The following is a 230,686-nucleotide window of genomic DNA, read 5'->3' as shown; positions in this document are numbered from 1 at the left end:
TTATGACAGCGCACGCGATGGCATTTCGATTGGCGAAGCAGCGGCTTTTGCTTTATTAGAAAGACCAGATGCAAACACACAGGCCGATGCAGTTTTATTACTAGGTATTGGTGAGTCCAGCGATGCTTATCATATGTCATCACCGCATCCCGAAGGATTAGGTGCGCGGTTGGCAATGCAACAGGCGTTAGAAAGCGCAGGTTTATCACCAGCAGACATTGATTACATTAACCTACATGGCACTGCCACACCAAGTAATGACGCCGCAGAAGCGAAAGCTGTCACTGCAGTTTTTGGCGACGCTACGCCGCCGTGCAGCTCTAGCAAAGGCGCGACTGGCCACACGCTTGGCGCGGCAGGTGCTGTTGAAGCCGTGATTTGTGCGTTGGCATTGCAACATGCGTTTATCCCTGGCGGATTGAATACGACTCAAGTTGACCCATTACTTAAGCTGAATTATCAGTTTAAAAATAGCAATCAAGTTTTGACGCGCGTGATGAGCAACTCATTTGGTTTTGGTGGCACTAATTGCAGCCTGATTTTTGGGCTTGCGCCAATTGAACTTAGCATAGTTGAGAGGAGTATCTAATGACGACTCAACTGACAGCTTATATTGAAGGCATTGGTCTGCTTGGTCCAGGTTTCACCAACTGGCAAAGTGGTCGCGATATATTGTCTGGATCACAAGCGTATCAATCCGCTAAAACCATCATCCCTGCGCCTGAATTATTGCCCGCGGCGGAACGTAGGCGCGCCAGCGATATCGTCAAATTAACACTGGCGACTTCACTTGAGGCAATCGCCAGCGCTGGTTTGCAATCAGAAAATCTACCCAGCGTATTTTCGTTTTCTAATGGTGATGGCATAAATTGCCATACTATTTGCGAAATGCTGGCATCAGAAGACCGGCAGATTTCACCCACGCGTTTTCATAACTCTGTACATAACGCTGCCGCGGGTTACTGGAGTATTGCCACTGAAACCATGGCGACTTCATCGGTGCTTTGTGCGTTTGATGCCAGTTTTGGCGCTGGCTTGTTAGACACCTTAACCCAAGTGGTGGTCGATAAAACGCGCTGTATTTTAATGTCAAGTGATACGCCATATCCTGAACCGATGTTTACAAATAGACCGATTCCAGACAATTGCGGCATCGCATTAGTCATTACGCCAGAAAAAAGTACAAAAACAATTGCTCAAATTAAAGTCAGTATCACGCATGACGAGGCTGATCAATTCGATGATATCGCATTGGAAACGTTACGATTAGCGATTCCCGCCGCACGCGGCCTGCCTTTGTTGCAGGCAATTGCTCAACTGAGCAATCCACAATTCAGTCAACAAACAAATCGTCGCGTGGTATTGGATTATCTGGATGATACGCGCTTAGCGGTTGAGGTTAGTGCATGTTAAACCAAGAGTTAGACCATGACTGGATTGCTGACCATATTCCACATCAGGGCAGCATGTGTTTATTAAAAAATGTACAGACGTGGGATACAGACAAAATCGTTTGTCTTGCCGACAGCCACCGCGCGCTAGACAATCCGTTACGCGCTCACGATAAACTCGGTATTGCATGCGGTATTGAATATGCCGCACAAGCGATGGCTGTACATGGTTCATTATTGGCATCCATTAATAAGCTTTCTCCCGCTAATAACGAAAGACCCAAAGTTGGCTATTTGGTCAGCGTGCGTGGCATCACTATGTCCGCCACACGTCTGGACGATATTAAAGAGGATTTAATTCTTACCGCCGTTTGTGTGATGGCGAGTGAAAGCAATATGCTGTATCAATTTACCGTGTCTGCAAATAACAAAGTATTGCTAGAAGGACGTGCCACGGTGGTATTAAATGCGGATAGTCTTGCAGGCATTACGGGTACTTAACACATTAATTCAGGCAGAAAGTTAAAGTATGAAAAGAGCTTTAGTCACAGGTGGTAGCGGCGGAATAGGCGCTGCGATTAGCCGTCGTCTTGCAGCCGATGGTTACTATGTCTATATTCATTCCAATCAGAATATTGCAGCAGCTCAACAATTAGTTGCAGAAATCAGCGTAACAGGCGGTAGCGCAGAAGCATTGCAATTTGATGTGACAGATAGTGCTGCAGTCGCCGCTGTTTTGAATCCATTAGTAGAAAATGAGCCGATTCAAATCTTGGTAAACAATGCTGGCATTCATGATGATGCCGTCTTTCCTGGCATGCGCCCAGACCAATGGCATCGGGTGATTGATGTTTCAGTGAACGGATTTTTTAACGTCACGCAACCGTTAATGATGCCGATGATACGCAGTCGCTGGGGACGTATCGTGAATGTATCCTCGGTTGCCGCCATTACGGGTAATCGTGGCCAAACCAATTACTCTGCCGCTAAAGGCGCGCTGAATGCCGCGACTAAATCTCTATCATTAGAAATTGCCAGCCGAGGCATTACCGTGAACGCCGTTGCACCAGGCATTATTGAAACCAGCATGAGCGAAGGCGCATTTGATGCCAAAGCGATTGCGAATATCGTACCGATGAAACGCGCTGGCACACCAACAGAAGTCGCTGATTTAGTGAGCTTTTTAGTTTCAGATCAAGCAACCTACATTACTGGCCAAATTATTTCTATCAATGGCGGCATGATTTAACTTTAGAAATTTTCCGTCATCGGGTAAAATCACAATAACCCTTGGGGAGTAGCCTACTTCTTATCTGAAGTGCTTGTATCAACATAATCGACTTAGGTCGTGGTGCAAGTAGCCGTTTTCGGTTGGCGAGACTAATGGATGTCAACGCGATAATAAGTCGGGCGTGATGACATTCACTATTCTTGGCCCGACTAGAAAATTTATCCATGAATTTCATTTCTACTGCGCTTCTTGCGCTTGCTATGTCTACTGACGCTTTTGCTGCTGCTATTGGCAAAGGTGCTGCGTTAAAAAAACCTAAACTTTCAGAAGCCTTACGTACAGGTCTTATCTTTGGCATCATTGAAACATTAACACCTTTATTTGGCTGGGCAATTGGTCGTGGCGCAGCGCAATATGTTGCTGCGTGGGATCATTGGGTCGCTTTTACCTTATTGTTAATCCTCGGTTTACATATGATTTATGAGGGATTAAAGGAAGATGAATCTGTTGAGGAAAAGCCTAACCAACATTCATTTATCGTCTTAGCCATCACGGCATTTGCTACCAGCATCGATGCGATGGCTGTTGGTGTGGGATTAGCTTTTATCAATGTGAATATTATTTTTACGGCAGCAGCCATCGGACTTGCAACCTTCACAATGGTCACAATCGGCTTTATGTTAGGTCGAGTGCTGGGGGTGATGGTGGGCAAACGTGCTGAAATATTTGGTGGTGTTGTGTTGATAGGTGTCGGCTGCTACATTCTGTATGAGCATATTTATGTGCTTAGCTAAATATCCCAAAACACGGATTTTTTAGCCTAAATTGAGTGTTAAGTTGGCGAAAAATCAAGCGTAGATTGATATGCCCAGATTGACATACAGAGTGTTACAACCTATAGTTCAACCCAGTTAAATGAGAATGATTACTATGTATTTTAGAGTTGATTTTAAGAGTTTGTTACTGGTTTTATTGTGCTTCATATTGCCGTCGGGATTATCATTTGCAGAACCATCTGCAGCAAATACCCAGTCATTAAATACGGTAGCGTCAGATAACGGCGCAAAACAATTGTGGCAGTTAATTGATTACGTTGCCGTTGATTACGGCGGTGCTGTTAATAAAGGCACGGTCGTCAGTGAGGCCGAATATGCAGAAATGCTCGACTTCACCAATAACGCCTCAGTGCAGTCACAGTCCTTACCTGCTAGAGCCTCAAAAGAAGCGATTACAGCTGCAATTGCCGATTTACGTGCGGCAGTTGTAGCTAAAGCAGATGCTGCGGATGTTAAGCGCTTGGCTTATCTGGCCAACACAAAATTAATCGCTGCTTACCCAATAACTGTGGCGCCAAACCAAGCGCCTAGCCTTGCTAGAGGCAATATATTATATAAAGCACAATGTGCCACCTGTCACGGCGCAACAGGTGATGGCAATGGTCCGTTAGCCGCAAATCTGGAGCCAAAACCGATTGCATTTACCGATGCAGAACGCGCGCATTCAAGAAGTTTAATGGCCCTATTCCAAGTGGTGTCGCAAGGTGTTGAAGGCACTTCAATGCCAAGTTTTGCAACGCTTACAGATGATGATCGCTGGGCATTGGCTTTTTTTATAGGCAACATGTCATATGATGATGCGGCACGCGCTCGCGGCAAAAAACTATGGACTGAATCGACTGATATTAAAAGCCATTTTCCAGACTTAGCAGCCGTCACCACATTGACGCAAGATAGCGTTGCAGAAAAAATGCCAGCAACAGATGCACATGACATTACGGCTTATCTTCGTAGCGAACCAAATGTGGTTGCAACAAATTCAATGTCTGACCTTAAACCATCGGGTGTTGCCTTATCGCGATTGCGTTTAGCTGAAAGTTTAGCTGCGCTACATTCTGGCGACCGAGCGACAGCAATGAAACTCGGCTTATCAGCCTATTTAGATGGTTTTGAACCGCTTGAGCCAGTTATTGGTGCGCGTAATAAATCGCTCTTAATAGCCGTTGAAGGCGCGATGTTGGCTTATCGCTCTGCCATATCCAAGGGGTCAGTTTCAGAAGTAGAAGCAGCTGCGGAGAAACTGAATAGGCTTTTTGCAGATGTCGATGAAGAATTAGGCAAAAAACAAGTCGATCCAATGACAACATTTATTGGTGCGCTGACTATTTTGCTAAGAGAAGGCGTTGAGGCGCTATTAATCGTTATAGGCATTATTGCATTCTTGAAAAAAGCACAGCGACCTGACGTGCTGCGATACGTGCATTCAGGATGGATTAGTGCATTATTTGCTGGCGCTTTAACTTGGGTAGTCGCCACTTACTTAGTTACCATCAGTGGCGCAAGTAGAGAAGTGACCGAAGGCGCTGGCTCGGTATTTGCCGCCATTGTTTTACTCACCGTCGGATTATGGATGCATCAAAAGAGCAGCGCGGGAAGATGGCAAGCTTACCTTAACGAAAAACTATCCGCCGCAATGTTTAAGCGTTCTGCATGGGCGTTATTCGCGCTGTCATTTATCGCAGTCTATCGCGAAGTATTTGAAACAGTACTTTTCTATTCTGCGCTGGCGGCAGATGGCAATGGCGGTGGTTTATTAGCTGGATTTTTAACAGCCATTTTGCTTTTAGCCATTATCGCTTGGGCATTGCTGCGTACCAGCGCGAAAATGCCAATTGGAAAATTCTTCTCCATTACTTCTATTTTAGTGATGATATTAGCAGTGATTCTGATGGGCAAAGGCTGCATCGCACTACAAGAAGCTGGATGGATTGGTGTTACGCCTATTATCGGGCCACGCATTCCACTATTAGGCATTCATCCAACAGCAGAAACCGTGATTGCGCAGATTGCAGTATTGATTATCGTGGTGGTTGGTTTTGGGTTGAATTACTGGACGTCCAAGAAACGTGCATAAGTAACGCGTTTTGAATGTGCATTGTAATAGCAGAGCAAAATCTGTTCTGCTATTACAAGCTTCAACCTTATTGGCTAGTAATTGACTGTGTTATTAACACTAAAATAGTGTTAATAAACGTCTCGTTAAAAGCATCGGCAAACGTAGTACAAAACCAATAAATAACCGCGTATACATCCAAGTCAGTAACAGGTTGTCGCGTAAATATCTAAAATGCGAAACACCGCCTTCATTAATGCTGAAATAGCGCACGGGTGCAGGCAGATTCACCACTTTAACGCCACGCCAGCTTAATCTAATCGCCGCTTCTGGGTCAAAATCGAAATGACGCATCCAAGGTTGAAAACGCATCACTCGTCTTAATGGCTCAATCGGATAAATGCGAAATCCAAACAACGAATCACCAATACCCGCCCACAAAGTCACTACATTCGCCCACCAGTTAGACAGCTTTCGTCCTTGCACTCGGATATTTGGCGCGTTTGCATCAAATATTGGTTTGCCCAAAATCATCGCATTTGGCTGTTTGATGGATTCGGCCATAAAACTAGGAATTAAATCAGCAGGATGTTGCCCGTCTGAATCCATGGTTAACACATATTGATAACCTGATGCGACTGCTAAATCTAAACCGTGTAATACTGCCGCGCCTTTGCCCTTGTTTTCGAGCAGATGAATCACATGTAAACCAGCATCTTTTTCAGCCATATTTTGCAAAATGACCTCTGATCCATCGGTGCTACCGTCAATCACCACCCATACTGGATTCCAATACTGACGAGCTGCATGCACCGTTTCAACAACCTTTTCGCCTGGATTGTAGCTTGGAATAAGGACAATGTGACTAGAGGAAGCAATCATGACGAAGTGGTTCCAGTTGGCTCAACAGTAAGCTTAAGCTCAGTCAAAATATTACTTTGATTATCACTCTGAATATCCGGCTGAATATTGCCATGATGATTAGATAAATTAAAAATTTGACTTGAATTTTGCACTACAGAAGGTGTTAATACTTCGGCAAAATACGCTTCAAGCTCTGCAATGAATTGATGTGTATCTTCTGGCGGATTAAAGCGCTTGCCTAGCTTTATTTTGTAACTCACTGGCATATTAGGCTTACGAAATAAAGGCCAGCCTTTGCTCAAATAAGGCGAGTTTGTTTCAATCAACACCGTTTGCACTGGCACTTTTGCTTGCATGGCAATCAGCGCGATGCTGCCTTTCAGCGCATTAATCGGTTGTTTTACCGTGCGAGTTCCCTCAGGAAATAGCAGTAAATGACTACCTGTTTTAAAATCCTCGCTCGCTTGCATCACCATTTGGCGTATCGGCTCATTGCGAATGTAACGCGCCAAACGCGCGCCTGCGCCTAAAAATATATTATTCATCAAATCCGCTTTCATCACACAAGCCACGTTTGGTAACCGTGAAATAACCATCACTGCGTCTAACAAACAAGGATGATTCGGCGCGATAATCAGCGGCGTTTCATTTTTTAACACATCTAACTCGGTTAAATCAAAACTACAGCGGCGCGAGATACTTAAACTGGCAAGATAAGCGCGAAAAGAAAGCATGATGGCATAACGGCCAAAGTGGATCGCATAACGTTCTGGTAGAAATGGATACAATATTGTCGCCATTAACGTCCAGCATAGACTTAAAAAACCCAGCCAAAACAATCCAAGATACAACACAATATAATCGTATGCGGTGAGCAGTATTTTGTGTACAGGTTTTATCTTCATTCTGCTTGTGAAATTTCTAGCATTTGGCCAGCGGTTGCTTCAATTTCTAACAACAGCTCTTGGCGACAGATATCTGCTTGAATAAAAACCGCTTTTATTGCGCCGCCGATATAGCGCTGCATTTCATTACGCACTGCTGATAAATCGGCAGCATGGCGAATATAAACCCTGAAATAAATATCATGCAGATTGAATATCTGCTCGCCTAGTACATGATTCGCTTCTGTAATAACCGCTTCTAGATTCACTAACGTTTCGTTGGTTTGCGCGATCACATTCGATAGATGCAGCGTTAAATGGCCAACGATGCTGGCGGTGCCAGAGATAAACAACAGCGGATTTTGCTCAGTGCGCAATAGAGTCGCGCGCGAAAAATTGGGCGTGCGCGGGCCATACTCATCGGGATATTCATAAGCGTTGATTTGCCGTGGATTTTGTATGGCGATTGGCGCCTCACGCCCTAATAGAAAAGCGATAGCCAACGGACCATCTGCCAAACCTAGCGCACAAGCGGCCGGAAGCTGATCGCCTATTCCATTCTCATAAGCCAAAAAAGCATCTTTACGGCCCACATTAAACTGACGATAACGTTCTAAATCACCATTTATGCCATGACTTATTCCATTGATATCCGCCATATAATTCCAAAATCGGTAAATATGCGGATAATCCAGCGCTTCCATCAGCGCGAATATTTGGCAGTAGGCAGACTCTGTTGCAGTTTGCAATGAGCCCAACTCTGGCACGCTAATAACGCCAAACAATAATTCGTCATTCAATCGATATTGAATAGCATCGCGTTGACCATTTTTTAATGGCTTACCTTGTAATAAAGCGTGATGACTTAACCATATTTCCACGGCAATATTTGCGCCGTCCAAAACAGGTGCCGGCAATTGAATAGTAGGGATTTCAAGCGTTTCTGTAGCATTATTTGTAGACTCAATCGTACCAAAACCAATCACGCCCAGCGCGCTATCTTTCCAGGATTTTGGCTGTTGATTAATGTCAGCAAAAGGCATGTATGCAGTTTTAATACCCACAATCGGTAAACTCACTACTGAAATGCCATGCTTGAGATGATTTTTGCTGCGGGAAAGTGAATATTCATGAACTAGGCTTCATTTATAGTTAACGCAAGAATTATATCGTATCGTTTCTTATCAACACAGTAGCTTATCTAGCCCTTTCTCTAAGACTTTCTATTAACGCCATTTGGAATAGAAAGCTGACTTAAATTAGCATCGTCATAATACCCAAATTGAAATCATTCACTCTGTACGGTAATGCACAGAAGTTATTTTCTAAAGTATCGATAATTACTTAAATTTACAAATGTAACTTAACAAATTAATCAAGGCAGCCATGTTTGTGCGTAATGACAAGAATTCGGAAATTATAGTAAAGATGGCTGTTAATTTAGTCCTAAATAGTGATTTTCAGCTAGCTAGGCAGGTCATGACAGAAGCTGGCATCTCTTTTAAAACAATCGAAAGAGTATTATATGAGCCGAAAAATATTAGAAAAACTGACTTAATTTAACCAAAGTTAATCCAACTAGATTAACTAAATATAAATAATTTTTATCCTATTTTCTGCGCTAATTTATTTCTGTACCAAAGGCATACTATGCAAAAACGAGAAAATGTATTATTTGATCAAATCGTCAATAAAGGTTTGGTTATAAGCAAGCTCAAAGGCCGTGAACAAGCCATGCATATGATGATTAAAGAAGGCTTGCCAAGAAGCGTGATTAATAGAGTTTTAATACAAAAGATAAAAGTCAGAAGCTCTGATTGGCAATAAGTTAACACCCAAATTGGGTTAACTTTTTAATACAATTAATCATTAACTATGCGTAATAAATAAAAAAGACCTTGGGTTATTTCCCAAGGTCTTTTTTAATTGGTGGCCCCTCTGTGAGTCGAACACAGTACCAACGGATTCTGGTTTGTGACGGTTTCCCGCCTCCCTGGACTATGCCTTCACCATAACAATCAAGATTGCATTAGGTGGGTGCCGTCTAGTCTCTACACGTTCAACAAGCATTTCTACTTGAAGCTTCGCTCGGCATTGCCTTGTGCATTACTGCCGTCAGGTTTCACCGAATTTGACACCATCCCATATACAGTTTCCACGTATATGGCACATTTACATATGAGTCCGCTGCTCTAACCAAGCATGAGCTAAGGGGCCTTAAACTTACAACGTGGGGATTTTATAACACTTACCCACATTTACTCTTTTCTGATACGACTTACTTAATGCTGTTTCGGTATTGCTAATTACCTTTACTACTTAATGCACGTAAGCATATGAAAATTATCTGAAAAACTCTCAAAAATATTTAGAGCATCGGATTATGAGTCCGCTGCTCTAACCAAGCATGAGCTAAGGGGCCGTAAAGCTTTATCAAAGCAAGAATACTAATCTTGACCTGTTTCCAAGAAGCTACGTAGGCGTTCTGAACGTGTTGGATGACGCAGTTTGCGCAAGGCTTTTGCTTCAATTTGACGGATACGCTCACGCGTTACGTCAAACTGTTTGCCCACTTCTTCAAGCGTGTGGTCAGTATTCATTTCAATACCAAAGCGCATACGCAACACTTTTGCTTCGCGCGGGGTAAGCGACTCTAACACTTCACTAGTTGCATCGCGTAGGCTGGCATACACGGCCGCATCCATTGGCGCAAGCGTTGTGTTGTCTTCGATAAAGTCACCTAAGTGCGAGTCTTCATCATCGCCAATCGGTGTTTCCATTGAAATAGGTTCTTTACTGATTTTTAAAATCTTGCGGATTTTATCTTCAGGCATTTCCATTTTTTCAGCCAACAAAGCTGGGTCTGGTTCAACACCAGTTTCTTGCAGAATCTGACGGCTGATACGATTCATTTTGTTAATCGTTTCAATCATATGCACAGGAATACGAATAGTACGCGCTTGGTCAGCGATTGAACGTGTAATCGCTTGACGAATCCACCAAGTCGCGTAGGTTGAGAACTTATAACCACGGCGATATTCAAATTTATCAACCGCTTTCATCAAACCAATATTGCCTTCTTGAATTAAATCCAAGAATTGCAAACCGCGGTTGGTATATTTTTTAGCAATAGAAATCACTAAGCGTAAGTTAGCTTCAATCATTTCACGCTTGGCACGGCGCGCACGCGCTTCGCCAGTCGTCATTTGCTTATTGATTTCTTTTAGCTCTTTAATTGGAATACCGACTTTAATCTGTAATGCAATCAAGCGATCTTGTTGATCAATAATTGAGTGTCTATAACGGGTTAACTTTTCGATATACGGCTTATCTAAAGCTAATTCGACATCTAACCAAGTTAGATTAATCTCATTGCCTGGAAAGCTTTTAATAAAATGTGGGCGTGGCATGGCAGATTTATCCACACAGAAGTCCATGATTTTACGTTCATGGCTACGCACCTCTTCAACAAGCACGCGGACTTGCTCACATAATGCTTCAACTTGTTTGGCAGAGAATCGGAATGCAGTTAGCTCCTCTAAAACCGTTTCATGCAATTTTTTGTAACCCGCATCTTGCGAGCCTTTTTCTGCACGAATCACGTTCATTTCTGAATTCGCTTTGCGAATTACCGCAAAACGTTTTAATACTTCTTCTTTCAGCTTAGCTAAAGCTTCTGCAGAAATGGCAGCCGCTTTTGCGCCATCTTCATCGTCATCTTCTTCATCGTCAACGTCTTCCTCTTCTTCCTCTTCGGCTTCAGCGGCCATCGCATCATCTAAGCCAATATCGGTATCGATTAAACCATCAACCAAATCATCTACGCTGATTTCGTCTTTTTCTACTTTATCGACCATTTCCAACAATTGGGCAATGGTCGTTGGACATGCGGCAATCGCTTGCACCATGTGTTTAAGACCATCTTCGATACGTTTGGCAATCTCAATCTCGCCTTCACGAGTCAGCAAATCCACTGTACCCATTTCGCGCATATACATACGCACTGGGTCGGTTGTACGACCGAATTCAGAATCCACCGTAGCAAGTGCCGCCTCGGCCTCTTCTACCGCATCTTCATCCGTTACAGCGGCTGGCGCGTCAGACATTAACAATACTTCAGCATCAGGTGCTTCTTCGTACACCTGAATACCCATGTCGTTAATCAAGCCAATAATGCCATCGATTTGCTCAGAATCCTGCGTATCATCAGGCAAATGGTCATTGATTTCTGCGTAGGTTAGATAACCACGCTCTTTACCCAAAATAATCAGCGTTTTCAAGCGAGTACGACGCGCTTCGGCGTCTAGCGCCTGCGCTACTGGGTCAAGTGCGGCTTCAGCCGCTAGCTTGTTGCGTTCTTTTTCTAGTGTTTTGTCTGATTTTGGTCTGGCCATGCCTGATCCTATTCTATGAGTCTCGTTCTATTGAGTCTGGCGCTTCATCACAAATGGTATTTTAACGGTGACGAACAACCCTAAATTATACTGCAAAAAGTGTTAAATTTTAAGCAAAATATACGGCGTTTTACCAAGTAGCGTTCTGAAATTTAATAAAAATCCTAATTTGACGATTTTTTTAACTACTTGTTTTGGTTTGTGTTTTCAACGATTGAGCGTTTAATATCGCTGATATATTGCGCAATTTTAAGACTTAACTACTTTTTAACCGTCAAATTCTTCAGCATTTCGCGTTCTTGTTCCGTCAAAGCACTGAATGGTTTTTCTTTCAGTGTATCTAACATATTGCCTTCACGCTTTTGCTGTGTCGCCTCCATTAATTGGGTACAAGCACCTACAAATTCAAGTTCAAAGTTCAAACTTTCATCTAACAATTGCAATTCACGTTGGATTTCACGCAGTAATCGTGGTTCCACTTGCGGCTCTATGCTGTGTAATAATGTTGCCGGTTTAGATTGCGGTTGTTGCAACGCTGCATTAATCGTGGCTTTTAATAACACATCTTGCTCGCTAAATCCTAGGCAAAAATCTAGATATTCCGGTTTAGCCAAACAGGGCTGCATCATCAACATCAACACAAAACGTTTTTCAATCGACAATGGCGCGCGCGATTGTTTTTGTGTGGCTTTAGCAGGCGCTCTATTTGGCGCGGGTAATTTCAATAAGCTTTGCATTTCCGTATCACTCACATCCGCCATTTCAGCCACGCGTTTGCGCAATAATAACGAAAATCGCGGCGCTGCAATCTGGCGCAAAATCGGTTCAGCTTCGTTTAAGAACTTCACTTTATCTTCTTGCGCATTCAGCGGATTTTGCTCACTTAAATGCTGAATAATATATTGCGAAAGTGGCATAGCACTTTGCATCTCGAGCTCAAATTTTTCTTTGCCGAATTCACGCACATAACTATCAGGATCATGCTCTTTTGGCAGAAATAAAAATCGCAATTTGAGACCATCGGTTAATGCAGGCAAGGCATTCATAGCTGCTCGCCAAGCAGCGGTACGGCCAGCATTGTCACCATCAAAACAAAATACAATTTCGTCCGTTTGACGCATTAACTTGGTGATATGAAATGGTGTAGTTGCTGTACCTAAAGCCGCAACCGCATATTCAATTCCATACTGCGCTAATGCCACCACGTCCATGTAACCTTCAACCACCAGCACACGCCCAGCATCACGAATGGCGCGTCTTGCGACAAACAAACCATATAATTCATGACCTTTTTGAAACAATGGCGTTTCAGGCGAATTGTAATATTTGGGCGTGTCTTCGGGATTAATCACCCGACCACCGAAACCAATCACCTGGCCTTTTTGATCATGAATCGGAAACATAATGCGATCGCGAAAACGGTCATAGCGACGACCTTGCTCATTTTCAACAACTAAACCAGCGGTCTGCAACGCTTCATTTTCATAATTTGCAAACACGCTTTGTAGGTTTTGCCAGCCGGCAGGCGCATACCCAATTTGAAATTTGGCGGCGATTACACCGCTTAAACCACGCGCTTTTAAATATTCAATCGCGCGGTCTGATTTTTTTAATTCTGCTTTGTAATAATTAGCCGCTTGCTGCAAGGTTTCTTGTAAACCCAATTTGACACTTTTATTGGCAGCATCTGCTTCGCGCGAAGCTGGCGAAGATTGCTCTTGCGGCACAATCATGCCTACGTTTTTGGCCAAATCGTGAATGGCTTCCACAAAACTTAACCCCGCATATTCCATTAAAAAACCAATCGCCGTGCCATGCGCGCCACAACCAAAACAATGATAAAACTGCTTGGTGGGGCTGACGGTAAAGCTGGGCGATTTTTCATTGTGAAACGGACAGCAGGCAGAGTAATTCGCACCCGCTTTTTTAAGTGGCACACTTTTATCAATCACATCAACAATGTCAACGCGATTCAGTAAATCTTGAATAAAGCTATCAGGAATCAAAATGCATCTACGCCATTTACTGTAATTGCCACACGAATGTGTGAATAATCGAATTAATAATTCTAGCTCAATTGGAAAACAAAAAAGGAGCTTTCGCTCCTTTAATTTTTTTCTACTTTTTGGTCAAACTTAGCATCTTAAACTTAAGCCAATCGCGCTTTGATTAACCCCGATACTTTGCCCATTTCAGCCTTGCCTGCAACCAGCGGCTTAATCGCCGCCATTACCTTGCCCATATCTTTAACACCTTCAGCACCTGTATCAGCCACAACTTTATCCAAAATGACTTTGATTTCATCTTCGGTTAATTGCTGTGGTAAATAACCTTGCAATACAGTGACTTCAAATTTTTCAATATCAGCTAAATCGGTTCTGTTAGCAGATTCAAACGCAGCAATCGAATCGCGGCGCTGTTTGAGCATTTTTTCAATAACAGCAATCACATCACCATCATTTAATTCAATTCGCTCATCCACTTCACGCTGTTTGATAGCGGATTGCAACAAGCGGATTGTACCTAAACGCACGCTATCTTTAGCGCGCATGGCGGTTTTCATATCTTCAGAAATCTGGGTTTTTAAAGTCATTACAGCTTACTTACTGAAGTATTGCGCAAAGTTTTTTTCGTAATCGGTAATATTACTAGTAAGCGCTTGCGCATATTGATTCACAAAATACTCAATAGCTGCAGCTTTTTCTGCCTCAAGCGCTTCAGCAGTTCCACACTGAGAAGCCACTAAAAATGCGGTAAAACGCGCGTTAGCATATAAAAAACCTGCACTCGCAGTTGAGATATCATTTTGTTGTGCTTGCTCGTTAGCCAGCCCAATAAATCGATCCGCAATATGCAAAAATGCAGGTACTTCATTTGCTGCTGTGTCAGCGGCTTTGCTGTCCGCTACATTATTTTCAGCCATACTGTTTAATTAAGCAAAAAGCTTAATAAAGTTTTGCTGGTAATGTTTGATTGCGTAAACGGCGATATTGGCGCTTAACAGCGGCAGCAGCTTTACGTTTACGTTCCCAAGTTGGTTTTTCGTAAAATTCGCGCGCGCGAAGATCGTTTAACAAACCTGTTTTTTCAATTAGGCGTTTAAAACGGCGTAATGCAACGTCAAACGGCTCATTTTCTTTTACACGTACACTAGACATTCATTCTCTCTTATCGGCAATTACTTTAAAATAATACTTAAGCTTCTGTTCAGAAACTCAAGAAAAGTCCGCCATTTTAATCGTATAATTGCTTTTGTTCAATGATTTTGTGCATTTACATTGTAAATGGTGCAAGTTAATTAAAAATACCACACATATTTGCCACCCATTCACGTTAGGAATAATCATTTGTTGGTTTTAGGCTTCGAATCATCTTGCGACGAAACAGGCGTTGCGCTTTACGATACGCAACACGGTTTATTAGCGCACGCGCTACATTCACAAGTTGCCATGCACGCAGAGTTCGGTGGCGTTGTACCAGAACTCGCGTCGCGCGACCATATTCGCCGCGCTTTGCCATTAACAGAAATCGCATTAAAACAAGCCAATAAAACGCTGGCCGATATTGACGGTATCGTTTACACACAAGGCCCGGGTTTGGCAGGCGCGTTACTCGTTGGCACAAGCATTGCGCAATCGCTGGCTTTTGCGCTGAATGTGCCAAGCATTGGCGTTCATCATCTAGAAGGGCATTTACTCGCACCTTTATTAGAAGAAAATCCACCACAGTTTCCATTTGTCGCGCTGCTGGTTTCTGGTGGTCACAGTCAACTGATGCGCGTTGATGGCATCGGGCAATATCAATTATTAGGTGATACGCTAGATGACGCAGCTGGCGAAGCATTTGATAAAACGGCTAAATTGCTAGGCTTGGGTTATCCGGGTGGCCCAGCATTAGCCAAGCTCGCAGACCGGTCTAATTCAAATCATGGCAACGCAAAATTTAAATTACCACGCCCCATGCTAAACAGTGGCGATTTAAATTTTAGTTTCAGCGGATTAAAAACAGCCGTATTAACTTTGGCGAATAATAATCAGCCATTAACAGATACGGTTAAAGCCGATATTGCTTGGGAGTTTCAAGAGTCAGTGACTGAAATTCTCACTACCAAATGCATGAGCGCATTGCGCGAAACTGGTTTAGATAATTTAGTAGTTTCTGGCGGCGTTGGCGCTAACACCAGGCTACGCGAACGATTGAATGCAGCGACTAAACGTAAATTATGTAAAGTAAGCTATCCGCGCTTAGAGTTTTGTACCGATAACGGCGCGATGATTGCGTTTGCGGGCGCGATGCGACTTGAAGCAATGCGACTAGCGGAATTGGAATCGAAACAATTAAAAAAAGCGCAACAAACTTACAGCGTGAATGTAAAACCGAGATGGGATTTGGCCGAACTACAATCGCCTTAATAAACTACAAAACGCCGTAATAACTAAGTTAACCATTTTTTATGGTTAACTTAGTTAACGGTTATTTCTTGCCAAAACCCGATTCTGTACCGGCTAAAAGCTTTTGAATATTGATTCTATGGCGCCAAACCAGCATCACGGCAATCACAAACATCATGATCACATAATCTTTGTAAGGCAATAAAACCCACGCGTACAGCGGAGATAAAACCGCCGCAACAATCGCTGCCAGTGATGAGTAACGCGAGATTGCAAATACAATTACCCACGTGATTAAAGCCGCTAAACCAAGCATCAACGAGATTGCCAGCATAACTCCCAGCGCAGTTGCCACGCCTTTTCCACCCTTAAAGCGGTGAAAAATCGGGAATAAATGCCCAAAAAATACAGCTAATCCAACACAAGCCACCACCCACATTAACATGCCCGATTGCAAAGCCAGCCAAACTGGCAACCAGCCTTTAAATGCATCGCCCAACAACGTTAAAATCGCAGGTAGTTTTTTACCGCTACGTGCAACATTAGTCGCGCCGATATTGCCACTACCTACCGTGCGTGGATCTGGCAAGCCGAATAACTTGCTAATCAAGATACCAAACGCGATGGAACCAATCAGATAAGCTGCCACAATCCAGACGATTGGGATGAGGGTGACAGGAATAAAACCTAACTCATACATATTAAGATGCTCTAAAATCTAACTACACCTATTCTAAACCATCGCAAAAATCATGGACACCATATTTTTAGAGCAAGTAAAAGTACAAACCAAACTCGGCGTACCCGACTGGGAGCGCTTGGTCGCGCAAACGATTATTCTGGATATTGAAATCGGCATCGATTTAAGCAAATCCTGCAAAAGCGATTCCATAGACGACACCATCGATTACGGCACCGTAGTAGCACGTATACGCGAAACATTAAGCCAGAATAGCTTTAAATTGGTAGAAGCATTAGCAGAACATATTTGCCAATTGATTTTGAATGAATTTGGAGGGTTAAGTGTGAAAATAAGAGTGGCTAAACCTGGGATATTGCCGGGATTGAAGGCTTTAGGGGTTGTGATTGAAAGAAAGCTTTAATTAATAATATCTAACTAATTATTAACAATAAGAGAAAATAAAAATCATGATAGTTAAAGAAAATCTCAATCCAGCTCCTCTGGATAAATTTGAAAAAGCAGGTCACGATGCAGAAAGAAAAGTCGCCTATTATCTTAAAATGGCTTTCGGTGACGAACCAAAGCTATTAATACTACATGATTTACGCTTGGAGTTTGAAGATGGAATTACTGCTCAAATGGATCACTTGCTGATTCATCAGTTTGGATTAATCATCATTGAAAGTAAGAGCGTTGCAGGCAAGCTTCAAGTTAAAGAAGATGGACAATGGCTTAGATGGTATAGCAATCAAAGCAAAGGCATGCAAAATCCAATTAAGCAGGCTCAATTGCAAGGGCAAACTTTAAAGCGCGTATTATTAAATTCATCCAAAGAAAATACACGCAAAGTTTTAGAAAAATTCCCAATTGATGTATTAGTTAGTATTTCCGATTCTGGTGAGTTTATAGCGCATAAACGCATTCTTTATCCTGAAGTTTGCAAAGCAGACCAAGTCGACGACAGAATTAAAGAAATTGTGCTCAGTAGAGCTAAAAGTGCATCACCTGATGATTTTGTATTATCAGATATAAATAAAACGAAACTAGCAGAGCACTTAGTTAAAAATCATAAGCCGTTTCAAAAAAAAGCGGAGATTGATTCGAGTATTCCAATTTACGAACCACCAGAAAAAGTAAAAAATGAAATTACTAAGATAAAACTAACGCCTGAAATTAAACAAGAAATATCAACACACAATCCTTTCAATAAAAAGAAAACCGTCACAGGAATACTCGAGAAAATTTCTAGTGCATTTAGTACGCCAGAAATTATGTTTGAGCATAGTTGTTTGCACTGCAAGTCTAATAAAATTGAAATTAAATATGGTGTTAACTATTATTTTAAATGCCTAAATTGTAGCAAGAATTGCCCGATAACAGCTACTTGCCATGTTTGCAAAAGAACGTTGAAGATACGCAAAGATAAAAAACAGTTTTTTGCAGAATGCTCGACATGCAATACTTCTGAGCTGTTTCACCTTAACAGTTAAACCCCCTTGCGCCACGCCGAGCAACGCAATTAGTAAAGGGGATTTCGTCGAGGACTGTTTGAGTGCTGAAAGCGCGAGTTCCGCAGACGCCTTTATTGATGAGTAGCGCAGGGTAGCCGAAGGCCGTGGTGTGGGGCAGCCTTTTCTTTCCCCTATTTCTTTTGGCTGAGCAAAAAAATAGGGTCGCCTAATGGCGAAAAGTTACTTAACTAAATAGAAAGGCCTAAAAATGATAGTTATCTACAACGCCGCAAACAGTATCGAAGCTTATCTAATCAAAAACTTATTAGAACAACAAGAAATTCCCGCCTATGTTTTCGGCGACTACCTCCAAGGCGGAGTTGGTGAAATACCCGCTATTGGCTTAGTCACCGTAAACGTGAGCGATTCAGATTATGCAAAAGCCAAAGAAATTGTGGATGCTTGGGATAGCGGCACCGTAATTGAAAATACAGTGATTGAAAATTTCGACCAAAATAATGTGTTAAGTCCCAACTAACCGCGTGGATGATGCACTGAATGTAATTGTTTTAAACGCTCCCGCGCCACATGCGTATAAATCTGCGTTGTCGAAATATCCGAATGTCCCAGTAGCATCTGCACTACGCGCAAATCTGCGCCGTGATTAAGCAAATGTGTGGCAAATGCATGACGCAATACATGCGGGCTCATGTGTTTAGTGATGCCAGCGATTAACGCATAACGTTTAATCAAATACCAAAACGCTTGGCGCGTCATCATTTCGGCACGATTCGTCACAAATAAGGCATCGCACACCCGTTTCTGCAAAATTTCTGGTCGCGCATATTTGAGGTATTTGTCGATCCAATCCGCCGCTTCTTCGCCCATCGGCACCAAGCGCGTTTTGCTACCTTTACCCGTCACGCGCACCACGCCATCTTGCGTGCTGACTTCATTCACGTTAACCGTCACCAACTCTGAAACGCGCAGGCCGCTAGCATAGAGCAATTCCAACATCGCCCTATCGCGCAAACCAATGTGTTGATTAATATCAGGCGCATTCAGCAAATCGGACACTTCTTGCTCATTTAAACTTTTGGGTAAACTGCGTGGCAATTTGGGCGATTCGATTTGCAGCGTTGGATCTACTTCAATCAGATGCTCACGCAATGCATAACGATAAAACCGCCGCAGGCTGGCAATTAATCGGGTAATACTGCGTGGTTTGCTTTGTGGAAACTTAACCGCTAAATATTGTTGAATATTCGTTTGGCTGATTATGAGAAGGTCAACTTCTTGCTTGTTTAGCCAAATATTAAATTGGTTTAAATCGGCACGGTAGCTTTCTAACGTATTTTTAGATAAGCCATCTTCTAGCCAAAGATGATCAATAAAAGTATCTATTTGGCTTGCGCCGTTAATCTCTGTTTTATTTTTATCGGCATCATTATTGGTAGCAATATCTTTCAAGTCGGCATGTCTTTCAAACTAACGACACCTTTTTGACGGCTTTTGCTTTTACTGGTTTTGCTTTTTGGCTGGATTTAATCTGCACACCTTCATGCTTAAGCAGCCATTTTTTAATTTTAGTGCCATCTTTGCTGCCCTGCATAAATCCACCGAGGCCATTTTTTGCCACCACACGATGACATGGAATCACCAATGGTAAATTATTTGCGCCGCAAGCATTGGCAACGGCGCGCGGGCCAGAACCAATCTGCAAAGCGATTTCGCCGTAAGTGAGCACTCGCCCACAAGGAATCGCGCTAATGGCTTGCCATACACGGCGTTGAAACGGCGTACCTTTGTAAATAAGTGGTAAATTAAAGTCGTTATGTGCATTGGCAAAATAGGCGACAATTTGGTTGGCAACCTGCGATGTTAATTTATGTACCGCTGGCTTGGCATCATGCTGATGAGATAGCAGTTCAATAGCGACTTGTACGCCTTGTATCGCAATACCAACAGCACCAAATGGCGCAGTCACTATCGCATCGTATTGTAATGGGCGTTTATTTTTTGTAGCTTGCGATAGGCTTTTATTTTGCATACGCTAATTTAACTTAAACCTTAAAGCGAAAGCAAATAAAAAAACAAAAGCCAATAAAAAAGCCTTAAACAATTTACATTGTTTAAGGCTTTAAAATAATCAGTCAAAAGTCTAACTGAATACAGCAATTATTCTGCTGTTTTACGCTTTTACTTCCGGTGCTAGAATTTCTTTTTCACGCGCAACTAATTTTTCTTTAATACGTGCAGATTTACCTGAACGTTCACGTAAGTAGTAAAGTTTCGCACGACGAACATCACCACGACGTTTTACTTCGATTGAAGCGATTAACGGTGAGTAAGTTTGGAATGTACGCTCTACACCTTCACCAGATGAGATTTTACGCACGATAAATGATGAGTTAAGACCACGATTACGAATTGCAATCACAACGCCTTCATAAGCCTGCACACGTTTACGTGTACCTTCCACTACGTTCACGCCGACAATAACGGTATCGCCTGGTGCGAAAGTTGGAATCTTTTTGCCTAAACGCGCAATTTCTTCCGTTTCTAACATTTTAATAATATCTGCCACTTTGTGCTCCTTTTAATTATGAAGATGCTTGTTCCTGCTCTCTAATACCTTCTTGTAGCAGCCGTGCTTCCTCTTTCGTCAACGACCTTGCGGCCAATAAATCAGGGCGTTTCGCCCTTGTTAGCAATAACGATTGTTTCAATCGCCACTCTCTAATCTTTGCATGGTTGCCAGATAACAATACTTCTGGCACCTTTTTATTTTCCATGTTTTCTAAATACAAGTCCTCAGGTCGGGTGTAATGCGGATAATCCAGCAAACCATTCACAAAGGAATCTTCTACTGCCGAATCTGCATCACCTAACACGCCTGGTAATTGCCTTACCACTGCATCTATTAGCACCATGGCGGGTAATTCGCCGCCACTTAATACATAATCACCAATCGATATTTCTTCATCCACCAGCGCGCTTAATAAGCGTTCATCCACACCTTCGTAGCGACTTGCCAGCAATATCAAGCCTTGCTGCTGGCTTAATTGCATCACTTTTTGGTGATTTAACGGCACGCCACGTGGTGATAAATGAATCACATGCGACTTAACACCTAAAACCGCTTGATTTTTTTTCGCCAAATCAATCGACTGTGCCAACGGCTCTGCCAACATAACCATGCCAGGGCCGCCGCCGTAAGGTCTGTCATCGACAGTTTTGTGATTATCCTTAGTAAAATCGCGCGGATTAATCACATTTAAAGCATAAATCTTGCGTTCTAATGCGCGTGATGTAATGCCATATTGGCTGATTGCATCAAACATATCGGGAAACAAGCTAATAACATCAAAGCGCATGATGGAATGTTATATGCTAAAAATCCGCATCCCAATCGACCAACATGGTTTTTGCAGCTAAATCCACATCTACAATCACTTGCGGTGTAAATGGAATCAAGCGTTCACGCTCACTATTCAACTCACCGTCATTGACCACAATCACATCGTTGGCGCCTGTGCCAAACACATCTGTAACTTGTCCAAAAACCACTTCTTGCTGATTTTTAACCGTTAACCCGATTAGATCAGACCAATAATATTCATTTTCTGGCGCTTCAGGTAACGCATCTCGCGGTACGGCAACCTGTTTACCTTTGCAAGTAAATGCCGCATCACGGTCATCTACACCTCGCAACTTTACAACTAATACATCGTTATGTACTTTTGCTTCGATAACCTCTAGCTCGCGCCAGCTGTCATCTTTACCAACCCACCAAGTATCGTAATCAAACAAACTATCCAACGTTTCAGTATCGGGCAGCACTTTCAGCCACCCAAAAACGCCGTAGGGCGCAACAACGCGCCCCATGACTACTAGATTATTTGGCAAACTATTTAATGCTGTCTTAGTTGAAACTACACTCATCGCTTAAGACTGCCTTAAGCAGACAGACAATTAAGCGTCAGCTGCAGGTGTTTCTGCTGGAGCTTCAGCAGTAGTTTCTGCTTCGGCTGCTTTAGCAGCTGCATTTTCTTCTGCAAGCTTAGCTGCATCGGCAGCAGCTTTTTCATCTGCTTTTGCTTTAGCAGCATCGGCTGCCGCTTTAGCTTTTTCAGCTTCTAACGCAGCGGCTTTAGCTTTTGCCGCATCGGCTTTTGCAGCATCTTTAGCTTTAGCAGCTATTGCCGCTTCTGGGCCTTTAGCATGCGTTTTAACTAAGCGAGCAACTGTGTCAGACAATTGTGCGCCGTTGCCAGTCCAATGACTAACACGTGCAGCATCAATACGTAGACCTTCTGCACCAGCTTTAGCAGATGGGTTATAAAAACCAACGCGCTCAATAAAACGACCATCGCGACGATTACGTGAATCAGCCACTACTACATTATAAAATGGGCTCTTTTTAGAACCACCACGAGATAAACGAATCACTACCATAGCTATATTTCTCTTTAATAGAAAAGGTTATGCAGAAAGGCGCGGATTATACGTGAAAAACTAGAATCTTGACAAGTAAAATATTTAAACAAGCTAAATTCTACGCATTTAAAAGTGTTAACTTTGTTGTCATTCACTATCTATTTCGGCGATATTCCAGCGCCAAACTCACCAGTTCATGCTGTTTTTGTACGTCCATTTTTTTAAACACATTCTTAATATATTGCCGTACGGTATCAGTACTAATACCCATCACTTCAGATACTTCGGCAGTACTTCTACGTTCAGTTAACAGCACAACACACTCCACTTCGCGGCGCGACAGATTAAATTCAGCACTTAATCTATCTGTCCAATATTCATAATTAAGACTTAAATCTTTGACCAGAATCATCACTGTATGGCCGTCTCTGCGCTCATCTTCTTGCTTTTGCATGCGGCTGATTGAAAGATAATACGGCTTAGGATGCTGACTGCGATGAATGTAGAGGCTAATAGAGTTTTCCTGCGTGTGATTCGCATCGATTGCTGTGCGTATCGCATTTTGTAGCCGCGTATTATCCGGCAGCAAATCTGCGATTAATTGTTGGTTAATTACACTTAACCCATGCTGATTTTTAAGTAGCACTTCTGCCGCGCCAGATGCGAATAAGACTTCTGCCCTGCTGGAAACAATAATCAAAGCCTGCCCCAAATGCGCTAAGCCCTGTTCGAGCATTTTTATGCGCCAGTTATCGTCCTGATTCGATTGAGCATTATCCATGTCTGGATTATCTGATTTTGCAGAAAAATAAACTATAGCCCACTTGAGTTCTTACAAACAAACTACAGTTATCAAACATCAGATTTAATTTGGTATTGGGTTGGATCCTGAATTTTAGCTTGCAAAAAGCCCTCGCGTCGCAATCGACAGGAATCACATTTTCCACACGCTTGACCTAAATCATCCGCTTGATAGCAAGAAACCGTCATCGCATAATCCACACCAAGTTGTGTACCTAAACGGATTATTTGCCCTTTAGTCATATCGATTAACGGTGCGTGAATGGTGATTTTTTGACCTTCTACTGCACTTTTAGTCGCCAAATTGGCCATTTGTTGAAACGCCGTCACGTACTCGCCGCGACAATCAGGATAGCCGGAATAATCCAGCGCATTGACGCCAATAAAAATATCCTGTGCGCCTAATACCTCCGCCCACGCCAAGCTGAGTGACAACATAATCGTATTACGTGCAGGCACATAAGTCACTGGAATGCCGACGGTTTCCGACATCGGTACGTCAATGGCATTATCCGTTAAGGCTGAACCACCGAATAAACTTAAATCCAACTGCGCAGTTTTGTGTGTGATGGCACCTAGTTTCAGCGCAATTTGGTTAGCTGCCTGCAACTCAGCAATATGGCGCTGATGGTAATCCAAACTTAAACAGTAACAATCAAAGCCTTGCGATTTTGCAATCGCCAGACAAGTCGCAGAATCTAGCCCGCCAGAAAGTAAAACTACCGCTTTTTTTGTCATACGCCCTGCTTTTCGCCCCATAAAATCTTGTGCAATTGAATTTGCATGCGCACGTGTAATTTATCTGCCAAAACCCAAGCTGCCAGCTCATTGGCGGCTAACTCATGAAAACTAGGGGAGAATAATATCGGGCATTTTTCAACCAATTTAAGCTCATCCAACTTAATTTTAGCCCAATCATAATCGGCACGATTACACAGCACAAACTTGATCTCATCACTGGGTTTAATATGCGCCAAATTGCTCCAGAGATTCTTTTTTTCTTCGTTTGAAGCAGGTGTTTTAATGTCTAATATAATTGACACGCGCTTATCGACTGGCGCAATATCCATCGCACCACCAGTCTCAAGCGATACGCTATAGCCTGCATCACACAAAGACTTTAATAGATTGTGGCATTGTTTTTGTGCAAGCGGCTCGCCACCCGTCACCGTCACGTAGCGCGCGCCAAACTCCGCCACTTTGAGCAAAATGTCAGCAATTTCCATATTGGACCCACCGCTAAAAGCATATTCCGTATCGCAATAACTGCATCGCAAAGGGCAACCCGTCAGGCGCACAAATACCGTAGGCAAGCCAAATCGACTGGTTTCGCCTTGCAATGAGTGAAATATTTCGTAAATTTTTAAAGCCATTTTTTAACTACTTGATGAATAAAAAGCAAAACGCCAACTGTTAAGTTGGCGTTATTTTACCGCGAAAACACTTAAAATAATCGTGATAATCGACACTTAAAATAATCGTCAAACCGCATGTTAATCAAGTATTTTTTAATGCGTGGTTTTTAAATCACGATTCTGCATCAATATTTTCTGTTTGCTTTCGCAGGTTTTTGACTGCATTTCAAACGCCACCAGCAGTGTACAAAATACGTCATCATGACTTAACGGATAATCTTTATAAGGCTTTGCCTGATCTACTGAAAAGTCAAAATTCTTGCCCATCCACACTATCGCAGGCACATGCGTTTGTTCTTTTGGTGCAATCGAATATGGCGCAGCATGCAAATATAAGCCATGTTCGCCTAGCGATTCACCATGATCAGACACGTACAACATCGCTGTTTCATGCGTACTATCATATTTTTTTAAGAAGTTAATCACTTCAGATAAGAAATAATCCGTGTACAAAATCGCATTATCGTAGCTATTATCAATTTCTTCTTGGCTGCAATCCCTTAATTCGCCAGTCATACACATTGGCTTAAATTTTTCAAATTCTTTCGGATAACGTCGATAATATTCTGGGCCATGATTACCCATTTGATGCAACACTATCAAAATATCCTGATCTTTTCTGGCAGCGACATATTTATCTAAACCACTTAGCATACCAACATCTCTGCACTCTGCATCACAAACTGGATTCAATGTTGGCGTCTTAAAGTTTTCATATTTAAGTCGAGTTGCGACGCCTTTTGAGTCTGAATTATTATCGCGCCACAAAATTTGCACCTTATGTTCAAATAAAACCTCTAAGGCATTCTCAGTATGTAACGCTTTTTCTTTGTCGTAATTTGCGCGACCCAGCACAGAAAACATACACGGCACTGAAACGCCAGTCGATGTACCACACGAGCTCACATTGCTAAAACTAACTACATTTTCTTTGGCCAATAATGGATTAGTTAATCTTTGATAGCCGTTAAGTGAAAATCGATCTGCGCGCGCCGTTTCACCCACCACCATAATGATCAACTCATGGTGAGTGGCTGGTTCTATATTCACTGTGTCTTGTGCTACTTTTGTCATCACTTTTGAAGATATTGGTTGCAATTGCTCTTGCACATATTTAATCAAAGAATAAGTAAAATAAGTTGGATTAGCATAAAATCGCGTCACGCGATGTTCACGAATAAAGGATGTGTAACCTGCGATAAATGGCACAACCACAGCGATTAACAGTACAAGCAAAACAACTATCGCAATCAATCTAGATTTCAGTTCTGGCCATAAATTTCTGGCTTTAGGCGTATATTTAATGGCTAGCCAAGCGGGAATCACACCAAATAATACTGCCCTTAATATAAACATTGTGCTGACTAAGCCAGCAAACTCTTGTGGATTGGTCTGTGCGATATTATCCAGCATGACAACATCAACAATCACGCCAAATTGATCCATGTAATATGCCGCAAGCGACGATGCAAGCAGAAAAAATGCCAGAGCCCAGCGCGTGAATCTGCCATGGCAAATAGCCAATAAAAACAAGGTGCTAAGTATGCTGAAAAATATGCCCAGCGAGACTAAAAATGGGATGTTGTTAAATTTTATCGGATAAACCTCTAAAATCCGACTAAATAGTGCATGGTTGCCCGTCAACATGATAAATACCGCGGCCAGCAATATGGCTCGCGTTTGCGTGTTTATCCTGCTCAGCAGAGAATGAGGTATTAACAGAAGCTTATTCATTATTTACATACCCCTGATTTTGTTGCGTTTTTGGCTTGAATTATTTTATTCAATACAAGTTTTAAAGCTATTGGTTTTAAAACTACTAATTTACTCTGTGATTTGAATTATGTTGCTTGGATTGTTGATTGGAATTGCTTGGTAAAACCTAACATAAGCACAATGACCAAAGCAGCCAACCATACAGACCATAAGGTGTGAAATAAAAAGTGTGCACCGCGCATTTGCTGTACCCAACCAAGCGTGAATCCTACGCTTAAGCCCGACAAAAAAACAATTAAAGCAGTTTTTGGTTTGCTTGGAAGCCAAAACACACAAATTGCGGCCAACCACAAACCAACCGTTGCATGGCCCGCAGGAAAGCAACCACCCGCTTTTACCATGCTAGGCATATGATCTAATAGCCGTACAAAGGGAGCATAGCCGCCATAGCGCGCTACATCCCATGGGCAGTGCAGGCTAGAAAAAGATTTTAGCGTTCCAACAAGAGAAGGTATAAAGACAGAGGCAATGACCACAAAACGTAATCGTACTCGCACCCATTGTTTAATGATGGGCCATGGATAGATAAGATCTAAAAGCACGACTAACCACAACATGCGACCTGCACCCGTGATGACATATTTCACATAACCATGCATCAAATCCTTAGCAAACCAAGTGTTATACCAAAGAAACTGATGCCTGTTTATATCGAAATAATAATCTTCAATGGTTAAATCAATATTGGTGAATTGTCCTACGAAAATGTTAAACGCTGCAAATAGACATAATGCTATAAAGCAACGCTTACAGAGGGTGAAATGTACTTTAGGAAAAGTCATCGAAACGCATAGTACATCGTTGATACGCTACATTGCAATATCCAAATACATTGCAATGCCAAATAAAATATTATTTTAATGCTTCTAGCGTTTTCAACCTTTTTTGTGCGTTAGGTGTTACGTCTGCATTGGGATATTTCGCCACTAAATCACGCAAGGTTTTTTTTGCGTTTGTAACTTGACCTAACTGGATTTGGCTATTGGCAATGCTATATAACGCATCTGGTGCTTTTGTACTATCCGCATGTAGATCAACTACTTTTTGCTGTGTCGCAATACTGGACTTATAATTTTTAAGCGCAAATTGAGAGTAACCCATGCCATACAGCGCATCTGCTGCAAGTTTGCTATTAGGATATTCTTTCAGAAAAGCATCAAACGCAGCGAAAGCCTCTTTATGCTTGCTAGAGCGACTTAAATTATCAGCATCTGCAAAAGCTTTAACATCTTTTTCCTCGACAACTGGTGTCGTTGTGTTGCTTGTGCCGATCGGATTAGCAGCACCTACAACATTTGATGTAGTGCTGGTTTCTATTTTGCGCAATCTGGTATCGGTATCGGTATATAAATCTTTTTGGCGCTGTTGCGTCGTATCAATATTATGACTCGCCACTTCCAGCTCGCCTTTTAAGTTGGCAACTTCTTGCTTTAAGCCTTCAATTTGGCTTTGCATATCCGCCAAACCTTGGCCTTGTATCACTGCTTCAATTGCAACAAGTCGCTTTTCTATCGCGGCTTGATTTTTCTTCAAATCATTAATGGAGGCTTGACTTGCAGCTTCTACTTCTAAAATCTTCTTGCGCGCTTCTTTGTCATCAAACATAGCGGCATGGCTGGTGATCGCCGTTGTAGCAATCACCAGTACCATTAGATTTTTAATCACCAGATTTTTCATCAACTGATTAAACAAATCAATTACTCGCCGTCGTGCACGATGTCAACGCGACGATCTTTGTCGCAAGCTTCGCCAGCGCAATTAGGCGTTGCTTTTTCTTCGCCGTAGCTAACTGTTTCGATTTGTTTATCTTGTACGCCTAGTAAATTGAACGATTTTTTAACTGCTACTGAACGACGTTGGCCCAATGACAAGTTGTACTCACGTGTACCGCGCTCATCTGTATTACCTTGCAAAATCACTTTAGCATCAGTGTGAGCTAATAGATATTTAGCGTGCGCTTCAATCAATGCGCGGTATTCAGATTTAACAGCGTCACTATCATAATCAAAGTAAATATTACGTTTTGATAAGATATTGTTTGGATCACGCAATTCGCTATTGCCGCCATTTGCGTTGCTATCGATGACAACTTCTTTTACGCCATTTGTATCAGCGCCATCATTTGTACCTGTTTGTGATGAACCTGTGCTTTTGTCTTCTACTTTAGCTGGTGCGATTGGTGTGCTTTTACAAGCAACTAATAGCACGGCTAAGCTTAAAGCAATGGCAAGTTTCGTGTTAATTGTAGATGGTTTATACATATTACTCTCCCGTTTTATTACCCAAAGTGGGTGTGGTTAATTAAATAAAGCTAAAATTTAAATCTAAGATTTAGAGTCTAAAATAAAGTTAACTAAGATTAAGTTTATTACAAATCGTTAAAAAATAGGCATTAATCATGCATATAGATTAATTTAGTGGTCCCCAAGCTGGTTCTCGCACATCACCAGTTGCATCATTTAAGCGTTGACGCACTTTACCATCTGACGAAACTGCAGCTAATGCGCCACGCCCACCAACTTTGGTCGCATATAAAATCACACGTCCATTTGGTGCAAAACTAGGCGACTCATCTTGACTACCATCACTTAATAGTTGCACTTGGCCTGAGGCTAAATCTTGCAAGGCGACTTTAAATTTGCCACCATCGTTACGAATATAAGCCAAAGACTTTCCATCCGGTGAAAATTTAGGCGATACATTAAAACCACCTTCAAACGTTACGCGTGTTGGATTGCCGCCATCTGCACTCACTTTGTAGATTTGCGGTTTTCCACCACGATCTGAACTAAAGTAGATCCAATTGCCATCTGGTGAGAATACTGGTTCTGTATCAATGGCATTGCTTTTAGTGATTTGTTTTAATCCGCCACCGCCGACGTTAATTGTGTACACCTGCGAATTTGCGCCATAAGTTAAAACAATCGCTAACTTATTGCCATCTGGTGACCAAGCTGGTGCGCTGTTATTACCTTTAAAATTTGCCAACACTTGGCGGCTGCCGCTACTTAATGACTGTACATAAACAATTGGCTTTTTCTTTTCAAATGAAACATAAGCCAACTTTGAACCATCAGGCGACCAAGCAGGTGAGATTATCGGCTCGTTCGATGACACGACAGTTTGCGGATTAAAGCCATCGGCATCGGCTACTTGCAATACGTAGCGCTTACCTTTTTTCGTGATGTAAGCAATACGACTAGCAAATATACCTGATTCACCGGTTAATTTTTGATAGATAACATCTGCAATTTTATGTGCAGTCATTCTTACTTGGTTGGGAGAAATCTGATAATCCATACCAGCCAATTGTGATTGCTTTAATACGTCCAACAATTGAAAGCTGACTTTTAATTTGCCGCCAGCAATACTTTCCACATGCCCAACAGTTAATGCCTGCGCTTGTAAAGCAGCCCATTCAGCATATTTAACTTGTGCTGGAGTGGTGGGTAGGTTTGCCATACCGCGCGTTTCTAATACGCGAAACAAACCGCTACGCTTTAAATCAGCCGCAACAATATTGGCAATGTTATCTTTGGTATTCGCAACATCGCCAAAAGGCGCTATTGCGATAGGAATTTGCTGTGCACCGCCACCGCTGATTTCAATATCTAATTCGGCTTGTGCGCTAATAGCAATAAAAAAACTGGTGAGGAAAGCGATTGTTTTTAATAGATTCATCTTGACTATCAGTTGTGATTTAAACTATTTGTAATTAAGTTTTTTAAAAAGTTCCATTAAATTCTACTGTAAACTAGGCTTGATACCACCGCATTTACACTTTATTACATCTTTTACGCTTTATTTACATCATTAAGAAAAACAAAATATAGCAATAAAAACTGGCCTACCTAACTATTCATTCGGTTTAAACGTTAAATTCAGGTTTCTAAATTTTGCATAAATCGCTGGGTCGGAAGGCAATGGCAATGGCTGAGATGCAGCTATAGCACGCTCTACTGCATCATCACAAGCACTGTTTCCACTGGATTTTGTTAATCTAGGTGTGCCACTTAATTCACCTGTTGGCAGTAAGCCGATAGTAAATCTCAACTCTGGATTACCATCGCCACACAGTGTTTTGTTTACATTACCGCGAATTTTAGATTTGATCTTATCCGTATATTCGCCAATAACGCTAGCATTGGCAGCAGCACTTGCAGCGTTTGCTTGTTTATTTTCTGTTGCATGTTCTTCAGACAGCATGTCTTGCTGCATTTTTTTCAGTGCATCTTGCTGTTTTTCTGTGGCTTTTTTCTCTAACGCTTTTTTCTCACGCAACTCATCTTTTCGCGCATCTTCTTGAATTTTTTCCAGCACGTCTTTTTTGCGTTTTTCATCTAAAGCTTTTTGTTTTTGTTCAATCTCTTTTTGCTTGAGCTCTTCCTTTTTTTTCTCAAGCTCAATATCTACTTTTGGCTCTTCTGGCTTAGGTTTTTCTTCTACGACTGGTTTTGGTTCTGGCTTCGGCTCAGGTTTAATCTCTGGTTTTTCTTCAACAATAGGCTTAGGTTCAGGCTTTGGCTGTTCTTGGATAACAGGTTTAGCGCTGGGCAATTTATCCCACAACTCAACTTCCGTCACACTCATCACAGGATGCGCTGCTTTCCAGTTAAATGAAACCAGCATAGCGCCCAGCAAGAATACATGCACTGCAATCGCCAGCGCGCCTGCTTTCCATGAGTCGGTATTTTCGCGAGGCCTTAACATTTGGGGCTTACTTTTGACTTAACTACTTTTGATTTAAATATGTGCATTAACTGTTTGTGCGAATCATTTATGGTTGAATTGTATGGCTAAATTATTTAAGGCGCAGGCTTGAATAGCAAACCTACTTTATCGACTTTAGCTTGCTTCAATAAATCCATCACTTCAATCACTTTGCCATACTGGGTTTTTTCGTCAGCTGCCACCACTACTGGGCGCTCCTTGCTTTCAAGCTGCTGTTTAATTTCATACAACAGCTCATCACGTTGCAATTTTTTACCGTTGATCTCAGCCATGCCATCTTTTTTAATGGTGACAACAATCGGCGCGCCTGTTTGTTTTAAAGCTTGGCCTACTTTGGGCAAATCAACCACACCAGGGTTAGTCATCGGCGCAGTCACCATAAAGATGACAAGCAGTACCAAAGTAACGTCAATATAAGGCACAACGTTAATCTGATTCATCATGCGGCGTTTACGAGTGCGCATTTTAATCTCCTAACGTTAAGATTTACGTTGCAAAATATTGGTAAATTCTTCCATAAAGCTTTCATAACGTACTGACAATCTGTCTACGCTGGAAGCAAAACGGTTGTACGCAATAACGGCTGGAATCGCTGCAAATAAACCAATAGCCGTAGCAATTAAGGCTTCTGCAATGCCAGGCGCAACTTGGCTCAGTGTCGCTTGTGCAACGCTAGATAATCCTCTAAACGAATTCATAATGCCCCAAACCGTGCCAAATAGGCCGATATAGGGGCTGACTGAACCAACTGATGCCAGAAAAGGCAAATGTGCGTCTAAATCATCTAGTTCGCGGTTATAAGCGGCACGCATCGCGCGGCGCGAACCTTCCATCACGTCAGACACTTCCATTTTTCCCTGTTGTTTGTGACGAATAAATTCTTTAAAGCCAGCTTCAAAAATACTGGCCATACCTTGCGGTTTACGGCGAACCGCTGTCACGCTTTCGTACAGTTTATTTAAATCGCCGCCAGACCAAAATTTACTCTCAAACTCTTCTGATTCCTTTTCAGCGCGTTTAATCGTGGCTACTTTAATAAAAATATACCACCATGAAAACAATGAAGTAATCAGCAATATCACCATCACCAATTGCACAGGCAAACTTGCCCCTGTAATTAAGGTTAATAAAGACATATCATTTGCTACGCTCATACTTGCTCCATTTGATCGCTACTGTGTTTAATATTCACCGCGTTATAACTGCTGCAGCTTTTGTTTAAGTTGATGTGGAATTTCGCTGGGTTTAAAGGTTAATGCATCAACACAAGCAATTTTTACGCTTGCTTCGATTAGTGTTTGTGTATTTAAAGTGATTTTTTGTAAAAAGACGATACTACCAAAGCCTATTGTGGTGAATTCGCTTGTCACCGTCAACAAATCGTTAAATTTTGCAGGTTTTTTAAACTGTATTTGCATACTATGCACGACAAAAAGTGCGTTTAGCGTGTCTTTTAAATCAGTTTGTTCAAAGCCTAAATGGCGCAACCATTCAGTGCGAGCACGCTCCATGTATTTTAAATAATTGCTATGATAAACCACGCCGCCGCTATCGGTATCTTCGTAATACACACGTACTTGCCAATCAAACTGGCACTTTGTTTTAGACTGGCTATCGATTTCCAGCTGGTTTGTTGATTCAGATTTTACTGCTGCCACGCTTCACCTGTCGCCAATGATTTCGGCACATCCAAACCAAAATGTTGATACGTTAAACTGGTCGCCATACGGCCGCGCGGCGTGCGCATCAAATAACCTTGCTGGATCAAATAAGGCTCCAATACATCTTCAATTGTGTCGCGCTCTTCACCAATCGCCGCGGCTAGATTATCTAAACCAACGGGTCCGCCACCAAACTTTTCTAGCACGGCTTGTAATAGTTTTCTATCCATCACATCAAAACCCAAACTATCTACATCTAGCATTTTCAATGCAGCATCGGCCACTTCAGAGCTGACAATGCCATCTGCTTTTACTTGTGCATAATCGCGCACACGGCGTAATAACCGATTGGCAATACGCGGCGTACCACGCGAACGTTTGGCCACTTCAAATGCGCCAGTCGCGGTAATTTGTACTTCTAGCAAACCTGCACTACGGTGCACGATACGACCCAACTCTTCTGATGTATAAAACTCCAAACGCGACACGATACCAAAGCGATCTCTTAGCGGATTAGTCAGCATACCTGCGCGAGTAGTTGCACCCACTAGCGTAAATGGCGGCAAATCGAGCCTCACCGAACGCGCAGCTGGGCCTTCACCAATCATAATATCCAGCCGATAATCTTCCATCGCGGGATATAAAATCTCTTCTACTACTGGACTTAACCGATGAATTTCATCAATAAATAAAATATCATTCGGTTCTAAATTAGTGAGCAGCGCAGCTAAATCGCCTGCGCGCTCTAACACCGGGCCTGATGTTTGGCGTAAGTTAACACCCATTTCACGCGCAATAATGTGCGCCAACGTGGTTTTTCCTAAACCTGGCGGGCCGAACAACAGCACGTGGTCCAGCGCTTCGCTACGGCCACGGGCGGCGTTTATAAATATCTCTAACTGCGCGCGCGCTTTTTCTTGGCCAACATATTCATCCAACACTTTAGGACGAAGGGCGCGTTCAATCGCCTCTTCTTGCGGGCTGGCGGCTGCGGGGGCGATCAGGCGATCAGTTTCAATCATCGGTTTCAATCATGAGATTTAAAGCTACAAATATTACAACAGCCTATTATGAGTATAATTGCGAAAAATTCTCAATTAATTTTTTAATGGCGACTGGTGAACCGAGATGCATGCCTTGCCCATAATGCACGCCGATGGTTTTTAATTCCCTTAAAATATGTTCATTTTCAACAAACTCAGCCACGGTTTTAATGTTCATCGCTTCAGCCACGCTATGGATTGAGCGCACCATGGCGTGATCAATTTTATTGATGTGCATTTCTTTAACGAAAGCTCCATCAATTTTCAAATAATCAACTTCAAAATTTTTCAAATAGGTGAATGACGACATACCGCTACCGAAATCATCCAGAGCAAAACTGCAGCCTAAATTTCTTAATGCGCCAAATAGTTGAATGGTGTTTTTAAGGTTCACAATCGCAGAAGTTTCAGTGATTTCAAAACAAATAGCGCTTGGCGGTATAGCGTAAACTACCAGCTGTTCGCGAATAAAACCCAGCAAACTCTTGTCACCTAAAGACGTGCCCGATAGATTAATTGAAAACACATAATTACATTTTTCATTACTTTTATCCAACATATCGCGATAAGCCGCAAACGTATTTTTAATAACCCAACGATCGATATTAGGCATTAAATGATAACGCTCGGCAGAAGCAATAAACGAGGTTGGCAATATGATTGTGCCATCTGCGCTTACTTTTCTGATCAGTATTTCATAGTGATGCTGCGCAGGTACGTTAGATGAAAGCGGCACGATTGGCTGGCAATATAAGGTAAATTGCTCATCATCAATTTCATCAGTTATATCTGCAATGGCCTCTACCTGGCTGCGCCTTTGTTTGACTTCAATATCGCCCGCGCTAAATAAAAAGCTTTGATTGCGGCCCGCTTTTTTAGCGGAATAACAGGCAGAATCAGCCGCATGAACAATCTCACTCACGCTTTCAAAGCTCGCATTGATGACGACCATACCAATACTGACGCCGATATTAAAGATTTTATCATCGTGCATAAATCGAAAGTCGTGCACGATTTTCAACAAAGTATTGGTAATTTGACTCGCATCTGACAAGCTACAGTTTTCAAGCAACAGGCCAAATTCATCACCACCCAAGCGCGCCAAAGTATCTCTATCACGCATTCTATTGGCTAAAAGCACACTCACTTGCCTGAGCAATTCATCGCCCGCTGCATGACCGCAGGTATCATTCACCAACTTAAATTGATCTAAATCCATATAACAGAACACATGCTGCGCATTGACTTCATGCACACTTTTTAGACAACGCTCTAATCTAACTTCAAACTCGCGCCGATTAACTAAACCAGTTAAATCATCATGCTGCGCTTGATGGCGCAACATGCTAGTTGCATCATTAATTTTGTCCTGCATGCTGTCATAAGCGTGCTTAAGACTTGTAGACATTGAGTTAAAGCCTTTTTGCAGCGTTTTTAACTCTCCGCTAGAGTTTTCAGTGATGGTTTGCGCAAAGACACCTTCGCTGACTTTGTTAACAGCACTCGCAATTTCTTGAATAGGCTTAGTAATATTGCGCCCGATTCGCCAGGCAATTAATGCACTGATTGCCAGCCCGAATAAACCGATTAACAAGATTTTAGTAATTAAATCTAGCTTTAAGTTTTGTAAAGTCTGATTACTTAAATTCACATAGACATGACCAATCTCTAACTGACTATCTGCAGTTTTTACATTGTCTTCAGTATCAAATACGCTAGAAAAATCTTCGATTTCCACTAAGCTGCGATAAATTGGCGAGGTAAAAATAATGCCGTTTTTCTGCTTAAGTTCTTTCAGGTTTTCTTTATCGATATGATTAACCAACTCTTGCGATAATGGGCGGCCACTGAGCGCTAATACTCGGCCTTTATTATCAACAATTAATACTGTTCTCACTTCTTGCTCACTTGAAAGCGCCTGCTCTACCAGTTTTTGCAAAATTTGGCGATTACCTGACAAGACGCCATATTCTGCCGCGGGCGCCAATTGCGATGCGATGATGCGGCCACGGTCACTCAGCGATTGATTTAATACACCGAATACATTAGAAATTGCATAACCAGCCAAAATAATCGCGAACAGCATAGCAGGGATGGTACCCAGCAAAATAACTCTGGATTTGATGCCTAAATTTTTAAAGCCTAATCGACTACTGTCATTTTTCATACTGTGCCAGCTCGATATCAGCTATTTTTTTCTGCAATTTGTCTTTGTCTTCCACCACTATATTTAGTGAGCGCGCGACTTGATAATTCACCGCAACTGAAAAATAGCGCGGCGTTTGTGGTGGTGGCAAAATACCTGGTGCCGCTTGCGATTTCACCGCTATTTCTGTGGCTTGCTTAGCCAATTGTTTAGTCGTGCTATACACTGCAGCCAACGCACCAGCTTGTACGTAAGACCGAGAATAACCAAATACTGGCTTGAGATGTCGGTATGTCGTCAGTAGGATAGGCTGCGCGGTTTCACGGCTATACACAAGTGGATCCGGGATCGCGATTAGCGCATCGTTGTTATCTAATATTTTTTTCAATTTAGGGATTAAGTCAGATTCTTGCGCAACGCTTTCCTCAGTGATATTAATAGCGGTTTTTTCCCCTGCGTCTTTAATTAACTCACTATATTGAGATGAGTTTTTACCCAGCAAAACACCTAAATTTTTGATATTCGGCATCACCGACTTAATGAGCATCATTTGCCGCATATAAGGCTGATCCAGCACGATTGCACTAAAATTCCCTAGATCGCGCCGGCTAGAAGCAAGCAAAGTATTAAATGCTGGTAAAGGCGTAAATACACCGATTACTGGCGTAGTGTGTTTCAATTTACTGGCAGCCTCTAGTGCATTTACACCTAATGCAATTACTAGCTCACTATTTTCGGCGACTACTAATTTATTCACTTCCTGTAAATCAATTATTTTCACATGCAGTGCCGTGTTTTTAGAACTGATCAACTCATCTTTAAAATGCTCTACAAACTCTAGGTTTGTTGCAGTGGGCGCGCTTAATATAATGGTGACACCTGTATAAGCCCATGAAATAGTAGGTACAAAAAAACCAAGCATTAACATGACAAGTGTTAATTTTTTATACAGAATCCTTTTTTTAATTCTAAAAATAAACAAATTAATCACTTTAGTTTGCAAGCCCAATATTTAAAATGCATTAAAAATCAAGCCTGACATTCACGCGCGCTCGTCGCTTAAGGGTGTTGTAATCAGCAAACTCTTGGTAATGATCATTAAACAGATTTTCAATAACAAACGCGATTTCGCCGTTGCGGCGCCCATAATCAAACTTTCGCGCCAGTCTAACATCACATTTTCTGATTAAATCGACTGGATCGCCATCCCCCAAAAGGGTAGTTGCGCTTGTTTGATAATAGGCAAAACTGCCGTCCCACTGAGGATTAAAGCGATGAGTAATAAGCGTGCTAATCGTGTTGCGTGGCATTGACTTTGTATAATTACGCTTTAATCCATCTTGTGTCTCACGAATATACACATAAGCATGATTAAACAATAATCGGGTATCGCGCGTTAATGGCCAATTCGCCTGATACTCAATACCTTCAATTCTCGCACCACCTTGGTTGCTATTAGTCGTAATGTCTGCATCCAAAATTGGATTCAGTAATAAAGTATTTGCAGGCGCGGTAAAATCGGTCCGGTCAACATCTCTTATCACATGATTAATACGATCACTGAATAACCGCACATCTAAATGCAAACGGCCAACTTCTCCAATATAACCCAATTCAGTGGAGACAATTTGTTCTGGTTCTACGTCGCCCTTATTGGCTCTATATTGAAAAATGAGCGCTTGAGTACTTGCTAACGTGGTTGGTATGACCAATCTATCTTGGAACCTCTCCTCCACATAATTGGGCGTACGTAGCGCACTAGAAACACCGAGTCTAAAACTATGATTAGCATCTGGCTTAAAGTTAATGCTCGCTCTAGGTGAAATATCGGTACCTGAGAAATCGTTATGTTCCAGCATGGCACCAGCATTGATGGTGAGCTTTTCGTGCGGGCGCAACTCAACATGGCCAAATAAACGCATCAAATCAAAATAATCAGTATCTTTAGTTGCCAAGTAAAATGGTGCGTATGTCGAGTCGCGCCGTATACTGGCGCCCCACACAGCACGCGCATTATCAGCAAGTGCGAAAGTATGCTGTGCCTCAATATCAGTACGTTTTTGCACGACTTCGTTGTTGATGAATACATTGCCATTAACAAGTGCAGCTGCAATTATTGGCGCTTGTGGGCTAGGGACCGCTGCAATCAAAGGTCTTAAATTAACAGTAGTAGCTGTATCATCCGAACGATCATAGCTGTGATAGGCTTGTAGCGTTAAATCACTGGTTTCCGAAATATTATGTCGCCAACGAATTAACCCAAAATGGTTGTTAATTTGCTTGGTGCGTGGCAAAAAAACAAGGTTATCTTCGTTAATATTACCTTCGCCACGCGCGCCTTCGGTGATACCAAACTCAAACTCTAGGTTATCATTTGAATCAAGCCGATACTCCGCTTGGGCGCTCATAAATCGCGTGCGTTTAAAATCGTTGCGGTTATCTAAACCGTCATCTTGTCGATAACCAGTTGTTATTCGATAACCAAAATCATCCACTTTTCCTGCATGCCGATAAAATGCTTCGTTACGTCCACTGCCGTGCGTTGCAACAATCGTGTTTCTAGGGGTTTCAGAGGGTGTTTGTGTGATGATATTAATCACGCCAAAATAAGAATTTGCACCATAACTGGCGGCATTCGGGCCGCGTGTGACTTCAATACGCTCAATATCAACTAGCGCAATTGGCAATTCACTCCAGTTAACACCACCAAATAGTGGGCTATAGACAGAGCGACCGTTAATCATCACTTGCATTGTGCCCGGATAAGCATTGCTGATGCCGTGATAGCTAACAGCATGATTGGTGTTATAAACATAGCCAGCATTTGTGCCCACGTACATGCCAGGCACTAGACGAAATATTTCTGGCAAATCCACGATTCCACTAGCACGAATGGTTTCGCGACTAATCACTGTTACCGCAGAAGGCACGTCTGCTGCTGCTTGAGCCAATCGAGATACCGTCAGCACTTTTGGCACTTCGCCCATGTAATCATCCTCAGACAACATGTCCGCTGATGACTCTTCTGCAAATGCCAATGGCTCACAAGCGATGATGACTGCCAGAAACAATAATTGATTTAAGTAGTTTTTCATGATGAATACGCCAGCGTTAATCTAGCCCTGTTATGAGGGACTTTATGGTTTAACAATTTATATTGAATATCCTGTGATTCAACACGATATTGCCGAATGCTCTGTAATGCGGCATTTTCATCTAACAATGACCATCACATTTTTTATGCGTTAAAGTGATTCAATTATTGTTTTTTTGCAGAAGTTAACCGTAGTTAACACTATTTATTGGGCCATTTTTAACTGGGCTATTTTTATCACCCTTTAAGCTTGACCCAATATTTACGCGCCAGCCAAATCAATGGAATTCCAATCAATAACCATGGAATCACACCTACAACAAAAGTAATCACTGCACCAAAACTTTCCATCATCACTTGGCCAGCATTTTTTAATGCGCGTGCCACTGGTGCAAAAAATCCTTGTTCTGTGATGCCTTGGCTAGCAGAAAAATCGATATTCACCGCAACCAAATCTGTTTCTAATGCCAGCACTTTGCGGATACTGGCGATGCTATCTAGCTGACTTTGCGTGTTGGCCAATTCGCGTTCTACATCGATAATATCTTTGAATTTTGCCGTTTTATCGCCCAACATCAAACGCAATCTATCCCTTAAATCGGTTAGATTTTTAATCCGCGCATCTGCATCGATTACTTGATTGGTTTTATCTTCGCTGTCACGGCTGTGTTGCATCACTTCGCCATTTTTTGATAATCCAGCCAAAAATACGCTGACATTTTTAGGCGGCACTCGCAGACTTAATGAAGCAGATGGCGGGCTGTAAGGTGTTTGGCGATTGTAATTTGCACTCAGCATTTGGCAATTTAATGCTTCGCAATGTTTGATTGCAGCATCAAAACTAGCCTGCATTTTTTCAGGCGCAGTTTCAATTTGCAGATGATGACGTAAAGCGATATATTTTTTGGTGGCCGACTGTGTTTCAGCCAAACCTTGCCCTGTTAATCTTGGTTCTGTTAATCGTTGTTGAGCGCCTCCGATTGAATCGGCAGCCATTTTCGCCATTGGCACAGCAGGAGCAGAATCTTGCTGATTGCAAGCCATTAACATTAGCAACAATAGTGCAATAAAACCGTATTTCATCAATTCACCTTATTTACTTAATTTTAATTAGCGAAGATTTCATTTTTGAAAAGACTTTAAGTTACAAAGTAAATAACGCCTTTAATATTGCCGAATTGTACCTTTTTGATGCGTAAAAGCCAGTAGTGCCAAACCATATTAAAAAAGCCCTCACTTTTCAGTGAGGGCTTTTTTAAAAAATTTCATTAAATGGATGAATTAAATCACTTTAATCAGTCATTCACACATGTGTAGTTAACTCGATTTAGATAAGAATTTCAACGATTGACGAATGCCCTCCGAAACCGACAGATCTTTAGGCAATAATTTAATCGTCGCTGATGCTTCCCTATCGTTGTAACCCAGCGCCAATAAGGCATTGAGTATATCGCTAGCCGCTGATTTGGGCTGCGCAATACCAACGCTACTCACGCCGTTTATTGAAAACTTATCTTTTAGTTCAAGCAATAACCGTTCTGCCGTTTTTTTGCCGATGCCAGGAATGCGCGTCAACATGGCGACTTCCTGCAGATTAACCGCGTTGATTAAATCTTCAATACTAACGCCGCTTAAAATAGATAAAGCCGATTTTGCGCCAATACCATTTACTTTAAGCAGTTGTTTAAATGTGCTTTTTTCTTGTTCTGAGCCAAAACCATACAGCAATTGCGCATCTTCACGCACCACCATATAAGTCAATAATTGCACCTTTGCGCCGATTTCAGGCAGATTGTAAAAAGTGCTCATCGGCACTTCCACCTCATAACCTACACCTGCACAGTCAATCACCACTTGCGGTGGCGTTTTTTCAATCAAAATACCGTTTAATCGTGCAATCATAATTCTGCTTTAAATAAATGTGTGTAAACCGCTTGAAATCATTATAGCTAATCGAAACTACAACGCCGTATCGTGACGATAGAATGTTTTCAAACAAGCCGACCGTTTTTGACTCGAAACCCTGCCGTCGCCAACTTTCCTAACCCTTGCCCGCCATGTGCATGGCATATCGCACAAGCAAGCGCATCAGCAGAATCTGGCTTGGGTACCGCGGGCAGATTGAGTAAGCGTTTGACCATTTCCTGCACTTGTTCTTTTTGCGCGTGGCCATTGCCCACAACTGCTTGCTTGACTTGCAACGCAGTATATTCCGCGACGATTAAATTGCGAATGACCGCCGCACTGATTGCGGCACCACGCGCTTGTCCAAGCAGCAAAGTGGATTGCGGATTCACGTTAACAAACACTTTTTCAATCGCCACTTGGTTAGGTTGATAAGTATCAATCACCTCAAACAGTCCATCCAAAATAATTTTTAACCGTGCTGGCAATTCTTCTCTATCGTCTTCGCCTTCAACTTTATTTTTTTTGCCGCTGGCAGTTTTAATAGTACCGCTGGCAATATAAGTGATTTTCTCACCCACTTTTTCAATCACACCAAAGCCAGTGTTGCGCAAGCCTGGGTCAATTCCAAGTATGCGAGTAATCACTATTCTTCAATTAAAGCGGTAGTGTAAACATCTTGTACATCATCTAAATCTTCTAATGCGTCCAAGATTTTTTGCATTTTTATCGCATCATCGCCTGCAAATTCAACTTCGTTTAGCGGCTTCATGGTTACTTCACTTAGCACTGGCTTTAAACCTGCCACTTCTAACGCTTCTTTTACAGTTATAAAATCGTTGGCTGCCGTAATCACTTCTATACTGCCATCTTCATCCGTCACGACATCTTCCGCGCCAGCCTCCAGTGCGGCTTCCATCACTTTATCTTCACTTATTCCTGGCTCAAATACCAAGCTACCGCAATGTTTAAACATAAAAGCAACTGAGCCATCTGTGCCCAGATTTCCACCGAATTTAGTCAAGGCATGGCGCACATCTGCTACTGCGCGCTGTTTATTATCGGTTAAGCAATCAATAATAATCGCGGCGCCATTGATGCCGTAACCTTCGTAGCGAATTTCTTCGTAATTTACGCCCTCAAGCTCACCCGTGCCTTTTTTAATGGCACGCATAATATTGTCGGCAGGCATGTTTTCTTCTTTTGCTTCAGCAACTGCGGCGCGCAATCGTGGGTTCATGGTGACATCTCCGCCACTTAATCGGGCTGCAACGGTGATTTCTTTAATGATTTTGGTGAAGATTTTACCGCGTTTGGCGTCTTGGCGACCTTTACGATGTTGAATATTTGCCCATTTACTATGACCTGCCATACTGTTTCCTTGAGATTTTTTTCATCGAAATTTTTAATAGTTCAAGGCATTTTATCATAGGCTTACAGCTAGTTAACGGCTGCCATTGCTTTAGTCTTTTGCTGCTTTATTCACATCTTTTATTAACGCTTATCAGCGACAGATTTACTCTTGGCCTTGTGCACAATCTACAGGCTGACGTTCACGCATTGTGATGATTGAAATCTGCACTAATGCCAATGCAATCAACAACATACCAATAAGCTCAAAAGTATTCGGCACTTCATTTAACTGTATCCATGCGGCGACGACGCCAATCACCGGCGCTAACATAGACGCCATACTGGCAACGCCTGCCGGCAGGCGTTGTAGCGCATATAGCCATAGCAACCAAGCCAATGCACCGCTTAAAAACACATTAAATAATACTGACCCAATAAAGTAACCCGTCCATTGAATGGGCGCCGCGGGTACTAGAAACGCAATGGCCACCATTGGCACTGAACCTAATAACATTGGCCAAGCAGATAGGTTAAGTAAATCCAGATCCGGGCTGCGCTGATGCAATTTTTTAGAAATGATCGCGGATAACGCCCATGAAACGCCTGAGCACAGCGCTAAAAACATGCTGAAACCATCGGCTTTAATGTGTAGCGGATCAAAAATAAGCACCATGCCAAATATGGCAGAAACTACTGCCAACCACTGCCAGCCTTGTACTTTTTCGCCCAACATTGGCCAAGCAAATAACATGACCCAAAAAGGCATGGTATAAGTTAACACAGCCGTTTTGCCCGCGCCGCCTTCAACCAAGGCCCATACCAGCAAGCCTGTAAAACCGACTGTTTGTAATAAGCCGAGTACTAACATGGTTGGAAACTCTTTTAATACCATTGGCCTTTTAGTGAAATACATCACTACAAACAAAACTAAAGCGCCAAAAAAAGTACGCAATGCCGCGAATTGAAAAGGCCCAGCATATTGCAGCGCGCTTTTCATCACCACCCAGTTATAACCCCAAATAATGGTTAATACCAACAATGCGGCAAATGCGCGTATGGTCACTTTTGTGCTATTTTGCATGAATATTGTCTTTAATTAGCGTATTTTAAGCGAAGTTGTTGATTCAAGTTAATTCCAAATATGTGTTACGGCTTTCCAACCGCCGTCAGCTTGTTTGCGATAAACAAGATGTACATTGCCACCGAAAGTTTGGCGCACACCTTCTGCATCAATCATCGCACCAGCCCAATTGCCACGCTGATAAGCTAAATTACCATCTTCCACAGCTTCAGTTAACGTTAGTTTGTGGTCAATAACACCGGCTTCAATCAATCCAGCAAAAAAAGCTTGAATTGCTTCTGTACCAGTCACTGGCGCGCCAGCTGGTGCAGGCATGATGGTTGCATTGGCGTCATATAGTTTGCCGATATCTGCTGCGTTTTTGCTATTTAACGCTTGGTCAAACTTTGCATTGATTGCGGTTATTTCTGTTTGAATATTACTCATGATGGTTGCTCTCTTTAAAAAAATTGATTAAAAATTAAGGTTAACTTACTTACTAAAGTATTACTTATTAAAAGTATCTACTGATTAAATGCGTATTTAATGCTGAAAACCAGATTAAATAAGCGCTGGAATGCCCATATTGATTAAGCCTAATAATTGCTGAAGCTGTATACGCTTTTCTTCATCCAAAGCCTGCATGCACTGCTTTAAGCGGCGATAATAATCTGGCATCACCACATCCAATTTAGCTTGTCCTGCACTGGTTAACTGTATATTCACACTGCGTCTATCTTCTTTGGCAAACACTCTAGTCACTAAACCATTTTGCTCCAGCCCATCCAACAGACCCGTCATCGTGGCACGTGTTACGCCCACCTTTTCCGCCAATATTGATGGCGTTGATGTCACGGACTCTTCGCGCATTAGTAAAATCAGCACCCACCAACGGCCTTGCAATAAATCGTGTTTGCTCAAGCAGGTATCTAACGCCAACGATAAATCAGTCGCCACACGCAGCAAATACAAAAAACCAGAAATCGCCGTCACATCCGCGTCGGGATAACGTTCGGCGAATTTACCTAATATTTCTGGGCTTGGAAGATCTCTTAATTGCAGCATAGTTAAATAGATTTAACTTAAAAATAGTTAGTATCATTATAGTTAGCTGGCTAACTATGTCAACTGTTTTATTGTCATGGGTTTATTTTTTGCTTAGATATTGGCTAAATTATTTATAGGAGTATATTTAAGTTGCTACCAAGCAGGAGAAGAACATGAAAACTTTACAACAAGTATTAAATGATAAAAAACATAAAGAGATCATTAGCATCGCGCCAAATCGCCCTGTCTTTGATGCGTTGGTAATTTTAGCTGAATATAAAATCGGCGCTTTAGCCGTGATGCAAGATAGCCGACTGGTCGGTATTTTTTCAGAACGTGATTACGCGCGCGAAGTCATTTTAAAAGGGCGATCATCCAAAACCACACAAGTAGATGAAGTGATGACGAAAAAGGTGATTACTGGCGAACCCAACGATTTAGTAGAGTCAATGTTAAGTATGATGAGTGAAAAGCGCATCCGCCACTTACCTGTGATGCACGATAAAATGTTACTCGGCATGCTGTCGCTGGGCGATTTGGTTAAAGAGACAATCGCCTATCAACAACGCTTAATTAAAGAGTTAGAGCAATATATACGCGGCTGATTGAGTTTTTAACACAGATTAATGATGTCAAGCTCATGAAAATACGTATACGGCATTCATGCCAAAACGCAGCACTTTAAGCAAACTGTAGGCGCACAATGCAGTCATACAAACAAGCAACGAATAAAGAAATTAATTTGATTGTTTGTTGTGATACTGAATTTTTAATTATTTTATGAAAAGGATATTTATCATGTGGACAACTCCAGCAGCGACAGAAATGCGTTTTGGCTTTGAAGTTACAATGTACGTAATGAATAAATAAGCCTTAATTCATTATTAAAAAATGGAGCAATTGCTCCATTTTTTATTGCTCGTTATTTATGTCACTTAACCAAATATTTAGCTCAACTTTTTGATTTACATTATTTGGTATTATTTTCTGCGTTACTCACCAATGATTTTAACCAGCACGCGTTTTTTGCGCCTGCCATCAAACTCACCATAGAATATCTGTTCCCAAGGCCCAAAATCCAAATGGCCTTCTGTAATCGCCACCACCACTTCGCGCCCCATAATCTGGCGCTTCATATGTGCATCGGCATTATCTTCGCCAGTATCATTATGTCGATAACTGCTGACTGGCTCGTGCGGCGCAAGTCGCTCTAGCCATTGCGTGTAATCATGATGCAATCCACGTTCATCATCATTAATAAACACGCTGGCAGTAATATGCATGGCATTCACTAAAACCAAGCCTTCGCGTACGCCACTTTCGCGCAAACATTCATTAATCTGCTCCGTAATGCGAATAAACGCCACACGTGTGGGCGGATTAAACCAAAGTTCTTTTCGATAGCTTTTCATGTTTGCTCCTTAATTTTCCTATTACTGTGCCAATTTTAGCACCGCCAGTTATTACCACACATGACATTTATCATTTTTAGCAATAAAAAAGGCTTCTAAAAAGAAGCCTTTTAAATAAGATTTTTTACCCTATTTTAATGGTTAACTTTTCACATCAACCGAATGTGTAAAGCTTTTTCCCTCATTATCAGTTGCTACTACTTCTAATTTACCCGCTTCTTTTGGCACAAAATTAAATTTGAAATAAGGGTCTTCCGCCGTTCCCACGCCTACATCAACCGTCATCACAGGTTTACCATTGTAAGTAAACTCTGTTTTCTTAATGTAAAAAGCAGGTACAAAACCTTGCGAAACTAAATCGCGTTGCAGGCCGGTGCGCATCACGTGTTTAATATTAAATGTGGCAGGCGTTGCAACCCCAAATTTTGCTGGCACTTCTACATTCATTTTGATACGGCCTGCTGCCGCACGTGTTGCCGCTTCATCGTTTTCCACCGTACCACCACAACCGCCAGCTGCACGAATCTCGCGCGAGGCTAAGTATAATTTACCATCTGCTGTTTCGCCGACTAAACGCACATAAGCATCTGTTTCAAAACGAATCCGTGTCGATAAATGAAAGTCACCCAATGCATCGGTTAAGTGATAAGTAGCGGTTAAAGGAATCGGATTTGCATCCACAAAAGCATAGAGTTTTTTGATCACCACACCATTAGCGGCGGCATTATCAATTGTATAAGTGACTGGCACTTGCGCACCACTTTCGGCGCGACGCGGTGCATCGATCTTCATAAATGTGACCTCTGTCATAGGGCGCTTTTCAAAAAAAGCCTCTTTCATTACAGGCCATAATTGCGCATTTGGTTCTGCAATCGCACTCTGGCTAGCCCCAACAAAAATGCTGGCGGCTAGCAACGTACAGAATAGATATTGTTTTGCTTTCATGATTTTCTCCACCCACTTCATCGGCACACATCAATGTTAAACCTAATGAATATTAATCCGCTGAATCAACTTTATCCAGTACATATCCAATTAGAAATTTGACTACTGGCGACCATTTTAGTTTTAATCAATCATTTGTATGTGACTCGTATCACACACGCCAAATCTGCGAATTTTTAACTATCTAAACGTTGCGGAATTCTTCAAAATTCAGCTCGATTCCATTGCCCGCAGGATCTTTAAAATTAATCTGCTTAACGCCATTCATTAAGGTACGCGTGGTGTAAGCGATTTGGTGCGCCTGCAAATGTGCTTCCATCGCAGGCATATCGGTGAAAGTAAACGATACGTGATCATAAGTACCATTCACATGCAAATCTGGTGCGCCGACACCCTTGTTATATTCGGCAATATGCACCACATCGTTATCGCCAATATAAAGCCAAAAGCCATAACTGGTCGTCGCCGTGCGCGGCCCAACTGTTAAGCCGACAATATCGCAATAAAAATCGCGCAACACATGCATCATGTCGCGATTGGCGCGGAGGTTGATATGGTTAATTTCGGTAGCTGGCATAATATTCACGCTCTCAAATAAAATCGTAACTCATCATCGGTACGTTATTCATAAACCTGCTGAGTTTGCATAACTAAAAATGTAATTCACGATGCGAGAACTAGGCACATTCGCGTAAACAGTACGATTAGTACGGCAAGCGGATGTAACAATGGTATCGCGAAGTGAGTGCATTTTATGCCGCTGGGTTTTGTGACCGCACGCGAATATGCAACTCTCTCAACTGTTTCTCATCTACATCATTCGGCGCATTAGTCATCAAGCATTGCGCGCGTTGGGTTTTTGGGAAAGCAATTACGTCACGGATGGATTCTGCGCCAGCCATTAATGTCACCAAACGGTCTAAACCGAATGCTAGACCACCGTGCGGAGGCGCGCCATATTGCAGGGCATCTAACAAGAAGCCGAATTTCTCTTGCGCTTCTTCTTTGCTGATTTTTAGTGCATCGAATACTTTAGATTGCACATCTTGTTTATGGATACGCACTGAACCGCCGCCAACTTCCCAGCCGTTTAGCACCATGTCGTAAGCTTTTGAAAGCGCAGCACCTGGGTTAGAAGTTAACAAATCTTCGTGACCATCTTTTGGTGCGGTGAACGGATGATGTAACGCAGCCCAGCGGTCATTTTCTTCATCGTGTTCAAACATTGGGAAATCAACCACCCACAATGGCGCCCATGCACGACCATCTACATGGCCTTTATCGTGACCGACTTTTAGGCGTAATGCGCCAAGTGCTTCGTTAACCACTTTAGTTTTATCTGCACCAAAGAAAACGATGTCGCCATTTTGCGCGCCAGTACGGTCAATGATTGCTTGTAATGCTGTAGCGTGAATGTTTTTAACGATTGGGCTTTGCAGACCTTCTTCATTCAATTTAGTCACATCATTAATTTTGATATAAGCCAAACCTTTTGCGCCGTAGATTTTGACGAATTCGGTATATGCATCAATTTCGCTACGCGCAATTGCAGCGCCGTTTGGCACACGCAAGGCAGCCACACGCCCGCCTGCCATATTGGCAGCGCCTGCGAACACTTTAAAATCGACGTCTTTCATCACATCTGAAAGCTCAGTGATTTCTAACGTTACGCGCATGTCAGGCTTGTCTGAACCATATCGATTCATTGCTTCACTGAATGGCATACGTGGGAATTTAGCTGGTAAATCTACGTTTTGTACTGATTTAAGCATTTGTCGAATCATTTCTTCGACAATGTCCATAATCTCGTTTTCACTCAAAAATGACGTTTCAATATCCACCTGCGTGAATTCTGGCTGACGATCAGCACGTAAATCTTCATCGCGGAAGCATTTAGTGATTTGGAAATAACGGTCGAAACCTGACACCATCAACAATTGTTTGAATAGTTGCGGTGATTGCGGCAACGCAAAAAACTGGCCCGCATGCACGCGGCTTGGCACCAAATAATCGCGCGCGCCTTCTGGAGTGCTACGCGTTAACATCGGTGTTTCCACCTCAATAAAACCATTGACATCTAAATAATCACGCAAGGTTTTAGCCACGCGATAACGCAACATCATGTTTTTTTGCATCGCTGGGCGGCGTAAATCGATGTAGCGATGCTCAAGTCTTACTGTCTCAGTTAGGTTTTCGTCATCTAACATAAATGGCGGCGTTAACGATGCGTTTAAAATCTCGATCTCAGTGGCAATCATCTCCACTTCGCCAGTAGATAAGTTAGCGTTCACTGCGCCTTCTGGGCGTGCGCGTACTACGCATGTGATTTTTAATACATATTCGCTACGCACAGATTCAGCAACTTTAAATGCTTCAACGGTATCTGGATTAACTACAATTTGCGCCATACCTTCGCGGTCGCGCAAATCAATGAAAATCACGCCACCATGATCGCGGCGGCGATGCGCCCAGCCGCATAAACTAACAGTTTGGCCAATGTGGGAGCGGTTTAAGTGGCCGCAATAATGTGTACGCATAGTCATAAAAATAAATTTCGTTAAAAAATAGTGTTAAGTCTGTTGATTGAATAAAAATTAAAGCGGTAATTCGCGTATTTTGCGGTCTCTTGGTGTGACGGTGCCCATGCTGATAATGTACTTTAAAGCCTCGTCCACGCTCATATCCAGCTCAATCACATCTTCTCTTGCCAACATGAGAAAAAAGCCAGAAGTGGGATTAGGCGTGGTCGGCACATAAACACTCACATAATCGCCGATTAAGTGATTACTCACATCGCCGCCTGGTATACCAGTTAAAAATGCAATCGTCCAACTGCCTTGGCGTGGATATTGAATCAGCAATGCCTTGCGAAACGCATGTCCAGAACCTGAAAAAAGCGTGTCCGAAACCTGTTTAACGCTGGAATAAATACTTTTTACAAATGGCACGCGAGAAAGTAAATTCTCCCACATGGCAATTAATTGTTGACCAAAAATATTAGTAGCAATAAGGCCTGTGACGAAAATAATCACCAAAGTGAGTATTGCACCCAAACCTGGCACGTTAAAGCCAAACACATTTTTAGGTTGCCAAGCCATTGGTAGTAACAGCAAGCTTTGATCCATGGTTTGAATGAGCGTGCTGACTACCCAAAGGGTAATTAACAGCGGCACCAACACCAGCAAGCCAGTAATAAAATATTTTTTCATGTTAATTCAGATAGATGAGAGCGGTTGAGTGACAAATGCTTTTAATGACAGGCACAACCCGTTTTGCAGGCAGCGGGCGCATCTGATTTTGTGGTGGACTCTGCGGATTCACTTGAAGACGGCTTACTTACTTTTTTATCTTTAAAATCAGTCGCATACCAGCCACTGCCGCTGAGTTGGAAACTAGGCGCAGAAAGCATTTTGTTAAAGGTTTCTTGATTGCAATTAGGGCATGTTGCGGTGCTTGGATCGCTTATTTTGCGCAACAACTCTAGTTTGTGACCACAACTGGTACATTGGAAATCATAAATCGGCATGATTTTGGCTTAATATAATGAATGTTTACTTAAAACAAAATTATAACTGATGTGCATCAATAGTTTAACGACAAATATTTAATGGACTGTTTTAACGCTCAAAACAATCCATATCAGTTACTCAATTGTTTTTATCATCGCCATACCAAGAAAATTTAGAGCGCAAATTGCAGAGGCATTAAAACTGTGAAGATACTAGCATTTCTTTCTCATTCAATCTTTTAAAAAATTAATATAAGCAATTATTTTATAACCTCATGTTTAAAATAAAAAAGACCCCAATTACGGAGTCTTTTTATTTACACTACGAATATAGGTAGGTCCTAGAACGGAATATCGTCCTCAAAATCGTCAAAATTTCCGCTGCCACTTTGTGATGCGGCAGGTTTATTTGCTGGCGCTGAAGGTTTGGCTGGTGCAGAAGAACGTGCTGGCGCTTGGTTAAACTCATCTTGGCCGCCACCTTGATCCATTCCATCATAACTCGCATTACCGCCGCCATCTCTGCCACCTAGCATCTGCATGCTATCTGCAATGATTTCAGTACTGTAACGGGTTACGCCGTCTTTTTCCCATTTGCGCGTTTGCAAACGGCCTTCCACATATACCGGGCGGCCTTTTTTCAGGTATTCGCCTGCGATTTCAGCTAATTTGCGATACATCACAATATTATGCCATTCGGTTTTTTCCTGCTTAACGCCGGATTTATCTTTCCAGTTTTCGGTTGTGGCGATACTAAAGTTTGCCACCGCTTCGCCGTTCGGCATGTAGCGCACTTCTGGATCACGGCCTAAATTACCCACTAAAATCACTTTGTTGACTGATGCCATTATCTGCTCCCTATCAATTTTAAAATATTCTGCTCTATTAACGTTTGGCGCTCAACACCTTGCTGATTGTTTACTTTGACAATCAACATATTCTCTTGGGCGATTGCGACTGCTTCGTACACACCATCCATCTGCGCGACTTTGTTGGCTAAGGAAAGTGCTTGCAACTCATCAAATGCGTTTAAATGATACATTTTTGTACGCACAGCGGGTGGCGTTATCATACCAAAAGTTAACACTAACCAAATGCCAATTAGCACTGAGCAAAAAATAAATACGGCAGAATAATCGAAACGATGCGATAAATAACCGCCAACAACTGCGCCCAAAAACACGCCAAATGATTGCGCTGTGCTATGAATACCCATTGCCGTACCTTTGGATGCAGCAGGCGCCATTTTCGAGATCAATGACGGCAAAGACGCTTCTAATATATTAAAGGCAGTAAAGTAAATCAGCAACGAAACCACCACACCCCAAAAATGATGGATAGTGTTAGCAAACATTAATTGCGCCACTAACATCAACGCCACCGCGCCGATAAACACCAGTTTTAATTTTGCGCGTTTTTCGCCAATGATAATGGCTGGCAGCATCAATACAAAAGAAACGGCTAATACAGGCAAATAGATTTTCCAATGTGCATTGACATTCATACCGCTGGTTTCAGTTAACGCAAATGGCACCACGATAAACATGGCCATTTGCGCGGCATGCAATGAAAAAGTACCAAAATTTAAACGCAATAATTGTTTATCTTTTAACACTGCTTTCATTTTGCTGGGTGCGGTTTGCGCATCTGAATGAAAATGGCTGGCGACTGGATCTGGCACGTAATACTTAACCACTAAAATAGCGCAAAAAGATAATACAGCCGTCATCCAAAAAATGCCTGAAACGCCAATCCATTGGTTGAGCAAAGGGCCAGCAACAAGCGATAGCGCAAATGTGATACCAATGGTACCGCCAATCATCGCCATGGCTTTAGTGCGATGCTCTTCACGCGTTAAATCGGCGACTAATGCGGTGACGACCGCAGAAACCGCGCCAGCACCTTGAATCGCACGACCAAAAATTACCATATAAATATCGGTCGCCAATGCGGCAATTACACTGCCGATAATAAATAGAATCAAGCCGATATAAATGAGTTTTTTACGGCCATATTTATCGGATGCGATGCCAAAAGGCAATTGCAGTAAAACTTGTGTTAAGCCATATGCGCCAAGCGCCAAGCCAATCAGCGTATGATTGCTACCGCCTTTTAATGTTTCTGCATACACCGCAAAAATGGGTAAAATTAAAAACATACCCAACATGCGCAAACCATAAATTGAGGCCAAGCTGATGGTAGAACGCAATTCAGTTCGCGTCATTTTGTCGGAAAATTGCATGAAACCCTATTTTTAGTACAGAATAATTTAGCTGAAAACACAATAATTGCGTATATTAACAGGTTGCCTTAATTTTCGATAAAGCTAGATGGAATATATCAAAATCCGTGGTGCGCGCACCCACAATCTCAAAAACGTTTCGCTGGATATTCCACGCAACAAATTGGTAGTGATTACTGGGCTTTCTGGCTCAGGTAAATCCAGTTTGGCGTTTGATACATTGTATGCAGAAGGTCAGCGGCGCTATGTTGAATCACTATCTGCGTACGCTCGCCAGTTTTTGGCGCGCATGGATAAACCCGATGTCGATTTGATTGAAGGCTTATCGCCTGCGATTTCGATTGAGCAAAAATCTACTTCGCATAATCCGCGTTCAACTGTCGGCACAGTGACTGAGATTCACGACTATCTGCGCCTTCTATATGCACGTGCTGGCGACCCAGAATGTCCTGATCACCATATCAAATTAGAAGCGCAAACTGTTTCGCAAATGGTAGACAGCGTTTTACAACTACCAGAAGAAACCAAGCTGATGATATTGGCGCCTGTGGTTTCAAATCGCAAAGGCGAGCAAGTAGATTTGTTTGATCAATTAAAAGCACAAGGTTTTGTGCGTTTGCGCGTAGACGGCAAGATTTATGAAATGGATGAGTTGCCGAAATTAACTAAAACGGTGAAGCACTCTGTGGATGTGGTGATTGACCGCATTAAGGTAAAGGCCGATTTAAAACAGCGTATCGCCGAATCATTCGAAACCGCTTTGCGCTTGGCGGAAGGTAAAGCCATTGCAGTTGAAATGGATACTGATAAAGAACATTTGTTTTCAGCCAAATTTTCATGTCCTGTGTGTGATTACTCACTAGCCGAATTAGAACCACGCCTATTCTCATTTAACAACCCAATGGGCGCCTGCCCCAAGTGCGATGGCTTGGGCAATATCAGCTTTTTTGATCCTAAACGCGTGGTGGCATTTCCTACGCTTTCACTCGCAAGTGGCGCAATTAAAGGCTGGGATAAACGCAACCAGTTTTATTTTCAAATGTTACAAAGCTTGGCAGCGCACTACAGCTTCGATTTAGAAACGGCGTTTGAAGAGCTGTCTGAAACGATTCAAGATGTATTGTTAAACGGTTCTGGGCGCGAAGTAATTGCGTTCAAATATTTAAATGAGCGTGGCACTTTTTTTGGCAAAACGCACACATTTGAAGGTATTTTAAACAACCTGCAACGCCGCTATCGTGAAAGCGAATCGACTGCGGTGCGCGAAGAGTTATCTAAATATTTGAATAATCAAGCCTGCCCAGAATGTAGCGGCACACGCTTACGCCGTGAAGCGCGCCATGTAAAAGTGGGCGGGCAGAATATCCATCAAGTCTGCGAAGTGCCACTAAAAGTCGCACTTCACTTTTTTGAATCGCTGCAGTTAGAAGGTGCAAAACTGGCGATTGCCGATAAAATCGTGAAGGAAATTGGTAATCGACTGAAATTCTTAACCAATGTTGGGCTGGAGTATTTGTCGCTTTCGCGCTCTGCCGAAACATTATCAGGCGGCGAAGCACAACGTATTCGCTTAGCCAGCCAAATAGGTAGTGGCTTAACAGGTGTGATGTATGTATTAGATGAGCCTAGTATCGGTTTGCATCAGCGCGATAACGATAGATTGTTGGAAACGTTAATGCGCCTGCGCGATATCGGTAACAGCGTGATTGTGGTGGAACACGACCATGATGCGATTTTAGCGGCCGATTATGTAGTCGATATTGGCCCAGGCGCTGGTGAACATGGCGGCCAGATTGTCGCAGAAGGCACGCCAGCTGAAATTTTGGCTAATCCAAAGTCGTTAACTGGTCAGTATTTAAGTGGCAAAAAACAAATCGAATACAAAAAAGCGCGCACAAAACCTAATCCTTCACGCTGGTTAAAACTTTCAAACGCAACGGGTAATAATTTGCGCGATGTGTCGGTAGAGATTCCTGTAGGTTTACTCACTTGCGTGACAGGCGTATCTGGCTCAGGTAAATCCACACTGATCAATGACACGCTTTATCGCGTGGTTGCGCAACATTTATACGGCAGTAATACCGAACCAGCAGCGTTTGGTGAAATCGATGGTTTGGCGTTTTTTGATAAAGTGGTTGATGTCGATCAAAGCCCAATTGGTCGCACGCCGCGCTCTAACCCTGCAACTTATACCGGTTTATTTACGCCGATTCGCGATTTATTTGCAGGTGTGCCAGAAAGCCGCGCGCGTGGTTATGGGCCAGGTAGATATTCTTTTAATGTAAAAGGCGGCCGTTGCGAAGCTTGCCAAGGCGATGGTGTGATTCGTGTGGAAATGCACTTTTTGCCTGACGTGTATGTGCCATGTGATGTATGTAAAGGCCAGCGCTATAACCGCGAAACGCTTGAGATTAATTTTAAAGGCAAAAATATCCGCGAAGTGCTGGAAATGACCGTTGAACAAGCGCATGATTTTTTCCAAGCGCAACCAGTTATTTCACGCAAACTCAAAACCTTGCTGGATGTGGGTTTAGGCTATATCACACTAGGTCAGTCAGCAACAACGTTAAGTGGCGGTGAAGCACAACGGGTGAAGCTCTCACTTGAATTGAGCAAACGCGATACAGGTCGCACGTTGTATATCTTGGATGAACCTACTACAGGATTACATTTTGCAGACATTCAATTATTGTTAGATGTGATTCACCGCTTACGTGATGCTGGCAACACAATTGTTATTATTGAACACAACTTAGATGTGATTAAAACCGCCGATTGGCTAATCGATATGGGCCCAGAAGGTGGCGATGGCGGTGGCGTGGTAGTCGGTGTCGGCACGCCAGAAACCTTAGCTGAGAACAAAGAAAGCTACACTGGTAAATATTTGAAAATGATGCTTTAAATTTGGCTATTAAATACTGTTAAGTTATAAAACTTAACAGTATTTTAAGTATTAAAATTTGCTTAATTTTTTGCAGATTTATCGGACACTCTCGCTAAAACTGATTGATAATATTCAACCGTTTGTGCCGCTACAACTTCAGGTGAAAATCTCTTTTTGCAATCTTCAATTGCATTTTTAGATAGACGTTGCATCTTTTCAGGATCGCTAATCAACATTAACACTTTTTCTGCAATGCTTTCTGGTGATTCTGATTCAGCTAATAATCCATTGAAATCATCAATAATAATCTCTTTCATACCACCAACCGCAGTTGCCACAGTTGGACAACCAGCGGCTAGAGATTCTAATAATGAGAGCGGGAAGTTTTCATATCTAGAACAAACCACTGTTACAAGTGCATTTTTTCGCAAATCTGAAATACGATCATGGTCGCAATGTCCTAAATACTGAATACGGTTTTTTATGCTATTTTCTGGAATAAAGCGCTCAGTATACTGATTAAAATCAATCCCCTCACCTTCAACAATTACCCCCCTGTCTGGCCCCACAAAAATAAGCTCAATTTCACTAATTTTTTGCGCAATCAGGCTAAATGCTTCCAATATCAAATCACCGCCTTTAATAGAGTCAAATCTTCCAACAAATAAAATGTATGGCTTTTTATTTTTGCTATATTGCCACTGTTTATTAATACCCACCTCAAGAACCGGATTTGGAATCACTTTGGCATTTGGCAAATCCAAGCCATAGTATTGTCTGGTTTTTTTTAAAACATCTAGGCTTGGTGAGGTTATACCATGCGCATTTTTTATTGCCTGCCCTTCGTAAAAAACCCTTAACTTAAAATCCCATCGATCTTGATCTTGCAAGATTGGCCCCATTAAAAACCATGGTCCGTGTAATCGCGTGACGATTGGGACTTTTGTCAATTTCAGCAAAAAACTAACTGTCCCAAATGACTCTTCCATCTCAAGAATATCTAAAGGATAAGATATTCTTTTTAGTGCCATACTAATTTTTTTAGCATTAACATACACAGATCGTCGATATTGGATTGATCTTGCATAAGAGAATGTCAACTGATTCAAAAATTTATCTGCTATTTTTTGTAAAACGTTTTTTTTATTTAAAAATTTTGATAAATTAATTAATTTATCTTCTATCTCTGCCCCTATAAGAGGGGACGCTAAAATAATGGGCTTTACTGTATTGTCAAACCCATACAAAATATTATGTACATAAGTCACAATTCCATTATGAAATTTAGATAACGGCCAACCGGGTGTTATACAAGCTATTTTTAGAGGGGTTTTTTTATCGGTATTTTGATTTCGCATTAGTATTCCCATTCATATAGGTTTGTTTTTTTAAAGATTCTGCCTGACCCAATAAAGCGCCTGCCAAGAGCAAATGCATTGTCGTCATACCAGCATTTGGTACAGAGTCAATCACGCAAATCGCCAATATAATCGCTAAGCTTGCAAAATAAACCTTATCTTTAGGATTATTAATATTGTCTATATTTCTTAGCGCATAAAGTAGCGTTATGAAAAATAGTGCGTAGCTAAAAATAAAACCCACTGCACCATTGTTGCCAAGTTCAATAACCCATTTTCCATCGGTTACACTAATGTCACGGCCATATTTGTTGTAAACACGCGCACGACCCCATCCGCTCCAGCCAAAAAATGGTTTTTGTAACGCGCGTTCTAATAAAATATTTTCATTTTGAAATCGAAAATCTAAAGATTGTGCACGTTCAGCACTGTATTGCTGAATATTCTCAACAATGGCTCGGTCTGGGAAAATTTCAAAGGTTTTTGTTATAGGATAAATCATCACAATGGCGACCAAGATTAAAGACCACTTAATTTGTTTGCGCGGAAGAAAATTAAATATTAAAAACATCGCCAATAATGCATAAAATAAAGCGGACCAGGTTTTGCTCAATATTAAAATAATCATTAAATAAATAATGACTTGAGATGCGGGAAAAATGGCAATGCGCACTTTATTTTTTCGTAAAGCTAATGCGGCAATGATAGCGGTCGCTATCCAAAAAGCCAGTCCTAATCCATGCCCAAAAAATACTGTTGGTCGGTATCCTTCACCTCTCATTTGCTGAAGAAAATCTATTGCAGAGTAGCCATATATCCAAAGTTGGAAATTTGGCGATAATCTCATCTCGCCCAGCATAGGTATTGAATAAAATAGAGCAAAGATGACGAGTAACTTAAATATCCATTCGTTATCTTTGACGTCATTTAAAAAAGCTCTGCCCAGAAAAAAAGGCATGAAAGCTAATAGGGTTCTTATTATTTCAGACAGCGCATCGTAATAGGTTAACCCTGGCAAATAAAGGCTACCATAAAAAATGGGATCAGAATTTAAGGTCGCTGATATCACTATTACCGCCAAGTATCCAATAATGATTTTAGTTGGCATCCCTGGTGGGAAAAGCTTGAATCGCTTGCCAGTGAAAAACAAAATAACCGCCAACGTTAATGACGTAAGACTACTTCTATCAATTGGCGGAACTAGCGGCAAATCGAATGAAAAAGCATTTGGTAACAAAAGCAAGGCTAAAGTGGTGGCTATAAAAATAGCCCGCTTAGGCTTGTAGCGAGAAACCATCCATATGACGACTAAAGGCCAGCTGTAAAAGACTAAGTTAGCAAAAATATTGGGCACAAATAAACCTTAACGTAAAATAATATCAATATTTACACTATCTATGAATGATGCATTATTAGGCACTAATTCAAATGGAGCAAAGCAAGCACAGCCTCACCCAAATAGTAACCTAGTGGAATCACAGCTAACATCCTTAATTCTTTTATTAAAGAAAAAACGTTATTTTTTGCAAGTGTCCAATAAATAATAGGTAAAGCCAATAGCGGATTTAAAGTAATCACCCAAATAGCGCCATACATACCAAATAATTTAAAAAATAATGGTAGTCCGATGAACAAACCAGCAGTTCGTACCATCATGACCCACATATTGACCTTGGTGATAGATAGCGCAGATAGGCACTCTACTGATACAGATGATAGCGAATATCCAACTACAGAAAATGCCAATATTTGTAGCATCCAACCCGCTTCTGCATAACGTGGATCATATAGGGCTTGGATAATAAATGGTGCCAGTGCGATTAATAGCCCAACACACAAAAAGGTAGCACCATCTAGATAAATACGAATCTTGTAATAGCGTTCTTTTAATAAAGTCCTGTCTTCATGCACTACAGAAGACAAAAATGGAAAGATGATTTTAGCAGCGAGAGAGTGTGTGATAGAGGTTGGCACGCTAGCTAACATCAACGCAATGCTATAAATACCCAAATCTGTCGCTGTAACCGTGCCTGCCAAAAATATTTTATCGCCTTGTAAAAACAAATAGGTCAGCATGGATGAAATAACAATCCATCGACCAAAATGAAAGACTTCTTTCACGATAGCTTTATCCCATACCAGCTGATGTCGGTATGGAAAGGCGTAGTAGCTGAGTAAAGTACCCATTAATGTTGACACAATGCCTGAAAAAGCTAGTGCCCATATAGACGGATAAATAAGCACCCAAGCCACCATAAAAACGGCACCTAGCACTTGAGAGATAAAATCAATACCTTCAAGCTTGCCAACTTGCATTTCACGACTCATGACTGCAGATGCCATGGTTTTATAGGCACCAATAATAGAAGTGACACCAGTCACTAATATCAGTAGTGGTAAACGAGGGTCTGCATATACACCACTAAATAAATTAGGCCAATACCGCTCACCGATCATCAGGCCAATTGCAAATAGGGTAATTACCGCAAACGTTAACCAACCTCTAACAACTTGTAGCGTCCAAACCACATTCAACATATGTTTGTTAGTTGGATCTTTGTGGCGAACAATAAAAGCCCACAATCCCAAATCTGAAAACATGCTGATGCCCATGGTGACTACATATACCACCGCCATTACGCCAAACATTTCAGGCGCAAGCAATCGAGTAATAATTAAATTAGAACCTAATCGGAGTAATTGACTTAGTCCAAATATCAACATGACCCAAAAACCGGCCTTAACAAATCTCTTCTTTTTATCAGTCATTAGAACACTTGAGTTTTTGCATTATTAATTGATGTCTCTAAATATAGATATTTTAAAATTTAAGCCTATTTTGGTAATCATTATATTTTAGTATTGATTGATTTTGATAGTTAAGGCACTTCTACAAAACGCATCCTTGCTTGTATTGTTGCCGTGCGGCGGTTTAAATAGCGCGTACTACGATGGTCGTCATAAAAACGTGGATTGGGAATCATCGCGGCTAATTTGGCAGATTGGGTTTGGCCTAAGCCACTTGCACTGGTTTTAAAGTAATGTTTAGCGGCAGCTTCTGCACCAAAAACGCCATTTCCCCATTCAATCACATTTAGATAGATTTCTAAAATGCGGCGTTTGGTGAGCATTTTTTCTAGCATTAAAGTGATGACCGCTTCTTCCGCTTTGCGCCAAGGCGTTCGTCCGCTGGATAAAAATAAGTTTTTTGCCAACTGTTGACTAATGGTTGAGCCACCACCAACAATTTTGCCTTTTTTCAGATTTTTTTCGTAAGCTTTTTCAATGCCTTCCCAATCGAATCCTTCATGATTAGTGAATTTAGCATCTTCACTGGCAATCACAGCACGTTTAAGATGATTGGAAATTTTGGCGTAATCAACCCATTTGTGTTGAAGTGTGGCATCTGGTTTGGTTTGTTGAATAATTTCCAGCCGGTCTTGCATAAACGCAGTCGAGGTTGGATTAAACTTAATCCACCAGCAGATGTGCAAAAAAATCCACAATTGATATAAAACCAGCCATGCAAAAAATAAAAATATGAGTCGTTTTAAAATGCCACCAAAACCCAATGGGCGAGCATTTTTTTTACTGTTAAACAACCAGCGCAGCACTTACAAGACTCTCATCATCTCAATAACCGGCTTAGTGTCTGGCCTTACGTCACGCCAAATGAAAAATGCTTCTGCGGCTTGCTCAACCAACATGCCCAAACCATCCGCCACTTGTGCACCATTCGCGCGTGCTTGCGCCATAAACGGTGTTTCGCGACCATACATCATGTCGTAAGCCAAGCAATCTTTAGCGAAAATAGTATTGGAAATAGGAAGCACTGTGTCGGTTAACCCAGTTGAAGTAGCATTAATAATAATATCGAAAGGGGGTTTTAAACTGGCGAATGTACTGGTCGTTAATTGTTCCAAGTGTCGAACCTGCTTATTCCGCATATGCTGTGCTTTCTCAATAGTACGATTCGCAATCACTAAGTGATTCAGTTCGCAATCTAGCAAAGGTTGTAACACACCTTCCGCAGCGCCGCCTGCTCCCAACAACAATACGCGCTTATTATGTAAAACATGCCTTAAATGATGCGTGATATCACGCACCAAACCTGCGCCATCGGTATTATCTCCAGATAATTGACCTTTTTTAAAGGTTAAGGTATTCACTGCGCCAGCAGCTTGAGCACGTACCGTTAAATTGTCGCAAAGATTAAACGCTTCAAACTTAAATGGCACAGTCACATTCGCGCCTTTAAAACCTCGCGCAATCAAATCCTTGATCGTTGATTCAAAACCATCCAGCGGCGCAAAAATGCGTTCATAGCTGATATTTTGGTCTGTTTGCTTTGCAAATGCCGTATGAATAAGCGGTGATTTACTATGCTCAATCGGGTTGCCCACGACCGCATAACGTTCAATACCTTGCGCAGGCTCAGCGTATTTATCACTCATACTTTAAGTTAATCTTTTTGTAATTATTCAATTGAATTGATGATGAATGATTAAAAACCGTCTAGTTATTCCAAGGCAAATTTGCCTGTTTCCAACCGTTAATCAAAGTGCGCTGTTTTTGTGCGTTAGCTTCACCCTCAAAGCCTTCCGCCATATTGAATGCGTGACTATAGCCTAATTGTTGCGCTAATACGGCTGCATTATGGCTTCTGCCGCCAGTACGGCACATAAATATAATGGTTTTATTAGGCGCAACTTTCGCTTGCAACTGCGCACCAAACTCTGCGTTTGCAATCATGCCCGGATAAAACGCCCATTCAATGTGCGTTGCATCGGGCACTCGACCTACTAAATCCAACTCAGCTTGCGTACGCACATCTACTAATATTGCATTATCTTGTTGCAATAAAATATAAGCTTCTTGTGGGGTTAACTCACCTGCATAGGGCAATTTTTTTTCAACTGCGCGTTTTTTTGCTTGATTTAAAACTTCCTCAATACTTTGCATAACGATCCCTAACATTCATTCATTTTAATAATCCATATTGCAATAAATTATAGCGCGAAAAACCGAGCAATTCTGTGCGAAGTGCATTGCACCAAAATAGTGCGGTTTTAGTTTAAATGCGCGCTATTTGTGCATGTGGTTTTGGGTTTATTTGCTAAGTGAATGCCATAAAGCCATTTATTGCTATTTTTTGCTGGCACACTTCCTGCTAAAATAACTCGTTAAAAGTTAATGCGAAAATAGTTAAGCATTTTGCATCATACAATTTACGCAATTAATCACCACTCGTTACACATTATTTATATCTGTTATTAAACTTTATGTCTGTATTAAAACTTAGGAGAGAGCAATGTCAGTTGCAAATGTAATGAAAATGGTAAAAGAAAACGACATCAAATTTGTCGATTTTCGTTTTACCGATACTCGCGGTAAAGAACAACACGTTACAGTGCCTGTTTCAGCTTTCGATGAATCAAAATTTACCGAAGGTCATGCATTTGACGGTTCTTCAATCGCGGGTTGGAAAGGTATTCAAGCTTCTGACATGCAATTAATGCCTGATGCATCAACGGCAAATATCGATCCATTCATGGACGAACCAACATTGATTTTAACTTGCGACGTTGTTGATCCAACTGACGGTAAAGGTTATGACCGTGATCCACGCTCACTAGCAAAACGCGCTGAAGCTTATTTAAAATCAAGCGGTTTAGGCGATACTGCTTACTTTGGTCCTGAGCCAGAATTCTTCATTTTTGACTCTATCAATTGGTCAGTCGATATGCACGGTAGCTCAGTAAAAATCAATTCAGAAGAGGCCGCATGGTCATCTAGCGAAAAATTTGAAGGCGGCAACACTGGCCACCGTCCAGCGGTTAAAGGCGGTTACTTCCCAGTTCCACCAGTCGATTCATTGCAAGATGTACGTTCTGCAATGTGCTTAACTTTAGAAGCGATGGGCGTGCCTGTTGAAGTGCATCACCATGAAGTAGCAACTGCTGGCCAATGTGAGATCGGTACTAAATTCGCGACATTGACACAACGTGCTGACTGGACTCAAATCCTAAAATACGTGGTGCTAAATACAGCACATGCCTACGGAAAAACAGCCACATTTATGCCGAAACCAATGTTTGGCGACAATGGTAGCGGTATGCACGTACACCAATCTGTATGGAAAGATGGCAAAAACCTGTTCGCAGGCGACGGCTATGCAGGTTTAAGTGACTTTGCTTTGTACTATATTGGCGGCATTATCAAACATGCGCGCGCATTAAACGCGATTACTAACCCAGGCACCAACTCTTACAAACGCTTAGTGCCACATTACGAAGCGCCAGTAAAATTAGCTTACTCTGCTAAAAACCGTTCTGCTGCGATTCGTATTCCATTTGTGCATTCTGATAAAGCACGCCGTGTTGAAGCGCGTTTCCCCGACCCAATCGCTAACCCATACTTGGCATTCTCTGCATTGTTAATGGCTGGTTTAGATGGCGTGCAAAACAAGATTCACCCAGGCGAGCCAGCAACTAAAGACTTGTACCATCTTCCACCAGAAGAAGATGCACTAATCCCAACAGTTTGTTCATCACTTGAGCAAGCGTTAGAATACTTGGATAAAGACCGTGAGTTCTTAACACGCGGCGGTGTATTCTCTGAAGATTGGATTGATGCTTACATTGCATTAAAAATGGAAGAAGTCACTAAGTTACGTCAAACACCACATCCAGTCGAGTTTGGTTTGTACTACAGCTGTTAATCAAGTATGTGTGCTAGTTTTTAGCATGCGCTAATTGGGCATGCACTAACTAAGTGCAGTCGAGTAAAGCACGGTTTAATAAAGGGCAACTTAGGTTGCCCTTTATTATTTTTGCAAAAAAATTCAACAAAAAAGTACAGTCAACCATAATCATCAAGACTTCGTTGCTAACAGTAACAGTCTCATCTAAACTATTGCTATGAATAAACAATTATCATTTTTAAGCTTGATTATCATCGCGCTAATCGCACCGGTTTTAGCGAATGCAGAAATTTATAAACAAGTGGATTCTGAAGGACGCGTCACCTATTCAAACGTCAAACTCAAAGGCGCTAAAAAGTTAAATTTAGAACCTGCAGATACCAATTTTGGCGGTGACAACAGCGCTTCCACACGTGAAGCAACACGCTCCCCGCAAGCCAAAACAGCGACACCAGCAAGCTTTCCTAAAGTAGATGCAGGTACACAAAATCAGCGCGACAGTAAGCGCAAAGACATTTTACAATCGGAACTGGAAGCTGAAAAACAAGCACTAGCACAAGCGAAACAAGCCTATATCGAAGGTGAATCTAAGCCCGAAGTTTACAAAGGCGCCAATGGAAAAACTTTCCGTAATGTTGCAAAGTTTGATGAAAAAATGAAAAGCCTACAAGCCGACATCGATGTACATCAGCGTAATATCGAGTTACTTAACAAAGAAATTAGCGCAAATTAATGTCGTTAATTAATCTTTTGTGCAACGCATAAAGCTGGCTTAGCTCTTGCTTATATACAAGCAATTATTTAATTGCTGTAGTATTTAAGTCATGGTTCAAAACATTCCCTCAGGATTTTCAGGTTTAGAGCATCTCGCTACTGCGGTGATATTGCTGAATCAATCACATCAAGTAGTTTATGCAAACCCCAGTACTGAAATTTTATTTGCCTTAAGCGCAACGCAAATATCAGGTAGCCATATTTCAGAAGTGTTTTTAAACTGCGAGATTTTGCAACTCGCCATTGATAACGCAGTTAGGAATGACAGCCCATTTCGTGAGCATGAATTCGCTATCACAACCGTGCGCCAGCAATCGTTTGCCGTCACTTGCACAGTGACGCCAGTTGAAATGAGTAAGGCAACTTTGTTACTAGAATTTCAACAAATGGATCAGCAATTACGCATCGCACGTGAAGAACGCATGCTGATTCAGCAACAAGCCAACTCTGAATTATTGCGCAATTTAGCGCATGAGATTCGTAACCCGCTCGGTGGCCTGCGTGGCGCTGCACAACTGTTAGAACATGAATTGCCTAACCCCAGTTTGCGCGAATATACGCAAGTCATCATTAAAGAAGCAGACAGATTACAAAGCTTGATGGATAGATTGCTGGTGCCACATCGCGTGCCGAAATATGAGCCAACCAATATCCATGAAGTGCTAGAACGCGTACGTAGTTTATTGTTGGCAGAATCACCTAATAACATCAAAGTGCGGCGCGATTACGATACTAGCTTGCCCGATTTAATCGGCGATCGCGAAAAGCTAATCCAAACAGTATTAAATATTGCGCGAAATGCGGTACAAGCCATGCAATCCAATGGCGCGGTGAATGCTGAAATTATATTTAAAACGCGTGCAGAACGCCAAGTGACGTTAGCTAAAAAACGTTATCGTGTCGCTATTAAGTTACAAATTATTGATAATGGACCGGGTATTCCAGCCGATATTAAAGATAAGATTTTTTATCCGCTAGTAACTGGACGCGAAGGTGGAAGCGGCTTGGGGCTTGCCTTAGCGCAAACTTTTGTCACGCAACATCACGGTATGATTGATTGTGAAAGCCAACCAGGTAAAACCTGTTTTACGATATTGTTACCAGTTGAATCAACGTCCATTAAATCTGCGAATATCTTGCAGTAATAGATGATTAAAAAAAGCTTAATCCATACAATTGATAGAAATAAATTGGTGTGATTAAGTTGTTAATGCAATAAAGTTAACTGAAAAAGTTAACCAATTTAATGAGAAAAATATGAAACCAATTTGGATTTTAGACGATGATAAATCGATACGCTGGGTGTTCGAAAAAGCGTTAGCACGTACGGATTTAGAGTTCAGAACTTTTTCTTCTGTCGCCGAAGCGCTTAATGCACTCAACCGCGAACAACCACAAGTTGTGGTCAGTGATATTCGCATGCCAAACGGTTCTGGCTTAGATTTTTTAAGTGAAATTAAACAGCGTTACCCTGAAATTCCAGTCATCATCATGACCGCTTATTCTGATTTAGAGAGCGCAGTTGCCGCTTTCCAAGGTGGCGCATTTGAATATTTAGCTAAGCCTTTCGATGTCGACCAAGCCATTGACGTGATTAAACGCGCGGTTGAAGAAAGTATGCGCCAAGCGGTTGAAGCAGTTGCTTTAGAAGAAACACCTGAAATCATCGGCCAAGCGCCCGCCATGCAAGAAGTTTTTCGCGCAATTGGCAGGTTAAGTCGCTCGCACGCGACTGTGCTAATTAACGGCGAATCGGGCAGTGGTAAAGAGTTAGTTGCCAGCGCTTTGCACAAACACAGCCCACGAGCAGAAAAACCATTTATCGCGATTAATACGGCAGCGATACCAAAAGATTTATTAGAGTCTGAATTATTTGGCCACGAACGTGGCGCATTTACAGGCGCGGCTGCCGCACGACGTGGACGTTTTGAACAAGCAGATAACGGGACTTTGTTTCTAGATGAAATCGGCGATATGCCAGCCGATTTACAAACTCGCCTATTGCGCGTGTTAAGTGACGGGCAATTTTACCGAGTAGGTGGTCACCAACCGATCAAAGTCAATGTGCGCGTCATTGCCGCAACCCACCAAGATTTAGAAGAGCGCGTTAAATTAGGCTTGTTCCGCGAAGATTTATTTCACCGCTTAAATGTGATTCGTTTACGCTTGCCGCCATTGCGCGAACGCCGTGAAGACATACCGCATTTAACCAAACACTTTTTAGCGCAAAGCGCCATTCAATTAGGTGTAGAACCCAAACAACTTTCCGCCGCTGCACTGCGCTATTTAACCGCAGTAAATTGGAGCGGTAACGTGCGTCAATTGGAAAACGTTTGCCATTGGTTAACCGTCATGGCGCCTGGCCAAAGCGTGGATGTGGTGGATTTACCGCCAGAGTTAAAAGAAGACACCAGCAAAACTATCAGCGCGAGTTCGTGGCAAGAAGCTTTAGCGCAAGAAGTTTCTGACGCATTGAACCGTGGCGAACAAAATGTATTAGAAGCACGCACCAAGGATTTTGAACGCGTGATGATTGTTAAGGCACTGCAACATACGGATGGTCGTCGTATTGAGGCGGCTAATCAGTTAGGAATGGGCAGAAATACGTTGACGCGGAAGATTCAGGAATTGGATATTAAAGAGTAAGTTTAGTTGCAGAACATCTATAACACTGCTTAATTACGTAGATTGAAGCGCTTGTGTTTTAACTGTTCTGCAACGTTGGTCAAGTTGATGAGCTATTCGCTTAATTAACTTATCGTCCAAAGGATTTCCATAGACTCTACCTAAAACACTATTTGGATTTTTACCATTTAATACAATCATTCCTGCGCCAGAGCTTCTTTCAATAAACCAACCTGGCAAAACGAGTACAGGCTTCACTTGTACATCCTCACCTACAGCACTACTTAACCAAGTTTGCAGGGACTTTGCTTGACGACTTGCTTGGTCTAAAGGTTTAGTTTCTGACCATCCCGGAAAGTCCAATTTATATCCGTCATATATTACGCGATGATCAGCTTTACCATCTTTTTGCTTGAGTTTTGATCTACCTTTAGTTTCTATGGCAAACACGCCTGCTACTCCAACTAATACATGATCAATATTGTAATTTTCAGCGGGCACATCATGAAATACCCAATAGCCATCCCGCATCATACTATTTAATTCTTGACCTACTGCCAATTCTGCATCGTATCCTAATGACAACTTTGCTTTTATGGTGACTAATTTGATGAGTTTATAAATAATAAAAACGATTGAAAATAACGAAATTACAAAATAAAAAACATTAGCAAATAATGAAAGATTTTTAAGAGAGCTAAAGCTAATGTAAAGTGCATAAAGCATCAACGGAAGTATGGTCACTAGAGATAAGTATGTTGAAATATCTAAATTTACATCTTCTATCCTATGCCTTAAAGACTCACCCGGACTACGTAATAAATTGTTATTGATTGGGTTTCTACGTTTCGACTGCAATCTTTTTTTATAAAAAACCACTCCATAAACAGTAATAAACAATGGCCCAAGCGCGATGATTAGAATTATCAAGACCGCTTGAAGCTGCATTGAAATCAATTGTCATCACCCAAACTCGCCAATAAATCAGCCTGATGTTCCGCAGACAATGCGCCAATTAGTTCATCCATATCACCTTCGGTAATCGCGTCAATTTTATACAAGGTTAAGTTGATGCGATGATCAGTGATGCGGCCTTGCGGGTAGTTGTAGGTGCGAATGCGCTCACTTCTATCACCAGAGCCAATTAAGCTTTTACGCTCACTGGCGATTGCACTATTTTGTGCATCCACTTGTTTAGATTTAATGCGTGCCGCAAGTACGGCCATGGCTTGTGCTTTATTGGCATGTTGGCTTCGGCCTTCTTGGCATTCCACTACAATACCAGTTGGATTGTGCGTGATGCGCACGGCAGAATCGGTTTTATTAATATGTTGCCCGCCCGCGCCTGAAGCTCTGTAAGTATCAATGCGAATATCCGCAGGATTAATCACCACGTCATTAATTTCGTCAGCTTCTGGCAGCACAGCCACCGTACAAGCAGACGTATGAATGCGGCCTTGCGTTTCAGTATCTGGCACACGTTGCACACGGTGGCCGCCAGACTCAAACTTGAGTTTAGAATACGCACCGTAACCTTCGATTTTGGCGATGATTTCTTTGTAGCCGCCCATTTCACCTTCATTGGCAGACATGATCTCAACGCGCCATTTTTGCCGTTCTGCGTATCGTGAATACATGCGATACAAATCACCAGCAAACAAGCCGGATTCATCGCCGCCTGTGCCTGCACGTATTTCTAAGAATATATTCTTGTCGTCATTGGGGTCTTTTGGCAGCAACAGTTTTTGCAATTCCAATTCAACTGACTCCAGCGTCACTTTGCCTGCATCAATCTCTTCCTGAGCAAATTCTTTCATGTCTGGGTCGCTTAACATTTTTTGCGCTTCAGCAATATCTGCTTCTGCCTGCTCAAACGTATGATATTGCTCAACAATCGGCGTAATTTCCGCATGTTCTTGCGTGAGCTTTCTGTACGCATCCATATTATTGGTTACGCCTTCGCTACTCATTAGACGATTAATCTCTTCTAAACGCTCGCTTAAAGTCGCGAGCTTTCTAATCATGCTGGGTTTCATTCAGTGCTTCTTTTAATGTTTAATTTGGTAAAGCTGGCGGACAATCTGTTCTATTCTTGCGTGTTCATCGCCGTGGGTTTGATTAAGCAGGTGGCTAGGCGCGTGTAAAAATTTATTGGTTAAAGCATTGCTTAACGCCTCTAAAACGATAGCTGGATTTTCGCCCTTTTGAATCAGCTTAAGTGCTTTTTCAAACTCATTTTTGCGCACTGCTTCGGCTTGGTCGCGCAAAGCTTTAATGGTGGGAATCGCATCACGTTTTTTAAACCATTGCATAAAGCCTTCAACGCGCGCTGCCACAATCATTTCCGCATTAATCGCTGCTTCCTGACGGTTTTCCATACCATCCGCAACCACTTGTGCCAGATCATCCACCGTGTATAAAAACACATCGTCTAATTGTGCGACTTCTGGCTCAATATCACGTGGAACGGCTAAATCCACCATAAATATAGGGCGATGACGGCGTGTTTTAATCGCGCGCTCTACCATGCCCAAACCGACAATCGGCAATTGACTGGCGGTGCTGGTAATCACAATATCAAATTCGGAAAAACGTTCTGGCAAATCATTTAACAGAATCGCATGACCGCCGATTTTATTCGCCAATTGCAAACCACGCTCAATCGTGCGATTCGCAATAGTCATAGACTTTGGTTTTTGCGCAGCAAAATGGTCTGCGCACAACTCAATCATCTCGCCCGCGCCGATAAATAATATTTTCTGCTGGCTAATATCGCCAAAAATGCGCTGCGCTAATTTAATCGCTGCTGCTGCCATTGAAATGGAACTGCCACCGATATCCGTATTGGTGCGTACTTCTTTAGCGACTTCAAACGTGCGTTGGAACAATTTATGTAAAAGCGTTCCCAATGTTCCCGCATCTTGCGCGATTTTAACCGATTGCTTAAATTGCCCCAAAATTTGTGGCTCACCCAACACCATGCTATCTAAACCAGACGCTACGCGAAATGCATGTTTTACCGCTTCCTGATTACTTAGGGTGTAGGTATAAGGCTGAACATTATTGAAATCTAACCGGTGATAATTGGCTAACCAATTGACGATTGGTTCGGGCGTGTTGGTTTGCACATAGATTTCTGTGCGATTACAAGTAGACAAAATCGCCGCTTCAGTCACGTTCTGCGCGGTTAAATCGCTAAGCGCATGGCGCAAAATATCCGGATTAAACGCGACATGTTCACGAATAGAAATTGGGGCAGTGGTGTGGTTAACACCAATTGTATAAAGCTGCATATTGCTATTTTACCAACTCATTCAACATATTAGTAAGATTAACGAACATTTAAGCAAAGCCAATTCTATTACTGAATTTAAGAGTTGGTGAAATTACCGTCCATAATTTTGAAGTATCAGCTTACGTTAAGCAAGTTATCTTAAAAATTGCGCATTTCTTAAAAGTACAAAATGGCGTTAAAATAACGCTTTAGCCATTAATTTAGATGACTTGTTAGGAAATTATAGCCATGAGTAAAACTTTTAGAATCGCCCCAAGTATTTTATCCGCTAACTTTGCCAAGCTTGGTCAAGAAATTGACGATGTGATTACATCCGGCACAGACTTTGTGCATTTTGATGTAATGGATAATCACTACGTGCCAAATTTAACGATTGGGCCGTTGGTTTGCGAAGCGATTCGTGAAACAGCCGCGCGCGTTGGCGGTGTGATTGACGTGCATTTAATGGTTGAGCCAGTGGATCGCATCATTCCTGATTTTGCAAAAGCAGGCGCGAATATCATTACCTTTCACCCAGAAGCGTCTAAACATATCGACCGCTCACTAGCGATGATTCGCGATTTAGGCTGTAAGGCTGGTTTGGTATTTAATCCAGCAACACCGCTGGATTATTTAGACCATGTGCTAGATAAAGTCGATATGGTTTTGTTAATGTCAGTTAACCCTGGTTTTGGCGGTCAAAAATTCATTCCAGAAACGTTAAATAAATTACGTTTAGCGCGCGCAAAATTAGATGCTTACACGGCGCAATCAGGTCGTGAAATCTGGCTAGAAGTGGATGGTGGAGTTAACGCTCAAAATATCGCAGAAATCGCACGCGCAGGCGCTGATACGTTTGTTGCTGGTTCTGCTATTTTCAGCAAACCATTAGATTCCGACAAAAATCGTTACAACACTATCGTAGGCGAAATGCGCGCGGCTTTAGCGACGGTTTAATTAATTGTAGAGTTTCAGGATTTGCAAAAAACAGCTAGTAAAAAAATCTCTGTCAAAAAATTTAAGGTCAAACTAGTAATGTTTGACCTTGACGGGACGCTAATCGATACCGCACCACAGATTGCAGAAGCCATGAATTTAACATTGGCTGATTTGGGTTTAAACAAACTGCCGGATAGCCAAATTACTGGTTATATTGGTGACGGTACGACAGCGTTGATTAAACGTTGTCTAAGTGGCGATTTAGACAGTGAGCCAGATGCAAGATTATTTGAGCAAGCGCAAATGGCTTATTTTGCGCATTATGCTAACAATGTCAGCGAAAGCTTGCCTTATAAAAATGTAATGGCCAATTTGCAAGCGGTTAAGGATGAAGGTTTTAAAATGGCTTGCGTGACCAATAAGCCAGAAAAATTCACGTTGCCTTTATTGCAAAGCAGTGGATTATTGGATTTTTTTGAACTGGTGGTTTCTGGCGATAGTTTGCCAAAAAAGAAGCCAGACCCTATGCAATTACAGTATATTTGTGCAAAATTAGGTGTATTGAAATCGCAAGCGATATTAGTAGGCGATTCAAACACAGATATTGCCGCTGCGCGTGCGGCAGGTTGTGGGATTATTACCGTGCCGTACGGCTATAATCAGGGCAAACCGATTGATGCAAATACGGTAGATGCAATTATTAACGATTTAAACGAGTTAACCACAATTTTAACGCATTAATTTATATGACTTTTTTAAACAATCATTTTGACTATTGGCGCCTTTATTGGCGAAGCGAATAGATTGGCGAAACGCGAGATTAAAACCGAGCTTCCGCCACCATTCGCCACATAACGACATTGCGTTACGCATATACTTAACGCTAAAAACCAATAGAAAATGATGAGGAAGACATATGATTACGCCTGCAGTAACAACGATTAACCAAGCCGAATTTAACGCCCTTGCTGCGCAAGGTTATAACCGCATTCCACTTGTTCTAGAGACATTTGCGGATCTTGATACACCACTTTCACTTTATCTCAAATTAGCCAACCAACCGTTTTCTTATCTATTAGAAAGTGTACAAGGCGGTGAACGCTTTGGTCGCTATTCCATTATTGGATTGCCCGCTAAAATTCGCATCGAAGCGCGTGGCTTTGACGTGCAGGTAATTGAAAATAATGCGGTTATAGAAACGCATGAAAATATTAATCCGCTAGATTTTGTAAAGTCTTTTCAATCACGATTTAAAACGCCACCTTATGCAGGATTGCCCCGATTTACAGGCGGTTTAGCCGGTTATTTCGGTTATGAAACCATTCGCTATATTGAAAAACGTTTAGCGAATACGGTTAAGCCAGATGCGATTGGTACGCCTGATGTGCTGCTGATGGTTTCTGAAGAAATCGCGGTCGTGGATAACTTAAGTGGCAAGCTTTATTTTATTGTCTACGCAGACCCAGCAGATACGAATGTCTACGAAAAAGCGCGCAGTCGCCTGAGCGAATTGATACAGATGCTACGCAAAACAGCGGATATTCCCGCCGCTACGCCCAGCCCAAAAACGGTCGCTACATCTGAATTTGGTGAAGAAAACTTTAAAGCCGCGGTTAAAAAAGCTCAGGATTACATCGTGGATGGCGACATTATGCAAGTGGTGTTAAGCCAGCGCATGTCACAAGAATTCACTGCATCGCCACTGTCACTTTATCGCGCATTGCGTAGCTTAAACCCATCACCTTATATGTTTTATTACGATATGGGCGATCATCATGTGGTTGGTGCATCGCCAGAGATTTTGGTGCGTTTGGATAACAATCTCGTCACGTCGCGCCCTATTGCTGGCACACGTCCACGAGGCGCAACGCGTGAGCAAGATTTGGCTTTATCAGTCGAATTATTAGCCGACCCAAAAGAACGCGCTGAGCATGTGCAGTTAATGGATTTAGGCCGCAATGATGTCGGCAGAGTTGCAACGACTGGCTCAGTTAGAGTCACGGAAAATATGATGATTGAGCGCTATTCACACGTGATGCATATTGTGAGTAACGTCGAAGGCCAGCTAAAATCAGGCATGGATGCGATTGATGTAATTAAAGCCACGTTTCCAGCAGGCACGGTTTCTGGTGCGCCTAAAGTACGTGCAATGGAAATCATTGATGAATTAGAGCCAAGCAAACGTGGCATCTATGCTGGCGCGGTGGGCTATTTGGGCTTTAATGGCGATATGGATGTGGCCATTGGCATTAGAACTGGCGTGATTAAAAATAACAGACTTTATGTACAAGCAGGTGCTGGTATCGTGGCAGATTCTGTACCACAAAGTGAGTGGATTGAAACACAAAATAAAGCACGGGCTGTGTTACGTGCGGCAGAATTGGTACAAGCAGGACTCGACCTTAATTAAAGCGTGTTGGAGTAGAATGAACGTCAAGGTATAAGTATGTTCACAAACATCCATTCAGTGATCGCTAAATTTGTGCTGGTAGCGTTAGCCTACGTTGTAACGGCTAAGCTCGGGCTGATGGTGCCATACAAAGCGTCAATCGTTACCTTGATGTGGCTGCCAACAGGCATTGCTGTTGGGGCAATCATGCGCTGGGGCAATCTCAGCTTGCCGGCTATTTTTAGCGCTGCCACTTTTATAGAACTATCCCTCGGTGTACCGTTCATCTCATCACTCGCCATCGCCTGTACCAATACACTTGCGCCATTCGTGACGGCGGCGTTACTCAATCAATTTCAGTTCAATCGTAGCTTAACCAGGCAGAGAGACATTGCTCTCATTATTGCCGCCTCCGCATTTGGCATGTTGATATCCGCTACAGGCGGGACATTTTCTTTATACAACAGCGGATTAATTTCGGCAGATAATTTACAAAGCACATGGTCTGTTTGGTGGATAGGTGACACGGTGGGTGCGCTACTTGCCCTGCCACTCATATTGAACATTCATAAGGCCAGCTTGCGGATTAATACAAAACAGTCTTATCAATTTGTTGCTTGGTTAATGATATTTGCACTGTGCGAATTTATGCTAGCCGCATTGGTGCCGAGCCTAAATAGAAAATTCATGCTGTCATTGTTTTTAATCATGCCTGTTCTTATATGGGCATCCATGAATTTTGGTATCGTTGGCGGCTCGTTTGTTGTGATTATCCTATCCAGTGTAGCGGTGTGGTTCACTTCGCAAGGTCACGGCTCTTTTTACAGCGTTTATATAGATCAAGGCTTATTCTCGCTATGGATATTCATGATCACTTTAGTGGTGATGATGTTGCTGATCTCCGTATTGCAATCAGAACGAAATTTAGCGGAAAATGCGTTGCGGAATAATGACACACAGCTGCGCGCTGTAATTAATGGAGCTTTAGATGGCATTGTCACTATCGATGAAAGCGGCGCGCTAATCGAATTCAACCCTGCGGCAGAGCGTATTTTTGGCTATACGAAACATGAAGTAATCGGCAAATCGCTGGCAGAAGTCATGATTCCACCTGCATTACGTCAAGCACATAACGAAAAGCATAAACAATTTGTGTTAACTGGCAAAAAGCATATTTTTGATAGGCGTGTCGAGCTGAACGCAATGCGCGCAGATGGCACGGAATTTCCTGTAGAACTGACATTAACCTCTTTAAAAAATAATGGCCAAACTATAGTAACAGGGTTTATACGCGATATATCGTTGCAAAAAAAAGCGCTATTAGAGATTGAAAAATTTGCCTATTACGATATGTTAACTGGCTTGCCAAATAGGCGTTTATTGCTAGATCGCTTTCAACGTGCGGTTGTTACCAGCAAACGCGCTAAGAGTTATTGCGCACTTATTTTTATTGATTTAGACCACTTCAAGTTACTGAACGATACAAAAGGACATGATGTTGGTGACCATTTATTGATTGAGGTTGCGCATCGCATTCAACAAACCATTAGAGAAGGCGATACAGTCGCGCGTTTAAGTGGCGATGAATTTATCATCATCATTGAAAACTTGGACGCTAATGAAAGCACGGCATACCAGCAAGTAACAGAAGTTGCACAAAAACTTTTGCTTGAACTGAATAAAAGCTATCCGCTTGAATTGTTTGAGTTTAATACCACGGCCAGCTTAGGTTTAACGCTGTTTAATAGTGACGAACTTAGCTTTGAAGACCATTTAAGGCACGCCGATACATCGATGTATCAGGCTAAAGCGGCTGGTCGCAATACCTATCGCATCTATGATCAAATTACCCAGGATAATCTGGAAAGAAGCTTCGCGATTGAATCTGCATTACAAGAAGCATTGAAAGAAAATGCCTTTTACCTGCACTATCAAAGCATCGTTGATGTCAATCAACAGGTAATTTCTGCCGAAGTTTTACTGAGATGGAAACATCCAACGCTTGGCAATATCAGTCCGACAGAGTTTATTCCAATCGCTGAAAAAAATAATCAAATCATCAAGATCGGTTATTGGGTGATTCAGCAAACGTGTGAGCAACTTAAAAAATGGGAAAACTCGCCTAAATTAAGTAAAATCAGACTTTCGGTTAACATTAGTGCGAAACAGTTTTTATACATTAACTTTATTGAAGAGTTGCACGATATCATCGCCAACACAGGTGCTACTCCTGATCTACTAAAGCTTGAATTAACCGAAACTGCCGTCATTGATAATATTGATGACGTGATTAATAAGATCAATATTTTAAAAACTATTGGCGTCAGAATTGCTTTAGACGATTTTGGTATGGGGCATTCTTCACTGGTTTATCTTAAAAAATTGCCAGTGACGCAAATTAAAATCGACCAGTCATTTGTTGGCGATGTATTGACTGATTCTAACGATGCGGCGATTGTTCAAATGATATTGGCGATTGGCAAAACCATTCACTGCAATATCGTAGCAGAAGGCGTTGAGCAATTAGAACAGTTTGAAATATTGAAAAAATTCGGTTGCCATTTCTTTCAAGGCTATTACTTTAGCAAGCCGATTCAATTGGCAGATTTTGAGAAAATGGTTGAAGCTGGTTAGTTTTGATTAATAAGCAAAATACTTAACACTATTTTTAATGCAGTTTTTATCACCATTATTTAAGGCAATTAAAGCGCAAATATGTTACTCATGATTGATAACTACGATTCTTTTACCTATAACCTTGTGCAGTATTTGGGCGAGCTGGGGCAAGACGTGCAAGTGTATCGTAACGATGAAATTGATTTAGCCAAAATCGCTGAATTAAACCCTGAAAAAATCGTCATTTCACCTGGCCCTTGTACGCCGAACGAGGCAGGCATTAGCGTGCCACTGATTAACGAATTTGCTGGCAAGATTCCATTACTGGGCGTTTGTTTAGGTCATCAAAGTATCGGCCAGGCATTTGGTGGCAATATTATTCATGCTAAACAATTGATGCACGGCAAAACATCGCTGATTCATCACAATAATATCGGCGTATTCAAAGATTTGCCAAACCCTTACACCGCAACGCGTTACCACTCATTAGTGATTGAGCGTGAAACCTTGCCAGACTGTTTAGAGATTACCGCTTGGACGGAAGATGGAGAGATTATGGGCGTGCGCCACAAAACCCTGCAGGTTGAAGGTGTGCAATTTCATCCAGAATCGATATTGACCGAACATGGCCATGATTTATTGAATAACTTTCTGAAAGCCTAATGATGGACATGACGATTAAGGCTGCGTTGCAGAAGTTGATTCAACGTGAGAATCTAACGCATGAGGAAATGCTATCGCTGATGCGCCAAGTGATGAAAGGCGATTTTACGCCAGCGCAGATTGCTGGTTTATTGATTGGCTTGCGTGTAAAAGTAGAAACGGTAGATGAAATTGCCGCCGCCGCACAAGTAATGCGTGAGCTTGTATCTAAAGTTAACGTGCAAGATAGTGCCAATTTGGTTGATACCTGTGGCACCGGTGGCGCCGCCAATAAAGCCTTTAACGTGTCGACTTGCTCCGCATTTGTGGCGGCGGGCGCACAAGCGAGAATTGCCAAACACGGCAACCGTGCAGCGTCTTCTAAATCGGGTAGCGCAGATGTGCTGGAAGCATTAGGCGTTAATATTCAACTGCAAGCCGAACAAGTGGCGCGTTGCGTCAATGAAGTTGGCATAGGCTTTATGTTCGCGCCCAACCATCATTCAGCGATGAAACATGCTGGACCTGTTAGAAAAGAGTTAGGCGTGCGCACATTATTCAATTTGCTTGGCCCGCTGACAAACCCAGCAGGTGCTAAACGCCAAGTGATGGGCGTATTCCATCGTGATCTTGTTCCTTTACTCGCGCACGCGTTGCACAAGCTAGGTAGCGAACACGTGATGATCGTACACAGCGCGGATGAAATGGATGAAATATCGTTTAGTGGTGACACTTATGTGGCTGAATTAAAAGACGGCCAAGTACGCGAATACACCATTAATCCGACGCAATTTGGTTTGCGATTGCATGAGCATGCAACCATCAGTGTCGACAATGCGGATGAATCAAAAGTGATGGTGTTAGATGTGTTAAGTGGCAAAACTGGCGCGGCGCGGGATATTGTATTGCTAAATGCTGGGGCAGCGATTTATGTGGCGGGTATCGCGGCCAGCCATCAAGAAGGTATTGTGTTAGCCGCGCAGTCTATCGATTCAGGCGCTGCGCTGAAAAAACTTGAGCAATTAAAAGTGTTAAGTAACCGTCTATGATGCGGCTTCTGCTGATTATCGCCATCGCAGTAGGCTTCACCGCTCACCACTTTGGTTATATTGGTCATGATGGTGTTGCGAATGAACGGACAACTAGCGCTGTTAGCCAGCATTTACAGCAAAGCGGTGACAGTGGCGGTGAACAAATTATCCGCAAAGCCTTTGAAAATCACGCCAGCAATCTACAAGTTGAAGCCAGTGGCAAAGTGATTAAAGTATTAGACGATGATACCAATCCGCCGCGTCATCAGCGCTTTATTCTAAAGTTAGATAATGGCATCAGTTTATTGGTGGCACATAATATTGATTTAGCAAAACGTGTCGAAAATTTACAAGCTGGCGATATAGTCAGTTTTAGCGGTGAATACGAATGGAATAAAAAAGGCGGCGTGCTGCACTGGACGCATCACGATCCACAAGGCAGACATGCCGCGGGCTGGTTGCAGCATAACGGCCAAACTTATCAATAACTGAATACTCAAACTTAACACTCAAAAAGACGCAATAAATATGTCAGATATCCTCAATAAAATTATCGCTACCAAAGTCACTGAAGTTGCGGCGGCAAGCAAATTAAATCCAATCGAAACTATGCAAAAGGAAGCATTGAACGCCTCTCCTACGCGTGATTTTATTGGAAGCATTCGTGCAAAAATCGCCAACAATCAATCTGCCGTCATTGCCGAAATCAAAAAAGCCAGCCCATCAAAAGGCGTGATTCGCGCAGACTTTAGACCAGCAGAAATCGCCAAAAGCTATGAGCAAGGCGGCGCAGCGTGTTTGTCAGTACTCACTGATGTGGACTATTTTCAAGGTTCGGCTGAATATTTAAAGCAAGCGCGTGCTGCTTGTAGCCTACCCGTGTTGCGTAAAGATTTTATGATTGATGTGTATCAAGTGTATGAAGCACGTGCAATGGGTGCGGATTGCATTTTGCTGATTGCTGCAGCGATTGATTTAGCAAAAATGCGCGAGTTGGAACAAGTAGCGCACAGCTTGGACATGGCGGTTTTAGTAGAAGTGCACAATGGCGAAGAGCTGGATTTGGCGCTGCAATTAAACACACCTTTATTGGGCATTAACAACCGCAATCTGCGTACATTTGATGTGACTTTAAATACAACGCTGGAATTATTAGCACGCATTCCAAAGGATAAAATAGTTGTGACTGAATCAGGCATATTTACCACTGATGATGTTGCACTGATGCGCAAAAATAACGTGCATACTTTTCTGGTTGGCGAAGCGTTTATGCGCCAAGATGACCCGGGCGCTGAATTAGCCAAAGTATTTGCTTAAACTTAAGCAATACTTAACGCTCAAAAAGCGCGAACTTTTCTTAAAGGATTGAAAATGAGTTATCCGTATTCCCGCCCGCGCCGTATGCGTAAAGATGAGTTTTCGCGCCGTTTGATGCGCGAAAACGTACTCTCGACCAATGATTTAATCTACCCAGTATTTGTGCTGGATGGCGAAAATCGTGTAGAAGAAGTGGCTTCAATGCCAGGCGTAAAACGCCAAAGTATTGATGTGCTATTGAAAACCGCAGGTGAATGTGTAGCACTCGGCATTCCGTTACTAGCTTTATTTCCAGTGGTTGATAGCCAATTTAAAAGTCTAGATGCTGCCGAAGCATTTAATAAAAACGGCTTAGTTCAACGCGTAGTAAAAGCGCTCAAAACTGCCTATCCGCAATTGGGCATTATGACCGACGTGGCTTTGGACCCTTACACCACACATGGCCAAGATGGCCTAATTGATGACGCTGGCTATGTGCTTAACGATGAAACGATAGAAGTTTTGGTCAAACAAGCCATTTCGCATGCACAAGCGGGTGCAGATATCGTCGCCCCCAGCGACATGATGGATGGCCGCGTTGGGCAAATCCGTGAGGCACTTGAAAGCATGCACAACATTCACACTAAAATCATGGCGTATTCAGCCAAATATGCCTCAGCGTTTTATGGGCCATTTCGCGATGCGGTCGGTTCGGCTGGCAATTTAGGCACGGGTAACAAATACACCTACCAAATGGACCCTGCAAACTCGGATGAAGCTATGCAAGAAGTCGCGCTGGATATTTCTGAAGGTGCAGATATGGTGATGGTGAAACCAGGCTTACCCTATTTAGATATCGTGCGCCGCGTAAAAGACGAATTTGGCGTACCGACTTTCGCCTACCAAGTAAGTGGCGAATACGCCATGCTGAAAGCAGCATCACAAAATGGCTGGTTAGATGAAAGAGCTTGTGTGATGGAAAGTTTGCTAGCGTTTAAACGCGCGGGTGCTGATGGGATTCTGACTTACTATGCGATGGATGCGGCGCGGTGGTTAAAATAAACTGAAGCATAAAATGACTGGGAAGAAGAATATTATATTTACTTTGTAGAATGTATTAATTCTTTAAACAGCTCATGGATTTTGCTTAAAAAAATAAGTGAAGAGCATAACAATAAGCTTTCTGGTGCAGCATTTCGTTTTGCGCTGATTGAATACTGCAAACCATATACAAACTCTATCGATATAGTTAAAAAACGAAATACATTGGATAAAAGATATATTCCACAAATTTATTTAGAACTCCACAATAGAATTTTTAATGCGCGTAATCAGATACACGCTCATTCTGACATTGCTGTAAAAGAAGCAATTCTTTATAAGCATGAATTCAATGGGCAAAATTATTCCCTCATTTCAGAAAATAGCATTACCGGGCTAGAAGAGTATTTAAATATACAAGAGATTACAAAAATGATTCAAGGTACTTTAGACAATATGTACGCTGCACAAAAAGATATTGAACTGGCAATTTACATCTAACTTAATAAGCTTTTAACACTTTCAATATCCGCACGTTCCGCATTAGCTCCATCCGCCGCACGCTTAGTCGAGACGCGCATATCATCTACTTCAAACACGCTTAACTTAATTAAGCCAGTATCCATCTCTAACGTAAAAAGCGGTACTTTCTTGCGATTATCACCTTTTTTATCGCGTTTACCATCGTTCATGATGCGATATGATTTTTCATTGGTTTCGAATGGAATATCTAGATTAAGTAAGAACATTTCCAATTCTTTTAAGCTATCTGCAAACAAATGAATATGGGTTTCTGAGCCTGCACCAGCTGTTCCATCCAACACACTTCCTGTTAAGTGCGGATTAAATTTTTCTAACATTTGCATAGTAAACAACGCATTTTTGCGCAGATTGCGCAGATTTTCTGGTTGCTCGTCGCTCAAAAAAAGTGCGTTATAAAGCTTAAGTTCTTCTTCAATTTCGGCATTGGATGGCAATACGCTGTTTTCCGTTGCACCGACTTGCTTGCCCGCTTTTTTCTTGGCATAAGCAAAGTCAGAGATGCCGTCTTCCGCCATCATGCGTGCGGCTGATTGCGCAATAAGTTGTCGCATATGATCTAAATTTTCGCGTGCCATAATGGATGTTAACCAGAAAATTACATTAAAAAATGCCGGTTTAAAAACCAGATGGATTTAAAATATTGGCGGCAGAATCGGTGCTACTAGGTGATTTTCTTGTAGGCTTAGGAGCCAGTTTTGGAACGGATTTTGAATTAACTGCTGGGTTGCTATTGGCCGAGTTAGCATTTGTTGAAACCGTATTCGTTTGAACAGGATTAATTTGCCGATTGGTACTTGCACCAGAAAAACCGTCTTGTGGCTCTTCTGCATGTGGCGTAATAGGCACAGCTTGTGGCTGCATGGGATTTTGAATCAAGCTATCAGGAAAATCTGATTCTGTTGGCTCTTGCATCGGCGGCAGGATTTCCTCTACAGAAGGCGGTGGATTTTCTTGATAAAAATATTCATCGATTCCCTCATCATCTTGATCAACCAGCACGCCTGTTGCTGCATCTACCCGCACAACCATTACGCCATCAGGCACTTTGTATGGATTATCAGGCACGCCTTTTAAAGCGGTTGCCATATAACGAATCCAAATAGGCAAAGCCGCTTTACCACCCGTTTCATCGCGGCCAAGCGTACGCGGTTTATCGTACCCAATCCACACGATGGCAACTTGCTCAGGGTTATAGCCTGCAAACCAGGCATCTACTTGATTATTGGTTGTACCAGTTTTACCTGCTAAATCTTGACGCCCAAGCTGCTTGGCTCTTGTGGCTGTGCCTCTTTGCACCACATCGTGCATCATAGATGTCATCAAAAATGCATTGCGACTGTCAATCACTCTTGGCGCATCTTGATTAGCCCGCGGATATTTGATTTCTTCAATTACCTTGCCATTGCTATCTGTAATTTTGCTAATCAAATGCGGCTTAATACGGTAACCACCGTTGGCAAATACGGCATAGCCATCCGCCATGCCCCAAGGTGTTGTTGCACCAGCACCTAATGCCATCGTCAAATAGGCAGGATGATCTTTACGCGAAAATCCAAATTTTGTAATGTAATCTTGTGCGTAACGTGGCCCAATGGATTGCAATACACGAATCGAAACCATGTTCTTAGATTTGGTCAGCGCCGCACGCAAACGCATTGGCCCAGCATAAACATTATCAAAGTTTTTCGGCTCCCACGCTTTGCTACCGCCAACTTCATTGGCCGACATCAATAGTGGCGTATCTTCCACAATAGTGGCTGGCGTAAAGCCTTTTTCTAGCGCAGCCGAATAAACAAATGGCTTAAAGCTAGAACCCGGTTGGCGCCATGCTTGTGTCACATGGTTGAATTTATTCTTATTAAAATCGAAACCGCCTATTAAAGCGTTAACCGCACCGTCTTCTGGATTAAGTGCAATTAAAGCGGCCTCCACTTCTGGCAACTGCACAATATGCCAACTATCTTGGCTTTTAATCACGCGCACAACTGACCCAGGTTTAATTTTGTGCTTGCTAACATCTTTATCAGCCAAGTTTTTTTGCAATAAACTTAAACCATCACCACTAATTTCAAGGCTATCGCCTCTTTTACTAAACACTTTGACCAGTTTTGGTGAAACATCAGTCACAACCGCAGGCACAAAACCTTTGAATTCTTCAAAATCCTCTAATGCGATTTGCAAACCTTCAGTCAAATCGGTCGATTTCAGCTTATCTAGATTAATATTTTTTTCAGGTTTTTGGTATCCATGTCGACGCTGATACTCTAAAACGCCCTGCAAAACTGCGTTATTGGCCGCCTCTTGATTCTCTTTTTTGATGGTGGTGTACACTTTCATACCACTGCTGTAAATATCATCTTGATAACGCGCAAACAAACTCTGCCGCACAATTTCTGCTACATAATCCGCCTCAACATCACGTGCTTGTTTAGAGGTTTTAAAGGTTAACTTTTGCTCCATCGCCTCATTAAACTCAGCATCATCAATCATGCCCGTGAGATGCATATCACGTAATACATCCTGTTGCCTGGCAATAGCGCGTTGGGGATGAATAAATGGATTATAGCCAGATGGGGCTTTTGGCAAGCCAGCAAGTATCGCGGATTCAGCCAGAGTTAACTTGGATAAGGATTTACCAAAATACACTTGGGACGCGGCTGCGAAACCATATGAACGTTGACCCAAATAGATTTGATTTAAATAAAGCTCAAAAATTTGGTCTTTAGATAAGGTTTTTTCAATTTTTAACGCCAAAAGTGCTTCTTTAATTTTGATGATCATCGTGCGTCCTTTACCTGGCGCGGTAAAGAAGTTTTTAGCAACTTGCATGGTGATGGTGCTTGCACCTTCGTGGCTGATGCCAGTGAGGTTGTTTTTGATAGCGCGTAACACGCCTTTGGTATCAACGCCGCCATGTTGATAAAATCGCCTGTCCTCAATCGCCAACACCGCATTTTTTAAATTTTGCGGTATTTTATCAATACTCACAAATGCGCGTCGTTCTTCACCAAACTCACTGATTAAAAAACCATCGGCGGTATAAACGCGTAACGGCAGTTTAGGACGGTAATCGGTTAACGTTTCTAATGAGGGCAAAGTTGGATAAATAAGTGTGATAGCAAGCGCCGCCATTGCTGATATTGTTAACCCACCAACCACGATAAACAATATTAAAAAGTGCCACCATTTCTTTGGAGCCATGTCGTTTAGAGCCATAAATATATTTTAACGAATCGAATCATTACCAATTAAATTACAGCTAACAGTATATAAGCTAATAGACATTAACCAAAACTAACGTGTCAATTTTCATCGCTTTGATTCTTTAAGTATTGAATAATACTTAAATTTTCCGACGATTAGACTTGTATCATAAATGGCACAAGCCTTCACAATTGTAGGCTCAGAATAAATTTAAAATTAAAATTTGCTTTACAGGGCGTAAACTTGTTGCTAGGATTTAATGTAAATTATCACTATTGTGCGTAACCTATGAATATAGAAAGAGAATTCTAATTTGAAATTCGATTTTTTCAATGAAAGTACTCCTCCACTCATAGGTGTAGACATTAGCACTTCGGCTGTCAAAATGGTCGAACTGTCTTCCACTGGTAAGGACTCTTATCGCTTGGAAGCCTACTCAATTGCTGCCATTCCTAAAGATGCCATTGTGGATGGCAATATTTCCGGTTTGGAGCAAGTTTCTGACGCCGTCAAATTAGCTTGGAAACTTTTAGGCTCACGCGAAAAACGTGCCGCACTTGCCCTACCTTCAGCTGCCGTAATCACTAAAAAAGTCATGATGTCTGCGGATCTACGCGAAGAAGACATGGAAGTGCAAGTGGAAGCCGAAGCCAATCAGTACATTCCATTCCCGTTAGAAGAAGTCAATATTGACTTTCAAATCATCGGCGCAGCCGCAAATAGCCCGGACGAAGTTGAAGTATTAATCGCCGCTGCCAGAAAAGAAAAGATTGAAGATCGAGTAGCCGCTGCAGAAGATGCTGGCTTAAGAGTCACGGTAATGGATGTGGACACTTACGCAACTGAGGCTGCTTACAGTTTAGTTGCTAACCAAATACCGAATAAAGGCAAAGACCAAACCGTGATGATTGTGGATATTGGTGCCGGCATCATGCACATCAATGTGTTGCATGACAATGTGTCCATCTATGTGCGTGAACAAGCTTTTGGCGGCACACAACTCACACAAGAGATTCAACGCCGCTTTGGATTATCTGTAGAAGAAGCCGAAATCGCGAAACGTAAAGGTGGCTTGCCAGAAAGTTACGAAAACGAAGTGTTGCAACCATTTATGCAATCACTTTCTACCGAAGTAGCAAGGGCGTTACAGTTTTTCACTAGCTCAACTCAATATAACCGTGTGGACCATCTGGTGCTAGCGGGTGGCTGTGCGGCAATTCCAGCGATAGATGCGATGGTACAAGACCGCACCCAAGTGAATACCATTATCGCCAATCCGTTTCAATCTATGTCACTTGCCACTAAAGTTAAGCAGCAACAAGCAACGATTGACGCGCCTGCGTTATTAATTGCCTGTGGTTTAGCCATGCGCGGGGTGAATTAATATGATGCGCATTAACTTATTACCTCACCGTCAATTAAAACGCGCAGAACGCCAGCGCCAATTTGGCTTAATGGCATTAATGGCTGCGGTAGCAGCTGGTGCCGTTGTCTTTATGGGTTGGACATATCTGAGTGCAAAAAAAGACTCTCAAATTGAGCGTAACGGTCGATTAGAAGTAGCCATCAATCAATTAGACAAAGAAATTGCCGATATTAAAGATTTAAAAGACCAAATCAGTAACGTATTGGAACGTAAACAAATCGTTGAAAATCTGCAGACCAACCGTAGCCAATCCGTTGTAATTTTAGATGAACTGTCACGTCAATTGCCAGAAGGCTTGTATTTAAAAAGTATCAAGCAGCAAGGCAATTTAATTACCTTAGAAGGCGTCGCTGACACCAATGCACGCGTGGCAACTTTAGTGCGCAATCTAAGCGTATCTAATTGGATGGAATCGCCTAATTTAGTAGAGATTAAAGCCATGACGTTAAATGGCATCAAGCAAAATGAATTTACGCTAAACGTCTCTTTGAAGGTTCAAAAAGCTGAAGAAGCACCTAATAAAAATAAAGTCAAAGGTACTTGATAAATGGAAGACTTAACACATGAAATTAGATGATTTTAATAATATTGATTTTAAAAATGCTGGTAGCTTACCAATGCCAGTTAAATTGGTATTGCTGGGGTTTCTATTCATAGTGCTAATTGGTTTGGGTTACTGGTTTTTGTGGAGCCCTCAGATTGATGAGTTCGATCAAGCACAAGCTAAAGAGCAGGAATTACGCCAAGTATTTGTTACTAAAAAAGGTCAGGCCATCAAAATTGATGCGTACAAGCAACAAATGGTCGATATTGAAAAAACCTTTGGTGCGCTTCTTAAACAGTTACCAGATAAATCGCAGATGGATGGTTTGTTAACTGATATTAATCAAGCTGGACTTGGGCGCAATCTTGAGTTTGAGTTATTTAAACCAGGACAAGAAACCATTGCAGATTTTTATGCAGAAATGCCGATTCAAATTAAAATCAAAGGCAGTTATCACGATGTAGGTGCGTTTGCTACCGATATTTCAAAGCTATCCAGAATTGTGACATTAAACGATATGACAATTGCCCCACTGAATAAAGATAGTAAAGATGGTATGTTGATTCTTGAGGCTATTGCTAAAACTTATCGTTATTTAGATTCTTCAGAACTCGCCGCTAAAAAAGCCTCTGAAAAAAAGGAAGTCAAATAAATGAGCCGCTTTAGTATTTCATTAAAATCTAGTGCCTTATTAAAAAGCCCTATATTAAAACTACTGTCTATTTCGGCGTTAACTTTAACGCTGATTGCTTGTAGTGGTGGCGATGGGGATGATTTAGATAAATTTATGTTAAGTGCCGCAACCGACATGAGTAAGACTGTGCAACCTTTACCAGAGGTTTTGCCTTATTCTCCACTTCAATATAACGCTGATGGCACTTTGGCTGACCCATTTAGACCGCGTAAAGCCGCCAATAAAAACGGTGGTTTGCAGCCGAATACCAATCGTCCTAAAGAAGCACTGGAAGCTTATCCTTTGGAAAGTTTGAAATATGTTGGCTCAATGAGTAAAAACAAACTGACTTATGCGCTTATCAAGACGCCAGACAATACGGTGCAACAAGTTAAAGTAGGTAACTACTTAGGCCCTAACTACGGCTTGGTAACTGCGATTAACGAAAGCGACATAGCATTAAAAGAAATTGTGCAAGATGACCTAACCGGCGATTGGACAGAACGTACAGCAAGTATTAATTTACAAGAATAAATGACAGGGATGATCATGTTTAAAACGATAAAGAAAATTATTGCAGTATTACTGCTGTTAGCTACAAGCTCCGGGCTAGCTTTTATGAATAGCGCATTGGCAGCAACTAACGATGAAAATTTATACAATAATAAAATTGAAAATATCGATTTTTCCGCATTATCAGGTGGTCGCGTGAGCATTCGTCTGCAAATGAAATCACCACTTGCAAATCCACCCGCTGGTTTTACTTTAAATAATCCAGCCCGCATCGCATTAGATTTTCCTAAAACAGCCAATGGTTTAAATAAGAATAATATTGTTAGCGATCAAGGTGCGTTAAAAAGCGTTTCATTTGCACAAGCCAAAGATCGCACACGTGTCGTATTAAATTTAACGAAAAACGTCGGTTATAACACGGTTATTAACGGCAAAGATGTCATCATTACTCTGCAAGGAAATGAAGCAAGCGTGAGCAACACAGCAACGGAAACACGTTTTGCTGAAGCTCGTGCTACTAATCAAGAACACGCGATTACCAATGTAGATTTTGCCCGCGGCAAAAATGGTGAAGGTCGTATTATTGTTGATTTATCTGATACCAATTCTGGTATTAACATCAAACAAAAAGGTAAGTTAATTTTTGTTGATTTTATCAATACAGATGTACCTACTGACTTACAACGTCGGTTAAATGTGATTAACTTTAATACGCCTGTTTTGTATATCGATACAATGAAACAGGGTAAAAATGGCCGCATTTCTATTGAGCCGAAAGGTAATTGGGAGCAATCGGCTTATCAAGCAGATAAGAAATTTATTATCGACGTACGTCAAGTGGTTGAAGATCCTGATAAATTGGTGCGCGGCACCAAGCCTGGTTACGCAGGTGAAAAGCTATCATTGAATTTTCAAAACATTGAAGTACGCTCAGTATTACAAGTGATTGCTGACTTTACTGGTTTAAATATCATTACTAGTGATACAGTAACGGGCAATCTAACCCTGAGATTGAAAGATGTACCATGGGATCAAGCCATGGATATCATCATGAAAAATAAAGGCTTAACGATGCGTAAAACAGGCAACGTGATTATGGTTGCACCTGCAGAAGAAGTGACCGCAAAAGACAAAGCCCAACTAGAAGCAAGTCAAGCCATTGAAGACTTGGAGCCATTGCGTACAGAAGCCTTTACACTTAAGTATCAGAAAGCTTCAGAATTTACTAAAATCTTGGATGGTAGCAATACTTCTGGCGGCTCTAGCGCAGGCGCAGCAGCTGGTCAAAATCGCATTTTATCTAAACGTGGCAATGTTAATTATGACCCGCGTACCAATACGCTGTTCATACAAGATACTGCCAAAAAATTAGAAGAAATTCAGTCCATCATTAATAAAATCGATGTATCGGTTAGACAAGTCACGATTGAATCACGTCTTGTGTTAGCGGAAGATACTTTTAGTAAAAGCCTAGGTGCTAGATTCGGCGTGCAATCTGCGACCACACCTGGTAGAAACAGCTTAGCTATAGGTGGCAGCTTAAATACTACAAGCGCAGTTCCAATAACTGGTCCCGATGGTGTAACAATAATACAAGCCGCTGGCACAGGAGGTTTAAATTCAAATCTACCTGTACAAAATGCTTTCGGTAGCATTGCATTTAGTTTATTCAGATTACCAGCTGGCTTATTGTTAAACTTAGAGCTTTCTGCACTTGAAAGTGACAGAAGAGGAAAAATTGTTTCAAGCCCACGCGTTACTACTGCTAATCAACAAACAGCAAAAATCGCATCCGGTGTTGAAATTCCATATTTGCAAGCGTCTAGCAGCGGCGCAGCTAATATTGCCTTTAAAAAAGCAGAGCTTAGTTTAGAAGTAACACCACAAATTACACCAGATGACAAAATCATTATGGATCTTGAAGTGCGAAAAGACTCACCTGGTGACGTAGTTGCTGGCGTTCCAGCGATTAATACTCAAAACGTGAAAACACAAGTGTTAGTATCTAACGGAGAAACTGCTGTATTAGGCGGTATATTTGAACAAACTCAAAGTAATCAAGTGGACAAAGTACCATTTTTCGGTGACATTCCAATTATTGGCAATGTGTTCAAGCGCCGTACAAGACAAGATGACAAGAGTGAATTATTAATCTTTATTACGCCCAAAATTATGGATGAAAGTTTGGGCTTAAGATAAAACTTTAAGATGCAAGACTAAGACTTAACTGACAGAACGTTCGCTTTACCTTAAAATGCCTATCATTAACTTGATAGGCATTTTTGCTTAGAGAATTTAGCGGCAAAATATTGTGATAGAAGTGAACAACATTTTCTTTATTGGCTTGATGGGTGCTGGAAAGACCACGATTGGTAAAATTTTAGCCAAGCACCTAAACAAGCATTTTTACGATACTGATGTAGAAATCGAGAAACGTACTGGCGTAAAAATCCCGGTCATTTTCGATTTAGAAGGCGAATCAGGATTTCGCAAGCGCGAAACAACAGTCATTCAAGAACTCGTGGAATTAAATAATATTGTGATGGCAACAGGTGGTGGCGCCGTGATTGCGGCAGAAAATCGCGAACTGTTAAAAAATCACGGTACAGTTATTTATTTGCGCGCTAATGTGAACGAGTTGTGGCACAGAACACGTAACGACAAGCATAGGCCACTTTTACAAAATGTGGATATTCGCGCTAAATTAGAGCAGCTATATGCAGAGCGTAATCCTTTGTATACCGAAGTAGCAACGCATATTATTGATACTGGCAATCAACCTGTCAGTAGCATTATTGCCAAATTAGAATCTGCACTTAATTTAAAACTGAATGAATAATTTAATTTAACCTCACGATCATAACGCCAATTATTACACCATGCAAACTTTACAAGTAGCACTCGACAGCCGCTCTTATCCCATTCATATTGGCAGTAATCTGCTGAATCAAGCTGATTTAATCTTGCCGCACCTTAAGCGCAAAAATGTAGCGATTGTTACCAATACCACTGTCGCACCATTGTATTTAGCAAAATTAAGTAAAACGCTGCGCGATGCGGGCGTGACAGTGATTGAGATTATTTTGCCAGATGGCGAAGCGTATAAAAATGCAGATACGCTTAACCTTATTTATGACGCCTTACTTAAAAATCGATGTGAGCGTAGCACAACACTTATTGCCTTAGGCGGCGGTGTAATTGGCGATTTAACGGGTTATGCAGCAGCCACCTATTTGCGTGGTGTGCCATTTATTCAGATTCCCACCACATTGCTTTCACAGGTCGATTCCAGCGTTGGTGGTAAAACTGGCATCAATCATCCACTGGGCAAAAATATGATTGGCGCGTTTTATCAGCCTAAATTGGTATTGGCCGATATTGATACGCTTAAAACTTTATCGCCACGTGAGTTATCGGCCGGTTTAGCCGAAGTGATTAAATACGGCTTGATTCGCGACACGGATTTTTTTGACTGGTTAGAAGTCAATATCAGCAAATTAATGTCATTAGATGAAGCCGCAATCAGCTACGCTATTTATCGCTCTTGCGAAAATAAAGCCGAAGTTGTTGCGATAGATGAACATGAAACGGGCGAGCGTGCATTGCTTAATCTCGGCCACACATTTGGCCATGCCATTGAAAATGCGATGGGCTATGGCGTTTGGTTGCATGGTGAGGCAGTGGCCGCAGGCACAATCATGGCGGCAGATTTATCACAGCGAATGGGCTGGTTAAAAACCGATGAATTTACACGCATACTTAACCTATTAAATGCATCAAATTTGCCATTGCAAGCGCCTAAATTGGGAGCAGACAGATATTTAGATTTAATGGCAAACGATAAAAAAGTAGCCGATGGAAAGATAAGATTGGTATTGCAACAAGGCATCGGTAAAGCCGTGATTACCAGTGATTACGATACGGATAAATTAAACCAAACGCTAGCATTAACTTGAACATGAATACGCTCGCCGCTTACGCAGCAAATCCTGAAATCACGCTTGGCAGACGTTTTGAAGAACCACCTTCGCCTCTACGTAACGCTTTTCAACGCGATCGCGATCGGATTATTCACTCTACCGCTTTTCGCCGTTTAGAATATAAAACACAAGTTTTTGTGAACCATGAAGGCGATTTATTTCGTACCCGCTTAACACATAGCTTAGAAGTCGCACAGATTGCCCGCGGTATTGCACGCACTCTTCACTTGCATGAAGACTTAACTGAAGCGATTGCACTTGCGCATGACTTAGGCCACACGCCTTTTGGTCACGCTGGCCAAGATGCGCTAAATGATTGCATGCGCGATTACGGCGGCTTTGAGCACAATTTGCAATCATTACGCGTGGTGGATAAATTAGAACAACGTTACGCCGAATTTGATGGCCTCAATTTAACATTTGAACTGCGTGAAGGCATTTTAAAACATTGCTCAATTAAAAATGCCAAACAATTGGGCGATGTTGGTCAACGCTTTCTTGACAAAACCAACCCTAGTTTAGAAGCACAATTAACCAATTTTGCAGATGAAATTGCCTACAATAATCACGATATCGACGATGGCTTGCGCTCAGGCTTAATCACCATTGAGCAACTGCAAGAAGTAGAGTTGTTTAATTCACAGCTTGAAATAGTCAAAACTAAATATCCTAAACTTGAAGATAGGCGACTAATACACGAAACTGTTCGCCGCATGATTAACATTTTGGTTGTCGATTTATGTCACACCAGCACGCAGAACATTGCACAACTCGCACCGAAAAATATTCAAGATATTCGCCAAGCGCCCTACTTGATTAGTTTTAGTCCAGACATGACGAAAAAAAATCATGCGCTAAAACAATTTTTACGTAAAAATTTATATCATCACTACAAGGTTAACCGCATGAGCGCCAAAGCCATGCGCATCATCCGCGAATTATTTGAGGTTTTTTTCAACGATACGACCTTAATGCCGTCAGAACACCAAGCACACGCCCAATCAGATAAAGCGCGTGCTGTAGCGGATTACATTGCTGGCATGACAGACCGCTTCGCCATTCGCGAACACCGCAGGTTATTTACAGTAGAAGAATATTTGTAATTTCCATTACAACCATTTCCATCAAAAAATTGCTTTAAATTAAGCATTAAGTCATCACCATATTTAATAACAAGTCTTAATAATCAGGCACTAAGCGATTGCTTTGTATTAAGCACTCTAAATAGTGTTGTATTAAAACAACATCCGCAGATAACTAGCTCAAAAAGCGACATAAACCTTGCCCCCAAAACAGCATCTTTGGCATACTAGCTACACCTTCTTAGTAAATGAATGTAACTTGTTTTATTGAGAGCGTTGGAGAAATTTCTCATTTTTGTAATAGTTTTGGTAACAAAACAACAATCAAAAATGAGGTCAAATTGGCAATAACTTTAAGAAACAATTTTTGGAGATTCATATGAAAACAAAATTAAGTTTAGCAGTTGCATCAGCTTTATTAGCTGCAGCATCAAGCGCTAACGCTGGTATTATCATTCCAGCTGGCGATTGGACATTGGACATCGGTGGTGTTGTAAACGCTTACTACACAACTACACGTACAAGTGGTGATGATATTGCTCTTGGTGGCGGCGCAGTAAATTTAGGCGGCGGTAATGCTAACGGCGAATCACGTACAAACAACATTACAACAGGTTTATTACCAAACTACCTATCAGTTTCTGGTAAAACACGTCAAAACGACTTAGATGTTGGTTTCACTATCAGCATCAACCCAGGCGCTTCAACAACACAAGCTGGTATTCAAACAGGTTTGTTAAACCAAGAAAATCGTCAAGCGTTCTTAACATTTGGTGACAAATCATGGGGCTCTATCAAATTAGGTAAAGACTTAGGTATTTTCGCTTCTGACGCTATCTTAAACGACATGACATTATTGGGCGTTGGTTCTGGTGCTGGCTTCTTAGCTGGTAACACAACTACTCTTGGTCGTATCGGTTCTGGTTTTATCTATGCTGACTGGAAATCACAAATTGCTTACACATCACCAAACTGGAGCGGTTTCAGTTTCACAGCTGGTGTAACACAATCATGGGATGCTTTAAGCATTACTAACATCGGTACAGCAGCAGCTCCTATTGCTGGTGATGCTGGTGCGTTTGGTCGTGAAGGCTCAGTACCTGCTATCGAAGCTAAAGCTTCATATGAGTGGACTGGCGATGTAGGTGGTAAAGTTTGGGTTTCTGGTATTACACAAAAATTAGAGCTAGCAACTGGTGGTTCTGAGCGTGCAAACGGTTATGATGTTGGTGCTACAATTAACTTGGCTGGCTTTGGCTTGACTGGTTACTACTATGACGGTAAAGGTTTAGGTACTACAGTGCAGTTATTAGGCGCTGTTGACCAAAATGGTAATCGTCGTGATTCAAACGGCGGATACGTTCAAGGTACTTATACACTTCCAGGCGTAGGTACTAAATTAGGTCTTAGCTGGGGTATTTCTAAGTTAGATCGTAACGGTGGCGATGTATTAGCTGCAGATCTAGAAAACGAAATGTGGACAGTTGGTGCATACCATCCGTTAACAAAACACTTGAACTTAGTTGCTGAATACTCAGATGTTAAAACTGACTTCGGTGCTTTAGATTCAAAAGCAAAAACTGTGTCTTTGGGCGCAATCTTATTCTTCTAGTTTAATGCAGGCTCTGCCTGTTTAAGTTAGATTAATAATGTAAAAACGGCAACTTAGGTTGCCGTTTTTATTTGTCCTTTTGATACTTTCAATACATCAAAATAGAATGTAAATTCGCTTACAATCTACACCATGCAATCTAATACAATCATTCAGCTGATTCAATCTAGTCAAACCGAATTAAATATACATTTAAATTTAAACCTTCAAGAGGCCAAATTCGAAGCACAACTTTTGTTACTGCATGTATTGAATAAAGACCGCTCATGGTTAATTGCACATGAGAATGAGATCGTACAAGCAGATACTGACGAGAAATTTCAAACATTATTAAATCGCCGATTAAATGGTGAGCCGATTGCTTATATTTTAGGTTATCGCGAATTTTACGGTTTACATTTAAAAGTCACGCCCGATACTTTGATTCCAAGACCTGATACAGAAACGCTAGTAGAAGCCGCGCTCAGTAAAATTCCATCACGCACTTTTCAGCATGAAACCTTACAAGCAAAATCTGTTTTAGATTTGGGTACTGGAACTGGCGCAATCGCGTTAGCTATTGCTAAAAATCGCTCTCTCGCAGATGTAATTGCAGTAGATGTCAGTCAGGCCGCACTGAATATCGCGATTGAAAATGCCAAAAACTTAACCATTTATAATGTGCAATTTCTGTTAAGTGATTGGTTTGGATCATTAAATGAGAGAAAGTTTGATTTGATTGTGAGCAATCCACCCTATATTGAAGACGATGATGTGCATTTAAAACAAGGTGATTTACGTTTTGAGCCACAATCTGCGCTGGCTTCTGGCTATGATGGTTTAAAAGATATTCGTCAAATCATCGATTGCGCGCCAAAATATTTAAATACTGGCGGCTGGTTAATGCTTGAACATGGTTATAACCAAGCACCAGTTGTCGCGGCATTATTTAAACAAGCCGGCTTTGTTGAAATTAGCCATGTGTTAGATTTAAGTGGGATTGAACGCGTAACAATTGGGCGGTTTTGAGGTGTTAACTAAGCAAAACGCCCGTTTAATCAGCTATTGGTTGTGACTTAACACATAGTATAATTGCGAAATGCTAAAAAATAATTCCGTACGCATGGACTCTATAGGAATAGTGTCTGCACAAACCGCCTATTTTGATGAGCCGCTTCAGTTAAAAAGCGGCGAAATTTTATCGAATTTTCATTTGGTTTATGAAACTTATGGCACTTTAAATGCGGATAAAAGCAATGCTGTGATTATTTGCCATGCACTTTCTGGCAACCATCATGTTGCGGGGAAATATGCTGAAACGGATAAAAATTCCGGCTGGTGGGATAACCTGATTGGGCCAAATAACGGCGTTGATTCCAATAAACCTTTAGACACCAATAAATTTTTCGTGATCGGGCTGAATAATTTGGGTGGCTGTCACGGCAGTAGCGGACCTTCTAGTGTTGACGCTACAACAAGTAAGCCTTTTGGCGCAAATTTCCCCATTGTAACGGTTGAAGATTGGGTGAATTCACAAGCACGTTTGCTGGATTATTTAGGCATTAAAACACTGGCTGCTGTGATTGGTGGCAGTTTAGGTGGCATGCAGGCTTTACAGTGGACAATTGCTTACCCAGACCGCGTTAAACATGCACTTGTGATTGCATCTGCACCCAACTTAACCGCACAAAACATCGCATTTAATGAAGTCGCACGCCAGGCAATTATGACGGATCCTGAGTTTTATGCTGGCGATTACTACGCACACAATACCGTACCAAAACGCGGTTTGCGTATTGCGCGTATGCTCGGGCATATCACCTATTTAAGCGATGATGCAATGGGTGAAAAATTCGGCCGTAAGCTTAAAGACACACTCAAATATGGCTTTGATGTGGAATTTGAAATGGAATCTTATTTGCGTTATCAAGGCGATAAATTTGCAGGTGAATTCGATGCCAATACTTATTTGCGCATGACGCGCGCGTTGGATTATTACGACCCCGCGCTAGAATATAATGGCGATTTAAGTGCAGCACTTAACAATGTGAAAGCACAATTTTTAGTGCTTTCATTTACCAGCGATTGGCGTTTTTCGCCTGCGCGTTCACGCGAAATTGTGAAGGCTTTGCTCGATAACGAACTCACTGTGAGCTATGCAGAAGTGACTGCAGCACATGGCCACGATGCTTTTTTAATGCCCGATGCACATTATCATGCGATTTTACGTGCCTATTTACAAAAAGTTGAGGTGTAAACATGGCAAATATCACTCAAAATAATGTAAATTCTACAAATTTTGACCTTAAGTATCGTCAAGATTTTGCCATTATTGCTGGCTGGATTAGTTTCGGCTCGAAAGTGCTGGATTTAGGTTGTGGCGATGGCACATTATTACAGTTTTTACGCAGCAGCTTAGAAACCAAAGGTTATGGTGTTGAGAAGGATGATGCCAATTGGCTGGCGTGTTTAAAAAACGGTACCAATGTAATTCAAATGGATTTAGAGGCTGGTTTATCAGGCTTTGAAGATCAATCGTTTGATACGGTCATTCTCTCGCAAACCCTGCAAGCTATGCATAATACCGAAGAAATCGTGCAAGAAATGCTGCGTGTAGGTCATGAAATTATTGTTACATTTCCTAATTTTGGCTATTGGCGTAACCGTATGCAAATCACCAACGGTAGCATGCCAGTATCAAAAACTTTACCGTATCAATGGTATGACACACCCAACGTACACCTTTGCACGATCAATGATTTTGACCAATTTTGTAGAAATCACAAAATTACAGTCATAGAACGTAAAGTAATTACTGAAGAACAAGAAATCAGCTTTATGCCGAATTTACTGGGTAATTTAGCCATGTATCGGTTAAAAGCGAGTTAACTACCAGCCATAACCTAAACTAAATAAAAGCGTTTTATCCAACTCTTTCCTGTCTTCAACAGGTCGACTGTTGTAATCCAAATTGATTTGCGCGGAAGCATTTAAGTTTTTAGCGATGGGAACGCGCAAACCTGTTTTTGAAAAAATTAACGTGTTGGCTGTTTTTTCTAAGCCAAATAAGATTTCATGCTGATGAAAGAATTGCACATCGCCTGACATTGGCTTTTGATCATAACGTAACGCCCAGCGTCCACTTGCGTAACTTTCGTCTCTGGCGACGTCATAATCCACATTAATATAGTTGATACCGCCCTCGATGGCTAAATTCAAATCATCTTGCTCATAGAGTTGATAACCGTTACCCACACCGGCTGTTGACCGCAAGTTAATGTCTCTGAACCGATCATTTTCTAAACTTGCATTGGTATATAGATACCATTTTTTCGTTAAAAATTTATCGTACTTTGCGTAACCCCGGCTGTTATATTCGGTATCGACATTATTACTTTTTGCCCGATTCACTACTCCGCCAACTGTAAATCGGTTGTATTTCGTCCGTGCAATCGTCTCGCCATCGGCACGCACTAAGCTGGTATCTGTATTACCTTGCGTGATCGCGCCACCTAAATTAATGTTGCCAGACCACACCACGCCAACGCCTGAAACCAATGGGTTGGGATTAATATAATTTAACTGGTTTAAATCAATATCGGTTTGAGCATCTGAATTAGCGATAACGATTTTTGCACGACCTGATTGTGATGCACCAATCACGCCAGTAAAGACCGTTTCATCCGTCAAATAGACTTGAACAGGTTCTTTGGTGTTTAAACTGCTTATTTCAGACCACGCGATGCTGATATCGCCTGCATAATTAGTGTTAAAAACAAGTTTATCTGTTTCTTTTTTGATAATAGTACCAGTGATTACATCGCCATTTTTTAGCCTAACTTCATCCGCAGATACGCTGAAGCTAAATAGTGATGTGATTAAAATAATGGGGAATAGTGGCTTTGCTAAACGCATGCGCACTCCTTTACTTTTTAAATTAGATGTTTTTTTATAAATGATAATTTAGCTAGCGCCAAATAAATTTGGGCTATAACGGTAAATAGACAAGCCTAAATTTGTTCAAGCATTAAGCTCAAATATTAAGTTTGAATTAAAAAATTGAGCCTAGTAAACACTAAAAATTTAGCTATTCACTTTGACTATCTTGGCGAGTTAACACATTCAATCAAGCCATTTAATTGAATGCCTATATAAAACTGATGCTTTTATACTACAAAAGTTTCATAAATATTAAGCCCAATGAGGCACTGACCATTAAGCAATGTAATAATGTGAGCAACTAAGTCGCCCAAATGCATCTCAAGTGCATCATTTTAAAATGAATCATCCAATCAAACAAATCCTGTTGAATAAACGTATGCTCATTTGCATTTTTACTGGATTCACTTCGGGTTTACCGCTGTTTATTTTAATTAGCTTATTGCCCGCATGGCTGAGATCTGAAGGTGTCGATTTAAAATCTATCGGCTTATTTGCGTTAATCAGTTTACCGTTTACATGGAAATTTCTTTGGGCGCCATTATTCGATCGTTATATTCCGCCACTTGGCCGCAGGCGTGGCTGGATGCTCATCGCACAATTGCTATTGCTTATCTCCATTCCACTATTTGGCGTATTTAACCCAAAATTAGATATTTGGACGATTGCTTACCTTGCCACAACCGTGGCATTTTTTAGTGCTTGCCAGGATATTGCAGTAGATGCTTACCGGCGCGAGATATTACCGGATATCGAATTGGGTATGGGCAATGTGATTCACGTTAACGCCTATAAAATCGCTGGCTTGGTGCCGGGTTCTTTATCGCTCATCTTGGCAGATCATTTCACTTGGCAAAGTGTATTTTTGATTACAGCGCTATTTATGTTGCCAGGCATTTTCATGACTATTTTAGTCAAAGAACCGCAACTTAAATTAGGCGCTCCACGTACATTAAGAGCCGCGGTTGTAGAGCCATTTCACGAATTTATCAATCGAAATGGTTTAAAAACCGCATTATTGATTTTGGCATTTATTTTCTTATACAAACTGGGCGATAGCATGGCGACAGCGTTAGCGACACCCTTTTATTTGGATATGGGTTTTAGCAAAACCGAAATTGGCTTAATCGCCAAAAATGCCGGTTTATGGCCAAGTGTGATTGGTGGTTTGCTGGGTGGAGTATGGATGTTTAAATTAGGCATTAATCGCGCATTATGGGTATTTGGCGCGGTGCAAATGGTGGCTATTTTAGGCTTTGCGTATTTAGCAACGGTTGGTCACAGCTTATTATGGTTGGGCATCGTCATCGGCATAGAAGCGTTTGGCGTTGGGCTTGGAACAGCGGCATTTGTGGCCTATATTGCGCAAACCACACACCCGCTTTACACGGCTACGCAATTTGCGTTGTTTACTAGTTTAGCGGCTGTTCCACGTACGTTTGCGAATGCAGCCACGGGTTATATGGTCGAAAATCTGGGTTGGTTTAAGTTTTTTATTGTGTGTTTTATTTTAGCGATTCCTGGCATGTTATTGCTCATCAAAATCGCGCCTTGGAACACTGTAAAAGCCAATGACTATTAACAAAGTTGAAAGCCTTTTAATCTAGCGCGCTGCAAATAGTTAATTTTGAAACGCTAGATTATTTTCAATACTGACATCTTGTCAGTTTTTCGCAAATCAACTGACTAAAACTTAACCCTTTAAACTGGTTAAGTTTTCGCCATTAATCCATTATTTAGCCAGCTGGATAAATATTGTGCGGCTTTAATCATCGCTTCTTGCTCTGAATAAATGCTTTGCAAACATTCGCAAAGCTCACCAAAAGTGGCGCCTGTCGCCACTAGCTTTATGGCTTTATCTTCTGACTCATCTAACGATTGGTAATGTGAACTGCTTTCGCTACGCCACACTAAACACGGCTCATTTATTTGCGTGGGCGTTGGTGGCGTTTCATCGGCATTCAGCGCCTGCCAAACTAATAGCACATTCCATTTTAGCGGCAACCATTGCACAGACGGATGAAAAACCAATGGTAATTCCGCCCAATCTTCTGGCGGAATTGCCGCCAAATCTTGCAATTGCAGCACTGGCGTATCTTTGGCATCAAATGCCAAACCGAGCGCCCATTCAAACGCCGCCATTTCTGCCGCAATAGGATGTTGTGGCAAAGAGTGGATTAAATGCATCTGCATCTTATCGCCAACCCAACGCATATTGCGATAAGTGGAAGGGTGCGCATCAATATAACTGCGCGCGGTGGCATCAAATAAATCGTCGCCCAACAAGGCTTTAAGCTTGGGATAACTATTGGCTAATGCCTCAATAATACGCAGACGATACGCATCGGCGTAAATACTTAACCTTCTTTTTACCCCAACTTTTGCATCATCAACAATACAGTTTTTAAATGCTGCGCCTTTATCTTCATCCATTAAATAGGCTTGAAAATCGGCTTGTAATTGAGCTAGTCGACTCATGCCGCCACCGATAATTCTTTGGCGGCAATATCGCGCGCAATTTGTAATTCTTGCACCAACTCATCTAATTCTGGCATTTGGTCATCGCGCTCAATCATGGTCGATACCGCACCAAAACGCGATAACGCGTAAGCATATAAATCCCAAACTGGGTCAATTACAGGCGCGTCATGCGTATCGATAATGTAATCGCCATGATTGTGATGTCCCGCCAAATGGATTTGTTGCACGCGTTTTTGGGGAATGCCATCGATGAATTTTTTGGCGTCAAATTGATGGTTATAACTGCTGACATAAATATTATTCACATCCAATAACAGCAAACAATCGGCTTTTTCAGCAATTAACTGAATGAATTCCCACTCCGCCATCGTTGAATCCACATAACTGGCGTAGCTGGATACATTTTCCAGCAAAATTTGGCGACCCAAATAATCTTGTACGATACCAACGCGCTCCGCCACATGGTTAGCGGTTTCTTCAGTGTAAGGCAACGGCAATAAATCATGCATATTTTGGCCATGCACGCCTGTCCAACATAAATGATCCGAAATCCAAGCGGGTTGTACGCGATCCGCAAGCTTACGCAAATCGCGCAGGTAATCTTTATCAATAGTGGTTGTAGAGCCGATAGAAAGCGATACACCATGCATGACGACAGGATAATTTTCGCGAATACGGTCTAAATAATGCAACGGCTTGCCGCCAGGAATCATATAGTTTTCTGACAGCGCCTCAAACCAATCGATATTCGGTTTGGATGCCAAAATATCGTTGTAATGTTCTGTGCGTAAACCTAAGCCAAAACCTAAAAATGGAAGATTGTTAGACATTTGTGTGTTAAGTATGGATTAACATCCTGTTTTAGTTAACATTTTAATTATCCATTCTCATGCAATTTTTAAAGATAATTGCATGAGAATGGCGTGAACATCACTTGCTCACATTTAAATTTATACTTCGTGACCGCCTTTAGAAGTACATTCTGCGCCAGTTAATGCTAAGTGACCTTGGCCAGCACAAGCATTTTGACCTTTACAAGCATTGGCCGCTGTTTTGCAAGAGCCTTGACCTTTACAAGCATTTTTTGCCGTTTTACAGGCGTTGTGGCCTTTACAGTCATTACCGGCTGTTTTACATGCGCTAGTGCCTTTGCATGAGTTTACGCCCACACAGGCAACTGTAGAACCGCTGCTAGCCGTGTTTGCGCCACTGCCTGCACAGCCAGCCAAGATAAGCGCTGCTGCACCAACTGCTAATAATGCGCCTTTGCTCATTGATGATGATGTTTGAATCGACATGGTCATTCCTTCCTAAATGTTATGAAAAATCCACCATCGCCAGATGCAAAGGTAGAAGTCTTTAGATACGTGCAGCGAGACAAAATAGATTCATCACGCACTGCACAACATTTAGTCGGGATAACTTTGTTAACCTTACAATTACTTTAAAAAAGCAATTCAGACGCTTTTTTATTTCAAAAAACAGCTTTTAAAAGCTGTTTTTAAATGCAAGTTAACACTTTTTTTGAGGCAATTTTTATCTAGTGTTTATGCTGAATAATCAATAATTAATGGCGCATGATCGCTGAATCTTTGTGTTTTATAAATCGACACTTGTGTGGCTTTTAGCGCGAATTCTGGCGTAGCGACTTGATAATCCAACCGCCAACCCACATTTTTTTCATACGCCGCACCGCGATTACTCCACCACGTATAACATTCATCAGTCGTGTTCGGATGCAGCGCGCGGTACACATCCACCCAGCCGACACGACCGAATAAATCAGTTAACCAAGCGCGCTCTTCTGGCAAAAAACCCGAGTTCTTTTTATTGCCTTTGTAGTTTTTTAAATCAATTTCTTGATGCGCGATGTTCCAATCGCCGCACACTACAACATCGCGACCGCTTTTTCTTAACGCTTCTAAATGCGGCATAATGCGCGCGAGTACGCCAAATTTAAATGTCTGCCGTTCTTCGCCGCTTGATCCGCTGGGCAAATATAAAGAAATCACACTCAAATTTCCAAAACTGGCCTCAATATAGCGGCCTTCTCTGTCAATATCTGCCATGGCTGGATTGAAATGACTTAAACCTTCAATAACTGCATCTGGCTTGCTTTTAGAATAAATGCCAACACCGCTATAACCTTTTTTTTCTGCATAATGAAAACAGCCATAATAACCAGCCGGCGCCAGCATTTCTGCGGTCATATCCGCCGCTTGCGCTTTTACTTCTTGCAGGCAGATCACATCGGCTTGTTGCGTTTGCAACCAAGCAAAAAAACCCTTGTTGGCCGCTGAGCGGATTCCATTTAAATTCGCAGTTATAATGCGCATAATTGACTTTCGATGAATGAATGATGACTAAAATGACGACTAAAGCCCAATTAGAGCCTGATGCAAGTAACTTAAACAAACAATTAAGCCAAGATTTTATCGCTTTTTCTATTCAAAAGCAGGTATTAAAATTTGGTGAATTTAAAACCAAAGCCGGCCGTTTAAGCCCCTATTTTTTTAACGCTGGCTTATTTAACGATGGCGAAAGCTTATTAAAGCTGGGTGAATTTTACTATCAGAGCATCCAACAATCGGGCATTCAGTTCGATATGTTGTACGGCCCAGCTTATAAAGGTATCACGTTGGCTGCGGCAATCGCGATCGCTTTTGCCAAAAATGGTCACAATCTGCCCTACGCTTACAATCGCAAAGAAGCCAAAGATCACGGCGAGGGCGGTGTCATTGTTGGCAGCCCGCTAAAAGGTCGTGTTTTAATCATCGATGACGTGATTTCGGCAGGTACATCAGTGCGCGAATCAGTTGATTTAATTACAAAAAATGGCGCAATCCCTTGTGGCGTGGCGATTGCGTTGGATCGCCAAGAAAAAGGCTTAGGTGATATATCGGCGGTACAAGAGGTGCAGAAACTGCATCAACTACCCGTTTGCGCTATCGCAAATTTGACCGATTTATTGCAATACATTGAAAACAAAGATGATATGGCACAGCATTTGCTTAATGTTCAATCGTATCGCCAACAATATGGCGTAACTTAATTAGTTGAAACCATATCACTCACTAAAAACGACTGAATAAAATGATGAAAAAAATTACTTTTATTTTACTGTTAAGTACCAGTTTTAGTCTGTTGTCTATTTCTGCAATTGCCGATACTAATAAAATTGTGAAGTGGAAAGATAGTGATGGCGTGACGCATTACAGCGATAAATTGCCGTCTCAAGAAGCTGGCCGTAGCAACACCGAAATACGCAATAACGGTATTGTGATTAAACAGAATGTAAGAGCCGACCAAAAAAATGTTGTAGACCAGCAAAAACAGCAGGAAAAATTAGCGCAGCAACGCGCTGATAAAGTGTTATTAGCGTCTTACACTAACGCAAATGAAATCGATTTGGCTTGCGAACGCAATTTAGAAACGGATTACGCGGCTTTGCAATCACTCGCTCAACGTAAAAAAAATATGTTACGTAGCAATGAGAGCAACAACAAAACCGCGCAAACTTTAAAGGCTAAAAACAAAGCTTTACCAGCTACGTTAGTGGAAGAGTTGAAACAATCGCAACTTGAGATGGATAACATTAATCAGCAAATTGCGAAACGTAAACAAAATATGGACGCGACGCGTAAACGTTATGCGGAAGAAAAAAATCGCTTTATAGCACTGAAACAAAACAACTTTAATACAAATGAACCTGCGATGGCGGCTAGCTTAAGCGTTCAATAGCTCAAAAAATTGCCATCAAATAATGGTTAAGTATTTCAATTTAAATAAATGACTTAACCTAATATTTAAACAGATATTCAAATTAACTAGCTGTGAGTTTTTTCTTTAAAATCTCATTCACCTGCGCTGGGTTTGCCTTACCTTTACTGGCTTTCATGGCTTGACCCACTAGCGCATTAAACGCTTTTTCTTTGCCCGCTTTAAACTCTTCCACCATCGCTTGATTAGCCGCTAATACCTCATCAATAATGAGTTCAACCTCACTTGAATCGCTAATTTGCACAACTCCTAATTCATTTACCATCATCAATACACCGTCTTCAGGACTTGTTAGACTAAAGCGTCCTACGACAACAGTCCACAATGCAGGTAAAACAGTATCTTTGGCAATTTTGTTGCTAATTTTTCCACTAGCAATCAACTTAATTAATGCAGCTAAAATGTTTGGTGATACAGGGCAATCCGTAATTGATTTTTCTTCAGCATTTAGTCTAGCCATTATTGCACCCATTACCCAATTGGCGGCTGGCTTTGCTTCTGCACCAGCATTTACAGTTGTGGTAAAGTAATCCGCCAATTCACGGCTGGCAGTCAATGCTGCGGCATCGTAACTACTTAACCCATATTCCGCCTCAAATCTTGCTTTCATTGCTTCTGGCAATTCTGGCATCGTGGCTTGCACGCGCGCTTTATCAGCGGCGGTAACTTCTAAAGGCAACAAATCTGGGTCAGGAAAATAGCGGTAATCGTTCGCTTCTTCTTTAGAGCGCATGGCTTTTGTTTCACCCGTATCAGGGTTAAATAAAACCGTTGCTTGTTGAATCGTGCCGCCGTCTTCTAGCGTTTCAATTTGCCAGCGTGTTTCATACTCAATCGCCTGCGTCATAAATTTGAATGAGTTCAGGTTTTTAATCTCGCGCCGCGTACCAAATTTTTCCTGACCTTTTGGACGTACAGAAACGTTTACATCGCAGCGAAAACTGCCTTCTTGCATATTGCCGTCGCAAATATCAATCCATTGCACTAGCTCATGCAGTTTTTTGGCATAAGCCACCGCTTCTGCTGCGCTGCGCATATCGGGCTCAGTCACAATCTCTAACAATGGCGTGCCTGCACGGTTTAAATCGATGCCACTCATGCCTTCAACTGCGCCGTGAACTGATTTGCCCGCATCTTCTTCTAAATGCGCACGCGTGATGTTGATTACTTTTTCATAAGCGGCGTTTTTGCCGTTAGCTGGTACTTGAATCGTCACTGCACCTTTGCCAACCACAGGCAACTCAAACTGGCTGATTTGATAACCCTTAGGCAAGTCTGGATAAAAGTAATTTTTGCGTGAAAATACTGAGCGTGCTGGAATGTCGGCATTAATTGCCAAGCCAAATTTAATCGCGCATTCCACCGCTTGTTTATTTAACACAGGCAATACGCCTGGCAAAGCTGTGCTAACTTCATCTGCTTGCGTATTCGGCGCAGCACCATATTGAATAGATGCGCCACTGAAAATCTTAGTGTTGGTACGCAATTGCGTGTGGGTTTCTAGCCCGATGACGACTTCCCATTCCATCTTAAATACCCTCTGGCATTGCGAGATGCCAATCTGTCACTTGTTGATAAGCATGCGCTACATCTAACATGCGCGCTTCATCAAAATAATTACCCATTAATTGCAAGCCCACTGGCAAACCATTCGAGAAACCTGCAGGAATACTCATGCCTGGCAAACCTGCCAAATTGGTGGCAATGGTGTAAACGTCTTGCAAATACATCGCCACAGGATCGTCGGCTTTTTCGCCCGCTTTAAACGCGGTTGATGGCGCAGTTGGCCCCATAATCACATCACATTGTTTAAATGCTTCGGTAAAATCTTGCGCAATTAAACGGCGAATCTGCTGCGCTTTTAAATAGTAAGCATCGTAATAGCCAGCACTTAACACATAAGTACCTATCAAAATGCGGCGTTTCACTTCCGCGCCAAAGCCTTCTGCGCGGCTTTTCATATACATGTCCATCAAATCATCATATTCCGCTGCACGATGTCCATAACGCACACCATCGTAACGCGACAGATTAGAACTGGCTTCGGCCGGCGCGAGTACATAGTAAACAGGAATCGATAATTGACTATTTGGCAGTGAAATATCTACCATTTCTGCGCCCAGCTTGCGATATTCAACAATCGCTTCTTGCACGACTTTCGCTACATTCGCGTCTAAACCATCGGCAAAATATTCTTTTGGCAAACCAATGCGTAAACCTTTGAGTGGTTGCTCACCTGTTATTTTACTTAAGCCGCGCGTGTAATCTTCTTTGGGGCGATTCAAACTGGTGGAATCGCGATCATCAAAACCTGTCATCACATTCATCATCAACGCACAATCTTCCGCGCTTTTTGCCATTGGCCCTGCTTGGTCTAAGCTAGAAGCGAACGCGATCATGCCGTAACGTGAAACCAAACCGTAGGTTGGCTTTAAACCAGTAAAACCACACAAACTCGCTGGCTGGCGGATTGAACCGCCTGTATCAGTTCCAGTCGCCGCCGCACATAAACGCGCAGCCACAGCAGCAGCAGAGCCGCCTGAACTGCCGCCTGGTACGCGATCAAAATCCCACGGGTTTTTAACGCCGCCAAAATAGCTGGTTTCGTTAGAAGAACCCATCGCGAATTCATCCATATTGGTTTTACCCAAATTAACAGCGCCTGCGTTGTCAAATTGTGTAATCACATGCGCATCGTAAGGTGCAATAAAGTTCGCCAACATTTTAGAACCGCAAGTAGTCTGCCAGCCTTTGGCGCAAAAAATATCTTTCTGTGCAAATGGAATTCCCGTTAATGGCTCAGCTGTACCGTTAGCGATACGTACATCAGCGGCGCTTGCTTGTGCCAATGTTTTATCGGAATCTAACGCAATATAAGCGTTAATAGCGGGATTATGTTTAGCAATACGATCTAAGAACGTTTGCGTCAATTCCACGCTGGAAATTTCTTTTTTAGCCAACATTTGGCTCAGTTGGCTTAAGCTTGAATTTATAGGGCTGCTATTAATCATTTTTTATTCTATTCAATCACTTTTGGTACTAAATACAAGCCGCTATCCACTGCTTTTTCAGTTGAGCCATTACCCAAAGTCGGTGCATTGGCTTGAAACGTTTCGCGTTGATTAGTGGCTGTTACGACATCGGCTCTTAAGCGCTGCACGACATCTTGCGAATGCGACATCGGTGTGATACCAGTGGTATCAACCGCCTGCATTTGCTCGATTAAGCCTAAAATACCGGTGAGTTTTGTGAGTGTTTGATTGGCTTCTTGTTCGCTAATTTCTAAGCGCGCCAAATGTGCAATGCGTTTGATATCGGTGATATTAAGAGCCATGACAACTGTTCAATTTGAAAATTTAGGGAATTATTTTAAATAAAATTTAAAAGTTTTGACGTCTGTATGTAACAAACTGCCATAATAAACTTCAATTACAGCTTAATTTTAGCTGTAATTTACGCTATTATACCTTGATTTCTAAGCATGCTTAAGTTGCATTGGCGACTGGCACGGCGCAATACAAAAACACAGGATAAACAATATGATTGGTTTTATAAACAGTTACTTTTCTAATGATTTAGCCATCGATTTGGGTACTGCAAACACGTTAATCTACGCGCGTGGCAGAGGCATCGTACTCAATGAACCGTCAGTAGTGGCGATTCGTACAGAAGGCGGCCCAAACGGCAAGAAAGTATTACTAGCAGTTGGCTCAGACGCCAAAGGCATGCTTGGCCGCGCACCAGCAAATATTCAAGCGATTCGCCCAATGAAAGATGGCGTGATTGCCGATTTCACCATTACTGAGCAAATGCTCAAATATTTCATTCGCAAAGTACACGAATCACGTTGGTTTTCACCTAGCCCGCGCATTATTATTTGTGTGCCAGTCGGCTCCACCCAAGTTGAACGTCGTGCTATTAAAGAGTCTGCTGAACGCGCAGGCGCTAAACAAGTATTCCTCATTGAAGAACCAATGGCTGCAGCCATTGGTGCTGATATGCCAGTTGCAGAAGCAACCGGCTCGATGGTGGTGGATATTGGTGGCGGTACAACAGAAGTTGGCGTGATTTCATTAGGCGGTATTGTTTACGCTAAATCAGAACGTGTTGGCGGCGATAAATTTGACCAAGCGATTATTGATTACATTCGCCGCAATTACGGCATGCAAATTTCCGAGCCAACTGCTGAAGCGATTAAGAAAAGAATCGGCTCTGCTTTCCCAGGTTCTGAAGTATTAGAAATGGAAGTAACAGGTCGCAATTTGGCTGAAGGCTTACCGCGCAAATTTACTATCTCTAGCAATGAGATTTTAGAAGCCTTAACTGAACCGTTGAATTCAATTGTAGGCGCAGTAAAAGGTGCGCTAGAACAAACGCCCCCTGAACTGGGTGCAGACATCGCTGAAAAAGGCATGGTATTAACTGGCGGCGGCGCATTGTTGCGCGATTTAGATCGTTTGCTAGTGGAAGAAACTGGTTTGCCAGTGATTGTGGCAGAAGATCCGCTGACTTGCGTTGCGCGTGGCTGTGGCCGAGCGTTGGAAGAAATGGACAAGCTTGGTAACGTGTTTGCGAATGAGTAATTCATCGATATCAATCAATTACTCGCATTGGCATGCTTAAAGGTGTTCATCAAAAGCTAGATCCTCAACAAACTCCAGCTTTTTTCGTCCGCGGCGCCAGCGCGTTTTCACGCACGGTATTTTTTTGTGCATTGTCTATCAGTTTTATGGCCATCGATGCGCGCTTAAATTATCTCTCGCAACTACGTCAAGGGTTTATCGCGGCGTTGCATCCCTTAGAAATGGTTGCCAATGCACCCAGCAATTGGGTACGCGACGTAAATAAATACTTTTCTGCGCACAATGAAATGGTGCAAGAAAATTATTCACTCAAACAACAAGCTTTCGAACATCAAGTCAGATTACAACGATTAAATACTATTGAAGCTGAAAATGCTCATTTGCGCAGCTTGCTGAATGGCGACATTCCTATTCAGCCAAAAGCCATCTTGGGCGAGATTTCCCACACTGGACGTGACCCATTTAGCCGCGTGGTGGTGATTAACCGTGGTAGCCAGCACAATATCAAAGCTGGTCAGGCAGTGGTTGATTCAAAAGGCGTACTTGGTCAAGTCACTCGCGTGTTTCCGTTTAGCAGCGAAGTCACACTAATTACCGATAAAGCTTTGTCTATTCCAGTCCAAATCGAACGCAATCAGCTACGCGCCATTGCATTTGGCGAAGGCGACAATACGCTGGATATTCCTTATTTGCCCACCAATGTCGATATTAAAGTGGGCGATACATTGGTGACTTCTGGCATCGATGGCATTTATCCAGCAGGTTTAGCGGTGGCAAAAGTGACGCAAATATTACAAGATCCCGAATCGCCTTTTGCTAAAATCATTAGCACGCCCGTTGCAGAAGTGAGTAACCACTTGCAACTACTGGTTTTAGAATTGCCGTCTACTAAAGAGGCGATGCCAAAACAAACATTAACCAATACTAATCCGCCGACAGTTTCTAAAACACCAGATTTAACTAAAGCTAAAGCGAGTAGAGCAACTAATAGCTCTGCTGCATCTAAACCGAACATTCCAGCTCAGACCAATAACCTGACTACACCTAATAATCAAGTTAGTCCTAACAGCCAAGTTAATCCAAACAGCAAGGTTAAGCCCAATGCGCCCAACTAGCCTTGTTGCCGTTTATACCACTTTGTTAATCGCATTATTGTGCCAACTTTTTCCATGGGTTGGACAAGGCATTATTTTTCGCCCTGATTTCATGTTAATCGTCATATTGTATTGGTTATTGCGCGCGCCGCATCTATGCAATATCGGCACGGCTTGGATAGCGGGTTTATTGGTCGATTTAGCCACAGGTAGTTTGCTGGGCCAGCATGCACTCAGCTTCACTTTGGTCGCATTTATTGGGTTAAGTTATCAACGTAGATTAGTATTATTCAACCCACTTCAACTGCTTGGCTACGTATTTGCATTGTTACTGTTTGAGCGTGTATTAATGTTGCTGTTAAAACTATTTGAAGGCAACGATAATCCTGGCTTACATTATTTTTGGCCGGTAATTTCTGGTTTACTCTTGTGGCAATTGATGATATTGCTATTCGGCGCAATAACGCGTCCCAAGTCTTAATGGCAGTCTTAACGGGTTTTTGCGCAGCGTATGGCCTACAGTAACGAAATCAAAAACTATCAAAACGAGCTGCATAATTTCAGGGTGCGCTTAACCGTACTGGGTCTATTCGTCCTGATTGCTTTTAGTATATTGGCCGCGCGATTTTATTTTCTGCAGATCAATCGCTACGATTATTATCAAACCTTGGCTGAAAATAATCGTATTTCCATCGTGCCCATTACGCCTAATCGGGGCTTGATTACCGACAGAAACGGCGTGGTTTTAGCGCATAACTTTTTTGTTTATACTCTAGAAATCACCCCTTCAAAAATAGAAAATTTAGACGCCACCATTGCTGAATTAGCTCAATTGGTTGAAGTGAGCAGCGTTGACTTGAAACGTTTCAAAAAGCTTAAAGCCCAAAGCCACGTTTTCGAAAGCATACCGCTGCGCACGCATTTAAATGAGGGCGAAGCCGCTAGATTTGCGGTAAATCGTTACCGCTTTCCTGGTGTCGAGATTAAATCGCGCTTATTCCGCCATTATCCGCAAGGAAAGTTGGGCGCACATATGATTGGCTACATTGGCCGCATTAACGATAAAGATTTAGTTAAACTAGCCGAAAATGAAGTGCTGTCTAATTACAAAGGCTCTGACCACATTGGTAAAAGCGGCATAGAGCAATCTTATGAGTCAGAATTGCATGGCACGACTGGTTTTCAGCAAGTAGAGATTGATGCCGATGGCAAAGCGGTGCGCGTGCTTTCTAGCACGGCACCAGTTTCTGGTAATAACTTGGTATTGGCAGCCGATATTAAACTGCAAGAGATTGCGGAAGCGGCATTTGGTGAACGCCGTGGCGCGCTGGTTGCAATCAAACCAAATACAGGCGAAGTGTTAGCGTTTGTCAGCATGCCGACATTTGACCCGAATCTGTTTGTGGATGGCATTGATGTCGAAAACTGGAAACTGCTGAATGAATCGCTGGATAAGCCGCTGATTAACCGCCCTTTACGCGGCATTTATCCGCCAGGCTCTACTTTTAAACCTTTTGTTGCGCTAGCTGGGCTTGAGGCAGGGAAACGCCAACCGCCCTTCAGTATCAATGACAACGGCTATTTTACGTTGCCCAATAGTACGCATCGTTATCGTGATTGGAAGCCAAGTGGTCATGGCGTTGTGGATATGCAACGCGCGATTACCATTTCTTGCGATACGTTTTTTTACGGGCTGGCGATGGAATTAGGCATTGAAAAGCTCACTGATTTTGTCAGGCATTTTGGTTTTGGCCGTAAAAGCGGAATTGATATTGCAGGCGAAGTGGGCGGTTTATTACCCACACCAGAGTGGAAACAACGCCGTTTTAAACAACCTTGGTATAAGGGCGAAACCGTTATTGTTGGTATTGGTCAAGGCTACACATTAACAACACCCATGCAACTGGCGCAAGCGACTGCTATTTTAGCGAACAAAGGTGTGGCCATGCGCCCGCATTTGGTGTCAGCGATTACTAATACTAAAACAGGTGTCAGTACAGCAACTGCCAATTTTATTAACGATAAAATTGTGTTAAATGATGCTAATTTAGATATCGTCAGGCAGGGCATGATTGATGTGACTCTACCAGGCGGAACAGCTGTGGCGGTGGGTGCAAATGCTGGTTACAGCATTGCCGCCAAAACGGGTACTGCGCAAGTGATTGGCATTAGACAGAATGAAAAGTATAACGAAAAATTAATGAATGAGCGGCATCTCGACCATGCCTTGTTTATCGCTTATGCACCAGCAGAAAATCCAACTATTGCAGTGGCTGTGATTGTTGAAAACGGCAGGCATGGCGGCTCTACAGCTGGGCCAATTGCACGAAAAGTGATGGATTATTATTTATTAGGCAAACTGCCTGCTGTCGATGTACCTAAAGATGGGCAGCCACCTGTCGCTGTGCCAAATGCAATGACGGTTAATCCGTTAGATGGCAGCACAACTCAAATTCCAGAGGAAGAAGAACTGCATGACTAGCATTAAAACTAGGCTTAGCATTTTGATTAGAACTGAGATTTTTCATGCTTAGTAAACTGATACAAGGTTTTTTTAAGCATATCGATTCATTTTTAATCAGCTGTTTATTGTTCACATTGCTGGTCGGCTTATTTGTGCTGTATAGCGCCTCTGGTCAGAGCTTTAATCGTATCAGCTCGCAACTGATTAATATTGGCGTAGCACTTGTCGCTATGTCGCTTGTCGCCAATATTCAGCCCCAACTACTGGAGCGCATTGCGGTACCTGCTTATATTCTTGGCGTGTTATTACTGATTTGCGTGGCATTATTTGGCGATATTAGCCATGGTGCGCGCCGCTGGTTAAACTTAGGTTTTACTAAAATCCAGCCTTCAGAAATCATGCGTATTGCCGCACCGATGATGCTGGCATGGTTCTTTGCAAAGCGGGAAGCCAGTCCACGCATTCAAGACTTTATAATTGCGGCCGTCTTATTGATAACGCCTGTCGCATTAATCATGAAACAACCTGATTTAGGCACTTCGTTAATGATTACGGCGTCGGGCTTTTATGTATTATTTTTAGCCGGCCTCAGCTGGAAATTTCTACTTGGCGGCGCGGTGAGCATTGGTGCATTGGCGCCTATTTTCTGGTCAATGTTGCATGACTATCAACGTAAAAGAATCGAAATTCTAATTGATCCAACGCAAGACCCTTTGGGCGCCGGCTATCACACCATACAAGCAACCATTGCATTAGGCTCAGGCGGTGTCACTGGCAAAGGCTGGCTCAACGGCACACAATCGCAGTTGGATTTTTTACCAGAGCGCACCACTGATTTTATTTTTGCAGTATTCGGCGAAGAATTTGGCTTAATCGGGAACTTATTGCTGTTAGTTTTGTTCAGTTTAATCATCGCACGCGGTTTAGTGATTGCAGGCCAAGCGCAAACGACGTTTAGCCGATTGCTTGCAGGTAGCATTACACTAACCTTCTTTACTTATGCCTTCGTCAACATCGGCATGGTGAGTGGTATATTGCCTGTGGTCGGCGTGCCTCTGCCTTTGATTAGCTATGGCGGTACATCAATGGTTTCGTTATTTATTTGCTTCGGTATTTTAATGAGTATTCGCACACATAAAAAACTGGTTGCCTCAGGCTAATGACTAATCAGTACTAGTTTTAATAAAGCAAAACAGATAAGAATCAATATTTAAGGACAGCAATTAATGCAAAAAAACAGCCTGTTAATCATGCTATGTACGGTTTTCTTATACGCTTGTGGCGGATCAAACACAACAAAACCTTCAGAACCATCGCCTGCTAAGAAAACAATCAGCCAACCAAACAGTACCGTTACAACGCCTAAATCTGGTGGTTATTATTTAGACGATGGGCCTGGCGATAATCCACCTACAGATATTGATAGCATTCCTAACGCAACGCCTAAGAACGAACCGTATTTAGACCGTGCCAATAAGCCTTACAAAGCACTAGGCGCAACTTACAAGCCAATGACAACTTGGCAACCATACAAAGAACGCGGCGTCGCATCGTGGTATGGCAAACGTTACCATGGCAGAAAAACTTCTAGCGGCGAAGTCTATGATATGTACAGCATGTCCGCCGCGCACACTACCTTACCTTTACCGAGTTACGCTAAAGTCACTAATCCTGCAAACGGACGTTTTGTGATTGTGCGCGTGAATGATAGAGGTCCATTTAAAAGCAGTCGCATTATCGATTTATCTTATGCGGCCGCATACAAATTGCGATTTACATCCACAGGCAGCACGTTGGTAGAAGTAGAAGCGATTGATCCGAAAAATGTGTCAAGTTATACCCAAGCTACACAAACTCCAGATTCACCAACTCAATCTACTGCAGCACAATCTACGCCAGCAATAACACAGCCAAATCAAACGAATATTCAAACCAGTTCGCAAACAAACGGGCAGGTAACGACGACTATTAGCACCACTTCGCAGGCTGCAAATACTACATCCACAACGATTCAATACTTTGTGCAAGCAGGCGCTTTTAAGAATGAAGTGAATGCAGAGTCACTGACTAAAAAAATTCAGACGTTACAAATTGCACCAAATGTGGGTATTAACAGCGTGTATAATAATGGTCTTTATCGGCTGAAATTAGGCCCTTATGACAATAAATCGGATGCTGATTTAACTGCCGCTAAAATTCGTAGAGAGCTGAATTTGTCTGCTATTATTGTTAATCAATAAGTAGATTTTCATCTAACCATTCAACTCACTAGCATGCATTTAAAGTTATCTAATAAAACTACTTAACCTTTAAATTTATACAATTTATAAAACCAAAAAAACTATTTAATACAAGATTATTTAATTAAAACTATGCGTATCTCACTCTACCTATCACTTTTCACCAGCTTGCTATTTTCAAGCACAGCAACTTTGGCTGCACAAATTGCGCCCCCACCAACACTGGCGGTAAAAGCCTATCTGTTGCAGGACTTTAACAGCGGTACTGCAATCGCCTCTTACAAAAAAGATGAGCGCATCGAGCCAGCATCGCTGACTAAAATCATGACGGCTTACGTGGTATTTAGCGCGATTCAGCAAGGACATTTAAAGTTAGAACAAATACTGCCTGTATCAGAAAAAGCTTGGAAAGTGGAAGGCTCTAAAATGTTTATTGAGCCGAATAAACCCGTGACAGTAGATGAGCTTTTGCATGGCACGATTATTCAATCCGGTAATGATTCATCGATTGCATTGGCGGAAGGTGTTGCTGGTGCGGAAGAACAATTTGCCGATATGATGAACAAACAGGCCGCAAAACTCGGCATGAAAAATACGCATTATATGAATGCGACTGGCTTACCAGATAGCAATCATTACACGACAGCGAATGATTTGGCACTGTTAGCATCTGCATTAATTCGCGATTTTCCGCTGGAATATCGCCGTCTTTACTCGGTTAAAGAATACACCTATAACAAAATCACGCAGCCAAATCGCAATCGTTTATTGTGGCTGGATGCCAACGTAGATGGCATGAAAACTGGCCACACTGAGAGCGCTGGTTACTGCTTAATTTCCTCATCAAAACGCGGTGACACACGCTTGGTTTCTGTAGTATTAGGCGCAGTCAGCGAATCAATGCGCGCCAGCGAAAGCCAAAAATTGTTGAATTATGGCTTTCAGTTTTACGAATCGACATTGGTTTATAAACAAGCACAAACCATTAATAACTTACGCGTATTTAAAGGCCAAGAAAAAACCGTCGCGGCCACCGTTGCCAAAGACTTTTACCTGACTTTACCAAAAGGTGATTATGCAAAAGTAAAAGCCAGCATGACCAGCCAACAGCCGCTGATTGCACCTATTAAAGTTGGTCAAGTGATTGGAAAAATCACTTTTACACTGGATGGAAAAATCATCAACGAACAAAAGTTATTTGCCGCCCGTTCTGTTGAGCAAGCTGGATTCTTTGGCAGAATTGCCGATAGTATCCGTTTAATGTTGCAATAAATTAAATAGTTAACTTAAAAATGGCAGAAGATTTACCCAATCCAAATGTTGTAGTGAATAGCCCTGAAACTTTAATCGAGTTTCCTTGTGATTTTCCGATTAAGGTAATGGGTGAAACACATGCCGACTTTACCGATGAAGTCATTAAGACAATACGGCAATTACTCCCAGATTTTGATGCCGCAAATATTGAGATGCGTGGTAGTTCTGGTGGTAAATATATCAGCCTTACTTGCATGGTTTATGTCACTTCCAAACCGCAATTAGATGATATTTATCGCGCCTTAACTAGCCATCCGATGGTAAAAGTTGTGCTGTAATCATTTAATTGCGCCATCAAATGGTGCATCCATGGAAATTCTCCAGCCATGCAACTATCCAATCCTGCTTTAATGTTTCCCGATGTCATCATCCGCGATTTAGGTCGCACGGATTACCAATACACGCTCGCCGCAATGCAAACTTTTACGGCGAATAGAACGGCCGAAACTCCTGATGAATTATGGTTAACCGAGCATGATAGCGTTTACACTTTAGGCTTAAACCGCAAAAACGTACGCCTGCCAGACAATCAAATCCCAGTCGCACTGGTCGATCGCGGCGGTAAAATCACTTATCATGGCATTGGGCAGGTGATTATTTATTGCCTGTTGGATCTAAAACGTCATCACTTAAACGTACGCCAATTGGTGCATATCATCGAAACCAGTATCATTGAATTGCTCGCTACCTATCAAATTAAAAGCACAACTAAAAATGACGCGCCTGGCGTGTATGTAACAATTGATAACCATCAAAAAAAAATCGCCTCGCTAGGACTAAGATTAAAAAATAATTGCTGTTATCATGGCTTAAGTTTAAATGTGAATATGGATTTATCACCTTTTTCTGCGATTGATCCTTGTGGTTATGCTGGCCTGCAAATGACGCAAACTAAAGACCTAGGTGTTAATCAAACGCCACAACAATTAGGTGCAGCTTTATTGCAATTACTTAAAGAAAAATTAACACATGCCTGAAATGATTATTAACGAGCCAGTTATTAATAGCCCAACACCTAAAAAAATCGCCGGTGTTAAGCAGATTGATGCAGAAAAAACTGCGCGAATTCCTATCAAAATCATCCCAATGCCCATGTTGCGTAAGCCAGAATGGATACGCATGAAAGTGCCAGATAGCGCGCGCTTTCAAGAGATTAAACAGATTCTGCGTGAAAACAATTTACATACCGTTTGTGAAGAAGCAAGTTGTCCCAATATTGGTGAATGCTTCAGTGGCGGCACTGCTACGTTTATGATTCTGGGTGATATTTGTACACGCCGCTGCCCATTCTGCGATGTTGCGCATGGTAAACCTTTGCCGCCGGATGTGAATGAACCCGCTAATTTAGCGCGCACCATTGCGCAAATGCGCTTGAAATATGTAGTGATCACCTCCGTTGATCGTGATGATTTAAAAGATGGCGGCGCTCAACATTTTGTCGACTGCATTCACGCGGTACGCAAAGCTTCGCCACAAATCAAAATTGAAATTTTAGTGCCAGATTTCCGTGGCCGACTGGATGTGGCATTGGAAATTTTACGCAAAGCGCCGCCCGATGTGATGAACCACAATCTTGAAACGGTGCCACGTTTATATAAACAAGCGCGCCCTGGTTCAGATTATCAAAACTCGCTGACTTTGCTTAAAATATTTTCTGAAATGTATCCACACATTCCAACTAAATCTGGCTTAATGCTTGGTTTAGGCGAAACCGATGATGAGATATTACAAGTGATGCAAGACTTGCGCGCGCACAACGTTAGCATGCTAACGCTAGGGCAGTATTTACAGCCAAGCGTACATCATTTACCAGTGATGCGTTATGTGACACCGGACACTTTTGCTGATTTAAAACAAAAAGCCGATGCAATGGGCTTTAATAATGCTGCCAGTGGCCCCATGGTAAGAAGTAGCTATCACGCGGATTTGCAAGCGCAACATGGTATAGAAACTGTGCAGAGCAAACAAATCGCGCCATAATAAAAGCTATACAGACCAATCATATCGTTAGGGATTTTCCATGGTTCCACATTTAACAACCGCACTCAGCGGCCCACTACTTAGCTTAGAAACACGCATGCTACAAGACATGCCGAAAATTGAGCATTGGTTTCGCTCTCAATGGCTGGAATATGCATCACCATTTTATGCTTCGGTTGATTTACGCAATTCTGGTTTTAAATTAGCGCCTGTGGATACGAATTTATTTCCAGGTGGATTCAATAATCTGAATCCAGAATTTTTAAGTTTAAGTGTGCAAGCTGCACAAGTTGCGGTGGAAAAAATCTGCCCTGAAGCACATCGCTTGATGATTATTCCAGAAAATCACACACGCAATACTTATTATCTGCGCAATGTAATTGAGCTAGTGAACATCATGAAAGCCGCAGGTTTAGATGTACGCGTAGGTAGCATTTCACCTGAAATCACTGAACCTACTTTATTAGAAGCACATGATGGACAAAAGCTATTGCTTGAGCCAGTGGTGCGCGTTAAAAATCGCATTAAGTTAATCAATAAAGAATTGGGTGATTTTGATAGCTGTGCGATTTTGTTGAATAACGATCTATCCGGTGGTGTACCAGATATACTGAAAAATCTTGAGCAAGATTTGATTCCACCGCTACACGCAGGTTGGCACGTTAGACGAAAATCGACGCATTTTGAAGCTTACAACCGTGTTGTTGCTGAATTTTCCAAACTTTTGGATATTGATGATTGGTTATTAAATCCTTATTTTGAAACCTGTGGGGAAATTGACTTTCATGCACGCACTGGCGAAGAATGTTTAGCCGCAAAAGTAGATGAATTGCTCACCAAGATTAAAGCAAAATATACAGAATATGGCGTCACGCAAGAACCATTTGTCATTGTAAAAGCCGATGCTGGCACTTATGGCATGGGTATTATGACGGTTAAATCACCTGACGATGTACGCGATTTAAATCGTAAAGCACGCAATAAAATGTCGGTGATTAAAGAAGGTCAGCAAGTGAGCGAAGTGATTATCCAAGAAGGCGTATATACCTTTGAGAGCATTAACGATGCGGTAGCTGAGCCTGTGGTTTATATGATGGATCATTTTGTCATTGGTGGTTTTTATCGCGTACATAATGGGCGCGGTGTGGATGAAAACTTAAATGCGCCTGGCTCGCATTTTGAGCCACTAGCTTTTGAAAAGCCTTGTAGCTTGCCCGATTGCACTGGTGCACCAGATACAATACCTAACCGTTTTTATGCTTATGGCGTTGTTGCACGATTAGCTTTATTGGCAGCGGCAATTGAGTTGCAAGAAACTGATCCGTTAAATTTATAGCATTAAATTTACAATAAATAGATGCGTAAGAATATATCAATCATATGAAACTGCTTTTCATACTTGACCCATTAGCCAGCTTAAAAAGCTACAAAGACACTAGCATCGCGATCATGCGTGAAGCGGCGGTGCGTGGACATGAGTTGTTTGTATGCGAACAACACGATGTGTTTTTACAGAATGAAACTGTACACATTCAAGTAAATACATTTAACTTTACGCAAACTGAAAATTGGTTTGAATTAGGAGTTAAGTATGTGGCGTTACCCAAAGAATTCGACGCGATTTTGATGCGTAAAGACCCGCCGTTTGATAATGAATATTTATACAGCACCTATTTGTTAGAATTAGCAGCAAACCAAGGCGCGCGCATCATTAATAATCCAACAGCCGTGCGCAGTTGGAATGAGAAATTATCTACTGCAAAATTTCCGCAATTTACACCAGAATTTTTGGTTACCGCAAACAATGATTTGATTCGCAAATTTTTAACCCAGCATCAAGATATTATTGTTAAGCCGCTAGATGGTATGGGCGGAACAGGTATATTTAGATTGACTGAATCGGATCCTAATATTGGCGTTGTTTTGGAAATATCGACACTATTTGGCACAAAAACTGTAATGGTTCAGCGTTATCTACCAGCGATTTTACAAGGCGATAAGCGCATTATCGTGATCAATGGTGAGCCATTACCATTTGCCTTAGCACGCATTCCCAAGCTGGGTGAAACACGTGGAAATTTGGCCGCTGGCGGTACAGGCGTTGCACAAGCACTAACTGCGCGCGATTTAGAAATTGCTACCACCGTGGGTAAAACGCTTAAAAAAGAAGGCTTGTTTTTAGTTGGCCTTGATGTAATTGGCGATTACCTAACCGAGATTAATGTCACCAGCCCCACTGGTATGGTAGAAATTGCAGCGCAAACCAAAGATTTAAATAAACCGTGTAATCCCGCGCAAATTTTTATCACAGAGCTTGAAACAATTCGTTAACAATTTGCCAGTCGTAAACAAGTCGCGTTATAGTAGCGACTATGCGTTTATTCCTGCTTCTGGTTTTTGGTTCTTTGCTATCAAGTTGTAGCAAACCTGAGCTCATTCATACGACGCAAAGCTATGTATTCGGCACTGAAGTAGCTATCACGATATACGGCGAGCAAGAGGAAGATGCGGCAGCTTTAGCCAATGAAATCATTCGTAATTTTCAAGATTTGCACAACCGTCTGCACGCATGGCGCCCCAGTGAAATTAGGGCGCTAAATCATGCCTTTAAAAATGATAATTTGCCAGTGACTGTTAAGCCCGATGTTGCCGCAATTATTTCTGATGCAACGTCATTTTCTATTCAATCGAAAGGGGCTTTTAATCCAGCTATTGGTGGATTAATTGATGCTTGGGGCTTTCACAAAGACGAAGTTAAACCCATCAAAATTAACGATAATAAAATTCAAAGCCTAGTTAAAGGCAATCCGCAGATGGTAGATATTGTCATTAAAAATGGCAAAATTTCCAGCACAAACCCTAGCGTTCGCTTAGATTTGGACGAATACATAAAAGGCTACGCGCTGGATACTACCCTAGTATTTTTACGCGAACATGGTGTTAAAAACGCATTAATTAATATTGGCGGTAACTTTATAGCACTTGGCAAACATGGTGATAAACCATGGCGTGTCAGCATTCAACATCCACGTAAGCCAAACGCCATCGCTAAATTGGATTTAGAAAGTGGCTGGGCAATCAGCACATCAGGTGATTACCAACGTTATTTTAAACTAAAAGGTAAGCGTTATAGCCATATTATTGACCCTGTAACTGGCTACCCAGCACAAGACACACAAGCTGTTACTGTACTAGTCCCGCCCCAAAGCAATGCAGGCACACTGTCAGACGTTGCAACCATACCAATTTTTATTGCGAAACCAGGATTACGCAGCCAAGCAGCCAAAGATATGGGCGTGGAAAATTATTTAGTGATTGAATCGAACGATAAGATTTTTATTAGTCCGCCAATGGTTAAACGTCTTACCTGGATTGAGCCAAGCACTGCGCAACATGTTAGCCAAACCCAGCCTTAACATATCAATTTAATCTTGATAAATAAATGATGCTTGTATCGCTAGACTGATAAGAAATAAACCAACCTCATCAGTCCTTTATAATTTTAAAAATAGCTTAATCAATAATCTCACGCCAGATTGATCGCTTCGTTGCAAAGCCGGTGGCACTACTATTAAACGGAATATCGTTAATTGTTTCTTGATCTTTACCACTTACTGGTTGATTTTCCACTACTCCCTCGCCACCAATATTAAGTGTGTTAAAACCACCACTAGGAGCGCTTAATCGATGAGATACTAAACCGGATCCTGGAATGACCGCCCCGCCCGTTTTGTAATCCAAGTAATTAAACCAACCGTATCCTTCCGGCTGACAAGCCGTCGACTCTGGAACGGCCGTTGGAATAAGCAAAGTACCTAATACAAGTTGAGGGTCAATATTCACACGTTCGCGTGAATCAGGCAAATCAACATACCAACCTCTGCCTGTCGTAAAGTTAACAGAGTTGGCCGTTCCACTTTTACGGTTATCCGCACCACTTGGCACAATTGTTTGCGGCACTAAGCTAGCACGAGGATTAATCAAAGGTGTACTGGTAAACTCATCTTTAATTGCATAAATGGTTTGTTGATCTGAGTTGCTAAGGTCAGCTACTTCCAAATATTTACCCGTACCGATAAACACGACTACTTTACCTTTTATCAAACCTAGTTCAGGCGCTGTGGTAATAGGCTGAGCAATCGTCCCTGCTTTTAACTCAGCCAGTTTTACGGCTACATTAGTATTAATATCAAAACGCCATAAGTTGCCTAATAAGTCACCACCATAAACATAAGTTGTATTTTTATTTACATTAGAAGTTAAATCTAAAGAGATAATTTTACCCAGCCCACTAGGGCTGGTAGTAGTGCCAGCATTAACACCTGGGCTATTTAAGGTAGGAATAGCTTGTAGCTTATCGCCACTTGCAGCATCCAGAACAAACAAGTAACCGCCACCGTTTCCAGCGGTGTAGATAGCAGGGTTATTTGGTTTAAACTTTGTAGTTGTTAGGTTATAAAAAGCATCGTTATCTGAAACGTTGTTATAACCAGAGGTGAATAACACCACCCATTTACCATCAATATTGCGCTTTGTGATTATTGGGTTGCCAAAGCTATAACCTAGGTTAGGATCATTTTTTAATGTAGATGCATTTTTTGCATCAAACTCCCACATTAATGTCGGCGGATTGGCTGGGTTAGTCACATCTAATGCAACATACCCACGACCACCACCACCCAAACCTGCTACTAAAATCGTTTTCCAGGTAGCAGTTGTTGATGAACAGTTTGCTGTACAAATATCGGTAGTAGCAATAACACCATCTAAATAATAGGCATGTTTCGCGCTGTAATTACTATCTGCTAGTTTCCACATATTTGGTAATACCATAGTAGGAACATATGCCCACATTTCTTCCAAAGTATCTGCTCTGAATGCGTGCAACATACCATCGTTGGCACCTACATATACCATTTTTCTGCGCCCAGCTTTTGCTGCTTTAAATGCTTGGTAGCCAGGATCACCATATTGCAGCCTTGGTGGCGCAGTAAAGATGGGGTTGGCATGGACTAAATCACCCAAAGTCGCTAACCGATTGCGGAACACTCTATTGGCTGGCGTGGGTGAATTTAAGTCATAACCAGTTTCGCCGCGTAAATATTTCACCAAATTGGCACCAGTAGCATTAGTTTGCTGGTCAGTTGTTAAGGTAGGCCATTGGGTTAAATTTGCGGTCAACCAAGGCGTATCAAAATATTGCCTTTGAGCCATAGTTAAATTCGCGTAATCAAAGCCTTGTAATGTACCGCCTACATTCATGTAAATGTTTCTGGCACTACTAGTGAACGCAGATACCTTGTTTTTTAAAGTACCCGAACAAGAAGCATCCACAGGCACTTTACAATTTGTGCCATCTAATGTGCCGGAGCAGTTATCTGCATTAGTTACGCCTGGTGTCACACAGTTGTAACCGCCTGATCCATTACTGGCGATGCTAGAAGGACTTGCGCACGTATCGACTGGTACAATATCTTCTACACAACTGGTAGCTGAGCGGCTGACCTCTCCCGTGGTCAGATTAATTGTTCTTGTTTCCAGATTACCAATCCATTCGCCAGTAATATAACTACCCACATAAGAAAAGTTATCGCCGCCAACTGGGCTTAATGTACTAGCAGCAGCGGCCGAGCCTGTACCAGTTTTTACTTTAATGGACGCAATTGCTTGCCTAAGTTGACTTACCACATCTAACGGATTTTTAGCACTAAAATACGTACCACCGCCGTTTACAGCCGCGTGCCATAGGTCATCTACAGCAGTGATAGTGTTCTGAACAGGTTTAGGCCAATTTTTACTGCCTGCTTTAATATCGGCATAATCGCCTGGCAATCTTTCATAATTTGTGGTGTAAGAAAGTAATCCATCCACACCCAAGCCCATGGTAAGCGTCACCATGGTCTGTTTCTCATTAGGCGGAGATGTTGACGTTGAAGGTGTGACACAAACCCCTTCACCCAACGCACCCGTACAATTATTCAGTGCATTGGTACGTAAATCGGTGTCACGATAATACTTAGCGACATCGGCCAGGGAATTGCTAGCAGAAAGTACACCTGCTCCCTCTCGCATCCCTAAAGGAACGCTCGTTCCGCTATCTAAATTGCCAACCTCAGTTCCTGTGAGTCCATAAGGACCATATGAAGAAGTTTCATCACCAACATTCCAAAAACCGTCGGTAGTCAATAAGGCAAAGTTTTGCTGGCACTCGTACTCAACTGGGTCACTAAATACACTGCCACCTGTGGATTTATTCGCATAGATGAGCCCTGCCCTAGAAAGGGCGCCACGTAATGGCGTGCTTTTATCACTGGGCGTACTAAATAACTTAGCATACCAAAGCGTTTTTTGGTTGGTGTTAAAGCGTGCAAAGTTTAATGAGCGCGCGGGAACTGCTGAAGTCGCCATAAACCCTACTCTAAAATCATCGCCAATGTCTTTAAACGCTAGGCTGGTTGAGGTTTTCATCATTAGTGTACGGGTGCGGTAGTAGGTATACCAATTGGCATAGTTGGTCATTTCTTGCACATAGCTACAGCTAGCACCACAATCTGAACGCCCATCTGCTTTGGCAACTGTGCCAGGATAGTTATAGCTGGCGGTAGTGTTGTTTATCACGCTAAACACTGTTTGACCTGGAGCGTTATTAGCACCCCCTAATATAGGGTGTGTTGCTTTTGCAAACGCGGTAACGGTAGGCGCATTAGTAGTATTAGAGGCAGTAACAACAGCTGTTGGATAGGGTGTCGCGATTGCTGGCGCAGTGATGGTAAGAACATAGGTAGATGACACCGTTGCACTGTAACCAGCAACCTGACATTGCCCAGTGATTGCAGCGGTACAGGCATTAATATTAGCGGCCGTTTGTGAAGCATTATTACTTGTATTTGTAGAGGCTGTTGCGGCAGAGGTAATTATTTGACCGCCAACTTTAACATTGGTAATGGTACGGCTGTTACTAGAGCTAAAAGTAATTGTTGCTACAATTAATCCGGGTGAGCGCAAATTTGTAAATGGACTTACATTCGTTGCTTGACAACCACTACTATTGGCAAGTGTAGTGCCTGTGACATATGCAGGACTAGCTAAATTTCTTGCTAAATTAGCATCACTACACCACCTAGCTGGAGCTGGGAATGGCCGTGTAACAGATGCTACTGATTGAGCTGCACAATCTTTCAGATCGGACTTAGTACAAAACTCACCTGGCAAGGTAGTAAAATAATTGGCGCAGTTTGTTAAATTAGAACTCTGTCCACTTACTGGACAATGCGTATATATAGCAGAGGAAGCTAGGGTGCGATAAGCGTCAAGTTTTACTGCTTGCCAATTTGGTTTGCTGGCTGTGCTTGCACCACTCGTTGCATCTATGCCGGTTTGGCTAGGATAGACGGCAGTGTTTATCCCCCCTGACGTAAAATTCGCGGGCGGTAAATACCGTATGGCAGGATTATAATAAATAGTGTTAATGCTCGAATTTCTGCATAAGCGGAAATCTGTATTTTCTTCACATGCTTCGAAATCAGTTGCTATACTATCTGGCATATAGTTCCAAGACATACTACCTGAGTCATCGAATATAAATAACAAATTAGACTGAATGGGTACTGATGGGCTATTAGATAAAGGGATTGTCGCTAAATCTAAAGGGGCAGCCTGCAAAGAAACAGATGGAAAGGCAGAAAACACCAGCGCAATTATTGGCAACGCAAAACTAAAAATTTTATACAGATGATGCGACATGGTTAACTCCTAATAGGTGTACGTTTGCGTATAGCTCACGGTGTTTTTTGGCCCAGCAACTCTAACGGTAATTCTGTACATCGGGCTTGGTAGAGGGCTAAGATCAAGCATAAGATCATGATCGCCACCAATGCTACCAGTGCTGTCATTCCCAGCACCAAACTGACAGTCATCCACATTCGGAGCCACGTTTGGTTCACGACACATGCGTTGAACAATATAACGTATCTCGTTACCAGTATCGGTTTCTCTACCCGCTGTAATATTTACACCTGAAGCAACGGCACTATTGTTTGCCCAGGTGGCAGCGGCTCTTAAAACTGTTCGATCGTCTAAATCTAATGCATCAAAAGTAGAAAAATAACCATTGCCAACGCTATCCACATTTAAACTAGCCACATCTGCAATGGCTTGTGCATTTAACCATCCAACAGCCGTTTCTACGCCGCGGTCTGACGAAACAATTGCAGATTGTTTAAAAGCTAAATTACCTGTAATTAAGGTATTTGTATCTACAGAACGGATTAAAGCCGCCGCCGCCAAAGACATCACAACTAAAGCAATCAGCGCAATAAATAATACAACGCCGCTTTGTTTGTTTTTATTTAAAGAATTTTGCTGATTAAGCATTACAGCGCCTCTCTTGACCAAAGCATATTGCGCATTGGAATGATAGTTTCAAAAACTCTGTAGCGGTACCTATCCCAATTAGTTGTACCAGTTAAATCAATCTCTGGTGCCTCACCAAAAACAGAACCGTCCCAAGCGCACACACCAGTGGGATTGGTAGCAGTAATTGAGCTACACGCAGTACTGACCGTTTCTTTTTCCATTAAGCCGTTTCGTACAACCACAGCCACTCTAATCGCTTTTATGCGATTACGATTGGCTATCGTTGGTGTGGTCCATGTGGTGCCAGTTGCATTTACCCATTCATTTACTTGGTTACTATCCGCAGCAGATGAAACACCATATTGCGCCTGCATATTCACCACTTCAGAAACTATCGGCCGTCCATTTAAACGCAGCTCATTGTTTACAATTTGGTAAGTGTAGTTTTGCCAGTTGCCCATGCAGGCAAACTTGGCGCCAGTTACTAAAGGTCCGCCTGTAGGTGTCGCTGCACTTAATGCCAAATTTCTTGGTGTATTTGGATTACCATTCGCATCTGCAACTGTTGCCATCATGCAATTGTTACCACTGCTAATCAGTGCAATATCATTATTGTTACAGCCAATATTATTGGCAAGTACCATGCCGGTATTTGAGGTAGCATTTGCCGCATTCAAAATGAAAACAGGGGTTGCACCAACTGCTGTAGTGCTAAATCGCACCGTTATCGTGTCACTTGCGTTGCTTGCACCGTCTACAATAACCAGTGGAAATAAGTTAGTACTATTATTCGTTGTTGTATCATTATCGGGATCAAAATCTGCAAATGCTGCACATTTAAGCGAACTATTTTCCTTATCCGCCATGGGTAATGGCAGTCCGTAACCAGCCATTTGCACATCACGCTGAATGCTCATTAACGCAATACTGCCATTGGTTTGCGCATCCGATGTTCCAGATGTACTACGCTTACGCCCCTCAAACACAGAAAAAACCTGAACAATCACTAATGTTGCCAACAAGCCAATCACCAAACCAACCATCAACTCTACTAAGCTAAAACCGTTTTGGCTAGCATTACCTTGGCGAGTCCTCTTTTGATTTTTATGCGTATTTTTACAATTGAGCATCATTCAATTCCCTCAATTCTCGCATTTGTTGAGTAGGTATGAGGAAGTGCTGAACCTGGTAACTGCCAACTTACACTAACCGTCACAACTCGCTCTGGCGAAACTACTACTGTGCGATTGCCATTGGGTAATTGGGTAACAGGCTCATCAACAATGTAATCCGCAAGGCTGCCAAAGTTTTGCGCGTTAGTCCAAATTTCCCCTAATTTTTGCTGCGCAATAAATGTCGCTTCGGCACGATATTTAGCATCGTCTGTATTTTTTATCATTAAGCTTTGTAAACCTGCCAACGCCAGTATGCCAAAAGAAAATATAACGACCGCTATTAACGCCTCTAATAAAATAGCTCCTTTTTGTAAGGCGCGCGAAGAATTGACACGTTGAAGCATTCGATTATTCCTTTTCATATGCTGCATCTGCGCGGGTCAGTTCCAGAAGCATCTAAATTTGGATCACAAACCCTTACACTGCCACCAGCGCCCAGAATAACTCTCAACTCACGACTATCATCTTCAGAAATCGCGGTGTTATCAATCGTAAAAGTGGCGGTGGGTGTAGGTACACCGAGGCTGTTAAACACATAAGGTCCAGCATTATTAACAACCACATCAATATCTGTAGAAGAGCCTTCACCTGCACCTCGACTTTGAATAGTGCTCGCATTATCAGAAGCTGGACATGGGCCTGAAGCTGGAGCCACACATACTGTCCAAGCAGAATCTGTTCCGCGCAAATCAAACTGCACAGGCTGGTTACGCTTAACTGCCTCTGCACGCGCCACTTGCAGACCATTTTGAATGGATTCAGCGGCTGTTTTAATTCTAGTGTTTTGAATCATCTGCGTATAACTAGGTAGTGCCAGTGCGGCTAGAATGCCGACAACTGCCACAACTACCATTAGCTCAATCAGCGTAAAGCCTAATGATTTTTCATTTGAAGACATTAGCATGTACCAGTTTTACTAGTTACCCAGCACGCTTTTTCAGCCGAACCATCGTATTTAGAAGTTTTAGCGTTACTTTGATTGACGCTGTAGGAAAAGCCTGTCATGCCTTTGCCTGATACCCCTGTTGCAACAATGTTATAAGTTAAAGCATCAGGTGTTGCGGCACATGCATAGCTAAAATTTACCGCACCGCTTGTCGGCGCACAAAAAGCTGCACATCCTGCATAACTGCGATTATCTTGAAAACATTGCTCCATTTTTATGCGTAAATCAGCCAGTGTCGCAGTAGCTTCTGCAGCTTTACCTTTTTTGACATAATCTTGATAACTAGGTATCGCAACCGAAGCCAAAATCCCAATAATCGCCACCACAATCATAATCTCAACCAGCGTAAAGCCTTTTTGCAACCGTTTTAAAGTGTTCATCATCAATACCCTTTTTTGCTTATTTGCATCATGCCAAAGTCAAAATCACTATGCGAGCAGTATCCGATAATCGGTAAAATTTGCAGCATTAACGGCAATGGAATGCTTTTATTCGTGCTTAACGGGTATTTGTGCTCAATTAGCGAACCGCAAACTGCCCTATATACACATTAATGTTAAAATATGTCTTTATTGCTATTGCTATTGCTATTGCTGGACGATTAGGAGCGTAAATGCTTAAGCTTAATATTAAACTTAACACTAAATTCACCTTAAATTTTCTGTTATTAGCCATTTGTAGCACGCTAACAGCTTGCGGCACCAAAGGGCCGTTGTATATTCCTGAGCAACGTTATCCGCAAGGCGTTGAGCATCCAGCTACGCCTGAATCAACTAACCCAAATAAAGAAAAAGCGCCTATCATCCCGCCGATTGCAACCCCACCAACTGTTAAAGATTACTAATTAATTGTGCCTATGTTTGATTCTAAAAAAGTGTTTGATTTTAAAAATGGCAATTTACATGCCGAAAATGTGGCTTTAAGCCAAATCGCTGCGCAGTTCGCTACGCCTTGTTATGTGTATTCAAAATTTGCCTTAACCCAAGCCTTTAACAATTTTAAAGCTGGTCTAGCTGGCACAGATCATTTGGTCTGTTTTGCTGTAAAAGCTAACCCCAATATTGCTATCTTGAATCTATTCGCAAAATTGGGCGCAGGGTTTGATATTGTTTCTGGCGGTGAATTAGCGCGTGTTTTAGCCGCAGGCGGCGATCCGCAAAAGATTGTTTTTTCTGGTGTAGGTAAAAGTGCAGACGAAATGCGCGCAGCATTAAACGCTGGTATTTTTTGCTTTAATGTGGAATCAGCCAGCGAGTTAGCGCGACTAAACCAAGTCGCGGGTGAAATGGGCAAAATCGCACCAGTTTCGTTACGAGTTAACCCGAATGTAGATGCAAAAACACACCCTTATATTTCTACGGGTTTAAAAAACAATAAATTTGGCGTGGCGTTTGAAGATGCGATTGCGGTTTATGAACAAGCTGCCGTTATGTCAAATATTGCGGTACACGGCGTTGATTGCCATATCGGCTCACAAATCACTGAATTAGCGCCGTTTATTGAGGCGCTTGATTTGATTTTGGGCTTGGTAGATACGCTTGCCGCTAAGAATATTGTCATTTCGCATATTGATGTAGGCGGCGGTATTGGCATCACTTACTCTGATGAAACACCGCCAGAATTTGAAGTGTACGCCAAAGCCATTTTGGCTAAATTGGCGCATAAAAATGTCAAAGTATTATTTGAACCAGGCCGCGCTTTGGTGGGAAATGCTGGCGTATTACTCACAAAAGTAGAATATCTGAAACATACCGAAAGTAAGAATTTCGCTATAGTTGACGCCGCGATGAATGATTTGATGCGCCCCGCATTATATGATGCTTACCACGATATTGTTGCGGTGAATCCACGCGAAGGCGAAGCAGACACTTATGAAATCGTAGGGCCAGTTTGTGAAAGTGGCGATTTTTTAGGTCATGACCGTACATTTAAGTTAGCGGAAGGAGATTTATTAGCCATTAAATCTGCTGGTGCTTATGGTATGAGTATGGCGAGTAACTACAACACGCGCGGCCGTGCGGCGGAGGTGATGGTAGATGGCGACCAAATACATTTGATTCGCCAACGCGAAAAAATTGCAGATTTATTTGCGCTTGAGCAATTATTACCTTAATTTAACGCGCTTAAAAAGAGTGTTTTATTTAATCTAGTTAATACAAGTTACGCAAGAAAAAAGCGAGGAATCAATCCTCGCTTTTTTGTGACTTTTTAAGTGTTAAGTTTTGTATGCGTTAAAAACTTAACCTCTCAATTTAATCAAAAATCACCGTTTTATTCGCATAAAGCAAAATACGATTTTCAATATGCCAGCGTACGGCTTTGCTTAATACAATGCGCTCTAAATCGCGGCCTTTTTGAATCAAATCTTCTACTTGGTCGCGATGCGAAATACGATCAATATCCTGCTCGATAATCGGGCCTTCATCTAGCACTTCTGTCACATAATGTCCCGTTGCGCCAATCAATTTAACGCCGCGTTCAAACGCGCGATGGTAAGGGCGCGCGCCAATAAATGCCGGTAAGAATGAGTGATGGATATTAATGATTTTTTGCGGATAACGCGCCACAAAATCGGGCGACAAAATCTGCATATAACGCGCCAGCACGATGAGGTCAATATTGTAATCCGCAAACAATTTAAACTGCGCGGCCTCAGCCGCCGGTTTGTTGTCTTTATTCACTTCAATATAGTGAAAATCGATGCCGTAAAATTTTACTAAAGCTTCAGTGTCACGATGATTACTGATAATTAACGGTATGTCACAAGCCAATTCGCCACTTTTGTGGCGATGCAATAAATCGGCTAAACAATGATCGTATTGCGAAACCATAATCGCCACACGCGTTTTATGTTGCGACAGTTTAAGCTGCCAATGCATATTAAATTTGCTAGCTATCGGCGCAAATGCTGGCTCAAAATCGTTTTCAGCTAAATTGAAATTGGCAACATCCCATTCCACACGCATTAAAAATAGATTATTTTCTGCATCTTGATGCTGGTCTGCGTGTAAAATATTGGCATTGTGCTGATACAAAAAATCAGCAATAGCCGCCACGATGCCTTTAGCATCTGGGCAGGTAATCAGTAATGTTGCGGTATTTTTCATATCATTATTTTACAGCCGTTGTTTTACAGCTGTTTAATTAAAAATTTGTGCCATTATACCGAATTATAATGACTAACTAATCACATGCAGTTAACCATTTAAATTATGAGTGAAGCCCTTACAAAACCAGCTGCCACAGCACCAGCTAATATCGTTTTAGCGAATCCACGCGGATTCTGTGCGGGTGTTGATCGCGCGATTATTATTGTTGAACAGGCCTTAGAAAAATTTGGCGCGCCGATTTATGTGCGTAACGAAGTTGTCCACAATAAATTTGTGGTAGACGGACTGCGGGCCAAAGGCGCTATTTTTGTCAATGAACTAGACAAAATTCCGACTGGTAGCACGGTGATTTTTAGCGCACACGGTGTTTCAAAAGCAGTTAGACGAGAAGCTGAATCACGCGGATTAACCGCATTTGATGCGACTTGCCCGCTGGTCACGAAAGTGCATATTGAAGTCGCCAAAATGCGCCAGGCCGGTATGGAAATCGTGATGATTGGGCACAAAGGTCACCCAGAAGTTGAGGGGACTATGGGGCAAGCTGAAGACGACCATGTTGAAGATAATCCTGCTGATTTAGGGATGTATTTGGTGGAAACGCCTGAAGATGTACTGAACTTAACCGTTAAAAATACTGAAAAACTGGCTTTTGTTACGCAAACTACGCTTTCTATGGACGATGCGGCATTGGTGATTGATGCGCTTAAAGCCAAATTCCCGCAGATTAAAGCACCTAAAAGCGATGACATTTGTTATGCCACGCAAAATCGCCAAGATGCGGTCAAGATCATGGCGAAAGATTGCGATTTAGTGATCGTGGTCGGTTCACCCAATAGTTCAAACTCCAACCGATTAAGGGAAGTCGCGCAAAATCAAGGTGTTGAGGCCTATATGGTGGACAACGCTAGCTATTTAAAATCCGAGTGGTTGATTGGTAAAAAGAAAATAGGCGTTTCCGCTGGCGCATCTGCACCTGAAGTTTTAGTGAAAGAAGTGATTGCGAAGTTGCAAGCTTTAGGCGCAGCTGAAGTAACCGAGTTGCATGGCGTGATTGAAAGCGTAGTGTTTCAACTGCCCAAAAACTTAATCAATGCAGTGAAAACCAACAAAGAATAATCCCGCAAATCGCACACTTAAATACTGATAAAAGATTTATTCACTGTGTTTAAAACACCTATTTCGGCACTTGTGCTGATTCATACCAAAGATTTGCAAGTATTAATCATGGAACGCGCGGATAAAGCAGGCTTTTGGCAATCTGTAACGGGCAGCATAGAAGGTAATGAAACGCCAAGACAGGCGGCGATTCGTGAAGTACTGGAAGAAACTGGGCTAGATACTAATCAATATGATTTGCAGGACTGGCAAGCCAGTAATATTTACGAAATCTATCCGCATTGGCGGCATCGTTATGCGCCAGACGTAGTTGAAAATATAGAGCATTTGTTTGGTTTGGAATTGCCGCAACCTTTACCGATTACACTAGCGCCAGATGAGCATATTCGTTATGAGTGGGTAGATTGGCGTGAGGCAGCGAGTCGCGTTTTTTCTTGGACGAATATCGACGCGCTTAAAAAATTAGGTGAAAGACATGATTTAGTTTTATAACATCGCTTATAAAATTACTTAGCAAAAATCTTTCAATAAATATAAAGTTATAAAATAAACCTTTCAAGGTTCACAAACTCAAACCCATATGCAAACAGCAACCATAAAATTTGAAAAATATCAGGCAGTAGACGATGCCGACTGCCAGCGCCGCATTATTGCCGCGCGCAACAAACTCGGTAAACGCTTGGTCATTTTGGGCCACCATTATCAAAATGAAGCGGTTTACCGCCACGCCGATTTCACAGGCGATTCACTTAAACTATCGCGTTATTGCGAAGATTTAGATGCAGAATTTATTGTATTTTTAGGCGTGCATTTTATGGCAGAAGTGGCAGATATTTTAAGCCGCCCAGAACAAGTTGTTGTATTGCCAGACTTGGCTGCGGGTTGCAGCATGGCTGACATGGCGAATCTGGCTAAAGTAGAACGCAGTTATCGAGAACTGAGCAAAGTGTTGGACTTTGATGAAACAATCACACCTGTTACTTACATCAACTCCGCTGCCGATTTAAAAGCATTTTGCGGCGAGCACGGTGGTATCGTTTGCACCAGCACTAACGCACCAAAAATCTTAGAATGGAGTTTTGCGCAGCGCGAAAAAGTGCTATTTTTCCCTGACCAAAATCTAGGTCGCTGGTCTGGCCATAAAATGGGTATTCCATTAGAACAAATGCCGATTTGGGATCCAGATCAGCCTATGGGCGGCTTAACCGTTGAAGAAATTAAAAATGCTAAGATTCTATTGTGGAAAGGCCATTGCGCCGTTCACCAGATGTTCAGGTTGCAAAACATTACCAAATTCCGCGCGGATCATCCTGATGGCATCGTGATTTCGCACCCAGAAGCGCCATTTGAAGTGTGTCTGAATTCAGATTTCGTGGGTTCTACCGAATATATTTTAAAAACCGTGAGTGAAGCGGCGCCAAATACCAAATGGCTAGTCGGCACTGAACTAAACTTGGTCAATCGTTTAGCCGAGCAAATGAAACCGCAAGGCAAATTAGTACAATTTATGAGCCATGTAGTGTGCGAATGTTCGACCATGGCGCGTATTGACCCGCAGCACTTGGCTTGGACATTGGAAAATCTGGCTGAAGGTAAAATCGTCAATCAGATCAAAGTACCGGAACATGATGCCAAACTGGCCAAACTGACTTTAGACCGCATGCTGGCGGCCTCATAATTGAACGATTGCGATTTATGTAAACCAAGCCTGCACCAAATTTTGTGGCAAGATGATTTTTGCCGCGTGGTGCTGTTGAAAGATGCGGATTACCCTGCTTATTGCCGCGTTGAATTGCTTGAACATATCAAAGAAATGACCAATTTAACGCCACATCAACGCGCAAGAACGATGAAAACGGTTTTTGCGGTTGAATTAGCGTTAAGAGAAATTACGCATGCTGATAAAATAAACTTGGCCAGCTTGGGCAATAAAACGCCGCATGTACATTGGCATGTGATTCCGCGTTTTGAAAATGACAAGCATTTCCCTAACTCTCATTGGGGCGAAACGATGCGCGATGGTCAGCCTTTTAGCTTAAATGCCGCAGCCTTAGAAACTTTAAAACAAAAAATTAAAGCGCATATTGAATGCGCTTTAGTCGTCTAGCAAACCATTTAGCTTTAATTAACTAGTTTTAGTTAACACTATTATTCAGTCAATATTTCTCAAGGCTATTACTCAACTACTAGTCGAGTCACTATTTTGTCATTGATCAAATGGCTTTCAATAATTTCTTCAATATCGTCATTATCTACAAATGTGTACCAAATCGCTTGTGGATAAACAATTAATAATGGCCCTAATTCGCAGCGATCGAAACAGCCAGCACGGTTAATACGTACTTTGCCTTCACCATTTAAACCGAGTTTTTTTACACGTGATTTCATGTAATCAAATGCCGCTTCTGCACCTTTATCTTGGCAACAGGATTCGCCATCTGGACGCTGGTTCAGGCAAAAAAAGACATGATGTTTAAAGTGATTATTCATCATTAATTAAGCTCATTTTGCTTCAAAATCATTGGGTTGCCAATGCATCTTCCTGCGTAAAAGTCCACGTTCTTGTAATCCCCAAAATATCGGTATTTTTCTTCATATCATCGGTAAATCTGGCATATGGCGCCGCCAAATAAACAATATTTTTAGCCGCTTCATCCAGCACTTTAGAGCCAGAACTTTTATCAATATCAATCTTTTCAATGCTGCCATCCGATTTAATCGATACAGTCATGCGCAATTGTCCATAGATTTTTTGATTGCGCGCGGCTTCTGGATAATTCATATTGCCGATACGCTCCACCTTTTGCCGCCATGCTTCCAAATACATCGCGTCACTGGCTTCTTTGGTGCGCGCGCCAATAAATCTTCTTTTTGGGCGCTTTTGATACTCGTCTTGTTGTTTGGCGATTTGCGCCTCTAAACGGTCAATTTCAATACTGGCTGCAATCAAATCAGCGCGATTAAGTGATTTCGTAATGGCTTTTTGCTCACCTTGTTCAGGGTCAGCTGAGGCGGCATCTTGCGTAGGATTCGACTCTACTTTTTTTGTGGCATTCAATTGGGTTAACAATTCTTGCGCTTGTTTTTCTAAAACATCTACGCGCTTTTGCTCACGCGATTCCTGCGCTTTTAGTTTGGCCGCTTTTGCCGCGCTGTGCGCATCTGCGCTCGGCTTCAATTTTACTTCTGTAGTTTTTTGCTTGGGTGCTGGCAATGCCGTTTTCATTTGCCGATTCGCATCGGTATTACCACCACGATCCAAATTAGCTTGTGCTAATAACTCGGCTTTGTCTGGCGCATTTTTGGTTTTAGCGTTCACCAACACCACATCTAACGAAGGTAGTTTATTGGCGAGGCGTTTGAGTTCTGGCTCAAAATGAATGGTTAATATCACCAAATGCACAATAATAGAAATAGCAATGGCAACACCAATTGCGCTGAAAGTCGACAAATAACTCACCTTTGTCGACTTAACTGCCAATTCGGATTGTTTCAGCACAGCACTCAAACTTTATTTTCCGTTAAAGATTTACTTGCTCAAGATTGTGAAACATTCAGCGCATCCAGAATTTTTTGATGCACGCCGCCAAAACCGCCGTTACTCATCACCAAAATATGATCGCCCTGTTTTCCTGCACCGCTAATCGCTTTGACTAACAAGTTTAAATCATCAAAGGTTTGCGCTTTATGCGCAATCGATTTTAATGCATCTGCCGCATCCCAGCCTAAATTCGCACCGTAGCAAAATACCAAATCTGCGTCTTTCAAGCTGGCAGGCAATGCGTCTTTCATCACGCCTAATTTCATGGTATTACTTCTAGGCTCAAGCACCGCTAATATACGCGCGCCTGTCGTTTTAACATCGCCGATCTTGGCGCGTAAACCAGCCACTGTCGTTTCAATCGCCGTTGGATGATGCGCAAAGTCATCATAAACAGTGATGTTATTCACAACGCCCTTGATTTCCATGCGGCGTTTAACGTTTTTAAATTCCGTCAATGCGGCGATACTCACATCCGTAGAAACGCCTATATGGCGTGCAGCCGCAATACTTGCCAGCGCATTCATACGATTATGCTCACCCAATAAATCCCAATTCACGCGGCCCTGCGGTTTGCTTTGATAAACCACGTCAAAACTGCCATCACCTGCCGCGTTTTCAGCCTGCCAATCCGCATCCGTGCCGAATTTTTCCACTGGCGTCCAACAACCTTTTTCAATCACACGATTCAAACTGGATTCTTTACCATTCGCCACCACTAAACCCTGCTGCGGAACTGTGCGCACTAGATGGTGAAACTGTTTTTCAATCGCTGCTAAATCATCAAAGATATCAGCATGGTCAAATTCTAGATTATTTAATACAGCAGTGCGCGGGCGGTAATGCACAAATTTTGAACGTTTATCAAAAAAAGCGGTGTCGTATTCATCGGCTTCAATCACAAAAAAAGGTGAGATGCTTTTTTTATCTTGAACTGGTGCCTGTGGCAAACGTGCTGAAACATCAAAGTTTTGCGGTACACCGCCGATTAAAAAACCTGGCGCCAAACCTGCATATTCCAATATCCAAGCCAACATTGAGCTGGTCGTTGTCTTACCATGCGTACCCGCAACAGCTAACACCCATTTACCTTGCAACACATTCTCTGCCAACCATTGTGGACCAGAAATATAAGGCAAACCTTTATTCAGAATTTCTTCCATTAAAGGATTGCCGCGCGAAACTACATTGCCAATCACGTAAATATCTGGATTTAGCTCAGTTTGATTTGGGTCAAAACCTTCTATTAACTCAATACCCTGCGCTTGCAGTTGCGTACTCATTGGCGGATAAACGTTAGCATCGCAGCCTGTCACGCGATGCCCTGCCTGCTTCGCCAGCACCGCTATGCCGCCCATAAATGTACCGCAAATACCTAAGATGTGAATGTGCATAATATGATTTTAACTGTTTAAAATAACTTAAGGGTTAACCCAAATTCGGACTTAACCAACGCTCTAAATATTCTTTCGGCAAATCTCTGCGCTTCGCCATATCTTCCAACTGATCCATACCGATTTTATCTACGCTGAAATATTTAGCTTCTTTATGTGCAAAGTAGAAACCCGAAACGGCGGCGGCGGGTAACATGGCGAACGATTCTGTGAGTTGCATGCCGATTTCTTCGGCTTGTAGCAGGTTAAACATATCGGGTTTTACTGTGTGGTCTGGACATGCTGGGTAACCAGGCGCAGGACGGATGCCTTGATATTGTTCTTTAATCAATGCACCTGTATCTAACTTTTCGTCAGCCGCGTAACCCCAAAAATCGGTGCGCACGCGTTCGTGCATATATTCAGCAAAGGCTTCAGCGAAGCGGTCGGCCAAGGCTTTAAACATAATGCCGCTAAAATCATCATGAGCATCTGCAAAGCGCTTTTCAATTTTGTCTGTACCGAGTCCGCCTGTGACTGCAAACAAACCAATATAATCATCTGTGCCTTTAGGCGCGATAAAATCGCTTAAGCATTGATTAGGGCGCGGCACTCCATTAATCACTGGCTTAACACTTTGCTGGCGCATGCCGTAGTACGTAAACGCAACTTGGCTACGTGCTTCATCGGTGTAGATTTCAATATCGTCATCATTGACGGTATTGGCGGGCATTAGTGCAATCACGCCATTGGCGGTTAACCAGCGACCATCGATGATTTTTTTCAGCATCGCTTTACCTTCGGCGAATACTTTTGTCGCGGCTTCGCCAACCACTTCGTCAGTCAAAATGGCGGGGTAAAAACCCGCTAGATCCCAAGTTTGAAAGAACGGACCCCAATCAATATACTGCGCAATTAAACTTAAATCGATATTCTTAAAGACGCGACGGCCGATAAATTTAGGTTTAACAGGTGCAAATTCGCCTTCAAACGAAAGCTGTATTTTGTTTTTTCTGGCATCCGCGATAGTTAATAGTGGCACGCCTTTTTTATTGGCGTGTTGCGTGCGCGCTTTTTCATAATCGGCTTGAATCTCAGCTAGATACGCGCCACGCGTTTCGGGCGTGAGCAGGTTTTGCATCACGGTGACGGAGCGCGAGGCATCTGGCACATAGACGATTGGGCCATCATAAAATGGGGCGATTTTTACTGCGGTATGCGCCCGCGAAGTGGTAGCACCGCCAATCAACAACGGTGTTTTTGCATCGCTAAAATACGGGTCGCGCTGCATTTCTTTGGCAATATATGTCATCTCTTCCAATGATGGCGTAATCAGTCCACTTAACCCAATAATATCGGCATTTTCTGCCTTGGCCATGGCTAAAATTTCCGCCGCTGGCACCATTACACCCATATTCACTACTTCAAAATTGTTACATTGCAGCACAACGCTGACGATATTTTTGCCGATATCATGTACATCGCCTTTTACCGTGGCAATGACCATTTTGCCTTTAGGCTTAGCAACCACGCCAGTGCGCTTTTGTTCTAGCGCTTTTTCTGCTTCGATATACGGAATCAAATGTGCAACAGCGGTTTTCATCACGCGCGCAGACTTAACCACTTGCGGTAAGAACATTTTGCCTTGCCCGAACAAATCTCCCACCACGTTCATGCCGTCCATCAACGGACCTTCAATCACATGAATCGGACGACCACCCGATTTTTCAACCGCTGCACGCGCTTCTTCGGTATCTTGCACGATAAAGTCGGTAATACCATGCACCATGGCGTGACTTAAACGCTTTTCAACAGGCACTGGGTTTTCAGGTGTGCCGCGCCACTCTAACGTTGCCGCTTCTTTTTTGCCGCCCGCAACGAGTGTGCTGGCAATTTCAATCAAGCGTTCGGTCGGTGCAATGAGATTATTTGGGTCAATAATATGGTTAAGTACCACGTCTTCCACACGCTGTTTTAGCTCTGGCGCTAAGTCATCGTAAACGCCCATCATGCCCGCGTTGACGATACCCATGGTCATGCCAGCTTTAATGGCGTGATACAAAAACACGGTATGAATCGCTTCGCGCGCAGGATCATTGCCGCGGAAACTAAAACTCACATTTGAAACGCCACCCGAAATTTTGGCATGCGGCAGGTTTTGTTTAATCCAGCGCGTCGCTTCGATAAAATCGACTGCGTAATTATTATGTTCTTCAATGCCCGTCGCAATGGCGAAGATATTCGGGTCAAAAATGATATCTTCTGGCGGAAAGCCTGTGCTCACTAATAAATCGTAAGCGCGTTTGCAGATTTCGATTTTTCGCGCATACGTATCGGCTTGGCCTTTTTCATCGAACGCCATCACAATTACCGCCGCACCATAGCGACGGCACAATTTGGCTTGGCGTAAGAATTCCGCTTCGCCCTCTTTCATGGAGATGGAATTGACGATGGCTTTGCCTTGCACGCATTTTAAGCCCGCTTCAATCACGCTCCATTTACTGGAATCGATCATAATTGGCACGCGCGCGATATCTGGCTCAGACGCGATTAAATTCAAGAAATGCGTCATGGCTTTTACGGCGTCCAACATGCCTTCATCCATATTGATGTCGATGACTTGTGCACCATTTTCCACCTGCTGGCGCGCGACACTTAATGCTTCATCATATTGCTCATTGATAATCAGCCGCGCGAAGGCTTTTGAGCCAGTAACGTTGGTGCGTTCACCCACATTCACATATAGCGAATTTTCATCAATGATAAACGGCTCTAAACCTGATAACTTGGTGACAGGTTCAAAGCTTGGCACATGGCGCGGAGTTAACGCTTTTATTTCGTTATAAATCGCGTTAATGTGCGCTGGCGTAGTACCACAACAGCCACCTGCCATATTTAAAAAACCGCTATTGGCGAATTCTTTCAATAAGCTAGAGGTCACATCGGGCGTTTCATCAAAACCGGTATCACTCATCGGATTCGGCAAGCCAGCATTCGGATAAATACATACGAACGTATCGGCTATTTTTGAAAGTTCTTCCACGTAAGGGCGCATTAAAGTTGCGCCTAACGCACAGTTAAGTCCAACCGTCAGTGGTTTTGCGTGGCGGATAGAATGCCAGAATGCAGTCACTGTTTGGCCTGACAGAATACGACCAGATGCATCGGTCACCGTGCCTGAAATCATCAGCGGCATGGTGTAACCGACTTCATCAAAAAACGTATCAATAGCAAATAAGGCAGCTTTGCAATTGAGCGTATCGAAGATGGTTTCCACCATTAAGATATCTGCGCCGCCTTCTACCAAGCCACGGATTTGCTCTAAGTAAGCACTCACCAACTGATCAAAGCTCACGTTGCGTGCGGCGGGGTCATTTACATCGGGAGAAATACTGGCGGTTTTGGGGGTTGGCCCTAATGCGCCTGCCACGTAACGCGGCTTATCGGGCGTGCTGTATTTTAAACAAGCGGCTTTGGCCAGTTTGGCAGACTCTACGTTCATCTCGTGCACCAAATGCGCCATGTGGTAATCATCTTGCGCAACGGATGTCGCGCCAAATGTATTGGTTTCAATCACATCTGCGCCAGCGGCTAAATATTGCTCATGAATCTCTTGAATGACTTGCGGCTGAGTCAGACTTAATAACTCGTTATTGCCTTTTACGAACAGTTCACGCTGGCCTGCTGGTGCTTTAAAGTCTGCAAAACGCTCGCCGCGATAATCCGCTTCTGACAATTTATATTGCTGAATCATCGTCCCCATCGCGCCATCTAGAATAAGAATGCGTTCAGCAAGTAATTCGCGGAGTTTAGCTTCTACAGGGTTAATGGCGTTGGATTGCATGCAGGCTTTCAAAATGCTTTAAAACATTATTTAAGCCTTTATTTTAACATGTAGTCAGGCAATGAATATGCCCAATAACTAACGGTAATATCTGATGAGATTTATGCGCGCGTGGCTAATTGATAATAGCAAATAAAAAAGCGATGCTAGGCATCGCTTTCTTACTATCAGGGGAGATATGAAATGAAACTTGTTACAACACGCTTATTTTGCTTTTTGAGCTGCGTGTTTTTTGTGTGACTTATGTGCAACTTTAGCTGGTGCTTTAGCATCTGCTGCTGGAGCAGAAGTTGCTGCTGAAGCCGCTTCACCTGCTGGTTTGGCTGCATCTGCTGCCATTGCGCCCATGCTTAAAGTTGCTGCAAAAACGCCTGTTAATAATACTGATAATAATTTGTTCATGTCGAATTTCCTTTATGTTGAATAGTTAACTACATTAAATGTTTAAAACGGTTTTTAAATCTTGAAAATTGCTTATTAAATATTACTTAGCTTCTTTTTTTGCGCTAGGTAACAATTTTTTAAGTGAAGCTTTAACGCCTGTATCTTTTTTTACTACTGAAGCTGCTGGCGCTTTGCTTGCTGAAACGTCTGCTGGCTTAGCTGCATCTGCTGCCATAGCACCAACACTCAAAGAACCTGCAACTAAACCTACTGCTAATACTGATAAAATTTTGCTCATGCTACTCTCCTAATCCATTTGTATTAATTTGTTAAACTTTTACTACATTTAAAACGGTTAAATCTAAGGTGGTTAAATCAAACTGGTTAAAACTAAAGTCTCACGTTAAGGTATTACTTAGTTATTCACGTATTAAGGTATTTACGTTTCAAGCTAACGATGTATCTGCTGCCTGTGAATCAAACTATACGACCCGAAACTTACTACAACCTTACGATAATTAAATTAGATAATTTATTTTTGAGGTGCTTTAATTAACGCTTTTAAAATGCATAATGAGATATGCGCATATTTATAGTAGAAGATGATTTGGTATTGGCGGATGGGCTTAAAAACTCGCTCATCCAATCGGGTTACGCCATCGATGTAGCCACCAACGGCTCGGATGCAGATAGCATTTTGGCGTATCAAGCATTTGATTTAGTGGTGTTAGATTTAGGCTTACCCAAATTAGGTGGTTTTGAAGTGTTAAAGCGCCTGCGTTCGCGTGGCAGCAAAACGCCTGTGTTGATCTTAACCGCCAATGACAATGTGGATAATCGCGTGCTAGGTTTGGATTTAGGCGCGGATGACTACTTAAGTAAACCGTTTAACTTGGCAGAATTAGAAGCACGTGTGCGCGCATTGATTCGCCGCGGGCAATCGGGCAGCAGCGCAATCACCAGCGTTGGCGGCTTGAAGTTTGATATGACCAATCGCATCGCTGCTTATAATGAAATCAGCCTAAATTTATCGGCACGCGAATTAGCGGTGTTAGAAGTGTTAATGCTAAAAGCCGGCAAAGTCGCCAGCAAAGAACAGATGCTGGATAAGTTATGTAATTTTGATGCGGATATTAGCGACAATGCGTTAGAGGTCTATTTGCATCGGCTACGTAAAAAACTTGAACATACCGATATTAATATTCGCACCATTCGCGGCTTGGGCTATTTGCTTGAAGAAAAACTGAACACTTCAAAAACGTAAATTTTTAAATCAAAATCGCTTAAATTGCTCAACTTTAAAAAACACTTTCCACAAAACTCACTTAAAAATCAACTTTTTAAGTGGCTGCTATTGCTTTTGTTGCCGCTAATTTTTATTTCTATAATCGCAGGCTACATTTTAGCCAATCATTTTACCAATCAAGCTTACGATAAATCGCTGTATCGTTCAGCGCTGGCTTTGGCGGGACAAATAGATTTAGAAACGCCAAAAATACAAGTGCATTTACCGCAAATTGCCAAAGATCTCTTAGAGTTCGATGAAGATGACTATGTGTATTTTCGTATTATTGGGCCAAATGGTGACTTAGCTTCCAGTAATGCGAGTTTGCCACTACCTAATAAATATCCTAAGGCAGATAAATTTTTCTATTATGAAACCAGTCTGGATGATGAGGATTTAAGAGTCATTATTTATGCGTTACCAAAAATAAAAAATAATCAAAAAAACATTTATATTTTAGTAGGTGAAACACAACAAAAACGCCTACAAATGGCGGATGAGATAATTTTAAGCCTGTTGTTACCGCAATTATTAATTGGCTTACTGGTCGGTGCGTTATTGTTTTTTGGTATCAAACGCGGGTTAATGCCGTTAGAAAAGCTAAAAGCAGAGTTAATCGCGCGTAATAGCAATGATTTAAGTCCTGTTGACCATTCAGCGGCACCGACAGAATTAAAACCGCTATTAGAAAGTTTTAACGATTTACTAGCCAAAGTGGCCAATAATATCGCCAAACAGCAGCGCTTTATTGCCGATGCCTCGCATCAATTAAGAACGCCGTTAGCTGGCCTTAAAACGCAGGCAGAATTGGCTTTACGCGAGATAAATCCAGCAAAAATCTCTCATGCGTTGAGCCAAATAAATGTGGCCAGTGGCAATTTATCGCATTTAGTGAATCAATTATTAAGCTTAACCAAAGCAGAGCCCAGCGGCAGTGTTTTCTTAGAAACTGAAAGTTTAAACTTAAGCCAATTAGCCCAATTAACCACTTCGGATTGGGTGGTGACCGCATTAGAAAAGAATATTGATTTAGGTTTTACCGCTACGGATAAAACATTATTGATTAAAGGTAATGCGGTTTTACTGCGCGAGTTAATCAATAATTTAATTGAAAATGCGATTTTGTATAGTTTTAATGGCGGCAATATCACGGTTGGCATCAAACAGGAAAATAAGCATATATTTCTGACTGTGCAAGATGATGGCATCGGCATTGCCGCGGATCAGCAAACATTGGTTTTTGAGCGATTTTATCGCGTATTGGGCACGCAGCAAACGGGTTGCGGTTTAGGCTTGACCATTGTGCAAGAAATCGCAGAAAGACACCAAGCAACGGTATCTATTTTCAGCAAAGGCGAAGGTTTAGGCGCTTTATTTACGGTGCGTTTTGCGGCGTTAAGTTAACACTTAAAAAGCATCAAAATATTAACCGCATATTCTTAGCAGTTATCCTGCGTCGCGCCTGTATTGCACAGCTTCTGCAATTTGCGCTGGCTTAATCGTTACATCGCCAGATAAATCTGCAATCGTTCTGGCCACTTTTAAAATGCGATGATACGCACGCGCAGATAAATTTAAGCGCGAAATGGCGGTTTTGAGCAAGGTTAAGCCTGCATCATCTGGCTGACAATGCGCATCAATCTCTAAACTACCCAAAGCAAAGTTTGCTTTTCCTTGACGCTGCAACTGTATGTTGCGCGCTTTTTCTACGCGCACACGAATGGCATCACTATTTTCTGACGTTGCGCAGTGGTTAACTCTTCTTCTTTAAGCGCGGGCACTTCAATCAACAAATCAATACGATCCAATAATGGCCCAGAAATCTTGCTGCGATAACGCGCGATATTATCCGGCGTGCAACGACACTTATTATTAAAATGGCCTAAATATCCGCAAGGGCAAGGGTTCATCGCAGCAAGCAATTGGAAAGACGCTGGAAAATCTGCTTGGCGTGCCGCACGCGATATGGTGATATGGCCACTTTCTAATGGCTCGCGCAATACCTCTAATACTTTGCGATCGAACTCTGGCATTAGGTATTGCATTTTGTCTGTATGTAGCAAATGACTATCAAATTGTTTATGCTCATTGTAATCATTTCAAATGTTTGAAGGATGATTCAATAATGAATACTGAACTCATTTTCATTCTACCCTCTGATTGCTATAAAGAAGGGGTGGAAAAGAATATTTTTCCTCTAAAGATTTTGGATGGTATCTCGCGAACATACGAAAATACAAAAGGTTTAGGCCTAGTTTTATCCACCGAAATCAACTGGCCAGCTACTAAATATCTATCTGAAGCAGGTTTATACGGAAACGGAATCACTGGGGATACCGTTCGATCTTATGGAGAGGCATTAGTTACCTATCTCAATTATTTGGATATAGAAAAATATGCTTTAAATGAAGTCACTGAAAGCATCATTCAAAAATATAAAAATTTCTTATTAACTAATACTTTTAAAAATAAAAGAAGAAGTAACAATACAATTAATCAAAAAGTATCTACTGTTTTGCGATTTCATCATTGGGCAGAAATTTACAATCACTTTTCAAGCCCTTTGGGAAAGTTCTTAGTTTCAACACGCAGCAACCAACCTGTTAAAAGCTTTTACACCAATAAGCCTTTTAGTTCTCCCAGATCCTACTCTGCTAAATTTTTTCTAAGAGTAGAAAAGAAAATTCCAAGAGCTCTTAATGCCATTGAGCTAAAGGAGCTTGTCAAATCAGCTGCTGATCCATATTCACTGATTTTCAAATTAGCTGCTTACACAGGAATGAGAAGATCTGAATTATGTTTTTTCAAACTATCGACCTTACCCCTTCAAATAAATGGGCTAGTCGAAGGATTTCGAGAAGTTAAAGTTGATCGTAAGGGTGGCAAGCAAGGCACTGTATATCTCACTAATAAATTGATAGATGAATTATGGTGGTACGTTTTTCACAAACGCTCAATACCTGAACCTGGTGAAGAAGAATTTTTATTTCTAACACAAAATGGGCGAAGGATTAGTCGTCAGAACTTATCCATCGTTTTCAAAAAATTTATTACCCCAATCGCACCCACAGCAACCTTACATCATCTACGACACACCTTCGCTATCACTGTACTTTCATTTTTACAAAGAAATGCTGAACTTGGCAGCTCTATAAATCCATTAAAAACACTTCAAGTTTTGATGGGGCATTCTTCTATAGAAAGTACCGAAATTTACTTAAGAGCTTTAGATATTTATTCTGAAGAAGTTGAAGAGACATTAAATTATTTGTATGGAGATGCACTATGAACTCATACAGATTACCAAACAATTTAACCGTAGATTTAGGTCCTAGTAAAAAAATAGATCATTCAAATATCTTAGACTTTGGCATTTTACCAATCCCATATGGGTTGGCTTATGGTTTCAAAGAAGCCTTTGAATCACTCCAAGGTGGATTAACTATGGAAACAAAAAAAATTAGTTGGAGACATTTGAAGACTTTCTGCAAATACTTACAAGCTACAAATCAAAATAATACTCTTCCTTTACCCTCTAACATTGTTGTAGATTTTTCAAATTGGTTGAAGACCGAATACCCTTCCTCCCTTAATTATAAAGGGGTCATTCTTAATCAGAACTTGATGTTAATTACTTGGTGTTGTAGGAATAAATCTGGATTAGTAGATTCTGATCTGCGTATGGATTTGCCTAGACTACACACAAAAAAGCAACCAGTTCATAAATCTGCCTTAAATGAATATGACATTAAAAAAATATTATCTGCAGCTTATCTAGACATCGACGAAACTTTTAATAGGATTCAAAAGTATAGAAATTTAATTTTCAACAGCGATGATAAACCTGAAGATAATAGACTTGCTTTTGTTTTAAATAATCTTCGGCAATCCACTTCAAGTTTATTCCCTAAATTAAGAGAGATGCCCAATAAACTTAAGGTCCAAGCAGTTTCAGAAGGAGGATTGAAATATCTATCAAAACTTTTATACCCAGACAGTGAAGATATATTTCCTTTTTATCTAGCTATTTTATGTCAATGTAGTGGTAATCCAATGTCTATGCGAATACTTACATTGGATTGCGTTAAGGACCATCCATTAATTGATGAAAGAAAAAGGATAGTTTGGAGTAAAGAAAGATCTGGACGCGAACAAAAAGCTGATTTCAATATTAAAAGGGTGAGAAGTGCGCCAAATTTAATAAAGCAACTTCAACAATTAACTGAGCCTTTACGAAAACATACAACTGAAGCCAATAAAAAGTATGTATTTCTAGCTTATAAACGCGGATTCATTGCGGTAACAAGTTGGCAGCAATTGCACCTAGAATTAAAAAAGTTTATTGATAAACATCAATTACCAAATTTTGTTTTCAAAGATTTAAGGCGTGCTGGTGCAGAACTTCATCAGAGCGCGGCTCAAAGCATAATTGCTGCGAGAGACCGATTGAATCATCAATCATCTGCAACGACGGCTAAATACCTCAATGAGGAAGCCTCAAAAGAAGTTAAGGATAAGTTAATTGCTGACGCACAAAGAAATTTTCATCAAGCAATCCAACATCAAGCTTTTACGACAATTAAGGAAATTGAGAGATTAGATTTAAAACCGGCTGATACTCTCTTTGGTTTTCAATGTAAAAATCCCTTTGCTGGAATCGCACCAGGTAGTTCCACCGAAACTCTCTGTATAAATTTTACTGGGTGTGCGACATGCCCAGGATCAATTATCCCTCTAGATAACTACAAAATCATAACGAGGTTACTTACAAGTTTAGAACAACTTAAACTCACAAGAAAACGCGCTTTAGAAAGCGGATGGATTGAGAGATATAAAGTAATCTATGAATCAACAGAAAAGGCTTTAGAAGAAATAATCCTTCCTAAAGTACATCCCTCGGTCTTAGCTAAAGCCAAGGAAGCTATTTCTAAATTGGTGGTTCCATATCTGGAATAAGTCATGCTAATTACGAAAAATATTTGGTACTTAGGGAATCATCCATTATATGAGCGTAAGAACAAGCTTGATTGGGGGAAGTTTCACTTTGACCGAATTAATAGTAAATATGAGAAATATGAACTTAGAAAAAGTGCAAAGAAGTTTTTGTATGTATTCTTTGTTAACACTTACCCTGATGAGCAAAATCCGGGTACGTTGAATGGCTGGGCTAATCATTTGAGACTTTTGATTCGATGGATGATCAGTCACAACATTTATCGCTTTAAAGATCTTTCTGAAAAGAATCTTTGTGATTATCTTTTAGAAAGAGTCAAAGAAAATCAAAATAAGCTGTCTAAAAAATCAATCCGTAAGCACATAACTTTATTTGAAAAGCTTTGGGAATTCCGTTTTCAATACCCTTCACCATTGCAGGTAGATCCATCAAAGATTGAAACATTTTTTAGGATTCTAAAGAAGGGATCTAATCTTAGAATATGGAACTCAGTACCAATTGAGGTCACCCTTCCTTTAGTAAAAGATGCGATGCAGTGGATAGAAAACGATGCTGAAGATACTCTTAATATCATTGCGTTGAATAATGCTAATCGTGGCAACTTAGTAGGCTTAACCAAAGATGAGATGTATAAGAAATGCAATAAAGCATTAGAAATAATTTTTTATAGCCATTCTGAATTCAAACAATTACAACAGATCCTGTCGCTTGATGATGAAACTCCGAAAGATGTCTTACGGCAATCCATAAAACTTTCTGTTGGTGCAGCGATAGTAATAATTTTGTTCTTTACAGGGGTCAGAGTTAGTGAACTATTATCTTTTAAAATGGGATGCTGCATAGAACGGACTCATGTAGATGGACAGAAGTATTGGTATATACAAGGAATAGGAGCAAAGAAAAATGGGCTTGCAAGAGAATGGGTTATTCCCCTCCCAGTTGTTAGTGCGGTAAATTTTCTTGAAAGACTACATTCTGCCTTAATTCCTGATAATAAATACCCACATCTATTTGAGTTCCCATGCACATTTGCGACTCTGCCATATCCTTATATTCAAGTAAAAAAATACTGGTCCTCAGATATCGGTGATTTAATGAGATTGTTTTCCAATTCAAACTTTAGAATACCCTCAACAGTAATTGGCCACACAAGATTACATCCACATCAAGCAAGAAAGACTTTCGCAAAATTTGTCGTATTAAGAGACAAACGAGGACTAGAAGCGTTAGCTCAACATTATGGCCATTTATATATAGCCATTTTGGATAAGTTCTATGTGGGGACTGACTTTGAGTTACATAACTTGATTGATGAGGAGTCTCAGAAAGATCTTGAAGCTGGCTTAAATGATTTATTGAGTTGCGAAACGCTTGGAGGAAAAGCTGGAGAAAAACTTACAAAAATACGAGAAAAAGCTAATACTAAATATAGAGGAAGATCGGTTCTCAATTCGATTGTGAAAATGATGATCAAAGAAGGGGTAATTCTAGCTCCTTGTGATTGGGGATATTGTGTCTACTCCAAAGATCAGTCAGCTTGCAAAGGGACTGATACAGCACCCAATCCTATTTTCAGAGAACCAAACACGTGTGTGAATTGCAATAATTTTGCAGTGACACAAAAACATAAAAAGTGGTGGGAAGATAGAGTTATTCGAGATGAAGAGTTTCTCAAACAGCAAGATTTGCCGATACAAACCATCACAATAGTCAAATCCAGATTGGATAAAAGCATAAATGTCCTTCAGAAGTTAACTCCAGATTTCTCCAATAAATCATGAATGATGCTATCGCCTCTGAAATTGAGATTAGAATTAGATCAACAATCGATTACTTTTTGCGCGAAAATATTCCGATTTCCGTATCAAGAATATGCACATATGCGGAGGTAAGTAGAGCTAATCTATATACAACCTATCCTCATCTCATAAAAAATATAAAATCTTTCAAAACTGTTCGTAGCAAGCCTAGAGCCTTTTCCAGCCAATCGAATTTAGATTCATTAAAGCTGGAAAATAAAAAATTGAAATCACATGTGAAGTTATTAAGTTACACCTGTATAGAATTGAAAACTGCTTTGGATGAAGAAATCGAAAAAACAAGAATTCTTCAGTCTGAGTTGAACAGACTTTCTGACAAAAGAATCCGTAAAAATTAACCAGAACTAAAATATTTGTTATGGAAACGCTACTTTTTCCGAGTATTACACCTCAACCACTAGTTGTAACTGATTACTCAGTGGCAAACTTCGGCCCAAAGCTGACATCTGGAAATTTTAACTAATGTTTAAAGGGGTCGTTGAATTATTAGCAGAAAAAATAGATATTAAACCGTCAAATCCCAGCGAACAAAGATTTTCTGCAACCTCCCATTTATTCCCATCATATGCCTGTGTCCAAAAAATGACTGAGAAAATTCCGTCAATAAGAGACAGTATATAAAGCGTAGTCAACGTGATATCAATATTCTGATCAAACTCACCATTAATAATAGCATCTCTTATACATCCTTCTATCAACTCTGCTCTGCTTTTTTCTAACGTTTGCCTAATCTTGATTAGCTCGGGCGTGTCATCGGCTCGTACATACAAAATGAGATAGACACGCTGCAAGGAACTAGGATCCGCATAGCAATGGAGCTCATTCAGGCAGTATCTTTTAAGATAAGTTAATGCAGATTCGCCGTGCTCTTTTTGAGTTAAGGTAGTACTTTCCATAGCGCGGTTAACCATAGCAATAGCCAAATCAACCTTGCTTTTATAATGCCCGTAAACTGCGCCTCTGGACAAATCGCATGCTTCTGCAATATTAGCTATTGTTGTATGGCTCATGCCTTTTTCAACAATGACGTGTTCTGCGGCGTCTAATATTAAATCTCGTGTTAACTGAGAGTCTTCTTTTGTTTTGCGAGCCAAAATAATTTCCTAATAGCAACAAAGTAAATATTATATACCCAATTAATTAATCAGTCATGATTGATTAATTAATTAAAAGCGGTTATTATTTACGACTCAGCACCTTTGGAATCTTTTTATGATGCGTTTCAATTTGAAATTTTCACCATCCGTTATCTTAATCACTCTGGGTATATTATTAACCGCATGTAATAAACAACCATCAGCAGACTCTAGTCAGCAAGGTGCTCAGCTTATGGAAGTGCAAGTGATTACAACGGAAGAAACGCCTACTTCGATACAGATTGAAATTCCTGGTCGACTAGAGGCGTATCGCCAAGCAGAGGTGCGCGCCCGAGTAGCAGGTATTGTCACGGAAAGACTGTATCAAGAAGGTCAAGATGTTAAAAAAGGCACGCCACTGTTTTTGATTAACCCTGAGTTATTGGCTGCGGCTAAAGATGAAATGGCGGGGGCTTTAGCACTTGCAGAAGCTAATCATCTTAATGCTGTAGATAAGCTAGATCGATATAAAGATTTAGTCTCTGACCAGTCGGTGAGTCAGCGTGATTATCGTTCAGCCGCATCAGAAGAGTTAGCAGCAAAAGCAGCTGTACTTTCCGCAAAGGCTAAGCTCGACAAAGCCAAACTCGATTTAGGCTATGCAAAGGTAACTGCACCGATTAATGGCGTGGCAAGACGCGCGCTGGTAACGGAAGGTGCGCTTGTGGGGCAGGATGCACCGACGCCGCTCACAACCATAGAGCAAATTGACCCTATCTACGTTAATTTTTCTCAACCAGCGGCCAATGTGATGGCGCTACAGAAGCAAATTAAATCAGGTCAGGTAAAAGAGATCAGTAGAGAACACGTGAAAGTGAAACTGATATTGCCGGATGGGAATGCATATCAACAGACAGGAAAGCTCTCGTTTTCTGACCTTGCAGTGAATGCGAATACCGATGCAGTGGAGATGCGTGCAATATTTAGCAACCCAAATAAAGAGTTGTTCCCGGGGGCATATGTTCAGGTAGTTTTAGAGCAGGCGATTGTTTCGAATGCGATTTTGATCCCAAGAGATGCGTTAATTAGAACATCAAAATCTGCACAGGTAATGACGGTTGACCGTGAAGACAAGATAACAGTAGCCAATGTTGAAACAAAAGGAATGAAAGGTAAGGAGTGGATAGTCACCAAAGGTTTGGCTGCTGGTGACCGTGTCATCATCAGTAATCTATCTACTTTGGTACCTGGTACCAAAGTAAAGCCCGTTACATCTACTAAATAAGCAGAATTAAACTTAAGGAAATTTATGGCACGTTTTTTCATTGATCGTCCTGTATTTGCATGGGTGATTTCACTGCTCATCATACTTTCTGGCTTAATTTCCATTAAAGGTTTGCCTATTGCACAGTATCCTGATATCGCACCTCCTGTTGTAAATGTCACAGCCAGTTACCCTGGGGCATCAGCACGCGTGGTAGAAGAAACGGTCACTTCCATCATTGAACGGGAGATGAATGGTGTTGCAGGATTAATCTATACATCAGCAAGCAGTAGCCAAGGCTCCGCATCCATTAGTATGACTTTTAAACAAGGTGTAAATCCAGACTTGGCCGCTGTTGACGTGCAAAACAGATTGAAAGTCGTGGAAGTAAGATTGCCTGAGGTGGTACGTCGAAATGGTATTTCAATAGAAAAGTCGGCAGATAGTTTTCAACTGATTGTTTCCGTTACCTCTGACAATGGTCAATTAAGCGAAATTGATCTGGGTGAACTGGCATCTGCACAAGTGTTACAAACTTTACGACGCGTTGAAGGTGTCGGAAAAGTGCAAGCATTTAGTCCAGAATATGCTATGCGAATTTGGCCAGATCCGCAAAAGATGGCGGCATTAAATGTCACCCCCTCGGATATCGCTACGGCCTTACGTAGCTATAACGCACGGATTACTATTGGAGAAATCGGCGCAGGTAGTGTGCCTGAAGGTGCACCAATCAGCGCTTCAATCGTGTCAGATTCTAACCTCACTACTCCTGAAGAGTTTGGCGGTATTCCACTTCGCACAAACAAGGACGGTTCTTCACTTTTCATTAGAGATGTAGCAAAAGTTGAATTAGGCAACAGTGATTATTCGTTTGCTACCAAGATAAATGGTAAGAGCGCAGCTGCCATGGCCATTAAGATGGCACCAGGTTCTAATGCTGTTGCCACTGTTAAGCGAATAAGGGCATCATTAGACGAGCTGCAACAATACTTCCCAAAAGGTGTGAGTTATCAGATCTCATACGATAGCTCTGCATTTGTGTCTATTTCAATTAAAAAGGTCATTCATACTTTAATCGAGGCGATTGTATTGGTGTTTTTGGTGATGTATTTATTCATGCAAAACCTGCGCGCAACGCTTATCCCTACTATCGTTGTGCCAATTGCACTACTGGGCACATTCACCGTCATGTATGCCTTAGGTTATTCCATTAACGTACTTACTATGTTCGGCATGGTACTGGCGATCGGTATCGTGGTGGATGATGCAATTGTCGTCGTTGAAAACGTTGAACGCATCATGGCCGAGGAAGGCTTAAGCCCTTATCAAGCCACTGTTAAAGCGATGCAGCAAATTAGCGGTGCTATTGTAGGCATCACGGTGGTACTTGTGTCAGTGTTTATTCCAATGGCATTTTTTAGTGGCGCAGTCGGTAACATCTACAGACAGTTTGCACTGGCATTATCAGTATCCATCGCATTTTCTGCGCTACTGGCGCTATCACTTACTCCTGCACTATGCGCGACTTTATTGAAACCTATCAATAATCATGCCCATGAACAATGGAAATTCTTTAAATGGTTTAATCAAAAATTTACCTGGCTCACGCGTCATTATCAAAATAGGACCGGAAAAATATTACGTAGCCCAATACGCTGGGTGATGGTGTATGGCGGGATTGTAGCGGTAGTGGGTTATATTTTTATTAATTTACCAACGGCTTTTCTCCCTGATGAAGATCAAGGGAACTTCATGGTAATCGTCACACTTCCACAAGGCTCCACCATGAGCGAGACCATGAGTAAACTGAGTGAAGTAAGTGCCTATCTTCAAAAAAACGAGCCGGTCGAATATGTATTCGAAGTAGGCGGATTTAGTATATTTGGTAGTGGATCTAGTAGCGGCATGTTGTTTGTAACGCTTAAGGACTGGGAAGACAGAACAGCTAAAAATCAAAATGTTCAAGCAATTGTTGAGCATGTAAATACCCAGTTCTATGGCAGACCTAATCTATCAGTTTTTGCCATGAACTCACCACCACTGCCTGAATTGGGATCAACCAATGGCTTTGATTTAAGGTTGCAAGATCGCGGCAACGTTGGAATAGATGCACTCGTCAAAGCAAGAAATACTTTGCTATCAGAAAGTGCGAAAAACCCAACATTGACCAACACCATCTTCGCAGGCTTACCTGAAGCACCGATGATTAAACTCGACATCGACCGCCGTAAAGCCAGCACGCTTGGTGTAAGCATGGATGAAATCAACAATACTTTAGCCACCATGTTTGGATCGGATTACATTGGTGACTTTGTATATCAAAACCAAACTCGGCGTGTCATTGTGCAGGCACAAGGGAAAAGTCGACAGTCTTTAGATGACTTGAAAGACTTAAAAGTACGGAGTAGCGGTGGCAATTTAGTCACGCTCTCCTCTTTTGTTGAAATGGAGTGGACTACTGGAGCGCCGCAACTTTCTAGATTCAATGGCTATCCAGCTTTTACCATTAACGGCAACGCAGCATCAGGAAAAAGCAGCGGTGAAGCGATGAACGAAATTCAACGCTTGGCAAAGCAATTGGGTAGTGGTATCGGCTTTCAATGGGCAGGCCAATCATATGAAGAGCAACAGTCGGGTAGTCAAGCATCCATGCTGTTTGCTGTTTCAATTTTGATTGTATTCTTGGCTCTAGCCGCATTGTATGAAAGTTGGCTAATCCCATTAGCCGTCATTCTGGTCGTGCCTTTAGGTGTGCTTGGTGCGCTACTTGGCGTCACGTTGAGGGACATGCCTAATGATATTTATTTTAAAGTAGGTTTGATCGCAACGATTGGGCTATCGGCTAAAAATGCTATTTTGATTGTGGAATTTGCCAAAGATCTTTATGCAGGAGGAATGGATATTGTTGAAGCAACTTTAGAGGCTTCAAGACAGCGTTTACGTCCTATCATCATGACATCACTGGCTTTCGGCGTTGGTGTACTGCCCTTAGCTATGGCAACTGGCGCTGCTTCGGGAGCACAGTCTGCTATTGGCACAAGTGTATTAGGTGGCATCATTACAGCGACAGTGCTGGCCATTTTCTTTGTCCCGCTGTTCTTTGTCATAATTGGACGCTATATCAAACGCGAAGTAAAACCTATCTTGAAGGATGTAAAAGCATGAGCAAGCATCTTAATCACAGCATCATCAGTCTTGCACTATTGGGCTTGAGTGCCTGTAGCTTGATTCCTGAATATATGCGACCAACTCCACCATTGCCAGAACAATACGTCCACACAGCGGAAGGTGAGGACTTGAGCTCATTAAGCGATTGGCGTGAATATTTTACAGATCCTGACTTACAGTCTTTGATAGACCTAGCATTACGTAATAATCGCGATTTACGTGTCGCTATATTGCGTATTGAAGAAGCACGTTCTGTTTATGGTATTCAAAAAGCGGACCGCCTACCTACTATCAATGGCACACTAGGCTTCGAAAAAGGACAATCCGTATTTGCTAAAGGACAGAAATTTGAAACTGAATTTTACCGTGCGGGTTTAGGGATCAGTGATTTTGAACTGGACTTTTTTGGCCGCGTAAAAAGCCTATCCAGCGCCGCACTTGAGGAATTTCTTTCTACAGAAGAAGCTCAAAATAACGTAAAAATTAGTTTGATTTCAGAGTTGGCAAATGCTTATGTCAATGTACTTGCTCTCAATGAAAGAAAACAACTGACACTAGAAACGTTAACTTCACGCCGCGAATCATTTAATCGGACGAAGCGAAGATTTGAAGCTGGATTGGATAGCGCGCTAGAATTCAAAACTGCGGAAATGCAGGTTGATGCATCATTGGTAAACTTATCAGCACTCGTAAGAGAATATGAACAAGCACTCAACGGACTCAAACTGCTCACTGGAGACCAATCTAAAGAAATTTCTATAGTGAAAAATATTAGCAGCATAAAGATAAACTCTGCACATGTAGGAATGCCATCCGACTTATTGCAAATGCGCCCAGACATCAAAGCATCTGAACATAGACTCAAAGCTGCAAATGCCAATATTGGTGCAGCCCGCGCAGCATTTTTTCCACGCATTCAGTTGACCACCAGCGTTGGGTTAGTGAATAAAGACCTCCTCAATTTATTCGCCGGAGGCAGTGACAAAGCATGGAACTTTAATCCACAGCTTATTTTGCCAATATTTAATCATGGGCGGAATCAAGCTAATTTAGACTTAACTAAAGTGCGCAAAGAAGTAGCGGTTGCTGAATACGAAAAAACAATTCAAATCGCATTCCGTGAAGTAACCGATGTTTTAGTTGTGAAAGGTCGAATTGAAAATGAAGTCGCTTTACAAACGAAGCTTGTTGACTCTGAGCATGAGAGACTTAGATTAGTGACCAGACGTTATAATCTTGGCGTTGCAAACTATTTAGAACTTTTGGATGCACAGCGGAATGTTTACGCAGTTGACCAGCAACTTATTCAACTCAAGCAATTGAACATTGTTAGCAACATTAATTTGTATAAATCATTGGGTGGCACTTAGATTCTTACTTTTATAACAGGTATTCACAATTAAGTTAGAAGTTCAAGTCTGCTACCTGATCTAAAGTAGGATGGTATTAACAATCAAAATCATTGGAGACACGCATGAAAAATTTGCTATTTTTAGGTATTGCAATTCTTGGGGAGGTTATCGCAACCTCTGCACTCAAATCCAGTGAGGGTTTCACCAAAATTTTACCATCATGTATAGTTGTGATTGGTTATGGTGTAGCTTTTTACTTTCTTTCCCTTTCACTAAAATCCATACCCATAGGAGTAGCCTATGCTATTTGGGCGGGCCTTGGTATCGTTCTAATGGGTGCAATTGGTTGGATTTTCTACGGGCAGAAGCTTGATTCATGGGGCTTTATAGGAATGGGCCTTATAGTCAGCGGCGTAGTAATCCTTAACGTGCTATCAAAATCTAGCACACACTGAACATAGTTGGCATAACCTACAATACTTGCCATAATTATTGACATCACAGGTAGTAGCACCGCAGGGATGAGTATTAGATTCCACTTGCTCTTTCTGCGGGTAGCTCGCTGCTTGGCACGCTCAATATAGTTCACCGTCGATAACGACTAACGTTTGACATAAGGGGCGCGCTTTAGTACGTCCCGCTTGATGGATGGGTTAGGAAAGCAAAATTACTTTTCTCGAACAACTTTGCCTTCAAGCACGTAACGTTCTTTACCATCAATGATAGTTGAATAAATCCTCATCGTTTTTAAGTTGATCACTTGAGAAACGTTGATACCAGTTTTTTCTACCCATGTAACAAAATAAACTTTGTCAGCAACCTTAAAACGTTCAGGTTTTTCTATTCCATTAGCTCCCTTTTCTGAACCATCTATGCACAACCATGACATTGATTTAGCATCTTCAACCGTAACACGGTATGTGTTACCTCCTTCGTATTTATAAAGAAACCGTCCCGTATACGCTTCAGTAGCGTGAGCTGCAGAAGTAAAAACTAAGAACAATAAACTGGCAATTAATAGCTGCATCTGTTTCATATATATTCTTCCTAACAGTAATTACAGAGACGCATAGGTCTCTATATTGATAAATGCATATTTAAATTGCATGATTTGAATCTCCTGTCTTTCTTAGCTTTACTGTATCTGCATCTCGACATTAAATTATTAGCTTAGAGATAGAGCATCATCGCAAAATTATTCTAGTCGAAGTTGCTTTAAATGGGAAATCGGGGAGTCTTAAATGTCTGCTTTGGGCCGTTAATGTCGGAGCCTTCGATCCAAATCGGACATTACTGAATCAAGTACACAGCATTTTTATTCTTATGAAGTTGTAACCAAATTCTTTGGATGAGCCTCACGAATAGGCAGGTTAACCAGTGCGGCAGCGCTAGCAAGTATAATATCTGCGTACCACATCCACTGATAGCTACCACTTTGCACAAGAGTGATACCTCCTAACCAAGCACCAAAAAACCCGCCAATTTGGTGACTCAGCAAGGCAAAGCCAAACAAGGTGCCTAAATAGCGAGGGCCAAATAACTTGCCAACTAGCCCCGCCGTTGGTGGTACCGTAGCTAGCCAAGTAAACCCAAGTACTGCCGCAAAAATATAGAAGGTTAGTTCTGTCTTAGGTGCTACTAAATATATAGCTATTGCAATAGCACGCGAGGCATACATCCAAAATAGAATCATTTTCATGCGCTTAGTTTGCCCAAGCCAACCAGCGTAGATGCTGCCAACTATGTTGGCAAGGCCAATAATAGCTAATGAAGTCGCGCCCACTGAGGCTGATAATCCACATAGATTTACTTCGCCTGGGAGATGCGTGATTAAAAAGGCTATGTGGAATCCGCAGGTAAAGAATCCTGCATGTAAACAAAGATAACTGCGGTCTTTGAAGGCGATATGAAGTTGCTCGCTCAAAGTTACCCCACCGGCTTGTGCTACGCTACGTTTCTCAGCAATCCCTCTTTTTTCACGTAACGGCAGCGCTAAAAGAATAGTGCTTAATGATGCAACGGCCAGCGCTAATATTGCTACGACCCAGTTAAATGAACTGATTAACGCCTGCGTGAGGGGCGCAAATATAAATTGCCCAAATGAGCCGCCAGCATTAATAAATCCGGCAGCCGTAGAGCGGCGTTCGGCAGGTAGTCTTTGAGCAGCAGCTCCAATCAATATTGAGAAACTGCCTGCACCGGCTCCTGCTGCTGTAAGAATACCTATAGCAAACATTAAACCGAAGCCAGAATTCATGAATGGGGTGATGGCTAAGCCAAGCGCCAACATTAAAGTGCCAAGTACAATCACCTTAAAGGAACCAACTCTATCAGCAAGCATACCAAAGAGAGGCTGTGCTACACCCCATGTGAGTTGGGCAACTGCCATGGCAAAGCTCACCGTTACAATCCCTAGTCCAGTAGAGGTATTTAATGGCGATACAAACAACCCCATGGATTGGCGTATTCCCATAGTGACAGTCATAATTGCTGCGGCTGAAATTACGAGTGTCCAAAATGTACGTTGAGGGGTCATAAAGTCTTATTTAAAAAAAGTTGGAGGGTTAAGTGAGTGCTATTTGTCGCATGAGAATTGTAACTTAAAGCGAAAGAATGCTTTTTAGTAAATATTTTATGATGAAATGAATGGCCGCTTTGGGCCGAAACTCACGACATTAAGCGGCCCCAAGCAGACATTGGGGAAGAAAAGACACTAAATACACCAAGTGACTTAATAGATTAGGCGCTGCTCCGGAAAACTTTTGGTGTTCCTCACGAATGGGTAGATTCACGAGAGCAGCAATGCTAGCAAGTGCAATATCTGCATACCACAGTTAAATTGGCAGACTTTCCAACAAACTCATCAGCATCATTAAAATAAAAACCTGTTGTCTCTATGTTATATGGGTTGGTATAAAGTGTATTCATGGTTGAATCTCCTAAAGAAAAGCAGCCGCAGTTAAAAATCTGCTCTTTGCTCGTCTTCCCCATGGGGAACGGAAAGGTGGATTGTTTTTGGTGCAATGACTTAGAGCAGACTGATTTGCCTACTCCTGAATATTTCGTTTACCGCTCACTACGACTGGCGGGGCTGAAAACGAAAATCAGTAGTATGGTTGCCTGCTAATTGCTTGAGGTTTGGCTTTAAGTGCTGACGGTATTTGCAGCAGGAATGACAACGGGGTTGGCTGGCGTGATGGGGCTAGGCAGCACTATTCGATCAGAAATATAGGTAAAAAACTTTCCTTGCAGTTTTTTTTAAAAATAGATAATCTACGCATCTCAGTTACGCGTATTGTGGTTGTTAGTAATCTAACGTTACCATTGTTGGGCGAATCGCCAGACAGTAAATGATTGAGTGACATCGGAGGCACGAAGAAGGCCGCGCGCCCAAACCGCTCCTATGTCGCTCCTTTGGGCGCGCGGCCTTCTTCGTGCCTGTAATTTAGGTAGCTGAGTCCAAAAAATGACATTAAAAACAATAGACTCATTCTTAACGACAGTTGATCCTAACAAGGCAACTGTCGTTTCTTTTCCTGAGTTCATTGCAATTTTCGGTAGTGACATTTCGATTACGGAACAAAAATCACCTCCCTTATCAAAGCGGGATGCATTTTATTGGTGGTTTAAAGATAATCGAAGTGATTTGAATGAGCTAATACTACTACCTGAAAGCTACAATGACTGGGGGGAGTTCACAGTTTATAGTGACTTACTGTTATTTGAAAAAGATTTAGGGTATTTAACAAGTGCGGTAATAATTTTTCTAGAGTCACCTGGTTCAATTGCTGAACTAGGTGCTTTTTCCCAAATTGACTCACTGAGTGAGCGGTTAATTGTAGTGGTTTCAGACAATCATCATCCACAAAGATCATTTATTAGTCTTGGCCCAATTCGCAATATTACTGAAACAAAAAAACATCCCCATAGCCTTTGTGTTATTCCTGATGTTACAGCACACGAACTAATTAAGCACATGGATGTAATTAATAACTGCTTAACAAAGAAAATAGAACCTAAAACCCAAACAATTCACTTTGATCAGAATAATTTGCAACACCAAATTCTGCTGTGTTTAGACTTCATTAATTTGTTTTTAGTAATTCAAAAAACAGAATTAATGACACTATTAAAACATTTTGACGTTGAAATAAATACACCAAGACTAAATCAAATATTGTTTCTGCTTGATAAAACAAAACTAATTTTTTGTAAGCATTACGGAGACAACCAATACTATGCTCCTTTAAAGTTTAAAAAAACTTATATAGATTACACTTCAAAATCATCAGAGCCATCATTTAAGAGAGATAGAACAAAAGCATTGGTTTGGGAAGAAATTCAAAAGGATGTCTATCTAAAATACGTATATGACTCAGTAAAAAAACTTGGGGATACGAAATGAGCATCTTCAATAGAATGTTAACTGAACTGCCATACTCTAAAGATGAGCTACTTAACTTGATTGCTACTGCGCAGTTTAGGTACAAGGTGTATAAAATACCTAAAAGAAAGCCTAATCAGTTCCGCACTATAGCTCAGCCTTCTCCAGAGATTAAGTTAATCCAGCGTTGGCTAGTTAAGAGTGTTTTAGCTGATCTTCCTTTACATAAAGTAGCTACCGCGTATCGCAAAGGCAAGTCAATTGCTGATCATGCGAATTTGCATAAAAAATATCAATTTCTCTTGAAAATGGATTTTAAAGACTTTTTCCCATCCATTAATGTCTTAGATGTACGTAACTATCTAATTGAAACTGCAAACATGTCAGAGGATGATGCACGCTTAGTCAGTTCGCTTGTTTGCTGGAAAGATAAAGAAAAAAATAGACTTTGCCTTTCAATTGGAGCGCCAAGCTCACCCCATTTATCGAATATTATTATGTATGAGTTTGATGAGCAGGTGAGTATTATGTGTAAAGAACTTAATGTTTCTTACTCACGTTATGCTGATGACCTCGCATTCTCAACTAGTCAAAAAAACGTTTTAGAAAAAATACCCAATATTATTAAGAACATTTGCCTAGCGCTTGAATATCCAAAACTCATAATTAATGACTCAAAAACTGTTTCAACTTCACGCGCTAAAGGGAGAGTTGTTGTTGGTCTGGTTTTAACTTCCGAAGGTAATATTTCACTTGGTAGGGAGAAAAAACGCCAATTGCGATATGAGCTTTACAAATTTTCTAAAGGTGTCCTTGATCATGAAAGTATCTCTAAACTACGAGGCGACTTAGCTTTTGTTTGGTCAGTAGAAGAAAGATTTATCCATACATTATTGAGGCAGTTTGGAAACGAAGTCTTTACCAACTTAGAATTGCCATTTCAAAAAGCAGATTAAATTTTTTTATACTAAATGTCGGAAATTTATGCCATATAGCCACGAATCAATTAGTGAATACATCGACAAACTAAGTTTACATAAGAGAAATATAACCACGGAAGCAAATGAAGCATGGGGAAGGTGTAACTTTTCGCTCAGTGAGCCTGAAATTATTGAAGACTTTGTTAAGACGTCTGGAATGGGTATTAGTCATCTTAACAGCACAATTGCAGCTACCTTTAATGCATCACAAAAAAGATTTTCTCTCAAATTTGGTGGTATTTTTGCGCACCAAAGGCCTTATGTTCAGAGGCTAAAGCCCTATACTTCCGACCGAAAAGGAACTAACCCTACGGAAAAATGCGAATTGGCAGATTTGGCTTTAATTAATATTTTTTTAGATAAAAATAGAAACGTAATTTATTCAAGTGCCTCATTGTTTCAAGCAAAGAAGGATGAAACAGTGGTAAAAAATCTGACACAAGCCTTTTTATATGATTATGACGAAAAATTTGAATATGATTCATCAGCTTTCGCCTCAAAAACACCATGTGCTCATGGACAAAGAGAGCTGCCAAGATGGGATAAAAATAGAAGTTCAGCACTCCAGTACCTTTTGTTGAGCTCATCAAATCCTTTAGCAACAAAAGTACGTCAATCACCATGGGTTATTGATCACAAACATGATTTCGGATTTTTTCTTTATCGCATGCTAACTTTCAGTGCAGGAAAATCGTTTAAATATAACCTAAGGAAAATTGGAAAGTGGTCGTCTATTGTATATGATTTACTTACCATGGCTGCTGGAGGCATGAGAGGGAAAGCTAGAGGTTCTGGTGATTTAGATATTGTAATTGAACGAATTATGGAGTCGAATGAGTCGTCTCTTAACTTCCAAGTCAATGATCAGCTGGGTGTTTCCTTATTGCTAGCAATTACACAAGATACAGAAATTGCTCTAGACACGATTGATAGTTAATGTTGTGGGCAGGCGACTCACCCCAAGGTGAGTGAAGCTATTTTTCTGCCCAAGCATAAAATATGCTGCTGATTTTTGTGAGGTGGTGTTTAATCACTTCAATGTATGGTGAGCCATACCTTAAATTACTTCTGGGACTGAAATCTTCGTCTTCTTTCCAGAGCCTTAAGTACTGGAGGAGCAGTTTCACCTGCTGGAATAATGGGATCATCATCAAGTTGTAATACGCAGGAGTCTTCGTCATTCTCGCCAATCTGCCACGCAGGCTTAATTGTTAAAGCTTTCTTAAAAATAAATAGATCCCGGATTACTTTTGGTTCACTTGAGCCTAGAATAAAGACTGCAGGAATTAAGCAGAATATATTAAAGCTCTTATAAGCATTTAAAAACCTAGAAAGATTTTCATGAGTATCTGGAGTCATGGTTTGGATTCGAGATACTGCCATGAACTGCCCTCTCTCACCACGTGACTCATATGCATTAAGATTAGTACCAACTCTTAAACGATAGTGCGGAGGAAAATTCTTATCCACTCCAGTGATAATATTAATACTAATTTCTTCTTTTATATCTTTATCGCTTAACTTACTTCTCCATTGGGTGAATATTTGTCGCGCTGCTTCCTCATTTTTGAATATTAAGCCAATGCATGGGGGAAATTGCCCTTCTGGATAAACCATAAAAAATATACCTGACCATTTTGCTTTATCCCATACAGGGATATCGATCAAAGAAAAAACCTTTCTTTCACCATGCTTAAAATTATGAACATTTTTAATGTCATCCGGCACCTCACCTTCACCTGGTGTTAAAGGCTCTTGAGGTTTTTTTTCTTGAGCTATTGGCTGCCAAGAGGTCTGCCGTTTAAGTTTGTACCCATCTTGCTTAATTGAGTCAGACAATTTAGAAATTTCTAACCAATCTAAGCTTCCAAATATGTTTTTGCTCAAGGTCATAACATCAGAAAAGGTAAAAGACCTACAAAATATCTTTTCTTCCTTAACAAGCCGTTCTATATGATTTTCATCATTGACTAGTAAAACATTGGGTAAAAGAGTGGCTATAAAATCAGTAATAAATTCTCTAAACTTAAAGATTGTCTCTGCAGAGTTAATCTCAAAATCAGGTCTATGCAACACCTCCATTACACAGTTCTGGTTTTCGGTATTAAACTTTATCCCAAATGACTCTTTAATATCTTTGGACACTCTAACAATAATTCTCGGGTCTTGTTTGTAAGGGAAAAATCCTTCTAGACTAGTTGCAAGAAAAGCCTCTAAAGAACCCAGGAGAGATTCTGCAATTAAAATTGAAATCTCATTTGCATCCACTTGCATTATTAGTGACATGCCAAGAACATCACTTTTCAAAGATAATATTTCGCCGTTACAAAGCTCTGGGACTAAAGGCAAATCCTCTCTTGCAGGCTGAGAGTATAGAAGATTAAAGAACTGCTCAATTTTTTCTTCGCTATCCTCAAACTTTAGATCGTTTATTAAGGCTTCCAAATCTCCTAAAGCGAATACTAAAGTTGCTTCCGAACAGAATAAATGCAGTTGATCGAGTACATGAGGAATTTTCTCAAGATCTTTCAATTGATCAAGATTTGTACTCAAAAGTAAGATTGAAAACACACCATCAATATGTTGAATAAAGTCTTCATAACTTTTCTTTTTTTCATCTTCTAGATCTGTATGATTCGCAATATAAGCTACAAGCATAAAAGAAAATAAAACATGCGGGACTCTACCTAATTTTACTTCAATCCACGAAAGCTCTTTCGCAGCCAGAAGAGCCAAATCATGCATCGAGCCTGATGCATGGTGCTCTGATATACATATTGAAAGTGCTGCAAGTAGTGATGTTCTAGCTGCCCAATTCAATCCGGCTGCTTTGTAAGTTCCACCACATGCAATTAAGCATTTCACTAAGTCATCTTGATACTCTTCTTTTATAAGTTTCTCTTGAGCTTGTCCAAATAGCTTAATTGATTCATATATCAATCCCGCCTTAAATTTTTGAATCCCTCGATTGGTAATCGCTCTTCCAGCACTTCCTTCAGAGGTTCTTTCTTGCTCTATTTCAACAACAGTATCAAGCAATTTGTCATACGCGGCACTATTCGCAAATATTTCCCCTAATTCATAAATTACTTTTTTGAATGCGTCGAATGGATATAAGCCCAAACCTTTGGAGTTCTGAAAAATCTGATTGAGTTCATCAAAATATGGCTCAAATTTCGAAATGTCACTGCCCTGATGTTGTGCATCCAAAAGTTTATGAAAACTCAGCATAGTTTTTGCGTGTAGTGCATTATTAGGCCTATGCTCTTCAGATGATAGGCTCTCTAGGCTGGCTCTTAATGAATTACGCCTTTCATCAATTTTGTAGTACTTATCTTGGCATAAACCTAATTTAAAGTTAGCAACTAAAACATTCCAGAGGTTATTTGCCAACTCTACATCTTCAGCAAAGGTACTTGAAAGCGCTAATTCCTCGACCTTATCGTAAAGTCGTGACATCTCTTCGAGGTCATCATACACAAAGCAAGTAACCCAAGCTTGACGATAAGTTATACGCAAAATCTGTCTTTTATCACCAACTTTTTCCGCTATTCTAAGAGCTGATGCAAATCGTCCTATAACCTCGTTCCTATCGCGTTCAAGCTCACTTGCAATCACTGCGGCTTGATGACAATCTTCAGCTAATTGATAAGCGATGCCAGTGTATCGATCATGGTCTTTAATATTTTTATCTAGATCTGTTAGCTCAATTTCTCTTTGAGCATCATTAGGCCCAATTTTTTTTAGGGATGTAAGCTGAAGGCTTCCAATAGATAAAGTTTGAGCTGCAATATCAATGTTATCGTGATTAATAACTCTATCAACAATCCAACTACGGTCTAATATTCTTAGTTCTATCCCAAACTCAACTTTAAGAAGATCCTCAACCTCAGCTCTAGATTTATCGCGAACGAATTGGTTAGTAATGAAGTAGATTAATTTATAACCGCGATCAGTCTCAGCAATTTTTTTTACATCACTTTTAACTTTTGCTCGCCAATCTTTTTTTGCGCTGATTGCAAATGCCCAACGATTGTCAGCTGAAGCAGTACCTGTATACCATCTAAGAGAAATTTCCTCCGCAACAGGATATGTCTCGGTGTCTACTTTGCTATCCCCACCACCAGTAGGTCCAGTCTGCGGTAATAGATTTGGGCAAAGCTCTTTTTCAGCAAGACGTCTTGCAAAATGCTCAAATTCTTTATCTTGTCCACGATTTGTAAGAGTTTCTAAGTGATATTCCAATAAATCTTTAGTAAGTTGAGGCTCTTGGAGAGTTATTGAGTCCGAATAACGTTCAGGTCTTCGTTCTCGTAAGTATTCGGATGGTTTGTAAGGCTGATCCATGTGTTTTATTCCTCAATTAGAATTGTTCTACAATTAACTTTCGGATTTATTGCTTAGATAAACCAACCTTATTCAGTAGGAACAATAGTAAGTTCTAGCATTGCTTTATAGTGCATCGGATCGTTAACTTGGATTAACTCTAAAATTTCTTTTAATACAGTCGGCGCCTCGGATAATAATGACAAATCATGCTCGGGCTCTGCTATACGGTCAGCATGCGAATAAGTATGGAGGAATCGGACTATTCGAGCTTTTTTTGCAACATCACCATTTAATAGCTCAACTTGTTGGCGCAACTCTCCTGCCTTCCCAGGTATACGAAATGCCAGGAAAGACTCGAGAAGACGTCGTGCAATATTAGGCATTCCGTAGACTTCATTTAATTTTTTGGGATGTTCTTTAGCAGATCCTTCTTGTACACAGCTAAACAAATAATGATATTCAGATTCATGAGCGTGTAAAAGAGGATCTAGAGTTTCCAACTTAGCATTTCTTCCTTTTTCATTTATTTCGCAATTAAGCATATAAAAATGAACATCTGTAGACTTAGCTGGGTTATATGGTTTATGGAGGAATCTCCCTTCTGCGTTGAACCAATTCTTTACTTGGCGGAAAAATGCAAAATTGTGAGTAAGGACAAATAATTGTGCTGCATCACGTGTGTATGCTTTCATATGTCCGAAAGCACAGTAGAGCGAATTCGCGTCTAAGCTAGACACAGGATCATCTATAACAACTATGCCATTTTTAATGTCGAATCCAGTATCTTTTAATGATTTAAGAAAATACATAAAGGCGATTGAAGTTCGTTCCCCCTCACTCAGATGCACTGCAGGCTGGTCACCTCTAGAGATGGTATAACCATTATCTTTTACAACGAATCTAAGCTCGTCACGGCCAAGGTATGAAGCCAATTCTACGTTCAGTTCTTCAGCTGGCTTGCGATGCTGTCTAATATCCTTCTCTAGTGCAATAATTTCCTTTCTAAGAGACTTTAATTCGGACATTGTTTTTTCTAAGTCCTCGGTTGTTGAATTGGATTTTCCCTGAAGTTTTTCCCACGCATTGAATGTTCTAAGTACTTCATCCTGTTCAAGCTCTCTACGAGCGCTTTTTGCTTCCTTATCAAAGTTATCAGTATGGCTGTTGTGAGCTTTGATAATCTTGACTACCTCTTCTAAAGCATTTGCTCCAAGCAAAGCCCCCCAAGCACTAAAACCAACCAAAACTGCTTCTAATACTTTTATTAGAGTCGGAGTCTCGCCGCCAGCAGGTTCATAACCTCGCATCAAAGAAAAGGTGCTTAACTTTTTAAATGGTTCAGCACGTTTAGTGAAGAGTGTCTGCTTTAAATTATTTAAATAAGTGAGCAGCAGTGCGGATTGTTGATTTGAGGTTAATAGAGCTTTTTCGTAAGTAGGTTGAAGATGCTCGTAAAGCTGAGCCTTTGTAGGTAGCTGACGAGATTTGACTGTCGTTTCCAACTCTTCTACTTCACCTATTAGTTCGGCAATGTTGGTTTGAAGTATTTTAAATTGATCGTTGAAGTGAGCTTCTAAGCTCGCTATCCGTGAAGCTGGTATTGTTTGATCACAAAAATGGCATATCTCTGAACTTTCGTGTAAATCAAGACCATGTTGCACCCACCCTGCGAGTTCAGTGTTCTCAACTAATGTAGAGATACTGCTAGCTACAACAGTTTGTTCGAGAGCAGTCTGAATTCTTTGGGTTAATCCAGTTAAGTTCAAATCCCCGAAAACAGGCTCCGGGATTTTTTCCATCAACTTAGCTTTAATAGTACTTTCGAGTTTGCTTCTCTCTAATGAAGGTAATTGAGCTGGCAATGAATCCAAATCATTTAGACGTAATAACTGTTCTTTATATCTAGGTGCTTCATAATTATTATAACGAGGATCACCAAGTAGGAGATTGCGAATACTGCGGGCTTGCGCAGTGCAGTAAGTATTTAACTCGGAGCTAATATTTTTGCTCGACTTATCCAGTTCGGAAATTTCAGTGACTGTAACTTGCTCTAGTAACTTCAGTTCAGATAGCTGCTTTTGTTTATCTGCACTATCTTCACCTAAAAAATACACGGGAGGAAATTCTTCCTCCCCAGGCTTTTCGAAAATATTACTATTTACAAAATCCCTATTAAATACACGTAATGCCGATAATGTTTCTGATGACTCAAATGCATTTCCACTGAATGTAGCCCCATCAACCACAAACTGTATATCATCCCCATCAGGTGTGGTTTTTTTTTGCATACATCTGAACAAAGTTGATAACGAAGTTTTTCCCGCTCCATTCCAACCATATATCAAATTGAACCTACCAAATTCTGGCAAGGTTGCCGGCCATGAAAAATCTTTGAAAATACGATATCCCTTGAGTCTTTGTATTTTATTAATCTTCATGACTACCATCCCTCATCTTTTTATTTTTAGGAAAATTTTCGCATATGAGAAAATCTTAAAGCGTGCTATCCAGTTTCAAATGTGGACCTTTGTCATATGCATTTTGACACGTTGCGTAGCAAAAGTGTAAACATGCCCATGAACTTGTATGACCGTAAAAAAGGGTAGGCCATGCGCTGAAATAGCGCTGGAAACTAAGAAGAAGCATAGTAACAATACTATGGCACCACTTCCTCACCACTTTTTATTACTCAGTGCGTTAGAATAGGTTTTTCGCGCATGCGAAATATTTAATAACTAAATCTGCTATTCATGGCTTATGGATGGACGAGGGTAAAATAAAATTAGTCAGAACTCCTCACTCTCCTGGGGTCCATCTTCAATTGGTAAATTCTTTACCCCCACTCCTGATTGGTCTTTAACTCTTAAAGAACAAAAATTTTTGCTCTCAGAAGGAAGTAACAGACATCAGGGAGATGTATTTACTTTAGAAGCTCTTCAAATCATTCCTGGAGCATTTTGGGCAACGGTAGTTTTCCCTGTCGGCAAACGAGGCTCTGTTACTCTCGACGGAATTCCCAATGATACTGCCAGAGCTATGCGTAACTCAGTGCTACGTGTCATCAGTACGATTAGAGACCATCAACGTAAAGAAGCTTTACTTAAATATCTTCCAACACTAATAAAACCAGTTCTGGAATGGAGCAGTAAAGTTTTTACTGCATGCAATGCACAACTTAAAGTTAAAGGATGGCTAACGCATGAATTCAAAATTAAAGTTATTCAATCAAAACCTCGCGAACTAGAGGCAATAATTGATGAAGCGATAATTCTCAATTATCTTGAAGCGCAGCCCGAAAACATTCAAAACGCTATCAAATTTTGGAAATTAAATTTTGATGAGTATGCCGACTCACAAAATCAAGCTCATCTCAAAAATGAGATGAAAGTACATAAGGAATTTTTTGATCGGGTTGAAAAATCACCATTAACAGAAGAACAAATCAAAGCCGTAGTATGCTTTGATAACCGAGTATTACTAGTTGCATCTGCCGGTTCAGGCAAAACATCCACTATGGTAGCTAAGGCAGGCTACGCCTTAAAAAAAGGCTACTTTTCGGCAGAAAAAATGCTTTTGTTAGCATTCAACAACGATGCTGCAGCGGAACTGCGCGATCGCATCAAAGCTAGACTTGAGCCATTGGGGCTACCAGCAGATCAAATTGTCGCGAAAACATTCCATGCATTCGGTCTTGATGTCATAGGTCAGGCAACAGGCAAACGCCCCTCATTAGCACCTTGGGTAGAAGGTGGGCGAGACATTGACACCCTGTTAGAGATTGTAGACGGCCTCAAGGATCAGAATCCACTGTTCCGGATGCAGTGGGATATTTTTAGAGTCGTAATAGGCCAGGATCTTCCCGCTTTTGGGAAAGAAGCCGAGTCTCCTGACTCATGGAATAACGCATCTAAGAGCGAAGGCTTCTGGACTTTAAATAATGATGTGGTCAAAAGTCGCGGAGAACTATTAATCGCCAATTGGTTGTTCTATAACGGGGTCAATTATCGTTATGAAGAACCATATAAGATTGAGACGGCTGATTCTTCTCATCGGCAATACCGCCCTGATTTTTATTTCCCCGATATAGATGTTTATTTAGAGCATTGGGCACTAGATCAAAATGGAAGGCCTCCAAAAGAATTTAAAGGCTATCAAGAGGGCATTATTTGGAAGAAAGAGGTGCATGCAAAGAATGGCACCAAACTTTTAGAGACCACAACGGCAGGCCTTTGGTCTGGGCAAGCTTTTATCTATTTGGCCCAAGAACTCACTAAGCTAGGCATTGTCCTCGATCCGAATCCAGACCGTAATGTTCCAGGGAGAAAACCTATTGAAAGTCCGAGGCTAGCCAAGACATTCAGAACATTTTTGACTCATACCAAAAGCAATCGTCTAACTCTTCAATCATTGAAAGATCGCGTCAATAACGGAGTGGCAGGGCAATTTCAGTACCGCCATACAATGTTCCTGAGTCTTTTTGAGAGTATGTGGGAAGCTTGGGAAGGAAAATTAAGAAATGACAAATGTATCGACTTTGAAGACATGTTGAATCTGGCTGGCGATTGCATTGAACAAGGCAAATGGTCGAGCCCTTTCAGTTTAGTAATGGTAGATGAATTCCAAGATGTAAGCCATGCACGTGCTAGGCTTGCAGCTGGTCTCATTAATAAACCTGGTAGATGTTTGTTCGCCGTAGGAGATGACTGGCAAAGCATTAATCGATTCGCCGGAGCAGATCTTGGAGTAATGACTCAATTCGAAGAACGATTTGGCAGTGCCAATATTCTAAAGTTGGAGACCACCTTCCGTTGCCCACAATCTCTCTGTGACATCAGCAGTAAATTTGTACAGAAAAACCCTAAGCAAATCACCAAAAAAGTACGCTCCACAAAAAATGATATTGCTGAGCCACTACGTATTTTAAGAGTGGATAAAGATGAAAAAATCCGTATTGCTATAGACAAGCGTATTGAAGAAATTGCATCAACCCTTACAAATGAGCACAGGGTAACTGTCTACGTTCTTGGCCGGTATAACCAAGATAGGCAATATATGCCTATCAAATCTGTCGATAGCCGAGTTTCAGTTGAATTTGTTACAGTGCACTCATCGAAAGGTCTTGAAGCTGACCATATTATCATTCCGAAAATGACTTCAGAAACATTAGGGTTTCCAAGTCGAATCGAAGATGATCCGGTCTTACAATTAGCGATGCCTTTTGGTGATACATACGTATATGCTGAGGAACGTAGACTTTTTTATGTAGGCTTAACACGATCCAGAGGTACTGTTACTTTAATCACTTTAGCTCATCAAGAGTCGTCATTCATTTTTGAGTTGATCAAAGATTTCGGCATCCAACTACACACAATCAATGGCGATGTAGATTCGAGTGAAGTATGCCCTAAATGCAATCAAGGTATTCTTGTTCGGAGAACTGGGCCATACGGTTCCTTTTTGAGTTGCAATCGATACCCTAAATGCGACCACAAGAAAAATATAAAAAATGCCATATCGAAATACTAATGGAATAAATTTTTGCTTAATTTAAAAGCGATATATGTGCATGAATGAAGACGGGCTCCTTATGTTTTCATCTTATAGCAACTATCACAAAGAGTTTTAATTAATTTAACTGTTCTTAAATACCCAGCTTCACCACACTCTTCACAAATTTCTTTAGAGTCTTTCTCTGCGATCGAAATCAAGTCTGCCATGTATGCATTAGAAGGTAACGGACGAACACTTATGACTTCACCAAACTGTTCTACCACAAAATTTTGCTCTTCTTTTTTTCCAGTACGGCAGTAAAATTTCAGTGAGCCAAATTTTGACTTCACCTGCATAGCAGCAGGCCATGATTCTGAATGTGGATCAATATCTTCTGATTCAGCAGTATTCTCCAAACTTCCAGATAATCGATATAGTAGATCGTACCAACCATCACCTACATAGAGTGCTGAGTTCATTAAGCTTAGGTCGTTGGGATTAAATTTACGGTATAACTTAGGGAAATTCAGAATTAGATTTTTTTGTTTATCTGGGCTCATTGAAATTCTTACAATTGCTTAAATGTGGTTTACGTACTTTTAAATAGCACTCTCGATACTTTCAATTTTTCATAATTAAAATTATCAACTGAATATAATTGCTTCCCATTTTTCAACTTATAAATATCTACTTGTAAATCTGAGTCATTTATTTCTGCCCTACTAATTTCAAGCAATTGATTCATTTCCCATGATTGGGATTCATTTATGAAGGGAGGGGAAACTAAATATGCTTTCTGAACTTCGATGCCCTGATTTTCCACTAAATTCATGAGCTGAATAGGATTAGACAAAAAATACGATGTTGCTATATTCAATCCATTTTCCTGCACTATGCATTCAGCAAAGAACCATTCAGCATGTATAGATAATTCACAGTAAGCCCAAATACTTTCCCCATTTTCAACAAATGGAGAACAAATTTTCGCATGATCTAGAGTTTGAAACATGTGTAATTAGTAAATAAATGAACAGTATACATTGTAGTTATATATTGTTCAATTTGGCTAGATGGTGCTTCCACTAAGGAAGTACAAATGGACATTAAAAAATCGCTAGGAATTGCTTTAAAGCAGGCAAGAAAAACGAAAAATCTATCTCAAGAAGAATTTTCTGTGGTTTCAAGTCGCACTTACGTTAGCACACTTGAGAGAGGCCTTTATTCACCTACGGTTGAAAAACTGGAAGATTTGGCGAAGGTTTTAGATATACACCCGCTGACACTTTTGGCATTAGCTTATTTAAAGAATGAAAAATCTTTGAATACAACACTTTTATTGAAAAGAATAAAAGACGAACTTGAAGTTTTGCATACAGACAACTAAGTAAAAACCTAACCTGGCATTCATCCAAAAATAATACGCCATGATGCGCAAGTGAGATTTCACCCGGCCTTGGAATGCCGCCGCCGCCCACCAACGCAACGCCCGAAGCCGTATGATGCGGCGATCTAAATGGCCTGCGTTTCCAATTGTCCAGTTTGTAACCACCGTTAAGCGATTGTATAGCAGCACTTTCTAAAGCTTCTTGCTCGGTCATGCTAGGCAATATTCCAGCAAATCGATTCGCCAACATGCTCTTGCCTGTGCCTGGCGGCCCGCTCATTAACATGATGTATACTTGAAGACCAATAATCTTAATTACACGATGTCAATATTATGAAGAACTATTCAAATACAAGAGCTTATAGTTATTTAAGGTTCAGCACACCCGAACAACAACGAGGAGATTCTTTTCGTAGACAAACTGCACTTGCAGATAAATATGCCCTTAAAAATAATTTAATACTTGATACTAACCTTAACTTTAAAGATGCAGGCATATCTGCATTCCGTGGAAGAAATGCCTCTGATGGGCAACTTGGTGCATTTGTCATAGCTCTTGAAGAGGGAATTGTACCCAAAGGTAGTTATCTTTTAGTTGAGTCCTTGGATCGTATTAGCAGACAGACGCCATACAAAGCGCAAAATTTGCTTCAAAGTGTCATCTTAGCTGGCGCTGTTGTAGTCACATTATCCGATAATAGGAAATATGATCTAGAAGCTTTAGAAAAAGACCCAACTTCCTTAATTATGAGCGTCCTTATTTTTATGAGGGCACATGATGAAAGTGAAATGAAATCTAAAAGACTTAAAGCAGTATGGTCTGAAAAAAGATCAAAAGCTTTGATAAGTAAAACACCTATGACATCTTCATCACCAGGATGGATGGAGCTTGATTTAATCACAAAATCTTTCCGCTTAATCCCTGATAGAGTTTTAGTTGTACAGAGAATTTTCAATTTAACTATTGATGGCATAGGGCAAGGAATTATCGCACAAACATTAAATAAAGAGGGTGTTCCTACTTTCGGTAGGGGGAAATTTTGGTATAGGACATATATATCTAAAATTCTTGAAAACCCTGCAGTAACAGGAGTTTTTGTACCCCATGTTAATTCGTATACATCTGGTAAGTTAGAACGAATTCCACTCGATCCCATTGAAAACTATTTCCCAGCGATTATTAAACCTGACGTTATGAAGCAAGTTGAGGCAATGAGTTTTTCAAAACAATCTAGAAGGGGAAGACATTCAGCAAAACCACTAAATAATATATTTGGAGGATTAGGTAAATGTGATCTATGTGGAAGCACAATGACTATGACTAATAAAGGTTCGGGAAACATTTATTTTGTTTGTACACGGGCAAAGGCAGGTGCAAATTGTAGCTACAAAACTATTCATTACAATAAAGTTGAGACGTACTTTAAATTGGGATATCAAGAATTATTTAATAACATGCCAGATACCTCAGAAGCCTTAACCAGATCGCTTCACAATTTAGAGGTTATAAAAGCTCATCTCGAATGGTTAAATGAGTCAATTTCTAATTTAGTTGATGCAATTGAAAATAGGATAGGTGTAACTATTTCAACAACTTTGCTTGAGCGCCTAGGGGTTTTAGAGGAAGAGAAAGTTAAAACTCTAGCTTTAGAGACGGAAGAAAATGGCAAACTTGAACTTGTAGAAAGAAACATGGTTAAGCTACGTAAAGATACATTGCTTAAATTGCTTTCACAAGATTCATTGGAGAAAGAAAAAGTGAATGCTACTTTAAGGCAGATATTCAAAGCAATTCACATTTCTATCGAAAAGAAAACTTTAGAATTTGAATGGCTACATAGTCCAACTAGAACATGTATTAATTTTTCGAAAGATCCTGTAATCACAATTCATAAAGGTACTGCGAATGTAGAGAGGATAATTCCTGCCCCACTACCAAATTCAGCAGTATCAATTAAGGATTTAGCGGCTAGAGCTCTACAGGCTAAGCGTGAAAAAGATGATTTATTAAGTTAAATAGTTAATTCTAAAAGTTAAAGAATTTGGTTTTAATTACAATAAATCAATGTTCAGGTGTGTTTTATTAAGATTACAAACAGTTGGCATTGTTATAAATCTATACGCATAAGCATTTAAAGCTCTATAAGGGCATATTCTAAATTTGTGAGCTACTGGTATAGGTAACAAATTATTATGTGTGTAGCAACCCAAAACATTGCTTGTTTGACTATTTTAATTCACTGAAAATGATAATTGCTACAAAGAACGGTATGTGTCTTATTTAAGAAAAGGATTTTAGATTAATGATTGATTATGTAGTTTATAAATTAACTTTTCCTAACGGTAAGATTTACATAGGTAAAGATATTGGCGCAAATGGCCATTCATTAAGGTACTTTGGTTCATGGTTTAACACCTATGTAGAATCGGATTTCACAGAAGCGGAATTAAGAGATTTTACAATTCGTAAAGAAATTATATTTGAATCAAAAGACAAGGCTGAAGTTAGTAGAAAAGAAAGTGAATACATAGTTTCAATGAATAGTAATGATCCAGCAATTGGATACAATCAGACGCATCGCCGCAGTAAGATAACCATGTGAGAAGAGAATATTAATTCCCTTAACTAATGATTTGTTATATAGCTGTTTGAACGAGATATCTGTTTCTTTTGGTTAAGCAAAATTATTGTAAAGAACAAGCTGTATTCGCAAATGTTCAAAGTTTATACATAACAATTTAATACTATTTTAAAGATAAATATAACATCGATTAATAAACTATTAATTGAAAAATAATCGTGAATACTCTATGTAATCTATTCACTCTGAAATACATAGTATTGAATTACTGATAACTATTTAACCAGATTTATCGATTAATAGAGTCACACGTTATGGATAAAATGATGGGAAAAATACTCAATCATAACTCCTTGATATATATAATTAAAACTTAGAGTCACCCTAGATGGAATAATCTAAACATCGCCAGATGATTAATAATTACTATCTAGGCTTGCCCATGACCCTCAGTTCTCGCGATTCATAATAACTATCTAATTAATCTTCTGAGATAACAATAATGAATTGCCGAAAACTAATTAACTTAGAGTTATTAATTTTCAATGCTAATATCAAATCCAAAAGTTGAATATCCATAAAAGAGATACGAGGATTTAATGGCAAATATTATAAATTTAAATGATCCAGAGGGGGACTTCCTAAAATCCCTTACAAGATGCTTCCAATCAGGAAATTTAAATTTCCTATTAGGTTCAGGTGCATCATCACCAGCCATTTCAATTGCGGGAAATATAGAGCTTGAGATTGCTAAACTTCAAAATAGTGGCGAAGAAAAAGATGCTTTGACTACACTGTATGAGTTTATTCGTGATCTGATTATTCCTAATCAATCATTAGCTACTGATACCCCTATGATGATTCAAGATGGTGAAGAAGAAGATCAGCATAAAAAGAGATTAAAAAACCTTCGTAACACTTTAAACAACTATACAAATTTTATTGGCGTCATTGAAAATATCTTAAATGAAAGAAAAACAAGTCTAATTAGTAAACAGGCAAATGTTTTCACATCAAATTATGATTTATTCTTTGAAAGTGCTGCCGACAGATTCCAAACTATCAAGCTGAATGACGGCTTTGTCAGAACATGCAATTTAAAGTGTGAATATAACTACTCTCCTCAAAGTTTTTTTAATTCAACCTTTAACACAGGCAATTTGTATAACTACAAAGTTGAAATTCCAGCAATAAATTTAATTAAATTACATGGCTCACTCACTTGGAAAAGAAGTAAATCAGCAATAACTTTTTCTGTTGGATTTCCTGAACCTATCATAGGACTCAAAACACTTAGCAAGCTTAAAGAATATCTAGATAACTTTTCAATAATTCTTCCACAAATAAGTAAGTTTAAAGAAACAATAATGGATCGAACTTATTATGAGTTATTAAGATTATTTGCTAATGAGCTAGATAAAGAAAATACTTTTTTAATTGCATTTGGTTTTTCATTTGAAGATGAACATATCCTTGAAATTACTAGAAGAGCATTGAAAAATCCAACATTAAAATTAATGATTATTGCTTATGATCAAGATGCCGTTCAAAGTTATGAAGAGAAATTTAAAGGTTTTTATAATGTAGATATTGTCGCGCCATTAGAGGGAGAAGTGACATCATTCGATAAGCTAAATCAATTAATGGATTCAGTCACATCCGTGCCTGTACTAACATTATGAATACATTAGATCTAGTCAAGGATGCAGTTTTACGTGTAGGTGAAGTAACTCAAGTTGATGGACGTAAAATATTTATAACTGTAGATAAAAACAAAAATCTTTCAGACATATTTTTCAATGGGGATATTTTAAAAAACATATCTGTTAATAGTTACATAGAGATTAGAAAAGGTTTCTTAAGCATCATTGGTAAAGTTGATGGTGAGAAGGTAGAACCGCTTAAGTTTTCAGATACTGATTACGTAGCAACGAATCGCAATTCAAGAATTCTTAGTGTTACTTTGACTGGATATATTAATCAACTAAATAAATTTATTGGTGGTACGAAAGAGCTTCCCTTGATTGGTAATGAAGCTTACATAGTTACAAAACAACGAACACATCAAATACATAACTTCGTATCATCAAATGAGCCCAGTATTAAAATCGCCACTACAGAAGGAGATGACATTGATATTGAATTGCCTATCGATGGATTGTTTAATACACATATTGCAATATTTGGTAATACAGGCAGTGGAAAATCAAATACATTAGCCATTCTCTATAAAGAGTTATATAAAACCTTAAGAGCTAGAAATGAAGAAGCATTCAATGCTAACTCGCATTTTGTATTATTTGATTTTAACGGTGAATATATTAAAAGTAATTGCATTACACCACATAAAAAAGTTTACAAACTTTCAACTGAATCAAATAGTGGAGACAAGATACCTCTGGACGCCGAGAGCTTGCTTAGTTTAGAAGTTTTATCTTTGTTATCGGATGCAACAGAGAAAACCCAAAAACCGTTCATAAGTAGGGCTATGGCTTTATATGCCTCCGTTAACAAAGCTGATGATCCCGATGAATATTTACGTAACATAATTAGAAAACAAATAAAATCTGTATTACAGATGGCCGATAAAGTTAGAGCGTATTTGCTAATAGATTACTTAAAAGATTTATTACCAAGTGTAGATTCAAAGGGTGTTGAAGTGGAGATAGAAAGTGACCTTGAATGGTTGAATAAATCTGAGCAGTTTGTTATTAATGGAAGTATATATCCTCAAACTACTCCAAACGAAATTGAGAAGAGTATTGTCTATAAACATGTCAAAGAATATAAACAGCCTGAAGAAATATTAGCCCGTGTAATCGATTTTCTATATATTCAGCTTATTAAAGATGTGCTTACTAATAGAGCTCAAAATGAACATATAGCCCCAGCAATTAATAAATTAAAAAGTAAAAGAAAAGATATACACAAGCTCTTTGATACATCAGGCGTTCATACATTTTGGGAGAGCAACTTTGTTGTTGTGAACTTAAATAAAGTAAATCTGGATATGAAAAAAACCATACCTCTATTACTTTCTAAGATGCTTTATTCCGAACAAAAGAAATTCAATAATTCAAAGTCATTAAATATAATTATTGATGAAGCTCACAACATTCTTTCAACAGTCTCATCTCGCGAGTCAGAAAGCTGGAAAGATTATCGATTAGAAACTTTTGAAGAAATTATAAAAGAAGGTAGAAAGTTTGGAGTTTTTATTACAATTTCTAGCCAAAGGCCCAATGACATATCAGCAACTATAACGTCTCAAGCACATAATTATTTCATACACAGATTAATTAATCAGAAAGATCTCGCAACGATATCTAGTGCAGTTTCATATATTGACAAATTTACAGAAGAATCAATACCGACACTCCCAATCGGAACATGTATATTTAGTGGTATCGCCAGTCAGATGCCGTTAAAAATAAATATTAAAGAGCTACCCAAAATATACCAACCTAAAAGTGAAACTCTTAAATATAGAACGATAGTACCAATATAAACCACTGATGAGACTCAAATTTAATACCCTGTACTAACAACAATTTTTTTTATTTTTATACGCGAGACCCTCTAACCTATATTGGTTAATGAATCCCCCCCCCTGTACCTGTGAATAATTACTTAGATCGAAACTCTCGTAATCATTAAGGTAATTTCGAGCTTTAGATTCATTTATTTAATTAATAATAAAATGACATCTAAATTTATTGGTCTCTAAGCATTCAACATGAATACGCTATGCCCGCCAGCGGCTGCGATTTCTAGCGCACGCTTAGCCTGCGATTGACCTTTTACCTCATTGAAATCGGCATAATGATTTTTATGTTGCAGCGCATTTGATTGATATTGCGGAATAATGGTGTGACCGCTGAGATGTGCACACACTTCTAACAGCGAGTTTGCGGCATAAATAATGGCATCTTTTACCAAACTGGCTTCTTCTGCACTGGCTTGGGGCAAAATAAAAGCACGCTTGGTTTTGGTGCTATTTTTGACCATTTGATACGTCATGGCTAACGCACCGCGAATAGGTCGTAACTCACCAGTTAACGCTAATTCTCCAGCAATTTCGTAACGACTTAATGCGTCTTTAGGAATCTGCCCGCTTGCCGCCAAAATGCCCAAAGCAATCGGCAAATCATAACGTCCGCTTTCTTTAGGTAAATCTGCAGGGGCAAGATTAACTGTAATGCGTCGCGCAGGAAATTCGAATTGCGCCGTCTGAATAGCCGCACGCACGCGGTCTTTACTTTCTTTCACCTCAGCTTCTGGAAGACCTACGATAGTAAAGCTAGGCAGCCCATTTGCAAGATGCACTTCTACGATGACTTCGGGTGCTTCCATACCATTTAAGGCACGGCTATGTAGCACGGCTAAACTCATTGTTGCTTAATCTGCTCTGATGATATTGATTCTTTTAGTATCTGCTTTTCTAGCCCGGCAAGTTTTGTTTCTAAGCTTTCAAGTTGTTCGCGAGCGTGTCGTAATACCTCTGTTTGCACATCGAACTCTTCACGCGTGACTAGCTCCATTTTGGTGAGTGCGCCCTTAATTAGTGCATGAATGTTTTTGTCGACATCTGCTAAAGGCGATGTTTTTACTATGTCTTTGATTTTATTTGATAAATCTTGAAATTGAGATGAATTAAACATAATATTTCCTCGCTATTTTGGTGCAGTTTAACAGATTTTCACCGTTAGTTAATAACTACAGCTTACAAACATAAAACATAACGCATTGATTTTAATCACTTTTATTTTGGCACGCGCTTTGCTAGTCAATATCGTGGTTAAAACTACTTAATATTTTTACAACAACGTTAGGGGATACACAATGCGTAATTCATTATTATCAATCGCAGTACTAAGCGCTCTCGCAGTACCGACATTATCTTACGCTGAAGATGCGGTTGCACCAGCTGCTGAAGCAGCACCAGTATCAAATTTTACAGTAACATCAAACGTGGGTTTTGTTTCTGATTACTACACACGTGGTATTTCACAATCATGGCACAAGCCAGCGCTTCAAGGCGGCTTTGATATTGCGCATTCAAGCGGTTTGTTTGTTGGTGTATGGGGTTCAACTATTTCGCCAAACACATTTCCAGATGCTCCCGTTGAGTTAGATCTTTATGGTGGTTACAACGGTACGATTGATGCAGTTGAAGGTTTAGGTTACTCAATTGGCGCGATTGGTTATTTCTATCCGGGCGGAAGCTGGAAAAAATATTATGTTGCAGGAACACAGCAAACACCTAATGGCGGTCGCTGGGACACTTATGAAGGCAACGTTGGTTTATCTTACAAATGGATCAGTGCAAAAGCATCTGTTACTTTAGGTGACTGGTTTGGTGCTGAGAAAAAAACAGGTTGGGACGGCGGCACTAGCGGTACAACTTATATAGAGTTAAATGCTGCTTATCCATTGCCTTGGTACGGCTTGACATTGATTGGTCACGTTGGTCATTTAAATGTATCAGGCAAACTTGATTTGACACAAGGTAGCAGTGCTAACGCACTGAATGAAGATGATCCTGACTACACAGACTATAAAATCGGTTTGAGTAAATCATTTAAAGTGGCTAGCTCAGAAGGCTGGAACGCTGGTGTGTATTACACAGGCGCATCTGATACAGGTTACTGGAGCACCCGTGGCTTTGGTGGTGCAAGTTTCAACAATCGCTCAGAAGTTAAAGATCTAGCGGATGCTCGTTGGATTGTAACGATTGGCCGTGTATTTTAATTTTTAAGTTATATTAGAATGGTAAGCCAACGCAAATGCCTGGCTTGCCCATTACCTACCAACTGGAGAACAACATGAAATTTGTATCCGCAATTATCAAGCCTTTTAAGCTTGATGAAGTGCGTGAAGCCTTGTCGAATATAGGTGTACAAGGCATCACTGTCACAGAAGTGAAAGGGTTTGGTCGTCAAAAAGGCCATACTGAGCTATACCGTGGTGCAGAATATGTAGTCGATTTTTTACCGAAAGTAAAACTCGAAATCGCCATTAAAGATGACATGCTAGACCAAGTGGTGGATGCGATTGAAAAAGCTGCTGCAACGGGCAAAATTGGCGATGGCAAGATTTTTGTCTTCAATTTAGAACAAGTTTATCGCATCCGTACCGGTGAAACCGGGCCAGAAGCGCTATAAGGGGCATATAAAATGAAAAAATTATTATCTGTTTTATCGCTAGTTGCCCTGATGAGCATTGGTGCAGTGAGCACGAATAGTTTTGCAGAAGATTTACCAGAAGCAGCTGCAGCGACTGTTGAAACGGTAACTGATGGTGCAACTACTGTAGAGACCACAACCGTAGAAACGGTGACGGAAAATGCAGCCGCGGCCGCACCTGCAGAAGCTGTTCCAGCAGCGGCACCAGCTACATTGGACTCTGGCAGTACGAGTTGGATGATTGTGGCAACAGTATTAGTGTTGCTAATGATTATTCCTGGCCTGGCATTATTTTATGGCGGATTAGTACGTGCTAAAAATATGCTATCAGTACTCATGCAAGTATTTGCAATTACTGCGGTGGTTTCTGTAATTTGGGTTGTATATGGTTATAGCCTGGCATTTACAGATGGCGGTAGTTTAAATGGCTACATTGGCGGGTTTAGTAAAGCATTTTTATTAGGTGTTACTCCAAGCTCTCTTAATGGCGTGATTCCTGAATATGTCTTTATCACATTCCAATTAACATTCGCATGTATTACACCAGCGTTGATTGTGGGTGGTTTTGCTGAGCGCATCAAGTTCTCTGCGGTGCTATTGTTTGTCGCATTATGGGTAACTTTTGTATATCTCCCAGTAGCACATATGGTTTGGGGCGGCGGCGTCTTGGCAGCACTTGGTGCTAAAGACTTTGCAGGCGGTACCGTTGTTCACATTAATGCAGGTATTGCTGCATTGATTGGTGCAATACTAATAGGCAAGCGTATTGGCTATGGCAAAGAAGCAATGACCCCTCACAGCATGGTGATGACAATGATTGGTGCTGCATTACTGTGGGTGGGATGGTTCGGCTTTAACGTCGGTAGTGAGTTGGCTGCTGATGGAGTCGCTGCATTGGCTTTAATTAATACACAAGTTGCAACAGCAGCGGCAGTATTAGCTTGGATGTTCGTAGAATGGTTTGCAAAAGGTAAGCCTTCAATGTTGGGTGCGGCTTCAGGTGCAGTCTCTGGTTTGGTTGCCATTACACCAGCATGTGGTTTTGTAGGTCCAATGGGTGCAATCGTCTTAGGTGCTATCGCAAGTATTGTCAGTTTCTGGGCTGTTACTAGCCTAAAAAGCAAGCTTGGTTACGACGATTCTTTAGATGTATTTGGTATACATGGTGTTGCAGGCATTATCGGTGCTATCGGTACTGGCGTGTTTATGAGCGCTGGTTTAGGTGGTGTTGGTTATGCAGAAGGCATCACGATGTCTAGCCAAGTAACGACACAAGCAATTGCAGTAGGTGTGACAATTGCTTGGGCAACTGTGGTTAGCTATATCATCTATAAAATCGTAGATATTGTAGTTGGCTTACGTGTATCAGAAGAATCAGAGCGTGAAGGCTTAGATACAACTGAACATGGTGAACGTGCTTATCATTACTAATAAGCATCATCAGTGACTTGATTATTTAAATCACTGATCATCATAAAAACGGACACTTAAGTGTCCGTTTTTTATTTGTAGCTAGCTATTCGATAATCGGAGCACCGACTTTTCAATCCAACTTAATTCCAATAATATTTACTCAATTGAATAAAACCCTAACCATTCCAAATGAATGGCAAAATATAGCCCAGCTATTGATAAAAAATATAAAAATAATGTGTTATTAAAATAGAAAAATTGGGAGAAAAAATGCTCGCAACATTACTAAGATTTGTTTGCAAAATACTATTTCGCGTCAAAGTACGCGGTTTAGAAAATATGCCGCAAACCAATCGACTATTGATTGTGGCTAACCATGAGTCGTTTTTAGACGGTTTTTTGCTGGGTTTGTTTTTACCGGTTAAAGCGACTTTTGTCGTACACACCACAGTATTAAAAAATTGGTGGTTCAGACAATTTTTACGCTTAACGCCTTATTTAGCAGTAGATCCCGCTTCGCCATTGGCTATGAAAAAAGTCATTAAATTATTAGATGACGGCCAAAACGTAGTTATTTTCCCAGAAGGTCGTATCACCTTAACCGGCGCTCTAATGAAAGTGTACGACGGCCCTGGTTTTGTTGCCGCAAAGACAAGCGCGACCATTTTACCAGTACGGGTCGATGGCGCTGCCGAGTCCTATTTCGGTCGACTATCTAGCGACCATCCACGTAAAATCTTCCCAAAAGTCACGCTGACCATTTTACCGACTACTCATATCGACGTTCCAACAACACACCATCACAACGCTTTATCATCTAAACAGCGTCGCCGTATTGCGGGCGAAGGCATGCGTACTGTAATGCAAAATATGCTGTTTCAGTCACAAAAAAGCCGCACGCTTTTTGAGGCGTTTTTGGATGCGATGGATAAGTTTGATGGCAACTATAAGCTCATTGAGGACATGAACGAAGTTGAAGAAACCTATCAAGCTTTACTTAAAAAAAGTCTGGCGCTAGGTCGAATCGCTTGTAAAGTCAGCGCGCCAAATGAAGCAGTTGGCGTATTAATGCCAAATGTCACCAATACCGTTGCACTTATTTTAGGCATGAGTGCATTTAATCGTATTCCGGCGTTGCTGAATTACACATCTGGCAGCGCTGGTATGCAAAATGCCTGTATTGCTGCTAACGTTAAAACCGTTATTAGCTCACGCAAATTTATAGAAGCCGCTAAATTAGAAAATGAAATCGCACATCTAGAAAACTTAAACATTGTCTATTTAGAAGACTTGCGCGCTCAATTCAATGTGCTGGATCGTGCATGGTTAATGGGTTATGCACTACATTATCCGCGCGTGGCAATGGAAATTGGCCAGCCAGACCAACCGGCAGTCATTTTGTTTACATCTGGCAGTGAAGGCAAGCCTAAAGGCGTCGTACACTCGCACCAAACTATTTTGGCCAATATCGCACAGATCATGGCTATACTTGATTTTAACCCGAGCGACAAATTTATGATGGTGCTGCCATTTTTTCACGCATTTGGATTCACAGGTACACTTTTGCCGATTTTTAATGGCATTAAAACATTAGTATTTCCATCGCCATTACAATATAAGGTGATTCCAGAAGTCATCTACGACCGCGGTTGTACTGTGTTATTTTCAACCAGCACTTTTTTAGGCAATTACGCCAAATTTGCCCATCCATACGATTTTTATAAATTGCGTCTTGTGATTGCCGGTGCTGAAAAACTCAATGAGGAAGTGCGCAAAACTTACGCTGATAAATTTGGCATTCGCATATTGGAAGGCTACGGCACAACAGAATGCGCGCCCGTTGTTTCTGCCAACACGGCGATGGCTAACTTAAATGGCACTGTTGGGCAATTTGTACCCGGTTTAGAACACAAGCTAGAAACTGTGCCCGGCATAGAAGATGGTGGTTTATTACATGTGCGTGGTGAAAACGTGATGATGGGCTATTATTTATTTGATGCGCCTGCCGTTTTGCAACCGCCAAGCAGTGATTTCGGCACAGGCTGGTACAACACGGGTGATATCGTCAAAGTAGATGCTCAGGGCTTTATTCATATCAAAGGCCGCGTTAAACGTTTTGCCAAAATAGCTGGTGAAATGGTTTCGCTTGAAGTGGTGGAAAAAATCGCCAGCACTGCCGCGCCAGAACACCAACATGCGGCCAGCACCCAAACAGACGTGCAACGTGGCGAAACTATTATTTTATTCACCACCGACCCTGCATTAAAACGCGAAGACCTTCAAATGGTAGCTAAAAACTTAAAGCTGCCTGAAATTGCCGTTGCGCGCAAAATTGTACAAATAACAGAATTACCCGTATTAGGCACCGGTAAAACGGATTATGTAACGCTGAAACAGATGGCGGAATCGGCATAGTGAATATAGTTAATTAAATTTTTTAATGATATTTAAGTGTTAACTAATACAAGCTTGGTCTGTAAATCTCGTCAAATAAACTAGCCATAAGGTAAAACAAATGATGCAAGAAAGCACGCAATGAGCAATCAGTTTGAGCTGTTAAAGCAACAGCGTTTTCGTCCTTTTTTCTTTACGCAGTTTTTGGGTGCATTTAACGATAACGTCTTTAAAACGGCGCTTATCACCTTAGTCGCATTTCATACCGTTAGTTTAAGCAGCATCGACGGTGGCACGCTAACAACTTTGCTGCCAGGCGTGTTTATTTTGCCGTTTTTTTTGTTCTCTGCCACAGCAGGCCAAATCGCCGATAAATTTGAAAAATCTTCCATCATCCGCTTAGTTAAGTTATTTGAAATCGCCATTATGTTATTTGCCAGCAGCGGCTTTTATCTGCATAACATTTGGCTATTGTCCGCCGCTCTGTTCATGATGGGCATGCATTCCACCTTATTTGGCCCAGTCAAATACTCTTATTTACCGCAACATTTAAAAGAAAACGAGCTTGTCGGTGGCAATGGCATGGTGGAGATGGGCACCTTTATTGCCATTTTGCTTGGCCAAGTTTTAGGCGCATGGTTGGGCAGTTTGTCGGAGCATGAATTATTCACCAGCATCAGCATTTTGCTGATTGCAGCAATGGGTTATTGGACAAGTCGCGGCATACCAAAATCACCAGCGGCGGATGCCAACTTAAAAATTAACTGGAACCCAGTCACGGAAACTTACCGCAGCATAAAATTAATATGGTCGCAGCAAACCATTTGGCTAGGTATTGTTGCCATTTCATGGTTCTGGTTTTACGGCGCAACGTTACTGGCGCAATTTCCTAATTTAGCCAAAAATGTGCTGTACGGCGATGAAAGTGTGTTTATTTTATTGCTGAGTATATTTTCGCTTGGCATCGGCATCGGTTCACTATTATGCGAAAAACTGTCAAAAGGTCGCGTAGAGCTTGGGTTAGTCGTGTTTGGCGCAATTGGCTTAACGATTTTTGGCGCAGACTTATATTGCTCCAGTAGCAATATTCATCTAGCGGGAAGTGCATTTATACAAAACTATCAAAGCTTTTTTCGTACATTCAGCCACTGGCGTTTACTGGCTGACGTACTGTTAATCGGCTTATTCGGCGGCTTTTATATTGTGCCTTTATATGTGTTAATCCAAACGCGCGCGCAAAAAGGCTTTCAATCGCGTGTGATTGCCGCTAACAACATTATGAATGCTTTATTTATGGTGGTATCGGCTGGTTTTTCATTGCTGCTATTCAATCAAGGTTTAAATATTCCACAACTATTTTTAGTAACCGCCTTGTTGAACGCGATAGTGATCGTTTACTTATGCATTCGCCAACCCGAATATATTCGCACCTTTCAATCGTGGATTAAGCGATTATTTTGAGCATTTATTAGGCGTTAACTCTTTCACTTAATCACAACCTGTTTGCGCTTTCTAGCTATAATCATCTCTTTACTCGGCTCACTTTTAAAATCACCGCATGCCTACTCAATCACTCAACAATGTAGCCAAAAAATTTCAACACGCTATTTGGCACGCTTCTAATAAACTCGGTCCTTATGCGCCGTTAATCGCGATGCTTTTATTGGGATTAATCATCCTTTCATTATCGCGTTTAGGTTTGGTTTTATGGAAGTTTGACCGCGTGAGCGCAACAGGGAAATTAGCCGAAGTTTTGTTGCAAGGCATTCGCGTCGATATTATTCAGTTAAGTTTATTGAGCTTGGTTCCGCTGTTATTAGCGCCATTTTTGGCGATTAAACAATGTTTTAAAGCATGGCAAAAATTCACTTATGTGTGGGTAATATTCGCCATTGTTTTACTGGTTTTTTTAGAGGCTGCAACGCCTGGATTCATCGCAGAATATGACGTACGGCCTAATCGCTTATTTGTAGAATACCTAAAATATCCGCATGAAGTTATTGGCATGCTATGGGGCGGATTTAAAATTCATGTATTTGCCAGCATCGGTTTTGTGATTCTAACTATTTGGTTAATGCGCCGTTTTATGCAGCCTTGGTTACAAGCCACACCTAGTTGGTCTAACAAAAAAACATGGATAGTTTGGCCATTTATATTCTTATTAGCCGCATTTGCCATACGTTCTACCATCGGCCATCGCCCTGCAAACCCAGCATTATTCGCCATCACGCAAGACGGTATGGTGAATAGTCTGGTGTTAGATTCGGGCTATTCTGTGATTTACGCTATTTACGATTTGCAGCACGAAAGCAAATCTAGCCAGATTTACGGCAAAATGAATAGGGCCGAAATTTTCAAACTCACAGGTGCAACTGACAGTGAAATCCCAACGTTAAAAACCTTAGTTCCTTCTGCCAAGCGCGAAAAACCGCTTAACTTAGTCATCATTCTGCAAGAAAGTCTGGGCGCAGGTTTTGTAGAATCATTGGGCGGCAAACCAGTGACGCCTAATCTAGAGAAACTCAAAAATGAAGGCATGTGGTTTGAACAATTATATGCAACTGGTACGCGCTCAGTGCGCGGCATTGAGGCTGTGACAGCAGGTTTTCAACCAACGCCATCTGAAAGCACAGTTAAATTATCACTCAGCCAGAAAAACTTTTTCACCCTTGCCAGCCTGTTAACTAAACAGGGTTATAACGCGGAATTTATCTATGGCGGCGAATCACATTTCGATAATATGCGCAGCTTTTTCTTGGGCAATGGTTTTAACCAGATCACCGATCAAAAAGATTACAAAAACCCGATATTTATGGGCAGCTGGGGCGCATCTGATGAAGATTTGCTCAACAAAACGCATGAGCAATTAATGGCGCATCATGCCAGCGGAAAACCGTTTTTCACCTTGGCGTTTTCATCGTCTAACCATGCGCCATTTGAATTCCCAGATGGTCGAATCAAGTTGTATGAGCAACCAAAAGCGACTGACAATAACGCGGTTAAATATGCAGACTACGCGATTGGGCAGTTTTTTGAAAAGGCCAAAAAAAGCCCTTATTGGAAAGATACGCTATTTTTAATCGTGGCCGATCACGACATCCGTGTGCGCGGCAATACGCTGGTGCCGATTGAGCATTTCCATATTCCTGGCCTGATTTTAGGCGCCGATATTAAACCGCAAGTGATTAAAAGTATCACTAGCCAAATTGATTTACCGGTGACAGTTTTATCGTTAATGGGCATCAATGGCCAGCACCCAATGACAGGTCGTGATTTATCCAGCGAACCAGCTGACCATTTGGGTCGCGCGATGATGCAATATAACTACAATTTTGCCTGGATGCAGCAAACGGCTGACTCGAATAATGTGGTTGTGTTACGCGAAGGCAAAGCACCCGCGCATGGCGTGTATGATGCAAAAGCCAAACATTTGAATGAAACTGCGCCTCCAGCCAACGCGAAAGAAATCGAGCAGCGCGCACTCGCCAATGCGCTATTGCCAGCTTTATTGTATAGCGAGCAACGCTACCACTTGCCAAAATGAGTGCTAAACAAGCTTCAGTGCTCACCAGCCAAGTCATCCGCGACGGATTATTTTATATCCTGTGCGGCGGTTTGCGCATTAAAAACGGGCATTTACCTATTGAGCAACATGTTATTCCCAATCACTTTATTGGCGTATGTGTAGCTTCAAACGCTAACCCAGCAACCGATGATTATATTGTTGAACAACTGCAAAAACTGGGTATTAAGCGCGTACGTTTAGATTTTACTTATGGCGACTTAACCAGTTTTAACGCACGGTTTTTGCGGCGATTGATTGCTGAAAAACTTGAAATCACTTTGCACATTTTACAACCGTTTGCAGCGGCTAAAAATATGCAGAGCCCATCTGAACAAACTATTTGGCGACAGTTTTTAGTAGAAGTATTAAGCGCATTTGGTGACCAAATCCGCGCGATTGAAATCGGCAACACACTTAACCGTAAACGCTGGGCAGGCTATACATTAGATGGTTTTTTAAGCGTGTGGGCAATCGCACATGCTGAAATCAAAGCGCACGGCATCACGCTTATCGGCCCTAATATTCAAGATTTTGAGCCGTTATATAACATCAGCTTACTTAAAACGCTCAAAAATCTGCATCAATTACCTGACATCCACAGCGACAATTTATTCGTTGAACGCGTGACTGAGCCAGAGCGTTTTGATCACCGCATATTTAAATATCAATGGGCGCGCGTTTTTAAATATAACCTGATTAAGAAAGCGCGTTTACTGCAAAAAATTGGGCAAGATTTTGGTGTTAATCGCACTGTATCTTCTGTCGCATTTTGGGCAATTTATCGTATTCAACGCCTTTTACCAGATGGCTTACAAAAACAAGCGGATTATGCCGCGCGCTATTTTCTATTACTGGCGGCTTCTGGCAGCTTGACGCACAGCAATTGGGGCGCACTGATTTGTCAGCGGGAAGGCTTGGTAACTGATGGACTAACCGAAGCGGATTATCCCGATTTAGAGCGTGTTGCTTATTATAAAAATGCCGATGGCGAACTGAAAAACTATCAACATCACCCTAGTTTTAATGCCACAAAAACAGTGGCGAATCTCATACAAGGCGCGCAATATATCGCACCGATTGCGACTGCCAATGGCTTAGAGATTCACCATTTTAAAAAAAATGCTCAACATTTCCATGCTGCGTGGACAATTAACGGCAAAGCCGCATCTTTAAGTGAAATTTATCCTGCAGATGCTTTGCAAACCGCAAAAATAATCAGCCGCGATGGTGATGTATTGACGCAAAAACCAGACTTAATTACTGAGTCGCCAATCTATTTACTGTGGGAAAATGTTGCGCCTGCGACGTGTAACCCTACATTAGCGAAAGATGTGGCGATTCATGCGCACGTTGCGGATTTGCAATATGTTGAATTTAAAGACGGTGATTGGCAAGGTTTGGTATTAGCCAAAAATTGGGAAGATGCGCAATTAATCATACAAAAATTGCATCCAAATAGTTTGCAAGTACCCAATAAAGACGGTGCATTACGTCATGCGCGCAATGCTATTTGGGCTGTGGCTGATCCTAGATTTGACCCTGGAAATGCTAACACGCAAACAACGCCAAAACAGTTAACCATCAAACAACCCGTAAAAATGTATCCGCATAAAGCATTTTTAGATCGCTTTAAACCGAGCAAAGCCAAACGTAGCTGGAATGGCGCAATGGAATTAATGCGGCGCGGTATTAGTACGGCGCAACCAGTGGCTTATTTTGAAAAATTGGGCGATACCACATTGAAGCAAAACTTTTATCTGTGTGAGTTTGTGCCTGCCGATGCCAATATTGGACAGATTTTTGCTGCTTATTCTAGAGGTGAGTTTGATTTTCATGGCTTAAAGCCTGAAATGGTTTATACGCAGTTGGCTATTTATTGTCACGCCATGCACAGCCGTGGCGTGCATTTTAGAGATTTATCTGGCGGCAATATTCTGGTGAATATTGTCCAAAAAAATGGGTTAAGTCATCCACAGTTAAGTTTTTCATTAATCGATACCGCACGCATCCACAGCTATAACCATGGCATTGCGCTTAAATTGAGAATCGCCGACTTGACGCGTGCCTGTCACAAACTGCATTGGGCAGGACGTGTACGTTTTATGCAGATTTATCTAGGACTTTCTGGCATGCAATTTACTTGGCAGCATCGTTTACAATTTCAATTATACGATTTTAAAGTTTCATTAAAACGCACAATTGGGCGCAAAGGCATTAAACGCCTGATGAAGCGCATAAAGGGAAATACTTAAGCAATGGAATCTCATGATAATCATGAGATGCTTTTACGCGGTTTAGATAGCGTTTAATTTTTGGCTAAGCGTAATATAACTTTACGTTATGCAGTTGTGAAAGCAGACGAATTAGACTTAGAAATTTAAACCAAAGGAGAATTATTATGTGGACAACACCAGCTGCTACTGAAATGCGTTTCGGTTTCGAAGTAACAATGTACGTAATGAATAAATAATTTTTTGTTCAGATTATAAAAAGGGTGCTTTAAGCGCCCTTTTTTATTGCCTGCGCTTTATACAAAAAGAATTTTTCTTAGATTGATGTCGTTTATATTTCTGCTAGTAAAGTCAGCGCTAAAATGTAATGATGAATTTTTACAGTTATTATTGAATATTAAAACTAAGCAAATATCTAAACAAACATGACCACCTTATTATGACTACATTGTTTATTTCCCACGGCGCACCCACTTTAGCGATTGAGTCTGGTGAAACTGGCAAACTACTATCAACATTAGGCGTAACATTACCGCGTCCAGATGCTATTTTAGTAGTTTCTGCACATTGGGATACGCCGACTGCCAAAGTGAGTAACGCGATTAAACCCGAAACAATCCATGATTTCGGCGGCTTCCCAAAAGCCATGTATGACATTCAATATCCAGCTAACGGCTCGCCAATGTTGGCAGATAAAACAGCGCGTTTACTTGAGAATGCAGGCATCGTAATCCAGCAGGAGAGTCGCGGTTTAGACCACGGCGCTTGGGTGCCGCTGAAGTTAATGTTTCCAGATGCGGATATTCCAGTGGTGCAACTTTCCATTCAAAGTCAGCCCTCAAAAAACCTGACTAATCAAAACTTAGCAGAACAAAGATTACAAGCACCTAGCGCGCATTACGCTTTAGGTCGAACAATCAGCGCGCTGCAAAATGACAACATCATGATTATTTGCAGTGGCGCGATTACGCACAATTTACAGGATTTTTTTAGCACGAAAATTGATGTAGAAGCTTTAGATTACGTTGCAAAATTTGCCGATTGGATGGGCGAAAGAATTGCACTTAACGATATAGATAGCTTAATAAACTATCGCACTCAAAGCCAATTTGGCCAACAAGCGCATCCATCAGAAGACCATATTTTGCCGCTGTTTGTGGCATTAGGTGCTGCAAAAGGTAAGCCAATTCGCTATCAGCCAGAAATCACGTATGGCATTTTGGCGATGGATACTTATGTTTGGAGTTAACTGTGTGAAATTAAAATTTATTAGTCTTATTTGTTTAAACTAATCAATTATTTAGGCACTACAAAGCCTTTAGGTAAAAACACCCAAATCTTACCTGACTGCTTCATCGCACCAGCTTGCTTACCAGCATTATCGCCCGCGCCCCAAAAGTAATCAGCACGTACGCCACCTTTAATCGCGCCGCCTGTATCTTGTGCCATCATCAAACGTTTTAATGGTTTCACACTATTAGGTTGAGTTGCAGATAAGAATATTGGCGCACCCAAAGGCACGTATTTTGGATCTATCGCCACACTGCGTTCTGCCGTAATTGGCACGCCAAGCGCACCCAATGGACCTGGCAAGTTCGCGGGTAACTCTCTAAAAAAAACATAACTTGGATTACTATTAAGTAAATCACGTAACTTATCTAGATTATTGCGCGCCCAATTTTTAATACCTTGCATGGATGCTTGATCAGCCGTTAATTCACCGCGCTCAATCAATAAACGCCCAATCGAGTTATAAGGATGGCCATTTTGATCCGCATAGCCGACATGCACTTGTTTGCCGTTATCTAGATTAACCAAACCAGAACCTTGAATCTGCAAGAAAAACACATCAATAATATCGTTAATCCATATAATTTCGCTGCCTGCTAATGGCGATGGACTGGCCTCAATTTCTGCACGCGTCATATACGGTATTAGTTTTTTTCCGCCTTGTTTGGTTTCTACTAGTTTGCCACGTATGCGTTTGTACTTAAGTTCTGGATAGATATCGGCTAATTCTACCGTGACAATATCGTTTGGCTGTTTGTACAATGGATAAGGATATTGAGCGGATTGCTTGCGGCTACCTTGCAGCAAAGGTTCATAATAACCAGTCACCAAGCCTGTATTGCTGCCATCTAAATTAGTCGCCGTATAAACATCAAACTGCGCTGTTAAATATTCAATAATGCTTGCGCTATTGGGTTTTGAAAGTGTTTTGGCTGCATTGCAAGCTGATTGCCATTGCGGCTTATTCTTTAATGTACTGCAACTTTGCAGCCAAGCGCTCCAAGCTCCGCTTAAATCATCTTCCAGCAAACCATCAACATCTTCCCATTTTGCCGGTTTAAGCAGACTGTAATCTGGCACAGCCTTACTATCTGGCTTAACTTCTGGTGAGTTGTTATCGGGCAATTGTGTGCCTGACGGCAATTGAATTGGCACTTGACTTGGTATTTGTTCTGGCGCACTAGGTTTTACAACCGCTGGCTTAGTATTTTTTTGGCCACAAGAAACCGTTAACAAGGCCAATAAAATGATGATGAATAAGCGTTGCATCAACTTAATCTGCTTAATGAAGCACTCGTGGCTGAGATAATACGAATGGCTCAATAACCGCCTCAAACTGGGTGCCATCAACGGCTACCATCAAATAGGTACCGTGCATTTCACCTTCTTGCGTATTTAACATGGTGCCGCTGGTATATTCAAAACTTTCATTGGGTTTTAATAAGGGCTGCGCACCAATAACACCTAAACCTTTTACTTCCTGTACTGCTGCATTGGCATCGGTAATCACCCAATGGCGGCTAATTAACTGTGCTGCAACATTACCAACATTGGTAATCGTCACAGTGTAAGCAAAAGCAAATCGGCTTTCTTCGACACTCGATTGATCGGGCAAATAAGCCGTTTGTACAGAAACAGAAAATGCGTAATGGCTTTGTGTGGTCATATTTTTATTAACTAAGCCTGCTGAATCAAACCGGATGTAGGTGAACTTGGGCTAGCCGAATAGAGCTTTTTAGGCATTCTACCCGCAAGAAAAGATTCGCGACCTGCTTCAATCGCTTTCTTCATCGCGCCTGCCATCATCACAGGGTCGCGCGCCGCGGCAATTGCGGTATTCATTAAAACACCCGCACAACCAAGCTCCATCGCGATTGCAGCATCGGCAGCACTACCGACACCAGCATCTACTAATACAGGGATTTTGGCATTTTCAATGATAATCTGCAGATTCCATGGATTTAAAATGCCCATACCAGAACCGATTAATGAAGCCAACGGCATCACCGCGCAACAGCCGATATCCTCTAGTTGTTTGGCAATAATCGGGTCATCAGAAGTATAAACCATCACATCAAAACCATCTTTTACTAATACTTTTGCGGCGGAAATGGTTTCAATCACATTTGGGTATAGCGTATTAGGGTCACCTAACACTTCTAATTTCACCAATTTGTGACCATCTAATAACTCGCGCGCCAAACGCAAGGTGCGCACCGCATCGTCTGCTGAATAACAACCGGCAGTATTGGGCAAATAAGTAAATTCTTCTGGCGGCAAATACTCTAATAAAGATGGCTCGCCTACAGTTTGGCCAATATTGGTACGTCGAATCGCCACCGTGACGATTTGCGCACCACTCGCGTCAATCGCTGCACGCGTTTCGGTAAAATCTTTGTACTTACCCGTGCCAACCAACAAACGTGAGTGGTAAGGTTTACCTGCAATAATGAGTTGTTCTGTCATATTTAACTTAGTCTAATCTAACTTTATTGAATGTGAATTTATGCTGTGCGAATGTGCTAAAAATATAATCACTTGTTTACTTAACCGTATTTATTGTTAAGTTTTGAGTGTTAAGTATTGGATATTAAGCTGAAGTTAACCACCACCGACAGCACCAACGATTTCCAGCTTATCACCATCTTGCAAATGTACATCAGCAAATTGACTACGTGGCACGATTTCACCGTTTCGCTCTATCGCCAAACGCTTGCCTGTTAAATCTAACACGACAACCAATGATGCAACTGTCAATTCAGCAACGTCAAAAACCCTAGCATTACCATTAATCAAAATATTCATGATTACCCAATTTCAAACATTAACCTTAAATATATTCAATTTATATATTCAGCATGTCTTATTTCTGCAATATTTTTACGCTGTAATAGTGAAAAATTATTTTGTTATTCCGCAAAAACTTGTATTCCATAACAACTTTTGCGCGTTAACCACAAAATAGTCATGATTTTATTGATTTATTCACCCAATATACCAACTGAGTGAATTTTTTTGATAAATTGTTTTCATATGCAACAGAAACAAAATTTCTGTTGTTTTAAATCCCAAAAGGAAAACCAAGATGCAAGCGTTAAATGTAAAACCTGTTTCACTACCAAGTCTGGCCTTAAAACCACATCTGACTAATGAAATTTACGAACCGTCCCTGAATCAAAAATCCGATAAAGCTAAAGTACAAGAAACCAATATCTTAAGCTTACAAAAACCTAGAAATATGAAAAGACTTTTAGAAGCTTACAGTGATTGCGTATAACGCTTTAAAACAATATTAAAGTTCAGCAGTAAAAAAACCGTTGTAAATCTCAGAAACACATCAGACTAATGGGTCGCTTTACAGCAACCCATCATCTGCATTTGTTTACAACGCCATTAACAATTACTCAATCGCTAATTGTGGACGGCCTGCTTCTGGCCAATCTAAGTGATAGAACTGACCGCGCGGTTGATCTTTACGCTCATAAGTATGTGCGCCAAAGAAATCACGCTGACCTTGCAATAGGTTTGCAGGCAAATCTGCACTGCGATAACCATCGTAATAAGCTAAAGCTGCCGCAAAGCCTTGTGCTGGAATGCCGTTGGTGACTGCTAGCGCAATCACTTTGCGCCAACCTTCTTGGCCATCATTCATTGAGTTGGTGAAATACGGATCTAACATCAAGTTTTTCAAGCGTGAATTCAATGCATAAGCATCAGTGATTTTTTGCAGGAAACGTGCGCGAATGATACAACCACCGCGCCAAATTTGTGAAATTTCACCAAAATTCAGTTTCCAGTTGTAAGCCACTTGTGCCTTGTCCATCAATTGAAAACCTTGCGCATAAGCGCATATTTTTGAACAATATAACGCGTTTTTAATCGCTTCAATAATCGCTGCTTTATCTGTTTGTTTAACAAGCACTGGGCCTTTTAAGATTTTGCTTGCTTCAACACGCTCTTCTTTTAAGCTTGATAATGCACGCGCATACACTGCTGCTGCAATCGCGTTAGCTGGTGCGCCAAGCTCAAGCGCATTCGCAGCAGTCCACTGACCAGTACCTTTTTGACCAGCTGTATCCAGAATTTGGTCTACCAAGAAGCCTTTACCTGCAGGGTCTTTTTGTTGCAAGATATCCGCAGTAATTTCAATCAAGAAACTTGATAGTTCACCTTTATTCCACTCGGCAAATACTTTACCAATTTCATCAGCAGGCATACCAAGTAGATTTTTCATCAACCAGTAAGCTTCGCAAATCAATTGCATATCGATATATTCAATACCGTTGTGCACCATTTTTACGTAGTGACCAGCACCGTCTGGGCCGATATATTCTGCACATGAAAAACCGCCTTCAACTGGCTTACCTGGTGCGCCACCTTCTAATGGCTCGCCTGTAACTGCGTCAACTTTGGCTGCGATATCGCGCCAGATTGGTTCTAAGCTAGACCATGCTTTGCGTGTGCCTGATGGCATTAATGATGGGCCAAAACGTGCGCCAGTTTCGCCGCCTGATACGCCAGAGCCGATAAATTCGATGCCTTTAGCAACCAACTCTTTTTCGCGACGGATCGTGTCTGTCCATAAGGAGTTGCCGCCATCAATGATGATGTCGCCTTGCTCTAAGAAAGGCAATAATGCGTTAATCGTTACATCGGTCGCGCTACCGGCTTTAACCAATAAAATAATTTTGCGTGGGCGTTTGATGCTTAATACGAAAGAAGCTAAATCTGCATGACCCACGACATTCTCATGTGAGGGCTCATTTTTTTTGCATTCTTCTACAAAGTTCAGCATTTTTTTAGGGTCGCGGTTATAAACCGCAATGGTGTAGCCGTGATCAGCAATATTTAGGGCAAGATTTTGGCCCATAACAGCAAGGCCAACTAGGCCAATATCAGCGTTTTTTGTGGTGGTCATATCATTCTCAAAAATTAATTAAATGGGTAATTTAAACTAAAAAAGAAACGAGCAGCTTGTGGCTATCGTTCCAAATAAACTCTTTAACTAGCGGAGCACTAACTAATTAAACTGACTCGTTTATTCAATTTGTCCGACTAGTAGAAGATTTTTTAATTTGCTACTTTTACTTAACACAACTTTTACTACAAAAAATTCTAACGCCTCGTTGCGCCAAAACTTAAAAACTTATAAAACATTGCCAAACATTTGTATGGCTAATTGATAACCTGTCATGGCCAATTGCGGGTCATAACGTTCACCTTCGTCGCGCATGAATGCGTGCTGGCCATTGAATTCGTGCCATGTAAAACTTAAATTGGCTTCTGATAATTTTTGATTCACCAATACACGCCCTGCAGTCGGGATGTGGTTATCTTGCTTGCCCCAAATCATCATCAACTCGCCTTTAATATCCGCAAGTCTATCCATGCTGTGCTGATTCGGCTTATTCGGGATGATGTTTGTGTGTAAATCTGTGGCATAAAAACAGGCCGTCGCTTTCACTTCTGGTTGCAATGCCGCGCGGAACGCCAAATGTCCGCCGATACAGAAACCCATTGCGCCTAAATTGCCGTCGTACCAATCTTGCGTATTTAAATATTCAATCATGGCGCGATTATCAGTATCGTAACCTTGCACATCTTTGGCAGATTTATCTGCATTTCCCTTATCGCGACCTGCATCGTCATAACCTAGGATAGTGCCAATCGGGTTAAGTTCATGAAAAACTTCAGGCACCAATACTGCATAGCCTTGACCAGCCATAAATCGCGCCGCACGCTCAATTGGCCCAGTTTGCTGGAAAATTTCAGAGTAAAACAAAATTGCAGGGACTTTTTTGCTGTGAATTGGGCGGTGCACATAAGTGCGCATCACGCCAGTTGGTGTATTTAAATCAACAATATCCGTTTTGATTTGCATTATTTTGTTCCAAAACTTGGGTTTTTAGGGTTAATAATCAACTAATGCTCAATATTTTACAGGGCTTTATAGTCATGTTCACGCAAAATTTGAATAAAGAGCATAATTTATCAACGTAATGGTTCTCTTTGAAGTTTTTATAGCTCGCTTAGAATTAATATTTTTTAACGCTGTCACTATCACACACGCCGATAGTGTAAACCCATACAGAAAGTTGTTTTATGCGCCTAGCATCACTTCTAACATTAATGGTTTTAACCCCGTTTTTTTGTCAAATTTCTAACGCTGAACCCAACTCAGAATTGACTTTCAAACTAAAAGCATCGGTGACCAAAGTGCACGTTATCACCAAAAATGGCGGCCATGGTGTGGGCACTGGCGTGGTGGTTGGCAAAGATTTAGTTGCGACCAATTGCCATATTTTAGCTAACGCAAATGGCGTTAATATTACAAAGTTTGGTGATAGTTATGTGCCCGTTAGTTTAAAGGCCGATTGGAAACACGATTTATGCATTTTACGTTTTCAATATGTCGACTTAATACCCGTTGAATTAGGCGACTCTGAAAACTTAAAATATGAGCAAGCGATGTTTTCAATTGGATTCCCTGGCGGACCACCAAAGCCATTAACCACTTTTGGCAAAATCAAAGCCTTATATCCTTTAGATGACAGCCAAGTTGTGCGCACCAGCGCTTCATTTGTGATGGGCGCCAGCGGTAGCCCCGTTTTTGATAGCGATGGAAAGTTAATCGCAATCAGCACTTTTAAAAGCCCTGGCCAAGGCGCTTATTACTACAATATTCCAGTTAAGTGGGTGAAAGCGTTATTAGCCGCGCCCGAATCGACTGAAACCACTTCCTTAAAAACAACCGAGTCACCTTTTTGGGATGCATTAGACGAAAATCGCCCGTATTTTATGCGCGTGGTATTGCCATATCAAAACAGTAAATGGGATGACTTAAATACCATTGCACAGGCTTGGGTTAAAGCCGAGAGCCGCAGTGCAGAAGCGCATTATTATTTGGGCGTGGCGCAAGATAAATTGGGTAAGACCGAGCAAGCGAAACAAACCTTTGCGCAAACACTTCAATTACATCCACAACATCCAGCCACGCTTTTTGCGTTGGGCTTAATTGCACAAAGAGAAGATAATCAACAAGAATTAAACCGTTTAAAAATGGCGATGAAAGAAGTGAATAACGATGTGTTAACTGAATTTAATCAAGCGTTAAATCCGACTGTTGAAACGACAGTTAATAATGGTGTTTCTAGCAGTGTTCAAGCAAAATAAAATGCTTAAGCATATTCGGTTAAGTCGCCTACTTAACCCATTTATTTTGGCAAAAATGTGTCTAAAAACAGGTGTAGAAACAAGCCTAGTCGCGCTTGTTTTCTGCGGCACTGTGAACGCTCAAGACACAAACGCCTTGTCAGCAGATAACCAGAATATTGAACCTAGCGACGAATTGATTCATCAACTCAAAGAATCCATTGTTAAAGTGGGCAGCACACTTAAAAATGGTGGGCATGGCTACGGCACAGGCGTTGCAATCACTAAAGATCATGTCGTCACCAATTGCCATGTGCTGCAAAGCTCAAACGGCATGAGCATTACCAAATGGGGCGAACCGTTTGCGCCTGCCGCCATTATTGCTGACTGGCCGCACGATATTTGCATATTGCGTTTTGAATGGGCGAATCTTAAACCTGTGGTTTTGGGCGATTCTGAGAATTTGCAATATGAGCAGCCCATTATTTCCATCTCAATGCCAGGCGATTCACCCGCGCCATATGTAGCATTGGGCAAAATCAAAGCGTTATATCCGTTTGATGGCGCAAATGTAATACGCGCATCTGCTGCGTTTGCAATCGGTGCCAGCGGCAGCCCTGTATTTGATTATGATGGCAAGTTGATTGCTATTAGCACATTGAAAAGTCCTGGGCAAAAAGCTTACTTTTACAACATGCCTGTCAAATGGGTGAAAGAATTATTATTAAAGCCAGAAATCGCTTTATATCAACCTGATGGAACGCCTTTTTGGGATGCGCCAGATGAGTTAAGGCCATTTTTTATGCGCGTAGTGTTGCCATATCAAAATGGACATTGGGCTGAATTAAAAACGGTGGCAACCGCATGGCTGGTAAAAGAGCCAAATAATGTGGAAGCTTTGTATTACTTGGCTACGGCTGAGGATAAACTGGGCGATGCGAGCAAGGCAAACCAATATTATCAGCAAGTGTTAAGATTGCACCCGAATCACCCAGCAACGCTGATTGCATTGGGCTTGATGGCAAATCGCGCTGGAAACAGTACAGACGTCGAGAAAACCCATATTGCACTTAAGGCAATCGACCCCGCGTTGGATGAGGAATTTAACGAAGCATTAGTATCTGCGCATTAAGTAATAATTTGCGCTTAAAAAAGTGTTAACTATTCACAAAAAACTATTGTTTTTATGCGTTAATTTCTTGCGTCAATCATGATGTGCGGCACGGCTTAAACGATCTAAAATAGCTAACCATTCTGGTGCATCAGGCGGCAATTGTACTAATAATTGCGCCACATTCAAGGCATCTAAGTGATGCAGCACGCCATACAATCGCTCTGCAACGATGGCAGAATTTTTAGGCAATTGCACGACTTCAATAATCAACTGCTCGTTTGCCAATTGATTATTTTGCTGACCATCATCAATCAACAAAACAGCGCATGTTTGAGTACTACTCTGTTGATAGCAAGTTAATGCTTCAACACTATCAAAAAGTTTAATCGGCGTTTTAGGGGAATAATGCAGTAAATGCTGACCAGGCACTTTTGGTAGATTGACTGAACCAACCAATGCTGACTTATCCGCAACCGCAGCAATTTCAGCTTCAGTAATCATGCCGTGACGCAGCAATTGCCAATCATCGCCACTCACACTAACAATCGTCGATTCAATACCCACTTGGCACGCCCCGCCATCTAACACGGGCAAATCTGTGCCCAAACCCGCTTCAACGTGTGCTGCTGTTGTTGGACTTAATTGTGTGTATTTATTGGCAGAAGGTGCCGCCAAACCCAAACCGCTTTGTTTGAGTAATTTTAGCGCCAGCAGATGACTGGGAACGCGCAATGCAACCGTTGGCTCACCCGCTCTTACAATGCTAGAAACACTGTCTTTTGCGGGCAACACCAAGGTAAACGGCCCAGGCCAGAATGCACTGGCTAACTTTTGTGCTAATGGTGGAAACTCTGCTGCCCAATCATTCACTTGATTGATACTGCTGATATGCACAATCAAAGGATTATCGGCTGGGCGCTGTTTAATGGCATATATTTGACGCAAAGCAGTTTCATTTGCCGCGTCCGCAGCCAAGCCGTAAACCGTCTCGGTTGGAATCGCGACAACTTCGCCATTTTTTAATTTGGCAATGGCTTCGTCTAAACTAATGCGCATGGTTAACTAGTGTGATTAAAGGCGTTATTTTACTATTTAAACCTATTTAAGCTAAGGTTAACTTACGCAGTATTTGCGTCGTGATGAGATAGAATAAGCACATCTTAAACACTTAAAGAAAACAATATGAGTCAAATCAAAGTAGAAAAAAATCCAAGCCAAGCACATTTAGAGTCTTTAGGCGTCAGCAAATGGCCGACATGGCAGAAAGAAGTATCGGTATTTCCATGGACATTTCATGAGCAGGAAATCGCTTATATTTTAGACGGCGAATGTGTGATTACGCCAACTGGCGGCACACCTGTGACTTTTGGAAAAGGTGATTTAGTGACTTTTCCAGCAGGCATTACAGCCAGTTGGGAAGTGAAAAAGCCGCTACATAAACACTACAAATTAGATGGCAATGCCTTAACGCAAGCTTGGGTGCGTATTAAAGCAAAGATTGGTTTGTAAATCTGTACCACTTTTGTGCTTTCTTTAACACCTTAGTGCAAAAATCATCACTTTAAACGACATTTAATCACCCGCTACCCGCTTAAAAAATAGCGCCGCTGCCTTGTAAGGCTTATAACAAGGGCGTTTAAGCAAATTACTCATTGATCAATTTCATTGGCATAACTCCTGCTTATTATTACTTGCAAACCATGCAATGATAAAAAGGAGTACTAAAATGAGTCGGCAAAAACGTTCGGAAGTTGAGCTTTCACCCAATATGCAAAATTTAGCGCTACGCTCAGATGATTTTGCAGGGGATGAATTTGATGAGTATAGCGAAACAGGTATTGAAACAAGCTTGAAATTTAAAGGCCAAGAAATCGAAGAGAGTTACGGCGGCTTTGATGATTATGCGCTGGGTATTTAGTGTGTTGGCGTTTACTGCTTACGTAATTAACGCGCAATGATGGTGCATTAATTACGTATAGCAGCTATTTATTATCGCATTTGCATTTTCCTGCCTGACGAAACGTTAAGTTAACTCTAAAAGTTAACGCCAAATTTATGCCGGCTTTTACTGGCAAAATGCCATGAAACCGTAATCTTGATTCACCACCCCAAACCACCACATCGCTGTTTTCTAGTAACACTCTAAGCGTCTTATCTGTACGTTCAAATCCGCCAAATTGAAAAATAGCGGGCAAACCAAATGAAACTGAAACAATCGGTTGATTAAAATCTAGCTCGTTTTTATCTTGATGCAAACCCATTCGCGCACCCACTTTGTATTGATTGATTAAACAGGCGTCTGGGTCAAAATGTTCATATCCAACTGCGCTTGCAGCTTGCTGTGCTAGCTGTTTAAAAGAGTTTGGCATCGTTGGCCATGGTTTATTACTCAATGGATCATGCGTCGTATAGCGATAACCATTTTTATTGCTTACCCAGCCTAAATCACCACAATTACTCGTTTCTACAGACATGCTAAAACCACTTGGAGTGATCATTTTTCGTAGCGGTGCTACTTCAATTAATCGTGCTAAATCCGCCAATAGTTGCGCTTCACTAGCTAACGCATAGCCTTTTAATAGATAAGCATCTTTTACAATTTCTTGCGTGGCTGCTTGCTGATCAGCAAAAAGATCCGTCACTTTTTAGTTTCCAAATCCAACAGCGCACGTTTGCGCTCTACGCCCCAGCGGTAGCCCGACAACGATCCGTCCATTCGCACTACACGGTGACACGGAATCGCCACCGCCAACGTATTTGCCGCACAGGCACTTGCAACTGCACGCACCGCTTTTGGTGAGCCTATTGATTTGGCAATATCGCTATAACTGGCGGTGACGCCAGTTGGAATATGGCGCAAGGCCTGCCACACACGTTGCTGAAATGCGGTGCCTTGAATATCCAGCGGTAGCGTTAAACCTACCGCGGGCATCTGAATAAATCCCACCACTTTGGCTACCAGCGCTTCATAGTCACGATCTGCACCTATTAATTTTGCACACGGAAAAGCATCCTGCAGATCATTCAACAACTGAACTGCATCATCACCTAAAAATATCGCACATACGCCGCGCTCACTGCTTGCCACTAAAATCGTGCATGGATTTTTACCCAGTGAAAATTCACCAATCGCAAATTTAATCGTGGCGCTTGCACCGCCTGCTTTGTAATTTGAGGGTGTCATGCCCAGTATTTCTGTTGATTTTTCATAAAAGCGACTGTTAGAGCTATAACCTGCATCAAAAATTGCATCGGTCACACTGGTATTTTTAGTTGATTTATTTTTTATCCGTTTATTTTTGGTTAACTCGCTACGTATCTTTTTTGCACGATGCGCAGATGAATAGGCTTTTGGCGTTAATCCCGTCATTGATTTAAATATGCGATGAAAATGATAGGTGCTTAATCCTGCGTTTTTTGCCAAAGTTTCAAGGCTAATATTTTCTTCTGCCGCTTCAATCAAGCGACAACTTTGAGCTATTAATATGGCTTGGCTTTCTGCCAAATTAGTCTGTCCAGGCTTGCAACGTTTACAGGCACGGAATCCTGCCAGTTCAGCTTCTGCGCAACTGTCATGAAAAGCGACATGTTCTGGCCGTGGTTGGCGCGCGCCGCAAGACGGTTTGCAATATATGCCCGTGGTGCTTACTGAGTAATAGAATGTTCCGTCCACACTAGCGTCACGTGTTTGCACCTGTGCCCAGCGTGAATCTTTTTCGGTAGTTTCTACCTGAATAATTTTAGTGGATTGGTTCATCGTTGTTCAATTCTAATATACATAGAAAGTCTCAGATTACCAACGTTTGAAAATCACCACACTCCGACTCTTGCGATTGAATTCGAACAATGACTTAGAGAACTTTGTGTTTATAATAAATAGCATGCAAAAAGACTTTCAAGCCGCAACTGACTTTTTAACCAGCCTAGATAAAGACTGGGCGAGCTTAATCGTTACGGTTGGTAAATGTACATTTGAGTCCAAGCCTGAACGCGAACCTTATGAAGCGTTGGTGCGCGCAGTGGCTTATCAACAACTACATGGCAAAGCGGGTGACGCGATCATCAAACGCTTTCTGCATATTTACGGGGACACTTTTCCAGCGCCTAATCAAATACTAACAACCGATTTCGATACATTGCGTGCTTGTGGATTTTCAGGACGAAAAATCGAAACGATTAAAGGCATTGCCGAAGGCGCTTTAAGTGGCCTTGTGCCGACGCGAAATATTGCAGATGCGATGCCAGACGAAGAGTTAATTCAACGTTTAGTAGAATTGAAAGGTATTGGCCGCTGGACGGTTGAGATGTTGCTGATGTTCACAATGGAGCGCATGGATATTTTGCCCGCGGATGATTTTGGTGTAGTAGAAGGTTACAGGCGACTTAAAAACTTGGAAATCGCGCCAAAACGCAAACAGATGAATGAGATTGCAATGACTTGGAGCCCGCACAGAACCATAGCCAGTTGGTATTTATGGCGAGTGCCGAAATAAACTTAGTTAGCTTATAAACTTATTGTTTAAACGACTTACGATTTATCCATAAAAAAGCGAGTGAGATTCAAATCTACACCCGCTTTTTATAACTGAAATCGACTACTTATTTCTTTTTGCTAGCTTTCTTTTTACCAGCTGGTTCTTGCAATAATACGGTATCAATAATGTGAATCTCACCATTGTCGGCTTTAACATCGCCACCACCTACTGCTGAAACGCCGTCTACTTTAATGCCAGAAGATACGTCTAATTTCAACTCGTGGCCTTCAATAGATTTTACTTTACCGGCTTGCACATCTGCTGCAGTGATTTTTGCTGCAACAACGTGTGATGTTAATAACTTAGTTAATGCCGCTTTATCTTTTAACAAAGCATCTAATTTTTCTTTTGGAATCTTTGCAAAAGCTTCATCGTTTGGTGCAAAAACGGTAAATGGGCCTGCGCCTTTTAATGTTTCTTCTAAACCTGCTGCTTTAACTGCTGTTACAAATGTTTTTAGTGAGCCATCTGCAATTGCTGAATCGACAATATCATCTGCATAAGCGGCATTTGAAACGGATAATGCAAATAATGTTGCCAGTAATACTTTTTTCATAACATTCCTTAAAATTGATGTGTACTTTTTAATATCAACAAATTTGCTGATAAAGATGCTCTAGGAAAGCTGCGAGAGCTTATACAATTTACATTCAGAAACGATATAAATTGTTAAACACGCATCAGCCATCACGCCTTAACGTGAGCTTTAGCAATAACGTTGACAGTAAAAGTGTCGTTAACATCTTAAAACTGCAAAAATACTGAAAATATTTTATTCAAATTCAAAATCAATTGAATCCGATTAAAAATAGGATGGAATAAAGGACTGAATGAGGGGCTAATATAAGGTGTTAGTGCGCCCAATCTATATCGGTAGAATCGCACTGGGTCAACGACGACTCATCGGCACAAGGTTACTCGTTCATTAGCAACATCATGCTTACTACCTTATTCACTGCACTAACTGTCCGACTTTAGCACGCCAAACGTTGAATTGCCAAAGCACTTTTGCTAGGAAATCTTTATTCGTACGCTTTACCAGTATTTGAGCGTGAGCATAATCTGCGCAATGAAACACGTGTAAATTTAAAGCGTATAAATATTGAGCTAAATAATGCATTAACTATTAAAATGTCAGAACTATTAAGTGTCAATCCTATGCAACAATTATTCACGCAACAAAACTTCGCCTTTAGTAAGTTACTCGCTTTTCGCATCCAAATCGTACTGGCCTATCAAATTATGGCGGTTGCGGTTGGCTGGCATATCTATGAAATCACGCACGATACATTGTCATTAGGCTTAGTTGGCTTAGCGGAAGTCATTCCCTATTTTGCCTGCGCGCTATTTGCTGGTCATGCGGTTGATCACTATTATTCACGCCGATTATTCGGCGTATTTGCAGCAGCGATGTTGTGCTTGAATGCACTGACACTCACCTTGGTGACGCAAGGCATATTAACCGGCAATAGCAGTTATTGGATTTATGCTTCAATCGCATTTACAGGTTTCGCACGCGCGTTTATCGCGCCTAGTGTCAATTCACTTTTCGCTATTATTTTGCCACGTGAATCCTTCGGAAGTGCGATTGGCATCAGTAGCAGCATCTTTCAATCTGGCTTGGTATTAGGCCCTGCTGTTGGCGGGTTGACGATTGGTTTCGCAGGCAAAACAGCCGCTTATGCGCTGGCGACTTTGCTGTGTTTCGGCGCGGCCATCACCATATGGTCGATTAAAGTAAAAGAACCTAAAGCGCAAAGTGATGTGCCAGTTTTCACTAGCATCAAACAAGGCTTAGATTTTGTTTTCAGCAATCAAATCATGCTCGGCGCATTGTCATTAGACATGTTTGCCGTGCTATTTGGCGGAGCGGTTGCCATGTTGCCAGCGTTCATTCAAGATATTTATAAAATCGGCCCAGAAGGCTTAGGCATACTACGCGCAGCACCAGCAGTTGGCGCGATTGCCACAGGTTTATGGCTGACGCGTCACCCTATTAATCGCCATGCGGGTCGCTGGTTATTATGCGCAGTGGCAGGTTTTGGCTTAAGTATTATCGGCTTTGGCTTGGCCACCAGTTTTTGGATGGCATTTGCGCTACTGCTGTTTTCTGGTGTTGCCGATGGCATTTCCGTTGTGATGCGTCAAACCATTATGCAACTGGTGACACCAGATGGCATGCGCGGCCGCGTTTCAGCCATTAACGGTATCTTTATCGGCTCATCAAATGAGCTAGGTGCATTTGAATCTGGGCTTTCCGCACGTTTAATGGGTTTAGTGCCATCTGTGATATTCGGCGGGTTGATGACGTTGTCTGTAGTTGGCGCTACCGCAAAACTGGCGCCGAAACTGCGTGATTTAGAATTGCATCAAATCCAATAAAATTGACAATTTATTGGGCTAATTAAATGGTTAAGTCGAATAGTTAACCGATTAATTAACCTCATTTTTTTGCCAATTTTTTAAAGCTATTCCCACCACTGCCAGCAACTCTTGTTTTGTTGCGCCGCTTGTCGCTTGTACCGATAAACCTTGATGGATGGTGGCTAAATATTTAGCCAACGCATTTGCATCTGCGTCTTGCGGCAAATCACCTTGCGCTTTAGCCAATTCAAAACGTGCGACAAATGCCATTTCAAAACGCTTTCTGTAAACAACTAATTCTTGTTGGATGACACTAGAACCTTGCCCGCAAGTGAGCGCCGCTTGCACAATCAAACAGCCATTTGGTGTAGATTGATCGCTAAAAAACTCCACTGCTTGTTTTAAAAACTTCTCTACCACTTGATATGCTGTTGGTGCATTTATAACCTCTGTCACAAACGCGACTGGCCCTGCAATATAACGGGCTATTGCCTTACGAAATAATTCTTCTTTGTTACCAAATGCGGCATAAATACTCGGCTTGTTAATACCAAGCGTATTCGTCAACTCGGCCATAGAAGTGCCTTCATAACCATGCGCCCAAAATAGAAGCATCGCAGCCTCTAGTGCGTTATCTTGATTAAAAGCCAATGGGCGACCGCGTGGTTTAGCTGGCGGCTTCATAGATTCTGTAATGGTTTTTTCAGTTTGCATATATGTATGAATATTCACTAATTAATAATATTGTACCATTAGGTATAAAACTATTTGACAAATTATTTTATCTCATCTATTATTTAAATACCAATCGGTATAAATATAAGGATTAAAAATGTCAACATCATCAGAAAAAATAGCTTTTATCTCAGGCGCAAATCGCGGTATTGGATTTGAAACAGCCAAGGGTTTGGGCGCATTAGGTATAACAGTCGTTATCGGCGCGCGCGATATTACAAAAGGTGAAACCGCTGCCAAAAAATTACAAACATTGGGCTACAAAGCAGAAGCGGTTCATTACGATGCTAATCAGGCACAATCTGCTGACAGCGTATTTGAGTATTTGAATAAGCATTACGGTAAATTAGACATTTTGGTGAACAATGCAGGCATCAATCAAGAGCAATTAATGGGTAGCAATAATAGCAGCACCGTTAGCAGCGAAATTTTGCAGCAAACTTTTCACAGCAACCTATTCGCGGTGATTGAATTAACGCAAAAACTATTACCACTCGTTAAAAAATCAGCTGCTGGACGCATCGTTAATCTTTCTAGTATTTTGGGATCGCTCACTTTACACAGCATGCCCAATTCACCGATCGACCCTGCCAAAGCATTTGCTTACAACGCCTCTAAAACCGCGCTTAACGTATACACTGTACATCTGGCACATGAATTAAAAGACACCAATATCAAAGTGAATTCAGCGCATCCAGGTTGGGTAAAAACAGAATTAGGTGGCGAAAATGCACCGATGGAAGTTGCAGATAGCTACAAAACTAGCGTGCAATTAGCTACTTTAGATAGCAACGGTGCTAACGGCGGATTTTTCCATGCTGGCGAGCCATTACCTTGGTAAGTTTTACTTAGCCAAGACAGACAGAAACTTAATAAGAGGGCATGCAAATGCAGGACTTATCCAAAATTGGTCAAGTATCAAATATTCAAATTGATGAGAGCAGAACTTTACGATTTTTAAAAGCGGGTACAGGCTCACCCTTGGTCTTGCTGCATACTATTCGCACGCAGCTGGATTATTTTCAAGAGGCAATCCCACTGCTTGCGCAGCATTACACGGTCTACGCAGTTGATCTTCCTGGACATGGCTACTCATCAATTGACACCAAGGCCAACTACGATGAACCGTACTTCCGCAGTGCAGTCATTGCTTTTATAGAGAAGCTTGATTTGAGGGAGGTGACTCTAGTAGGCGAGTCAATTGGTGCGGTTTTAGCACTGACCGTAGCCAGTGCATTGCCTGAACGTATCAAAGCCGTAGTTTCATCCAATACTTATGACTACGACACACGCTATGCTGATGGTGTGCGTCGTGGCAATTTCATTGCTAACTTCATCCTTGGTCAGTTTGCCATCCCAGTTCTTGGAGCAGTTTTTGCGGTTATGGAAAATAAGCCACTGCTGGGTCTTATCATGCGTGGTGGATTGCGCATGAAGCGCTGGATGCCTAATCAATTACTCACTGAATTTAATCGCGTCGGGTATCGCAAAGGCTACCGTTATGTAGAGCGCAAGGTCTTCGCCAACTGGCGTTCATGGAGCAAGGCTAGGTCTAAGTATGCTGCGGTAAAAGCGCCTGTCACACTCATATATGGCGAACATGATTGGTCAACATTAGATGAACGCAAGCGCACCGCAAAAGAACTAGGTGGTGTAGCGATAAGCACCGTAGCCAATACTGGACATTTTGCCTTTGTCGATAATCCGCACAAACTGGTTGAGCTTGTATTATCTTTTCAAACACATGAGATAAAAACTCATGGCAAATAAAATCGCTTACCGTTATCGCACAATATTATTTGCGTTGATTATGTCTGCAAACACAGCGTTAATTGTGTCCGGCATTATCATGTTCATGCATGCCAAACCCAATACGCCTTTTATACCACAGTGGATGGGTGCATTTACCACTGCTTGGCCGATTGTATTTATTGCCATTTTAATCATCGCGCCGATGGTGAATAAATTGCTAAATGTGTTTGTGGAAGCGCATTAGCCTCACAATCAATTCTGTTGAATATTACGGTCGGAGAAAGATTTTCAGTAAAAAAATACAGGCTATAAAAGTCTGTGATAATGCATTATTTTTTGGCTGGACTGGGCTTCATTGGAATAATCGAATGCACTGGCACGACGACTTCTTTGCTTTTTTTAGGTTTTTTCGTTTCTTTATTACTTTTGATTTGACCTTTAGCCATGATGATTCTCCTAAATGAATAATGGCTTCATCATAGGCTGATAGAAAAATATAGGGCAATTATTTAGTTAACTATTTACACCCAAATTTAAACAGATAGCCCTAGTTTGAATTTGGCTGTCTCTGATTCATGATGGTTTGACCGCTGAAAGGTTGTTCTCTTAACCTATCAGCCATTGCTTTAGACTCTTCACTGCGTTTTTCAGTGTAGCGTAATAAGCCTTCTAACTGCGCAGCAGAAGGCAAAGCTGGGTCTTGCGGTAGTTTGGATAGCCGCTCAAAACTTTCTTCATAAGGCTCGCTAATTGAATTGTCAATTTTGCCTGCCAGCGCGTCAAAGCTTGATTTACCTTGTTTACCTTCATGCATGATCTCCAGCCAAGAACGATTGATTGCTTGATCTTGAGATAAAAACTCATTGATTTGGCTGCGTATTAATAGCTCATCGCTCCAACGATATTTGGGCGCTGGAATCAGCTTAATCAGCACAACAGTCGCAAAAACCATCATCAAAACAGCAGCCGCACTAAATTTAATCGGCATCATGCGCGCAGTAATGGTTTGTGATAAAACAATGCTGGCCAATATGCCTGTTACAAAACCACCAATATGCGCGGCATTATCAATACCAGGAATAATAAAACCCAGCACGATGGTCAGCGCTGAGAAAGCTAATCCGCCGCCAAATAACCACCGGAATTCATGCTTAGAAATAGCCGCGCGCTCGCGCCATAAAAAGATAAAAGCAGCGCCGTAAATACCAAAAATCGCACCGGATGCGCCACCAGAAACCGCAGAATTGCCTTGCACAACTAGCGAAACCAAATTACCGCATAATCCACTCACCAAATAAATACACAGGAATCGCCAATGGCCATACATGCGTTCGACCAACTGGCCAGCGTCCCACAGCGCAAAACTATTTAACGCCAAATGCACGGCGCCAAAGTGTAAAAACATGGCCGTACCTAAACGCCACCATTCACCATCTTGCGTTGCCGGGCCAAAATTTGCGCCCCAATTTAATTGTATGCCGTTAGGCGAATGCCAAAAACCAGCGCCGCCAAATAGCATGGCAACAAAAACCAGCACGTTAATACTGAACAATAGTTGAGTTACGCCAATTTTTGGCGTGCGCTGTATTAATAATTCATGAAGAGATTGCAAGAAAATTCCAATTTATTAAGTGTAGTTGTCTGTAATAAAAAATCTGAGCATTGATTACAGTTAATAGTTTAATAGATATTTATGGCAAAACGGTTTAATGTCGAATGATTCGACCTTAACCAATATTCAAGACTAAAATAGTCACAATTTGTATCAAGACCATAATAAGGATTTCACCATGTTATTAATGTTTGACGCCACTATCTCGCCACTTAGCCGCAGTTTAAAAAACTTAAGTTACATTCTAAAAAAAGGTGAGGAATATGCTGATGCTAAAAAAATCGAGCATGCAGACCTATTAAATGCACAACTTTTTGCAGATATGTATCCGTTAATACGTCAAGTTCAAATCGCCACAGATATGAGCAAAGGTGCAGCCGCGCGTTTGGCGGGCATAGAAATTCCGAAATATGAAGATGATGAAACCACGTTTGAGCAGTTGCAAGCACGTATTGCAAAAACCTTGACTTTTTTAGAATCCATTAAAAGCGAGCAGTTAACCGATGCTGAAACACGTAAAATTACTCTCACCGTGCGCAAGGCAGAGCTTAAATTTACTGGTCAAGATTATCTGTTGAAATGGGTGATGCCAAACGTGTATTTTCACGTCGTCACCGCCTACAACATTCTGCGCCATAACGGCGTTGAGCTTGGGAAGCCAGATTTTTTAAGAATTGGTCATAACTAATAATATGTTTAAACAGCCATTAATAACAGCAGAGATTAATGGCTGCAAATGATGCGGTTTCGGCCGGATTGTTTTGCCTGATAAAGCCGTCTATCGACTTCATGGATAAAAGCCAGCGCACTTTCTTCTGATTCTGGAATCAGTGTGCCAACGCCGATACTAATGGTTAATATCTGACTGATTTCTGATTTTGCGTGCAAGATTTGTTCTTTAAAAATCAACTGATGACAACGTTCTGCAACCTTTTTAGCGGCGATTTCATCGGTTTCTGGCAATACAATCACAAATTCTTCGCCACCAAAACGCGCACAAAAATCGCGCGAGCGTGTGGCCGCACTATTTAAAACTTGTGCCACACGCTTTAAACAATCGTCACCTTGAATATGCCCGTAATGATCGTTATATTGCTTAAAATAATCGATATCCAACATGATAATTGAAAGCGGCTGGCTGTTGCGGCGCGCGTTCAACCATTCCACCTCCAGTATCGAATCGAACATGCGGCGGTTCGCCACACCAGTTAAGCCATCTTTAAAGGAAAATTCTTCCAGTTTTTTCTGTAAAGTGATTAATTTTTCTTCGGTTTCTTTGCGTTCGCTAATATCAAACATAAAGCCGACCAGCGATTCAACTTCGCCATTTGGATTGCGAATCACATGCACCACATCGCGGATCCACACATAACGCCCCTCTTTGGTTAGCGCGCGATAATCGGCCTCATGATCGACGCCCTCCTGAGACTTTGAAATGCAATAGTTCGCCACCCATGCCTGATCCTCAGGGTGCATTCTATCCACCCAATCTTGCGATGTCGCCCAACTGGATTGCGACCAACCAAGCAGATTTTCAATCTGCGGGCCAATGTAAGCAAAAGTCATCGTGGCCCAATCTAATTTCCACGGTATCGCTTTGGTAGATTCTAATAAAGTCTTATAAACATCACTTGCTGGATTATTACTCACGGTTACATCGGTCATTTGTCATTCCAAAACTTTGAAAATTTATCCTGTTTGATTATGCTTATTATCACTTACGCTTATTAATCATACGCCTACACAAAATCAATTGAAAAATTTAAATCTAATCTCCATCATGGATGGTCGTAAAAGTTACGTCCCAGTGCAAAAAACACACATTGTCCAATTGCATCAGACAGCATAAACTAAGCAATCCTGTTGCACTTTAATTTGTGAATTCTAGATTTTCGAATTAAAGGTTTATAGGTTCAGGTCATTGCATATATTTTCAATGGAATATTGGGTCAAGTAAATCGCATGATACGCAGACATTTGAAAATTCTAGTTACATTGGTGATTTTACTAGTCATTGGCATTGGCTTTTTGTTGAATCAAAACAGCGCTACGCCGCCGCCATTAAGCGCAGAGCAAAAAACATTGATGCTGATTAGCGATAGATGCGCTGGCATTTCTGAAAATAGCGTTGCCGATAAAAAAGCCGTGGTGGCCTTCCAGCAACTGGAAATTCAGGGCAATAAAGCCAACGTGGTCGTTAGCTGTATGCGCGATAACGGCTATGGTCAAAACCCCGCTTGGTTAAAATATGCACAACCAATTGCAAAAACAGATGCCGAAAAAAACAATATTTCGGTAGATGAAGCGTTAACTGCATTAGCGCGGCGTGACATGTTGCTATTAAATCAAGAGAAAAATCGACCGATTTATTGGGTTAAGTTAAAGTGAGTTTATTAGCTTAGCCTTCTTAAAACGCACATTTAATTAAGCGTGTTTATTAAGTAAGTCTTAAATTAACACGCGCTATTTTTGTACTGTTTTAATCTATCGTTTCCCACGCATTAATACGCTTCTGAGGTTGAGAAACCAAGTGCACATAGTGATAATGTCGCCCGCCTAACCACAAACATAGCCCGATAGTTGCAAAGGCAAATTGCCCAAGCGCCAGCCACAATACTGAATGTAACAAAAGCGGCGCGATTAAGCCAGCAACTGCCGCGCCCAACATGGTTTGCGTAAATGATTGGCAAGAAGCCACTGTGCCGCGAATCTGCGGAAATAAATCCATCACCAATAAGGTGAGCGTTGGCGCAACCAAAGACATGCCCAAAGTATAAAAAAACAGTGGAATCACTGACCAAGGAATGGCCGGTGGATAAAATGAGTGATACAGCACATTGCCTGCCGATGCGCCGATTAACAGCACATAACCAATCAACATGATTTTGCCGACCGATAATTTACCAGCCAGCCGATTAGCCGTGAGCGCGCCTAAAAAGATGCCGCCAACCGCTGGAATAAACTGCCAAGCGAATTGATCTGGCCCTAGACCCAAATGCTTGGTAATAAACACTGGCGCGGCGGCTACATATAAAAACAAACCTGCAAAATTGAATGCGATTGCGCCAGCTTTTAGTTGAAATATCGGTGATATAAATACTTGTTTGTAACTGGCAGCCAAAAATTGTGGGTTAAATGGCGTGCGTTTTTCTATCGGTAATGATTCTGGCAATTTTTTGTAGCAGTACCACAGCAACAACGCGGTATAAACAAACAGCGCCAGAAAAATCGTCCTCCATTCGTAATGCTTGACTATCCAGCCACCGAAAATAGGTGCAATCGCAGGTGCAATAGAAAATATCATCGTCACTAGCGACAACAATCGCGCGGCCGGCACATCAGAATAAAGGTCACGAATGATCGCGCGACCAACCACCACACCAGCACCCGCTGACAAACCTTGCAACATTCTGAATGCCCACAAATATTCCACCGTGTGCGATGCCGCGCAACCCAATGTAGCCACGCCAAATACCGCCAACGACATCAAAATGATATTACGGCGACCAAATGCATCTGAAAGAGAACCGTGCCACAAAATCATAATCGCGAACGAAAACATATACGCTGTTAGTGTTTGCTGCACTTCTATTAAACTTGCGCCAAGCGATGCTTCGATTGCAGGAAACGCAGGCAAATAAGTGTCTATAGAAAATGGGCCTAGCATTGCCAAACCAGCCAGCATTAAGGCTAATATGGTGCTAGTAGGATTTGGATTAACTGTAGAATTGGTTTGCATAGTTTTATTGTTGCTAGTTAAATTAGTTTATTGAATATTTTGGTTAAGTCAGTTTAAATCAATACAAATTCAATCTCTAGTCGCCACATCATACTAAAATAATTTGACATCACTCAACACATTAACTAAATAATCAAACACAACTCTCACGCGCTCGGCCACCGGGCCGCGTTGTGGCCGATACACATAAATGCCCCACGGCGTAGGCGACTGGTCTTGCAATACCGATACCAATTCGCCACTGTGAAGATACTTTGCGCACAGGAAATCAGCGATTTGCCCATAACCAATACCAGCTAACACCGCATCTAACTCAGCATTAGGATCATCTGTAATAAATGCAGGCGAAATTGGAACGAAATCGGGCGCATCTGCAAAATTCCATGGCCACATTCTGCCAGTATTTTGATCAATTAACCCTGTATAAGGCATTTGAAAAAGCGCCTCTATTTTTTGTGGCACGCCGGTTTTTGCAATGAGTTCTGGAGTGCCTACAATATAAAACTTCAATTCGTTTACGCGCCTTGCAACGTTTCTATTATTACTAAAAAAACCGACACGTACGCCAATATCCATCTGATCGGCAACGACATTATCAATCAGGTTAGAAAATCTTAAATCAAACTGAATACCTGGGTGACTTTTTAAAAAGTCAGTTAAGGCTGGCAGCAAGTATTGTTGGCCAAATGAATTGGGCATGGTAATTTTAACCAAGCCCTCTACTGCCTGTGGATTGAGACTTTTTTTAGACTCGAACAAGGCATCCACTTGCTCAATCACGCCTTCACTTTTAAGCGCCATTTGTTTACCGAATTCGGTAATCGTTGTGTTGCGCGTACTTCTATAAAACAGTGGTTCGCCTAACAACTCTTCAAGCTCTTTAATGGCGCGCGTGACAGATTGCGGCGAAATGGCCAAACGAACAGAAGCTTCTCTAAAATTTGCCGATTCTGCTACTACTTTAAAGATACGTAGCATTTCTAATTGATTTTGCATATTGCCATTAATCTACAATTTGGAATTATCAATTCCAAATTATTTCATACAATGATGGTTAACACTATGCGAGTATGCTAATTAACATTAAAGTATAGTTAAGTTTAAAGTGAGTTTATTTAAATACTTAACCAATAATAAGCAGTAAAAATGCAATTATAAAATGCATAAAAAATCTAAGATGTACAAAAAATCAAGGAGCTACATAGCATGATTACTTTAAATATTAACGGCAAAGACCAATCGCTTGATGTGTCAGATGATATGCCGATTTTATGGGCATTAAGAGATGCCGCACATCTGACTGGTACTAAATTCGGCTGTGGCATGGCGCAATGTGGCGCTTGTACTGTGCATCTGGATGGCCAAGCCATACGTTCGTGCATCACGCCAATTAGCGCAGCGGCTGGTAAAAAAATCACCACCATTGAACAGATGCAAAACGATAAAGTCGGCCAAGTTGTGCAAGCAGCATGGAAAGAGATTGACGTTGTGCAATGTGGTTATTGTCAGTCTGGCCAAATCATGTCGGCCACAGCGTTGCTTTCTACCAATACAAAACCGACTGATGCAGACATCGATGCAGCGATGAGCGGCAATATTTGTCGTTGTGGTACTTATCCGCGCATTCGCGCCGCCATACACAATGCTGCAAGCAAGTTAGCTTAAGGAGCCGACCATGAATGCACCTTTAAAAACTCCGTTAAATATTTCAAGACGTACTTTCATTAAAGCTGGCGTGCTGGTGGTTGGCGGCTTAGTGATTGCCTTCTCAATCCCGCATGCCAAACGCTTTTTGATGCCAGGCTCTGTGGCAGATACAACAGCAGACGCGGCGAAAGATGCGACAAAACTACCCACGCCAAATGCTTATTTGCGTATCGGAACTGACAACACGATTACTGTCATGCTTGCACACAGCGAGATGGGACAAGGCATTTGGACAACATTGCCTATGCTGATCGCTGAAGAACTGGATGCAGACTGGAGCAAAATCAAAGTGGAACATGCTTCTGCTGCGCCAGAATATATTCATACCGCTTATGGCATTCAAATCACTGGTGGCTCTTCTACCACTTGGTCTGAATTTGATCGTTACCGTCAAGCTGGCGCGCTGACTCGCGCACTATTAATCAGCGCTGCGGCTGAGAAATTGGGCGTTCCTGCTGACAGCATTAAAACGGAGAATGGCTTTGCAATTAGTGGCGATAAAAAAATCAGTTATGGTGATTTAGCCGAAGCTGCAGCTAAACTGGAAACGCCAAAAGCCATTACGTTGAAAGAGCCTAAAGATTGGAAGATTATTGGCAAAGCCACTAAACGTTTAGATGGCCCAGAAAAGATAAATGGTACCGCGATATTCGGTCAAGATATTCAGTTCGATGGCTTGATGACAGCGATGGTTGCGCGTTCACCCGTATTTGGCGGAACTGTTAAAACGTTTGATGCAACGGCTGCTAAACAAATTAAAGGTGTGCGCCAAGTGGTGCAAGTGCCGACTGGTGTAGCGGTAATAGCAGATAATTATTGGGCTGCGAAAAAAGGCCGTGAAGCGCTAAAAGTAGATTGGGATTTAGGCGAAAATGCCAGCCTTGATTCAAAAGCTCTGCTGGCAGAATACAAAAAAATGGCTGCAACAACAGGGTTAATCGCAGCGAAAGCAGGTGACAATAAAACCGCTATGGCTAAAGCAGAAAAATTCGTTGAAGCCGAATACGCATTGCCTTATTTAGCACACTCGCCAATGGAGCCGCTGAACTGTTCAGTAAAAATTGAAAAAGATGGTTGCGAGATTTGGACTGGCACGCAAATGCAAGGTACGGATCAAACAGCTGCGGCAAAAATATTGGGCTTAAAACCTGAGCAAGTCAAAATCCATACTTTATTCTTGGGCGGTGGTTTTGGCCGCCGCGCCAATCCTGCAGCCGACTTTGTATCAGAAGCTGTGCAAGTCGCCAAAGCGGCAGGCGTACCTGTGAAAACGGTATGGAGCCGCGAAGATGATGTGAAAGGCGGTTATTACCGCCCTATGTTTGTACACAAAGCCAAAATAGCATTGGATACAAATGGCATGCCGTCTGCTTGGGAGCATGTAGCTGTCGGCCAATCCATTATGTTAGGTACACCGTTTGAAGCGTTTCAAATTAAAGATGGCATTGATGCGACGTCTGTAGAAGGCACTGCGGATTCGCCTTATTTAAAAAACATCCCTAATTATCAAGTGAGCTTGCACACTGCCAAAACTAAAGTACCTGTACTCTGGTGGCGTTCAGTTGGCCACAGCCATACTGCGTTTGTGATGGAAAGTTTGATTGATGAACTTGCACATACAGTGAAAAAAGACCCGCTAGATTATCGCCGTGAATTGCTAAAAGGTCATCCACGCCATTTAGCGGCACTTAATTTAGCCGCTGAAAAAGCCGATTGGAATAAACCACTGCCAAAAGGCGTATTCCGCGGCGTTGCTGTGCATGAATCGTTTGGCAGTTTTGTGGCACAGATTGCAGAAGTTTCTGTCAATGAAGGCGAAGTTAAAGTACATCGTATGGTTTCTGCCATTGATTGCGGCCTTGCAGTAAACCCAGACTCTCTGAAAGCACAGATCGAATCATCTGTTTCATTTGGTTTAGGCGCTGCTCTGCAAAGCGAAATCACTTTTAAAGATGGCATGGTTGAGCAATCTAACTTCCACGATTATCAAGTGATGCGTATGGGCAATATGCCTAAAGTAGAGGTGTATATCGTGCAAAGCACTGAAAAAATGGGCGGCGTTGGTGAGCCAGGTTTACCACCTGTCGCGCCTGCGGTGACCAATGCGATTTTCGCGGCAACGGGTAAGCGTATTCGTACGCTGCCGATTGGGAATCAATTGGCTTAAGCATTAAAGAGGCAATATGAAATCTGCTGATTTAGAAGTGTTAACTCGCGCGCTGGAATGGCTGGAAAGCGGCTATAAAGCGCATTTGTTCACCGTTGTGCAAACTTGGGGTTCCGCCCCGCGTTTACCTGGCGCAATCTTGGTCGTGCGCGAAGATGGACATTTGATCGGCTCAGTTTCTGGTGGCTGCATTGAAGATGATTTGGCCGATAAAGCGCGCGATCAAGCATTGCCCAAAACGCCATCCCTTATGGAGTACGGCATTAGCCGAGATGATGCGCAACGCTTCCGTATTCCTTGTGGTGGCCGTTTGCAGATATTTGTAGAACCACTGAATGCTGCAGAACAATTGCGGCCGCTACTCGCTAGTTTGCAGGATAGAAAATTAATCAAACGCTCTGTGAATTTGAATACTGGGCAGATCAAGTTATTGCAGGTTTTGCCTGAAGGTTTGCCAAAAATCGATGGCGATTGGTTCCACACCTATTTTGGGCCGCAATGGCGCTTGCTGATTATTGGTGCCAATCAATTGGGTTCTATGTTGGCGAGCATGGCGCAAGTGCTGGATTTTGATGTGCTGATTTGCGAACCACGCCAAGAGATTCGTGACGAGTGGCACGTGGAAGGTGTAACTTGGATTGAAGGCATGCCGGATGATGTAGTACTGGAAATCCAAGCAGATGCACATACGGCAATTGTGGCGGTGACGCATGACCCTAAACTGGACGATATGGCTTTGCTTGAAGCGCTTAAATCGGATGCGTTTTATGTCGGGGCGCTTGGCTCACATAAAAATCAGGAAAAGCGGCGCGAGCGTTTGCGTATGTTTGATTTGAATGAATTAGAAATTTCCACCATGCGCGGGCCTGTGGGCTTGCAAATCGGTAGCCGCACGCCTGCTGAAATCGCTATCGCCATCCTTGCCGAGCTTATTCAAGTTAGAGCGCAACAGCTAAAAATGGGCACTGGTTTTATCAGTGATATGAGCGATTTAAGTGAAACTCGCTGCCAAGCTTAGTTTTTCAAATCGCTGACTGCCAAATCTGCGGGCGTATCAATATCCGCCAAAATGCCAGCATCATCCGTTGGCAGTAAATAAACTTCATCGGCGTAGCGTTTAATAATAGAACGCGCGCCTTCATTACCTTGCAGATTTTCTAACTCATTACGGAATTTTTCTAAAAAACCAACTGGATGCCCACGCTGGTTTTGATATGTGGGAATCACGATTGAAGCACCATCAGCCACTTTATTCGCTACCGCACGAATGGTTTCAGGTTGAATGTAAGGCATATCCGCCAGCGCGATCACAAATCCATCATTCGCTACTTCAAGACCAGTTGAAAAAAGACTAGCTGAAAACCGAATTCCAGCAGTCAAACTATCCGCCATTTCATGCTCATTTTCATTGCAAAAAATCACCTTTAAACCAGCATTAAGCAGCAATGTCGCCAGCGTTTTATTTTCTGCCCTAAGCACTGCAATACTATTTGGAATCGCTTGAATCAAATGCTCAGCAGATGCCAATGCAATTGGCCGACCATCTGGCAGAAGCTGTAAAAGCTTATCTGCCGAACCGAATCGGCGCGAAAAACCTGCTGCTAACAAAATACCGACCACTTTATTTATTAACCTTCGCCGCGCTTCACTTTTGCTTCATATTCTGCAATATCCACCAGCCCTTGCGATTCAGCAATGGCTTTTTCTTCTGGCGTAATCGCGTCCTGCACCATGTCTAGGCGCTTCCAGGTTGGGATTGGCGTCACTTTACAGGGTTCTGGTACATATTTAGATTGATCGATTTTCTGGTATTTATGAATATAGCGTGGGCAATTCACCCATATTTTTGTCACCGTCACCATAATCAAGTATTTGGCTTCGGTATATTCCGCCATTAAGGCATGCTCACGCACCAGTTTTGCCGTACCTTGTACACGTACTCTATGTGGAGTTTCAAAATCGATAAAAAGTAAGCCCACTTTGCCTTGCGCATCGATATTGCCGACTGAATAGAACATGCCATTGCCGTCAAAGCCGGGGAACACCAGCGTGTTTTCATCCAACACTTTTACAAAGCCAACGCCGCCGCCTTTATATGAAACCGTCGGCATGCCTTCTGGATCGACAGTGGACAGAAAAAACATATCACGCGTGCTAATAAATTTCTTTTCTTCCTCAGCAATCGTTTCGTGTATCCAACCATTATCCAGTAAGTCTGCCAGTTTGGTCGTATTGAATTCCTCTTGTAATGCGCGATGTTGTGGTGAATATAAAGATGCCATTTTTTGCCTCCAAAATTGGGTTAACTTAATCCTAATTATTTAACTTAATTATATAAATCCAGCTATAGATTTTTAGCCTTTTAAATCAATCATGTAAATGGAAAATCTTATTCATGATTTTCCATTGCCCATCTACTTTTAAAACATTGAAAAAATCCGTAAAACGATGTCCTGTCCAATTATCTGATTCTAGCCGAACACTGGCGACTGTGCCCACAATATCGATATTGACGATTCTGGCGACTAACTCTTTAGCAGGCCCATTAGCATCGTTCCAATCGTATAAACCTTGAATAGGCCCTGCAAATAAATCAGTACCGACGTAACCATAAATAGTCGCATCATCATGAAAGGCTGGCTTCATATCGCTGCCCTTGCCAGATTTTGCACCAAAAATGTAATGTTGTATCAACTGCGTAATCGCATCGTAATCCTGAATATTATTGGCTGACATATGATTCTCCTCAAACAATTTTGCTCATATTGACTTATTCAATAGTTGGAATAAATAGTTAATTAAGAATATTATTTGTGCTTAAAAAGAAATAATGTGGGGTGTGTATGTTTAAATCGATTGATGATTTGCGTGTGTTTGTGCAAATCTATGAAAAGAAAAGCCTGACATTGGTGGCTGAGTTGAACCAGACCACGCCCAGCATGATGAGCAAGCGCTTAACGCAGATTGAAAAAGAGTTTGGTGCAAGGCTGTTTCATCGCAGCACCAGAAATATCCAGCAAACCGATGAAGGTCAACGCCTTTACGCCCAAGCGCAGCATCTATTAGAAACGATTGATGATTATGAAAAAGACTGGGGCGAACAGACTGAGCCGAGCGGGTTGATCCGCATAACGGCTTCTGCCTCATTTGCGCGCATCTACTTAATGCCGATTATGCTGCAATTTTTGAAAAAATACCCTAAGATTAAAATCAGTTTTGAGCTGTCCGACAAAGTGCTGGATATCGTTGCAGAAGGGATTGATTTAGCGATTCGTGGCGCACAAATGCACGACTCCAGCTTAGTCGCCAAAAGGCTAGGGCCATCACCAGAAGTGCTTTGCACAACTAAGGCTTATCTAGAAAATTCGCCACCACTTAATAATCCAGCAGATTTAGTCCAGCACAATTGCGTCGTACTGAATGAAAACTACAACTGGGAATTTAAAAACGCAGGTAAAACCATGCATCAACGTGTATCAGGCAGTTTCCAAACCAATTATAGTGAAGCGCTGGTTGAAGCCGTTAAAGATGGTTTAGGCATTGGTATGATTTGCTATTGGCAGGTACACAATGAATTGCAAAGTGGTGAGCTTGTTTTAGCGCTGCCCGAATTTACGCCCGGCAGAGATCAAACCTTATATGCAGTTTATCCATCACGCAGGCATCTACCCACAAAAACCAAGTTATTGGTTGAATATATACAGCAGCATCTTTCTATTCCTACGAATGATGCCGAGTACACGTCGTGAGGAAATTATTTGCGACTTTAAAAATACGTCCAAATGATTGATGAATGGATTGTCCATTTTGTACGTCATATCACGTATTTTTTATATCAATTGATACCGATAATATACTCAAATACATTTGTTTGAGAAATATAATTGTGAAACTACTTTCTGTTAATGTCGCACTACCAAAACTGGTTGAAATTGATGGCAAAAATGTGTTTACTGGCATTTACAAAACGCCAGTAAAAGGCCGCGTTTGGTTGACCAGATTAACTTTGGTTGGCGATGGCCAAGCAGATGCCGGCGTGCATGGTGGTGAGCATCAAGCCGCTTATTGCTACCCTTTCGAACACTATGCCTATTGGCAAAATCGCCTGAATCTGATTAATTTACCGCATGGCACCTTTGGTGAAAACTTCACTATTTCAGGCTTGTTAGAAGAAGACATTTGCATCGGTGATATTTTGCAAATTGGCGATGCCAAAACAGGTGTAAAAGTACAAGTGACCATGCCGCGTATTCCTTGTTTTAAGTTTGGCGACAAAATAGGTTTTCCAGACATTTTGGATGAGTTTTTGCGTAGCGGCAAAAGTGGTTTCTATTTGCGTGTCATTCAAACGGGTGAAGTAGTTGCCGGTGACAGCATCACGATATTAGAGCGCGACCCACAAGCGATTAATATACGCACTACACTGGGCATGCAAAAACTGGATGAAGGCGATGCTGAACTATTAAAACGCGCGCTTACGGTGACATCATTAACCCCTTTATTAAGGCAAATATTTGAGCAGCGACTGGCGAGTAAAGTTTGATTAAATGCGATTAATCTAGTCATACTCATGTGAAATGCTGGATGTATAATCAATGATGTCATACAAATTGAAATCACAATCGAGGTACTAGATGGAATCTTCAATTCACACGCTCAACAATCTATTCGCACAGCTTGGCTTGGCTTCAGACGATGCGGCAATAGAAAGCTTCATCAACTCGCATCAGCATTTAGCAGGCAACTTAACACTTTCAGAAGCGCCATTTTGGTCGACCGCACAGGCTGCGTTTTTACGGGAAGAGATTTTAAAAGATGCGGATTGGGCAGAAGTAATTGACCAATTGAACGCTAGATTACATCAGTAGAAATATTAAAACATCTCAATTAATTTCAGTAAGATTAGTTAATCAGAAATTAAACTCAGAGCCGCCCTGATTTCTTCCGCGCTAAACTGCCTCACTAAGCGCTTCAACTCAACCCCGTCTTTCATAAAAATCAAAGTTGGCCAAAGTTTAATGGTAAATGTCCTGCCCAGTCTGCGACCTTTACCATCTTCGATCTTGATATGGCGAATATTGGGATATATGGCAAGCTCAGATGAAATAATGCTTTGCGCCGCTTGGCAATACTGGCACCATACTGCACCGAACTCCAACATCACAGCACCTGATAATCGATCAATTTCTTCGCGTGATGGTTCAGATGTAAGTTGTGTATTCATATGTTAAATCAATTGTTAGTTAGCACGCTTAAGTAACGTCACCAATGGCATTAAGCTGAACCTGAAGTTGATCTTTATTTTCAACTTCAAAAAGAGCGGGTGGCAACTTCAAAAATGCTTCTATTCGTTTACGCAGGATTGAATAAGTCATTTCAAAAGCCGCATCAATTCCAGCATCGGCCCCTGTTACTTTTGCAGGGTCTTCAACACCCCAATGCGCCCTGATCACTTTCCCTAAATAAGCTGGACACGTTTCATCTGCAGCATTACCACAGACTGTAATTACAATATCTGGCGTAGTCGGCAAACTATCCCATGACTTACTAAAATAGCCTTCAGTTGCAATACCTTTGGATATTAACAAAGCGATGGATTTCGGATGCACGAAACCAGCAGGCTGACTGCCTGCGCTTTCAGCTTTCATTCCAGCAGGTGCTAATGCATTAAACGTGGCTTCAGCTAAGATAGAACGGCAGGAGTTGCCCGTGCATAAAAATAAAATGTTCATTGATTATTCGCAATAACTAATTAGATTCATACCAATTTTTGCTGCGGTTAACTATAGTCACCACTGATAACATGACTGGCACCTCAATCAATACGCCCACAACCGTAGCCAGTGCCGCACCTGAGTTAAATCCAAATAAGGCAATTGCGGTAGCAACAGCTAACTCGAAGAAATTCGATGCGCCGATTAGAGCAGATGGACCAGCGACACAATGGGCAACTTTGAATTTCTTATTCAGCCAATAAGCCAACATTGAGTTGAAGTACACCTGAATAATGATTGGAATTGCTAATAAACCAATGATGATAGGTTGGGCAAGGATTTGTTGACCTTGAAAGGCAAACAGCAAAACCAGTGTCGCCAACAATGCTATAAGTGAAATTGGATGCAAAACTTTAAGTGCATTTTCTAAAGCATTACTGCTTTTTGATAACAACAGTTTACGTAAGATTTGACTAATCAATACTGGCACTACAATAAACAAAGCAACAGATAAAAACAGCGTAGCCCAAGGCACGGTAATGCTTGATAGCCCAAGTAATAAAGCGACTAATGGTGCAAAAGCAAACAACATAATGGCATCATTAATCGCTACTTGAGATAGCGTAAATTTCGGTTCGCCTCCACATAGATTACTCCACACGAAGACCATAGCAGTACACGGTGCGGCTGCAAGCAAAATCAGCCCAGCAATATAACTGTCGATTTGTTCTACTGGTAATAAACCAGCAAATAGATGGCGTATGAATATCCAAGCAAGCAATGCCATAGAGAAAGGTTTAACTACCCAATTAATAAACAGCGTAATGCCAATTCCCTTACTATGTGTAAGCACCTCTTTCATTGCGCTAAAGTCAATTTTAAGCAACATTGGAATGATCATCAGCCATATTAAAACCGCTACAGGTAAATTCACCTCTGCAATCTTGAGATTTCCAATCGCTTGAAAGAAACTAGGAAAGGCTTTTCCCAAAGCAATACCCACTACAATACAGCCAAGCACCCACCATGTAAGATTACGCTCAAAAGTTCCAATTGTTGCTTTTGTCGTTTTATCTGTCTTCATTATTTTCTATAGTTTTCTATTTTGGTTTGCAGGCTGTTACGGGGGGGCAATTTTTAGTACCTGCACAACAATTCTCAGTGAGATAAGTAAGTAAGCCATTCATTGCTTCGTAATTAGCTGAGTAAAAAATAAAGCGGCTCACCTGACGTGAATGGATCAATCCAGCACGACTTAACTCTTTAAGATGAAATGAAAGCGTACTGGCTGGAATTTGAAGTGTTTCGCCAATATTTCCTGCTGGTAGCCCATCTTGTCCAACCTGAACAAGCAGCCTGAATATTTGCAGACGCGCTTCTTGGGCGATAGATGAGAGTTGTAATACGGCTGATTGAATGTCCATACATTCTATATTTCCATAAATATAGAAATATTGTCAACATTTTTGTTAACTTGAATCAAAGTACCAATCAGTTACTGGGTGTTTTAAATATCCCATATTCTTTTCATCATTAACAAAAATTCATTTACAAGCAATTCCGCGATGTTTTTATAAATGTTATCTTTTATAAAAAGCTAATTCACCGTGACATATTTGCTTAGATTTTCGGGTGGCATTTCAATTAGCGAGTGTTTCATTTCGGCCACTTCATCCATTGGCGTTCTGCCAAAGAAACGTTTGAACTCTCTGCTGAATTGCGAAATGCTGATATATCCGACTTTTCTTGACGCTGTTGATGCGCTCATTCCATCTTGCATCATATGCAACCGCGCTTTGTGAAGCCGCGCGGTTTTAAGATATTGCATGGGCGATGTGGCGGTGAGCGCTTTGAAATTCGCATGAAAAGCCGCCACACTCATATTGGCTTCTTTGGCCAAAATCGCCACATCTAAGCCACCTGCGAAATCAGCGTGTATGCGTTTCAACGCTTTGCCAATCTTACTGAAATGGCCTTGATGCATCAACGTTTCACGAATGGCAGCGCCTTGTTCACCCGTTAATACGCGGTAATAAATTTCCCGCATAATAGCATTGCCCAGTATTTGGCTCTCTTGTGGCGAGGCAAGTACTTCCAGCAATCTGACCACAGCGTCAGACAATTTGTCATCCATGGCGGTAGAAACCATACCCAGTTGCGGCAATCCCGCTGGTTGATTATTTGAGTCTAAAGATAGAACCAATTCTGCAACTACTGCAAGGTTAATGCGGATAGAAACAGCCAACATTGGCTCTTCTGGCGTGCCAATAGTCTCACTTTCAAAAGGCAACGGCAGGGACAACACTAAAAACTGTTGCGGGTCATATTGGAATATTTGATTGCCCAAGTAGCCCACTTTTTTTCCCTGCAAGACAACAACGATACTCGGCTCATACAGCACGGGCATTCTTGGCATGTATCGGTTGGCGCGCATCAGTTTCACGCCATCCAGAATAGACAATGTGTAACCCTCATTAGGGGCGAGTTTTAACAGTAATTCAATCATTAACTGCTTTTTCATCATGGTTTTTCCAAATGAACATTGTCATAAATATGCAGCATATTAGGCATTAATCTAACTTTAATGTCCATACTAAAATAGGAATAGGCAATACATAAAGAATTTTAGGCATTTTATTATTCAGCATATAAACCTAAACTTGCTTAACGTTCTGAACCTGTTTTGCAATGAAAAATTTATAGGTAAATGAGCATTCGAATCATTGATTGAAAAGAGGACATGATGAAAATCAGATACAAAATAGCGAATGCATTCGTATTTGCAACATTAGGGTTACATGCGATTTCCAGCTTGGCAGGAATCGCTGATGTTGAGGCCAACTTAAGTAAACTACATATGCCGCCAGGTTTTAAAGTGGAAGTTTATGCTGAAGTGCCAGGCGCGCGTCAGATGACTTTGGGAACAAACGGCAATGTGTATGTTGGCACGCGTGGTAACAAACTCTACGCGGTAGTCGACAAGAACAAAGACCGTAAGGCAGACCAAGTGTTAACCCTGATGGATGACCTAAAAGTTGGCAATGGTGTGGCGATGTACAACGGCAATCTTTATGTGGCTGAACAAAACCGCATTACGCGTGTGCCAGCACCAGATTTCGATTTGAATCTTCCATTCATGCAAATGCGTGAAGTAATCTATAACCAGCTTCCAGATAAAGCCCATCATGGCTGGCGCTATATGACATTTGGACCTGACAATAAGCTCTACGTAACAATTGGCGCACCTTGTAATATCTGTGATCCTCAAGGCATAGAAGCCAGTATCATTCGCATGAATCCTGATGGTAGCAATGTGGAAACCTTTGCCAAAGGCGTGAGAAATTCAGTGGGTATGGATTTCCAGCCAGGCACAAACACACTGTTTTTTACCGATAACGGCGTTGACATGATGGGCGACGATATTCCGCATGACGAACTAAATGCGGCACCTAAAAAAGATTTACATTTTGGTTTCCCATTCTTTGCAGGCGGCAATGCGCGGCAAGCAGAATGGAAGGACAAAACGCCTCCCAAGAATGTCGCTTACCCAGTTGCTGAGTTTCAAGCGCACAGCGCCAATTTAGGCTTCAAATTCTACACGGGCAAACAGTTTCCAACGGAATATCAGAACAGCGCGATCATTGCCCAACATGGTTCATGGAACCGCAGCAAACCTGTTGGTTATCAGTTAGTGCGTGTCACTTTCGATGAAAAGCATCAGGTAAAAAGCACTGAAGTATTTATCGATGGCTGGTTAGCTGATGGTGAAATCTGGGGTCGTCCAACTGATGTATTGCAATTGCCAGATGGTTCACTATTAGTATCTGATGATTACAATGATGTTATTTACCGTGTGAGTTATGGCGAGCAAGCAACAAAACCTGCAGCTAAAGCAGCCGTAACTTCTGCCAAAACTCTCACTGGTTTGCAGATGCCAGAATCATCAATCGCTCATCCTGATGGACGCATTTTCATCACTGAGATTGGTGGCTATGGTAAAGATGGTGACGGTAAAGTGACCGTATTAAATACGGATGGCTCTACCAAAACGCTAGCAGATGGTTTGAATGATCCTAAAGGCATCGATCTTTTTAATAACCAACTGTATGTGGCCGATATGAATCAAGTAGTGCGTATCGACCTTGATGGTAAAAAGACTGTCATCGCTAAACCGACCGATTTTCCAGCTGTTCCTGCCTTTCTAAACGATATTGAGATTGATGGTTTAGGCAATGTCTATGTATCCGATAGCGGTGATGATAAAGGCAAGCATGCGGCAATCTATAAAATAACGCCTGCTGGAAAAATCACGCAGATTATCAACGACAAATCAGGTATTAAGCGTCCGAATGGCTTGTTGATGGATGGTCCTAACAAACTATTAGTTGCAGATTTTGGTACTGGCAAGCTGTTTCAAGTAAGCTTTGATGGCGAGTCTAGTAAAGCTAAAGCTAAAATCGTATTGCTAAATAGTGGCTTTGGCGCTGCAGATGGCTTAGTAAGAGATGCCGATGGCGTGCTTTACGTGAGCGATTGGGCAGGCGGAAAGGTCTGGCGTTTAAGCGAACCTAAAGCCACGCCACAGTTGATATCAGAAGGTCATCAATCATCGGCAGACATCTCATTGTCAATCGATGGTCAAACTATCTTGATGCCAGATATGAAAGCAGGCACGCTGGTTCCATTACAAATCAAATAATCGTCTGAATTAAAAGTCGGCAATGCCGGCTTTTTTCACGGGTACTTTGGTTTATTTTTGGGCTATAAATCAACAGAAAAAGTTTTTAGGCTACTAAAACAGCATAATTTCAGCCTTTACCGTCATCAATTGTTGACACGCCATGGATAAATCAGCAAAGTAAGGGCTCTGTTTAACTCAACCACTATATAAAAGGATAAAAAGTATGAATAAAACTGAATTGATTGCTGAAGTTGCAGCGAGTGCAGAATTGACCAAAGCCGATGCAGGCCGTGCTATTGATGCGGTTACAGCGGCAATCACAGCTGCACTTGCTAAAGGTGACGCAGTAACATTAGTTGGTTTCGGTACATTTAAAGTAACAAAACGTGCTGCACGTACTGGCCGCAATCCTCGTACTGGCGCAGAGCTTAAAATCGCTGCACGTACAGCACCTGGCTTTTCAGCAGGTAAAACATTAAAAGACGCTGTGAATTAATTTTCTTAGCGCTTATAGAATTTATTGATGTAATCATTGGGTTAAGTCATTAAGAAAACATGACTTAACCATCAATTTACATCAATATTTTCTATATTAATTTATATTTTCCCAGTAAAAATAACGCTAAAACTAAACCCACGGTTTAACCCAGAGTTTAGATTTTTAA

The 230,686-nt window shown here is 41.5% G+C and carries 222 protein-coding genes, 3 pseudogenes and 1 riboswitch (2 of these 226 only partly in view); of the genes and pseudogenes, 112 read left to right on the top strand and 113 right to left on the bottom strand.

Translation table 11 applies throughout. The features are described from left to right. From METVE_RS0106040 to METVE_RS0106015, 6 genes are all read left to right on the top strand, one after another. Positions 1 to 589 carry the end of a beta-ketoacyl-[acyl-carrier-protein] synthase family protein gene (locus tag METVE_RS0106040; protein WP_020167560.1) on the top strand. The gene continues 638 nt to the left of window position 1, outside the view, so the window shows 589 of its 1,227 coding nt (coding positions 639–1,227); the start codon falls outside the window, past its left edge; the stop codon is at positions 587 to 589. After that, positions 589 to 1,413: a beta-ketoacyl synthase chain length factor gene (locus tag METVE_RS0106035; RefSeq protein WP_020167559.1), complete on the top strand. Its 825-nt coding sequence runs from the start codon at positions 589 to 591 to the stop codon at positions 1,411 to 1,413. Before METVE_RS0106040 ends, METVE_RS0106035 begins: the two co-directional genes overlap by 1 nt. Continuing rightward, the gene (locus tag METVE_RS0106030) at positions 1,407 to 1,892 is read left to right on the top strand and encodes a hypothetical protein (protein ID WP_020167558.1); all 486 of its coding nucleotides are present in this window, start codon (positions 1,407 to 1,409) and stop codon (positions 1,890 to 1,892) included. The genes METVE_RS0106035 and METVE_RS0106030 overlap by 7 nt, the downstream gene beginning before the upstream one ends. A 28-nt stretch (positions 1,893 to 1,920) precedes the next feature. Then, positions 1,921 to 2,640, top strand: coding sequence for a 3-oxoacyl-ACP reductase FabG (gene fabG, locus METVE_RS0106025; RefSeq protein WP_020167557.1), 720 nt, complete (start codon positions 1,921 to 1,923; stop codon positions 2,638 to 2,640). Between the two features lie 31 nt (positions 2,641 to 2,671). Further along, a riboswitch (yybP-ykoY riboswitch) is annotated at positions 2,672 to 2,832 on the top strand. A gap of 14 nt (positions 2,833 to 2,846) precedes the next feature. Continuing rightward, on the top strand, positions 2,847 to 3,416 hold the full coding sequence (gene mntP / locus METVE_RS0106020) for a manganese efflux pump MntP (RefSeq protein ID WP_020167556.1): 570 nt from the start codon (positions 2,847 to 2,849) through the stop codon (positions 3,414 to 3,416). Between the two features lie 136 nt (positions 3,417 to 3,552). Further along, positions 3,553 to 5,532, top strand: a complete 1,980-nt coding sequence (locus METVE_RS0106015; protein ID WP_020167555.1) for a cytochrome c/FTR1 family iron permease — start codon at positions 3,553 to 3,555, stop codon at positions 5,530 to 5,532. A 99-nt stretch (positions 5,533 to 5,631) separates the two neighbouring features. On the opposite strand, the gene METVE_RS0106010 is transcribed toward METVE_RS0106015, so the two are convergent. From METVE_RS0106010 to METVE_RS0106000, 3 genes are read right to left on the bottom strand one after another with little or no spacing between them, the layout of a single operon-like run. Beyond that, a complete protein-coding gene (locus METVE_RS0106010) occupies positions 5,632 to 6,393 on the bottom strand; it encodes a glycosyltransferase family 2 protein (protein WP_020167554.1) in 762 nt (253 codons plus the stop codon). Further along, positions 6,390 to 7,280, bottom strand: a complete 891-nt coding sequence (locus tag METVE_RS0106005) for a lysophospholipid acyltransferase family protein (protein ID WP_232415404.1) — start codon at positions 7,278 to 7,280, stop codon at positions 6,390 to 6,392. Before METVE_RS0106005 ends, METVE_RS0106010 begins: the two co-directional genes overlap by 4 nt. Next, the gene (locus METVE_RS0106000) at positions 7,277 to 8,338 is read right to left on the bottom strand and encodes a chorismate transformation enzyme, FkbO/Hyg5 family (RefSeq protein WP_232415402.1); all 1,062 of its coding nucleotides are present in this window, start codon (positions 8,336 to 8,338) and stop codon (positions 7,277 to 7,279) included. The genes METVE_RS0106005 and METVE_RS0106000 overlap by 4 nt, the downstream gene beginning before the upstream one ends. Positions 8,339 to 8,909: 571 nt before the next feature. Here METVE_RS0106000 and METVE_RS0105990 point away from each other — a divergent pair. Continuing rightward, positions 8,910 to 9,086, top strand: coding sequence for a hypothetical protein (locus METVE_RS0105990; protein WP_020167550.1), 177 nt, complete (start codon positions 8,910 to 8,912; stop codon positions 9,084 to 9,086). Positions 9,087 to 9,706: 620 nt separating this feature from the next. On the opposite strand, the gene rpoD is transcribed toward METVE_RS0105990, so the two are convergent. The 5 genes from rpoD to rpsU all read right to left on the bottom strand — a co-directional run bounded on the left by rpoD (position 9,707) and on the right by rpsU (position 14,811). Beyond that, the gene (gene rpoD / locus METVE_RS0105985; RefSeq protein ID WP_020167549.1) at positions 9,707 to 11,653 is read right to left on the bottom strand and encodes an RNA polymerase sigma factor RpoD; all 1,947 of its coding nucleotides are present in this window, start codon (positions 11,651 to 11,653) and stop codon (positions 9,707 to 9,709) included. Between the two features lie 260 nt (positions 11,654 to 11,913). Then, positions 11,914 to 13,659, bottom strand: coding sequence for a DNA primase (dnaG, locus tag METVE_RS0105980; RefSeq protein ID WP_020167548.1), 1,746 nt, complete (start codon positions 13,657 to 13,659; stop codon positions 11,914 to 11,916). A gap of 143 nt (positions 13,660 to 13,802) precedes the next feature. Beyond that, positions 13,803 to 14,246 carry a GatB/YqeY domain-containing protein gene (locus METVE_RS0105975; protein WP_020167547.1) on the bottom strand — a complete coding sequence of 148 codons (444 nt, stop codon included), beginning with the start codon at positions 14,244 to 14,246 and terminating at the stop codon, positions 13,803 to 13,805. Positions 14,247 to 14,252: 6 nt separating this feature from the next. Continuing rightward, complete coding sequence (locus tag METVE_RS0105970; protein ID WP_020167546.1) at positions 14,253 to 14,576, bottom strand: DUF3144 domain-containing protein; 324 nt, start codon at positions 14,574 to 14,576, stop codon at positions 14,253 to 14,255. Positions 14,577 to 14,598: 22 nt separating this feature from the next. Then, positions 14,599 to 14,811, bottom strand: a complete 213-nt coding sequence (rpsU, locus tag METVE_RS0105965; RefSeq protein ID WP_020167545.1) for a 30S ribosomal protein S21 — start codon at positions 14,809 to 14,811, stop codon at positions 14,599 to 14,601. A 189-nt stretch (positions 14,812 to 15,000) separates the two neighbouring features. On the opposite strand from rpsU, the gene tsaD reads away from it, so the two are divergent. After that, complete coding sequence (gene tsaD, locus METVE_RS0105960) at positions 15,001 to 16,065, top strand: tRNA (adenosine(37)-N6)-threonylcarbamoyltransferase complex transferase subunit TsaD (RefSeq protein WP_020167544.1); 1,065 nt, start codon at positions 15,001 to 15,003, stop codon at positions 16,063 to 16,065. A gap of 61 nt (positions 16,066 to 16,126) precedes the next feature. On the opposite strand, the gene plsY is transcribed toward tsaD, so the two are convergent. Then, positions 16,127 to 16,744, bottom strand: a complete 618-nt coding sequence (plsY, locus tag METVE_RS0105955; protein ID WP_020167543.1) for a glycerol-3-phosphate 1-O-acyltransferase PlsY — start codon at positions 16,742 to 16,744, stop codon at positions 16,127 to 16,129. Positions 16,745 to 16,796: 52 nt separating this feature from the next. Between plsY and folB the strand changes: the two genes are divergently transcribed. The 3 genes from folB to METVE_RS0105940 all read left to right on the top strand — a co-directional run bounded on the left by folB (position 16,797) and on the right by METVE_RS0105940 (position 18,715). Beyond that, on the top strand, positions 16,797 to 17,147 hold the full coding sequence (gene folB / locus METVE_RS0105950; RefSeq protein WP_020167542.1) for a dihydroneopterin aldolase: 351 nt from the start codon (positions 16,797 to 16,799) through the stop codon (positions 17,145 to 17,147). Between the two features lie 46 nt (positions 17,148 to 17,193). After that, positions 17,194 to 18,216 carry a nuclease-related domain-containing protein gene (locus METVE_RS0105945; protein WP_020167541.1) on the top strand — a complete coding sequence of 341 codons (1,023 nt, stop codon included), beginning with the start codon at positions 17,194 to 17,196 and terminating at the stop codon, positions 18,214 to 18,216. A 229-nt stretch (positions 18,217 to 18,445) separates the two neighbouring features. Next, complete coding sequence (locus METVE_RS0105940) at positions 18,446 to 18,715, top strand: putative signal transducing protein (RefSeq protein ID WP_020167540.1); 270 nt, start codon at positions 18,446 to 18,448, stop codon at positions 18,713 to 18,715. Here the strand turns inward: METVE_RS0105940 and xerD are convergent. The 29 genes from xerD to METVE_RS0105795 all read right to left on the bottom strand — a co-directional run bounded on the left by xerD (position 18,712) and on the right by METVE_RS0105795 (position 44,667). Next, positions 18,712 to 19,638, bottom strand: coding sequence for a site-specific tyrosine recombinase XerD (xerD, locus tag METVE_RS0105935; protein WP_369751048.1), 927 nt, complete (start codon positions 19,636 to 19,638; stop codon positions 18,712 to 18,714). The genes METVE_RS0105940 and xerD overlap by 4 nt on opposite strands. A 22-nt stretch (positions 19,639 to 19,660) precedes the next feature. Beyond that, positions 19,661 to 20,227, bottom strand: coding sequence for a methylated-DNA--[protein]-cysteine S-methyltransferase (locus METVE_RS0105930; RefSeq protein ID WP_020167538.1), 567 nt, complete (start codon positions 20,225 to 20,227; stop codon positions 19,661 to 19,663). Positions 20,228 to 20,368: 141 nt separating this feature from the next. Further along, on the bottom strand, positions 20,369 to 20,764 hold the full coding sequence (gene rplS / locus METVE_RS0105925; RefSeq protein ID WP_020167537.1) for a 50S ribosomal protein L19: 396 nt from the start codon (positions 20,762 to 20,764) through the stop codon (positions 20,369 to 20,371). Positions 20,765 to 20,780: 16 nt separating this feature from the next. Further along, entirely contained in the window at positions 20,781 to 21,554 is a 774-nt protein-coding gene (gene trmD / locus METVE_RS0105920; protein ID WP_020167536.1) for a tRNA (guanosine(37)-N1)-methyltransferase TrmD, read from the bottom strand. Between the two features lie 16 nt (positions 21,555 to 21,570). Continuing rightward, the gene (rimM, locus tag METVE_RS0105915; protein WP_020167535.1) at positions 21,571 to 22,122 is read right to left on the bottom strand and encodes a ribosome maturation factor RimM; all 552 of its coding nucleotides are present in this window, start codon (positions 22,120 to 22,122) and stop codon (positions 21,571 to 21,573) included. A gap of 30 nt (positions 22,123 to 22,152) precedes the next feature. Then, positions 22,153 to 22,635: a 30S ribosomal protein S16 gene (rpsP, locus tag METVE_RS0105910; protein ID WP_020167534.1), complete on the bottom strand. Its 483-nt coding sequence runs from the start codon at positions 22,633 to 22,635 to the stop codon at positions 22,153 to 22,155. Between the two features lie 136 nt (positions 22,636 to 22,771). Beyond that, positions 22,772 to 23,398 (bottom strand): helix-turn-helix transcriptional regulator, encoded by a 627-nt coding sequence (locus METVE_RS0105905; RefSeq protein WP_020167533.1) that lies wholly within the window; start codon positions 23,396 to 23,398, stop codon positions 22,772 to 22,774. Between the two features lie 71 nt (positions 23,399 to 23,469). Next, positions 23,470 to 24,156, bottom strand: a complete 687-nt coding sequence (gene queC, locus METVE_RS0105900; RefSeq protein WP_020167532.1) for a 7-cyano-7-deazaguanine synthase QueC — start codon at positions 24,154 to 24,156, stop codon at positions 23,470 to 23,472. Continuing rightward, positions 24,153 to 24,791 (bottom strand): 7-carboxy-7-deazaguanine synthase QueE, encoded by a 639-nt coding sequence (gene queE, locus METVE_RS0105895; RefSeq protein WP_020167531.1) that lies wholly within the window; start codon positions 24,789 to 24,791, stop codon positions 24,153 to 24,155. The genes queC and queE overlap by 4 nt, the downstream gene beginning before the upstream one ends. 135 nt (positions 24,792 to 24,926) lie before the next feature. Then, on the bottom strand, positions 24,927 to 26,567 hold the full coding sequence (locus METVE_RS0105890; protein ID WP_020167530.1) for a phosphoethanolamine transferase: 1,641 nt from the start codon (positions 26,565 to 26,567) through the stop codon (positions 24,927 to 24,929). A gap of 107 nt (positions 26,568 to 26,674) precedes the next feature. Continuing rightward, a complete protein-coding gene (locus METVE_RS0105885) occupies positions 26,675 to 27,391 on the bottom strand; it encodes a phosphatase PAP2 family protein (protein ID WP_020167529.1) in 717 nt (238 codons plus the stop codon). A gap of 70 nt (positions 27,392 to 27,461) precedes the next feature. Beyond that, positions 27,462 to 28,286 (bottom strand): tol-pal system protein YbgF, encoded by an 825-nt coding sequence (ybgF, locus tag METVE_RS0105880; protein WP_020184201.1) that lies wholly within the window; start codon positions 28,284 to 28,286, stop codon positions 27,462 to 27,464. Between the two features lie 20 nt (positions 28,287 to 28,306). Continuing rightward, positions 28,307 to 28,870 (bottom strand): OmpA family protein, encoded by a 564-nt coding sequence (locus METVE_RS0105875; RefSeq protein ID WP_020167527.1) that lies wholly within the window; start codon positions 28,868 to 28,870, stop codon positions 28,307 to 28,309. Positions 28,871 to 29,018: 148 nt separating this feature from the next. Next, complete coding sequence (tolB, locus tag METVE_RS0105870) at positions 29,019 to 30,290, bottom strand: Tol-Pal system beta propeller repeat protein TolB (protein WP_020167526.1); 1,272 nt, start codon at positions 30,288 to 30,290, stop codon at positions 29,019 to 29,021. 174 nt (positions 30,291 to 30,464) lie between these two features. Continuing rightward, complete coding sequence (gene tolA, locus METVE_RS0105865; protein ID WP_020167525.1) at positions 30,465 to 31,319, bottom strand: cell envelope integrity protein TolA; 855 nt, start codon at positions 31,317 to 31,319, stop codon at positions 30,465 to 30,467. A 95-nt stretch (positions 31,320 to 31,414) separates the two neighbouring features. Further along, a complete protein-coding gene (locus tag METVE_RS0105860) occupies positions 31,415 to 31,804 on the bottom strand; it encodes an ExbD/TolR family protein (RefSeq protein WP_020167524.1) in 390 nt (129 codons plus the stop codon). 15 nt (positions 31,805 to 31,819) lie between these two features. Beyond that, positions 31,820 to 32,494 (bottom strand): protein TolQ, encoded by a 675-nt coding sequence (gene tolQ, locus METVE_RS0105855; RefSeq protein ID WP_020167523.1) that lies wholly within the window; start codon positions 32,492 to 32,494, stop codon positions 31,820 to 31,822. A 42-nt stretch (positions 32,495 to 32,536) separates the two neighbouring features. Beyond that, positions 32,537 to 32,959, bottom strand: a complete 423-nt coding sequence (gene ybgC / locus METVE_RS0105850) for a tol-pal system-associated acyl-CoA thioesterase (protein ID WP_026362028.1) — start codon at positions 32,957 to 32,959, stop codon at positions 32,537 to 32,539. 26 nt (positions 32,960 to 32,985) lie between these two features. Next, on the bottom strand, positions 32,986 to 34,023 hold the full coding sequence (gene ruvB / locus METVE_RS0105845) for a Holliday junction branch migration DNA helicase RuvB (RefSeq protein WP_020167521.1): 1,038 nt from the start codon (positions 34,021 to 34,023) through the stop codon (positions 32,986 to 32,988). A gap of 46 nt (positions 34,024 to 34,069) precedes the next feature. Further along, on the bottom strand, positions 34,070 to 36,211 hold the full coding sequence (locus METVE_RS0105840; protein ID WP_020167520.1) for an EAL domain-containing protein: 2,142 nt from the start codon (positions 36,209 to 36,211) through the stop codon (positions 34,070 to 34,072). Beyond that, positions 36,201 to 37,112 (bottom strand): ABC transporter substrate-binding protein, encoded by a 912-nt coding sequence (locus METVE_RS0105835; RefSeq protein WP_232415401.1) that lies wholly within the window; start codon positions 37,110 to 37,112, stop codon positions 36,201 to 36,203. Before METVE_RS0105835 ends, METVE_RS0105840 begins: the two co-directional genes overlap by 11 nt. 100 nt (positions 37,113 to 37,212) lie before the next feature. Beyond that, entirely contained in the window at positions 37,213 to 39,285 is a 2,073-nt protein-coding gene (locus METVE_RS0105830; RefSeq protein WP_020167518.1) for a TonB-dependent receptor plug domain-containing protein, read from the bottom strand. A gap of 236 nt (positions 39,286 to 39,521) precedes the next feature. After that, positions 39,522 to 40,367, bottom strand: a complete 846-nt coding sequence (locus tag METVE_RS0105825) for a DUF4349 domain-containing protein (protein WP_020167517.1) — start codon at positions 40,365 to 40,367, stop codon at positions 39,522 to 39,524. A gap of 234 nt (positions 40,368 to 40,601) precedes the next feature. Then, on the bottom strand, positions 40,602 to 41,186 hold the full coding sequence (ruvA, locus tag METVE_RS0105820) for a Holliday junction branch migration protein RuvA (RefSeq protein ID WP_020167516.1): 585 nt from the start codon (positions 41,184 to 41,186) through the stop codon (positions 40,602 to 40,604). An 89-nt stretch (positions 41,187 to 41,275) separates the two neighbouring features. After that, entirely contained in the window at positions 41,276 to 41,836 is a 561-nt protein-coding gene (gene ruvC / locus METVE_RS0105815; protein ID WP_020167515.1) for a crossover junction endodeoxyribonuclease RuvC, read from the bottom strand. After that, positions 41,836 to 42,561: a YebC/PmpR family DNA-binding transcriptional regulator gene (locus METVE_RS0105810; protein ID WP_020167514.1), complete on the bottom strand. Its 726-nt coding sequence runs from the start codon at positions 42,559 to 42,561 to the stop codon at positions 41,836 to 41,838. Before METVE_RS0105810 ends, ruvC begins: the two co-directional genes overlap by 1 nt. 144 nt (positions 42,562 to 42,705) lie before the next feature. Continuing rightward, complete coding sequence (locus tag METVE_RS0105805; protein WP_020167513.1) at positions 42,706 to 43,623, bottom strand: DMT family transporter; 918 nt, start codon at positions 43,621 to 43,623, stop codon at positions 42,706 to 42,708. A gap of 48 nt (positions 43,624 to 43,671) precedes the next feature. Further along, positions 43,672 to 44,049 (bottom strand): YybH family protein, encoded by a 378-nt coding sequence (locus tag METVE_RS0105800; RefSeq protein ID WP_020167512.1) that lies wholly within the window; start codon positions 44,047 to 44,049, stop codon positions 43,672 to 43,674. 114 nt (positions 44,050 to 44,163) lie between these two features. Then, entirely contained in the window at positions 44,164 to 44,667 is a 504-nt protein-coding gene (locus METVE_RS0105795; protein ID WP_020167511.1) for a MarR family winged helix-turn-helix transcriptional regulator, read from the bottom strand. Between the two features lie 155 nt (positions 44,668 to 44,822). Here METVE_RS0105795 and METVE_RS0105790 point away from each other — a divergent pair, with 155 nt between their 5' ends. Further along, the gene (locus METVE_RS0105790) at positions 44,823 to 45,254 is read left to right on the top strand and encodes a CBS domain-containing protein (RefSeq protein ID WP_020167510.1); all 432 of its coding nucleotides are present in this window, start codon (positions 44,823 to 44,825) and stop codon (positions 45,252 to 45,254) included. Positions 45,255 to 45,447: 193 nt separating this feature from the next. Then, positions 45,448 to 45,519 (top strand): pyrroloquinoline quinone precursor peptide PqqA, encoded by a 72-nt coding sequence (gene pqqA / locus METVE_RS12895; RefSeq protein WP_012777389.1) that lies wholly within the window; start codon positions 45,448 to 45,450, stop codon positions 45,517 to 45,519. 122 nt (positions 45,520 to 45,641) lie between these two features. On the opposite strand, the gene METVE_RS0105780 is transcribed toward pqqA (METVE_RS12895), so the two are convergent. The 8 genes from METVE_RS0105780 to METVE_RS0105745 form a co-directional block, all read right to left on the bottom strand. Then, positions 45,642 to 46,061: a secondary thiamine-phosphate synthase enzyme YjbQ gene (locus METVE_RS0105780; protein ID WP_020167508.1), complete on the bottom strand. Its 420-nt coding sequence runs from the start codon at positions 46,059 to 46,061 to the stop codon at positions 45,642 to 45,644. Between the two features lie 141 nt (positions 46,062 to 46,202). Next, complete coding sequence (locus METVE_RS0105775; protein ID WP_026362027.1) at positions 46,203 to 47,006, bottom strand: quinoprotein dehydrogenase-associated SoxYZ-like carrier; 804 nt, start codon at positions 47,004 to 47,006, stop codon at positions 46,203 to 46,205. 184 nt (positions 47,007 to 47,190) lie between these two features. Continuing rightward, positions 47,191 to 47,583, bottom strand: a complete 393-nt coding sequence (locus METVE_RS0105770; protein WP_020167506.1) for a VOC family protein — start codon at positions 47,581 to 47,583, stop codon at positions 47,191 to 47,193. Between the two features lie 175 nt (positions 47,584 to 47,758). After that, positions 47,759 to 49,543, bottom strand: a complete 1,785-nt coding sequence (gene aspS / locus METVE_RS0105765; RefSeq protein WP_026362026.1) for an aspartate--tRNA ligase — start codon at positions 49,541 to 49,543, stop codon at positions 47,759 to 47,761. A 57-nt stretch (positions 49,544 to 49,600) separates the two neighbouring features. Beyond that, complete coding sequence (locus tag METVE_RS0105760; RefSeq protein ID WP_020167504.1) at positions 49,601 to 50,215, bottom strand: DUF502 domain-containing protein; 615 nt, start codon at positions 50,213 to 50,215, stop codon at positions 49,601 to 49,603. A gap of 41 nt (positions 50,216 to 50,256) precedes the next feature. Next, complete coding sequence (locus METVE_RS0105755) at positions 50,257 to 50,532, bottom strand: FmdB family zinc ribbon protein (protein WP_020167503.1); 276 nt, start codon at positions 50,530 to 50,532, stop codon at positions 50,257 to 50,259. Between the two features lie 323 nt (positions 50,533 to 50,855). Next, the gene (gene ssb, locus METVE_RS0105750; protein ID WP_020167502.1) at positions 50,856 to 51,362 is read right to left on the bottom strand and encodes a single-stranded DNA-binding protein; all 507 of its coding nucleotides are present in this window, start codon (positions 51,360 to 51,362) and stop codon (positions 50,856 to 50,858) included. Further along, positions 51,362 to 52,756, bottom strand: coding sequence for an MFS transporter (locus tag METVE_RS0105745; RefSeq protein WP_020167501.1), 1,395 nt, complete (start codon positions 52,754 to 52,756; stop codon positions 51,362 to 51,364). The genes ssb and METVE_RS0105745 overlap by 1 nt, the downstream gene beginning before the upstream one ends. 88 nt (positions 52,757 to 52,844) lie before the next feature. On the opposite strand from METVE_RS0105745, the gene uvrA reads away from it, so the two are divergent. After that, positions 52,845 to 55,658 carry an excinuclease ABC subunit UvrA gene (uvrA, locus tag METVE_RS0105740; protein WP_020167500.1) on the top strand — a complete coding sequence of 938 codons (2,814 nt, stop codon included), beginning with the start codon at positions 52,845 to 52,847 and terminating at the stop codon, positions 55,656 to 55,658. Between the two features lie 62 nt (positions 55,659 to 55,720). On the opposite strand, the gene METVE_RS0105735 is transcribed toward uvrA, so the two are convergent. The 6 genes from METVE_RS0105735 to METVE_RS0105705 all read right to left on the bottom strand — a co-directional run bounded on the left by METVE_RS0105735 (position 55,721) and on the right by METVE_RS0105705 (position 61,960). Further along, entirely contained in the window at positions 55,721 to 56,998 is a 1,278-nt protein-coding gene (locus tag METVE_RS0105735) for a glycosyltransferase family 4 protein (protein ID WP_020167499.1), read from the bottom strand. After that, the gene (locus METVE_RS0105730; protein ID WP_198290304.1) at positions 56,976 to 58,352 is read right to left on the bottom strand and encodes a hypothetical protein; all 1,377 of its coding nucleotides are present in this window, start codon (positions 58,350 to 58,352) and stop codon (positions 56,976 to 56,978) included. Before METVE_RS0105730 ends, METVE_RS0105735 begins: the two co-directional genes overlap by 23 nt. A 65-nt stretch (positions 58,353 to 58,417) precedes the next feature. Then, positions 58,418 to 59,767 carry an oligosaccharide flippase family protein gene (locus METVE_RS0105720; RefSeq protein WP_081621895.1) on the bottom strand — a complete coding sequence of 450 codons (1,350 nt, stop codon included), beginning with the start codon at positions 59,765 to 59,767 and terminating at the stop codon, positions 58,418 to 58,420. A 110-nt stretch (positions 59,768 to 59,877) separates the two neighbouring features. Then, positions 59,878 to 60,612 (bottom strand): monofunctional biosynthetic peptidoglycan transglycosylase, encoded by a 735-nt coding sequence (gene mtgA, locus METVE_RS0105715; RefSeq protein WP_020167495.1) that lies wholly within the window; start codon positions 60,610 to 60,612, stop codon positions 59,878 to 59,880. Then, a complete protein-coding gene (aroE, locus tag METVE_RS0105710; RefSeq protein ID WP_020167494.1) occupies positions 60,613 to 61,452 on the bottom strand; it encodes a shikimate dehydrogenase in 840 nt (279 codons plus the stop codon). A 61-nt stretch (positions 61,453 to 61,513) separates the two neighbouring features. Further along, on the bottom strand, positions 61,514 to 61,960 hold the full coding sequence (locus METVE_RS0105705; RefSeq protein WP_026362025.1) for a rhodanese-like domain-containing protein: 447 nt from the start codon (positions 61,958 to 61,960) through the stop codon (positions 61,514 to 61,516). A gap of 349 nt (positions 61,961 to 62,309) precedes the next feature. Between METVE_RS0105705 and glnA the strand changes: the two genes are divergently transcribed. From glnA to ntrC, 4 genes are all read left to right on the top strand, one after another. After that, positions 62,310 to 63,719: a type I glutamate--ammonia ligase gene (gene glnA / locus METVE_RS0105700; RefSeq protein ID WP_020167491.1), complete on the top strand. Its 1,410-nt coding sequence runs from the start codon at positions 62,310 to 62,312 to the stop codon at positions 63,717 to 63,719. A 199-nt stretch (positions 63,720 to 63,918) separates the two neighbouring features. Then, complete coding sequence (locus METVE_RS0105695) at positions 63,919 to 64,434, top strand: DUF4124 domain-containing protein (RefSeq protein WP_020167490.1); 516 nt, start codon at positions 63,919 to 63,921, stop codon at positions 64,432 to 64,434. 91 nt (positions 64,435 to 64,525) lie between these two features. After that, a complete protein-coding gene (gene glnL / locus METVE_RS0105690) occupies positions 64,526 to 65,620 on the top strand; it encodes a nitrogen regulation protein NR(II) (protein ID WP_020167489.1) in 1,095 nt (364 codons plus the stop codon). A 112-nt stretch (positions 65,621 to 65,732) separates the two neighbouring features. Then, positions 65,733 to 67,121: a nitrogen regulation protein NR(I) gene (ntrC, locus tag METVE_RS0105685; RefSeq protein ID WP_020167488.1), complete on the top strand. Its 1,389-nt coding sequence runs from the start codon at positions 65,733 to 65,735 to the stop codon at positions 67,119 to 67,121. Positions 67,122 to 67,154: 33 nt separating this feature from the next. Here the strand turns inward: ntrC and METVE_RS0105680 are convergent, their stop codons facing one another. Genes METVE_RS0105680 through hemA form a run of 3 tightly spaced genes read right to left on the bottom strand, consistent with a single transcriptional unit; the run spans position 67,155 to position 70,393 of the window. Beyond that, a complete protein-coding gene (locus METVE_RS0105680) occupies positions 67,155 to 68,048 on the bottom strand; it encodes a nuclease-related domain-containing protein (RefSeq protein WP_020167487.1) in 894 nt (297 codons plus the stop codon). 5 nt (positions 68,049 to 68,053) lie between these two features. After that, a complete protein-coding gene (gene prfA / locus METVE_RS0105675) occupies positions 68,054 to 69,136 on the bottom strand; it encodes a peptide chain release factor 1 (protein ID WP_020167486.1) in 1,083 nt (360 codons plus the stop codon). Positions 69,137 to 69,148: 12 nt separating this feature from the next. Beyond that, positions 69,149 to 70,393: a glutamyl-tRNA reductase gene (gene hemA / locus METVE_RS0105670; protein WP_020167485.1), complete on the bottom strand. Its 1,245-nt coding sequence runs from the start codon at positions 70,391 to 70,393 to the stop codon at positions 69,149 to 69,151. A gap of 230 nt (positions 70,394 to 70,623) precedes the next feature. Here hemA and rpe point away from each other — a divergent pair, with 230 nt between their 5' ends. The 10 genes from rpe (at position 70,624) to METVE_RS0105615 (ending at position 80,829) form a co-directional block, all read left to right on the top strand. Beyond that, positions 70,624 to 71,331: a ribulose-phosphate 3-epimerase gene (rpe, locus tag METVE_RS0105665; RefSeq protein ID WP_020167484.1), complete on the top strand. Its 708-nt coding sequence runs from the start codon at positions 70,624 to 70,626 to the stop codon at positions 71,329 to 71,331. Positions 71,332 to 71,352: 21 nt separating this feature from the next. After that, positions 71,353 to 72,054 carry a phosphoglycolate phosphatase gene (locus tag METVE_RS0105660; protein WP_020167483.1) on the top strand — a complete coding sequence of 234 codons (702 nt, stop codon included), beginning with the start codon at positions 71,353 to 71,355 and terminating at the stop codon, positions 72,052 to 72,054. A 175-nt stretch (positions 72,055 to 72,229) separates the two neighbouring features. After that, complete coding sequence (trpE, locus tag METVE_RS0105650; protein WP_020167482.1) at positions 72,230 to 73,723, top strand: anthranilate synthase component I; 1,494 nt, start codon at positions 72,230 to 72,232, stop codon at positions 73,721 to 73,723. A 36-nt stretch (positions 73,724 to 73,759) separates the two neighbouring features. Next, positions 73,760 to 76,336 carry a bifunctional diguanylate cyclase/phosphodiesterase gene (locus METVE_RS0105645; protein ID WP_020167481.1) on the top strand — a complete coding sequence of 859 codons (2,577 nt, stop codon included), beginning with the start codon at positions 73,760 to 73,762 and terminating at the stop codon, positions 76,334 to 76,336. 81 nt (positions 76,337 to 76,417) lie between these two features. Continuing rightward, complete coding sequence (locus tag METVE_RS0105640) at positions 76,418 to 76,981, top strand: aminodeoxychorismate/anthranilate synthase component II (RefSeq protein WP_020167480.1); 564 nt, start codon at positions 76,418 to 76,420, stop codon at positions 76,979 to 76,981. Then, complete coding sequence (gene trpD / locus METVE_RS0105635) at positions 76,981 to 78,009, top strand: anthranilate phosphoribosyltransferase (RefSeq protein ID WP_020167479.1); 1,029 nt, start codon at positions 76,981 to 76,983, stop codon at positions 78,007 to 78,009. Before METVE_RS0105640 ends, trpD begins: the two co-directional genes overlap by 1 nt. Beyond that, positions 78,006 to 78,479 carry a DUF3465 domain-containing protein gene (locus METVE_RS0105630; protein WP_020167478.1) on the top strand — a complete coding sequence of 158 codons (474 nt, stop codon included), beginning with the start codon at positions 78,006 to 78,008 and terminating at the stop codon, positions 78,477 to 78,479. Before trpD ends, METVE_RS0105630 begins: the two co-directional genes overlap by 4 nt. Positions 78,480 to 78,519: 40 nt before the next feature. Further along, positions 78,520 to 79,308, top strand: a complete 789-nt coding sequence (gene trpC / locus METVE_RS0105625) for an indole-3-glycerol phosphate synthase TrpC (RefSeq protein ID WP_020167477.1) — start codon at positions 78,520 to 78,522, stop codon at positions 79,306 to 79,308. A gap of 54 nt (positions 79,309 to 79,362) precedes the next feature. After that, complete coding sequence (hemB, locus tag METVE_RS0105620; RefSeq protein WP_020167476.1) at positions 79,363 to 80,349, top strand: porphobilinogen synthase; 987 nt, start codon at positions 79,363 to 79,365, stop codon at positions 80,347 to 80,349. A gap of 81 nt (positions 80,350 to 80,430) precedes the next feature. Continuing rightward, positions 80,431 to 80,829, top strand: coding sequence for a hypothetical protein (locus METVE_RS0105615; RefSeq protein ID WP_020167475.1), 399 nt, complete (start codon positions 80,431 to 80,433; stop codon positions 80,827 to 80,829). Here METVE_RS0105615 and METVE_RS0105610 read toward each other — a convergent pair. Both METVE_RS0105610 and METVE_RS0105605 read right to left on the bottom strand, forming a co-directional pair. Next, complete coding sequence (locus METVE_RS0105610; protein WP_020167474.1) at positions 80,826 to 81,446, bottom strand: hypothetical protein; 621 nt, start codon at positions 81,444 to 81,446, stop codon at positions 80,826 to 80,828. The two genes, METVE_RS0105615 and METVE_RS0105610, sit on opposite strands and share 4 nt — an antisense overlap. A 40-nt stretch (positions 81,447 to 81,486) precedes the next feature. Beyond that, the gene (locus tag METVE_RS0105605; RefSeq protein WP_020167473.1) at positions 81,487 to 84,072 is read right to left on the bottom strand and encodes a penicillin-binding protein 1A; all 2,586 of its coding nucleotides are present in this window, start codon (positions 84,070 to 84,072) and stop codon (positions 81,487 to 81,489) included. A gap of 316 nt (positions 84,073 to 84,388) precedes the next feature. On the opposite strand from METVE_RS0105605, the gene METVE_RS0105600 reads away from it, so the two are divergent. The 12 genes from METVE_RS0105600 to metW all read left to right on the top strand — a co-directional run bounded on the left by METVE_RS0105600 (position 84,389) and on the right by metW (position 96,773). Beyond that, on the top strand, positions 84,389 to 85,459 hold the full coding sequence (locus tag METVE_RS0105600; RefSeq protein ID WP_020167472.1) for a pilus assembly protein PilM: 1,071 nt from the start codon (positions 84,389 to 84,391) through the stop codon (positions 85,457 to 85,459). A 1-nt stretch (position 85,460) separates the two neighbouring features. Continuing rightward, a complete protein-coding gene (locus METVE_RS0105595; RefSeq protein ID WP_020167471.1) occupies positions 85,461 to 86,045 on the top strand; it encodes a PilN domain-containing protein in 585 nt (194 codons plus the stop codon). 19 nt (positions 86,046 to 86,064) lie between these two features. Next, positions 86,065 to 86,697: a type 4a pilus biogenesis protein PilO gene (locus METVE_RS0105590; protein WP_020167470.1), complete on the top strand. Its 633-nt coding sequence runs from the start codon at positions 86,065 to 86,067 to the stop codon at positions 86,695 to 86,697. Further along, positions 86,698 to 87,252: a pilus assembly protein PilP gene (locus METVE_RS0105585; protein WP_020167469.1), complete on the top strand. Its 555-nt coding sequence runs from the start codon at positions 86,698 to 86,700 to the stop codon at positions 87,250 to 87,252. Next, positions 87,253 to 89,430: a type IV pilus secretin PilQ gene (gene pilQ, locus METVE_RS0105580; RefSeq protein WP_020167468.1), complete on the top strand. Its 2,178-nt coding sequence runs from the start codon at positions 87,253 to 87,255 to the stop codon at positions 89,428 to 89,430. A gap of 112 nt (positions 89,431 to 89,542) precedes the next feature. Then, on the top strand, positions 89,543 to 90,070 hold the full coding sequence (gene aroK / locus METVE_RS0105575) for a shikimate kinase AroK (RefSeq protein ID WP_020167467.1): 528 nt from the start codon (positions 89,543 to 89,545) through the stop codon (positions 90,068 to 90,070). Positions 90,071 to 90,110: 40 nt separating this feature from the next. Beyond that, a complete protein-coding gene (gene aroB, locus METVE_RS0105570) occupies positions 90,111 to 91,187 on the top strand; it encodes a 3-dehydroquinate synthase (protein WP_020167466.1) in 1,077 nt (358 codons plus the stop codon). A 2-nt stretch (positions 91,188 to 91,189) separates the two neighbouring features. Continuing rightward, entirely contained in the window at positions 91,190 to 92,314 is a 1,125-nt protein-coding gene (locus tag METVE_RS0105565; RefSeq protein ID WP_020167465.1) for a deoxyguanosinetriphosphate triphosphohydrolase, read from the top strand. Positions 92,315 to 92,672: 358 nt separating this feature from the next. Beyond that, positions 92,673 to 93,905, top strand: coding sequence for a porin (locus METVE_RS0105555; RefSeq protein WP_020167463.1), 1,233 nt, complete (start codon positions 92,673 to 92,675; stop codon positions 93,903 to 93,905). Between the two features lie 132 nt (positions 93,906 to 94,037). Beyond that, entirely contained in the window at positions 94,038 to 94,913 is an 876-nt protein-coding gene (prmC, locus tag METVE_RS0105550; protein WP_020167462.1) for a peptide chain release factor N(5)-glutamine methyltransferase, read from the top strand. 70 nt (positions 94,914 to 94,983) lie between these two features. Continuing rightward, entirely contained in the window at positions 94,984 to 96,141 is a 1,158-nt protein-coding gene (gene metX, locus METVE_RS0105545) for a homoserine O-succinyltransferase MetX (protein ID WP_020167461.1), read from the top strand. A gap of 2 nt (positions 96,142 to 96,143) precedes the next feature. Beyond that, the gene (gene metW, locus METVE_RS0105540) at positions 96,144 to 96,773 is read left to right on the top strand and encodes a methionine biosynthesis protein MetW (RefSeq protein ID WP_020167460.1); all 630 of its coding nucleotides are present in this window, start codon (positions 96,144 to 96,146) and stop codon (positions 96,771 to 96,773) included. Here the strand turns inward: metW and METVE_RS0105535 are convergent, their stop codons facing one another. Beyond that, a complete protein-coding gene (locus METVE_RS0105535) occupies positions 96,774 to 97,799 on the bottom strand; it encodes a DUF481 domain-containing protein (RefSeq protein WP_020167459.1) in 1,026 nt (341 codons plus the stop codon). A gap of 364 nt (positions 97,800 to 98,163) precedes the next feature. Here METVE_RS0105535 and METVE_RS0105530 point away from each other — a divergent pair, with 364 nt between their 5' ends. Next, entirely contained in the window at positions 98,164 to 99,405 is a 1,242-nt protein-coding gene (locus METVE_RS0105530) for an AmpG family muropeptide MFS transporter (RefSeq protein ID WP_020167458.1), read from the top strand. Positions 99,406 to 99,533: 128 nt separating this feature from the next. Here the strand turns inward: METVE_RS0105530 and METVE_RS0105525 are convergent, their stop codons facing one another. From METVE_RS0105525 to METVE_RS0105515, 3 genes are all read right to left on the bottom strand, one after another. Further along, positions 99,534 to 100,301, bottom strand: a complete 768-nt coding sequence (locus METVE_RS0105525; protein WP_020167457.1) for an HvfC/BufC N-terminal domain-containing protein — start codon at positions 100,299 to 100,301, stop codon at positions 99,534 to 99,536. Further along, positions 100,298 to 101,134: an MNIO family bufferin maturase gene (gene bufB, locus METVE_RS0105520; RefSeq protein ID WP_020167456.1), complete on the bottom strand. Its 837-nt coding sequence runs from the start codon at positions 101,132 to 101,134 to the stop codon at positions 100,298 to 100,300. The genes METVE_RS0105525 and bufB overlap by 4 nt, the downstream gene beginning before the upstream one ends. A gap of 120 nt (positions 101,135 to 101,254) precedes the next feature. Then, entirely contained in the window at positions 101,255 to 101,602 is a 348-nt protein-coding gene (locus tag METVE_RS0105515; protein ID WP_020167455.1) for a hypothetical protein, read from the bottom strand. Positions 101,603 to 101,623: 21 nt separating this feature from the next. Between METVE_RS0105515 and METVE_RS12890 the strand changes: the two genes are divergently transcribed. Next, positions 101,624 to 101,752, top strand: coding sequence for a hypothetical protein (locus METVE_RS12890; protein ID WP_269745540.1), 129 nt, complete (start codon positions 101,624 to 101,626; stop codon positions 101,750 to 101,752). 99 nt (positions 101,753 to 101,851) lie between these two features. Here the strand turns inward: METVE_RS12890 and METVE_RS0105510 are convergent, their stop codons facing one another. After that, positions 101,852 to 102,640: an exodeoxyribonuclease III gene (locus METVE_RS0105510; RefSeq protein WP_020167454.1), complete on the bottom strand. Its 789-nt coding sequence runs from the start codon at positions 102,638 to 102,640 to the stop codon at positions 101,852 to 101,854. 32 nt (positions 102,641 to 102,672) lie between these two features. Here METVE_RS0105510 and pyrE point away from each other — a divergent pair, with 32 nt between their 5' ends. Together pyrE and METVE_RS0105500 are read left to right on the top strand one after the other, a co-directional pair. Then, positions 102,673 to 103,356, top strand: coding sequence for an orotate phosphoribosyltransferase (gene pyrE, locus METVE_RS0105505; RefSeq protein ID WP_051085507.1), 684 nt, complete (start codon positions 102,673 to 102,675; stop codon positions 103,354 to 103,356). A gap of 41 nt (positions 103,357 to 103,397) precedes the next feature. After that, positions 103,398 to 104,045, top strand: a complete 648-nt coding sequence (locus METVE_RS0105500; RefSeq protein WP_020167452.1) for a DUF4124 domain-containing protein — start codon at positions 103,398 to 103,400, stop codon at positions 104,043 to 104,045. An 82-nt stretch (positions 104,046 to 104,127) separates the two neighbouring features. Here METVE_RS0105500 and gatB read toward each other — a convergent pair whose 3' ends face one another. Genes gatB through gatC form a run of 3 tightly spaced genes read right to left on the bottom strand, consistent with a single transcriptional unit; the run spans position 104,128 to position 107,418 of the window. After that, a complete protein-coding gene (gene gatB, locus METVE_RS0105495; protein WP_020167451.1) occupies positions 104,128 to 105,612 on the bottom strand; it encodes an Asp-tRNA(Asn)/Glu-tRNA(Gln) amidotransferase subunit GatB in 1,485 nt (494 codons plus the stop codon). A 1-nt stretch (position 105,613) separates the two neighbouring features. After that, the gene (gatA, locus tag METVE_RS0105490; protein WP_020167450.1) at positions 105,614 to 107,095 is read right to left on the bottom strand and encodes an Asp-tRNA(Asn)/Glu-tRNA(Gln) amidotransferase subunit GatA; all 1,482 of its coding nucleotides are present in this window, start codon (positions 107,093 to 107,095) and stop codon (positions 105,614 to 105,616) included. A gap of 8 nt (positions 107,096 to 107,103) precedes the next feature. Beyond that, on the bottom strand, positions 107,104 to 107,418 hold the full coding sequence (gene gatC / locus METVE_RS0105485) for an Asp-tRNA(Asn)/Glu-tRNA(Gln) amidotransferase subunit GatC (RefSeq protein WP_020167449.1): 315 nt from the start codon (positions 107,416 to 107,418) through the stop codon (positions 107,104 to 107,106). Positions 107,419 to 107,623: 205 nt separating this feature from the next. On the opposite strand from gatC, the gene METVE_RS0105480 reads away from it, so the two are divergent. From METVE_RS0105480 to METVE_RS0105420, 13 genes are all read left to right on the top strand, one after another. Continuing rightward, complete coding sequence (locus tag METVE_RS0105480; RefSeq protein WP_020167448.1) at positions 107,624 to 108,667, top strand: rod shape-determining protein; 1,044 nt, start codon at positions 107,624 to 107,626, stop codon at positions 108,665 to 108,667. Between the two features lie 32 nt (positions 108,668 to 108,699). Next, positions 108,700 to 109,782 (top strand): rod shape-determining protein MreC, encoded by a 1,083-nt coding sequence (gene mreC / locus METVE_RS0105475; protein WP_020167447.1) that lies wholly within the window; start codon positions 108,700 to 108,702, stop codon positions 109,780 to 109,782. Beyond that, positions 109,769 to 110,242 (top strand): rod shape-determining protein MreD, encoded by a 474-nt coding sequence (gene mreD / locus METVE_RS0105470; RefSeq protein WP_020167446.1) that lies wholly within the window; start codon positions 109,769 to 109,771, stop codon positions 110,240 to 110,242. Before mreC ends, mreD begins: the two co-directional genes overlap by 14 nt. A 30-nt stretch (positions 110,243 to 110,272) precedes the next feature. After that, the gene (gene mrdA / locus METVE_RS0105465; protein WP_020167445.1) at positions 110,273 to 112,243 is read left to right on the top strand and encodes a penicillin-binding protein 2; all 1,971 of its coding nucleotides are present in this window, start codon (positions 110,273 to 110,275) and stop codon (positions 112,241 to 112,243) included. Positions 112,244 to 112,287: 44 nt separating this feature from the next. Beyond that, complete coding sequence (gene rodA / locus METVE_RS0105460; protein WP_020167444.1) at positions 112,288 to 113,385, top strand: rod shape-determining protein RodA; 1,098 nt, start codon at positions 112,288 to 112,290, stop codon at positions 113,383 to 113,385. A gap of 66 nt (positions 113,386 to 113,451) precedes the next feature. Continuing rightward, positions 113,452 to 114,465: a septal ring lytic transglycosylase RlpA family protein gene (locus METVE_RS0105455; protein WP_020167443.1), complete on the top strand. Its 1,014-nt coding sequence runs from the start codon at positions 113,452 to 113,454 to the stop codon at positions 114,463 to 114,465. A gap of 132 nt (positions 114,466 to 114,597) precedes the next feature. Beyond that, a complete protein-coding gene (locus tag METVE_RS0105450; protein WP_020167442.1) occupies positions 114,598 to 115,737 on the top strand; it encodes a D-alanyl-D-alanine carboxypeptidase family protein in 1,140 nt (379 codons plus the stop codon). 20 nt (positions 115,738 to 115,757) lie between these two features. Next, positions 115,758 to 116,057 carry an HP0495 family protein gene (locus METVE_RS0105445; RefSeq protein ID WP_020167441.1) on the top strand — a complete coding sequence of 100 codons (300 nt, stop codon included), beginning with the start codon at positions 115,758 to 115,760 and terminating at the stop codon, positions 116,055 to 116,057. A 48-nt stretch (positions 116,058 to 116,105) separates the two neighbouring features. Continuing rightward, on the top strand, positions 116,106 to 116,756 hold the full coding sequence (lipB, locus tag METVE_RS0105440) for a lipoyl(octanoyl) transferase LipB (protein WP_020167440.1): 651 nt from the start codon (positions 116,106 to 116,108) through the stop codon (positions 116,754 to 116,756). Then, positions 116,749 to 117,759 carry a lipoyl synthase gene (lipA, locus tag METVE_RS0105435; protein ID WP_020167439.1) on the top strand — a complete coding sequence of 337 codons (1,011 nt, stop codon included), beginning with the start codon at positions 116,749 to 116,751 and terminating at the stop codon, positions 117,757 to 117,759. The genes lipB and lipA overlap by 8 nt, the downstream gene beginning before the upstream one ends. Before the next feature lie 40 nt (positions 117,760 to 117,799). Then, positions 117,800 to 119,095, top strand: coding sequence for a glutamate--cysteine ligase (gene gshA / locus METVE_RS0105430; RefSeq protein WP_020167438.1), 1,296 nt, complete (start codon positions 117,800 to 117,802; stop codon positions 119,093 to 119,095). Positions 119,096 to 119,139: 44 nt separating this feature from the next. Next, positions 119,140 to 120,090 (top strand): glutathione synthase, encoded by a 951-nt coding sequence (gene gshB, locus METVE_RS0105425; RefSeq protein ID WP_020167437.1) that lies wholly within the window; start codon positions 119,140 to 119,142, stop codon positions 120,088 to 120,090. Between the two features lie 41 nt (positions 120,091 to 120,131). Then, complete coding sequence (locus METVE_RS0105420; protein ID WP_020167436.1) at positions 120,132 to 121,175, top strand: FAD:protein FMN transferase; 1,044 nt, start codon at positions 120,132 to 120,134, stop codon at positions 121,173 to 121,175. Positions 121,176 to 121,272: 97 nt separating this feature from the next. On the opposite strand, the gene METVE_RS0105415 is transcribed toward METVE_RS0105420, so the two are convergent. From METVE_RS0105415 to METVE_RS0105390, 6 genes are read right to left on the bottom strand one after another with little or no spacing between them, the layout of a single operon-like run. Next, complete coding sequence (locus tag METVE_RS0105415; RefSeq protein ID WP_020167435.1) at positions 121,273 to 125,502, bottom strand: pilus assembly protein; 4,230 nt, start codon at positions 125,500 to 125,502, stop codon at positions 121,273 to 121,275. A gap of 9 nt (positions 125,503 to 125,511) precedes the next feature. After that, on the bottom strand, positions 125,512 to 126,132 hold the full coding sequence (locus tag METVE_RS0105410; protein WP_020167434.1) for a pilus assembly PilX family protein: 621 nt from the start codon (positions 126,130 to 126,132) through the stop codon (positions 125,512 to 125,514). After that, positions 126,132 to 127,247 (bottom strand): PilW family protein, encoded by a 1,116-nt coding sequence (locus tag METVE_RS0105405; protein ID WP_020167433.1) that lies wholly within the window; start codon positions 127,245 to 127,247, stop codon positions 126,132 to 126,134. The genes METVE_RS0105410 and METVE_RS0105405 overlap by 1 nt, the downstream gene beginning before the upstream one ends. Then, entirely contained in the window at positions 127,244 to 127,633 is a 390-nt protein-coding gene (locus METVE_RS0105400) for a type IV pilus modification PilV family protein (protein ID WP_232415399.1), read from the bottom strand. The genes METVE_RS0105405 and METVE_RS0105400 overlap by 4 nt, the downstream gene beginning before the upstream one ends. Positions 127,634 to 127,647: 14 nt before the next feature. Further along, a complete protein-coding gene (locus METVE_RS0105395) occupies positions 127,648 to 128,187 on the bottom strand; it encodes a GspH/FimT family pseudopilin (RefSeq protein ID WP_020167431.1) in 540 nt (179 codons plus the stop codon). Further along, positions 128,187 to 128,615 carry a type IV pilin protein gene (locus METVE_RS0105390; protein WP_020167430.1) on the bottom strand — a complete coding sequence of 143 codons (429 nt, stop codon included), beginning with the start codon at positions 128,613 to 128,615 and terminating at the stop codon, positions 128,187 to 128,189. The genes METVE_RS0105395 and METVE_RS0105390 overlap by 1 nt, the downstream gene beginning before the upstream one ends. A 233-nt stretch (positions 128,616 to 128,848) precedes the next feature. Between METVE_RS0105390 and lptM the strand changes: the two genes are divergently transcribed. Both lptM and lysA read left to right on the top strand, forming a co-directional pair. Further along, a complete protein-coding gene (lptM, locus tag METVE_RS0105380; protein WP_020167429.1) occupies positions 128,849 to 129,079 on the top strand; it encodes an LPS translocon maturation chaperone LptM in 231 nt (76 codons plus the stop codon). A 12-nt stretch (positions 129,080 to 129,091) separates the two neighbouring features. Then, on the top strand, positions 129,092 to 130,348 hold the full coding sequence (lysA, locus tag METVE_RS0105375; RefSeq protein WP_020167428.1) for a diaminopimelate decarboxylase: 1,257 nt from the start codon (positions 129,092 to 129,094) through the stop codon (positions 130,346 to 130,348). 139 nt (positions 130,349 to 130,487) lie between these two features. Here lysA and purU read toward each other — a convergent pair whose 3' ends face one another. After that, positions 130,488 to 131,342, bottom strand: coding sequence for a formyltetrahydrofolate deformylase (purU, locus tag METVE_RS0105370; protein ID WP_020167427.1), 855 nt, complete (start codon positions 131,340 to 131,342; stop codon positions 130,488 to 130,490). Between the two features lie 105 nt (positions 131,343 to 131,447). Here purU and ispH point away from each other — a divergent pair, with 105 nt between their 5' ends. The 4 genes from ispH (at position 131,448) to METVE_RS0105350 (ending at position 134,568) form a co-directional block, all read left to right on the top strand. Continuing rightward, complete coding sequence (gene ispH / locus METVE_RS0105365) at positions 131,448 to 132,461, top strand: 4-hydroxy-3-methylbut-2-enyl diphosphate reductase (protein ID WP_020167426.1); 1,014 nt, start codon at positions 131,448 to 131,450, stop codon at positions 132,459 to 132,461. 45 nt (positions 132,462 to 132,506) lie between these two features. Continuing rightward, the gene (gene nudB, locus METVE_RS0105360) at positions 132,507 to 132,953 is read left to right on the top strand and encodes a dihydroneopterin triphosphate diphosphatase (protein WP_020167425.1); all 447 of its coding nucleotides are present in this window, start codon (positions 132,507 to 132,509) and stop codon (positions 132,951 to 132,953) included. A gap of 88 nt (positions 132,954 to 133,041) precedes the next feature. Next, the gene (nadA, locus tag METVE_RS0105355) at positions 133,042 to 134,139 is read left to right on the top strand and encodes a quinolinate synthase NadA (RefSeq protein WP_020167424.1); all 1,098 of its coding nucleotides are present in this window, start codon (positions 133,042 to 133,044) and stop codon (positions 134,137 to 134,139) included. After that, a complete protein-coding gene (locus METVE_RS0105350) occupies positions 134,140 to 134,568 on the top strand; it encodes an HIT family protein (protein ID WP_020167423.1) in 429 nt (142 codons plus the stop codon). A 68-nt stretch (positions 134,569 to 134,636) separates the two neighbouring features. Here METVE_RS0105350 and METVE_RS0105345 read toward each other — a convergent pair whose 3' ends face one another. The 6 genes from METVE_RS0105345 to METVE_RS0105320 form a co-directional block, all read right to left on the bottom strand. After that, positions 134,637 to 134,951 carry a (2Fe-2S) ferredoxin domain-containing protein gene (locus METVE_RS0105345; RefSeq protein ID WP_020167422.1) on the bottom strand — a complete coding sequence of 105 codons (315 nt, stop codon included), beginning with the start codon at positions 134,949 to 134,951 and terminating at the stop codon, positions 134,637 to 134,639. 28 nt (positions 134,952 to 134,979) lie between these two features. Then, positions 134,980 to 135,969: an energy transducer TonB gene (locus METVE_RS0105340; RefSeq protein WP_020167421.1), complete on the bottom strand. Its 990-nt coding sequence runs from the start codon at positions 135,967 to 135,969 to the stop codon at positions 134,980 to 134,982. Positions 135,970 to 135,998: 29 nt separating this feature from the next. After that, positions 135,999 to 137,396 carry a UDP-N-acetylmuramate:L-alanyl-gamma-D-glutamyl-meso-diaminopimelate ligase gene (gene mpl, locus METVE_RS0105335; RefSeq protein ID WP_020167420.1) on the bottom strand — a complete coding sequence of 466 codons (1,398 nt, stop codon included), beginning with the start codon at positions 137,394 to 137,396 and terminating at the stop codon, positions 135,999 to 136,001. 34 nt (positions 137,397 to 137,430) lie between these two features. Then, complete coding sequence (gene metH, locus METVE_RS0105330) at positions 137,431 to 141,219, bottom strand: methionine synthase (RefSeq protein WP_020167419.1); 3,789 nt, start codon at positions 141,217 to 141,219, stop codon at positions 137,431 to 137,433. A gap of 204 nt (positions 141,220 to 141,423) precedes the next feature. Further along, positions 141,424 to 141,621, bottom strand: coding sequence for a hypothetical protein (locus METVE_RS0105325; RefSeq protein ID WP_020167418.1), 198 nt, complete (start codon positions 141,619 to 141,621; stop codon positions 141,424 to 141,426). Positions 141,622 to 141,703: 82 nt separating this feature from the next. Further along, a complete protein-coding gene (locus METVE_RS0105320) occupies positions 141,704 to 141,901 on the bottom strand; it encodes a hypothetical protein (protein ID WP_020167417.1) in 198 nt (65 codons plus the stop codon). Positions 141,902 to 142,183: 282 nt separating this feature from the next. On the opposite strand from METVE_RS0105320, the gene METVE_RS0105315 reads away from it, so the two are divergent. Together METVE_RS0105315 and METVE_RS0105310 are read left to right on the top strand one after the other, a co-directional pair. Continuing rightward, on the top strand, positions 142,184 to 142,867 hold the full coding sequence (locus METVE_RS0105315; RefSeq protein ID WP_020167416.1) for a response regulator: 684 nt from the start codon (positions 142,184 to 142,186) through the stop codon (positions 142,865 to 142,867). Between the two features lie 96 nt (positions 142,868 to 142,963). After that, the gene (locus METVE_RS0105310) at positions 142,964 to 144,292 is read left to right on the top strand and encodes a sensor histidine kinase (protein WP_232415398.1); all 1,329 of its coding nucleotides are present in this window, start codon (positions 142,964 to 142,966) and stop codon (positions 144,290 to 144,292) included. A gap of 42 nt (positions 144,293 to 144,334) precedes the next feature. On the opposite strand, the pseudogene METVE_RS12575 reads toward METVE_RS0105310, so the two are convergent. Further along, positions 144,335 to 144,921 (bottom strand): annotated as a pseudogene (locus METVE_RS12575) (ATP-binding protein); the annotation flags it as partial. Positions 144,922 to 145,013: 92 nt separating this feature from the next. On the opposite strand from METVE_RS12575, the gene METVE_RS0105295 reads away from it, so the two are divergent. Genes METVE_RS0105295 through METVE_RS0105280 form a run of 4 tightly spaced genes read left to right on the top strand, consistent with a single transcriptional unit; the run spans position 145,014 to position 150,000 of the window. Then, complete coding sequence (locus METVE_RS0105295) at positions 145,014 to 146,177, top strand: tyrosine-type recombinase/integrase (protein ID WP_020167414.1); 1,164 nt, start codon at positions 145,014 to 145,016, stop codon at positions 146,175 to 146,177. Then, a complete protein-coding gene (locus tag METVE_RS0105290; protein WP_020167413.1) occupies positions 146,174 to 147,844 on the top strand; it encodes a hypothetical protein in 1,671 nt (556 codons plus the stop codon). Before METVE_RS0105295 ends, METVE_RS0105290 begins: the two co-directional genes overlap by 4 nt. 3 nt (positions 147,845 to 147,847) lie before the next feature. After that, positions 147,848 to 149,623 (top strand): site-specific integrase, encoded by a 1,776-nt coding sequence (locus METVE_RS0105285; protein ID WP_020167412.1) that lies wholly within the window; start codon positions 147,848 to 147,850, stop codon positions 149,621 to 149,623. Next, positions 149,620 to 150,000: a hypothetical protein gene (locus tag METVE_RS0105280; protein ID WP_020167411.1), complete on the top strand. Its 381-nt coding sequence runs from the start codon at positions 149,620 to 149,622 to the stop codon at positions 149,998 to 150,000. The genes METVE_RS0105285 and METVE_RS0105280 overlap by 4 nt, the downstream gene beginning before the upstream one ends. A 117-nt stretch (positions 150,001 to 150,117) precedes the next feature. Here the strand turns inward: METVE_RS0105280 and METVE_RS0105275 are convergent, their stop codons facing one another. Then, on the bottom strand, positions 150,118 to 150,756 hold the full coding sequence (locus METVE_RS0105275) for a TetR/AcrR family transcriptional regulator (protein ID WP_020167410.1): 639 nt from the start codon (positions 150,754 to 150,756) through the stop codon (positions 150,118 to 150,120). A gap of 118 nt (positions 150,757 to 150,874) precedes the next feature. Between METVE_RS0105275 and METVE_RS0105270 the strand changes: the two genes are divergently transcribed. The 4 genes from METVE_RS0105270 (at position 150,875) to METVE_RS0105255 (ending at position 156,977) form a co-directional block, all read left to right on the top strand. Beyond that, the gene (locus tag METVE_RS0105270; protein WP_020167409.1) at positions 150,875 to 152,023 is read left to right on the top strand and encodes a MexX/AxyX family multidrug efflux RND transporter periplasmic adaptor subunit; all 1,149 of its coding nucleotides are present in this window, start codon (positions 150,875 to 150,877) and stop codon (positions 152,021 to 152,023) included. Positions 152,024 to 152,047: 24 nt separating this feature from the next. Next, positions 152,048 to 155,167: a multidrug efflux RND transporter permease subunit gene (locus METVE_RS0105265; RefSeq protein WP_020167408.1), complete on the top strand. Its 3,120-nt coding sequence runs from the start codon at positions 152,048 to 152,050 to the stop codon at positions 155,165 to 155,167. Then, the gene (locus METVE_RS0105260) at positions 155,164 to 156,540 is read left to right on the top strand and encodes an efflux transporter outer membrane subunit (RefSeq protein WP_020167407.1); all 1,377 of its coding nucleotides are present in this window, start codon (positions 155,164 to 155,166) and stop codon (positions 156,538 to 156,540) included. Before METVE_RS0105265 ends, METVE_RS0105260 begins: the two co-directional genes overlap by 4 nt. Before the next feature lie 104 nt (positions 156,541 to 156,644). Next, on the top strand, positions 156,645 to 156,977 hold the full coding sequence (locus tag METVE_RS0105255; RefSeq protein WP_020167406.1) for a DMT family transporter: 333 nt from the start codon (positions 156,645 to 156,647) through the stop codon (positions 156,975 to 156,977). Positions 156,978 to 157,189: 212 nt separating this feature from the next. On the opposite strand, the gene METVE_RS0105250 is transcribed toward METVE_RS0105255, so the two are convergent. Together METVE_RS0105250 and METVE_RS0105245 are read right to left on the bottom strand one after the other, a co-directional pair. Further along, positions 157,190 to 157,558: a phenolic acid decarboxylase gene (locus METVE_RS0105250; RefSeq protein WP_020167405.1), complete on the bottom strand. Its 369-nt coding sequence runs from the start codon at positions 157,556 to 157,558 to the stop codon at positions 157,190 to 157,192. A gap of 285 nt (positions 157,559 to 157,843) precedes the next feature. Beyond that, positions 157,844 to 159,058 carry an MFS transporter gene (locus METVE_RS0105245; protein ID WP_020184194.1) on the bottom strand — a complete coding sequence of 405 codons (1,215 nt, stop codon included), beginning with the start codon at positions 159,056 to 159,058 and terminating at the stop codon, positions 157,844 to 157,846. Between the two features lie 390 nt (positions 159,059 to 159,448). Here METVE_RS0105245 and METVE_RS12765 point away from each other — a divergent pair, with 390 nt between their 5' ends. The 4 genes from METVE_RS12765 (at position 159,449) to METVE_RS0105230 (ending at position 162,823) form a co-directional block, all read left to right on the top strand. Further along, the gene (locus METVE_RS12765) at positions 159,449 to 159,649 is read left to right on the top strand and encodes a hypothetical protein (RefSeq protein ID WP_157258781.1); all 201 of its coding nucleotides are present in this window, start codon (positions 159,449 to 159,451) and stop codon (positions 159,647 to 159,649) included. A gap of 339 nt (positions 159,650 to 159,988) precedes the next feature. Continuing rightward, positions 159,989 to 160,927, top strand: coding sequence for a retron St85 family effector protein (locus METVE_RS0105240; RefSeq protein WP_020167402.1), 939 nt, complete (start codon positions 159,989 to 159,991; stop codon positions 160,925 to 160,927). Next, the gene (locus METVE_RS0105235; RefSeq protein ID WP_020167401.1) at positions 160,924 to 161,862 is read left to right on the top strand and encodes a retron St85 family RNA-directed DNA polymerase; all 939 of its coding nucleotides are present in this window, start codon (positions 160,924 to 160,926) and stop codon (positions 161,860 to 161,862) included. Before METVE_RS0105240 ends, METVE_RS0105235 begins: the two co-directional genes overlap by 4 nt. Positions 161,863 to 161,890: 28 nt before the next feature. Continuing rightward, a complete protein-coding gene (locus METVE_RS0105230; protein WP_020167400.1) occupies positions 161,891 to 162,823 on the top strand; it encodes a hypothetical protein in 933 nt (310 codons plus the stop codon). Positions 162,824 to 162,948: 125 nt separating this feature from the next. Here the strand turns inward: METVE_RS0105230 and METVE_RS0105225 are convergent, their stop codons facing one another. Both METVE_RS0105225 and METVE_RS0105220 read right to left on the bottom strand, forming a co-directional pair. Continuing rightward, positions 162,949 to 166,233, bottom strand: coding sequence for a hypothetical protein (locus tag METVE_RS0105225; protein ID WP_020167399.1), 3,285 nt, complete (start codon positions 166,231 to 166,233; stop codon positions 162,949 to 162,951). Between the two features lie 68 nt (positions 166,234 to 166,301). Continuing rightward, positions 166,302 to 168,653: an AAA family ATPase gene (locus METVE_RS0105220; RefSeq protein ID WP_232415397.1), complete on the bottom strand. Its 2,352-nt coding sequence runs from the start codon at positions 168,651 to 168,653 to the stop codon at positions 166,302 to 166,304. A gap of 343 nt (positions 168,654 to 168,996) precedes the next feature. Between METVE_RS0105220 and METVE_RS0105215 the strand changes: the two genes are divergently transcribed. Then, positions 168,997 to 171,741, top strand: coding sequence for a UvrD-helicase domain-containing protein (locus tag METVE_RS0105215; protein ID WP_081621894.1), 2,745 nt, complete (start codon positions 168,997 to 168,999; stop codon positions 171,739 to 171,741). A gap of 59 nt (positions 171,742 to 171,800) precedes the next feature. Here the strand turns inward: METVE_RS0105215 and METVE_RS0105210 are convergent, their stop codons facing one another. Together METVE_RS0105210 and METVE_RS0105205 are read right to left on the bottom strand one after the other, a co-directional pair. Then, positions 171,801 to 172,265, bottom strand: a complete 465-nt coding sequence (locus tag METVE_RS0105210; protein WP_020167396.1) for a hypothetical protein — start codon at positions 172,263 to 172,265, stop codon at positions 171,801 to 171,803. 29 nt (positions 172,266 to 172,294) lie between these two features. Next, positions 172,295 to 172,714: a hypothetical protein gene (locus METVE_RS0105205; RefSeq protein ID WP_020167395.1), complete on the bottom strand. Its 420-nt coding sequence runs from the start codon at positions 172,712 to 172,714 to the stop codon at positions 172,295 to 172,297. Positions 172,715 to 172,801: 87 nt separating this feature from the next. On the opposite strand from METVE_RS0105205, the gene METVE_RS12685 reads away from it, so the two are divergent. Then, a complete protein-coding gene (locus METVE_RS12685; protein ID WP_081621893.1) occupies positions 172,802 to 173,089 on the top strand; it encodes a helix-turn-helix domain-containing protein in 288 nt (95 codons plus the stop codon). Between the two features lie 19 nt (positions 173,090 to 173,108). Here the strand turns inward: METVE_RS12685 and METVE_RS12680 are convergent. Continuing rightward, a pseudogene (locus METVE_RS12680) lies at positions 173,109 to 173,372 on the bottom strand (ATP-binding protein); the annotation flags it as partial. A 50-nt stretch (positions 173,373 to 173,422) separates the two neighbouring features. Between METVE_RS12680 and METVE_RS0105195 the strand changes: the two are divergent. The 4 genes from METVE_RS0105195 (at position 173,423) to METVE_RS0105175 (ending at position 179,179) form a co-directional block, all read left to right on the top strand. After that, positions 173,423 to 175,105: a recombinase family protein gene (locus METVE_RS0105195; protein WP_020167393.1), complete on the top strand. Its 1,683-nt coding sequence runs from the start codon at positions 173,423 to 173,425 to the stop codon at positions 175,103 to 175,105. Positions 175,106 to 175,392: 287 nt separating this feature from the next. Then, positions 175,393 to 175,692, top strand: coding sequence for a hypothetical protein (locus METVE_RS0105190; protein ID WP_020167392.1), 300 nt, complete (start codon positions 175,393 to 175,395; stop codon positions 175,690 to 175,692). Between the two features lie 578 nt (positions 175,693 to 176,270). Next, positions 176,271 to 177,353 (top strand): SIR2 family protein, encoded by a 1,083-nt coding sequence (locus METVE_RS0105180; protein ID WP_020167390.1) that lies wholly within the window; start codon positions 176,271 to 176,273, stop codon positions 177,351 to 177,353. After that, a complete protein-coding gene (locus METVE_RS0105175; RefSeq protein WP_020167389.1) occupies positions 177,350 to 179,179 on the top strand; it encodes an ATP-binding protein in 1,830 nt (609 codons plus the stop codon). Before METVE_RS0105180 ends, METVE_RS0105175 begins: the two co-directional genes overlap by 4 nt. A 227-nt stretch (positions 179,180 to 179,406) precedes the next feature. On the opposite strand, the pseudogene METVE_RS12570 reads toward METVE_RS0105175, so the two are convergent. Then, positions 179,407 to 180,063: pseudogene (locus tag METVE_RS12570) on the bottom strand (magnesium chelatase domain-containing protein); the annotation flags it as partial. Further along, positions 180,060 to 180,332, bottom strand: a complete 273-nt coding sequence (locus METVE_RS0105165) for an accessory factor UbiK family protein (RefSeq protein ID WP_020167387.1) — start codon at positions 180,330 to 180,332, stop codon at positions 180,060 to 180,062. The gene METVE_RS0105165 and the pseudogene METVE_RS12570, both read right to left, overlap by 4 nt. Positions 180,333 to 180,513: 181 nt before the next feature. On the opposite strand from METVE_RS0105165, the gene METVE_RS0105160 reads away from it, so the two are divergent. The 9 genes from METVE_RS0105160 to METVE_RS0105125 all read left to right on the top strand — a co-directional run bounded on the left by METVE_RS0105160 (position 180,514) and on the right by METVE_RS0105125 (position 192,708). After that, positions 180,514 to 181,422, top strand: a complete 909-nt coding sequence (locus METVE_RS0105160) for a TorF family putative porin (protein WP_020167386.1) — start codon at positions 180,514 to 180,516, stop codon at positions 181,420 to 181,422. A 74-nt stretch (positions 181,423 to 181,496) separates the two neighbouring features. Next, on the top strand, positions 181,497 to 181,835 hold the full coding sequence (glnK, locus tag METVE_RS0105155) for a P-II family nitrogen regulator (protein WP_026362018.1): 339 nt from the start codon (positions 181,497 to 181,499) through the stop codon (positions 181,833 to 181,835). A 12-nt stretch (positions 181,836 to 181,847) separates the two neighbouring features. Continuing rightward, entirely contained in the window at positions 181,848 to 183,287 is a 1,440-nt protein-coding gene (locus METVE_RS0105150; RefSeq protein ID WP_020167384.1) for an ammonium transporter, read from the top strand. Positions 183,288 to 183,539: 252 nt separating this feature from the next. Beyond that, a complete protein-coding gene (gene aas / locus METVE_RS0105145; RefSeq protein WP_020167383.1) occupies positions 183,540 to 185,684 on the top strand; it encodes a bifunctional acyl-ACP--phospholipid O-acyltransferase/long-chain-fatty-acid--ACP ligase in 2,145 nt (714 codons plus the stop codon). A 120-nt stretch (positions 185,685 to 185,804) separates the two neighbouring features. Then, complete coding sequence (locus METVE_RS0105140; RefSeq protein WP_020167382.1) at positions 185,805 to 187,124, top strand: MFS transporter; 1,320 nt, start codon at positions 185,805 to 185,807, stop codon at positions 187,122 to 187,124. Between the two features lie 97 nt (positions 187,125 to 187,221). Continuing rightward, positions 187,222 to 189,207, top strand: coding sequence for an LTA synthase family protein (locus METVE_RS0105135; RefSeq protein WP_020167381.1), 1,986 nt, complete (start codon positions 187,222 to 187,224; stop codon positions 189,205 to 189,207). Further along, positions 189,204 to 191,480 (top strand): hypothetical protein, encoded by a 2,277-nt coding sequence (locus METVE_RS0105130; protein ID WP_020167380.1) that lies wholly within the window; start codon positions 189,204 to 189,206, stop codon positions 191,478 to 191,480. Before METVE_RS0105135 ends, METVE_RS0105130 begins: the two co-directional genes overlap by 4 nt. A 146-nt stretch (positions 191,481 to 191,626) precedes the next feature. Then, the gene (gene pqqA / locus METVE_RS12885) at positions 191,627 to 191,698 is read left to right on the top strand and encodes a pyrroloquinoline quinone precursor peptide PqqA (protein ID WP_012777389.1); all 72 of its coding nucleotides are present in this window, start codon (positions 191,627 to 191,629) and stop codon (positions 191,696 to 191,698) included. A gap of 200 nt (positions 191,699 to 191,898) precedes the next feature. After that, on the top strand, positions 191,899 to 192,708 hold the full coding sequence (locus METVE_RS0105125) for a DODA-type extradiol aromatic ring-opening family dioxygenase (protein WP_020167379.1): 810 nt from the start codon (positions 191,899 to 191,901) through the stop codon (positions 192,706 to 192,708). A 47-nt stretch (positions 192,709 to 192,755) separates the two neighbouring features. Here METVE_RS0105125 and mltA read toward each other — a convergent pair whose 3' ends face one another. The 4 genes from mltA to thiS all read right to left on the bottom strand — a co-directional run bounded on the left by mltA (position 192,756) and on the right by thiS (position 195,554). Then, positions 192,756 to 194,018 (bottom strand): murein transglycosylase A, encoded by a 1,263-nt coding sequence (mltA, locus tag METVE_RS0105120; RefSeq protein WP_020167378.1) that lies wholly within the window; start codon positions 194,016 to 194,018, stop codon positions 192,756 to 192,758. A gap of 13 nt (positions 194,019 to 194,031) precedes the next feature. Next, positions 194,032 to 194,415: a Co2+/Mg2+ efflux protein ApaG gene (gene apaG, locus METVE_RS0105115; protein ID WP_020167377.1), complete on the bottom strand. Its 384-nt coding sequence runs from the start codon at positions 194,413 to 194,415 to the stop codon at positions 194,032 to 194,034. A gap of 11 nt (positions 194,416 to 194,426) precedes the next feature. Further along, complete coding sequence (locus METVE_RS0105110; protein WP_020167376.1) at positions 194,427 to 195,215, bottom strand: thiazole synthase; 789 nt, start codon at positions 195,213 to 195,215, stop codon at positions 194,427 to 194,429. Between the two features lie 135 nt (positions 195,216 to 195,350). After that, a complete protein-coding gene (gene thiS / locus METVE_RS0105105) occupies positions 195,351 to 195,554 on the bottom strand; it encodes a sulfur carrier protein ThiS (protein ID WP_020167375.1) in 204 nt (67 codons plus the stop codon). A 280-nt stretch (positions 195,555 to 195,834) separates the two neighbouring features. Here thiS and METVE_RS0105095 point away from each other — a divergent pair, with 280 nt between their 5' ends. Next, positions 195,835 to 196,026 carry a hypothetical protein gene (locus METVE_RS0105095; protein WP_020167373.1) on the top strand — a complete coding sequence of 64 codons (192 nt, stop codon included), beginning with the start codon at positions 195,835 to 195,837 and terminating at the stop codon, positions 196,024 to 196,026. A 123-nt stretch (positions 196,027 to 196,149) separates the two neighbouring features. Here METVE_RS0105095 and gndA read toward each other — a convergent pair whose 3' ends face one another. Next, positions 196,150 to 197,667, bottom strand: coding sequence for an NADP-dependent phosphogluconate dehydrogenase (gene gndA, locus METVE_RS0105090; RefSeq protein WP_020167372.1), 1,518 nt, complete (start codon positions 197,665 to 197,667; stop codon positions 196,150 to 196,152). A 228-nt stretch (positions 197,668 to 197,895) separates the two neighbouring features. Further along, positions 197,896 to 198,630: a dienelactone hydrolase family protein gene (locus METVE_RS0105085; protein ID WP_020167371.1), complete on the bottom strand. Its 735-nt coding sequence runs from the start codon at positions 198,628 to 198,630 to the stop codon at positions 197,896 to 197,898. Positions 198,631 to 198,932: 302 nt separating this feature from the next. Between METVE_RS0105085 and METVE_RS0105080 the strand changes: the two genes are divergently transcribed. Together METVE_RS0105080 and METVE_RS0105075 are read left to right on the top strand one after the other, a co-directional pair. After that, the gene (locus METVE_RS0105080; RefSeq protein ID WP_232415549.1) at positions 198,933 to 199,922 is read left to right on the top strand and encodes a trypsin-like peptidase domain-containing protein; all 990 of its coding nucleotides are present in this window, start codon (positions 198,933 to 198,935) and stop codon (positions 199,920 to 199,922) included. 1 nt (position 199,923) lies between these two features. After that, on the top strand, positions 199,924 to 201,033 hold the full coding sequence (locus METVE_RS0105075) for a S1 family peptidase (protein WP_232415395.1): 1,110 nt from the start codon (positions 199,924 to 199,926) through the stop codon (positions 201,031 to 201,033). A gap of 72 nt (positions 201,034 to 201,105) precedes the next feature. On the opposite strand, the gene METVE_RS0105070 is transcribed toward METVE_RS0105075, so the two are convergent. Further along, positions 201,106 to 202,071, bottom strand: a complete 966-nt coding sequence (locus METVE_RS0105070; RefSeq protein ID WP_020167368.1) for an L-threonylcarbamoyladenylate synthase — start codon at positions 202,069 to 202,071, stop codon at positions 201,106 to 201,108. Positions 202,072 to 202,197: 126 nt separating this feature from the next. Here METVE_RS0105070 and METVE_RS0105065 point away from each other — a divergent pair, with 126 nt between their 5' ends. After that, complete coding sequence (locus tag METVE_RS0105065) at positions 202,198 to 202,524, top strand: cupin domain-containing protein (RefSeq protein ID WP_020167367.1); 327 nt, start codon at positions 202,198 to 202,200, stop codon at positions 202,522 to 202,524. A 217-nt stretch (positions 202,525 to 202,741) separates the two neighbouring features. Beyond that, a complete protein-coding gene (locus tag METVE_RS12760; protein ID WP_157258780.1) occupies positions 202,742 to 202,933 on the top strand; it encodes a hypothetical protein in 192 nt (63 codons plus the stop codon). 64 nt (positions 202,934 to 202,997) lie between these two features. Here the strand turns inward: METVE_RS12760 and alkB are convergent, their stop codons facing one another. Together alkB and ada are read right to left on the bottom strand one after the other, a co-directional pair. Beyond that, positions 202,998 to 203,657, bottom strand: a complete 660-nt coding sequence (alkB, locus tag METVE_RS0105055) for a DNA oxidative demethylase AlkB (RefSeq protein WP_020167365.1) — start codon at positions 203,655 to 203,657, stop codon at positions 202,998 to 203,000. After that, positions 203,654 to 204,772, bottom strand: coding sequence for a bifunctional DNA-binding transcriptional regulator/O6-methylguanine-DNA methyltransferase Ada (gene ada / locus METVE_RS0105050; protein WP_020167364.1), 1,119 nt, complete (start codon positions 204,770 to 204,772; stop codon positions 203,654 to 203,656). Before ada ends, alkB begins: the two co-directional genes overlap by 4 nt. Before the next feature lie 124 nt (positions 204,773 to 204,896). On the opposite strand from ada, the gene METVE_RS0105045 reads away from it, so the two are divergent. Beyond that, positions 204,897 to 205,508 (top strand): DNA-3-methyladenine glycosylase family protein, encoded by a 612-nt coding sequence (locus tag METVE_RS0105045; protein ID WP_020167363.1) that lies wholly within the window; start codon positions 204,897 to 204,899, stop codon positions 205,506 to 205,508. A gap of 106 nt (positions 205,509 to 205,614) precedes the next feature. On the opposite strand, the gene METVE_RS0105040 is transcribed toward METVE_RS0105045, so the two are convergent. Continuing rightward, entirely contained in the window at positions 205,615 to 206,106 is a 492-nt protein-coding gene (locus tag METVE_RS0105040; protein ID WP_020167362.1) for a fasciclin domain-containing protein, read from the bottom strand. A gap of 575 nt (positions 206,107 to 206,681) precedes the next feature. On the opposite strand from METVE_RS0105040, the gene METVE_RS0105035 reads away from it, so the two are divergent. After that, positions 206,682 to 207,932, top strand: a complete 1,251-nt coding sequence (locus METVE_RS0105035) for an MFS transporter (protein ID WP_232415394.1) — start codon at positions 206,682 to 206,684, stop codon at positions 207,930 to 207,932. Between the two features lie 51 nt (positions 207,933 to 207,983). Here METVE_RS0105035 and METVE_RS0105030 read toward each other — a convergent pair whose 3' ends face one another. Beyond that, positions 207,984 to 208,628, bottom strand: a complete 645-nt coding sequence (locus METVE_RS0105030; protein WP_020167360.1) for a TetR/AcrR family transcriptional regulator — start codon at positions 208,626 to 208,628, stop codon at positions 207,984 to 207,986. Between the two features lie 118 nt (positions 208,629 to 208,746). Between METVE_RS0105030 and METVE_RS0105025 the strand changes: the two genes are divergently transcribed. Genes METVE_RS0105025 through METVE_RS0105015 form a run of 3 tightly spaced genes read left to right on the top strand, consistent with a single transcriptional unit; the run spans position 208,747 to position 210,645 of the window. Continuing rightward, positions 208,747 to 209,490 carry an SDR family oxidoreductase gene (locus METVE_RS0105025; protein WP_020167359.1) on the top strand — a complete coding sequence of 248 codons (744 nt, stop codon included), beginning with the start codon at positions 208,747 to 208,749 and terminating at the stop codon, positions 209,488 to 209,490. Between the two features lie 41 nt (positions 209,491 to 209,531). Beyond that, a complete protein-coding gene (locus tag METVE_RS0105020) occupies positions 209,532 to 210,419 on the top strand; it encodes an alpha/beta fold hydrolase (RefSeq protein WP_020167358.1) in 888 nt (295 codons plus the stop codon). After that, entirely contained in the window at positions 210,409 to 210,645 is a 237-nt protein-coding gene (locus METVE_RS0105015) for a DUF2798 domain-containing protein (RefSeq protein WP_020167357.1), read from the top strand. Before METVE_RS0105020 ends, METVE_RS0105015 begins: the two co-directional genes overlap by 11 nt. A 303-nt stretch (positions 210,646 to 210,948) precedes the next feature. On the opposite strand, the gene METVE_RS0105005 is transcribed toward METVE_RS0105015, so the two are convergent. Beyond that, positions 210,949 to 212,013 (bottom strand): rhomboid family intramembrane serine protease, encoded by a 1,065-nt coding sequence (locus tag METVE_RS0105005; RefSeq protein WP_020167355.1) that lies wholly within the window; start codon positions 212,011 to 212,013, stop codon positions 210,949 to 210,951. A gap of 178 nt (positions 212,014 to 212,191) precedes the next feature. Here METVE_RS0105005 and METVE_RS0105000 point away from each other — a divergent pair, with 178 nt between their 5' ends. Then, positions 212,192 to 212,701 (top strand): DUF1993 domain-containing protein, encoded by a 510-nt coding sequence (locus METVE_RS0105000; protein WP_020167354.1) that lies wholly within the window; start codon positions 212,192 to 212,194, stop codon positions 212,699 to 212,701. Between the two features lie 35 nt (positions 212,702 to 212,736). Here the strand turns inward: METVE_RS0105000 and METVE_RS0104995 are convergent, their stop codons facing one another. Then, on the bottom strand, positions 212,737 to 213,678 hold the full coding sequence (locus METVE_RS0104995) for a GGDEF domain-containing protein (protein WP_020167353.1): 942 nt from the start codon (positions 213,676 to 213,678) through the stop codon (positions 212,737 to 212,739). A gap of 297 nt (positions 213,679 to 213,975) precedes the next feature. On the opposite strand from METVE_RS0104995, the gene METVE_RS0104990 reads away from it, so the two are divergent. Then, positions 213,976 to 214,401 (top strand): hypothetical protein, encoded by a 426-nt coding sequence (locus tag METVE_RS0104990; RefSeq protein ID WP_020167352.1) that lies wholly within the window; start codon positions 213,976 to 213,978, stop codon positions 214,399 to 214,401. Positions 214,402 to 214,492: 91 nt separating this feature from the next. On the opposite strand, the gene METVE_RS0104985 is transcribed toward METVE_RS0104990, so the two are convergent. Together METVE_RS0104985 and METVE_RS0104980 are read right to left on the bottom strand one after the other, a co-directional pair. After that, positions 214,493 to 215,752: a multidrug effflux MFS transporter gene (locus METVE_RS0104985; RefSeq protein WP_020167351.1), complete on the bottom strand. Its 1,260-nt coding sequence runs from the start codon at positions 215,750 to 215,752 to the stop codon at positions 214,493 to 214,495. A 93-nt stretch (positions 215,753 to 215,845) separates the two neighbouring features. Then, positions 215,846 to 216,748, bottom strand: coding sequence for a LysR family transcriptional regulator (locus METVE_RS0104980; protein WP_020167350.1), 903 nt, complete (start codon positions 216,746 to 216,748; stop codon positions 215,846 to 215,848). Positions 216,749 to 216,958: 210 nt separating this feature from the next. Here METVE_RS0104980 and METVE_RS0104975 point away from each other — a divergent pair, with 210 nt between their 5' ends. The 3 genes from METVE_RS0104975 to METVE_RS0104965 are packed head-to-tail and all read left to right on the top strand — an operon-like array spanning position 216,959 to position 220,644. After that, positions 216,959 to 217,417 (top strand): (2Fe-2S)-binding protein, encoded by a 459-nt coding sequence (locus tag METVE_RS0104975; RefSeq protein WP_020167349.1) that lies wholly within the window; start codon positions 216,959 to 216,961, stop codon positions 217,415 to 217,417. 10 nt (positions 217,418 to 217,427) lie between these two features. Continuing rightward, a complete protein-coding gene (locus METVE_RS0104970; protein WP_020167348.1) occupies positions 217,428 to 219,626 on the top strand; it encodes a xanthine dehydrogenase family protein molybdopterin-binding subunit in 2,199 nt (732 codons plus the stop codon). A 16-nt stretch (positions 219,627 to 219,642) separates the two neighbouring features. Next, on the top strand, positions 219,643 to 220,644 hold the full coding sequence (locus tag METVE_RS0104965; RefSeq protein ID WP_020167347.1) for an XdhC family protein: 1,002 nt from the start codon (positions 219,643 to 219,645) through the stop codon (positions 220,642 to 220,644). On the opposite strand, the gene METVE_RS0104960 is transcribed toward METVE_RS0104965, so the two are convergent. The 3 genes from METVE_RS0104960 to METVE_RS0104950 all read right to left on the bottom strand — a co-directional run bounded on the left by METVE_RS0104960 (position 220,641) and on the right by METVE_RS0104950 (position 222,362). Further along, on the bottom strand, positions 220,641 to 221,246 hold the full coding sequence (locus METVE_RS0104960; RefSeq protein ID WP_020167346.1) for a nucleotidyltransferase family protein: 606 nt from the start codon (positions 221,244 to 221,246) through the stop codon (positions 220,641 to 220,643). The two genes, METVE_RS0104965 and METVE_RS0104960, sit on opposite strands and share 4 nt — an antisense overlap. An 8-nt stretch (positions 221,247 to 221,254) precedes the next feature. Then, a complete protein-coding gene (locus METVE_RS0104955; protein WP_020167345.1) occupies positions 221,255 to 221,908 on the bottom strand; it encodes a pyridoxamine 5'-phosphate oxidase family protein in 654 nt (217 codons plus the stop codon). Between the two features lie 85 nt (positions 221,909 to 221,993). After that, positions 221,994 to 222,362 (bottom strand): nuclear transport factor 2 family protein, encoded by a 369-nt coding sequence (locus METVE_RS0104950; protein ID WP_020167344.1) that lies wholly within the window; start codon positions 222,360 to 222,362, stop codon positions 221,994 to 221,996. 107 nt (positions 222,363 to 222,469) lie between these two features. Here METVE_RS0104950 and METVE_RS0104945 point away from each other — a divergent pair, with 107 nt between their 5' ends. From METVE_RS0104945 to METVE_RS0104935, 3 genes are all read left to right on the top strand, one after another. Beyond that, positions 222,470 to 223,375 carry a LysR family transcriptional regulator gene (locus METVE_RS0104945; protein WP_020167343.1) on the top strand — a complete coding sequence of 302 codons (906 nt, stop codon included), beginning with the start codon at positions 222,470 to 222,472 and terminating at the stop codon, positions 223,373 to 223,375. A gap of 122 nt (positions 223,376 to 223,497) precedes the next feature. Continuing rightward, positions 223,498 to 224,169: an MOSC domain-containing protein gene (locus METVE_RS0104940; protein ID WP_232415548.1), complete on the top strand. Its 672-nt coding sequence runs from the start codon at positions 223,498 to 223,500 to the stop codon at positions 224,167 to 224,169. A 91-nt stretch (positions 224,170 to 224,260) separates the two neighbouring features. Continuing rightward, entirely contained in the window at positions 224,261 to 224,494 is a 234-nt protein-coding gene (locus METVE_RS0104935) for a DUF2789 domain-containing protein (RefSeq protein WP_020167341.1), read from the top strand. 38 nt (positions 224,495 to 224,532) lie between these two features. On the opposite strand, the gene METVE_RS0104930 is transcribed toward METVE_RS0104935, so the two are convergent. From METVE_RS0104930 to METVE_RS0104910, 5 genes are all read right to left on the bottom strand, one after another. Continuing rightward, positions 224,533 to 224,850, bottom strand: coding sequence for a thioredoxin family protein (locus METVE_RS0104930; protein WP_020167340.1), 318 nt, complete (start codon positions 224,848 to 224,850; stop codon positions 224,533 to 224,535). A gap of 28 nt (positions 224,851 to 224,878) precedes the next feature. Then, positions 224,879 to 225,358 carry an arsenate reductase ArsC gene (locus tag METVE_RS0104925; protein ID WP_020167339.1) on the bottom strand — a complete coding sequence of 160 codons (480 nt, stop codon included), beginning with the start codon at positions 225,356 to 225,358 and terminating at the stop codon, positions 224,879 to 224,881. Between the two features lie 16 nt (positions 225,359 to 225,374). Continuing rightward, positions 225,375 to 226,424 (bottom strand): ACR3 family arsenite efflux transporter, encoded by a 1,050-nt coding sequence (gene arsB, locus METVE_RS0104920; RefSeq protein ID WP_020167338.1) that lies wholly within the window; start codon positions 226,422 to 226,424, stop codon positions 225,375 to 225,377. Positions 226,425 to 226,440: 16 nt separating this feature from the next. Then, positions 226,441 to 226,764, bottom strand: a complete 324-nt coding sequence (locus METVE_RS0104915; RefSeq protein ID WP_020167337.1) for an ArsR/SmtB family transcription factor — start codon at positions 226,762 to 226,764, stop codon at positions 226,441 to 226,443. A 173-nt stretch (positions 226,765 to 226,937) separates the two neighbouring features. Further along, on the bottom strand, positions 226,938 to 227,861 hold the full coding sequence (locus tag METVE_RS0104910) for an AraC family transcriptional regulator (RefSeq protein ID WP_020167336.1): 924 nt from the start codon (positions 227,859 to 227,861) through the stop codon (positions 226,938 to 226,940). A gap of 222 nt (positions 227,862 to 228,083) precedes the next feature. Here METVE_RS0104910 and METVE_RS0104905 point away from each other — a divergent pair, with 222 nt between their 5' ends. Next, on the top strand, positions 228,084 to 230,039 hold the full coding sequence (locus tag METVE_RS0104905) for an SMP-30/gluconolactonase/LRE family protein (protein WP_020167335.1): 1,956 nt from the start codon (positions 228,084 to 228,086) through the stop codon (positions 230,037 to 230,039). A 205-nt stretch (positions 230,040 to 230,244) separates the two neighbouring features. Continuing rightward, on the top strand, positions 230,245 to 230,517 hold the full coding sequence (locus tag METVE_RS0104900; RefSeq protein ID WP_020167334.1) for an HU family DNA-binding protein: 273 nt from the start codon (positions 230,245 to 230,247) through the stop codon (positions 230,515 to 230,517). A gap of 101 nt (positions 230,518 to 230,618) precedes the next feature. On the opposite strand, the gene METVE_RS0104895 is transcribed toward METVE_RS0104900, so the two are convergent. After that, a protein-coding gene (locus tag METVE_RS0104895) for an ATP-binding protein (protein ID WP_020167333.1) crosses the window boundary here: on the bottom strand, positions 230,619 to 230,686 show its end. It continues 1,294 nt past the right edge of the window; the window shows 68 of its 1,362 coding nt (coding positions 1,295–1,362); the start codon falls outside the window, past its right edge; its stop codon occupies positions 230,619 to 230,621.

Source organism: Methylotenera versatilis 79, assembly GCF_000384375.1.
Lineage (GTDB): Bacteria > Pseudomonadota > Gammaproteobacteria > Burkholderiales > Methylophilaceae > Methylotenera_A > Methylotenera_A versatilis_B.
Note: the sequence above shows the minus strand (reverse complement) of the source record. Positions and strands in the feature narration are given on the sequence as shown.

Bases quoted from the DNA above. Each gene is read 5' to 3' on its own strand.
- METVE_RS0105020 (WP_020167358.1), top strand. From the start codon at position 209,532: ATGCAAATGCAGGACTTATCCAAAATTGGTCAAGTATCAAATATTCAA.
- METVE_RS12685 (WP_081621893.1), top strand. From the start codon at position 172,802: ATGGACATTAAAAAATCGCTAGGAATTGCTTTAAAGCAGGCAAGAAAA.
- METVE_RS0105130 (WP_020167380.1), top strand. From the start codon at position 189,204: ATGAGTGCTAAACAAGCTTCAGTGCTCACCAGCCAAGTCATCCGCGAC.
- METVE_RS0105585 (WP_020167469.1), top strand. From the start codon at position 86,698: ATGAGCCGCTTTAGTATTTCATTAAAATCTAGTGCCTTATTAAAAAGC.
- METVE_RS0105565 (WP_020167465.1), top strand. From the start codon at position 91,190: ATGAATACGCTCGCCGCTTACGCAGCAAATCCTGAAATCACGCTTGGC.
- METVE_RS0105525 (WP_020167457.1), bottom strand. From the start codon at position 100,301: ATGAGTCGACTAGCTCAATTACAAGCCGATTTTCAAGCCTATTTAATG.
- nadA (WP_020167424.1), top strand. From the start codon at position 133,042: ATGCAAACAGCAACCATAAAATTTGAAAAATATCAGGCAGTAGACGAT.
- gatB (WP_020167451.1), bottom strand. From the start codon at position 105,612: ATGGAATGGGAAGTCGTCATCGGGCTAGAAACCCACACGCAATTGCGT.
- METVE_RS0105125 (WP_020167379.1), top strand. From the start codon at position 191,899: ATGACTACATTGTTTATTTCCCACGGCGCACCCACTTTAGCGATTGAG.
- METVE_RS0104935 (WP_020167341.1), top strand. From the start codon at position 224,261: ATGGAATCTTCAATTCACACGCTCAACAATCTATTCGCACAGCTTGGC.
- thiS (WP_020167375.1), bottom strand. From the start codon at position 195,554: ATGAATATTTTGATTAATGGTAATGCTAGGGTTTTTGACGTTGCTGAA.
- metH (WP_020167419.1), bottom strand. From the start codon at position 141,219: ATGCAATCCAACGCCATTAACCCTGTAGAAGCTAAACTCCGCGAATTA.
- pilQ (WP_020167468.1), top strand. From the start codon at position 87,253: ATGACAGGGATGATCATGTTTAAAACGATAAAGAAAATTATTGCAGTA.
- rpoD (WP_020167549.1), bottom strand. From the start codon at position 11,653: ATGGCCAGACCAAAATCAGACAAAACACTAGAAAAAGAACGCAACAAG.
- METVE_RS0105230 (WP_020167400.1), top strand. From the start codon at position 161,891: ATGCCATATAGCCACGAATCAATTAGTGAATACATCGACAAACTAAGT.
- METVE_RS0105500 (WP_020167452.1), top strand. From the start codon at position 103,398: ATGATGAAAAAAATTACTTTTATTTTACTGTTAAGTACCAGTTTTAGT.
- aroB (WP_020167466.1), top strand. From the start codon at position 90,111: ATGCAAACTTTACAAGTAGCACTCGACAGCCGCTCTTATCCCATTCAT.
- METVE_RS0105140 (WP_020167382.1), top strand. From the start codon at position 185,805: ATGAGCAATCAGTTTGAGCTGTTAAAGCAACAGCGTTTTCGTCCTTTT.
- METVE_RS0105510 (WP_020167454.1), bottom strand. From the start codon at position 102,640: ATGCGCATTATAACTGCGAATTTAAATGGAATCCGCTCAGCGGCCAAC.
- METVE_RS0105210 (WP_020167396.1), bottom strand. From the start codon at position 172,265: ATGAGCCCAGATAAACAAAAAAATCTAATTCTGAATTTCCCTAAGTTA.
- METVE_RS0105595 (WP_020167471.1), top strand. From the start codon at position 85,461: ATGATGCGCATTAACTTATTACCTCACCGTCAATTAAAACGCGCAGAA.
- METVE_RS0105325 (WP_020167418.1), bottom strand. From the start codon at position 141,621: ATGAACAAATTATTATCAGTATTATTAACAGGCGTTTTTGCAGCAACT.
- lipA (WP_020167439.1), top strand. From the start codon at position 116,749: ATGCCTGAAATGATTATTAACGAGCCAGTTATTAATAGCCCAACACCT.
- METVE_RS0105720 (WP_081621895.1), bottom strand. From the start codon at position 59,767: ATGACTGATAAAAAGAAGAGATTTGTTAAGGCCGGTTTTTGGGTCATG.
- METVE_RS0105255 (WP_020167406.1), top strand. From the start codon at position 156,645: ATGAAAAATTTGCTATTTTTAGGTATTGCAATTCTTGGGGAGGTTATC.
- mpl (WP_020167420.1), bottom strand. From the start codon at position 137,396: ATGCACATTCACATCTTAGGTATTTGCGGTACATTTATGGGCGGCATA.
- metW (WP_020167460.1), top strand. From the start codon at position 96,144: ATGGCAAATATCACTCAAAATAATGTAAATTCTACAAATTTTGACCTT.
- METVE_RS0104965 (WP_020167347.1), top strand. From the start codon at position 219,643: ATGAAATCTGCTGATTTAGAAGTGTTAACTCGCGCGCTGGAATGGCTG.
- METVE_RS0105420 (WP_020167436.1), top strand. From the start codon at position 120,132: ATGCGTTTATTCCTGCTTCTGGTTTTTGGTTCTTTGCTATCAAGTTGT.
- METVE_RS0105645 (WP_020167481.1), top strand. From the start codon at position 73,760: ATGTTCACAAACATCCATTCAGTGATCGCTAAATTTGTGCTGGTAGCG.
- METVE_RS0105590 (WP_020167470.1), top strand. From the start codon at position 86,065: ATGAAATTAGATGATTTTAATAATATTGATTTTAAAAATGCTGGTAGC.
- gatA (WP_020167450.1), bottom strand. From the start codon at position 107,095: ATGATTAATAGCAGCCCTATAAATTCAAGCTTAAGCCAACTGAGCCAA.
- tolQ (WP_020167523.1), bottom strand. From the start codon at position 32,494: ATGAGCGTAGCAAATGATATGTCTTTATTAACCTTAATTACAGGGGCA.
- METVE_RS0105220 (WP_232415397.1), bottom strand. From the start codon at position 168,653: ATGAAGATTAATAAAATACAAAGACTCAAGGGATATCGTATTTTCAAA.
- METVE_RS0106035 (WP_020167559.1), top strand. From the start codon at position 589: ATGACGACTCAACTGACAGCTTATATTGAAGGCATTGGTCTGCTTGGT.
- METVE_RS0105205 (WP_020167395.1), bottom strand. From the start codon at position 172,714: ATGTTTCAAACTCTAGATCATGCGAAAATTTGTTCTCCATTTGTTGAA.
- METVE_RS0105000 (WP_020167354.1), top strand. From the start codon at position 212,192: ATGTTATTAATGTTTGACGCCACTATCTCGCCACTTAGCCGCAGTTTA.
- METVE_RS0105240 (WP_020167402.1), top strand. From the start codon at position 159,989: ATGACATTAAAAACAATAGACTCATTCTTAACGACAGTTGATCCTAAC.
- metX (WP_020167461.1), top strand. From the start codon at position 94,984: ATGCTAAAAAATAATTCCGTACGCATGGACTCTATAGGAATAGTGTCT.
- METVE_RS0105065 (WP_020167367.1), top strand. From the start codon at position 202,198: ATGAGTCAAATCAAAGTAGAAAAAAATCCAAGCCAAGCACATTTAGAG.
- METVE_RS0105295 (WP_020167414.1), top strand. From the start codon at position 145,014: ATGAATACTGAACTCATTTTCATTCTACCCTCTGATTGCTATAAAGAA.
- ntrC (WP_020167488.1), top strand. From the start codon at position 65,733: ATGAAACCAATTTGGATTTTAGACGATGATAAATCGATACGCTGGGTG.
- rodA (WP_020167444.1), top strand. From the start codon at position 112,288: ATGCTTAGTAAACTGATACAAGGTTTTTTTAAGCATATCGATTCATTT.
- METVE_RS0105780 (WP_020167508.1), bottom strand. From the start codon at position 46,061: ATGAAAAGCTATCGAAAAGAACTTTGGTTTAATCCGCCCACACGTGTG.
- METVE_RS0105745 (WP_020167501.1), bottom strand. From the start codon at position 52,756: ATGCAATTTTCCGACAAAATGACGCGAACTGAATTGCGTTCTACCATC.
- METVE_RS0106015 (WP_020167555.1), top strand. From the start codon at position 3,553: ATGTATTTTAGAGTTGATTTTAAGAGTTTGTTACTGGTTTTATTGTGC.
- pyrE (WP_051085507.1), top strand. From the start codon at position 102,673: ATGACGACTAAAGCCCAATTAGAGCCTGATGCAAGTAACTTAAACAAA.
- METVE_RS0105695 (WP_020167490.1), top strand. From the start codon at position 63,919: ATGAATAAACAATTATCATTTTTAAGCTTGATTATCATCGCGCTAATC.
- METVE_RS0104955 (WP_020167345.1), bottom strand. From the start codon at position 221,908: ATGGCATCTTTATATTCACCACAACATCGCGCATTACAAGAGGAATTC.
- METVE_RS0105680 (WP_020167487.1), bottom strand. From the start codon at position 68,048: ATGCAGCTTCAAGCGGTCTTGATAATTCTAATCATCGCGCTTGGGCCA.
- METVE_RS0105930 (WP_020167538.1), bottom strand. From the start codon at position 20,227: ATGCAAAATAAAAGCCTATCGCAAGCTACAAAAAATAAACGCCCATTA.
- hemB (WP_020167476.1), top strand. From the start codon at position 79,363: ATGAGTTATCCGTATTCCCGCCCGCGCCGTATGCGTAAAGATGAGTTT.
- METVE_RS0105610 (WP_020167474.1), bottom strand. From the start codon at position 81,446: ATGGCACGCGAAAATTTAGATCATATGCGACAACTTATTGCGCAATCA.
- METVE_RS0105075 (WP_232415395.1), top strand. From the start codon at position 199,924: ATGCTTAAGCATATTCGGTTAAGTCGCCTACTTAACCCATTTATTTTG.
- METVE_RS0106030 (WP_020167558.1), top strand. From the start codon at position 1,407: ATGTTAAACCAAGAGTTAGACCATGACTGGATTGCTGACCATATTCCA.
- METVE_RS0105945 (WP_020167541.1), top strand. From the start codon at position 17,194: ATGATAGTTAAAGAAAATCTCAATCCAGCTCCTCTGGATAAATTTGAA.
- lptM (WP_020167429.1), top strand. From the start codon at position 128,849: ATGCTTAAGCTTAATATTAAACTTAACACTAAATTCACCTTAAATTTT.
- METVE_RS0105400 (WP_232415399.1), bottom strand. From the start codon at position 127,633: ATGCTTCAACGTGTCAATTCTTCGCGCGCCTTACAAAAAGGAGCTATT.
- METVE_RS0105315 (WP_020167416.1), top strand. From the start codon at position 142,184: ATGCGCATATTTATAGTAGAAGATGATTTGGTATTGGCGGATGGGCTT.
- METVE_RS0105025 (WP_020167359.1), top strand. From the start codon at position 208,747: ATGTCAACATCATCAGAAAAAATAGCTTTTATCTCAGGCGCAAATCGC.
- METVE_RS0105195 (WP_020167393.1), top strand. From the start codon at position 173,423: ATGAAGAACTATTCAAATACAAGAGCTTATAGTTATTTAAGGTTCAGC.
- METVE_RS0105045 (WP_020167363.1), top strand. From the start codon at position 204,897: ATGCAAAAAGACTTTCAAGCCGCAACTGACTTTTTAACCAGCCTAGAT.
- aroE (WP_020167494.1), bottom strand. From the start codon at position 61,452: ATGAGTGATAAATACGCTGAGCCTGCGCAAGGTATTGAACGTTATGCG.
- METVE_RS0105885 (WP_020167529.1), bottom strand. From the start codon at position 27,391: ATGACTTTTCCTAAAGTACATTTCACCCTCTGTAAGCGTTGCTTTATA.
- lipB (WP_020167440.1), top strand. From the start codon at position 116,106: ATGCAACTATCCAATCCTGCTTTAATGTTTCCCGATGTCATCATCCGC.
- METVE_RS0104945 (WP_020167343.1), top strand. From the start codon at position 222,470: ATGTTTAAATCGATTGATGATTTGCGTGTGTTTGTGCAAATCTATGAA.
- trmD (WP_020167536.1), bottom strand. From the start codon at position 21,554: ATGCGCTTTGATGTTATTAGCTTGTTTCCCGATATGTTTGATGCAATC.
- METVE_RS0105760 (WP_020167504.1), bottom strand. From the start codon at position 50,215: ATGAAAAAATATTTTATTACTGGCTTGCTGGTGTTGGTGCCGCTGTTA.
- METVE_RS0105530 (WP_020167458.1), top strand. From the start codon at position 98,164: ATGAATCATCCAATCAAACAAATCCTGTTGAATAAACGTATGCTCATT.
- gatC (WP_020167449.1), bottom strand. From the start codon at position 107,418: ATGGCTCTTAATATCACCGATATCAAACGCATTGCACATTTGGCGCGC.
- METVE_RS0105265 (WP_020167408.1), top strand. From the start codon at position 152,048: ATGGCACGTTTTTTCATTGATCGTCCTGTATTTGCATGGGTGATTTCA.
- METVE_RS0104980 (WP_020167350.1), bottom strand. From the start codon at position 216,748: ATGCAAAATCAATTAGAAATGCTACGTATCTTTAAAGTAGTAGCAGAA.
- ada (WP_020167364.1), bottom strand. From the start codon at position 204,772: ATGAACCAATCCACTAAAATTATTCAGGTAGAAACTACCGAAAAAGAT.
- gshB (WP_020167437.1), top strand. From the start codon at position 119,140: ATGAAACTGCTTTTCATACTTGACCCATTAGCCAGCTTAAAAAGCTAC.
- METVE_RS0105035 (WP_232415394.1), top strand. From the start codon at position 206,682: ATGTCAGAACTATTAAGTGTCAATCCTATGCAACAATTATTCACGCAA.
- ssb (WP_020167502.1), bottom strand. From the start codon at position 51,362: ATGGCATCAGTCAACAAAGTGATTTTAGTGGGTAATTTAGGCCGTGAT.
- METVE_RS0105135 (WP_020167381.1), top strand. From the start codon at position 187,222: ATGCCTACTCAATCACTCAACAATGTAGCCAAAAAATTTCAACACGCT.
- METVE_RS0105290 (WP_020167413.1), top strand. From the start codon at position 146,174: ATGAACTCATACAGATTACCAAACAATTTAACCGTAGATTTAGGTCCT.
- METVE_RS0105345 (WP_020167422.1), bottom strand. From the start codon at position 134,951: ATGAATAATCACTTTAAACATCATGTCTTTTTTTGCCTGAACCAGCGT.
- METVE_RS0104900 (WP_020167334.1), top strand. From the start codon at position 230,245: ATGAATAAAACTGAATTGATTGCTGAAGTTGCAGCGAGTGCAGAATTG.
- METVE_RS12890 (WP_269745540.1), top strand. From the start codon at position 101,624: ATGAAAAATCCACCATCGCCAGATGCAAAGGTAGAAGTCTTTAGATAC.
- uvrA (WP_020167500.1), top strand. From the start codon at position 52,845: ATGGAATATATCAAAATCCGTGGTGCGCGCACCCACAATCTCAAAAAC.
- mrdA (WP_020167445.1), top strand. From the start codon at position 110,273: ATGGCCTACAGTAACGAAATCAAAAACTATCAAAACGAGCTGCATAAT.
- mreD (WP_020167446.1), top strand. From the start codon at position 109,769: ATGCGCCCAACTAGCCTTGTTGCCGTTTATACCACTTTGTTAATCGCA.
- METVE_RS0105835 (WP_232415401.1), bottom strand. From the start codon at position 37,112: ATGCTTGGTTTTTTTGTACCTACTATTTCATGGGCTTATACAGGTGTC.
- glnL (WP_020167489.1), top strand. From the start codon at position 64,526: ATGGTTCAAAACATTCCCTCAGGATTTTCAGGTTTAGAGCATCTCGCT.
- METVE_RS0105015 (WP_020167357.1), top strand. From the start codon at position 210,409: ATGGCAAATAAAATCGCTTACCGTTATCGCACAATATTATTTGCGTTG.
- hemA (WP_020167485.1), bottom strand. From the start codon at position 70,393: ATGCAGCTTTATACAATTGGTGTTAACCACACCACTGCCCCAATTTCT.
- trpE (WP_020167482.1), top strand. From the start codon at position 72,230: ATGATTACGCCTGCAGTAACAACGATTAACCAAGCCGAATTTAACGCC.
- METVE_RS0105445 (WP_020167441.1), top strand. From the start codon at position 115,758: ATGGCAGAAGATTTACCCAATCCAAATGTTGTAGTGAATAGCCCTGAA.
- METVE_RS0105395 (WP_020167431.1), bottom strand. From the start codon at position 128,187: ATGTCTTCAAATGAAAAATCATTAGGCTTTACGCTGATTGAGCTAATG.
- METVE_RS0104915 (WP_020167337.1), bottom strand. From the start codon at position 226,764: ATGGACATTCAATCAGCCGTATTACAACTCTCATCTATCGCCCAAGAA.
- METVE_RS0105070 (WP_020167368.1), bottom strand. From the start codon at position 202,071: ATGCGCATTAGTTTAGACGAAGCCATTGCCAAATTAAAAAATGGCGAA.
- ruvB (WP_020167521.1), bottom strand. From the start codon at position 34,023: ATGATTGAAACTGATCGCCTGATCGCCCCCGCAGCCGCCAGCCCGCAA.
- trpC (WP_020167477.1), top strand. From the start codon at position 78,520: ATGTCAGATATCCTCAATAAAATTATCGCTACCAAAGTCACTGAAGTT.
- METVE_RS0105830 (WP_020167518.1), bottom strand. From the start codon at position 39,285: ATGAAAAACTACTTAAATCAATTATTGTTTCTGGCAGTCATCATCGCT.
- METVE_RS0105775 (WP_026362027.1), bottom strand. From the start codon at position 47,006: ATGAAAGCAAAACAATATCTATTCTGTACGTTGCTAGCCGCCAGCATT.
- apaG (WP_020167377.1), bottom strand. From the start codon at position 194,415: ATGACCACACAAAGCCATTACGCATTTTCTGTTTCTGTACAAACGGCT.
- METVE_RS0105790 (WP_020167510.1), top strand. From the start codon at position 44,823: ATGAAAACTTTACAACAAGTATTAAATGATAAAAAACATAAAGAGATC.
- METVE_RS0105795 (WP_020167511.1), bottom strand. From the start codon at position 44,667: ATGCTGCAATTAAGAGATCTTCCAAGCCCAGAAATATTAGGTAAATTC.
- plsY (WP_020167543.1), bottom strand. From the start codon at position 16,744: ATGTATGAGTTAGGTTTTATTCCTGTCACCCTCATCCCAATCGTCTGG.
- METVE_RS0105755 (WP_020167503.1), bottom strand. From the start codon at position 50,532: ATGCCGATTTATGATTTCCAATGTACCAGTTGTGGTCACAAACTAGAG.
- prfA (WP_020167486.1), bottom strand. From the start codon at position 69,136: ATGAAACCCAGCATGATTAGAAAGCTCGCGACTTTAAGCGAGCGTTTA.
- METVE_RS0105225 (WP_020167399.1), bottom strand. From the start codon at position 166,233: ATGGATCAGCCTTACAAACCATCCGAATACTTACGAGAACGAAGACCT.
- aspS (WP_026362026.1), bottom strand. From the start codon at position 49,543: ATGCGTACACATTATTGCGGCCACTTAAACCGCTCCCACATTGGCCAA.
- METVE_RS0106005 (WP_232415404.1), bottom strand. From the start codon at position 7,280: ATGAAGATAAAACCTGTACACAAAATACTGCTCACCGCATACGATTAT.
- METVE_RS0105630 (WP_020167478.1), top strand. From the start codon at position 78,006: ATGATGCGGCTTCTGCTGATTATCGCCATCGCAGTAGGCTTCACCGCT.
- bufB (WP_020167456.1), bottom strand. From the start codon at position 101,134: ATGTCTAACAATCTTCCATTTTTAGGTTTTGGCTTAGGTTTACGCACA.
- METVE_RS0104910 (WP_020167336.1), bottom strand. From the start codon at position 227,861: ATGAAAAAGCAGTTAATGATTGAATTACTGTTAAAACTCGCCCCTAAT.
- METVE_RS0105150 (WP_020167384.1), top strand. From the start codon at position 181,848: ATGAAAAAATTATTATCTGTTTTATCGCTAGTTGCCCTGATGAGCATT.
- glnK (WP_026362018.1), top strand. From the start codon at position 181,497: ATGAAATTTGTATCCGCAATTATCAAGCCTTTTAAGCTTGATGAAGTG.
- METVE_RS0105800 (WP_020167512.1), bottom strand. From the start codon at position 44,049: ATGAGTAATATTCAAACAGAAATAACCGCAATCAATGCAAAGTTTGAC.
- METVE_RS0105190 (WP_020167392.1), top strand. From the start codon at position 175,393: ATGATTGATTATGTAGTTTATAAATTAACTTTTCCTAACGGTAAGATT.
- METVE_RS0104950 (WP_020167344.1), bottom strand. From the start codon at position 222,362: ATGTCAGCCAATAATATTCAGGATTACGATGCGATTACGCAGTTGATA.
- METVE_RS0105085 (WP_020167371.1), bottom strand. From the start codon at position 198,630: ATGCAAATCAAAACGGATATTGTTGATTTAAATACACCAACTGGCGTG.
- ybgF (WP_020184201.1), bottom strand. From the start codon at position 28,286: ATGAAAAATCTGGTGATTAAAAATCTAATGGTACTGGTGATTGCTACA.
- METVE_RS0105735 (WP_020167499.1), bottom strand. From the start codon at position 56,998: ATGCGAAATCAAAATACCGATAAAAAAACCCCTCTAAAAATAGCTTGT.
- rpsP (WP_020167534.1), bottom strand. From the start codon at position 22,635: ATGGTAGTGATTCGTTTATCTCGTGGTGGTTCTAAAAAGAGCCCATTT.
- METVE_RS0105515 (WP_020167455.1), bottom strand. From the start codon at position 101,602: ATGTCGATTCAAACATCATCATCAATGAGCAAAGGCGCATTATTAGCA.
- METVE_RS0104990 (WP_020167352.1), top strand. From the start codon at position 213,976: ATGATACGCAGACATTTGAAAATTCTAGTTACATTGGTGATTTTACTA.
- folB (WP_020167542.1), top strand. From the start codon at position 16,797: ATGGACACCATATTTTTAGAGCAAGTAAAAGTACAAACCAAACTCGGC.
- purU (WP_020167427.1), bottom strand. From the start codon at position 131,342: ATGAAAAATACCGCAACATTACTGATTACCTGCCCAGATGCTAAAGGC.
- METVE_RS0105970 (WP_020167546.1), bottom strand. From the start codon at position 14,576: ATGGCTGAAAATAATGTAGCGGACAGCAAAGCCGCTGACACAGCAGCA.
- rpsU (WP_020167545.1), bottom strand. From the start codon at position 14,811: ATGTCTAGTGTACGTGTAAAAGAAAATGAGCCGTTTGACGTTGCATTA.
- METVE_RS0105165 (WP_020167387.1), bottom strand. From the start codon at position 180,332: ATGTTTAATTCATCTCAATTTCAAGATTTATCAAATAAAATCAAAGAC.
- METVE_RS0105040 (WP_020167362.1), bottom strand. From the start codon at position 206,106: ATGAAAAAAGTATTACTGGCAACATTATTTGCATTATCCGTTTCAAAT.
- METVE_RS0105890 (WP_020167530.1), bottom strand. From the start codon at position 26,567: ATGAATAAGCTTCTGTTAATACCTCATTCTCTGCTGAGCAGGATAAAC.
- METVE_RS0105180 (WP_020167390.1), top strand. From the start codon at position 176,271: ATGGCAAATATTATAAATTTAAATGATCCAGAGGGGGACTTCCTAAAA.
- tolA (WP_020167525.1), bottom strand. From the start codon at position 31,319: ATGTTAAGGCCTCGCGAAAATACCGACTCATGGAAAGCAGGCGCGCTG.
- METVE_RS0105280 (WP_020167411.1), top strand. From the start codon at position 149,620: ATGAATGATGCTATCGCCTCTGAAATTGAGATTAGAATTAGATCAACA.
- METVE_RS0105555 (WP_020167463.1), top strand. From the start codon at position 92,673: ATGAAAACAAAATTAAGTTTAGCAGTTGCATCAGCTTTATTAGCTGCA.
- METVE_RS0105405 (WP_020167433.1), bottom strand. From the start codon at position 127,247: ATGATGCTCAATTGTAAAAATACGCATAAAAATCAAAAGAGGACTCGC.
- queC (WP_020167532.1), bottom strand. From the start codon at position 24,156: ATGACAAAAAAAGCGGTAGTTTTACTTTCTGGCGGGCTAGATTCTGCG.
- METVE_RS0105805 (WP_020167513.1), bottom strand. From the start codon at position 43,623: ATGCAAAATAGCACAAAAGTGACCATACGCGCATTTGCCGCATTGTTG.
- METVE_RS0105160 (WP_020167386.1), top strand. From the start codon at position 180,514: ATGCGTAATTCATTATTATCAATCGCAGTACTAAGCGCTCTCGCAGTA.
- METVE_RS0105410 (WP_020167434.1), bottom strand. From the start codon at position 126,132: ATGCTTAATCAGCAAAATTCTTTAAATAAAAACAAACAAAGCGGCGTT.
- METVE_RS0105940 (WP_020167540.1), top strand. From the start codon at position 18,446: ATGATAGTTATCTACAACGCCGCAAACAGTATCGAAGCTTATCTAATC.
- METVE_RS0105975 (WP_020167547.1), bottom strand. From the start codon at position 14,246: ATGACTTTAAAAACCCAGATTTCTGAAGATATGAAAACCGCCATGCGC.
- trpD (WP_020167479.1), top strand. From the start codon at position 76,981: ATGATGGACATGACGATTAAGGCTGCGTTGCAGAAGTTGATTCAACGT.
- METVE_RS0104930 (WP_020167340.1), bottom strand. From the start codon at position 224,850: ATGAATACACAACTTACATCTGAACCATCACGCGAAGAAATTGATCGA.
- fabG (WP_020167557.1), top strand. From the start codon at position 1,921: ATGAAAAGAGCTTTAGTCACAGGTGGTAGCGGCGGAATAGGCGCTGCG.
- gshA (WP_020167438.1), top strand. From the start codon at position 117,800: ATGGTTCCACATTTAACAACCGCACTCAGCGGCCCACTACTTAGCTTA.
- METVE_RS0105030 (WP_020167360.1), bottom strand. From the start codon at position 208,628: ATGCAAACTGAAAAAACCATTACAGAATCTATGAAGCCGCCAGCTAAA.
- METVE_RS0105270 (WP_020167409.1), top strand. From the start codon at position 150,875: ATGATGCGTTTCAATTTGAAATTTTCACCATCCGTTATCTTAATCACT.
- glnA (WP_020167491.1), top strand. From the start codon at position 62,310: ATGTCAGTTGCAAATGTAATGAAAATGGTAAAAGAAAACGACATCAAA.
- METVE_RS0105455 (WP_020167443.1), top strand. From the start codon at position 113,452: ATGCAAAAAAACAGCCTGTTAATCATGCTATGTACGGTTTTCTTATAC.
- METVE_RS0105235 (WP_020167401.1), top strand. From the start codon at position 160,924: ATGAGCATCTTCAATAGAATGTTAACTGAACTGCCATACTCTAAAGAT.
- METVE_RS0105285 (WP_020167412.1), top strand. From the start codon at position 147,848: ATGCTAATTACGAAAAATATTTGGTACTTAGGGAATCATCCATTATAT.
- METVE_RS0105260 (WP_020167407.1), top strand. From the start codon at position 155,164: ATGAGCAAGCATCTTAATCACAGCATCATCAGTCTTGCACTATTGGGC.
- METVE_RS0105810 (WP_020167514.1), bottom strand. From the start codon at position 42,561: ATGGCAGGTCATAGTAAATGGGCAAATATTCAACATCGTAAAGGTCGC.
- METVE_RS0105245 (WP_020184194.1), bottom strand. From the start codon at position 159,058: ATGACCCCTCAACGTACATTTTGGACACTCGTAATTTCAGCCGCAGCA.
- METVE_RS0105825 (WP_020167517.1), bottom strand. From the start codon at position 40,367: ATGAAATACGGTTTTATTGCACTATTGTTGCTAATGTTAATGGCTTGC.
- METVE_RS0105390 (WP_020167430.1), bottom strand. From the start codon at position 128,615: ATGAACACTTTAAAACGGTTGCAAAAAGGCTTTACGCTGGTTGAGATT.
- METVE_RS0105860 (WP_020167524.1), bottom strand. From the start codon at position 31,804: ATGCGCACTCGTAAACGCCGCATGATGAATCAGATTAACGTTGTGCCT.
- METVE_RS0105640 (WP_020167480.1), top strand. From the start codon at position 76,418: ATGTTACTCATGATTGATAACTACGATTCTTTTACCTATAACCTTGTG.
- METVE_RS0106010 (WP_020167554.1), bottom strand. From the start codon at position 6,393: ATGATTGCTTCCTCTAGTCACATTGTCCTTATTCCAAGCTACAATCCA.
- METVE_RS0105535 (WP_020167459.1), bottom strand. From the start codon at position 97,799: ATGCGTTTAGCAAAGCCACTATTCCCCATTATTTTAATCACATCACTA.
- rpe (WP_020167484.1), top strand. From the start codon at position 70,624: ATGAGTAAAACTTTTAGAATCGCCCCAAGTATTTTATCCGCTAACTTT.
- gndA (WP_020167372.1), bottom strand. From the start codon at position 197,667: ATGACCACCACAAAAAACGCTGATATTGGCCTAGTTGGCCTTGCTGTT.
- lysA (WP_020167428.1), top strand. From the start codon at position 129,092: ATGTTTGATTCTAAAAAAGTGTTTGATTTTAAAAATGGCAATTTACAT.
- rimM (WP_020167535.1), bottom strand. From the start codon at position 22,122: ATGAGTGTAGTTTCAACTAAGACAGCATTAAATAGTTTGCCAAATAAT.
- aas (WP_020167383.1), top strand. From the start codon at position 183,540: ATGCTCGCAACATTACTAAGATTTGTTTGCAAAATACTATTTCGCGTC.
- mltA (WP_020167378.1), bottom strand. From the start codon at position 194,018: ATGCAACGCTTATTCATCATCATTTTATTGGCCTTGTTAACGGTTTCT.
- METVE_RS0105480 (WP_020167448.1), top strand. From the start codon at position 107,624: ATGATTGGTTTTATAAACAGTTACTTTTCTAATGATTTAGCCATCGAT.
- METVE_RS0105705 (WP_026362025.1), bottom strand. From the start codon at position 61,960: ATGCAAAGTATTGAGGAAGTTTTAAATCAAGCAAAAAAACGCGCAGTT.
- METVE_RS0105320 (WP_020167417.1), bottom strand. From the start codon at position 141,901: ATGAGCAAAATTTTATCAGTATTAGCAGTAGGTTTAGTTGCAGGTTCT.
- METVE_RS0104925 (WP_020167339.1), bottom strand. From the start codon at position 225,358: ATGAACATTTTATTTTTATGCACGGGCAACTCCTGCCGTTCTATCTTA.
- mreC (WP_020167447.1), top strand. From the start codon at position 108,700: ATGCTTAAAGGTGTTCATCAAAAGCTAGATCCTCAACAAACTCCAGCT.
- METVE_RS0104995 (WP_020167353.1), bottom strand. From the start codon at position 213,678: ATGACCGATGTAACCGTGAGTAATAATCCAGCAAGTGATGTTTATAAG.
- METVE_RS12765 (WP_157258781.1), top strand. From the start codon at position 159,449: ATGGTTGAATCTCCTAAAGAAAAGCAGCCGCAGTTAAAAATCTGCTCT.
- mntP (WP_020167556.1), top strand. From the start codon at position 2,847: ATGAATTTCATTTCTACTGCGCTTCTTGCGCTTGCTATGTCTACTGAC.
- METVE_RS0105450 (WP_020167442.1), top strand. From the start codon at position 114,598: ATGCGTATCTCACTCTACCTATCACTTTTCACCAGCTTGCTATTTTCA.
- METVE_RS0105840 (WP_020167520.1), bottom strand. From the start codon at position 36,211: ATGAAAAATGACAGTAGTCGATTAGGCTTTAAAAATTTAGGCATCAAA.
- tolB (WP_020167526.1), bottom strand. From the start codon at position 30,290: ATGAATCTATTAAAAACAATCGCTTTCCTCACCAGTTTTTTTATTGCT.
- METVE_RS0105110 (WP_020167376.1), bottom strand. From the start codon at position 195,215: ATGACAGAACAACTCATTATTGCAGGTAAACCTTACCACTCACGTTTG.
- METVE_RS0105605 (WP_020167473.1), bottom strand. From the start codon at position 84,072: ATGGCTCCAAAGAAATGGTGGCACTTTTTAATATTGTTTATCGTGGTT.
- METVE_RS0105990 (WP_020167550.1), top strand. From the start codon at position 8,910: ATGCAAAAACGAGAAAATGTATTATTTGATCAAATCGTCAATAAAGGT.
- METVE_RS0105415 (WP_020167435.1), bottom strand. From the start codon at position 125,502: ATGTCGCATCATCTGTATAAAATTTTTAGTTTTGCGTTGCCAATAATT.
- prmC (WP_020167462.1), top strand. From the start codon at position 94,038: ATGCAATCTAATACAATCATTCAGCTGATTCAATCTAGTCAAACCGAA.
- METVE_RS0105095 (WP_020167373.1), top strand. From the start codon at position 195,835: ATGCAAGCGTTAAATGTAAAACCTGTTTCACTACCAAGTCTGGCCTTA.
- ruvA (WP_020167516.1), bottom strand. From the start codon at position 41,186: ATGATTGCACGATTAAACGGTATTTTGATTGAAAAAACGCCACCGCAA.
- queE (WP_020167531.1), bottom strand. From the start codon at position 24,791: ATGGCTTTAAAAATTTACGAAATATTTCACTCATTGCAAGGCGAAACC.
- METVE_RS12760 (WP_157258780.1), top strand. From the start codon at position 202,742: ATGAGTCGGCAAAAACGTTCGGAAGTTGAGCTTTCACCCAATATGCAA.
- METVE_RS0104970 (WP_020167348.1), top strand. From the start codon at position 217,428: ATGAATGCACCTTTAAAAACTCCGTTAAATATTTCAAGACGTACTTTC.
- METVE_RS0104985 (WP_020167351.1), bottom strand. From the start codon at position 215,752: ATGCAAACCAATTCTACAGTTAATCCAAATCCTACTAGCACCATATTA.
- METVE_RS0105175 (WP_020167389.1), top strand. From the start codon at position 177,350: ATGAATACATTAGATCTAGTCAAGGATGCAGTTTTACGTGTAGGTGAA.
- ispH (WP_020167426.1), top strand. From the start codon at position 131,448: ATGAGTGAAGCCCTTACAAAACCAGCTGCCACAGCACCAGCTAATATC.
- METVE_RS0105770 (WP_020167506.1), bottom strand. From the start codon at position 47,583: ATGCCAGCTACCGAAATTAACCATATCAACCTCCGCGCCAATCGCGAC.
- METVE_RS0104975 (WP_020167349.1), top strand. From the start codon at position 216,959: ATGATTACTTTAAATATTAACGGCAAAGACCAATCGCTTGATGTGTCA.
- METVE_RS0104905 (WP_020167335.1), top strand. From the start codon at position 228,084: ATGAAAATCAGATACAAAATAGCGAATGCATTCGTATTTGCAACATTA.
- METVE_RS0105250 (WP_020167405.1), bottom strand. From the start codon at position 157,558: ATGAAACAGATGCAGCTATTAATTGCCAGTTTATTGTTCTTAGTTTTT.
- METVE_RS0105905 (WP_020167533.1), bottom strand. From the start codon at position 23,398: ATGGATAATGCTCAATCGAATCAGGACGATAACTGGCGCATAAAAATG.
- METVE_RS0105875 (WP_020167527.1), bottom strand. From the start codon at position 28,870: ATGTATAAACCATCTACAATTAACACGAAACTTGCCATTGCTTTAAGC.
- arsB (WP_020167338.1), bottom strand. From the start codon at position 226,424: ATGAAGACAGATAAAACGACAAAAGCAACAATTGGAACTTTTGAGCGT.